At 70.1% G+C, this 229,906-nt stretch carries 203 protein-coding genes, 1 tRNA gene and 2 pseudogenes (2 of these 206 running past the window's edge); 88 read left to right on the forward strand and 118 right to left on the reverse strand.

All coding sequences use genetic code 11. The annotated features are described in order from the left end of the window. The 3 genes from OHA25_RS50645 to OHA25_RS50655 all read right to left on the reverse strand — a co-directional run. Positions 1-617 carry the 5' portion of a PQQ-dependent sugar dehydrogenase gene (locus OHA25_RS50645; protein ID WP_327584007.1) on the reverse strand. The gene continues 2,689 nt to the left of window position 1, outside the view, so the window shows 617 of its 3,306 coding nt (coding positions 1-617); it begins with the start codon at positions 615-617; its stop codon lies beyond the left edge, outside the window. A 191-nt stretch (positions 618-808) separates the two neighbouring features. Continuing rightward, positions 809-1,915 carry a sugar phosphate isomerase/epimerase family protein gene (locus OHA25_RS50650; protein WP_327584008.1) on the reverse strand — a complete coding sequence of 369 codons (1,107 nt, stop codon included), beginning with the start codon at positions 1,913-1,915 and terminating at the stop codon, positions 809-811. A 141-nt stretch (positions 1,916-2,056) separates the two neighbouring features. Continuing rightward, complete coding sequence (locus OHA25_RS50655; protein WP_327584009.1) at positions 2,057-3,232, reverse strand: ROK family transcriptional regulator; 1,176 nt, start codon at positions 3,230-3,232, stop codon at positions 2,057-2,059. Between the two features lie 374 nt (positions 3,233-3,606). On the opposite strand from OHA25_RS50655, the gene OHA25_RS50660 reads away from it, so the two are divergent. Both OHA25_RS50660 and OHA25_RS50665 read left to right on the forward strand, forming a co-directional pair. Continuing rightward, positions 3,607-5,316 carry an ABC transporter ATP-binding protein gene (locus OHA25_RS50660; protein ID WP_327584010.1) on the forward strand — a complete coding sequence of 570 codons (1,710 nt, stop codon included), beginning with the start codon at positions 3,607-3,609 and terminating at the stop codon, positions 5,314-5,316. Further along, entirely contained in the window at positions 5,313-7,061 is a 1,749-nt protein-coding gene (locus OHA25_RS50665) for an ABC transporter ATP-binding protein (RefSeq protein ID WP_327584011.1), read from the forward strand. Before OHA25_RS50660 ends, OHA25_RS50665 begins: the two co-directional genes overlap by 4 nt. 80 nt (positions 7,062-7,141) lie before the next feature. On the opposite strand, the gene OHA25_RS50670 is transcribed toward OHA25_RS50665, so the two are convergent. From OHA25_RS50670 to OHA25_RS50680, 3 genes are all read right to left on the reverse strand, one after another. Beyond that, entirely contained in the window at positions 7,142-7,327 is a 186-nt protein-coding gene (locus tag OHA25_RS50670; RefSeq protein WP_327584012.1) for a hypothetical protein, read from the reverse strand. Positions 7,328-7,473: 146 nt separating this feature from the next. Beyond that, positions 7,474-7,923 carry an ATP-binding protein gene (locus OHA25_RS50675; protein WP_327584013.1) on the reverse strand — a complete coding sequence of 150 codons (450 nt, stop codon included), beginning with the start codon at positions 7,921-7,923 and terminating at the stop codon, positions 7,474-7,476. 41 nt (positions 7,924-7,964) lie between these two features. Beyond that, complete coding sequence (locus OHA25_RS50680) at positions 7,965-8,210, reverse strand: hypothetical protein (protein WP_327584014.1); 246 nt, start codon at positions 8,208-8,210, stop codon at positions 7,965-7,967. 259 nt (positions 8,211-8,469) lie between these two features. Here OHA25_RS50680 and OHA25_RS50685 point away from each other — a divergent pair, with 259 nt between their 5' ends. Together OHA25_RS50685 and OHA25_RS50690 are read left to right on the forward strand one after the other, a co-directional pair. Then, positions 8,470-9,309, forward strand: a complete 840-nt coding sequence (locus OHA25_RS50685; RefSeq protein WP_327584015.1) for a GntR family transcriptional regulator — start codon at positions 8,470-8,472, stop codon at positions 9,307-9,309. A gap of 5 nt (positions 9,310-9,314) precedes the next feature. After that, positions 9,315-10,028 (forward strand): PP2C family protein-serine/threonine phosphatase, encoded by a 714-nt coding sequence (locus OHA25_RS50690; protein WP_327584016.1) that lies wholly within the window; start codon positions 9,315-9,317, stop codon positions 10,026-10,028. 93 nt (positions 10,029-10,121) lie between these two features. Here the strand turns inward: OHA25_RS50690 and OHA25_RS50695 are convergent, their stop codons facing one another. From OHA25_RS50695 to OHA25_RS50715, 5 genes are all read right to left on the reverse strand, one after another. Next, entirely contained in the window at positions 10,122-10,421 is a 300-nt protein-coding gene (locus tag OHA25_RS50695) for a hypothetical protein (RefSeq protein ID WP_327584017.1), read from the reverse strand. 251 nt (positions 10,422-10,672) lie between these two features. Next, positions 10,673-11,428 carry an SDR family NAD(P)-dependent oxidoreductase gene (locus OHA25_RS50700; RefSeq protein WP_327584018.1) on the reverse strand — a complete coding sequence of 252 codons (756 nt, stop codon included), beginning with the start codon at positions 11,426-11,428 and terminating at the stop codon, positions 10,673-10,675. A gap of 172 nt (positions 11,429-11,600) precedes the next feature. Continuing rightward, on the reverse strand, positions 11,601-12,965 hold the full coding sequence (locus OHA25_RS50705) for a PP2C family protein-serine/threonine phosphatase (protein ID WP_327584019.1): 1,365 nt from the start codon (positions 12,963-12,965) through the stop codon (positions 11,601-11,603). Positions 12,966-13,011: 46 nt separating this feature from the next. Further along, entirely contained in the window at positions 13,012-14,046 is a 1,035-nt protein-coding gene (locus tag OHA25_RS50710) for a LacI family DNA-binding transcriptional regulator (protein ID WP_327584020.1), read from the reverse strand. Positions 14,047-14,056: 10 nt separating this feature from the next. Next, positions 14,057-16,438: a glycoside hydrolase family 3 N-terminal domain-containing protein gene (locus OHA25_RS50715; RefSeq protein WP_327584021.1), complete on the reverse strand. Its 2,382-nt coding sequence runs from the start codon at positions 16,436-16,438 to the stop codon at positions 14,057-14,059. A 391-nt stretch (positions 16,439-16,829) separates the two neighbouring features. On the opposite strand from OHA25_RS50715, the gene OHA25_RS50720 reads away from it, so the two are divergent. From OHA25_RS50720 to OHA25_RS50730, 3 genes are all read left to right on the forward strand, one after another. Then, complete coding sequence (locus tag OHA25_RS50720; RefSeq protein ID WP_327584022.1) at positions 16,830-18,149, forward strand: extracellular solute-binding protein; 1,320 nt, start codon at positions 16,830-16,832, stop codon at positions 18,147-18,149. 83 nt (positions 18,150-18,232) lie between these two features. Next, positions 18,233-19,072: a carbohydrate ABC transporter permease gene (locus OHA25_RS50725; protein ID WP_442942242.1), complete on the forward strand. Its 840-nt coding sequence runs from the start codon at positions 18,233-18,235 to the stop codon at positions 19,070-19,072. 1 nt (position 19,073) lies between these two features. Beyond that, the gene (locus tag OHA25_RS50730; RefSeq protein WP_327584024.1) at positions 19,074-19,961 is read left to right on the forward strand and encodes a carbohydrate ABC transporter permease; all 888 of its coding nucleotides are present in this window, start codon (positions 19,074-19,076) and stop codon (positions 19,959-19,961) included. Positions 19,962-19,964: 3 nt separating this feature from the next. Here the strand turns inward: OHA25_RS50730 and OHA25_RS50735 are convergent, their stop codons facing one another. Then, positions 19,965-20,432, reverse strand: coding sequence for a hypothetical protein (locus tag OHA25_RS50735; protein WP_327584025.1), 468 nt, complete (start codon positions 20,430-20,432; stop codon positions 19,965-19,967). A 99-nt stretch (positions 20,433-20,531) separates the two neighbouring features. On the opposite strand from OHA25_RS50735, the gene OHA25_RS50740 reads away from it, so the two are divergent. After that, positions 20,532-20,819, forward strand: a complete 288-nt coding sequence (locus tag OHA25_RS50740; RefSeq protein WP_327584026.1) for a hypothetical protein — start codon at positions 20,532-20,534, stop codon at positions 20,817-20,819. A 142-nt stretch (positions 20,820-20,961) separates the two neighbouring features. Here the strand turns inward: OHA25_RS50740 and OHA25_RS50745 are convergent, their stop codons facing one another. Genes OHA25_RS50745 through OHA25_RS50755 form a run of 3 tightly spaced genes read right to left on the reverse strand, consistent with a single transcriptional unit; the run spans position 20,962 to position 24,373 of the window. Further along, on the reverse strand, positions 20,962-22,824 hold the full coding sequence (locus OHA25_RS50745) for an ABC transporter ATP-binding protein (RefSeq protein WP_327584027.1): 1,863 nt from the start codon (positions 22,822-22,824) through the stop codon (positions 20,962-20,964). A gap of 47 nt (positions 22,825-22,871) precedes the next feature. Continuing rightward, positions 22,872-23,906, reverse strand: a complete 1,035-nt coding sequence (locus OHA25_RS50750) for an alpha/beta fold hydrolase (protein WP_327584028.1) — start codon at positions 23,904-23,906, stop codon at positions 22,872-22,874. Next, complete coding sequence (locus OHA25_RS50755; RefSeq protein ID WP_327584029.1) at positions 23,903-24,373, reverse strand: GbsR/MarR family transcriptional regulator; 471 nt, start codon at positions 24,371-24,373, stop codon at positions 23,903-23,905. The genes OHA25_RS50750 and OHA25_RS50755 overlap by 4 nt, the downstream gene beginning before the upstream one ends. 238 nt (positions 24,374-24,611) lie before the next feature. Between OHA25_RS50755 and OHA25_RS50760 the strand changes: the two genes are divergently transcribed. Beyond that, positions 24,612-25,799: a hypothetical protein gene (locus OHA25_RS50760; RefSeq protein ID WP_327584030.1), complete on the forward strand. Its 1,188-nt coding sequence runs from the start codon at positions 24,612-24,614 to the stop codon at positions 25,797-25,799. A gap of 194 nt (positions 25,800-25,993) precedes the next feature. On the opposite strand, the gene OHA25_RS50765 is transcribed toward OHA25_RS50760, so the two are convergent. Beyond that, the gene (locus OHA25_RS50765) at positions 25,994-26,809 is read right to left on the reverse strand and encodes a helix-turn-helix domain-containing protein (protein WP_327591162.1); all 816 of its coding nucleotides are present in this window, start codon (positions 26,807-26,809) and stop codon (positions 25,994-25,996) included. A gap of 226 nt (positions 26,810-27,035) precedes the next feature. Here OHA25_RS50765 and OHA25_RS50770 point away from each other — a divergent pair, with 226 nt between their 5' ends. After that, on the forward strand, positions 27,036-28,295 hold the full coding sequence (locus OHA25_RS50770) for a Gfo/Idh/MocA family protein (protein WP_327584031.1): 1,260 nt from the start codon (positions 27,036-27,038) through the stop codon (positions 28,293-28,295). 174 nt (positions 28,296-28,469) lie between these two features. Here OHA25_RS50770 and OHA25_RS50775 read toward each other — a convergent pair whose 3' ends face one another. Beyond that, positions 28,470-30,917 (reverse strand): glycoside hydrolase family 3 N-terminal domain-containing protein, encoded by a 2,448-nt coding sequence (locus OHA25_RS50775; protein WP_327584032.1) that lies wholly within the window; start codon positions 30,915-30,917, stop codon positions 28,470-28,472. 254 nt (positions 30,918-31,171) lie between these two features. Here OHA25_RS50775 and OHA25_RS50780 point away from each other — a divergent pair, with 254 nt between their 5' ends. Next, a complete protein-coding gene (locus tag OHA25_RS50780) occupies positions 31,172-32,149 on the forward strand; it encodes a pectate lyase family protein (protein WP_327584033.1) in 978 nt (325 codons plus the stop codon). Between the two features lie 81 nt (positions 32,150-32,230). On the opposite strand, the gene OHA25_RS50785 is transcribed toward OHA25_RS50780, so the two are convergent. Further along, the gene (locus tag OHA25_RS50785) at positions 32,231-32,815 is read right to left on the reverse strand and encodes a TetR/AcrR family transcriptional regulator (protein ID WP_327584034.1); all 585 of its coding nucleotides are present in this window, start codon (positions 32,813-32,815) and stop codon (positions 32,231-32,233) included. 84 nt (positions 32,816-32,899) lie between these two features. Between OHA25_RS50785 and OHA25_RS50790 the strand changes: the two genes are divergently transcribed. Continuing rightward, entirely contained in the window at positions 32,900-33,928 is a 1,029-nt protein-coding gene (locus tag OHA25_RS50790) for a saccharopine dehydrogenase NADP-binding domain-containing protein (protein ID WP_327584035.1), read from the forward strand. Beyond that, entirely contained in the window at positions 33,925-34,779 is an 855-nt protein-coding gene (locus tag OHA25_RS50795; protein WP_327584036.1) for an NAD(P)H-binding protein, read from the forward strand. The genes OHA25_RS50790 and OHA25_RS50795 overlap by 4 nt, the downstream gene beginning before the upstream one ends. Here OHA25_RS50795 and OHA25_RS50800 read toward each other — a convergent pair. From OHA25_RS50800 to OHA25_RS50820, 5 genes are all read right to left on the reverse strand, one after another. Beyond that, a complete protein-coding gene (locus OHA25_RS50800) occupies positions 34,764-36,779 on the reverse strand; it encodes a M14 family metallopeptidase (RefSeq protein WP_327584037.1) in 2,016 nt (671 codons plus the stop codon). The genes OHA25_RS50795 and OHA25_RS50800 overlap by 16 nt on opposite strands. Positions 36,780-36,891: 112 nt before the next feature. After that, positions 36,892-38,604 carry an ABC transporter family substrate-binding protein gene (locus tag OHA25_RS50805; protein ID WP_327584038.1) on the reverse strand — a complete coding sequence of 571 codons (1,713 nt, stop codon included), beginning with the start codon at positions 38,602-38,604 and terminating at the stop codon, positions 36,892-36,894. Beyond that, the gene (locus tag OHA25_RS50810) at positions 38,601-40,670 is read right to left on the reverse strand and encodes an ABC transporter ATP-binding protein (RefSeq protein WP_327584039.1); all 2,070 of its coding nucleotides are present in this window, start codon (positions 40,668-40,670) and stop codon (positions 38,601-38,603) included. Before OHA25_RS50810 ends, OHA25_RS50805 begins: the two co-directional genes overlap by 4 nt. After that, positions 40,667-41,506, reverse strand: a complete 840-nt coding sequence (locus tag OHA25_RS50815; RefSeq protein ID WP_327584040.1) for an ABC transporter permease — start codon at positions 41,504-41,506, stop codon at positions 40,667-40,669. Before OHA25_RS50815 ends, OHA25_RS50810 begins: the two co-directional genes overlap by 4 nt. A 1-nt stretch (position 41,507) precedes the next feature. After that, positions 41,508-42,485 (reverse strand): ABC transporter permease, encoded by a 978-nt coding sequence (locus OHA25_RS50820; RefSeq protein WP_327584041.1) that lies wholly within the window; start codon positions 42,483-42,485, stop codon positions 41,508-41,510. A 500-nt stretch (positions 42,486-42,985) separates the two neighbouring features. Between OHA25_RS50820 and OHA25_RS50825 the strand changes: the two genes are divergently transcribed. From OHA25_RS50825 to OHA25_RS50850, 6 genes are read left to right on the forward strand one after another with little or no spacing between them, the layout of a single operon-like run. After that, complete coding sequence (locus OHA25_RS50825) at positions 42,986-43,702, forward strand: FadR/GntR family transcriptional regulator (protein WP_327584042.1); 717 nt, start codon at positions 42,986-42,988, stop codon at positions 43,700-43,702. Between the two features lie 10 nt (positions 43,703-43,712). After that, positions 43,713-44,477, forward strand: a complete 765-nt coding sequence (locus tag OHA25_RS50830; protein ID WP_327584043.1) for an enoyl-CoA hydratase/isomerase family protein — start codon at positions 43,713-43,715, stop codon at positions 44,475-44,477. Next, positions 44,477-45,655: a CaiB/BaiF CoA transferase family protein gene (locus OHA25_RS50835; protein ID WP_327584044.1), complete on the forward strand. Its 1,179-nt coding sequence runs from the start codon at positions 44,477-44,479 to the stop codon at positions 45,653-45,655. Before OHA25_RS50830 ends, OHA25_RS50835 begins: the two co-directional genes overlap by 1 nt. After that, positions 45,643-46,752 (forward strand): hypothetical protein, encoded by a 1,110-nt coding sequence (locus OHA25_RS50840; protein WP_327584045.1) that lies wholly within the window; start codon positions 45,643-45,645, stop codon positions 46,750-46,752. The genes OHA25_RS50835 and OHA25_RS50840 overlap by 13 nt, the downstream gene beginning before the upstream one ends. Next, positions 46,749-47,447 carry an SDR family NAD(P)-dependent oxidoreductase gene (locus tag OHA25_RS50845; protein WP_327584046.1) on the forward strand — a complete coding sequence of 233 codons (699 nt, stop codon included), beginning with the start codon at positions 46,749-46,751 and terminating at the stop codon, positions 47,445-47,447. Before OHA25_RS50840 ends, OHA25_RS50845 begins: the two co-directional genes overlap by 4 nt. Further along, positions 47,444-48,484, forward strand: coding sequence for an aldose 1-epimerase family protein (locus tag OHA25_RS50850; protein ID WP_327584047.1), 1,041 nt, complete (start codon positions 47,444-47,446; stop codon positions 48,482-48,484). Before OHA25_RS50845 ends, OHA25_RS50850 begins: the two co-directional genes overlap by 4 nt. Here the strand turns inward: OHA25_RS50850 and OHA25_RS50855 are convergent. Further along, the gene (locus OHA25_RS50855) at positions 48,481-49,311 is read right to left on the reverse strand and encodes an amidohydrolase family protein (protein WP_327584048.1); all 831 of its coding nucleotides are present in this window, start codon (positions 49,309-49,311) and stop codon (positions 48,481-48,483) included. The two genes, OHA25_RS50850 and OHA25_RS50855, sit on opposite strands and share 4 nt — an antisense overlap. Before the next feature lie 68 nt (positions 49,312-49,379). Here OHA25_RS50855 and OHA25_RS50860 point away from each other — a divergent pair, with 68 nt between their 5' ends. The 3 genes from OHA25_RS50860 to OHA25_RS50870 all read left to right on the forward strand — a co-directional run bounded on the left by OHA25_RS50860 (position 49,380) and on the right by OHA25_RS50870 (position 56,744). Further along, positions 49,380-51,788, forward strand: coding sequence for a glycoside hydrolase family 95 protein (locus OHA25_RS50860; RefSeq protein WP_327584049.1), 2,409 nt, complete (start codon positions 49,380-49,382; stop codon positions 51,786-51,788). Positions 51,789-51,927: 139 nt separating this feature from the next. Continuing rightward, the gene (locus tag OHA25_RS50865; RefSeq protein WP_327584050.1) at positions 51,928-53,736 is read left to right on the forward strand and encodes a right-handed parallel beta-helix repeat-containing protein; all 1,809 of its coding nucleotides are present in this window, start codon (positions 51,928-51,930) and stop codon (positions 53,734-53,736) included. 80 nt (positions 53,737-53,816) lie between these two features. Continuing rightward, positions 53,817-56,744: a glycosyl hydrolase gene (locus OHA25_RS50870; RefSeq protein WP_327584051.1), complete on the forward strand. Its 2,928-nt coding sequence runs from the start codon at positions 53,817-53,819 to the stop codon at positions 56,742-56,744. Positions 56,745-56,750: 6 nt separating this feature from the next. Here the strand turns inward: OHA25_RS50870 and OHA25_RS50875 are convergent, their stop codons facing one another. Then, positions 56,751-57,179, reverse strand: coding sequence for a hypothetical protein (locus OHA25_RS50875; protein ID WP_327584052.1), 429 nt, complete (start codon positions 57,177-57,179; stop codon positions 56,751-56,753). Positions 57,180-57,182: 3 nt separating this feature from the next. Continuing rightward, entirely contained in the window at positions 57,183-57,713 is a 531-nt protein-coding gene (locus tag OHA25_RS50880) for a hypothetical protein (protein ID WP_327584053.1), read from the reverse strand. On the opposite strand from OHA25_RS50880, the gene OHA25_RS50885 reads away from it, so the two are divergent. Beyond that, the gene (locus OHA25_RS50885) at positions 57,694-57,924 is read left to right on the forward strand and encodes a hypothetical protein (protein WP_327584054.1); all 231 of its coding nucleotides are present in this window, start codon (positions 57,694-57,696) and stop codon (positions 57,922-57,924) included. The two genes, OHA25_RS50880 and OHA25_RS50885, sit on opposite strands and share 20 nt — an antisense overlap. Before the next feature lie 24 nt (positions 57,925-57,948). Then, entirely contained in the window at positions 57,949-59,406 is a 1,458-nt protein-coding gene (locus OHA25_RS50890; RefSeq protein ID WP_327584055.1) for an ATP-binding protein, read from the forward strand. A 35-nt stretch (positions 59,407-59,441) separates the two neighbouring features. Here OHA25_RS50890 and OHA25_RS50895 read toward each other — a convergent pair whose 3' ends face one another. The 11 genes from OHA25_RS50895 to OHA25_RS50945 all read right to left on the reverse strand — a co-directional run bounded on the left by OHA25_RS50895 (position 59,442) and on the right by OHA25_RS50945 (position 73,490). Then, positions 59,442-61,547, reverse strand: coding sequence for an ATP-binding protein (locus OHA25_RS50895; protein WP_327584056.1), 2,106 nt, complete (start codon positions 61,545-61,547; stop codon positions 59,442-59,444). After that, a complete protein-coding gene (locus tag OHA25_RS50900; RefSeq protein WP_327584057.1) occupies positions 61,544-63,898 on the reverse strand; it encodes an ATP-binding protein in 2,355 nt (784 codons plus the stop codon). The genes OHA25_RS50895 and OHA25_RS50900 overlap by 4 nt, the downstream gene beginning before the upstream one ends. Positions 63,899-64,146: 248 nt before the next feature. Next, positions 64,147-65,343 carry an ergothioneine biosynthesis PLP-dependent enzyme EgtE gene (gene egtE, locus OHA25_RS50905; protein WP_327584058.1) on the reverse strand — a complete coding sequence of 399 codons (1,197 nt, stop codon included), beginning with the start codon at positions 65,341-65,343 and terminating at the stop codon, positions 64,147-64,149. Then, a complete protein-coding gene (gene egtD, locus OHA25_RS50910; RefSeq protein WP_442941987.1) occupies positions 65,340-66,320 on the reverse strand; it encodes an L-histidine N(alpha)-methyltransferase in 981 nt (326 codons plus the stop codon). The genes egtE and egtD overlap by 4 nt, the downstream gene beginning before the upstream one ends. 15 nt (positions 66,321-66,335) lie before the next feature. Further along, positions 66,336-67,046 (reverse strand): ergothioneine biosynthesis protein EgtC, encoded by a 711-nt coding sequence (egtC, locus tag OHA25_RS50915; protein WP_327584059.1) that lies wholly within the window; start codon positions 67,044-67,046, stop codon positions 66,336-66,338. After that, positions 67,046-68,341: an ergothioneine biosynthesis protein EgtB gene (egtB, locus tag OHA25_RS50920; protein WP_327584060.1), complete on the reverse strand. Its 1,296-nt coding sequence runs from the start codon at positions 68,339-68,341 to the stop codon at positions 67,046-67,048. The genes egtC and egtB overlap by 1 nt, the downstream gene beginning before the upstream one ends. After that, positions 68,338-69,492 carry an ergothioneine biosynthesis glutamate--cysteine ligase EgtA gene (egtA, locus tag OHA25_RS50925; protein ID WP_442942243.1) on the reverse strand — a complete coding sequence of 385 codons (1,155 nt, stop codon included), beginning with the start codon at positions 69,490-69,492 and terminating at the stop codon, positions 68,338-68,340. Before egtA ends, egtB begins: the two co-directional genes overlap by 4 nt. 152 nt (positions 69,493-69,644) lie before the next feature. Further along, a complete protein-coding gene (locus OHA25_RS50930; protein WP_327584062.1) occupies positions 69,645-69,884 on the reverse strand; it encodes an anti-sigma factor family protein in 240 nt (79 codons plus the stop codon). A 41-nt stretch (positions 69,885-69,925) separates the two neighbouring features. Then, positions 69,926-70,576, reverse strand: a complete 651-nt coding sequence (locus OHA25_RS50935; protein ID WP_327584063.1) for an RNA polymerase sigma factor — start codon at positions 70,574-70,576, stop codon at positions 69,926-69,928. Between the two features lie 109 nt (positions 70,577-70,685). Beyond that, positions 70,686-72,488 (reverse strand): acyltransferase, encoded by a 1,803-nt coding sequence (locus OHA25_RS50940; RefSeq protein WP_327584064.1) that lies wholly within the window; start codon positions 72,486-72,488, stop codon positions 70,686-70,688. A 162-nt stretch (positions 72,489-72,650) separates the two neighbouring features. Further along, on the reverse strand, positions 72,651-73,490 hold the full coding sequence (locus OHA25_RS50945) for an SDR family oxidoreductase (protein WP_327584065.1): 840 nt from the start codon (positions 73,488-73,490) through the stop codon (positions 72,651-72,653). A gap of 77 nt (positions 73,491-73,567) precedes the next feature. Here OHA25_RS50945 and OHA25_RS50950 point away from each other — a divergent pair, with 77 nt between their 5' ends. Both OHA25_RS50950 and OHA25_RS50955 read left to right on the forward strand, forming a co-directional pair. Beyond that, positions 73,568-73,939 (forward strand): winged helix-turn-helix transcriptional regulator, encoded by a 372-nt coding sequence (locus OHA25_RS50950; RefSeq protein WP_327584066.1) that lies wholly within the window; start codon positions 73,568-73,570, stop codon positions 73,937-73,939. 97 nt (positions 73,940-74,036) lie between these two features. After that, the gene (locus OHA25_RS50955) at positions 74,037-74,996 is read left to right on the forward strand and encodes an ABC transporter substrate-binding protein (protein ID WP_327584067.1); all 960 of its coding nucleotides are present in this window, start codon (positions 74,037-74,039) and stop codon (positions 74,994-74,996) included. 5 nt (positions 74,997-75,001) lie between these two features. Here OHA25_RS50955 and nrfD read toward each other — a convergent pair whose 3' ends face one another. From nrfD to OHA25_RS51000, 9 genes are all read right to left on the reverse strand, one after another. After that, the gene (nrfD, locus tag OHA25_RS50960; RefSeq protein WP_327584068.1) at positions 75,002-75,904 is read right to left on the reverse strand and encodes an NrfD/PsrC family molybdoenzyme membrane anchor subunit; all 903 of its coding nucleotides are present in this window, start codon (positions 75,902-75,904) and stop codon (positions 75,002-75,004) included. Further along, positions 75,897-76,724, reverse strand: a complete 828-nt coding sequence (locus OHA25_RS50965) for a 4Fe-4S dicluster domain-containing protein (protein ID WP_327584069.1) — start codon at positions 76,722-76,724, stop codon at positions 75,897-75,899. The genes nrfD and OHA25_RS50965 overlap by 8 nt, the downstream gene beginning before the upstream one ends. Positions 76,725-76,726: 2 nt before the next feature. Next, on the reverse strand, positions 76,727-77,575 hold the full coding sequence (locus tag OHA25_RS50970) for a formate dehydrogenase accessory protein FdhE domain-containing protein (protein ID WP_327584070.1): 849 nt from the start codon (positions 77,573-77,575) through the stop codon (positions 76,727-76,729). Further along, positions 77,575-79,998, reverse strand: coding sequence for a formate dehydrogenase-N subunit alpha (gene fdnG, locus OHA25_RS50975; protein WP_327584071.1), 2,424 nt, complete (start codon positions 79,996-79,998; stop codon positions 77,575-77,577). Before fdnG ends, OHA25_RS50970 begins: the two co-directional genes overlap by 1 nt. Before the next feature lie 12 nt (positions 79,999-80,010). Next, positions 80,011-80,586: a hypothetical protein gene (locus OHA25_RS50980; protein WP_305915768.1), complete on the reverse strand. Its 576-nt coding sequence runs from the start codon at positions 80,584-80,586 to the stop codon at positions 80,011-80,013. 73 nt (positions 80,587-80,659) lie between these two features. Beyond that, the gene (locus OHA25_RS50985) at positions 80,660-81,184 is read right to left on the reverse strand and encodes an LLM class flavin-dependent oxidoreductase (protein ID WP_327584072.1); all 525 of its coding nucleotides are present in this window, start codon (positions 81,182-81,184) and stop codon (positions 80,660-80,662) included. Continuing rightward, complete coding sequence (selB, locus tag OHA25_RS50990; protein ID WP_327584073.1) at positions 81,177-82,973, reverse strand: selenocysteine-specific translation elongation factor; 1,797 nt, start codon at positions 82,971-82,973, stop codon at positions 81,177-81,179. The genes OHA25_RS50985 and selB overlap by 8 nt, the downstream gene beginning before the upstream one ends. Continuing rightward, positions 82,964-84,280, reverse strand: a complete 1,317-nt coding sequence (gene selA, locus OHA25_RS50995) for an L-seryl-tRNA(Sec) selenium transferase (RefSeq protein WP_327584074.1) — start codon at positions 84,278-84,280, stop codon at positions 82,964-82,966. Before selA ends, selB begins: the two co-directional genes overlap by 10 nt. Before the next feature lie 25 nt (positions 84,281-84,305). After that, positions 84,306-84,402 (reverse strand) — tRNA-Sec (locus OHA25_RS51000). Between the two features lie 146 nt (positions 84,403-84,548). On the opposite strand from OHA25_RS51000, the gene OHA25_RS51005 reads away from it, so the two are divergent. After that, a complete protein-coding gene (locus tag OHA25_RS51005; RefSeq protein ID WP_327584075.1) occupies positions 84,549-85,094 on the forward strand; it encodes a hypothetical protein in 546 nt (181 codons plus the stop codon). Positions 85,095-85,120: 26 nt separating this feature from the next. Here OHA25_RS51005 and OHA25_RS51010 read toward each other — a convergent pair whose 3' ends face one another. The 4 genes from OHA25_RS51010 to OHA25_RS51025 all read right to left on the reverse strand — a co-directional run bounded on the left by OHA25_RS51010 (position 85,121) and on the right by OHA25_RS51025 (position 88,993). Beyond that, positions 85,121-85,912: an alpha/beta hydrolase gene (locus tag OHA25_RS51010; protein ID WP_327584076.1), complete on the reverse strand. Its 792-nt coding sequence runs from the start codon at positions 85,910-85,912 to the stop codon at positions 85,121-85,123. 77 nt (positions 85,913-85,989) lie between these two features. Continuing rightward, entirely contained in the window at positions 85,990-87,198 is a 1,209-nt protein-coding gene (locus OHA25_RS51015; protein WP_327584077.1) for a metal-dependent hydrolase family protein, read from the reverse strand. Continuing rightward, a complete protein-coding gene (locus OHA25_RS51020) occupies positions 87,195-87,623 on the reverse strand; it encodes a GAF domain-containing protein (RefSeq protein ID WP_327584078.1) in 429 nt (142 codons plus the stop codon). Before OHA25_RS51020 ends, OHA25_RS51015 begins: the two co-directional genes overlap by 4 nt. Then, the gene (locus tag OHA25_RS51025) at positions 87,620-88,993 is read right to left on the reverse strand and encodes an MFS transporter (RefSeq protein WP_327584079.1); all 1,374 of its coding nucleotides are present in this window, start codon (positions 88,991-88,993) and stop codon (positions 87,620-87,622) included. The genes OHA25_RS51020 and OHA25_RS51025 overlap by 4 nt, the downstream gene beginning before the upstream one ends. Positions 88,994-89,123: 130 nt before the next feature. Here OHA25_RS51025 and OHA25_RS51030 point away from each other — a divergent pair, with 130 nt between their 5' ends. From OHA25_RS51030 to OHA25_RS51040, 3 genes are read left to right on the forward strand one after another with little or no spacing between them, the layout of a single operon-like run. After that, a complete protein-coding gene (locus tag OHA25_RS51030; RefSeq protein ID WP_327584080.1) occupies positions 89,124-89,990 on the forward strand; it encodes a MurR/RpiR family transcriptional regulator in 867 nt (288 codons plus the stop codon). Positions 89,991-89,999: 9 nt separating this feature from the next. Next, positions 90,000-91,340, forward strand: a complete 1,341-nt coding sequence (locus tag OHA25_RS51035; RefSeq protein WP_327584081.1) for a hypothetical protein — start codon at positions 90,000-90,002, stop codon at positions 91,338-91,340. Positions 91,341-91,361: 21 nt separating this feature from the next. Continuing rightward, complete coding sequence (locus tag OHA25_RS51040; protein ID WP_327584082.1) at positions 91,362-91,961, forward strand: hypothetical protein; 600 nt, start codon at positions 91,362-91,364, stop codon at positions 91,959-91,961. On the opposite strand, the gene OHA25_RS51045 is transcribed toward OHA25_RS51040, so the two are convergent. Further along, positions 91,924-92,592, reverse strand: coding sequence for a GntR family transcriptional regulator (locus OHA25_RS51045; RefSeq protein WP_327584083.1), 669 nt, complete (start codon positions 92,590-92,592; stop codon positions 91,924-91,926). The two genes, OHA25_RS51040 and OHA25_RS51045, sit on opposite strands and share 38 nt — an antisense overlap. Further along, a complete protein-coding gene (locus OHA25_RS51050) occupies positions 92,589-93,761 on the reverse strand; it encodes a CaiB/BaiF CoA transferase family protein (protein ID WP_327584084.1) in 1,173 nt (390 codons plus the stop codon). The genes OHA25_RS51045 and OHA25_RS51050 overlap by 4 nt, the downstream gene beginning before the upstream one ends. A gap of 96 nt (positions 93,762-93,857) precedes the next feature. Between OHA25_RS51050 and OHA25_RS51055 the strand changes: the two genes are divergently transcribed. After that, a complete protein-coding gene (locus OHA25_RS51055) occupies positions 93,858-95,021 on the forward strand; it encodes an acyl-CoA dehydrogenase family protein (protein WP_327584085.1) in 1,164 nt (387 codons plus the stop codon). Between the two features lie 18 nt (positions 95,022-95,039). Here OHA25_RS51055 and OHA25_RS51060 read toward each other — a convergent pair whose 3' ends face one another. Then, the gene (locus tag OHA25_RS51060; protein ID WP_327584086.1) at positions 95,040-96,089 is read right to left on the reverse strand and encodes a C45 family peptidase; all 1,050 of its coding nucleotides are present in this window, start codon (positions 96,087-96,089) and stop codon (positions 95,040-95,042) included. A gap of 349 nt (positions 96,090-96,438) precedes the next feature. Between OHA25_RS51060 and gvpJ the strand changes: the two genes are divergently transcribed. From gvpJ to OHA25_RS51095, 7 genes are read left to right on the forward strand one after another with little or no spacing between them, the layout of a single operon-like run. Further along, entirely contained in the window at positions 96,439-96,867 is a 429-nt protein-coding gene (gene gvpJ, locus OHA25_RS51065; protein ID WP_327584087.1) for a gas vesicle protein GvpJ, read from the forward strand. Then, positions 96,864-97,613 (forward strand): GvpL/GvpF family gas vesicle protein, encoded by a 750-nt coding sequence (locus OHA25_RS51070; protein ID WP_327584088.1) that lies wholly within the window; start codon positions 96,864-96,866, stop codon positions 97,611-97,613. The genes gvpJ and OHA25_RS51070 overlap by 4 nt, the downstream gene beginning before the upstream one ends. Next, entirely contained in the window at positions 97,610-97,837 is a 228-nt protein-coding gene (locus OHA25_RS51075; protein WP_327584089.1) for a gas vesicle protein GvpG, read from the forward strand. Before OHA25_RS51070 ends, OHA25_RS51075 begins: the two co-directional genes overlap by 4 nt. Before the next feature lie 4 nt (positions 97,838-97,841). Further along, entirely contained in the window at positions 97,842-98,177 is a 336-nt protein-coding gene (locus tag OHA25_RS51080; RefSeq protein ID WP_371825754.1) for a gas vesicle protein, read from the forward strand. Further along, positions 98,170-98,982, forward strand: coding sequence for a GvpL/GvpF family gas vesicle protein (locus tag OHA25_RS51085; protein ID WP_327584090.1), 813 nt, complete (start codon positions 98,170-98,172; stop codon positions 98,980-98,982). The genes OHA25_RS51080 and OHA25_RS51085 overlap by 8 nt, the downstream gene beginning before the upstream one ends. Beyond that, on the forward strand, positions 98,979-99,149 hold the full coding sequence (locus OHA25_RS51090) for a gas vesicle protein (RefSeq protein ID WP_327584091.1): 171 nt from the start codon (positions 98,979-98,981) through the stop codon (positions 99,147-99,149). Before OHA25_RS51085 ends, OHA25_RS51090 begins: the two co-directional genes overlap by 4 nt. Further along, complete coding sequence (locus tag OHA25_RS51095; protein WP_327584092.1) at positions 99,146-99,430, forward strand: gas vesicle protein K; 285 nt, start codon at positions 99,146-99,148, stop codon at positions 99,428-99,430. The genes OHA25_RS51090 and OHA25_RS51095 overlap by 4 nt, the downstream gene beginning before the upstream one ends. A 171-nt stretch (positions 99,431-99,601) precedes the next feature. Here the strand turns inward: OHA25_RS51095 and OHA25_RS51100 are convergent, their stop codons facing one another. Next, positions 99,602-100,918, reverse strand: a complete 1,317-nt coding sequence (locus OHA25_RS51100; protein ID WP_327584093.1) for an RNA-guided endonuclease InsQ/TnpB family protein — start codon at positions 100,916-100,918, stop codon at positions 99,602-99,604. 63 nt (positions 100,919-100,981) lie between these two features. Here OHA25_RS51100 and tnpA point away from each other — a divergent pair. Further along, positions 100,982-101,374, forward strand: a pseudogene (gene tnpA / locus OHA25_RS51105) (IS200/IS605 family transposase); the annotation flags it as partial. A 715-nt stretch (positions 101,375-102,089) separates the two neighbouring features. On the opposite strand, the gene OHA25_RS51110 reads toward tnpA, so the two are convergent. Then, on the reverse strand, positions 102,090-102,212 hold the full coding sequence (locus tag OHA25_RS51110; protein WP_327584094.1) for a hypothetical protein: 123 nt from the start codon (positions 102,210-102,212) through the stop codon (positions 102,090-102,092). Between the two features lie 517 nt (positions 102,213-102,729). On the opposite strand from OHA25_RS51110, the gene OHA25_RS51115 reads away from it, so the two are divergent. The 3 genes from OHA25_RS51115 to OHA25_RS51125 all read left to right on the forward strand — a co-directional run bounded on the left by OHA25_RS51115 (position 102,730) and on the right by OHA25_RS51125 (position 109,519). Next, entirely contained in the window at positions 102,730-106,503 is a 3,774-nt protein-coding gene (locus tag OHA25_RS51115; RefSeq protein ID WP_327584095.1) for a DNRLRE domain-containing protein, read from the forward strand. A 65-nt stretch (positions 106,504-106,568) separates the two neighbouring features. Beyond that, positions 106,569-107,090, forward strand: a complete 522-nt coding sequence (locus OHA25_RS51120; RefSeq protein ID WP_327584096.1) for a hypothetical protein — start codon at positions 106,569-106,571, stop codon at positions 107,088-107,090. A 1,856-nt stretch (positions 107,091-108,946) separates the two neighbouring features. After that, entirely contained in the window at positions 108,947-109,519 is a 573-nt protein-coding gene (locus tag OHA25_RS51125; RefSeq protein ID WP_327584097.1) for a Uma2 family endonuclease, read from the forward strand. Between the two features lie 57 nt (positions 109,520-109,576). On the opposite strand, the gene OHA25_RS51130 is transcribed toward OHA25_RS51125, so the two are convergent. The 3 genes from OHA25_RS51130 to OHA25_RS51140 are packed head-to-tail and all read right to left on the reverse strand — an operon-like array spanning position 109,577 to position 112,535. Beyond that, the gene (locus OHA25_RS51130; protein ID WP_327584098.1) at positions 109,577-110,296 is read right to left on the reverse strand and encodes a DNA-binding response regulator; all 720 of its coding nucleotides are present in this window, start codon (positions 110,294-110,296) and stop codon (positions 109,577-109,579) included. Continuing rightward, a complete protein-coding gene (locus OHA25_RS51135) occupies positions 110,266-111,384 on the reverse strand; it encodes a hypothetical protein (RefSeq protein WP_327584099.1) in 1,119 nt (372 codons plus the stop codon). Before OHA25_RS51135 ends, OHA25_RS51130 begins: the two co-directional genes overlap by 31 nt. Further along, positions 111,381-112,535: a sensor histidine kinase gene (locus OHA25_RS51140; RefSeq protein WP_327584100.1), complete on the reverse strand. Its 1,155-nt coding sequence runs from the start codon at positions 112,533-112,535 to the stop codon at positions 111,381-111,383. The genes OHA25_RS51135 and OHA25_RS51140 overlap by 4 nt, the downstream gene beginning before the upstream one ends. A 337-nt stretch (positions 112,536-112,872) precedes the next feature. Here OHA25_RS51140 and OHA25_RS51145 point away from each other — a divergent pair, with 337 nt between their 5' ends. The 3 genes from OHA25_RS51145 (at position 112,873) to OHA25_RS51155 (ending at position 115,499) form a co-directional block, all read left to right on the forward strand. After that, on the forward strand, positions 112,873-113,634 hold the full coding sequence (locus OHA25_RS51145; RefSeq protein WP_327584101.1) for a PP2C family protein-serine/threonine phosphatase: 762 nt from the start codon (positions 112,873-112,875) through the stop codon (positions 113,632-113,634). Between the two features lie 18 nt (positions 113,635-113,652). After that, positions 113,653-114,444 (forward strand): SAM-dependent methyltransferase, encoded by a 792-nt coding sequence (locus OHA25_RS51150; protein WP_327584102.1) that lies wholly within the window; start codon positions 113,653-113,655, stop codon positions 114,442-114,444. 68 nt (positions 114,445-114,512) lie between these two features. After that, a complete protein-coding gene (locus OHA25_RS51155) occupies positions 114,513-115,499 on the forward strand; it encodes an endonuclease/exonuclease/phosphatase family protein (RefSeq protein ID WP_327584103.1) in 987 nt (328 codons plus the stop codon). 81 nt (positions 115,500-115,580) lie between these two features. Here OHA25_RS51155 and OHA25_RS51160 read toward each other — a convergent pair whose 3' ends face one another. Beyond that, complete coding sequence (locus OHA25_RS51160) at positions 115,581-115,769, reverse strand: hypothetical protein (protein ID WP_305925235.1); 189 nt, start codon at positions 115,767-115,769, stop codon at positions 115,581-115,583. 207 nt (positions 115,770-115,976) lie between these two features. Between OHA25_RS51160 and OHA25_RS51165 the strand changes: the two genes are divergently transcribed. After that, on the forward strand, positions 115,977-116,732 hold the full coding sequence (locus OHA25_RS51165; RefSeq protein ID WP_327584104.1) for an ArsR/SmtB family transcription factor: 756 nt from the start codon (positions 115,977-115,979) through the stop codon (positions 116,730-116,732). A 164-nt stretch (positions 116,733-116,896) separates the two neighbouring features. Beyond that, positions 116,897-117,121, forward strand: coding sequence for a hypothetical protein (locus tag OHA25_RS51170; protein WP_327584105.1), 225 nt, complete (start codon positions 116,897-116,899; stop codon positions 117,119-117,121). Here OHA25_RS51170 and OHA25_RS51175 read toward each other — a convergent pair. From OHA25_RS51175 to OHA25_RS51220, 10 genes are all read right to left on the reverse strand, one after another. Further along, positions 117,103-117,831: a methyltransferase domain-containing protein gene (locus tag OHA25_RS51175; protein ID WP_327584106.1), complete on the reverse strand. Its 729-nt coding sequence runs from the start codon at positions 117,829-117,831 to the stop codon at positions 117,103-117,105. The genes OHA25_RS51170 and OHA25_RS51175 overlap by 19 nt on opposite strands. Before the next feature lie 45 nt (positions 117,832-117,876). Beyond that, on the reverse strand, positions 117,877-118,914 hold the full coding sequence (locus tag OHA25_RS51180; RefSeq protein WP_327584107.1) for a LacI family DNA-binding transcriptional regulator: 1,038 nt from the start codon (positions 118,912-118,914) through the stop codon (positions 117,877-117,879). 5 nt (positions 118,915-118,919) lie between these two features. Continuing rightward, the gene (locus OHA25_RS51185; protein ID WP_327584108.1) at positions 118,920-122,822 is read right to left on the reverse strand and encodes a carboxypeptidase regulatory-like domain-containing protein; all 3,903 of its coding nucleotides are present in this window, start codon (positions 122,820-122,822) and stop codon (positions 118,920-118,922) included. 81 nt (positions 122,823-122,903) lie between these two features. Further along, positions 122,904-123,596, reverse strand: coding sequence for a cupin domain-containing protein (locus tag OHA25_RS51190; RefSeq protein ID WP_327584109.1), 693 nt, complete (start codon positions 123,594-123,596; stop codon positions 122,904-122,906). Beyond that, complete coding sequence (locus OHA25_RS51195; protein ID WP_327584110.1) at positions 123,593-124,498, reverse strand: PmoA family protein; 906 nt, start codon at positions 124,496-124,498, stop codon at positions 123,593-123,595. Before OHA25_RS51195 ends, OHA25_RS51190 begins: the two co-directional genes overlap by 4 nt. After that, positions 124,495-125,601 carry a Gfo/Idh/MocA family protein gene (locus OHA25_RS51200; protein WP_442941990.1) on the reverse strand — a complete coding sequence of 369 codons (1,107 nt, stop codon included), beginning with the start codon at positions 125,599-125,601 and terminating at the stop codon, positions 124,495-124,497. The genes OHA25_RS51195 and OHA25_RS51200 overlap by 4 nt, the downstream gene beginning before the upstream one ends. A gap of 21 nt (positions 125,602-125,622) precedes the next feature. Further along, complete coding sequence (locus OHA25_RS51205; RefSeq protein ID WP_327584112.1) at positions 125,623-126,906, reverse strand: ABC transporter substrate-binding protein; 1,284 nt, start codon at positions 126,904-126,906, stop codon at positions 125,623-125,625. Positions 126,907-126,921: 15 nt separating this feature from the next. Beyond that, the gene (locus tag OHA25_RS51210; RefSeq protein ID WP_305925244.1) at positions 126,922-127,749 is read right to left on the reverse strand and encodes a carbohydrate ABC transporter permease; all 828 of its coding nucleotides are present in this window, start codon (positions 127,747-127,749) and stop codon (positions 126,922-126,924) included. Next, the gene (locus tag OHA25_RS51215; RefSeq protein ID WP_327591164.1) at positions 127,742-128,662 is read right to left on the reverse strand and encodes a carbohydrate ABC transporter permease; all 921 of its coding nucleotides are present in this window, start codon (positions 128,660-128,662) and stop codon (positions 127,742-127,744) included. Before OHA25_RS51215 ends, OHA25_RS51210 begins: the two co-directional genes overlap by 8 nt. A gap of 485 nt (positions 128,663-129,147) precedes the next feature. Beyond that, a complete protein-coding gene (locus tag OHA25_RS51220) occupies positions 129,148-130,185 on the reverse strand; it encodes a LacI family DNA-binding transcriptional regulator (RefSeq protein ID WP_327584113.1) in 1,038 nt (345 codons plus the stop codon). Between the two features lie 132 nt (positions 130,186-130,317). On the opposite strand from OHA25_RS51220, the gene OHA25_RS51225 reads away from it, so the two are divergent. Further along, a complete protein-coding gene (locus OHA25_RS51225) occupies positions 130,318-131,589 on the forward strand; it encodes a serine hydrolase domain-containing protein (RefSeq protein ID WP_327584114.1) in 1,272 nt (423 codons plus the stop codon). 6 nt (positions 131,590-131,595) lie between these two features. Here the strand turns inward: OHA25_RS51225 and OHA25_RS51230 are convergent, their stop codons facing one another. Genes OHA25_RS51230 through mhpA form a run of 5 tightly spaced genes read right to left on the reverse strand, consistent with a single transcriptional unit; the run spans position 131,596 to position 137,285 of the window. Then, positions 131,596-132,426 (reverse strand): IclR family transcriptional regulator, encoded by an 831-nt coding sequence (locus tag OHA25_RS51230; RefSeq protein WP_327584115.1) that lies wholly within the window; start codon positions 132,424-132,426, stop codon positions 131,596-131,598. A gap of 43 nt (positions 132,427-132,469) precedes the next feature. After that, entirely contained in the window at positions 132,470-133,351 is an 882-nt protein-coding gene (locus OHA25_RS51235) for an intradiol ring-cleavage dioxygenase (RefSeq protein WP_327584116.1), read from the reverse strand. Then, a complete protein-coding gene (locus OHA25_RS51240) occupies positions 133,348-134,397 on the reverse strand; it encodes a maleylacetate reductase (RefSeq protein WP_327584117.1) in 1,050 nt (349 codons plus the stop codon). The genes OHA25_RS51235 and OHA25_RS51240 overlap by 4 nt, the downstream gene beginning before the upstream one ends. Beyond that, positions 134,394-135,641 carry an MFS transporter gene (locus tag OHA25_RS51245; RefSeq protein ID WP_327584118.1) on the reverse strand — a complete coding sequence of 416 codons (1,248 nt, stop codon included), beginning with the start codon at positions 135,639-135,641 and terminating at the stop codon, positions 134,394-134,396. Before OHA25_RS51245 ends, OHA25_RS51240 begins: the two co-directional genes overlap by 4 nt. 36 nt (positions 135,642-135,677) lie before the next feature. After that, positions 135,678-137,285, reverse strand: coding sequence for a bifunctional 3-(3-hydroxy-phenyl)propionate/3-hydroxycinnamic acid hydroxylase MhpA (mhpA, locus tag OHA25_RS51250; protein ID WP_327584119.1), 1,608 nt, complete (start codon positions 137,283-137,285; stop codon positions 135,678-135,680). 69 nt (positions 137,286-137,354) lie between these two features. Here mhpA and OHA25_RS51255 point away from each other — a divergent pair, with 69 nt between their 5' ends. Then, a complete protein-coding gene (locus OHA25_RS51255; RefSeq protein WP_327584120.1) occupies positions 137,355-138,314 on the forward strand; it encodes an amidohydrolase family protein in 960 nt (319 codons plus the stop codon). Between the two features lie 43 nt (positions 138,315-138,357). Here the strand turns inward: OHA25_RS51255 and OHA25_RS51260 are convergent, their stop codons facing one another. Further along, the gene (locus tag OHA25_RS51260) at positions 138,358-139,083 is read right to left on the reverse strand and encodes an alpha/beta fold hydrolase (RefSeq protein WP_327584121.1); all 726 of its coding nucleotides are present in this window, start codon (positions 139,081-139,083) and stop codon (positions 138,358-138,360) included. Between the two features lie 116 nt (positions 139,084-139,199). On the opposite strand from OHA25_RS51260, the gene OHA25_RS51265 reads away from it, so the two are divergent. The 6 genes from OHA25_RS51265 to OHA25_RS51290 all read left to right on the forward strand — a co-directional run bounded on the left by OHA25_RS51265 (position 139,200) and on the right by OHA25_RS51290 (position 148,898). Beyond that, positions 139,200-140,009 (forward strand): PaaX family transcriptional regulator, encoded by an 810-nt coding sequence (locus tag OHA25_RS51265; protein ID WP_327584122.1) that lies wholly within the window; start codon positions 139,200-139,202, stop codon positions 140,007-140,009. Between the two features lie 71 nt (positions 140,010-140,080). After that, positions 140,081-141,616, forward strand: coding sequence for an FAD-dependent monooxygenase (locus OHA25_RS51270; RefSeq protein ID WP_327584123.1), 1,536 nt, complete (start codon positions 140,081-140,083; stop codon positions 141,614-141,616). After that, on the forward strand, positions 141,613-143,643 hold the full coding sequence (locus OHA25_RS51275) for an acetate--CoA ligase family protein (RefSeq protein ID WP_327584124.1): 2,031 nt from the start codon (positions 141,613-141,615) through the stop codon (positions 143,641-143,643). The genes OHA25_RS51270 and OHA25_RS51275 overlap by 4 nt, the downstream gene beginning before the upstream one ends. Beyond that, positions 143,636-145,336, forward strand: coding sequence for a (2,3-dihydroxybenzoyl)adenylate synthase (locus OHA25_RS51280; protein WP_327584125.1), 1,701 nt, complete (start codon positions 143,636-143,638; stop codon positions 145,334-145,336). Before OHA25_RS51275 ends, OHA25_RS51280 begins: the two co-directional genes overlap by 8 nt. A gap of 53 nt (positions 145,337-145,389) precedes the next feature. Further along, positions 145,390-145,797, forward strand: coding sequence for a hypothetical protein (locus OHA25_RS51285; protein WP_327584126.1), 408 nt, complete (start codon positions 145,390-145,392; stop codon positions 145,795-145,797). A gap of 203 nt (positions 145,798-146,000) precedes the next feature. Further along, positions 146,001-148,898 carry a M36 family metallopeptidase gene (locus OHA25_RS51290; protein ID WP_327584127.1) on the forward strand — a complete coding sequence of 966 codons (2,898 nt, stop codon included), beginning with the start codon at positions 146,001-146,003 and terminating at the stop codon, positions 148,896-148,898. A gap of 96 nt (positions 148,899-148,994) precedes the next feature. Here the strand turns inward: OHA25_RS51290 and OHA25_RS51295 are convergent, their stop codons facing one another. After that, positions 148,995-150,221: an endonuclease/exonuclease/phosphatase family protein gene (locus OHA25_RS51295; protein ID WP_327584128.1), complete on the reverse strand. Its 1,227-nt coding sequence runs from the start codon at positions 150,219-150,221 to the stop codon at positions 148,995-148,997. A 110-nt stretch (positions 150,222-150,331) separates the two neighbouring features. Between OHA25_RS51295 and OHA25_RS51300 the strand changes: the two genes are divergently transcribed. Then, the gene (locus OHA25_RS51300; RefSeq protein WP_327584129.1) at positions 150,332-151,126 is read left to right on the forward strand and encodes a GntR family transcriptional regulator; all 795 of its coding nucleotides are present in this window, start codon (positions 150,332-150,334) and stop codon (positions 151,124-151,126) included. Between the two features lie 26 nt (positions 151,127-151,152). Here the strand turns inward: OHA25_RS51300 and trpA are convergent, their stop codons facing one another. From trpA to OHA25_RS51335, 7 genes are all read right to left on the reverse strand, one after another. Beyond that, a complete protein-coding gene (trpA, locus tag OHA25_RS51305; protein ID WP_327584130.1) occupies positions 151,153-151,956 on the reverse strand; it encodes a tryptophan synthase subunit alpha in 804 nt (267 codons plus the stop codon). After that, positions 151,953-153,209 (reverse strand): tryptophan synthase subunit beta, encoded by a 1,257-nt coding sequence (gene trpB / locus OHA25_RS51310; protein WP_327584131.1) that lies wholly within the window; start codon positions 153,207-153,209, stop codon positions 151,953-151,955. Before trpB ends, trpA begins: the two co-directional genes overlap by 4 nt. Positions 153,210-153,320: 111 nt before the next feature. Beyond that, positions 153,321-153,842 carry an NADPH-dependent FMN reductase gene (locus OHA25_RS51315; protein WP_327584132.1) on the reverse strand — a complete coding sequence of 174 codons (522 nt, stop codon included), beginning with the start codon at positions 153,840-153,842 and terminating at the stop codon, positions 153,321-153,323. Next, positions 153,839-155,164, reverse strand: coding sequence for an LLM class flavin-dependent oxidoreductase (locus tag OHA25_RS51320; RefSeq protein WP_327584133.1), 1,326 nt, complete (start codon positions 155,162-155,164; stop codon positions 153,839-153,841). Before OHA25_RS51320 ends, OHA25_RS51315 begins: the two co-directional genes overlap by 4 nt. Further along, complete coding sequence (locus OHA25_RS51325) at positions 155,161-156,126, reverse strand: ABC transporter permease (protein WP_327584134.1); 966 nt, start codon at positions 156,124-156,126, stop codon at positions 155,161-155,163. The genes OHA25_RS51320 and OHA25_RS51325 overlap by 4 nt, the downstream gene beginning before the upstream one ends. Beyond that, the gene (locus OHA25_RS51330) at positions 156,119-156,925 is read right to left on the reverse strand and encodes an ABC transporter ATP-binding protein (protein WP_327584135.1); all 807 of its coding nucleotides are present in this window, start codon (positions 156,923-156,925) and stop codon (positions 156,119-156,121) included. Before OHA25_RS51330 ends, OHA25_RS51325 begins: the two co-directional genes overlap by 8 nt. Continuing rightward, positions 156,922-157,932: an ABC transporter substrate-binding protein gene (locus OHA25_RS51335; RefSeq protein ID WP_327584136.1), complete on the reverse strand. Its 1,011-nt coding sequence runs from the start codon at positions 157,930-157,932 to the stop codon at positions 156,922-156,924. The genes OHA25_RS51330 and OHA25_RS51335 overlap by 4 nt, the downstream gene beginning before the upstream one ends. Before the next feature lie 226 nt (positions 157,933-158,158). On the opposite strand from OHA25_RS51335, the gene OHA25_RS51340 reads away from it, so the two are divergent. Continuing rightward, positions 158,159-158,491, forward strand: coding sequence for a putative quinol monooxygenase (locus OHA25_RS51340; protein WP_327584137.1), 333 nt, complete (start codon positions 158,159-158,161; stop codon positions 158,489-158,491). Here the strand turns inward: OHA25_RS51340 and OHA25_RS51345 are convergent. Beyond that, a complete protein-coding gene (locus OHA25_RS51345) occupies positions 158,488-161,346 on the reverse strand; it encodes a beta-galactosidase (protein WP_327584138.1) in 2,859 nt (952 codons plus the stop codon). The two genes, OHA25_RS51340 and OHA25_RS51345, sit on opposite strands and share 4 nt — an antisense overlap. Positions 161,347-161,498: 152 nt before the next feature. Here OHA25_RS51345 and OHA25_RS51350 point away from each other — a divergent pair, with 152 nt between their 5' ends. The 8 genes from OHA25_RS51350 (at position 161,499) to OHA25_RS51385 (ending at position 172,086) form a co-directional block, all read left to right on the forward strand. Continuing rightward, positions 161,499-162,980 (forward strand): serine/threonine-protein kinase, encoded by a 1,482-nt coding sequence (locus tag OHA25_RS51350; protein WP_327584139.1) that lies wholly within the window; start codon positions 161,499-161,501, stop codon positions 162,978-162,980. Further along, the gene (locus tag OHA25_RS51355) at positions 162,977-164,464 is read left to right on the forward strand and encodes a serine/threonine-protein kinase (RefSeq protein WP_327584140.1); all 1,488 of its coding nucleotides are present in this window, start codon (positions 162,977-162,979) and stop codon (positions 164,462-164,464) included. Before OHA25_RS51350 ends, OHA25_RS51355 begins: the two co-directional genes overlap by 4 nt. A 165-nt stretch (positions 164,465-164,629) precedes the next feature. Continuing rightward, on the forward strand, positions 164,630-165,844 hold the full coding sequence (locus OHA25_RS51360) for an ROK family transcriptional regulator (RefSeq protein WP_327584141.1): 1,215 nt from the start codon (positions 164,630-164,632) through the stop codon (positions 165,842-165,844). Beyond that, complete coding sequence (locus OHA25_RS51365; RefSeq protein ID WP_327584142.1) at positions 165,841-166,641, forward strand: ABC transporter permease; 801 nt, start codon at positions 165,841-165,843, stop codon at positions 166,639-166,641. Before OHA25_RS51360 ends, OHA25_RS51365 begins: the two co-directional genes overlap by 4 nt. After that, positions 166,638-167,408, forward strand: coding sequence for an ABC transporter ATP-binding protein (locus tag OHA25_RS51370; protein ID WP_327584143.1), 771 nt, complete (start codon positions 166,638-166,640; stop codon positions 167,406-167,408). The genes OHA25_RS51365 and OHA25_RS51370 overlap by 4 nt, the downstream gene beginning before the upstream one ends. A gap of 27 nt (positions 167,409-167,435) precedes the next feature. Continuing rightward, positions 167,436-168,404 carry an aliphatic sulfonate ABC transporter substrate-binding protein gene (locus OHA25_RS51375; protein WP_327584144.1) on the forward strand — a complete coding sequence of 323 codons (969 nt, stop codon included), beginning with the start codon at positions 167,436-167,438 and terminating at the stop codon, positions 168,402-168,404. Next, positions 168,401-169,864, forward strand: a complete 1,464-nt coding sequence (locus tag OHA25_RS51380) for a sulfatase-like hydrolase/transferase (RefSeq protein WP_327584145.1) — start codon at positions 168,401-168,403, stop codon at positions 169,862-169,864. The genes OHA25_RS51375 and OHA25_RS51380 overlap by 4 nt, the downstream gene beginning before the upstream one ends. Beyond that, positions 169,861-172,086 (forward strand): family 43 glycosylhydrolase, encoded by a 2,226-nt coding sequence (locus OHA25_RS51385; protein WP_327584146.1) that lies wholly within the window; start codon positions 169,861-169,863, stop codon positions 172,084-172,086. Before OHA25_RS51380 ends, OHA25_RS51385 begins: the two co-directional genes overlap by 4 nt. Positions 172,087-172,290: 204 nt before the next feature. Here the strand turns inward: OHA25_RS51385 and OHA25_RS51390 are convergent, their stop codons facing one another. The 5 genes from OHA25_RS51390 to OHA25_RS51410 form a co-directional block, all read right to left on the reverse strand. Next, positions 172,291-172,704 carry a hypothetical protein gene (locus OHA25_RS51390; RefSeq protein WP_327584147.1) on the reverse strand — a complete coding sequence of 138 codons (414 nt, stop codon included), beginning with the start codon at positions 172,702-172,704 and terminating at the stop codon, positions 172,291-172,293. A 310-nt stretch (positions 172,705-173,014) separates the two neighbouring features. Then, entirely contained in the window at positions 173,015-173,377 is a 363-nt protein-coding gene (locus OHA25_RS51395) for a hypothetical protein (RefSeq protein WP_327584148.1), read from the reverse strand. A gap of 172 nt (positions 173,378-173,549) precedes the next feature. Continuing rightward, the gene (locus OHA25_RS51400; protein WP_327584149.1) at positions 173,550-173,840 is read right to left on the reverse strand and encodes a hypothetical protein; all 291 of its coding nucleotides are present in this window, start codon (positions 173,838-173,840) and stop codon (positions 173,550-173,552) included. After that, positions 173,837-174,871, reverse strand: a complete 1,035-nt coding sequence (locus tag OHA25_RS51405) for a hypothetical protein (protein WP_327584150.1) — start codon at positions 174,869-174,871, stop codon at positions 173,837-173,839. Before OHA25_RS51405 ends, OHA25_RS51400 begins: the two co-directional genes overlap by 4 nt. Before the next feature lie 275 nt (positions 174,872-175,146). Next, complete coding sequence (locus tag OHA25_RS51410) at positions 175,147-175,605, reverse strand: MarR family winged helix-turn-helix transcriptional regulator (RefSeq protein ID WP_327584151.1); 459 nt, start codon at positions 175,603-175,605, stop codon at positions 175,147-175,149. 63 nt (positions 175,606-175,668) lie between these two features. Between OHA25_RS51410 and OHA25_RS51415 the strand changes: the two genes are divergently transcribed. The 6 genes and pseudogenes from OHA25_RS51415 to OHA25_RS51440 all read left to right on the forward strand — a co-directional run bounded on the left by OHA25_RS51415 (position 175,669) and on the right by OHA25_RS51440 (position 180,731). Further along, positions 175,669-176,037: a VOC family protein gene (locus OHA25_RS51415; RefSeq protein WP_327584152.1), complete on the forward strand. Its 369-nt coding sequence runs from the start codon at positions 175,669-175,671 to the stop codon at positions 176,035-176,037. Between the two features lie 232 nt (positions 176,038-176,269). Continuing rightward, positions 176,270-176,806 (forward strand): annotated as a pseudogene (locus tag OHA25_RS51420) (ISL3 family transposase); the annotation flags it as partial. A 221-nt stretch (positions 176,807-177,027) separates the two neighbouring features. Next, on the forward strand, positions 177,028-178,029 hold the full coding sequence (locus tag OHA25_RS51425; protein WP_327584153.1) for an AraC family transcriptional regulator: 1,002 nt from the start codon (positions 177,028-177,030) through the stop codon (positions 178,027-178,029). A gap of 331 nt (positions 178,030-178,360) precedes the next feature. Next, a complete protein-coding gene (locus OHA25_RS51430; protein WP_327584154.1) occupies positions 178,361-178,630 on the forward strand; it encodes a hypothetical protein in 270 nt (89 codons plus the stop codon). Positions 178,631-178,673: 43 nt separating this feature from the next. Beyond that, positions 178,674-179,621 (forward strand): hypothetical protein, encoded by a 948-nt coding sequence (locus OHA25_RS51435; protein ID WP_327584155.1) that lies wholly within the window; start codon positions 178,674-178,676, stop codon positions 179,619-179,621. Between the two features lie 237 nt (positions 179,622-179,858). Further along, entirely contained in the window at positions 179,859-180,731 is an 873-nt protein-coding gene (locus tag OHA25_RS51440) for a hypothetical protein (RefSeq protein ID WP_327584156.1), read from the forward strand. A 19-nt stretch (positions 180,732-180,750) separates the two neighbouring features. Here OHA25_RS51440 and OHA25_RS51445 read toward each other — a convergent pair whose 3' ends face one another. Further along, positions 180,751-181,617, reverse strand: coding sequence for a fumarylacetoacetate hydrolase family protein (locus tag OHA25_RS51445; protein WP_327584157.1), 867 nt, complete (start codon positions 181,615-181,617; stop codon positions 180,751-180,753). A 510-nt stretch (positions 181,618-182,127) separates the two neighbouring features. On the opposite strand from OHA25_RS51445, the gene OHA25_RS51450 reads away from it, so the two are divergent. Both OHA25_RS51450 and OHA25_RS51455 read left to right on the forward strand, forming a co-directional pair. Beyond that, positions 182,128-183,246 (forward strand): sensor histidine kinase, encoded by a 1,119-nt coding sequence (locus OHA25_RS51450; RefSeq protein WP_327584158.1) that lies wholly within the window; start codon positions 182,128-182,130, stop codon positions 183,244-183,246. Further along, positions 183,243-183,908 carry a response regulator transcription factor gene (locus tag OHA25_RS51455; RefSeq protein WP_327584159.1) on the forward strand — a complete coding sequence of 222 codons (666 nt, stop codon included), beginning with the start codon at positions 183,243-183,245 and terminating at the stop codon, positions 183,906-183,908. The genes OHA25_RS51450 and OHA25_RS51455 overlap by 4 nt, the downstream gene beginning before the upstream one ends. Positions 183,909-183,943: 35 nt before the next feature. Here OHA25_RS51455 and OHA25_RS51460 read toward each other — a convergent pair whose 3' ends face one another. After that, positions 183,944-185,119: a L,D-transpeptidase gene (locus OHA25_RS51460; protein ID WP_327584160.1), complete on the reverse strand. Its 1,176-nt coding sequence runs from the start codon at positions 185,117-185,119 to the stop codon at positions 183,944-183,946. 126 nt (positions 185,120-185,245) lie between these two features. Here OHA25_RS51460 and OHA25_RS51465 point away from each other — a divergent pair, with 126 nt between their 5' ends. Beyond that, positions 185,246-188,509 carry a glucodextranase DOMON-like domain-containing protein gene (locus tag OHA25_RS51465; RefSeq protein WP_327584161.1) on the forward strand — a complete coding sequence of 1,088 codons (3,264 nt, stop codon included), beginning with the start codon at positions 185,246-185,248 and terminating at the stop codon, positions 188,507-188,509. Between the two features lie 70 nt (positions 188,510-188,579). Here the strand turns inward: OHA25_RS51465 and qcrB are convergent, their stop codons facing one another. Both qcrB and OHA25_RS51475 read right to left on the reverse strand, forming a co-directional pair. Further along, entirely contained in the window at positions 188,580-190,091 is a 1,512-nt protein-coding gene (qcrB, locus tag OHA25_RS51470; RefSeq protein ID WP_327584162.1) for a cytochrome bc1 complex cytochrome b subunit, read from the reverse strand. Positions 190,092-190,159: 68 nt separating this feature from the next. Then, positions 190,160-190,819, reverse strand: a complete 660-nt coding sequence (locus tag OHA25_RS51475) for a hypothetical protein (RefSeq protein ID WP_327584163.1) — start codon at positions 190,817-190,819, stop codon at positions 190,160-190,162. Positions 190,820-191,161: 342 nt separating this feature from the next. Between OHA25_RS51475 and OHA25_RS51480 the strand changes: the two genes are divergently transcribed. After that, the gene (locus OHA25_RS51480) at positions 191,162-191,986 is read left to right on the forward strand and encodes a polysaccharide deacetylase family protein (protein ID WP_327584164.1); all 825 of its coding nucleotides are present in this window, start codon (positions 191,162-191,164) and stop codon (positions 191,984-191,986) included. A gap of 8 nt (positions 191,987-191,994) precedes the next feature. On the opposite strand, the gene OHA25_RS51485 is transcribed toward OHA25_RS51480, so the two are convergent. The 3 genes from OHA25_RS51485 to OHA25_RS51495 are packed head-to-tail and all read right to left on the reverse strand — an operon-like array spanning position 191,995 to position 195,696. Beyond that, entirely contained in the window at positions 191,995-193,023 is a 1,029-nt protein-coding gene (locus tag OHA25_RS51485) for a Vgb family protein (protein ID WP_327584165.1), read from the reverse strand. A 2-nt stretch (positions 193,024-193,025) separates the two neighbouring features. Next, positions 193,026-193,706 carry a histidine phosphatase family protein gene (locus OHA25_RS51490; protein WP_327584166.1) on the reverse strand — a complete coding sequence of 227 codons (681 nt, stop codon included), beginning with the start codon at positions 193,704-193,706 and terminating at the stop codon, positions 193,026-193,028. A 43-nt stretch (positions 193,707-193,749) separates the two neighbouring features. Then, positions 193,750-195,696 carry a serine/threonine-protein kinase gene (locus OHA25_RS51495; RefSeq protein WP_327584167.1) on the reverse strand — a complete coding sequence of 649 codons (1,947 nt, stop codon included), beginning with the start codon at positions 195,694-195,696 and terminating at the stop codon, positions 193,750-193,752. A 207-nt stretch (positions 195,697-195,903) separates the two neighbouring features. Here OHA25_RS51495 and OHA25_RS51500 point away from each other — a divergent pair, with 207 nt between their 5' ends. Beyond that, positions 195,904-196,299 carry a RidA family protein gene (locus OHA25_RS51500; RefSeq protein ID WP_327584168.1) on the forward strand — a complete coding sequence of 132 codons (396 nt, stop codon included), beginning with the start codon at positions 195,904-195,906 and terminating at the stop codon, positions 196,297-196,299. Between the two features lie 100 nt (positions 196,300-196,399). Here OHA25_RS51500 and OHA25_RS51505 read toward each other — a convergent pair whose 3' ends face one another. From OHA25_RS51505 to OHA25_RS51535, 7 genes are all read right to left on the reverse strand, one after another. Further along, positions 196,400-199,147 carry a DUF5682 family protein gene (locus tag OHA25_RS51505; protein WP_327584169.1) on the reverse strand — a complete coding sequence of 916 codons (2,748 nt, stop codon included), beginning with the start codon at positions 199,145-199,147 and terminating at the stop codon, positions 196,400-196,402. Next, positions 199,144-200,259, reverse strand: coding sequence for an ATP-binding protein (locus OHA25_RS51510; protein ID WP_327584170.1), 1,116 nt, complete (start codon positions 200,257-200,259; stop codon positions 199,144-199,146). Before OHA25_RS51510 ends, OHA25_RS51505 begins: the two co-directional genes overlap by 4 nt. Before the next feature lie 12 nt (positions 200,260-200,271). Then, positions 200,272-201,546, reverse strand: a complete 1,275-nt coding sequence (locus OHA25_RS51515; RefSeq protein ID WP_442942244.1) for a VWA domain-containing protein — start codon at positions 201,544-201,546, stop codon at positions 200,272-200,274. A gap of 68 nt (positions 201,547-201,614) precedes the next feature. Then, positions 201,615-203,003: a hypothetical protein gene (locus OHA25_RS51520; protein ID WP_327584172.1), complete on the reverse strand. Its 1,389-nt coding sequence runs from the start codon at positions 203,001-203,003 to the stop codon at positions 201,615-201,617. A gap of 40 nt (positions 203,004-203,043) precedes the next feature. Then, entirely contained in the window at positions 203,044-203,535 is a 492-nt protein-coding gene (locus OHA25_RS51525) for a hypothetical protein (RefSeq protein ID WP_327584173.1), read from the reverse strand. Positions 203,536-203,733: 198 nt separating this feature from the next. Next, positions 203,734-204,030, reverse strand: a complete 297-nt coding sequence (locus OHA25_RS51530) for a luciferase domain-containing protein (RefSeq protein ID WP_327584174.1) — start codon at positions 204,028-204,030, stop codon at positions 203,734-203,736. Between the two features lie 111 nt (positions 204,031-204,141). Further along, entirely contained in the window at positions 204,142-204,741 is a 600-nt protein-coding gene (locus OHA25_RS51535; protein ID WP_305920705.1) for a helix-turn-helix domain-containing protein, read from the reverse strand. Between the two features lie 133 nt (positions 204,742-204,874). Between OHA25_RS51535 and OHA25_RS51540 the strand changes: the two genes are divergently transcribed. From OHA25_RS51540 to OHA25_RS51550, 3 genes are all read left to right on the forward strand, one after another. Further along, complete coding sequence (locus OHA25_RS51540) at positions 204,875-206,362, forward strand: NCS1 family nucleobase:cation symporter-1 (protein ID WP_327584175.1); 1,488 nt, start codon at positions 204,875-204,877, stop codon at positions 206,360-206,362. Further along, a complete protein-coding gene (locus OHA25_RS51545; RefSeq protein WP_327584176.1) occupies positions 206,359-207,087 on the forward strand; it encodes an aspartate/glutamate racemase family protein in 729 nt (242 codons plus the stop codon). The genes OHA25_RS51540 and OHA25_RS51545 overlap by 4 nt, the downstream gene beginning before the upstream one ends. Before the next feature lie 123 nt (positions 207,088-207,210). Continuing rightward, positions 207,211-209,148, forward strand: a complete 1,938-nt coding sequence (locus OHA25_RS51550; protein ID WP_327584177.1) for a glycosyl hydrolase family 18 protein — start codon at positions 207,211-207,213, stop codon at positions 209,146-209,148. Between the two features lie 63 nt (positions 209,149-209,211). Here OHA25_RS51550 and OHA25_RS51555 read toward each other — a convergent pair whose 3' ends face one another. The 3 genes from OHA25_RS51555 to OHA25_RS51565 form a co-directional block, all read right to left on the reverse strand. Beyond that, positions 209,212-209,367 carry a hypothetical protein gene (locus OHA25_RS51555; protein ID WP_327584178.1) on the reverse strand — a complete coding sequence of 52 codons (156 nt, stop codon included), beginning with the start codon at positions 209,365-209,367 and terminating at the stop codon, positions 209,212-209,214. Positions 209,368-209,429: 62 nt separating this feature from the next. Further along, entirely contained in the window at positions 209,430-209,795 is a 366-nt protein-coding gene (locus OHA25_RS51560) for a molybdopterin cofactor-binding domain-containing protein (protein WP_327584179.1), read from the reverse strand. Positions 209,796-209,807: 12 nt separating this feature from the next. Continuing rightward, positions 209,808-210,038, reverse strand: coding sequence for a hypothetical protein (locus tag OHA25_RS51565; protein ID WP_442941991.1), 231 nt, complete (start codon positions 210,036-210,038; stop codon positions 209,808-209,810). Between the two features lie 312 nt (positions 210,039-210,350). Between OHA25_RS51565 and OHA25_RS51570 the strand changes: the two genes are divergently transcribed. The 6 genes from OHA25_RS51570 to OHA25_RS51595 are packed head-to-tail and all read left to right on the forward strand — an operon-like array spanning position 210,351 to position 216,563. Next, positions 210,351-211,331 carry a LacI family DNA-binding transcriptional regulator gene (locus OHA25_RS51570; RefSeq protein WP_327584180.1) on the forward strand — a complete coding sequence of 327 codons (981 nt, stop codon included), beginning with the start codon at positions 210,351-210,353 and terminating at the stop codon, positions 211,329-211,331. 14 nt (positions 211,332-211,345) lie between these two features. Further along, positions 211,346-212,614 (forward strand): sugar ABC transporter substrate-binding protein, encoded by a 1,269-nt coding sequence (locus tag OHA25_RS51575; protein ID WP_327584181.1) that lies wholly within the window; start codon positions 211,346-211,348, stop codon positions 212,612-212,614. After that, positions 212,611-213,483: a carbohydrate ABC transporter permease gene (locus tag OHA25_RS51580; RefSeq protein WP_305920712.1), complete on the forward strand. Its 873-nt coding sequence runs from the start codon at positions 212,611-212,613 to the stop codon at positions 213,481-213,483. Before OHA25_RS51575 ends, OHA25_RS51580 begins: the two co-directional genes overlap by 4 nt. Then, positions 213,483-214,289: a carbohydrate ABC transporter permease gene (locus tag OHA25_RS51585; protein WP_327584182.1), complete on the forward strand. Its 807-nt coding sequence runs from the start codon at positions 213,483-213,485 to the stop codon at positions 214,287-214,289. Before OHA25_RS51580 ends, OHA25_RS51585 begins: the two co-directional genes overlap by 1 nt. Before the next feature lie 15 nt (positions 214,290-214,304). Then, positions 214,305-215,663, forward strand: a complete 1,359-nt coding sequence (locus OHA25_RS51590; protein WP_327584183.1) for a sulfatase-like hydrolase/transferase — start codon at positions 214,305-214,307, stop codon at positions 215,661-215,663. Positions 215,664-215,714: 51 nt separating this feature from the next. Beyond that, complete coding sequence (locus tag OHA25_RS51595) at positions 215,715-216,563, forward strand: aldo/keto reductase (RefSeq protein ID WP_327584184.1); 849 nt, start codon at positions 215,715-215,717, stop codon at positions 216,561-216,563. A gap of 32 nt (positions 216,564-216,595) precedes the next feature. On the opposite strand, the gene OHA25_RS51600 is transcribed toward OHA25_RS51595, so the two are convergent. The 8 genes from OHA25_RS51600 to OHA25_RS51635 all read right to left on the reverse strand — a co-directional run bounded on the left by OHA25_RS51600 (position 216,596) and on the right by OHA25_RS51635 (position 223,173). Beyond that, a complete protein-coding gene (locus OHA25_RS51600; RefSeq protein WP_327584185.1) occupies positions 216,596-216,817 on the reverse strand; it encodes a hypothetical protein in 222 nt (73 codons plus the stop codon). Positions 216,818-216,894: 77 nt separating this feature from the next. Further along, positions 216,895-217,083 (reverse strand): hypothetical protein, encoded by a 189-nt coding sequence (locus tag OHA25_RS51605; protein WP_327584186.1) that lies wholly within the window; start codon positions 217,081-217,083, stop codon positions 216,895-216,897. Between the two features lie 249 nt (positions 217,084-217,332). Beyond that, the gene (locus OHA25_RS51610) at positions 217,333-217,719 is read right to left on the reverse strand and encodes a hypothetical protein (protein ID WP_327584187.1); all 387 of its coding nucleotides are present in this window, start codon (positions 217,717-217,719) and stop codon (positions 217,333-217,335) included. A gap of 358 nt (positions 217,720-218,077) precedes the next feature. Next, positions 218,078-219,238, reverse strand: a complete 1,161-nt coding sequence (locus OHA25_RS51615; protein ID WP_327584188.1) for a glycoside hydrolase family 16 protein — start codon at positions 219,236-219,238, stop codon at positions 218,078-218,080. Positions 219,239-219,329: 91 nt separating this feature from the next. After that, entirely contained in the window at positions 219,330-220,619 is a 1,290-nt protein-coding gene (locus OHA25_RS51620) for an ABC transporter substrate-binding protein (RefSeq protein ID WP_327584189.1), read from the reverse strand. 21 nt (positions 220,620-220,640) lie between these two features. Beyond that, entirely contained in the window at positions 220,641-221,534 is an 894-nt protein-coding gene (locus tag OHA25_RS51625) for a carbohydrate ABC transporter permease (protein ID WP_327584190.1), read from the reverse strand. After that, the gene (locus OHA25_RS51630; protein ID WP_327584191.1) at positions 221,531-222,385 is read right to left on the reverse strand and encodes a carbohydrate ABC transporter permease; all 855 of its coding nucleotides are present in this window, start codon (positions 222,383-222,385) and stop codon (positions 221,531-221,533) included. The genes OHA25_RS51625 and OHA25_RS51630 overlap by 4 nt, the downstream gene beginning before the upstream one ends. Next, positions 222,382-223,173, reverse strand: coding sequence for an IclR family transcriptional regulator (locus OHA25_RS51635; RefSeq protein ID WP_305920727.1), 792 nt, complete (start codon positions 223,171-223,173; stop codon positions 222,382-222,384). The genes OHA25_RS51630 and OHA25_RS51635 overlap by 4 nt, the downstream gene beginning before the upstream one ends. A 113-nt stretch (positions 223,174-223,286) precedes the next feature. Here OHA25_RS51635 and OHA25_RS51640 point away from each other — a divergent pair, with 113 nt between their 5' ends. The 3 genes from OHA25_RS51640 to OHA25_RS51650 are packed head-to-tail and all read left to right on the forward strand — an operon-like array spanning position 223,287 to position 226,072. Beyond that, positions 223,287-224,384, forward strand: a complete 1,098-nt coding sequence (locus tag OHA25_RS51640) for a mandelate racemase/muconate lactonizing enzyme family protein (protein WP_327584192.1) — start codon at positions 223,287-223,289, stop codon at positions 224,382-224,384. Then, positions 224,385-225,254: a dihydrodipicolinate synthase family protein gene (locus tag OHA25_RS51645; RefSeq protein WP_327584193.1), complete on the forward strand. Its 870-nt coding sequence runs from the start codon at positions 224,385-224,387 to the stop codon at positions 225,252-225,254. It begins immediately after the preceding gene. Positions 225,255-225,259: 5 nt separating this feature from the next. Further along, positions 225,260-226,072 carry an SDR family NAD(P)-dependent oxidoreductase gene (locus OHA25_RS51650; RefSeq protein WP_327584194.1) on the forward strand — a complete coding sequence of 271 codons (813 nt, stop codon included), beginning with the start codon at positions 225,260-225,262 and terminating at the stop codon, positions 226,070-226,072. Here OHA25_RS51650 and OHA25_RS51655 read toward each other — a convergent pair. The 4 genes from OHA25_RS51655 to OHA25_RS51670 all read right to left on the reverse strand — a co-directional run. Continuing rightward, on the reverse strand, positions 226,065-227,078 hold the full coding sequence (locus tag OHA25_RS51655) for a LacI family DNA-binding transcriptional regulator (protein ID WP_327584195.1): 1,014 nt from the start codon (positions 227,076-227,078) through the stop codon (positions 226,065-226,067). The two genes, OHA25_RS51650 and OHA25_RS51655, sit on opposite strands and share 8 nt — an antisense overlap. 43 nt (positions 227,079-227,121) lie before the next feature. Next, complete coding sequence (locus OHA25_RS51660; RefSeq protein WP_327584196.1) at positions 227,122-227,991, reverse strand: carbohydrate ABC transporter permease; 870 nt, start codon at positions 227,989-227,991, stop codon at positions 227,122-227,124. Further along, positions 227,988-228,818 (reverse strand): carbohydrate ABC transporter permease, encoded by an 831-nt coding sequence (locus OHA25_RS51665; protein ID WP_327584197.1) that lies wholly within the window; start codon positions 228,816-228,818, stop codon positions 227,988-227,990. The genes OHA25_RS51660 and OHA25_RS51665 overlap by 4 nt, the downstream gene beginning before the upstream one ends. A gap of 95 nt (positions 228,819-228,913) precedes the next feature. Further along, positions 228,914-229,906, reverse strand: the 3' portion of a protein-coding gene (locus tag OHA25_RS51670; RefSeq protein ID WP_327584198.1) for an ABC transporter substrate-binding protein. It continues 372 nt past the right edge of the window; only the last 993 of its 1,365 coding nucleotides appear in the window; its start codon lies beyond the right edge, outside the window; it ends in the stop codon at positions 228,914-228,916.

Raw genomic sequence — 229,906 nt, forward strand, 5'->3', positions numbered from 1 at the left:
GCCGGCGTGTTGTCGCCGGTGGCGAGGTAGAGGTTGCCGTCGGCGTCCCAGTCGAGGTCGCCGGCGACGTGGCAGCACTGCCCGCGCTGCGTCTCGACCTTGATGATGACCTGCTCGGTGGACAGGTCCAGCGCGTTGCCCGTCCACTTGAAGCGGGACAGCTGGTTGTAGCCCTTCCACTGGTTCCAGTACGTGTCGTCGGCGCCGGCGGGCAGCGCGTTGGGGGCCGAGCCGGTCGGGGTCGTCTCCGGGTACGGCGCGGTCATGGTCTTGGGCGCGTAGTAGACGTACACCCACTTGTTGGCGGCGAAGTCCGGGTCGATCGCGATCGTCTGGAGCCCGTCCTCGGAGTTGCCGTAGACCGGGATGGTGTTGATGATCTTCGTGACGCCCGTGGCGGGGTCGGTCAGGCGGATGTCGCCGTTGCGGGCGGTGTGCAGGACCCGCCGGTCCGGCAGGACCGCGAGGTCGATGGGCTCGCCCACGTTCTTGGTGAGGGTGATCTTCTCGTAGCTCGACCACACGGTGGCCGGGTCCTGCGCCCGCGCGGGCGCGGCGGGTAACGCGAGGGTCGCGGCGGCCACCAGGGCGGCCGTCATCGCTCGGTTAAGGTGCATGATGATGCTGCTCCTTGGACGGAGGAGTGTCGAGACCCGGACCGCTACGGTGATCCGCGTTCAGCGGAGCACCGCAGGCAGCGGTGGTTGCGCCTACGGTGCTCCGCGTTCAGCGGAGCACCGCAGGCAGCGGTGTCTGCGCCTATGCCTGCCGCGGCAACGGCAGGGATCACGTAGCGGTCCGGCTGTGTTCAGGCGCGCAACTCGGCCATGTTGGCGTAGCTCAGCTCCGCGTACCGCAGGGATTGGGCCGGGTCGGCCCCGGGTGCGTTGTCCTGCTCGTACATCGGGTTGTGGAAGCCCATGTGCCGCAGCCGGGCGAAGAAGCGGCGGTAGTCGATGTCGCCGGTGCCGAACGGCACCATGTCGTACCCGTTGGGCACGGCCGCGTTGGACGTGCCGTCCTTGGCGTGGAACAGCGGGAACCGCAGCTCCCGTGCGCGCACGGTGGCCAGCGGGTCGAAGATGCTCGTCTGCGTCGAGCCGTCGGGCGCGGTGAAGGTGCGGTGTTTGTACTGGGCGACGTGCGCCCAGAAGATGTCCATCTCGAAGTGCACGAACCTGGGGTCGCTGATCCCGAAGAAATACTCCAGCTTGCGCACGCCGGAGGACCGGGTGGGCCGTCCCTGCGCGTCGAGCGGGCCGCTGTCCAGCAGGAACGCGTACGCCGCGTCGTGGTTGTGGGTGTAGAGCTTGATCCCGGCCTCGGCCGCGATCCGGCCGAGCTCGTTCCACTTCTCCGCCGCGACGTCCCAGTCGCTCTTGTACGGGCTGTTCGTGGGGTCGGCGCCGGTCCCTACGTGCCCCAGGCCGAGGATGTTGGCGATCTCCAGGACCTGCTTGAACCGGTCGAGGTCGGCGGTGCTCAGCGGCCACGAACCGGGGATGAACCCGTGGTTGCCCTCGGCCTCGAGCCCGTTGTCGTCGAGCCAGGCACGCAGCAGCTGGGCGCCCGCGACGCTTTCCAGGTTCGCGCCGCCTTCCGAGCCGGCGTGCTGGCGGTAGCCGGCGAATTCGACCCGCTTGTAGCCGATGTCGGCGAGCGTCTCCAGCACCCGACGGAAGCCGGACGGCAGGGGCGTGGAGGCCGGGTCGCGGGAGATCGCGTCGCGGACGGTGTAGAGGATGATGCCGCGTTTGCCCGGCGGGATCAGCGGCTGCCGGGTGGCGGCCTGCGCCGGCTGGGCCAGCGGGATGGCGGCCGCGGCGGCGACGCCGGTGGTGGCCGCGAACAACTGGCGGCGGTTGAGTCCTAAGCGGCGACCGAGCGCCTCTTCGTGCTCATGGAGGTGGCTCACGCGGGGTTTCCCTTCCTTGAAGGACGCGTGCGCCGACCACGTCACTGCGGATCCGTGCCCGGCCCTCGCCGGCATGCCACCGCCGCGTGAGCCAGGAACGATCTCATTGGTACTACGCCCGCGTGACGCGGTCAATGGCGGTCATTTAGTGACGATTCGGTCGATCGTGTCGGGCGAGAGCACATGCTCGACCACCATGACGGCGGCGCCGATCACGCCCGCCCGGTCGCCCAGCTCGCTCACCCTGATGCCGAGATGCTGCGTGGCCAGGGGCAGCGACCGGCTGTAGATCGTCTCCCGCACGCCCGCGAGCACCTGCTCCCCCGCCTCCGCGAGGTCGCCGCCGATCACGATGATCGACGGGTTGAAGAAGTTCACGATCGACGCCATGACGGTGCCGACCTCGCGGCCCGCCTGCCTGACCAGCCGGGTGGCCCTGAGGTCGCCGGCCCGCATGAGCGCCACCACGTCCCTGCTGCCCCGCGCCTCGACTCCGGCGGCACGCAGCGCCGCCGCCATCGACGCGCCGCCGGCCACCGCCTCCAGGCAGCCGGTGTTGCCGCACCGGCACGGCGCGTCCGAGGCCGGCACGCGTACGTGGCCGACGTCTCCCGCCGCACCCTGCGCGCCCCGGTGCAGCCGGCGGCCGGAGATGATGCCGCAGCCGATGCCGGTGCCCATCTTGATGAAGATCAAGTGATCGGCTTCCGGCCGCGCGGCCCAGTGCTCGCCGAGAGCCATGATGTTCACGTCATTGTCGACCAGGACGGGAGCGCCCAGCCGCGCGCCGAGCCACTCCGGCACGGCGAAGCCGTCCCAGCCTGGCATGATCGGTGGGTTCGCCGGCCGTCCCGAGGCGTGCTCGACCGGCCCCGGCAGGCCGACGCCCACCCCGCACACCTGCACCGGGTCGCGGCCCGTCGCGGCGAGCAGCTCGTGGAAGGCGTCCACGACGCAGCCGAGCGTGCGCTCGGGACCCTGGTCGACGGGCAGCTCCACGGCCCGCTCCGCGAGCACGGTCATGCCGAGGTCGAGCACGGCCAGGCGGGCATGCGTGGCGCCGAGGTCAGCCGCCAGCACGACCCGCGCTCCCCCGTTGAAGGCGAACATCGTGGCGGGCCGGCCCCCTGAGGAGATCGAGCCCTCTCCGGCCACCACCCAGCGGTGGTCCATCAGCCCGTCCAGCCGCTGCGACACCGTGGACCTGGACAGTCCGGAGAGCTGGGCGAGCTCCCCGCGAGTACGGGCCTGCCCGTCCCTGAGGATGGCCAGCAGCGCGCCCGCCCCCGGAACCTGGCCCTGTGCTCCACTTGGCATGCGCCCTACCTTACTTCGGATATCGGCGGACTTCTGTTGACACGAATTAAAAGTCAGATCTATCGTCGCGAAACATGCGGGACATATGCGGGAGTCGCCCATAAAGCCCCGGCTGATCGGTCAACGATCCCGGAGCTGCATGTGCCGCAGAGCGCGAAACCGGAGGTGATGCCCGTCCCGCAGGTGGAACCTGAGGAGCCCTCTGGAGGCTTCGGGCCCGGTCACCGCCCGCCGTCGCGCCGAGACGCGGGAGTCCGGGAATGCCACCCGGGCCGAGCCCTCCAGCGGGGTGAACGGCGCTCGAAACCCACTTGCCACAGCGGCAGGAAAGCCCTTACCTTGCACGCGGTCGGAAGGAGCGCAGGGTGGGGGCATTGGCCCAATTCGTTCGGGAGCGATTACGGCTGCTCCAGCTGCTGACCGCGTCGCATGCCGTCATCCTCGGGGCGATCAGCGTGTGTCTGGCCGCGCTGCCGACGCTTCTCGCGCTGGCCAGCGGCCGGCTGATCACGCGGATGGCCGAAGGGGAGGCGAAAGGGGCCCTGGCGGTGTTGGCCGCCCTCCTCATCGCGGAAGGGCTCGCAGTCGCGGCCCAGGAGGCGTTCCGGCAGGTGGCGGCCACGCGGGTGGACGGCGAGATACGCCGCAGGCTCCGCGGCATGGCGAGCGCTCCCCACGGGATCGCCCACCTGGAAGACCCCGCCTACGCCGACGATCTGTCCCGCGCGTCGAACCTGGGCGGGTGGCAGCACCTCTCAGCGGGCTCCGCCGCGGTGGCGCAGGTCGTGCTCATGTCCAGGATGACCGGGGCGTTCCTCGCGGCCGGCGTGGTGGCCGTCCATTCGCCCGTCACGGCGTTCGCGTTGCTGGCCGCGGCGCTGACCGTCCGTTCCATCGTCCGGCGCCAGCAGCTCCGCCTCCACAAGCTGGTGTACATCCAGGCGCGGCCCTGGAGGCAGACCGACTACTGGTCGGAGGTGAGTGCGGGCGGCACGGCGGGCAAGGAGATCCGCGTCTTCGGCCTGGCGGGCTGGGCGGTGCGGCAGCGTACCGCCCAGGCCCGGCACCTGGCGTCGGTGATCTGGCAGACCCGCCGGGAGATCCTCCTGCATCAGCGGCTGGCGTTCCTGCTGTCGTTCAGCGCGGTCCTGCTGGCCTTCCTCCTGCTCGGCCTCGCCGTCCAGCAGGGCGCCCTGACCCGGGGCGAGCTGGTCACCTGCCTGGTGGCCTCTTTCGTGGTGCTCGGCATGACGGCGATGGGGATGGAGGAGTACGAGATCGAGACGGGACTCGGCGCCGTACGGGCGATGGACTCCCTCGCCGCCCGCGCACCCGCGCAGCTCGTCACGCCGAAGCCCGGGGCGGGAGTCCGGTTCGAGAACGTGTCCTTCGCTTATCCGGCCTCCGGCTCCGTCCTCGACGGCCTGAACCTGCGGATCGAGCCCGGTGAGGTCCTGGCCATCGTCGGCGACAACGGCGCCGGCAAGACCACGATGATCAAACTGATGGCCGGGCTGTACGAGCCGGACGCGGGCCACGTCGTCTCCGACCCGAGCCGGATGGCCGTGATGTTCCAGGACTTCAACCGCTATCCGCTGTCCGTGGCCGACAACGTCGCCATGGGCGCCCCCGAGCATCGCGACGACCGCGCGGGCATCGAGCAGGCCCTGCGCAGGGCGGGGTGGGACGGCGGCCACCTGCCGCACGGGATCGAGACCGTGGTCAGCCGCGAGGTGCACGACGGCGTGGATCTGTCCGGGGGCCAGTGGCAGCGCCTGGCGCTGGCCCGCATCTTCTTCGCCGCGAGCCACGGCCGCGACCTGATCGTCCTGGACGAGCCCACCGCGCACCTGGACGTCCGTGCGGAGGCCGACTTCAACCGCGACGTCGTCTCCGGGGTGGAGGGCGCCACCATCGTGCTGATCTCGCACCGGCTGTCGACGGTACGGCACGCGAGCCGGATCGTCGTCATGCGTGGAGGCACGATTCTCGAGGAGGGCGACCACGACTCCCTGATGGCGGCGGGCGGTCACTACGCCCGCATGTTCGAGCTCCAGGCCGCCCGATTCGTGGAGAGTGGATGAAGGTCCTCCGGCGTACCCTCCGGCTCACCTGGCAGGCAAGTCCGCGGATCACCTTGCTGGTCGCCGTGCTCGTGGCAGCCCAGTCGGCGGCCGTCGCCCTTCTCGCGCTGAGTCAGCGCTGGCTGGTCGACGCGGCGGGCCTGGGCACCTTCGGCGGCCTGCTGGCGGCGGGGGTTCTGGGTGCGGCGGCCTACACCGCGTCCACCGCAGGCCGTACGGTCCTGCACAGTCTCATGCTCGAGCTGGTCCTCCGCGTCGACATCCTGGTCAACGACGAGATCCTCGGCCTGGTCGCGGGCCTGCCCGGCGTGGCGCACCTGGAGCATCCCGAGCACCTGGACCGCATCTTCCTGCTCCGCCGCGGCTCCCGGGCCCTGGCGCAGCTGGCACTGGGCCTGTCGGCGGCGGTGGCCGGGGTGCTCAGCATCGCCCTGTCGGTGTGGCTGCTCGTCGCGGTCGATCCCTGGCTGGCGCTGCTCGCCCCGCTGGCCCTGGTGCCGCTGTGGATCAACTCCCGGACGCTGCGCCGTTTGCGAGAGGCGGAGAAGGAGGCCGCCCGGCACAGCCGCCTGGAGGAGATGTTGCACCGCATGTGTACCGAGGCGAGCACGGCGAAGGAGCTGCGGGTCAGCGGCGCGGCGGCGGCTATCGACGAGGAGGCCGCCCGTGCCTGGGACCGGCACGCCACCCTGATCTCCCGGGCGCGGATACGAGCGAGCGGCTGGAACGCCCTGGGCTGGCTTGTTTTCAGCGCCGGATATCTCCTCGTCCTGGCCATCACCGCGGATCTCGCCGCCCGCGGTCTGGCCACGCTCGGTGACGCGGTCCTGGTCCTGGTCCTCGGCGCCCGGCTGCGCGGGCAGATCCAGGAGGCGGTCGAGCAGATCGGCCGCATCATCCAGACCGGGCAGGTCACCGAGCACTACGCGTGGCTCCACGACTACGCCGCCGCGCACGGCCCGACAGGCGACAGGGAACCCACGAGCGGCGGCATCACCTTCGACCACGTGAGCTTCGCCTATCCCGGCTCCAAAGACCCGGTTCTCCGTGACGTCAGCTTCCACCTGCGCCGGGGCAGCGTCGTCGCCCTGGTCGGCGTGAACGGCGCGGGCAAGACGACCCTGGTCAAGCTCCTCACCGGCATGTACCAGCCGGCGTCCGGCACGGTCAGGGTGGACGGCCAGGACCTCGCCGCGACCGATCTGGCCGCCTGGCGGCAGCGTACCTCCGCCGCATTCCAGGACTTCGTCAAGTTCCAGCTCCCGGTCCGGCACGCGGTCGGCATCGGCCACCTGTCCCGGATGGACGAGGTCGGGGAGGCGCTGCACGCGGCGGGAGCCGACTTCGTGGAGCGGCTCCCGAACGGCGTGGACACCCAGCTGGGGCCCCTCTTCGACGGTGTGGAGCTGTCGCAGGGGCAGTGGCAGCGCCTGGCCCTGGCCCGCGCGCTCATGCGGGACAAGCCCGAGGTGCTGATCCTCGACGAGCCCACCGCCGCCCTCGACCCGGCCAGCGAGCACGACCTCTACGAGCGCTTCACCGCGACGACCCGGACCGCCGGCGACGGGATCACTGTCCTGGTCTCCCACCGCTTCTCCACCGTGCGCATGGCCGACCACATCATCGTGGTCGCCGACGGCACCATCGCCGAACAGGGCTCCCACGAGGAGCTCATGGCGGCGAACGGTCCATACGCCCAGCTCTTCAGCATTCAGGCGGCCGCCTACAGCAATGGGCCCAACTAGCAATGCGAGGCTCGGCTCCCGGCTACCATCGGCGGCGCGTTACCGCTTGCGCAGGCCTTATCTGACGTCCAGCGCCTGTCTCAACGGAGATGGCCCATCAGCAGGGCGTTCCATCGTGCGGCCGCTACTGCGGCGCGCCATCGCTCGGTGTCCTCGATCATCTCGGCCCCTTGTTCGTCGCGGCGGATCCGACGAATGAACTGGAGCCCGCTCGCCTGGCGCAGCTCGTAGAAGACACTCTCACAGCCGCACGTCCAGACCAGCACACGTCCTTCAGATGACCACCGGTCGGGAACGGTCCAGTTCAACGGTTGGCAGTGGGACGTCGGCGGGCTTGCATGAGGACTGAGGCAGCGAGGCGGCCTGTCGCCTCGACTGATCCATCCGGCCCCACGGGCCTGCTCGCGTGTCATCACACCGTCGCGCAGGCCGGCGCACTGGACATGTCGAGCGTCGAGTCGTCCGTCGTGAGGACTTCTGCCCAGGCTGCCCGGCCACCCAGAGCGTTGTCGCCGATGCCCCAGCGCAGCGCGGTGGCTTCGACGATGTGAAAGCCCCGTCCCGAGGAGTCCATGTCGCTGGGCTGGCGCATGCGGGGAACGGTCAGCCCGCCATCGTCCATCACGTCGATGCGGGCTATGCCGTCGCCGATGGCACGGACGTCCACGATGATCAACCCACCGGCCAGACCCGAGACGGAATGCATCAGTGCGTTCGCGACCAGCTCGCTTACCACGAGTTGCACGCCGGTCGTGTCTCGATGTCCCGCCGCTCTCAGGACGTTGCTGACGCAATGCCGAGCCGCCGGAACTGCACTGGGCACTCCCGGGAACACCAGCTCGGCGAGAAATCGTACGGTCATCGCCGCTCCCTCCTGCCTTTTCGCACTGCTGTGATCTCGATTCATGGCACGGAGGCCTCGGGAAGCTCGCACCACGCGCTCGGGCAGGAGTCGGCGTAGACGAGCGTCTTGTCGATGACAGCGGTGCGGGCGCACGCTTTCTCAGCGGGGCAGCCTGCGCAGACGGCGCGGGCCTCGCCCTTGGTGACTTTCTCGTCCCAAGGGTCGGCGTTGGGGAAGCACGGCCGGTCGTCGGGGAGCTTCTGCTTGAACCTGAGGCTCGGCCGTGGGGTTGCCCGGCGGTTCACGCCAAGCGGGCTTGGTGCGATGATGGTAGGCATCAGGTGAGATCACTTTCGCGAGGATTGCAACCTGATTCGGCCTCCGGTGCTGGAACACCGGGGGCCGTTGCTTTTTCTTCGGCTGGTGGCGCTGGAACGCCGCTGCCGCCGTCTACTGTCTTCTTGTACGGTCTAATGTCCGGGGACAATCCGTTGGAGTTGTCTGGGGACCATGGTGGGTCCGCGAGGCGACAGTGTCAAGGATTGTTCGGGGACAATCTTGGAAGTGAGGGTTCGGGTGCAGCATTCGCGCTACATGGACATCGCGGCTGAGATCAAAGCAAGGATCGAGGCTGGCGAGTGGAAGCCCGGATCTCGGCTTCCACGACTTAACGATCTTGCGGCCGAGTTCGGCGCGAATCGAGACACGATCGGCCGAGCTGTTGCAGCGCTGGAAGCCCAGGGTGTGGTGTGGGCCGTACAGGGCCGGGGCATCATCGTCCGACACGGCATGATGCGCTTGCGCAGACCACGTGGGAACTTGGTGAAGCGCAACAAGGCCACCCTCAGCGCGGGGTACTCTTTCCCATCGGCCTCTGGCCAGGAGAAATGGAAGCATCACGTCACGCCTGTGGCAGGCCATGAACCACTGACCAACCCGAGGATCGCAAAGCTGCTGGGCGTCGAGCCGGGTACCCCGGTGATGCGCCGGTTCCGAGTCACCGGCCCCGAATCCGAGCCGCCCTTTCAGATCAACATCTCGTGGATACACCCCCGAGGAGTGATCGACGCCCCGGAGGTGGCATCCGAGGACCCTGGCCCAGGGCACTGGCTCTACCTTCTGGAGAAGGCCGGCCACTGGCCGATCAGTTGGACGGAGTTCCACCGAGCACGCACGCCGACCCCTGATGAGGCCCGCCTGCTGGAGATCCCGATCAGCCTGCCCGTACTGGAGATCGTGCGGGTGGGCACCTCTGGAGGCGACGGCCAACCGATCGAGGTTACCGAGTACATCGTAGCCAGCGACCGGGTAGAAACCGTGCACGTACTGCACCGTGACGAGTCCGCGCAACCCCCCTGGCCCGACATCGGCGGGCCGCTCGACGAGATCGAGATCGACAGGTGACCGCCATGAGCCGCCTCACCGTTGAAGCGTCTGCCTGCACTCACGTCGGGCTCGTACGGCACCGCAACGAGGACGCCGTATACGCTGGTCAGAACCTGTTCGCCGTTGCTGATGGCCTCGGCGGACACGCGGCTGGCGACATAGCCAGCACCACAGCAATTGACATCCTGAAACCCTATGACCGCCTGCACGCGCCTGCGGACCTTTCTGCGCTGCTCGGGCAGGCGATCTACTCCGCCAACGAGGCGTTGCGCCACAGGATCGAAAGAGAACCGGACCTGGCGGGCATGGGCACTACCCTGGTGGCCATGCTGTGGTCCGGGACGGCAGCCGTCGTGGCCAACATCGGTGACTCGCGAGCCTATCTGCTACGAGGCGGCAACCTGACTCAGATCAGCGAGGATCACACGTACGGAAACCTCGTGGCTGACGCAGCCGACGTGCCCAACTTGCGCGAGAAGATCGCCCGATTTCTTGACGGCCGCGCCGATGGACGCTCCCCCGACCTGATCCAGCGAACGCTTTGCCCAGGCGACCGGTACTTGCTGTGCTCGGACGGTCTGAGCGGACTCGTACCGAACGAAGTGATCGAGAACATCCTGCTCGCGCACCCTACTCCCAAGGACGCAGCCGATGATCTTCTTGCGACGGCCAATGCGCACGGTGGGCTGGACAACATCACCATGATCGTCATCGATGTACTTCGCAGGAAGGAATGACCGGTAGATCCGCTTCCGGCCGCGTGGTCGTGCGCCCACGCCGGATCTTCATCATCTAGAACAGATCTGATCGAGATCGCGCGAATGGCAGGATCAGTCCTCCCGGACACCGCCCACGGCGTTGATCTGCTCGGCGGTGAGGCCGGTGAGCAGGGCGACGCGGGCGAGGTCGGAGCGGTCGAGTTTGCGCATGGACTCCATCATCCTGGAGCGGATCTCCTCGCGCCGTAGTTCCAGATAGACCCGGACTGCGTCAGCGACCAGGTCCTCCTTCGTCAAGCCGAGGAAGTGTGCACCGTCCGAGATCAACTGGTCGACCTCGGGGTCGACTTTCAGCGGGGCGGTGGTTCGGTTCGCCTCCTCGGGCGCGCCAGGTCCCGTTGCAGCGGCCATCTGAAACATCCCCTCCTGGTACCACACGGTACCCCGCTCCCATGGAGTCGCCAGGTTGAGTGCCGGTGCTTCATCATTCGGCAATAACGCACCACCGGGGGCCGGCCGCCGATGCGTTCGATGGTTTCGGTGACCTCGTAGAGCGGGTGGTGTCCTGACCCGATGAAGCGGAAGAGCGCCGATCCCGCTGTACCGGCGCCCGAACATCCAGGCCGCCGAGAAGACCCCTCACCAACCTCGGTGCCAGGGGCTCACGGCATCCATTTGCCGCCCGACACGTCGATCGTAAGCCCCGTGATCCACGAGGAGGCGTCAGAGGCGAGGAAGGCCGTCACGTTGGCCACGTCGAGCGGCGTGCCGAGCCGTCCGAGCGGATGCTCGGCCAGCAGGCGCTCCTTGAACTCCGGCGGCATCCGGCCCTCCAGCCGCTCCGTCATGATCGCCGAGGGGGAGACGCCGTTGACCCGGATCCCCACGGGCCCCAGCTCGTGCGCCAACTGCCTGGTCAGCGCGACGACACCGGCCTTGGCCACTGTGTAGGCCGCCGAGGCGCCGGTCGGGGTGCGGGCGGCCAGCGACGACATCGTGATGATGGAGCCGCTCGCGCGCTCGCGCATCCCCGGCAGAAAACTCTTCAGCACCAGGAACGTCGAGGTCAGGTTGGCATGCACGGTGGCGTGCCAGTCATCCTCGCTCATCTGATCGATGGGTCGCGGCATGCCGGTGCCGCCGCCGGCGAAGATCGCCAGCACGTCGACGCGGCCGAGCCGCCGTTCCACCTCCTCACGCATCGCTTCCACGGCCGCGAAGTCGGTGCCGTCTGCGGCCACACCGATGGCCGCGTCACCGACGTGTTTGACCGCGGAGTCGATGGCGGCGGGATCACGCCCGTTGACGGCGACCCGCATGCCCTGCTCGGCAAAGACCTTGGCGGTCTCCCGGCCGATGCCGCCTGAACCGCCGGTGACCAGCGCCACCTTGCCCTGAAGATCCGGATACATCATCATCGCACTCCGTTCTGCCTGAGGAGTCCACGCTCTCTCACCCCAAGGCTCGCGGCATCGGGCACGGGGCGCATTTCAGGGTGCGCCTGGAGGAGCGCGAGCACCGTATCCGGCGTACTCCACTGGTTGTAGGCGATTGGCGTGCGCGGGTCGCCGCTCTTGTGCGGTGCCGCGATCAGGCACTCTTCAGGAAGTCACGGACTCCATCGCCGCGCGTCGCCGTTCCGGGGCGCCACTCCACCAGGAGCACCGTGGCGTCGTCCTGGAGCCAGCCGTGCTGGTGGTCGAGGATGGTGTTGATCAACCGGCGCAGCGTCTCGGGAGCCGGCACGCCGTCGGTCTCTCGCCTGATGACGAAGTCGATGAAACGTTCCAGCCCGAACAGCTCGCCCTGCGGGTCCTGGGCCTCGATCACGCCGTCGGTGTAGAGCAGCAGCCGGTCTCCCGGCTCCAGCTGGTAGCGGCCGAGCTCGGTGGGCAGACCGAGGCTGAGCCCCATCGGCGTGCCGAACACACCGTCCAGCGTGGCGACCGGCTGGCCGCGGCGCAGCACCACCGGCGGGGGATGGCCTCGGTTGGCCCAGGTCAACCGCCCGGTACGGGTGTCCAGGTCGGCCAGGATGCCGGTGGCGAACCGGGTGGCGATGAAGTGGTCGGCGATCGCCTCGTCGATGGCCTCACCCGCGGCCAGGACGTCGGCCCCCTCACGGCGGTGTTTGCGGAAGCAGCCCATGGCGATGGTGGCGGTGAGACCGGCCGAGGTGTCGTGCCCCATCGCGTCGAAGATCGCCAGCCGTAGCACGTCGCCGTTGAGCGCGAAATCGTAGGCGTCGCCGCCCACCTCGTACGCCGGCTCCAGCGCGGCGCTGACCACGACCCGGTCGTTGGCGAACGTCGCGCCGGGCATCAGGTTCCACAAGACCTCCGCGGACAGGGCCATCGGCCTGGTGCGCACGAGCTGGGCGTACACGTCGCTGAAGGGGCGCTTGCTCTCGATCAGCAGGGCGACGAGGGCGGCCAGCCGGCTCACCCGCGCCAGGACGGCCTCGCCGGCGTGGGGGACGATCACGCCGAGCACGCCGATCCGGTCCGTGCCGTCCAGCAGCGGCATCCACAACCGCCGGGGCGCGTCGTCGAAGGGCTCGCCGGTCTCGGCCGTGGCGGTGGCGGTGCGGGCCTGGACCGGCTCCACGCCGCGGAAGGCCTTGCCGGCGACGGTGGTGTCGATGGGGATGCGCTCCAGCGGGTTGCCGGCCTCGTCGTGCTGGCCCGGCAGCGGCACGAGGAACTGCTGCTGCAAGTCGGCCACGTAGAGCATGGCGTGCGCGAGCCCGGCCCGGCCGGCGAACTCGGCGACCAGGGCGGGCAGGTCCTCCAGTGAGGCCAGGTGGTTGGCACGCAGCAACCCGCCGAGCATCTCCTCATCCACACCCGGCGTGCCGCACGGCGGCCCCCCGGCACGGTCCTCTGACGGACCGTCCGGCGGTCCCGCGTCCCGGTCTCGTAGCGGGCCGGTCTGCGCCCCCTCCTCGCCCCGCATGACGTCCCACCCCCGATCAAGGACGTCTTACCCGGCCGGAGGCCTCTCAGGCATGCTCTGAGCAGGTCACGTCCGCCGTGGAGCCGCGGACGATCAGCTCGGTGGCCAGCTCGACGTGGTGGGAGTCGACCCTCTCCCCGGCCGCCAGGCGCAGCGCGGTGCGCAGGGCGACGCGGCCCATCTCCCGCAGCGGCTGACGTACGGTGGTCAGCGGCGGCGAGGCCATCCGGGCGATTTGGGTGTCGTCGAAGCCCACGATGCTGAGGTCCTCAGGGATGCGCAGGCCGCGCGCCCTGGCGGCCTCCATGACACCGAGCGCCATCTCGTCGCAGCCGGCGAAGATCGCCGTCGGCGGCTCAGGCAGGCCGAGCACGGCCGCGCCGTGCTCCAGTCCGACCTGGTAGCGAAACTGCCCGAACCGCGTGTAGCCGGGCAGCACGGGCGCCCCTTCGGCCTCCATGGCGGCCCGGTAGCCGTGCAGCCGCGCCTGGTTGCAGGCCGCGGTGGTGGGGCCGCCGAAGTAGGCGATGCGCCGGTGCCCGAGGGAGAGCAGGTGCTGGGTCGCGGCCACCCCGCCGGCGAAGTTGGTCGAGCCGACGCTGGTCGCGCTGGTATCCGGCAGGTTGAGCGGGTCGATCATGACCAGCGGCAGCTGAACGCGGGACAGAGCGGTCAGCTGCCGCGTGGTCAGCTCGTGGCACGTAACGGAGATCAGCGCCCGGCGCCCGGCGTCGGCCAGGTGGCGGGCCCACGCGGCCGGGTGGTCGATCTTCTTCCTGACGCTGACGACGACCCCGACGCCGAGCTCGGCCCCGGCCGTGACCACGCCCTGGATGATCTCCGTGGAGTAGGCGTTGAAGTCGTCGTCGAACTGCACCTCGACGGTGTCCGTCACGGCGGTCTCGCCCCGGCGCGGCGACAGCGCGACATAGTCGTGCTCCCGCAGCAGCGACTCCACCAGGGTCCGGGTCGCCGGCGCCACGTCGCTGCGGCCGTTGAGAACCTTGGACACTGTCGCCACCGACACGCCGGCCGAGGCCGCGACGGTGGCCAGCGTGGCGCGTCTGGGACTGGCCGCCATCAATTCCCTCCTACTCATCGACCGATACGGGGGTGACGAGGCGCCGGTCGTGGCCGACGATCCGCGTCGCACCCGTCAGGCGCACGACGCCCCGGCACGGCAGGTCGGCCGCCGACCTGCCGACGAACACCTCGACGTCCCCCGGCTCCACGATGCGCCTCAAGTCGCGTCCGGTGAAGGCCGTCCGGTCGGCGTGCACGCGGAAGCTCACGCGGGATTCGGCTCCTGGCTCCAGCGGGACCCGCGCGAAACCGATCAGCTGCCGGACCGGCCGGGTCACCTGGGCGACGACGTCGTGCAGGTAAAGCTGGACGACCTCGTCGCCGGCCCGCCCGCCGGTGTTGCGCACCCGCACGCTCACCGTGAACTCGCCGTCCGTCGGCACCTCGGCGTCGCTGATCCGCAGGTCGTCGATCTCGAACGCGGTATAGGAGGCGCCGTGGCCGAAGGGGAACAGCGGCGTCGGGTCGAGGTTGCTGATGCCCTGGCTGTCGGCGCCCAGCGGCGGCTGCAGGTAGGTGCCCGGCTGGCCGCCGTGCCCGCGCGGGATCTGCACGGGCAGCTTGCCGGAGGGCTGGATCCGGCCGGACAACACGCCGGCGATGGCGGCGCCGCCCTCTTCGCCCGGCATGAACGCCTGCACCAGCCCGGCGGCGAGCTCGTGCGCCTCGCCCAGCGCGTACGGGCGGCCGGACACGACGACCACGACGACCGGCGTGCCGGTGGCGGCCAGCTCGGTCAGCAGGTCCTCCTGCACCCCGGGCAACCGCAGGTCGTCGGCGTCGCAGCCCTCCCCGGACGTCCCGTGGCCGAACATCCCGGCGAGGTCGCCCACGGCCACCACGCACAGGTCCGCCCCGCGGACCGCGGCCGCCGCGGGGGCGAACCCTGAGCGGTCCTCGCCCCGCACGTCGCAGCCCCGCTCGTGGACGATCTCCGCGTCCGGCAGCTCGGCGCGCAGCGCGTCGAGGAGGCTGGGCGCCTCGACGCCGAGCCCGAGGCCGGGGTGGCGGGTGAGCACGTGGTTGGGGTAGGAGTAGCAGCCCATGAACGTCCGCGGTTCGTCGGCGCACGGCCCGACGACCGCGACCCGCCGGAGCCCGGGACGGAGCGGCAGCGCGTCACCGGCGTCGAGCAGCACGATCGACCGCTCGGCCAGCTCACGCGCCAGCGCCCGGTTGCCCGGTGAGTCGAGGTCCACGGCGGCGGCCCCGGCCACGGACCTCTCCGGCGTCCAGTCGGGGTCGAGCAGGCCGAGCTGGACCTTCTGGGTGAGCAGGCGGCGTGCCGCCCGGTCGATCAGCGACTCGGGGATCTCCCCGGTGCGCACCCGCTCGGCCAGGTGCTGCCCGAAGCCGAGTGTGTCGGGCAGCTCGACGTCGATGCCGGCGCTCAGCGCCCGCACCCCGGCTTCTTCGGTGTCGGCCGCGATCTTGTGCATGGTCGCCAGGAACGGGACCGCCCAGTAGTCCGACACGACGGTCCCGGTGAAGCCCCACTCCTCGCGCAGCACCTCGGTCAGCAGCCAGGGGTCCGCCCCGGCCGGCACGCCGTCGACGTCGGAGTAGGAGTTCATCACCGAGCGCGCGCCGCCGAGCGCGATGGCCGTCTCGAAGGGCGGCAGGATCATGTCCATCAGCTCGCGCCGCCCCATGGGAACGGGGCCGTGGTTGCGGGCCGCCCGCGAGGCCGAGTATCCGGCGAAGTGCTTCAGCGTGGCGATGACCCCGGCGTTCTCCAGCCCGCGCACGTAGGCGGCGGCGAGCATCGAGACGAGGTACGGGTCCTCGCCCATCGTCTCCTCGACCCGCCCCCACCGGTAGTCGCGCACCACGTCCAGGACCGGCGACAGGCCCTGGTGCACGCCCACGGCCGCCATGTCCCGCCCGATCGCGGTGGCCATCCGCTCCACCAGGCCGGGGTCGAACGTCGCCGCCCACGCTATGGCCGCGGGATAGACGGTCGCCCCGTACGCCGTGAACCCGGTCAGGCACTCCTCGTGCACGATGGCCGGGATGCCGAGCCTGGACCGCTCGACGACGGCGTGCTGCAGCCGGACCACCTCGGCCGCGCCCTCCTGCGCCGTCACCGGGGCGCTGCCGTGCACCCGGGTGATGTGACCAAGCCCGTGGCGGATCGCCTCGTCGAAGGGAACCGTCCCCGAGGCCGCGAACACGTCCTGCATCGGCGCAACGTTCAACGTCTCGGCGTCGTCGTCCACCGGCTCGTGCCGCATGTCGTTGCCGATCCACCGGCTGCCGAGCTGGCCGACCTTCTCCTCCAGGGTCATCTCCTGAAGGAGGGCATCGACCCGGTCGGCCACGGAAATGGTCGGGTCCTGCCAAGGACGCAGCACACCGTCCACCGCGGGCGTCCGATCTACAGCCGTCATCTGCTGCTCCTTCAAGGCGATGTCCACCGTGATGTTTTCGAAATGTTTCGGCGTTGTGAGTGACCTGTGAGCGAGACCTCCTCGACACCAGATGACCAGTTGAACGCCGCGCCAGAGTACTTTACACAGGCCCTTTGTGGATAGGGAGAGCGCCAGGTCCGGTGGGTCTTGACAGGCACAGACCCGAAACTTAGATTGGCGGACCACGCGGCATGTCGCAAATGTTTCGACAAGCTAACTCTGAAGGAGAAGCGCAGGCGACGGCTCCCCCGGCCGGACGCCCACCCCATCCGACGATTCAGGAGCCGCGCGGCCAACCCCCCGGCGTTCAGTTACGGAGATCAGCGTGGAGCCCAGGACAACCTCTCGCCGTACCTTCCTTAGCCTCTCCATGGGCCTTCCCCTGGGGGCCGCCCTGGCGGCCTGTGGCAGCTCCGGACCCACCCAAACGGGCGCCGGTGGGGGCACCGGCAGCACCGCCACGAGTGGCGGCGCAGGAGGCAAGGCGACCTACTGGTACCTGACGGGTCAGCCCAACGAAGGCGTGCGCACGCGCGCGGTCGAGCGTTTCAACAAGGCCAACCCGAGCGGTGGGCTCACGACGACGACCTTCCAGAACGACGCCTTCAAGACCAAGATCAAGACCGCCATCGGCGCGGGTGAGGCCCCCACCATCATCTGGGGCTGGGGCGGCGGCGGCCTGCGCAGCTACGTGCAGGCCGGCCAGGTCGACGACCTCACCTCGTGGTTCGACCAGAACGCGGCCTACAAGGACCGGCTGTTCCCGTCCTCCTTCGGTGCGGCCACGGTCGACGGCAAGATCTACGCGGTGCCGGTCGAGTCCGTGACGCCGATCGTTCTGTACTACGACAAGAGGGCCTTCGAGAAGGTCGGCGCGCAGCCCCCGCAGGAGTGGGGCGACATCATGGACCTCGTCAAGAAGTTCAACGGCGCCGGCATCGCGCCGTTCTCGCTCGGCGGGCAGTCGCGCTGGACGAACATGATGTGGCTGGAGTTCCTCTTCGACCGCATCGGCGGCCCCGAGGTCTTCCAGGCCATCTACGACGGCGAGAAGGACGCCTGGAACAACCCGGCCGCCATCGACGGCCTGACCAAGATGCAGGAGCTGATCAAGGCGAACGGCTTCGTCAAGGGCTTCTCGTCGATCACCGCCGACTCCAACGCCGACCAGGCGCTGCTCTACACCGGCAGGGCCGCGATGATGCTGCACGGCGGCTGGACGTACGGGTCGATGAAGGCGGACGGCGGCGACTTCGTCAGCGGCGGCAACCTCGGCTACATGAACTTCCCGCCGGTGTCGGGCGGCAAGGGCGACGCCAGCAACACCGTGGGCAACCCGGCCCAGTACATGTCGATCTCCTCCAAGGCGACGGCCGAGGAGAAGGAGATCGCCAAGAAGTTCTTCCTCACGGAGATGAACTCCGACGCGCAGTCCAAGGACTGGGTCGGCATCACCCAGGTGCCGATCGTCAAGGGCGTCGACGCCCAGTTCGGCTCCGGTGCGGACGCGCCATGGCAGAAGTTCGTCTACGACACCGCCAGCAACGCCAAGTCCTTCCAGCAGTCCTGGGACCAGGCGCTCAGCCCGACCGCGGCCGAGGTCCTGCTGGACAACATTGCCAAGCTGTTCCAGATGTCGATCACGCCGCAGCAGTTCGCCGGCAACCTCAACGAGGTCATCGGCAAGTGACTGCTCCCCCGATCCCCGCCAGGGGGAATGCGTCCCTGACCGCCGTGCCGGGCGGCCAGGGACGCGGCCTGGCCTGGCTGGCCATGCCGGCCCTGCTGTTCTTCGTCGCCTTCGGCGTGATCCCGCTCATCGGGGTGTTCTGGCTCAGCTTCACGACCTGGGACGGGCTCGGCGAGATCCGCATGTCCGGCTTCGACAGCTGGCGCGCCGTGCTCACCGATCCCGGGCTGCCGCACGCGTTGTGGGTGACGTTCCTGGTCACCGCCCTGTCGTGGGCGGTGCAGACGCCGGCGAGCATCCTGCTCGGCACGTTCCTGGCCGGCTTCCAGCGCTATCGCGCGGTGCTCTCGGTGGTGTACTTCATCCCGCTGCTGCTCAGCTCCGCCGCCATCGCGATCACGTTCAAGGCGCTGCTCGACCCGAACTTCGGGCTCGGCGCCGGACTGGGGATCCCGATCCTCGTGCAGGACTGGCTCGGCGAGCCCGTCCTCGCCTTCAGCGTCGTGATCTTCGTGGTGTCGTGGCAGTTCATCCCGTTCCACTCGCTGATCTACCAGGGTGGCGTGCGCCAGATCCCGCGCTCGATGTACGAGGCCGCCGAGCTCGACGGCGCCGGCCGGGTCCGGATGTTCTTCAGCATCACCCTGCCCCAGCTCAAGTACACGATCATCACGTCGTCGACGCTCATGGTCGCGGGCTCTCTGGTCTTCTTCGACCTGATCTTCGTGCTCACCGCGGGCGGCCCCGGCGACACCACCCGGGTGCTGGCGCTGGACATGTACAAGAGGGGATACATGGCCAACCTGATGGGCCCGGCGAGCGCGATCGCCGTCATCCTCGTCCTGGTGGGCCTGGCGCTGGCACTGCTGCTGCGCCGGATCGGCGGCCGGGACCAGACCCACAGCCAGCTGGAAGGGGTCTGACATGACGGAGATCCTGGCGAACACCTCCGCCCGGGCCTCGGCGAAGCATGCCGCCGGCCCCAAGCGCGTGACCCGCCGCCCCAACTGGCTGGCCGGCGCGGCCTCATGGATCTGGCTGGCGATCGTGATCGTGCCGATCTACTGGATCGTCATCACCAGCTTCAAGCTTCAAAGCGACTACTACGCCGAGAACCCGCTCCTGCCGCCGTCCGCTCCCACGCTGGCCAACTATCAGCTGGTCATCGAGTCGGACTTCATCCGCTATTTCATCAACAGCGTCGTCGTCACGGTCGGCGCGGTCGCGCCCGCCGTCGCGGTGTCCTTCATGGCGGCCTACGCGATCGTCCGCAGCGGCAGAGGACGGTTCCTGCGCTACACGAACTCGATGTTCCTCATGGGACTGGCCATCCCGCACCAGGCGACGATCATCCCCGTCTACCTGATCATCATCAAGCTCGGCCTCTACGACACGCCGATGGCGATGATCCTGCCGTCGATCGCGTTCGCGATCCCGCTGTCGGTGCTCATCCTGACGAACTTCATCAGGGACGTGCCCAAGGAGCTGTTCGAGTCGATGCGGATGGACGGTGCCAGCGAGCTCGGCACGCTCTGGAACCTGGCCCTGCCCCTGACCAGGCCGGCCGTGGTGACGGTGACCATCTACAACGCGCTGACGATCTGGAACGGGTTCCTGCTGCCGCTGGTCCTCACCCAGAGCCCCGAGCAGCGCACGCTGCCGCTGGCGCTGTGGACCTTCCAGGGTGAGTACGGCATCAACGTGCCGGCTGTGCTCGCCTCCGTCCTCCTCAGCTCCCTGCCCATCCTGATCCTCTACGTGGTGGGCCGCCGCCAGCTCCTGGCCGGCCTGACCGCCGGATTCGGCAAGTGACGCCTACTCGGGAGGCTCCGGACGCGGCCAGGTGACCGCGGCGAACACCACCGAGCACACCAGGAACCCGGCGCACACGGACGCGAAGCCCGTCCAGAACGAGCCGAGCGACGAGCCGAGGTCGATCCCCAGCAGCAGGGCCGTGACCAGGCCCGCCGTCAGCCCCCACACCAGGCCGGGGACGTATCGGGGCGGTTTGTGAGCCAGGGCGCCGGTCAGCGGCAGCAGCAGCGGGACCAGCGCCACGGCCCACCCCACCCTGGGCTCGCCGAACATGGCGAGCCTGACCGCGGAGACCGCGGCGGCCACGCCGATCGCCACGAACGTCCAGATGACCAGCTTGACCGGGTGGTAGCGGACATTGTGCTCGGAGGCGTAGGCGTCCGGGCCGAACGCCCAGAAGGAGAGAAGCTCGCCGATCAGGTCGCCGATGTTCGGCTTGTCATCCTCGGGTCTCTTCTCTTCGGCCATGCGGGCTTCCTCCGTGCGGGATCACGCTTGACCGTAGCAGCAAACAACCTCCACGCTGATCGTTGTGTCCGTGATGATCGTTGATCAGAACGAAGCGTCGTGCCGGGCGAGGTGACCGAATGGCTGGCCGGACGGGCGATCCCGCTCGGCGGCCGGGAACCGGGCGCGGGGCCGGCGGACCTCGGTCCGCTGCGGGCCGTGCTCGACGGGGTCCGCCTGGTGGGCCTGGGCGAGTCCACGCACGGCGGCGCGGAGTTCTTCTCGCTCCGGTGGCAGGTGACGGAGTTCCTGGTCAAGGAGCTGGGCTTCACCGCGCTGGCGATCGAGGCCAGTGCCGCGGCGGCGCGGGCGGTCCTAGCGGAGAGCACCGGCTCCACGCCCTTGTAGCGGCCCGCGACTCAAGCGGCCTCGCGAGCGGACCATCCGCGCTCACCTGTCGGCCATCCTCGGCAAGCTCGACCTCGGCTGCGTCGCCCAGGCCCGCCTGGCCTCCTACGGCTACACGATGCACGGCGACCCGCGGCCCTGATCATCGGTACGCGCTCGCCTGGAGGGTGTAGAGGTCGGCGTAGAGCCCGTCGACCGACATCAGCGTCTCGTGGTCACCCTGCTCCACCACCTTTCCGTGGTCGAGGACGTAGATGCGGTCGGCGTAGCGGACGCTGGCCAGGCGGTGGGTGATGAGCAGGACGGTGCGGCCGTCGGCATGGCTTCGGATGCGCTCGAAGAGGGCGTGTTCGGCGCGGGCGTCGAGTGCGGCGGTGGGCTCGTCGCAGATGAGCAGGTCGGCGTCGCGGTGGAAGCCGCGGGCCACGGCGATGCGCTGCCATTGGCCGCCGGACAGCTCGTGCCCGTCCTTGAAGCGGCGGTCGAGGAGGGTGCGGTAGCCGTGCGGCAGTCCGGCGACGACCTCGTCCGCACCCGCGACCGCGGCGGCCGCGTGCAGGGCGGGCTCGCCCATGTCAGTGCCCATCGTGATGTTGTAGCGGGCGGTCAGGGGCCAGCGGGTGTGGTCCTGGGCGATCACGGCCGTGCGCCGGCGCAACTGCTCCGGGTCGACCTGTCTGAGGTCGGTGTCGTCCCAGAAGACCGTGCCGGAGTCCGGCTCGTAGAGGCCTGAGAGGATCTTGGCGAGGGTGGTCTTGCCTGAGCCGTTCTCGCCGACGAAGGCGATCACTTCGCCCTGCTTGATCTCGATGGTCACCTCGCGCAGGGCCGGCTCCTTCGCGCCGGGGTAGGTGAACGTCACGTCTCTGGCGGTGATGCGCTCGAAGCCGTCCGGGGCCGCGGCCGGGCGCGGGGCGCTCAGGCGGCGCTCCGCCTCGGCGCAGAACTCCAGGAAGTCGGTGAAGTAGAGCCCCTGCTCGTAGAGACGGTTGGTGGCGAACATCAGGCTGGCGAGCGAGGTCTGCCCCGACCTGATGGCCAGGACCGCCGTGCCGGCCACGGCCAGCGGGATCGCGGCGATCGCCAGGAGCACACCGAGCGCGACGTAGACCAGGGCGGTGCCGAGGCCGCCGAACGCCTCGCCGGCGAGCCTGGTGATCGTCTGCCGCTTGACCAGCTTGAGCATCACGTCCTGCTCTGCCGTGGCCACGGCGTCGTACATGCGCAGCAGGAAACGGCGCATGGTGAACGAGCGGACCTCGGCGGCGGGCTCGCGGTCGGCCAGGAGCTCGGCGATGATCCACTTGCGGCGGCGGGCCGGGATGAGGCCGTACATCGTGGAGTAGCGCATGCGTGCGCTGCGGACCGCGGCCCACGCGTCCGGCAGCACCGCCAGCAGGAGCAGCGGGAGCAGCACCGGGTGGAGGATGCCCAGCACGCCGGCCGCCGCGGCGATGCCGACCGCGGCCGTGACCACGTCCACCGCCGCGGACACCACCCAGTCGGCCGTGGCCAGGCCCCGGCCTCTGGCGCGTTCCAGGGCGTCGTGGAACTCCGGGTCGTCGAAGGACACGAGCTCCACCCGGCTGGTCAGGCCGTAGAGCCGCTCTTCCGAGGCCCGTTGGATCTGGGGCGTGAGGCGCGCCTCGGCCCAGCCGGCGCCTGCCTGCGTCACCGTGCGCACGACCGCTGCCGCGCCCACCAGCAGCAGGCTGGGCAGCGCCGCCATCACGCGGTCGGGCGTCGGGCCTTCATTGAAGAGCGCGGTGAGCACGCCGGTCGTGGCCAGCAGGCCGAACGCCGTGAACACCCCGCCGAGGAGGTTGAGCGAGATCGTTGCCACGGTGTCGCGCGGGCTGGCTTGCCAGGCCATGCGCATTGCCTGGGCGATGAGCGAGGGCAACCGCCTGGCGATGGCCAGGAAGCCGACCTCCGCCATCTTGTCGCTGTGGGCGTGCCAGTCGGGGAGAGAGATTTCGCCGAGTTCCAGGGGCTCGTCGGGCATACCGTGAGTGTGCCCGCGGGCACTGACAGTTTCGCTCCGTAACGGAGTCAGCTCGCCGCGGGGATGCTCTCGATCGTGTCACGGAACTCGCCGAGCGCCCGGACGTACTGTGCGGGTTTGAAGAAGTGGATCACGTGGTTGGCGTGGACGCGGAGGTAGCGGGCGTGCGGGACCAGCTCCATGATCCGGGCGGCGTCCTGGTCGTCCATGGCGCCCACCAGGCCGCGGCGGGGATCGCGGAACCAGTCGGCGTGCATGACCAGCACGGGGCAGCGGACGCGGGCGAGCGCCTCGGCGTGGTCCAGGCCCTCGTACATGCGGCCGTCGACGAACGCGCGCGCGAAGTCCGGGTCGAACATCGACAGCGACAGGAACATGACCCGCGCCACCAGCGGCATGAAGCGGAGATCCACCGGTTCCCCGGGGTGTTTGTGCTGAAATTTCGTGATCCGCCGGGAGAGGTAGTTGAGGAACCATTCGGGCATCTTGCGCTCGGACCCGTCGGGCTCCGGCTTGGTGACGCCTCTGAGGTAGTCGGCCAGATCGCGGCCGTCCAGGTCACCCAGCACGGCCGCGGCGTGCACCAAACCCTCGTAGACGTAACGGTCGTGCTCCTTGAACCGGAGCATCTCCGCCGAGAACACGGGAGCGTCCTCCAGCACCACCGCGGAGACGAGGTCGGGGGCGTTGGCCGCGCACCACAACGCGATGATTCCGCCCGAGGAGTTGCCCGCCACGATCGCCGGCCGCCCGACCACGCCCCGCAGGAAGGCGCGCATGTCCTCGCCGAGGCTCCGCCAGCAGTAGTCGCCCGGCGTCCAGGTGGACCTGCCATGTCCGCGCACGTCCACCGCGTACACCTGGAACCGGGTCGACAGCGCGGGCATGACCCGCTGATAGCTCTGCCAGACGCCGGTCTGGGCCGGCACGAGCACCAGCGGCGGCCCGCTGTCCGGGCCGACGGCGTAGTTGATCCGCACCGTGCCGGTGTCGAACTCCCGCTCCGTGAAACCCGCCCGCCGCACCTTCTTGATCTTGATGGGCGCCTGCCCGCCCTCGTACGGATTCCGTTCCCCGGTCACGACGAATCCTCCTCCCAGCGCTGGAACAGCGGCGGGATCTCGCGTTCCAGCCAGGCGAACAACCGGTGGGCGTCGCGCACCCGGCCGGCCCGCTCGGGGTCATCCCGCAGGAGCTCCAGCCCCTCCGCGGTGATCTCGCTGAACTGGCCCAGGGCCTCCAGCTTGCGCCGCGCGACCCGCTCCCACACGTCGTCCACGACGCGCAACCGCACCCCGCGCTCGGCGGGCCGGGTCACCGCACGTACGAACCCGCCGGCCTCCAGCACCCGCACCGCCGTGCTCAGGGACCCCTTGCTGGCGCCGATCGCCGCCGCGATCTGGGCGGCGGTCTGCTCGGGCGGGTCGCACACCATCAGCCAGCCCAGCACCCGCCCCGTGATCAGCGGCAGCCCGTTGTTCCTGGCGAAGAACGCCGCGACCTGCTCCACCCAGGCCAGCAGCTCCTCGTCCCCACGCTGTTCATCCATTGCCAATCAGTTTAGTCATTACTGAACTCCAAGGGAACGGCCTTTCAAGCCGGATGTAAGTTTCACCGATGGTTGACTGGCCGATTTGAACGTTGCAATACTCCGAGTCGAATCGGCCCGGCTTGCCCGCATCTGAACCCCTATATGCCGCTGTTTCCGCACGTCAGCGGCTTGTCGATGGATGAATCGATTCATCAGGATGGCCGGCCGGATGCGGGCCCCATCACAGGAGCGATGTATGGGAACCAGACAGGTAAGGCCCATCACCAGGCTCGGGACCGGCCTCGCGACGCTGGCCCTCACGGCCACCGCGCTGTCCGCCCCGGCAGAGGCGCACTCCGCCACCGCCGGCGTGGCCGCGCGACACTCCGCGCTGGCCTGCGGCGACGGCACCGCGAACGCGGAGGCCGTGCTGAGCGGCGGCACGTGGACCGCCCGCAACGGCAGCAGGACCGTCTACACCGGCACCAGCATGTTGTCGGCCATGCAGGCCGCGGTGAGCAGCCTCACCGCGGGACGCACCTCGAAGCAGCGGGTCGTCGTCCGGGGCTCGGGCACGATGAGCGCCGGCTCACGGCTGTCCCTGCCGAGCTACACGGTGCTCGACGTCTGCGGCACCGTCAACGTGACCGGCTCCGGCTCGGGTGACCAGGCGGTCGTGTACGCGCGCGGCGTGCGGGACGTCGAGGTCCAGCATCTGACCGTCACCGGCGCCCCGCTGTACGGCATCTTCGTGCGCAACGGCACCAACATCACGCTCGGCCAGATCGACATGCGCCTGTCCGGCGGCCTGGGCATCCGCATCGACAACCACGGCGACCGCACCGTACGGACCAGGAACGTCAGGATCGACAACGTCTACGTCTCCGGCACCAGCACCCACGGCGTGGAGACGTACGGCCTGGACGGCCTCACCGTGGGCACCGTCGTGGCCCGCAACACCGGCCACTCCGGGCTGCTGCTGAACGACACCATCAACGCGAGCGTGACCACGGTGGACGCGCAGGGCGCCGGCACCGGCACCGGCTACGCGGCCTTCCGCATGGCCAACAGGAACGGCCGGATCGGCAGCTCCTACCCCACCAACATCCGGGTCGGCCAGGTGATCGCACGGGGCGGCGGGCGCGGCGTCTTCTGCGTGTCGGAGAGCGGCGGCGCCGTCATCGACCGGGTGGACATCGCGCAGACCGGCAACAACGCCATCCTGATCGAGAACTGCTACAACGTGACCATCGCCGCGCAGAGCGGCAGCGTCACCGGACCCGGCGACATCCGGCTCGCCGCCCGCTCGGAGTTCCCCAACACCTCCGACATCATCATCCAGAACCTGCGCGTGACCAACTCCGCCATCCGGGAGAGCCCGTGCGGGGTCAACACCACGTTCAGGAACAACACCCTGGTCAACAGCACCCAGAGCGTCTGCTGAGCCGGCCCTGCCCACCAGCCTGGGCCGTGAGCCGAGCGTTATGACGTAACTTCCCGACTGTCGCAAATCGGACGGGCCGTTGGACGTCTTGGGGAGACCTGTCAATGGCAGCCAAGCGAGCCAGGGCGTCAGTCAGGGACATGTCGCGGAGAATGTCATCGTTATTGGTCCCCGAGTATCCGTCCGGGTTGGAGTCATGCTTGGGCCACGATCCGTGCACAGGTGGACTCTGGCGTACGGTGGCGGCCGACTCCCTGGTATTCGCGTCGGAACTTCGCCGGAGGCGTGCCACAGGCAGAGGTGAACACGCTGTAGAACCGGCTGACCGAACCGAAGCCGACCGCGGACGCGACGTCGTTGATCGGCAGATCAGTGGTGATCAGCAGTCGGCGGGCCTCCGCAAGGCGGTGCTGGGTGAGGTAGTCACCCATGGTTGTGCGGACCACCTTGCGGAACTGCGTCATCGCGTAGTTGGGGTGCAGGTGCGCGGCGCCGGCGATGTCGGCGCTCGTCAATGGGTCGCGGAAGTGTTCGGCGATGTGCCGCACCATGGCGATGACGTGCTGTAGCGCCGGTTCGCCTCCGGTGTACCGGCGCACTGGTTCGCCCAGGCTCGCCAGGGCGAGTCGGCGGACCCTGGCTTCGATCTCAAGCAGTGCGATCCGGTGACGTTCGCGGTGGCCGGTGGCGAGGTCGGCGGCCCACTGGGCGAAGCTCGCGGGATCGGTTGGCAAGGCGGCCGACGGCGCGGAGACCAGGGGCGTACCGGACAGAAGGCGCCTGACGAGCGTGTCGGGCAGTCCCCAGCCCAGGAAGGTCGTGAACGGCAGATGCAGCCAGTGGACGGACGTCGCCGAGTTCGCCACCAATTGGTGCGGTACCGCGGCCCAGAACACCGCCACGCTTCCGGGGCCGATCTCGACGGGCGTGCCACCAAACAGGTAGAGCATGGTGCCACCCTCGGTCACCAGATTGATCTCCAGGTCGTCGTGCTGATGCGCGGCGCCCATGACCACCGGTCGGCCCCTCCACCCCGTGAGGCTCGGCGGTTCAAGGCGGGACTGAGGATCCAAGAAGTTCTCACTCTCTCAGATGAAGCATTCGTGAATCGTAGGTCCCTATCGTCGTGGCAGTCCACGCGGGCCGCCTGAGGCCGGTGCTGACACCTCACCGACGACGGGTCCGCGGGGCAGGAATACATGACCATTCCTCCGACGGGATGACAAGGAACCCTTCATGACCTTCTCTTTGGGCATCGTCGGCGCCGGACAGTTCGCCGGGCAGTTCGCCAAGCTGTGGCGGCTCCACCCGGGCGTCGGCGACATCTGGGCCACCGACCTGATCGCGGACCGGGCCGCCCGGCTGGCCGCCGACTATGACCTTGCCGGCACCGTGCCGTCCTTCGAGGCCCTGCTCGACTCTGACGTCGACGCGGTCGCCATCTTCACCCAGCGCTGGACCCACGGGCCACTGACCGTCCAGGCGCTGCGGGCCGGTAAGCATGTGTATTCGGCAGTGCCCATGGCGGTGACCGAGGAGGAGATCGCAGCCATCATCACGGCCGTCCAAGAGACTGGGCTGATCTACATGATGGGCGAGACCAGCCAGTACAACCCGGCCACCGTGTACGCCCGCAATCAAATCGCCGCCGGCGGCTTCGGACGGCTGTTCTACGCAGAAGGCGACTACGTGCACGACATGGACCTCGGCTTCTACGACGCCTACCGGTACAGCGGCGGCGAGAACTGGCGGGCGACCGCCAGCTACCCGCCGCTGCTCTACCCCACCCATGCGATCGGCGGTGTGCTCGGCGCCTGGCAGACGTACGCAGTCAGCGTGTCGGCAATCGGGGTCGTCGACGATCGCGGGGATGGAGTGTTCGACAAGTCGGTCAGCCAGTTCGGCAACGACTTCTCCAACTCCACTGCGCTGTTCGAGGTCGAAGGCGGAGGATGCTTCCGGACGAACGAGTTCCGGCGAGTCGGCTACCCTTCGCACCTCCGCGAGTCGCGGTTCCGGTTCTTCGGGACGGAGGGGAGTCTGGAGCAGCTGGCCACAGTGAGCCTGTGGCAGGACAAGAGCGGTGTCACCGACATCACCGACTACCTGCGGCCCAAGCCCACCCTGTCGCCTGACGATCCCTCGCTCCAGCACGTTGCGCCCGCCCTCAGAGACGCCTTCACCTCGGGCTCAGCGCCGGTGCACGACCGCTCCCGGCTGCCTGAAGAGTTCGCCCATGTCTCCAACGGCCACGAGGGCAGTCACCACTTCCTCGCCGACGACTTCGTGCGGGCGGTCGCCACCGGCGCCCTGCCTGCAGTCAACGCCTGGGTCGCGGCGCGCTACACGTTGCCCGGCATCGTCGCGCACCAGTCCGCCCTCAAGGATGGCGAGCGGCTGGCGATACCGGACTTCGGAAACGCCCCCGTGGTGGCGTCGAATTCGAGCGCGAAGCGGACGCACGAGCCCACGAGGTGTCCCAGCAGCGACCACTAAGGAGTGGACCGATTACCTCAGCCACGTCCTCCCTCTCGGGTTCAGGTACCGTCTTCGACGGAGTCGTCGGTATCCTCTCCGCTGCTCATGGGGCGTGACCGGGCGGTGGCGCGCCCAGCCGGAAGAGCGCGCCACCGCCGGTCGATGCCCCGCAGGCCGTCTCGTCGGGGAGTGTCAGGAGCAGGTGTAGCCGGATGGGAGGCGGTCGTCGCCGGCTGGGCGGCTGCCCTGGAAGCCGAATGACGTGTCGGCCCCCGGCCCGAGCGCCCCGTTGTGCCCCGCATTATGCGCCGTGGCATTCTGCCCGCTCACGGACATCGACGCGTTCCACCCCCCGGTGATCTGGTGCCCGGATGGCATGGTGAACCTGACGGTCCACCCGTTCAGCGGGGTCGTGCCGGTGTTGGTCACGGTCACCTGGATCACGTAGCCGGTGCTCCACTGGCTCTGTACGGTCGCCGTGGCCGTGCAGCTCCCGGTCCCGCCACCCGCCTGTGTGGTCACGGTGACGGTGCCGGAGCGTGGGGAGCGGTTGCCCGCGGCGTCCTTGGCGTAGACGGCGAAGGTGTACGACGTGTTCGCGGCCAGGCCGGTGACCGTGGCCGAGGTGGTCGAGGACGTGGTGACCGCCGTCTCCCCCGACGACTGCACGCGTACGACGTCGTAGCCGGTCACCCCCACCTCGTCGGACGAGGCCGCCCACGACAGCCGCACCGACGACGAGGTGACGTCCGATGCGACGGGAGTGCCGGGCGCGGTGGGCGGGCTGGTGTCGTCCTCCGACGCCTCGTACGTCAGCCCGAAGCCCTGCGCGAACAGCGGTGTCTTGCCATCGCCCGCGTTGATGGGCTGCTGGGAGGCGCTGCTCATCCACGTCATGGGCAGCTTGCCGGTGGGCGGCACGGCGCCGAACAGCACGTCGGCGACGCCCTGGCCCTCGGTGCCCGGCAGCCAGGCGGCCACCAGCGCGTTCCAGTTCGGCACCTGGGCGGCGATGTCGAGGGGACGGCCAGAGACGAGCACGACCACGACGGGCACCCCGGCGGCGCGCAGGGTGGCGATGGTGTTCAGGTCCGTGGCGTCGAGGCCGAGCCCGCCGGGCCGGTCGCCCGCACCCTCGGCGTACGGGGTCTCGCCGACCACCGCGATCGCCACCCGGTACGAGCCGTCGATGCCGCTGCCGTCGCGGCTGTAGGTGACGGTCGTGCCCGAGCCGGCGGCGTTCCTGATGCCCTGCAGGATCGTGGTGCCCGGCGTGATGGCGCCGGACGAGCCCTGCCAGGAGACCGTCCAGCCGCCGCTCTGGTTGCCGATGTCGTCCGCGCTCTTGCCGGCCACGAAGATCTTGCCACCCTGAGCCAGCGGCAACACGTTCCCGCTGTTCTTCAGCACGACCTGGGACTTGGCGACCGCCTCGCGGGCCAGCGCCCGGTGCGCCGAGCTGCCCACGGTCGCGGTGTAGGACCGGTCCGTCAGCGGCTTCTCGAACAGGCCCAGCTCGAACTTCTTCGTCAGGATGCGCCGGACCGCGTCGTCCACCCGGGCGTTCGCCACCCGCCCGGCCTGCACCTCGGCCCGCAGCAGATCGATGAACTGCCGCCAGCCCGTCGGCGCCATCACCATGTCGATACCGGCGTTCACGGCCGTGCGCACGTCGAGCGCGGAGGTCCCGGAGGCGCCGTCGATCTGGTCGATGCCGTTCCAGTCGGAGACCACGAAGCCGGAGAAACCGAGCTCGCCCTTGAGCACGGTGGTGATCAGGTACTGGTGGCCGTGCAGTTTGGCGCCGTTCCAGCTGCTGTAGGAGATCATCACGGAGCCGACGCCGCGCTCGACCGCGGCACGGAACGGCGGCAGGTGGACCGCCCGCAGGTCGGCCTCGGACAGCTGGGCGTCGCCCTGGTCGACGCCGCCTGTGGTGCCGCCGTCGCCGAGGTAGTGCTTGGCGGTGGCGAGCACGGAGGCCGGGCCGTTCAGCGCGCTCCCCTGAAGGCCGTTGATGATCGTGGCCATGGAGGACGGCAGCTCCGGCGTCTCGCCGAAGGACTCGTAGGTGCGGCCCCACCGATCGTTGCGGGCCACGCACAGGCAGGGCGCGAAGTTCCAGTCGACGCCGGTGCCGGAGACCTCCTCGGCCACGGCCCGGCCGATCCGCTGCACGAGCGCCGGGTCCCTGGTGGCGCCCAGGCCGATGTTGTGCGGGAAGATCGTGGCACCGACGACGTTGTTGTGGCCGTGTACGGCGTCGACGCCGTACAGGATGGGGATGCCGAGCGGGGTGGCCAGGGCCGCGTTCTGGAATCTGTCGTACATGTCCGCCCAGGAAGCGGGCGTGTTCGGGGACGGCGCGGAGCCGCCGCCCGACAACACCGAGCCGAGCCGGTACGTCGTCATGTCGGCGGCGCTGACCGAGCCCCGCTCGGCCTGGGTCATCTGCCCAAGCTTCTCGTCCAGCGACATCCGCCCCATCAGGTCGGCCACCCGGTCGGACACGGGCAGGCTCGGATCCTGGTACGGCAGCGCCGCGGACGCGGACGCAGGGAGGACGGGCGGCCCGATCGCCGCGAGCAGCGCCACCGCCGCCAGCCGGGTCGCCCACTGCTTGATCGTCGCGTTCACCATGGCACGCTGCTCCAGCTCGAATCGGGGGGGTTGGGAGCGCTCCCAATACATGGGACTCTAAATCGCGGCTTCCGCATTTCCCTGTCCCACTCACTGCACCCGCCATCACCGGTCGCCGCACCAGGGCAAACAGCACCCGATTCAGTGAAACTTTCAGCGACGCTTTACCGCCTGTGAGGCAGCCTCGATAATGCGGACAGGAAAGCGCTTTCCATCACCTTTTCCTGGAGGCATCTGACACGCGGAGATCAACCATGCTCTCAGCATCGCAACGGCTCTCGCAGTGGGCGGCGGTCCTCGTCGCCGCGGCCGCACTCGTCGTCCCCTCGAACGCCACCGCGGCCGCCGACGGGCCCACCGGGTTCGCGGCCGTCAACGCGCTCGGCCAGAACGGCACCACCGGCGGAGCAGGAGGCCGCACGGTGACCGCGACCAACGCCGAGCAGTTCCTGGAGTACATCGACAGCCTTGAACCCCTGATCATCCGGGTGTCCGGGACGATCTCGATCACCAGCAAACAAGGGGTGCGACCCAACAAGACCATCGTCGGCGTCGGCACGTCGGGGCACATCACAGGTGGCGGCCTGGACTTCTACCGGTCGTACAACGTGATCGTGCGCAACCTCCGATTCACCAACGCCGAGGACGACGCCGTCAACGTCGGCCAGAACTCCCACCACATCTGGATCGACCACAACACGTTCTCAGGCGCGGTGGACGGCTCGGTGGACATCGTGCGGGGCGCGGACTACGTCACCGTCTCGTGGAATCACTTCGACCACTCCGACAAGTCCATGCTGATCGGCCACTCCGACGGCGCCGCCGGCACGGACGTCGGCCACCTCAAGGTGAGCATCCACCACAACTTCTTCGACCACAGCCGCCAGCGCCACCCGCGGATCAGGTTCGGCGAGCCGGTGCACATCTACAACAATTACTTCCTGAGCAACGAGCTCTACGGGGTGGCCTCCACGATGAACGCCGGTGCGGTCGTCGAGGGCAATTACTTCGAGAATGTGCCGCACCCGCTCTACTCCCGCAGCGGTTACGCCGACAGTGACCCCGGCCGGGCCGTGCAGCGCAACAACATCTTCGTGAACTCCGGCGCCCCCGAGGCCAACGGGACCGTCGTCGAGCCCGGCACCTACTACGGCTACACGGTCGATCCACCGCAGAACGTCCCGTCGGCGGTGCGCGCGGGTGCGGGCGTCGGCAAGATCAGCGTCGCCTAGCCTCCGGCGGGCGGGCGCCCGAGGCGAGTGGGCGCTTGGCCGGGCGGGCCGGCCGGTGTGGGATGTGGGGCCGGCCGGCGGTCAGGAGCGGAGGGCGTCGAGGAGGCGGTCGGCCTCGGCGGCCAGGCGCGGCAGGTCGGCGGCCGGGTCCGGGGAACGGGCCAGCAACATGCCGCCCTCGCACAACGCGCCGAAGACGAGCTGCGCGCGGGCGGGCACGGCCGCGGCGTCCTCCCCTTCGGCCGCCAGCGTGAACCCGGCGAGCAGGATGCGCAGCAGGCACCGGTGCTCGATCGCGCGCGCCGTCTCCCAGCCCAGCACCGACGGCGCGTCCAGCAGCACAATCTGCCGGAATCTCGGATAGAGGCAGTGCTCCAGGAACGTGCGGGCGCCCCGGTGCAAGGCCGCCCACACGTCGCTCTCCTCGGCGGCCACGCGCTCCAGCTTGGCGGAGGCCTCCGCCAGCTCACTCTCGAACGCCGCCCGGAACAACGGCGCCTTCCCCCCGAAGTGGTGATACGCGGCCCCCTTGGTCACCCCCGCCGCCGCGGCCACCGCGTCGATCGAGGTCCCCGCATAGCCCTTGCCGCCGAACAACTCCCGCGCGGCCAGCACCAACGCCGTCGTGGTCTCGTCCGAACGCTCTGCCTGGGTACGGCGGATCATCGAGCTCCCATTGACTTACATACTCGCGGTACGTAACTTCGAAGAACAGTTACATACCCACAGTATGAATCATGGAGGTGAGCCGTGTCCTCACCGCACATCGCCGTCTACGGCGCCACCGGCCACACCGGACGCCTGGTGTCGGCCGAGCTCCGCGCCCGTGGCCGGGAGATCATCCTGTCCGGCAGGGATGCCGGCGCGCTCAAGATTCTGTCCGACGAGCTCGGCGGGGCCCGCGTGCACCAGGCCACGCTCGACGACCCGGCCGCGTTACGGGAGCTGGCCGGGCAGGCGGGCGTGCTGATCCACTGCGCGGGACCGTTCACGCACACCGGCAAGCCCGTCGCCACGGCCGCGGCCGAGGCCGGCTGCCACTACGTCGATCACGCGCTCGAGCAGCACCACACCAAGTGGATGTTCGACACCCTGCCGGAGCCCGCCAGGCAGGCCGGCATCACCATGGTCACCGCGATGAGCTTCTACGGCGGGATGGGGGACCTGCTCGCCGGCGCCGTGGCCGAGGGACTGACCGGGATCGACCGGATGATCACCGCCTACGCGGTGTCGGACTGGCGGCTGACGACGGGGGCCAAGCAGACCGCCGAACTGCTGTTCGCCGACACCCGGCGGATCACGTACGAGGACGGTCAGCAGCACGTCGGCTATGTCGAGCCGCGTAATGCCGTCTTCCCGTTCCCGCCGCCGCTAGGCCCACGGACGATGATCGCCCCTGTCCCGTTCTCCGAGGTCGTCACCGTACCCAGGCACGTGCGGACCCGCCGGGTGGAGGCGCAGCTGACGGCGCAGACGTTCGAGGAGGAGCAGGCGTTCACCAGCGAGCACGTGGACGCCGCGACCAGAGCGCGCTCCCGCTTCACCGTCGCCGCGCAGGCGATCACCGCGGACGGCGGCAGCGCGGGACAGGTCAGCGGGCACGACCTGTGGCGCCTGAGCGCCCTGGCATCGGTGGAAGCCGCGGTACGGCTGGCCGACGGCCACGGCCGCCCGGGCGTCTACGGCCCAGCCGAGGCGTTCACGCCGGGCCCGTTCCTGCGCGACCTGGAACGGCTCGGCCTGTTCACACTGACTCTCCCAGGAAAGGCGGAAGCATGATCCTCGTGACCGGCGCGGCCGGCGGGCAGCAGGGAGCGACGGGGCGGCAGGTCGTGGACCTGCTGCTGGAGCGCGGCGATCAGGTCAGGGCCTTCGTGCGCGCCGACGACCACCGGGCCGAGGAGCTCCGCAAGATCGGCGCGGAGGTTGTCGTCGGCGACCTGCGCGAGATCACCACGGTGCGCCCCGCCATGCGCGGGGTCAGGCGGGCGTACTTCACCTATCCGGTGACGGCCGGGCTGCTCGACGCCACCGCGGCGTTCGCGGCGGCGGCCAAGGAGGAGGGGGTGGAGCGGGTCGTCGAGGTGTCCCAGCTGGACGCCTCCCCCGAGGCGGGCACCCCGCGCATGCGCCGCCACTGGCTGTCCGAGCAGGTCTTCGACTGGGCCGGGGTGGGCGCGGTGCACCTGCGTGCCGGGGTCTTCTTCGAGAACCTGGCCGTGGTGGCGGCCGCGTCCGGCAACCGCGAGCTGGCGCTGCCGCTCGGCGGCAGGGACACGCTCATCCCGCTCGTCGCCGCCGCCGACGTGGCGAGGGTCGGGGCCGGGCTCCTGCTCGACCCCGGACCCGCCGACCCGGTGTGCCTGGTGAACGGGCAGATGGCGACCATCGGCGAGGTCGCCGACGCGTTCGGGATCCCGTACGTGGACATGCCGCCCGAGGAGTGGGAGGCCCGCGCGATGGACATCTACCAGGACGAGGTCGCGATCGAGCACCTCACCCACCTGTGGGCGCTCTTCCGCTTCATCGGTCCGGGGCACCACCCGCTCTATGGGGTCACCGAGAGCATCGAGCGCATCGGCGGCCGGCCCCCGGTGACCCTGCGCGAGTTCGCTCAGGGCTCGCGGTAGTCGGCCGCCACCCCGATCAGTGAGATCAGGCCGGTGGCGAACTCCATCGCCTCTTCGTGGCCCTCGCTGAACGGCGGTTGGAAGCCCACGCCCTCCCACGTCCGCGTCTGCGGGTCCCACAGGTCGGCGCCGACCTCGAAATCCCAGCCGAACACGCCGTAGTCGTACCAGAGCTCGTCCGCGGAGTTGCCGGCCGCCGAGTAGAGCACGTCGGTCACCGGCCCGGTCTGCTGCGGCCAGATGACCGTGCCCCGCTCGGCGGCGATGGCCTCTTCGATGGTGCGGGCCGAGCGCAGGAAGTACGCCTCCTCCTGCGGGGTCGGGCGGGGCAGGGTGACGCGGCCGTCGAGCTTGTACGCGCCGGGCGGCCACATGAAGTACCCGCCGTAGCTGTGCACGTTCATCGCGAACCTGATGTTGCGGTACTTCTGCGCCAGCCAGATGACGTTGCGGCTCTCGGGCTCGGAGTGCTCACCGGGCCCGGCGTACGTGCCGCTCTGGCAGTTGGCCGAGGCGCCGAAGTAGCCGTCGAACAGCGACCCCACGGCGTAGTTGCGGTTGACGTCCACGCCCCAGGTGTTGCGCAGCGCCGGGTCGGCCTGCTGGGGCGGGCAGTGGTTGGTCATGTTCTTCCGCTGGGCGGCGAAGTCGTAGAAGCTGTAGTTCGCGCCGTCGGGGTTGACCGTGGGCACGATGAAGATGTCGGTGCGTTCGAGCAGCCGGCGCGTGGCCGCGTCGCGGGCCTGGTTGCGCAGCAGCCGCTCGGCGGCCTCGATCGTGACCAGCGGTGTCACCCATTCCCTGGCGTGCTCCTGGGCGTAGGCGAGCACGCCGGTGCGCGAGCCGTCGCGGTGCGCGCCGATACGCAGGGCCAGCACCGTCGCCGGTCCCCGCGCGACGTCGGCCGGGGCCTTGAGGAAGTCGCTGAGCTGGGTGAGCGGAGCCGGCGCCATGACTCCCCCGCCGGGGTCGGTGCGGTAGGTGGAGGCGCGGACGGGGACGCCGGGCGTCGCATTGATCCCGGCGGCCACCTGGGCGGCGGTGCTGGTCACGGCGCCCGAGCCGTCCGTGGCCAGGCTGACGGTGATCAGCTTGCCGTTCACCGTCACCTGCAGGGCGCGGCCGGGAGTGCCGGGGTCGACCAGCTCGACGGCCAGGTCGTTGCCGCCCTCGGAGCCGTAGGCGGTCGAGGTGATCACGACGGCGGCCGCGGGCGGGGTGCCCAGCTGGGCTTGGGCGTGCCGCCGGTAGCCGTTCGTCGGGTACGGCAGCGTGATGAGCTCCGTCAGCTTGGGGTAGCGCCGGTGCAGGGCCTTGATGCGCTCGTTGAGCTGGGCCGGCGGCATGTACTGGGTGACGAAGTCCTTCTGGTAGCCGGGTCCGGTGCGGTCGGGCCGCTCGCCGTCGGGCCATTCGCTGACCCGGGCCTCGGCCTTGCCGCCGCCTGCCGACGTGACGGTGATCCAGCGCGGCAGGCCCGTGACCGGGACCGGCGTGCTGAGCTGGTGGCCGAGGTACGCACCCGCGTCCACGTACGCCACCATCTCGGCCTGGCCGCCCTGCCAGGTGACGGTGAGCGCGGCGGCCTGGGCGAGGCTGCTGGACGCCTCGACGGACAGGAAGTACCCGTCGCGGGACTTGTACCAAACGGCCCGCTCGATCACGATCTGATCCACCGCCGTCGCGGGCGTCGACCGGGCCTGCGGCGGGGTCGCCGGCGCGAGGGCCGCGCCGAGGGCACGGAGCGCGGTCAGCTGGCTGGGGGTGACGACCGCGTCGACCTGGACGCTGCCATCGGGTTGCGGGCGTACCCGGTGGGTGAGGTCGGCGCCGGAGGCGACGAGCCGCTCCATCGCGGCCCGGTCCGGGACGGAGAGCGTGACCAGGGAGGCCGGCTCGGGATCGCCCGGCCCGGCGACCGCCGGGGCGGACGGCTCCGCGACGGTCAGGGTTGCGATGACGAGGGTCAGAACGGCTGCGGACGCACGTAGGCCACGCATCGGCTCCTCCAATGATCGCCTTTATGAGGCCCACTCATTGAAAGCCGACTGCACGCCGACGGCAAGAACCCCGGCCGGAGAACCGGCCGGGGTCCTTCGAGCTACGCGGAGATCAGCCGGTGAAGCCGACCTGCGTGAAGTCGTAGAACTGGTAGCCGCGCGAACCGAAGTTGGCGAGCGTCTTCTTGACCGCATAGATGTCAGGACGCTGGTACAGCGGGATGGTGTGCACCATGTCCCAGACCAGCTTGTCCGCGGCGTTGGCCAGCTCGATGGCCTTGGCCGGGTCCATCTCGCTCGTCGCGGCGTCGATGGCCGCGTCGACGGCCGGGTCGCTACCCTTCGGGAAGTTGCTCTCCGAGCCGGTGAAGTAGATCTGCTTCAGGCTGCCGATCGGCAGGGGGACGCCGATCCACGAGAACGGCACCAGGTCGAAGTCGCCCTTGATGATGTAGTCGTTGAAGAACTTGTCCAAGGGGACGGGGCGGATCGTCACCTTGATCCCGGCCTCCTTGAGCATGGCCTGGGTGAGCTCCCCCTCCGTCTGCGACACCGGCGTGCCGGTGGGGATGACGAAGTTCAGCGCGAACTCCTTGCCGTCCTTCTTGCGGTACTCGCCCTCCTGCTTCCAGCCGGCCGCGTCGAGCAGCTGCTTGGCCTTCTCCAGGTTGTACTTGCCGAGGTCGCCGGAGTTGTCGACGTAGCCCTTGTGGTTGTTCATGAAGACGTGGTTGCCGAGGGTCTGGATCGGCCAGTCCATGTCCTTGAGGTCGGACTGCGTGATCACGTCACGGTTGATCGCGTACGCGATCGCGTGCCGGACGTTCTTGTCCTTCAGGAACTCGCTCTGGTTGTTGACGGTGAAGTGCCGCCAGTTCGGGCTGAGCGCCTTGCGGATCTCCGCGCCGGGGACCTCCTTGGCCCGCTTGAGCTCGGCCGGAGCGCCCGACGGGATCTCCACGGCGTCGATCTCGCCGTTGGCGAAGGCGTTCACCTGCGCGGCGGGCGACTCGATCGCCCGGAAGATGATCTTGTCGAGCTTGGCCTTCCTGCCCCACCACTTGTCGTCACGCACGAGCGTGAGCGTCTTGGTGCCCTCGTCGAGCTTCTCCACCTTGAAGGGGCCCGCGGTGGCGGGGATCTTCTGCAGGTAGCCCTTGTCGAACCCCTCGGGCGTCTCGACGTATTTGGCCGGGAAGAGGTGCGAGGTCGTCCGGTTGAACATGCCCTGCCACTCGAGGTACGGCTTGGCGAAGGTGATGACGGCAACCTTGTCCGAGTCGCCCTTCTCAACCGACTCGATCTTGTCCCAGCCGTCCGTGGAGGCCGGCTTGAACTTCTTGTCCTTGCCGCTGTTGGTCTTCCACTGGGTCTCGAGGTCCTTCCACGTGATCGGCGTGCCGTCCGACCACATGGCCTTGTCGTTGATCGTGTAGGTCACGACCTGCTTGCCCGACGACATGTCGTTCTTGACGTCGGTCACGAAGTCCTTGTTCGGCGTGAAGTTGGCCTCCGAGTCGGCCACCATCAGCTGCGGCATGAACACGTCGAGCATCTCGGCCGTGTCCGCCTGGTTGCCGTCGACGTGGTAGCCGTTCCACTGGCTCGGCCACTGGCCGACCACGAGGGTCAGCGTGCCGCCGTCCTTGACCTGCTCGTAGGCGACCGGGTTGATGCTGATGGCCGGAACCTCCGCCATCTGCTGCTGCGCCTCCTGCGACTTCTGCGCAGTGGGCTGCTTGCTCTCGCCGGCGCCCCCGCCGCAGGCCGCGACGGCCATGGCCAGGACCGCGAGTCCTGCGGCTGCCCGGTATCGAACCTTCACTTTTCCTCCTGATCGTCCGAGGCCGTGATGACCTCGATCTCCTCCGCGTAGTGGCAGGCTGCGCCGTGGTCCACGGCGTTCGCGAGCCGAGCAACCGGGGGCTCTTCGTCGACACACAGCTGCTGCTCGCCCTCGGTGAGCCGGGCGAACTTGGGGCAGCGGGTGCGGAACCGGCAACCCGATGGCGGGTCGGCCGGGCTGGGCAGGTCGCCTTCGAGCAGGATCCGCTTCCGGGTGCGTTCCATGTCCGGGTCCGGCAGCGGGATCGCCGACAACAGCGCCTGCGTGTAGGGGTGCGCGGGATGGTCGTAGACGTTCTCGACCGTGCCGATCTCGGCGATTCTGCCGAGGTACATCACGGCCACCCGATCGGCCAGGTGCCTGACCACGGCCAGGTCATGGGCCACGAACAGGTACGACAATCCCAGTGTGTTCTTCAGCTCCTCCAGCAGGTTGATCACACCCGCCTGGATGGAGACGTCGAGTGCCGAGACCGGCTCGTCCAGGACGAGCAGCTTCGGCTCCAGCGCCAGCGCGCGGGCGATGCCGATGCGCTGGCGCTGCCCGCCGGAGAACTGCTGCGGGTAGCGCTCGGCGTGCTCGGGCGAGAGCCCGACCAGCTCCAGCAGTTCGGCGACCCGGGCCCGCACGTCCTTCCTGCCGTGCGCGCGCAGCGGCTCGGCGATGATGTCGCCGACCGGCATGCGCGGGTCGAGCGCGGCCATGGGGTCCTGGAAGACGATCTGCAGGTCGCGGCGGAGCGCCTTGCGGGCGCCGCTGTCGAGCTTGGCGCTGTCCTTGCCGAGCACGACGACCCGGCCGCCCTGCGGCGGCGCCAGCTGCATGATCTGCTGCAGTGTGGTGGTCTTGCCGCAGCCTGACTCGCCGACGAGGGCCAGCGTCTCGCCTTCCGCGATGTCGAAGCTGATGCCGTCGACCGCGTACACGGTGCCGACGCGGCGCTTGAAGACCGCGCCCTTCATCAGTGGGTAGTGCCTGATCATGCTGTCCAGCTGCAGCACCGTGGGGCGCTCGGCGCGCGGCACGCGGACCACGTCGCTCGGCGGGATGACCGGCACGGGGAACACGTCAGCCCCGCTCAGGCCTTTGTGCTCGATCTCGTGGGAGCGGATGCAGGCGACGTGCCGCCCGCCGGCGAACGGCGTGAGCGGCGGCTCCTCGTCGTCGCACATGTCCACCTTCATGGGGCAGCGCGGTGCGAACGGGCAGCCGGGTGGCAGCGCCGACGGCGAGGGCGGGTTGCCCTCGATCGGCACCAGCGGCCCCTCCTCGCCGTCGACCCTGGGGATCGAGGCGAGCAGGCCCATCGTGTACGGCATCCGCGGCCGGTAGTAGATGTCGTCCACCGGCCCCTGCTCGACCGGCCGGCCCGCGTACATGACGAGCACCCGGTCGGCCATGCCCGCGATGACACCCAGGTCATGGGTGATCATCACGATGCCGGCCCCCGTCTCCCGCTGCGCGGTCTTGAGCACCTCCAGCACCTGCGCCTGGATGGTCACGTCCAGCGCCGTGGTGGGCTCGTCGCAGATCAGCAGGTCGGGGTCGTTGGCGATGGCCATGGCGATCATCGCGCGCTGGCGCATGCCGCCGGAGAACTCGTGCGGGAACGCCTTGGCCCGCAGGTGCGGGTTCGGGATGCCGACCAGGTCGAGCAGCTCCACGGCGCGCTTGGCGGCCTTGTCCTTGGCCATCTTCTGGTGCACGCGCACGGCCTCGGCGACCTGGTCGCCGATGGTGTAGACGGGCGTGAACGCCGACAGCGGATCCTGGAAGATCATGCTGATCGTCTTGCCGCGCACCTTGATCAGCTCGTCCTCGTCCATGCCGATCAGCTCGCGGCCGTGCAGCTTGACCGAGCCGCTGACCACGGCGCCCTTCGGCAGCAGGCCCATGATGGCCAGCGAGGTGACCGATTTGCCGGAGCCGGACTCGCCGACGATGCCGAGGACCTCGCCGCGCTCGACCTCGTACGACACCCCGCGCACCGCCTGGATGCCGCCGGGGAAGGTGACGGTGAGGTCGTTGACCTCCAAGATGCTCACGAGTTGCTCCCCGGGTCGAGTGCGTCACGCAGGCCGTCGCCGATCAGGTTGATGCTCAGCACGAGGAGCACCAGCAGACCTGCGGGGAAGACGAACAACCACGGGTAGCCGGTGGCGTTGCGCGAGCCCTCCGCGATGAGCGTGCCGAGCGAGACGTCGGGCGGCTGGATGCCGAACCCGAAGAAGGACAGCGCCGCCTCGCCGATGATCGCGCCGCTGACGTTGAGCGTCGCGTCGATGATCAGCAAGGAGGACAGGTTGGGGACGATGTGCCGGAAGATGATCTTCCAGCGCGGGATGCCCATGTAGACGGCGGCCTGGACGTATTCACGCTCGCGGAGCGAGAGCGTCATGCTGCGGACCACCCTGGAGGTGACCATCCAGGTGAACGCGGCCAGCAGCACCACGAACCAGAGCCAGGAGCCGCCCCTCAACCTCGGCGAGATGATCGCGATAATCAGGAAGCTGGGCAGGACGAGCAGCAGCTCCACACCCCACATGAGCACCTTGTCCAACCAGCCGCCGAAATATCCGGCGAAGGCGCCCACTACCGCGGCGAGGCCGGTGGCGATCAGCGCCACGAGCAGGCCGATGATGATGGACTTCTGCATGCCGCGGAGCGTGACCGCGTACATGTCCTGCCCAATGGCGCCGGTGCCCCACCAGTGGTCGCCGTCAGGGGGCGACATGAAGGCCAGGAAGTCCTTGTCGGTCCAGTCGTAGGAGCCGATGTACGGGCCGACGTACGCCAGGAGGATCAGCAGGATCAGGGCGGCGATGCCATAGCGGGCCTGCCTGTTGCGGAGCAGGCGCCGGAGAACGACTTTGGAGCGCATGTCAGCTCACCCGCACCCGAGGATCGAGGGCCGCCACCAGCAGGTCCGACAGGAAGGCGGCGAACAGGACGCAGACGGCGGTGAAGAAGGTCACCGCGGCCACGGAATTGACGTCGTTGGCGTTGATCGCGTCGACCAGCCAGGCGCCCATGCCGTGCCAGGCGAAGATCTTCTCGGTGAAGATGGCTCCGGTGAACATCGTTCCGAACGCGAAGGCGAAGTACGTGGCAGAGGGGATCAGCGCGGTGCGCAGCGCGTGCTTGGTCAGCGCGGTCCTGCGGCGCAGGCCCTTGGCCATGGCGGTGCGGACGAAGTCCTGGCCGAGCACGTCGAGCATCATGTTGCGCTGGATACGGCTGTAGAAGGCGATCGAGCCGAGGCTGAGGGAGATGGTCGGCAGGATCAGGTGATTGAGCCGGTTGACGAACTGCTCCAAGCCCGACAGCTTCGGGTTGTACTCGCCGGTGTACTCGATCAGCGTGAACCCGAGCCCGTCGTTCAGGGTGTACGTCGCCATCGCCAGCAGCGTGGCCAGGAGGAAGACGGGAAGGGCCATGATCACGAAGGAGCTGACGCCGATTAACCGGTCGCTGAGCTTGTACTGCCGCACCGCCGAGAGGGCTCCGAAGGCCACCCCGAGGGCGAAGCCCACCACCGTGCCGATCAGCAGCAACCGCAGGCTGACGAAGATCCGCCGGCCCATCTCCGCATTGACCGAGCCGCCGTTCCAGGTCCTGCCGAAGTCTCCCGTGATGACGCCCTTGGCCCAGGTCCCGTAGCGCACGAGCACGGGGGTCTTGTCGTTCAGGTTGTAGGCGTCGAGCGTGGCGTCGATGACCGACTCGGCGATGGGAGGCTGGCGTGCCTGGTACGCGGCCCGCGGGTTCATGGTGCTGGCGGCAAGCGTGTACGCGAGACTGGCCGCGATCGCTACCAAGATCACATTCATTGCCAACCTGCGAAGCAGGTACTTGCCCATTACTCTCCGTTCGCGCTGTCCCATACCGCGTCGTGAAAACTCAATGACGCGGTGATGGCGATCAGCCGGAGAATATCTGCCACCATATAACGTCAGAAACGAGTCAACATAACATTCAGGTCACTCACAATAGATCGCAAGAGGTCGTGTGATGCACCAAAAAAGCGGCCTGCACCTGCGGAAACACCGGCAATTCAGGGGCTTCTTTGCCGCTTCGGTAAGCGGTAGTGTCACAAAACCCGGACAATAATTGACGATTGACCGGCGTGATCCACATCATTGTGTAGCGCCTTAGAATCGGGGCTTTCTTGTCCCTCGGCCGATTCGCGGGGGTCCTCGACCCGTCGCCGCGACGGCCCACAGTTCGCGCGAGACGCCGGCGCGGCCCACGCCCCGGTCTCGAGGCCACCCGGGACAACGTATCGCTTCATCTGATGAAATTTCAGCTTCATCTGATGAAGGGCTAGGAAAAATCCGGCTCCCGAGCTAACGTGCGGGACGTGGCAACTGATCCTCAGCGGGACGCCGCCCGGCACGTCCAGGTGGTCCAGGCCCTCGGCACCCGCATCGTCGGCGGTTCTCTTCCCCCTGGCACGTCCATCCCCGTCGAAGAGCATCTCGTCGGCGAGCTGGGCGTGGGCCGGTCGGCGGTGCGGGAGGGCGTCAAGGTCCTGGCCGGCAAGGGCCTGCTGGAGACCAGGAGGAGCGCGGGCACCCGGGTGCGCCCCCGCGCGTCCTGGAACCTGCTCGACGCCGACGTGCTGAGCTGGCGGTTCGAGCCGGAGCCGCGACCCGAGGACATCCGGGTGCTGGCCGACCTCCGCGTGGCGCTGGAGCCGGGCGCGGCCAGGGTGGCGGCCGAGCGGGCCGACGCGAGCGCGGTGCGGCGCGTCGACGAGGCCCTGGCCGCCCTCTACGCCACCGCCGACGACCCCGAGCCGTTCATCGAAGCCGACCTGGCCTTCCACAAGGCGGTGTTCGCCGCGGCGGACAACGACCTGCTGCTCTACATCTACGACATGATCAGCATCGCCCTGCGGTCCGTGCGCCAGGTGCACACCCGCTCGGTGGCGCACAACAAGGAGACGCTGCCCGGCCACGAGCGGGTGGCGGTGGCGATCAGGCGCCGTCACCACCGCAAGGCCGAGGAGGCCATGCGCGAAGTGGTCGAGGTCGCCCGCGCCGACGCCGAGCAGCACATCCGCCTCTGTTGCTAGGAGCCCTCATTTGGACGTCCTCCTCGACGTCGACGGCCCGGTGGCCGTCGTCACCCTCAACAGACCCGCCAAACTCAACGCCATCACCCCCGGCATGGCCGCCGCGCTGCGTGCCTGCCTGGACCGGATCGACGCCGACCCGGCCCTGCGGGTGGCCGTGCTCACGGGCGCGGGCGACCGCTCGTTCTGCGTGGGCAGCGACATCCGGGAGCTGGACGCGTACGACACGCCGTGGGAGTTCCGCAACCGCGGCGACTACGGCGACGCGGTCCGGGCCCTGCGTAAGCCGATCGTCGCGGCCGTCAACGGCTACGCCTACGGCGGCGGCCTGGAGCTGGCCCTGGCCTGCGACATCCGGCTGGCCGCCGGCACGGCGACGTTCGCCGCGCCCGAGATCAAGCTCGGCTGGATCGGCGGCAGCGGCCAGTCCGCGTTGCTGGCCCACTCGGTCGGCCCGGGCAACGCGGCCACCATGCTGCTGACCGGCGACCCCATCGACGCCGCCCGCGCCCTGGCGTGGGGGCTGGTCACCGACGTGCTCCCGCGCGAGGAGCTGCTGCCCGCCGCCGTCGAGCTCGCCGGGAGGATCGCGGCACGACCCCCGATCGCCGCGCAGACTGCCAAGGCCAACCTGAAGGCCGCCTACTCGATGCCGCTCGACCAGGCCATCCAGTACGAGCGCGACCTGCAGACCGTCTGCTTCGCCACCGCCGACGCCGCCGAGGGCCGGGCCGCGTTCGCCGCCCGCCGCGAGCCCGTCTTCGAGGGGCGTTGATGGGCGCGCTCGACGGCTACCGCGTCATCGACCTGTCCATCGCGATGGCGGGACCGCTGGCCGCCATGCGGCTGGGAGATCTGGGCGCGGACGTGGTCAAGGTGGAGCCGGTGACCGGCGAGTGGCAGCGGCACGCCCCCGCGGGCGGCGCCACGGGCAACCGGGTCAACGCCTCGTTCCTGTCGCTCAACCGCAACAAGCGCAGCCTCGCCGTCGACCTGAAGTCCGAGGAGGGCCGCGAGATCGTGCACCGGCTGGCCGCGACGGGCGACGTGTTCCTGCAGAACTACCGGCCCGGGGTGGCCGAGCGGCTCGGCATGGACTACGAGACGATCAGCGCCGTCAACCCCGCCATCATCTATGTCTCCATGTCGGGATACGGGGAGAGCGGTCCCTACGTGTCGAGGCCGGGGCAGGACATCCTGCTGCAGGCCATGAGCGGGGCCATGTTCAGCACGGGCCGCGACGGCGACCCGCCCGCGCCCGCCGGGACGTACGCGATCGACGCCGTCACCGCCTACAGCGCGTTCGAGGGCGCGCTGGCCGCGCTGCTGCACCGCGAGCGCACCGGCGAGGGCCAGCGGGTGAGCGTCAACATGCTGGACGCGGCCATCGCCGTGCAGATGCAGGAGCTGTCGATCTTCACGGTCGGCAAGGTGCCGCAGCGGCGCGGGCGCGAGCCGCACGGCCACACCTACATTCGCGCGCCGTACGGCGTGTTCGCCACCAAGGACGGTTACCTCGCGCTCGGCATGCCCAGGCTCGACGTGCTGGCGGTCGCGCTCGATCTGCCCGAGGTGGCCGGAATGGACGGCCACGCCGGGCGCGACGAGATCACCGCGGCCGTGGCTCGCCGCCTGCCGGACCGCACCACGGCCGAGTGGCTGGAGATCTGCGCCCGCCATGACCTGTGGGCGGGACCCGTGTACGGCTACGCGGACCTGGTGGCTGATCCGCAGGTGCGGCACAACGGCTCGTTCGTCACCTACGAGCACCGCACCGAGGGCACGGTCACGACGCCCGGCTTCCCGTACCGCATGAGCGCAGGCCCGCCATCGGTGCGCAGGGGCGCGCCGCTGGTCGGCGAGCACACGCGTGAGCTGCTCGACGAGCTCGGCTACCCGGCCGAGCGCACGGCCGAGCTGGTGGCGAAGGGTGTCCTGGCGTGCGCGGACTGACCTGGGACCATCCGCGCGGGTACGCGCCGCTGGACGAGCTGACCCGGCTCGACCTGGCAGGACACAACCCGTATGGCGACGTGCCCGAGCCGATCGCGTGGGACCGGCAGCCACTCGAGGGGTTCGAGTCCGAGCCGATCGCGACGTTGTGCGAGAGGTACGACGTGCTCGTGATCGACCACCCCGGACTTGGCGCGGCCGTGGACGCGCTGGTGCCGATGGAGGAGCTGTTCGAGCCGGACGAGCTGGCCAGGCTCGAGGCCGGCACGGTCGGCCGCACCTGGGACAGCTACCACCTGGAGGGACGCCAGTGGGCGCTGCCGCTCGACGCGGCCACCCAGGTCGCCGCCGCCCGGCCCGGCGTCGAGGCGCCGAGGACCTGGCCGGAGGTGGCGGAGTTCGCCCGGGGCACGCGGATGGCGCTGTGCCTGGGCGGGCCGCACGCCTTCCTCATGTACTGCGCGCTCTGCTCGGGCGACTTCCTCGACGACAAGGCCGGCACCAGGGCGCTGGAGCTCATGGCCGAGCTGCTTGCGCTCGCCGACCGGGAGGTGTCGCTGCGCAACCCGATCGGCGTGCTCGACGCCATGGCCGCGGGCGGGCCCGAGTACTGCCCGCTGGTGTACGGCTACGTCACCTACCCGCTGGCGTTCTCCGACGCGCCCTCCTGGCCGGGACGGCCGCCGGGGAGCGTGCTCGGCGGAACGGGGCTGGCGGTCTCGCGGCGGCGCGTCGAGACGACCGGCGAGTCCGCCGGCACGGTCGGCCAGTCCGCCGCGGTCGGCCAGTCCGCCGGCACGATCGGCGCGGCCGTCCGCGCGCACCTGCGCCGGCTGACGTCCGCGCCGGTGCAGGCCGCGCTCTTTCCCGCCACCGGCGGGCAGGCAGCCGCCCGGGCCGTCTGGCAGGCCCAGGGCACCGCACCGTTCTACCGCGGCACCTCCGCCACGATGGAGGCCGCCTGGGTCAGGCCGCGGTTCCCCGGCTACATCGCCCTGCAGGACAGGTCGTCCGCGCTGCTCCGCGACGGGCTGCTCGCCCGCGTGCCGGCTCGCGACCTGCTCGAGAACCTGCGTAAGGAATGGAGGCACGCATGACCACGGCGCTCGTCACCGGCGCGGCGGGAGCGCTCGGCAAGGCGATCGTCCGCCGCCTGACGGCCGACGGCCACCAGGTGGCGGCACTCGACCTCGACGCCGGCGCGCTCGAAGCCGCGCTCAACCTCAAAGTGGATCTGCGCGACCCGGCCGCCATCGAGGAGGCGTTCGCCGAGACGGCCGCGCGGCTCGGCCCGGTCGGCATCCTCGTCAACAACGCGGCCGTCTACCCCAGCAGGCCTTTCCTGGAGGTGCCGCTGGCCGAGTACGACGACGTGCACGCGGTCAACCAGCGCGCCTACTGGCTGGCCGCCCAGCACGCCGCCCGGCAGATGACCGGAGGCGGCGCGATCGTCAACATCGCCTCGATCACCATGCACGGCGGCTGGTCCGACCTGGCCGCCTACGTCGCCACGAAAGGCGCGGCGGCCGCGCTGACCAGGGCCCTGGCCCGCGAGCTCGGCCCGCGTGAGATCCGGGTCAACTGCGTGTCGCCGGGCGCGTTCCCCACGGCAGCCGAAGAGATCCATCCGGATCCGGAGGCGTACAACCGGTTCGTCCTGGAACGGCAGTCGCTGCAGCGGCGCGGCACCCCGGAGGAGCTGGCCGCCGTGGTGTCGTTCCTCACCGGCCCGGACGCCTCGTTCGTGACGGGCCAGACCATCGAAGTCAACGGAGGGTGGGTGATGGCATGACGCCGGACCGCAAGCGGCTGGCCGAGCTGACCGGAGACCTGAGCGCGGCCGGCGGGGTCCGGCTGGTGACGCTCGGCGACGGGCTCGAACGCGGCATCAGGACCCTGGAGTTCCGCACCGGCTCAGGCCTGGCGTTCGACGTGCTGGTCGACCGGTGCATGGACATCGGGCACGCCGAGCACGCCGGGCGGGCGTTCGGCTGGCGCTCCCCCACCGGCTTCCGCCATCCGGGGCTGCACGAGAACGCCGACGAGGACGGCCTGTCGTGGCTGCGCTCGTTCTCCGGGCTCATCGTCACGGCCGGGCTCGACCACACGCTGTTCGGCGGCGAGGTGCCCGCCGGCGACTACCGCTACCCGCCGCGCCAGAGCGTGCGGCACGGGCTGCACGGCCGCGTCGGCAACATCCCTGCCCGGCTGACCGGGTACGGCGAGCGGTGGGAGGACGACCGCTGCGTGCTCTGGGCCGAGGGCGAGGTGCGCCAGGCCGCGGTGTTCGCCGAGAACCTGCGCCTGGTCCGGCGCATCGAGGCGGACCTGGGCGGTGACGAGATCAGGCTGGTGGACACGGTCACCAACGCCGGGTTCGAGCCGGCGCCGCACATGTTCCTCTACCACATCAACCTCGGCTGGCCCCTGCTCGACGAGGGCGCCAGGTTCGAGGCCGACATCCGCGAGACCCTCTGGCAGACCGACAGCGTGGCCGAGCAGAAGGCCGACCACATCACCTTCCCCGGGCCCGCTCCCGGGTTCGTGGAGCAGGTGTACGAGCACGCGCTGGTCCCCGGCGCCGACGGGACGCACCGGGTGGCGGTGGTCAACGACCGGCTCGGCATGAAGGTGAGCGTGGAGTGGCCGGCGGCGGAGTTCCCGTACTTCTTCGAGTGGCTGAACCTGCGCTCCGGCAACTACGCGGTCGGCCTGGAGCCGTCCACCCACCACGTGTCCGGTGACACGGCGGCCAGACAGGACGGCAGCATGATCTGGCTCGGACCGCTGGAGTCGCGGGTCTACCACACGACCTTCCGCGTCTCCTAATGCAGGCCGTACGCGCGCCGGGCGGTGCCGGCGAACACCTCGGCGCGCTCACCTCCCGACAGCCCCGCGCACAACTCGTCCGCGGCCTGCGCGACCCGCTGGTATTCGGCCGCGAGCAGGCACACCGGCCAGTCGGAGCCGAACATCACCCGATCAGGCCCGAACGCCTCCAGCACGACCTCCGCGTACGGCCGCAGGTCGGACACCCGCCAGGTCGCCCAGTCGGCCTCGGTGACCATGCCGGACAACTTGCAGTAGACGTTGGGGTGCGCGGCGAGCTCTTTGATCCGGCTCCGCCACGGCTCCAGCTCCCCGGCCGCGATCGGCGGCTTGGACAGGTGGTCGAGCACGAACGTCAGCCCCGGCATGGCCCTGACCGTGTCGATGGCGGCGGGCAGCTGGCGCGGCAGCGTCAGCAGATCGTAGGCCAGCCCGGCGGCCTCCACCGCGGCGAGCCCGCGCCGCACGTCGGGCCGGTTGAGCCACTCCGGGTCGGGCTCGGACTGCACGCCGTGGCGCACGCCCACCAGCCCGCCGGGCAGGGCGGCCAGCGTGTCGGCGGCATCCGGCGCGGTCAGATCGATCCAGCCGACCACGCCCGCGACCAGGTCGGACACGGCCGCGAGTGCCAGGAACTCGCGAGTCTCGTCAAGATCGGACAGCACCTGCACGAGCACGGTGCGGGTCACCCCGGCCGCGGCGGCGGGCCCTGCCAGGTCGTCGAGCGTGAACGTGCGCCGGACGGGCGCCATCGGCTCCGGGTCCAGCCAGGTGTGCGGGCGGACGGCGAGGTCCCAGACGTGGTGGTGTGCGTCGATGCGATCCATGGGTCAGTCGAGCTCCAGCTCGGGCGGGAGATCGTTGGCAGACCGAAACGTAGCAGACAGGAGTACTGGTGATCAACGACGGCTACACACGACGGGGCGTGCTGGCGACCGGGTTAGGCGCCGCCGCCGGAACCCTGCTGACGAGCGGCGTCCCCGCACGGGCCGCCACCACCGACGGCAACCCTCTTGCCCTCTGGTACACGCGCCCCGCCACCGCCTGGCTGGAGGCGCTGCCGGTCGGCTGCGGGCGGCTCGGCGCGATGGTGTTCGGCGGCGTGGCCACCGAACGGTTCCAGCTCAACGAGGACAGCATCTGGGCCGGTGGGCCGCACACCTACGACAGTCCCGAGGCGCTGGCCGCGCTCCCCGAGATCAGGCGGCTGGTCTGGGAGGACAAGTGGCAGGCGGCGCAGAACCTGGCCGACCGGACATTCCTCGGCAGGCCCAGCGAACAGGCGCCGTACCAGGTGCTCGGCGACCTGACGCTGACGTTCCCCGGCTCGGCCGAGTTCACGGAGTACCGCCGCGAGCTGGACCTGACGCGGGCGGTCACCACTGTGACGTACGTCCGCGACGGCGTGCGCCACACGCGCGAAGTCTTCGCCAGCAACCCCGACCAGGTCATCGTCGTCCGGCTCACGGCCGACAAGCCCGGCTCCGTGACCTTCCAGGCGGCCTTCTCCAGCCCGCAGTCCTCCGGCGTCGCCGCTGCCGGGCGGGACACGATCGCCCTCGACGGGGTCAGCGGCGACACCCAGGGGCTCAAGGGCGAGGTGCGTTTCCGCGCCCTGGCCAAGGCCCAGGCCAAGGGCGGCACGGTCCGCGCCGACGGCGGCACGCTGGTCGTCGAGGGCGCCGACGAGGTCACGCTGCTGATCTCCATGGGCTCCAGCTACCGCAGCTACAAGGACGTCGGCGGTGACCCGGCCGAGGTCGCGGGGCGGCATCTCGAGCGGGCGGGCGGGCAGCCGTACGAGGTGCTGCGGCGTAAGCACGTCCACGACTACCAGCGGCTCTTCGGCCGGGTCGAGATCGACCTGGGCACCTCGGAGGCGGTCGCGCTGCCGACCGACGAGCGCATCGCGCGCCGGCAGCTCGACACCGACCCGCAGCTGGCCGCCCTGTACTTCCAGTACGGCCGCTATCTGCTGATCTCCTGCTCCCGCTCCCCCGGCTATGCCGCGAACCTGCAGGGCATCTGGAACGACTCGCTGACGCCCGCGTGGGAGTCGAAGTACACCATCAACATCAACTGCGAGATGAACTACTGGCCGGCCGGGCCCGCCAACCTCATCGAGTGCATGGACCCGCTGTTCGACCTGATCAAGGATCTGTCGGAGACGGGCGCCAAGACCGCGCGGACGCAGTACGGCGCGGGCGGCTGGGTGGCGCACCACAACACCGACGGCTGGCGCGGCACGGCGCCCGTGGACTTCGCCTTCTACGGCGTGTGGCCCACCGGCGGCGCGTGGTTGTGCCTGACGTTGTGGGAGCACTACCTCTACACGGGGGACGAGCGGCGGCTGCGCGAGCACTTCCCGCTGATCAAGGGATCGGTGGAGTTCTTCCTCGACACGCTGCAGACCGACCCCAGGACCGGCTACCTGGTGACCAACCCGTCGCACTCACCCGAGGTGGGGCACCACGAGGACGGCGACGAGAACGTCAGCATCTGTGCCGGGCCGACCATGGACATGCAGATCCTGCGGGACCTGTTCGAGGCCTTCGCCTCCGCGTCCGAGGTCCTGGGGCGGGAGCCGGAGATGCGGGAGAAGGCGCTGGAGGCGCGTTCCCGGCTCGTGCCGAACCAGGTCGGCCACCTCGGGCAGATCCAGGAGTGGCAGGAGGACTACCGCGGTGACGCGGCGCTGTCGCGCAGCCGGCACATCTCGCACCTGTGGGGCCTGTTTCCCGGGCACCAGATCGACCCGCGCCTGTCGCCGGAGCTGGCCGCGGCCGCCCGCCGGACCTTGCAACTGCGCGGGGAGGCGGGGGCCGGGTGGTCGCTGGCCTGGAAGATCAACTTCTGGGCGCGGCTGCTGGACGCGGCGGAGGCGTACAAGCGGCTGGGGAACCTGCTGGTGCCGGCCAGGACCGCGCCGAACATGTTCGACCTGCACCCGCCTTTTCAGATCGACGGCAACTTCGGCGGCACGTCGGGGATCACGGAGATGTTGTTGCAGAGCCACGCGGACCAGGTGCATGTGCTGCCCGCCCTGCCGGCCGCCTGGCCTTCCGGGTCGTTCCGTGGGCTGCGGGCGCGGGGCGGCTTCGAGGTGTCCCTGGAGTGGGCCGGCGGGGCACTGACGCGCGGGCGGATCCGCTCGGACCTGGGCCGCCGGCTGACCCTCCGCACCTCGAAGCCGGTCACGGTGACGCGGGACGGCCGCCCGGTCGAAGCCGGCCGCCCGGAGCCCACCGTGCTCGTCCTCGACACCCGCCGCCACGCCGTCTACGACCTCGCCCCGTCCCCCTGACCCAGCTGTCCGACCACGAGCAGTGGGAGCGCTACAGCCGCGCCCGCATCGAGGAGGGCGGCGCCCTGTCGGACTACTACCCCCTCACCCCCGAGACCCGCGCCGAGTACGAACGGTGGCGGGAAGTTAAGGAGAGCCAGTGATCCTCAGGTCCTTGGGCGCGATCGTCTTACTCCTCGGCGGGGTGACGACGCCCACCCCGGCGGCCAGGCCCTCGTGCGACTACTACGTCTCCCCCGCGGGCGGCGGCCAGGGCGACGGCAGCGCCCAGCGCCCGTGGACGTCCATCGAGCAGGCCCGCGACCAGCTGCGGTCGAAGAAGCGGCAGCAGAAGTGCGACATCGTCGTCAATCTCAAGGCCGGCGACTACGTCGTGGACAAAACGATCACCTTCACCGAGGCCGACTCCGGCGAGAACGGCCACAAGATCATCTACCGCAGCGCGGACGGCCCCGGCAAGGCCCGCCTGCTCGGCGCCAAGCCGCTGACCGGCTGGCAGAAGCACACCGACACCATCTACAAGACCAAGATCGACCGGACCTTCTACACGCTCTTCGAGGACGGCAAGCGCGCCACGACCGCCCGTCACCCGAACCGGACGAGCGACGACCTCTGGTCGCCTTACCTGTTCTCCGTGCTGGGCGAGCCGGAGAAGGAGGCGGTGCGCCAGTGGCTGTACTTCAAGCCGGAGGACGTGCCGAAGGAGTGGGACGCCGACTTCGACAAGAACTCCCAGATCGTGGTCTGGTCGGGCGGCTCGTGGAGCTGGTTCACCGACACCGTGCCTCTGGGCGGCGCCGACTTCCGCAAGAACTTCTTCACGCTCAACCACTGGGCGCGCTACTCGTTCGTCAACAGCCGCAGCGGCTCGCGCTACTTCCTGCAGAACACGCTGCGGTTCCTGGACCAGCCGGGCGAGTACTACTTCGACTTCGCGAACAGTGAGGTCTACTACTGGCCGCGCACGTCGATCGACAAGGTCATGGCCCCGACCGTGAAGACGATCATCTCGCTGGCCGGGTCCTCCCCCGACCGGCGCGTGCAGAACGTCGCCTTCGACGGGCTGGCGCTGCAGTATTCCGACTTCGTGGACTGGTATCGGGCCGGGTGGATCAGCGAGGGCGACTCCGGCTACGAGCACAAGTATCCGGTCTACGACCGGCAGATCGAGATGCCGCGCAACCGGTTCGGGATGATCACGCTGACCAACACCAGGGACATCGACCTGACCAGGCTGCGGCTGTCCGACAGCGGCTTCATGGGCGTCTACATGTTGTTCGCGAACGAGCGCGTCAAGGTGTCCGACAGCCTGCTGGAGAACATCGGCGCCGACGGCATCAAGGTCGAGGGCGGATATCCGGGCGAGGGCGACATTTCCGGACATCACGCGATCTCCAATAGCTACATCTCCCACGTCGGCGAGCTGGTCCCCGGCGACGCGGCCGGCATCGAGCTGCTGAGCACCGGCAACAACGTGGTCAGCAACATCGTCGTCAAGCACAGCGCCCGCTACGGCATCAGCCTCGAGGTCCGTCCCGAGGTCAAGGACGAGGACAACTACGCGCGCAACAACCGGTTCTCCTACATCCGCATCGAGGAGGCGGGGCTGGACAGCGGGGACATGGGCGCCTTCTACACCTACGGCGTCTCCAACTCCGACCCGCACCCGATCGACAACCACGTCTCGCAGATGGTGATCGGCGACGTCATCAACGACCCCGGCGGCGCGATGCCCGACAGCGGGACCCGCGGGGTGCACATGGACGCCGGCGGCTGCGGGTTCTCCTTCGAGAACATCGAGGTCGGCAAGGTCAGCGACGACAAGTACCAGAGCTACCAGTGCAACGAGGTCAAGAACGCCAACTGGGCAACCGGCTTCGACGCCTCCCAGATGGAGTACGACAAGATCGGCGTCACCAGCGCCTTCCCCTATCCGATCCCCAGCTAGGCGAGGCCTGGACTGCGGGGTGCCGGCCGAGCGGGCGGCGCCCCGCCGGCCGGCGCCGTCCTCACCCCCTGGAGCGCCCGTTGAACGACCTCACGCGTCGCGGCTTCCTCTTCTCGGCCGCCGCCTCCACCACGCTCGCCCTGGCCTCCCCGGCCGCCTCCGCCTCGGCGGGCTCCTCTGGAGCGTCTGACGCCGCCGGCGCAGGCTGGTTCGCCCGGCCCGCCCCCAAGGCCGTCCGCCCGATGGTGCGCTGGTGGTGGCCGGATGCCCACGTCGATCCCGCCGAGATCAGGCGGGAGGTCGACCAGCTCGCCGACGCCGGGTTCGGCGGCGCGGAGATCGCGGCGGTGCACCACAGCATCCGCGACAAGTCCGTGCTCGACCCGGCCAGGCACGGCTGGGGCACACCCGCGTGGAACGCCGGCGTCGAGGCCGCGCTCGACCAGGCGGCCAGGCGCGGCTTCACGATCGACCTCACCATCGGCCCGTCCTGGCCGGCGGCCGTCCCCACGATCACCCCCGAGAGCGAGGCGGCGGTCAAGGAGCTGGCCTACGGCTCGGTCACGGTGTCGGGCGGCGCCACGTACGCGGGCGAGGCGCCGCCTCCTGCCGTGGCCGGGCATCCGGCGCGCAAGCTTCTCCTCGTCCAGGCGGCCAGGATCGAGCCGGCGAACTCCACCCGCGACGAGACCGGCCTCGACCCCGCTTCCGTGGTCGAGGTGGCCGTAGCCGGCGGGCAGGTCACCTGGACCGCACCGGCCGACGGCGAGTGGGTGCTGATCGCGTACTGGGAGCGCGGCTCGGGCCAGCGTCCCGAGTCCGGCCCGCACACCGAGCCGGAAGCGTATGTCATCGACCACTTCAGCCGGACGGGCACCCAGGCGGTGATCGACTACTGGGAGTCCACGCTGCTGACGCCTGCTGTGCGCAGGCTGCTGAAACGTTCGGGCGGCGCGCTGTTCGAGGACTCCATCGAGATCGAGACGGATGCGCTGCCGTGGACGCCCGGGCTGCCGGCGGAGTTCAAGCGGCGGCGGGGCTACGACGTGGCGCCCTTCCTGCCCGTCATCGTCCTGAAGGAAGAGGACCAGGTCTTCGCCTACGACGCGGCGCTGACCCGGCACGCGCGTAAGGACTACTGGGACACCGTGTCCGAGCTGTTCAACGAGCACCACTTCGGGATGCTGCGCGACTGGGCGCATTCGATCGGCCTGGAGCTGCGGGCGCAGCCGTACGGGCTGCGGACCGACGCCATCGCCGCCGCGGCCGTCCTCGACGTCGCCGAGGGCGAGTCGCTCGGGTTCAAGAACCTCGACGACTACCGGTGCCTGGCCGGGGGCCGGGACCTCGCCGGGCGGGAGGTGATGTCCTGCGAGGCAGGGGCGTACCAGGGCGGGGCGTACACCACCACCTGGAAGAAGCTGCTGCGCACCATGGGCGGCGCGTACGCGGCGGGGCTCAACCAGACCGTGCTGCACGGCTTCTCCTACGCCTCCGCCCCGGGCGCCGGCTGGCCCGGCTTCGCCGCGTTCACGCCGTACAACGGGACGGCGGGCTACGCGGAGTCCTGGGGGCCGCGCCAGCCGACCTGGCGACACATGAGCGATTTATCGGGATATTTCGCCCGAGTGCATGCGGTCATGCGGGCCGGCGCGCCGCGCGCCGACGTAGCGGTCCTGCGGCAGACCGGATACACCAAGACCGGCATCGGAGCCTCCTGGTTCACCTCGAGCGGCGTGCCCGCCGGGTGGACGCATCAGTTCATCAGCGAGCCGCTGCTCGATCTTCCAGCCGCCCGGGTCGCGCGGGGGCGGCTGGCACCGGACGGGCCGGCGTACAAGGCGCTGTTCGTCGAAGGCGACAAGTTCTACGCCGCCGAATGCACGATGACCCTCCGGGTCGCGCGGCGCCTGCTGGAGTACGCCGGGGCCGGGCTGCCCATCGTGCTGCTCGGGGCCTGGCGGGCCGCCGCTGTGCCCGGCGTCGCCCGCGACGGCGAGAACGAGCAGCTCAGAGCCATGATCGCGGACCTGCTCGCCCGCCCCACCGTGCGCATGGTCACCGCCCAGGCGGAGGTCCCCGCCGCGCTCGACGCGCTCGGTGTGCGCTCCGACGTCCGGTACGCCACCGCGTCCACGCTGCTCACGGCCCGCCGCGTGGCAGGCGACGTCGACTATTACTACCTGTGCAACGGCAAACACGTCGAGAACCCCAAACCGCCTGTGGCCCCCATCGACCACGACGTCACGCTGGCCCGAAAGGCCCGGGACGGGGTGCCGTACCTGCTGGACCCGTGGACGGGGCGGGTCCAGCGGGCGGCGCTCTACACGGAGGAGGGCGACGGGATCCGGCTGCGGGTGGCGCTGCGGCCGGGCGAGTCGATGGTCGTGGCCATCGGCCGTCCCGGCCTGTTCGGGACCCCGGCGCGGACGGCGCCGCACGTGGTCGCGACGGACGCCGACCTGGTCAGGTACGACGGGAGCACTCTGGTGGTGCGCGCCTCCCGCGCGGGGAAGTACACGACCACGCTGTCCGACGGCCGGACCGTCACCTCCGTCATCGGGCCGGTGCCCGAGCCGACCGTGCTGTCGTCGTGGCGGCTGGAAGTGGAGGACTGGCGGCCGGAGGGCACGGTCGCGCACCGGCTGGATCTCGACCGGCTCGCCTCTTGGTCGACCATTCCGGAGCTGGCCGACGTCTCGGGCATCGGCCTGTACTCCACTGACGTCCACGTGGAAGGCGGGGCGTACCTGGACCTCGGCGAGGTGACCGACACGTGCCGGGTCCTCGTCGACGGCCGCCGCCTGGATCCCGTGAACCAGCTCAATCCGGTCGTTGACCTCGGGCGAGGCGCCAGGACCCTGCAGGTGGAGGTGGCGACGCCTCTCGGCAACCGGCTCCGCGTCGCCGACCCGGCCGTCTACGGTGGCCTGGCCCGCCAGCCGTACGGCCTCGTGGGTCCGGTCAGGCTGGTGCCGTACGGCGAGGTCCGTGTGGACGCCCGATGAAACGCGTCAGTCGCGCGACCCCCGCACGCGCCTGGCAGCCACGGTCAGCACGGTCAATCCGGCCAGTGCCAGCAGCGAGATGAACACCCACTCCTCTGAGCCGCCCGGCCCGTAGACGCGGGACTCGCGCCCCGTGTCCACGGCCCGGGTGGTCTCTCCGGCTGCGAGCACGGTGCGATCGCTGCCGTACAGTTCGACATCGCGCCGCATGACCCGCCCGTCACCGGAGGCGAAGTCCCCGGCCCAGACGCAGGACTCGTGCCCAGGATGCTGGACGCACCGCAGCTGCTTGGCGGTGAACACCCCGCTCACGCCGTCGGCGCGGGCGGCCCGTATGGCCGGGCCGAGCGCGGGGACGGACACGAACAGCAACAACAGCCCTACAACGGCCAGCGCTACCGTGAACCCGCTCAACCGCCGTTTCGTGACCGTCATGACCTAGTGTGCGACCGCGCAGGTGCAGGAGGCGCCCGACCGCTCCGCGGGGGTGGGGTGGCGGTGGAGGAGCATCGCCACCACCATGGGCGCGAAGACGAGGGCGTTGTAGAAGAGGTGCAGCTCCATCCTGGGCAGGATCAGCTGCAGAACGCTCGTCGGGACCGGCCGGCCCATCAGGTAGACGCCGCTGAGCTTCTGCACGAGCAGCAGCAGATGCTCCAGGTGGTGCCAGACCTGGATGCCCAGAGAGATGTTCCACCAAAGTCGTGACCTGCCGGTGAAGCCCTTGCGGAGCATGATGAGGCCCACGAGCATGAGCAGCGCGTACCCGTAGTGCATCCACTCCGAGGTCACCAGCCAGGGGAAGGGCATGCCGAGCACGCCCCGGGCTTCGCTTAACGGCCAGCCCCAGGCATAGACTTGCACGGCCTGAGTCACGTGCTCGGCCCAGTGGGCCACCACGATGACCATGAAGATCGTGAGCGCGCTCTTGTGGTGGCGCCCGTTGAGCGTGGACGCGCTGATCGTCATCGTGGCCATTTCTCACCTCGTGTTTCTTGCGATGACGCTGCCTGAAAGTGCCACAGTGACGCTGGGGGTACGCGCAGCGACGAGCAGCACAGGCAAGACGATCTCCGATGGCACTGGCAATCTGGTTGCAAGCGACTGGCAAAACGGCAGCGACGCCTTCGCCGCCCAAGATCAAGGCGGGTTACGGTGGCATGTTGAACTAGACTTATAATAATCATACTTCTATATTGTTGGAGTGGACATCACCAAGCCTTCCGAGATCTTCGATCGCGAGGTGGAGTGGGCCGAACTGGTCGACTTCATCAACGACGACTCTCCATATCCAACACTGGGCGTGGTGTCGGGGAGGCGACGCCAGGGCAAGACGCTTCTCCTCGGATCCATCTGCGACGCCGCTGGAGGGATCTATATCGAAGGCACCGAGGCACTTCCCGCCGAGCACTTCCACATGATCGGCGGGTTGCTGGCCGCCCGGCTCGGCAGCTCCGCACCGCTCCACTTCACCTCCTGGCGTGCGGTTATCGAGGCGATCCTCGACCTGGATACGTCGTCACCGCTTCCTGTGGTGATCGACGAATTCCCTTACCTGGCGAAGGTCTCGCCCGAGCTGCCGTCCGTCCTGCAGGCAGCCCTGGACCTGCGGCGGCGCAAGGGTGGATCGCCGATCCGCCTGATCCTGTGCGGCTCCGCCCTCACTTTCATGGGCGGGCTGCTGGCAGGGAACGCGCCGTTGCGTGGCAGAGCCGGTCTGGAACTGGTCGTGCCCACGCTCGATTACCGGCTGGCCGCCGAGTTCTGGCAGATCAGCGATCCGCGACTAGCCCTGCTGACGCACGCCGTGGTGGGCGGAACACCTGCTTACCGCCGCGAATACGTTCGCGACGACGTTCCGCGGTCGCTCGCCGACTTCGACGACTGGGTCAAGCGCGCGGTGCTGAATCCCGCCCGCCCGCTCTTCCGAGAGGCGCGCTATCTCCTCGCAGAGGAGCCGGACCTGCGCGATCCCGCTCTCTACCACTCCGTCCTGGCGGCGGTGGCGGAGGGGAACGCCTCGCGCGGTGGCATCGCCAACTACATAGGCCGCAAGGCCACGGAGATCAGTCACCCGCTCGCCGTGCTCGAAGACGCCGGGCTGCTCGCCAAATCCCCTGACATGTTGCGTGCGGCCCGCCCTCTCTACCGGATCACAGAACCACTGATCAGCTTCTACCACTCGGTGATGCGCCCGGCGTGGCGGGAACTCGAACGCAGGCGGGCCGAACAGGTCTGGAAGCGCAGCCGTGACCGATTCCTGAGCGGAGTGGTGGGGCCGCATTTCGAAGAGGTCTGCCGTACATGGGCCGCGGACTTCGCCGGAGCCGAGACCTTCGGCGACGTTCCCGCAGAGATCGGTCACGGGGTAGTCAACGATCCCGAACGCCGGACCAGCCACGAGATCGACGTCGTGGTCCTGGCAGAGCCGGACGGGGGGCCCCGCCGGGTGCTGTCCTTGGGAGAGGTCAAATGGGGAGACGTCATGTGCGAAGGGCATGTCGAGCGGCTCCGTCGCGTCCGCGACCTTCTCGCGGTCCGTGGGTATGACATGCGATCTACCCGCCTGGCCTGCTACAGCGCTGCCGGGTTCACGGCGGATCTACGCGCGGCGGAGAACGGCGACGTCATGCTGATCGATCCTGAGCGGCTCTACTCCTGAGGCCGAGGACCTCCTCTAACCCTGCCGGGTGCTCGTCATGGCTCTTCCAGCGCGTAGTCGACCGCCCGGGACAGCCTGAGCCTCGCACCTTTCCGGAAGGCCGCCGTGTACGCCTGGGCCCCCAGTGCGCGACGTGCCCGCTCGACGCACTCCTGGTGTGACTTCACCTGGAACCGCGGCCGCGACGGAGAGGCGGTGACCGCCCGCCACAGGTCGTGGGCGGCGCCCAGCAGCCAGGCGGCGCGCTCGTGCCGCCCGCGAGCCCCGGCGGTCCAGGCCAGCACCTCCAGGCACTGGAGGAGGCCCCATCGGTCGTCGACGGCGCTCCAGAACGCGGTCACCTCCCGCATCTTGGCCTCGGCCCGGCGCCAGTCGCCCTGTTCCCAGCGGGCGATGCCGAGCGCGTACAAGGCGTACGCGCGGAAGAGCGCTGCGTCGCGCTCTTCGCACATCGTCACCAGTTCTTCACCGTAGGCGGCGGCCCGGTCCGGGCTCAGGTGGGCGGCGAAGAGAGTGGCGAAGTAGAGCGTGACCCCCACGGCGTGGACGTCGTCTCTCGCACGGTGACGGGTGAGAGCGTCCTCCACGAGCGCGAGCCCGCCCTGGGGGTCGCCCTCGGCCAGCGCCGCGACGCCGGACATCTGGGTGGCGAACGCGAGCAGCGCCTCGTCCCTCGACTGCCGCGCGAGTGCCAAGCACTCCCGCAGGTCGGCTCCGGCCGCCGGATCGCCCTGGTAGAGGGCGAACAGCCCGCTGGCCCACAGGCCCATCGCCCGGGTGTCGTTCGGTCGGGACACGAGCGCGAGACCGCGTTTCAGCCAGTGCCGTCCTTCGCTGAGCGCGCCGGCCATGAGCCAGTGGGCCCAGAGCGCGGAGGCGATCTCCAACCCGGCGGGCGCGTCACCGGGCCTGTCGAAGCAGAGGTCCAGGGCGACCCGCACGTTGGGAAGCTCCACGTTCAGCGTCCGATGGCGGTCGATCTGGCCGGGCTCCATCCGGTCCACGCGCACGCGCCCGGTCAGCCGGCGATAGTGGTCGATGTAGCGCGCACGCAACGCCTGCGCGTCCGTGGAGGGCAGCCGCTCGCGACCGTACGCGCGGATGGGCTCCAGCATGCGGTAGCGGACTCCGCCGTCGTGCTGCTCCGCTGTGCACAGGATGGACTTGTCCACCAGGCCGGCCATGAGATCCAGCACGTCCTCGCGTGCCAGACCCTGCCCGGGGCAGACGGCTTCGGCGGTCTCCAGGTCCACGCCCCCCGGGAACATCGACAGCCGCTCCCACAGTCGCCGCTCACCGGACGAGCACAACCCGAAGCTCCAGTCCATGGTCGCCCGCAGGGTCTGGTGGCGTGCCAGGGTGCCAGGGCCGGTCTCGGCCGGTAGGTCCAGGCACTTGTCGAGCTCATTCGCCAGCTCCTCCACCGATGCCGTGCGTAGCCGTACCGCTGCCAGCTCGATGGCCAGCGGAATCCCGTCGAGGCGCCGAGCCAGCCGGGCGACCGCCCCGGCGTTGGCCGCGTCGACGACGAAACCCGGCCGGATGGTCGCCGCCCGCTCCGCGAAGAGGCGCACGGCGTCTCGCCGGGCGATGTCGCGCGTGGTGTCGCCGGGCTCGGGGACGGAGAGCGACGGCACACACAGCACCCGCTCCCCGTAGACCCCGAGTGACTGCCGGCTGGTGGCCAGGATCCGCAGCCACGGAGTGTCGCGCAGGAGCCGCTGCACCAGGCGGGCGCACGCATCCAGCAGATGCTCGCAGTTGTCCAGCACCACCAGCACCCGTTTGTCGGCCAGACGCTCCACCAGCTGATCCACGACGTCCGGTCCGGTGTCACGGACTCCCAGCGCGGCGGCCACGGCCGGGGCCAGCAGGTCCTCGTCGTCGATGGTGGCCAGCTCTACCAGCCGAACCCCGTCCCGGTACTTCTGCCGCGCGAGCTCGCTGACACGTCGCGCCAGCCGCGTCTTGCCGACACCACCCGCGCCGGTCAGGGTCAGCAGGCGGGTCTTGGGCAGGATGCGCCTGACTTCGGAGATCTCATGCCTTCGTCCGACGAAAGCAGGAGTGTCGGGCTGCGACCAGTCCGCCGCCGGCTGTTCGGCGGCCGGGACGTCCCGGATCGTGTCGTTGGTGGTCATGCTCGTGCTCCGCCGGGAGGTTCCTCTCCGGAGAGGCGGGCCTGCTCGACGACCCAGCCGGCGATCTGGGCCCTGGAGGTGAAGCCGAGTTTGCGCAGGATGTGCTGGGTGTGGCCCTCGGCGGTGCGCTGAGCGATCACCAGCGTCGCCGCGATCTCCTTGTTGCTCATCCCCTGGGCGATGAGGCGGGCGATCTCCATCTCGCGTGGGGTGAGGGCCGAGAGCCCGCCAGTCTCGCCGGCCCGGCCGCGGGACGGCGCCTCCTCCATGAGGGCGTAGGCGACCGCCTGCTCGCGGGAGAGCTTGGCGCCACGCTCGACGGCGGCTTGGAAGGCCCGCTCGCCGAGGGCGCGACGCGTACGGGCCTCGCACTCGTCGTGGTATCGGATGAGGTGGCCGATGCCCAGGAGTGGCACGCCGATCGGCTCCCAGATGTTGCGCAGGATGCCCAGCAGTTCGCCGGCCCGCGTGAAGTCCCGTTCCGAGGCGGCGATCCAGGCCAGCACTTCTACGTTGCCCCCGACTCCGACCGAGTCGTCCACTGCGTGGAAGAAGCGCAGGCTCTGCTGTTGCAGGTCCGTCGCGCGGGGCGTGTCGCCTTGGCGCCAGAGCTCGACGCCGAGCGCCATCATCGCGTACGACTTGTGCCAGCTCTCGCCATGGGCGTCGCAGACGGCGATGCCCTCCTCGGCGGCGGCGACGGCGCGTTCAGAGTCGCCGAGGACGGAATACGCGAAGGTGAGCCAGGTCAACGCCTGGACCTCGCCCTCCGGGTCCGTGACGGCGCGATGACGGTCCAGCGCTTCCTGGAAGGAGCTGACAGCCGAGGCGGTGTCTCCCTCCTCCATCGCGATCATGCCGGAGTACTGGGCGACGTAGCCGAGGACCGGTTCGAGTCCGAGTCGCTCGCCGAGCTCTCTGCTCTCGGCGAGCCGCTCGACGGCCGAAGCCAGATCACCCTGGATGATGGCGAGCCGGCCACATGCCCACAACGCCCGAGCCCTGACCTCGCACAGGCCGGCGGTGTCCGCGAGTCCCCGCTCGAGCCAGTCGCGTCCTTCGCCCAGGTGGCTGCTGGAGATCCAGTGGTAGAGGAGGTCGCTGGCCATGTCGATGCAGAGCCCGGCGTGCTCGGCGTGGCAGTATTCCAGGGCCGTGCGCAGGTTGGGATGCTCGACTCGCAGCCGGTTCAGCAGTTTGATCTGCGCGGGGCCGAAATGCTGCGCCCGCGCCTCGCGCGACAGCTCCCGGTAGTAGTCGCGATAGCGGCGTTTCAGCTCCTGGTCCTGCCCGGAGGCGATCAGCCGCTCCTTCCCGTACTGCCGGATGGTGTCCAGCAGCCGGTATCGCACTCCCCAGGGATGCTCCTCCCTGATCAGGACGGACTTCTCCGTCAGGCCGCCCACAAGGTTGACGATCTCGTCACGGGCGATGCCGTCCCCGGCACAGACCGCTTCCGCCGCCTCCAGATCCAAGCTGCCGCGGAACACCGAGATGCGTGCCCACAGCAGGCGCTCGTGCTCGGTGCACAGGTCGTAGCTCCAGTCGATCAAGGCGCGCAGCGTCCGGTGGCGCGGCGCAGTGACCGTCGATCTCGTGGTGATCAGCCGGAAGCGATCGTCCAGCCGATCGAGCAGTTGGTGGACCGAGAGCGCGCGCAGCCGCACGGCGGCGAGTTCGATGGCGAGCGGCAGGCCGTCCAGGCGGCGGCAGATCCGCTCGACGATGTCCCGGTTCTCGTTCGTGACGGTGAAACCGGGCACGACGGCCTCGGCCCGCTCGGCGAAGAGCCGGGCCGCGTCGGATAGGGGGTGCGGCCCGCCGTGCTCGGAGTCGGGGCCCGGCAGCGTCGGCACTGCGAAAACGTGCTCGCTGGCGATGCCCAGCAACTGGCGGCTGGTGGCCAGGATGCGCAGCTCGGGGGCGGAGCTCAGCAGCGTCTGAGCCAGCATGGCGGACTCGTTGAGTACGTGTTCGCAACTGTCCAGGAGGACCAGCGCCCGCTGCTCGCGCAGGCGATCCGTGAGCACCTGGATGGGCGGGCGGGCGGAGTGATCCTGGATATTCAGCGCGGCGACCACGGTCTGCGGCAGCAGCGCGGGGTAGCTGAGCTCGCCGAGTTCTACCAGCCAGACCCCGTCGGGGAAGGCCCGTCGCAGGTCGGCGGCGACGCGCAGGGCCAGCCGGGTCTTGCCGACGCCGCCGGGCCCGGTGAGGGTCACCATGCGGGCGTCGGCCATCAGGCGTTTGACCATCGCCACTTCGTGCCGGCGCCCGATGAAACTGGTCAGCTCGGCAGGTAGTCCGTCGGTGTACGTGTGCGCCAAGGCGCGCACTGTGGCATTGGTCATCGATGCCTCGCATCGGCTCTGGTGAGTAGACGACCGCACGCGAAGACGAGCCGATGTAACCAACATATGCCCCATGGCGTGTACCGGTCACGGGGACGTTATGCCTGCTCATCGCGTATGCCGGGGTCACATACCCGACCGTCGGCAACCCATGGTGAAGATCGGGCTCGCGCATGGGACAGATTTTGCGAGGACGTGCCACGCGGCCGGCCGAGCGTCCTGGCCGGCGCCGCGTGACGGCACCGTGGTCAGGTCTCCAGGAGGCGGGCGAGTGCGTGAAGCGTCTCCGCGGGAGTGCCCGGGGGCGGGGACACGCGCAGGACGGGCTCGCGCAGATCCAGGGGAGCCCGGGCGACGGGGGCGGCGCCCACGAGCAGGCGGGCCCGGGCCGCCCGCGACCTGACGTCATCGGCCGACCCGCCCTGTGGCGGTCTGAGGGTGACGAGGGCGGAGGGCTCGTCGAGCGGCTCGACCACCCGCCACCCGCCGGCGCCGTCGAGCACGCGCCGTGCCAGGCCGCCGAGGCCCGCCAGGTGGGCGTGGACGGCGGCCGGGCCGAGGGCCTGGTGTTCCTGGACCGCCACGCCGAGCGCGATCCGCGCCGCGATCCCGCCCTCCGAGCCCTCGTAGCGGATCGCGCCGGGCCGCGGCGACGGCTCGTCCGGGATCGCACGACGCGCCGGGGTGCCCGCCGTCCACACGTGGCCGCCGAGCGTCGGGACGGCGGCGTCCATCTCCGCTGTGAGGCCGGGCACGATGAGGAAGCCGGCCCCGCGTGGCCCGGCCAGCCACTTGCGGGAGGTGCCCACATAGGCGGTCGCGCCCACGCCGCCGGCGTGCACCTGGCCGAGCGACTGGCAGACGTCCAGCACCAGCGGCACCCCCGCGGCCCGGCACAGGGCGCCGATCTCCGCGGCAGGCTGCACGACGCCCCGGTGCGAGGCGACGTGCACCACGCTGACCAGGTCCAGCCCCGCGGCAAGCACGGACCGCAGCCCGTCCAGGTCGATGCGGGAGTCGTCGTCCACGGGCAGCTCGACGAGCTTCCAGCCGCGTTCCGCGGCCAGGCGGCGCAGCAGCATCAGCGTGCTGCCGTACTCCGTGCGGGCGAAGCCGACGCGGCTGCCCGGGGGCAGCCGCCAGCCGCCGAGCAGCGCCGCCATCGCCGCCGTCCCGCTCTCCGCGAACGCGACGTCGGCGGGCCCTGCCCCGACCAGGTCGGCCAGCGCCGACCGCGCCGGGGTGAGGTCCGGCTCGGCCGCGTAGCCGCCGAGCTCGCGCTCCAGCCGCAGGTGCGCGACCACGGCGTCGAACGTGCGGTCGCTGGGCACGTTGCACCCGGCCGCGTCCAGAAGCCCCGGCGGCACGACGGATCGCGCCGCCCGCCACGCCTTCGCGACCGTCTCCGCCGTCTCCCAGCCCGCTGTGGTCTCCTCCCGGGTCACGCCTCGGCCAGGAGGAGGGCGAAGTCGCCGGCCGGGTCGGTGTACCAGCGGCGCACCGCGAACCCCGCCGCCGCCAGCTCGCGGCGCAGGCCGTCCGGCCGGAACTTGGCGCTGATCTCGGTACGCGTCTCCTCCCCTTCGGCGAAGTCCACGGCCAGCCCGAGCCCGCCGACTCGCACCCGCATGGCCCTGGAGGCACGCAGCCGCATCTCGATCCAGTCGTTACGCTCGTCGTACAGGGCGACGTGCTCGAAAGCGTCCGGCTCGAAGCCGGCGTCCAGCTCCCGGTTGATCACGTGCAGCACGTTGCGGTTGAAGGCGGCCGTCACGCCGGCCGTGTCGTCGTAGGCGGCGACCAGCCGTCCCCGGTCCTTCACCAGGTCGGCCCCGAGCAGGAAGGTGTCACCGGGGCTGAGGTTGTCGTGCAGTTCCTTCAGGAAGACCTCGCGGGCGGCGGGATCCAGATTCCCGATGGTGCCACCCAGGAAGGCCACCATGCGCCGCCCCGTACGTGGCAGCAGGCGCAGATGACGTTCGAAGTCGGCGCACACGGCCTGCACGGCGAGCCCGGGGTAGCGCTCTGCCAGCCGGTGCGCCGCCGACCGCAACGTGACCGCGTCCACGTCCACCGGCGTGTAGCCGCGCAGTGTCCCGGCCTCGGTGAGGGCGTCGAGCAACAGGACGGTCTTCTCGCTGGTCCCCGACCCCAGCTCGACCAGCGTGTCCGCGCCGCTGGCCGCCGCTAGCTCGCCGGCCCGCGCACGGAGGATGGCCAGCTCGCGCCGGGTCGGGTAGTACTCCGGCAACCGGGTGATCTGAGAGAACAGGTCACTGCCCACCTCGTCGTAGAACCACTTGGGCGGCAGCCATTTGGGGGTCGCGGTCAGGCCGGTTCTGACGTCGTGTTCGAGGGCGTTGCGCAGGTAGTCGCGGTCAAGATGGTTGATCAACCGCACGGTGGACTGGCTGATAGGCACAAGATCTCCCAGTAGTCACAAGGGCTGGACGCGTACGCCGTCGGCGGCGGTGGCGAGCAGCAGGCTCCGCTCCGGCACGGCCTGCCATCCGGGCAGGTCGTCAAGCGGCTCGCTCGCCACGAGAACGCCGTCCTCTAAAGGGCGGACGAAGAGGGTGTCGCCCCAGACGGTCGCGGCGAGCGACCCGCCGTCGCAGGCGAGCAGGTTCAGGCGGGCGCCGGGGTCCCTCGCCCCGGCTTTCACGACGACCTCGGCGAGGGACTGGCCGAGGCCGAGCCCGGTACGCAGCCGCTGGAACACGGCGGCGGCGAGCCAGGCGGAGTCGCAGGCGCTCTCGGCCTCGTCGGCGAGGTCCCTGACCGCCTCCCGCGCGACGCGGCCGTTGTGGCTGAGCAGCCACGGCCCGTCGGTGAAGGGCGCGGTGGCGCTCTCCTCGACCGGCATGCCGGAGGTGGCGCAGCGGACGGCCGCCAGCAGGCAGCCGGAGCGGGCCACCTGCGCGAGCGCGGGCAGGTTGGCGTCCGCCCAGATCGGGATCGAACGGCGGTAACGGATGGGTTCGGTGCGGTCCGGGTCGTACCAGCCCATGCCGAAGCCGTCGGCGTTGACCGTGCCGTGCCGCTGCCGGCGGGGCGCGTACGACTGAGCGTGCAGGCCGTGCTCGGGCTCGTGGATCAGCGTGGCGGCGGGTCTCGGCGCGCCGAGCCAGGCCGCGTGGCGGCACACTAGCGCTGCTCCGCGGTGCGGGCGCAGCGGAACCCGGTGAAGATCTGCCGGCGGATCGGATAGTCCCAGTTCCTGAACGTGGTGCGGACCGCGGCGGGGTCGGCCGCCCACGAGCCGCCACGCAGCACGCGGTAGTCGCGGCCGAAGAAGACCTCGCTGTACTCGCGGTAGGGAAAGGCGCTGAAGCCGGGGTAGCCGCCGAACCACGTGTCGGTCCACTCCCACACGTCTCCGACCATCTGCTCGGCCCCGTACGGGCTCGCCCCGCCGGGGTAGGCGCCGAGCGGCGCGGGCCGGGCCGCCCGGTGCCCGAGGTTGGCGAGCTCCGGCGTGGGATCCTGATCGCCCCACGGGTACTTGCGGGCCCGGCCCGCCGCGGCGTCCCAGCCGCACGCCTTCTCCCATTCCGCCTCGGTGGGCAGCCGCTTGCCCGCCCAGCGGGCGTAGGCATCGGCCTCGTACCAGCACACGTGCTGGACGGGTTCGTCCATCGGCACGGGCTCGGTGCGGCCGAAACGGCTGCGCCACCACGTGCCGCCGTCCTTGACCCAGAACAGCGGGGCGAAGACGCCGCTGTTCTGCCGCCACCGCCAGCCTTCGGGCGTCCACCAGCGCGGGTCGTGGTAGCCGCCGTCCTCGATGAACGCGGCGTAGGCGGCGTTGCCGACGGGCAGCCGATCAATCCAGTAGGCGGGCAGGTCGACCCGGTGGGCAGGGCGTTCGTTGTCGTAGGCCCAGGGCAGGGTGTCGGTGCCCATCAGGAACGAGCCGGCGGGGACGTACACCTCCTCCGCGCCCGCCGCGCGTCCGGGCGGCAGGGCGCCGTCCCGCACCATGCCGGGCCGCCGCGACAGCTGCAGCGTGGCGAGCATGGTCTCGTCGTGCTGGTGCTCGTGCTGGATCACCAGGCCGAACACGAACCCGTCGCGGCGCAGCGGGCTCGGGTCCTCCAGGTCGACAGCGTCCAGGACGTCGAGCACGCGGCCGCGTACGCCGCCGATGTAGTCGCGGGCCTCGGCCGGGCGCAGGAACGGCAGCGTGGGCCGGTCCTTGCGCGGCGTCTTGAAGGCGTCGTAGATGTCGTCGATCTCGGGCCGGAGCGGCGTGATGCCCGCGGCCGCCCGCAGCACCCACAGCTCCTCGTAGTTGCCGACGTGCGCGAGGTCCCACACCAGGGGCGACATCAGCGGCGAGTGCTGGTGGACGAGCACATCGTCGTCCGCCTCCGTGTAGGTCAGCGACCGGTCGCGCACCGCGATCAGCTCGGCCGCGATGCGTTCCTTGAAGTCGTTCACACTCGTCCCCCTTCGGTCAGCCAGGCCCGGGGGCCCAGGTCTATGAGGTCGGCCGCCGGCGAGCGGCCGGGTGTCACGTGCCGGTCGGCGAAGGCGGCCACCTCGCCGACCAGAGCGGGCGTCGCGCCGAGGCGGGGCAGCGCCTCGAGCGCGGCGCGGAAGCACGCCTCCGCGGCCTTGGCCAGCCGCGGGTCTGCCAGCCCGCACCGCGCGGCCTCCGGCCACATCTCCCGGTACGGCTCCGCGGCGGCCAGCGCCGCGTCGGCGGCCCGGTCGTCGGCGATGAGCGCGCAGGTCACGGCCACGCACACCGGCCAGGTCGCCGGGTGCTGGGCGTCGAGGTAGCGGATCTCCAGCCAGCCGCGGGGGCGTACCGGAGGGAACACCGTGGTGGCGTGGTACGCCAGATCCGCCGCGGTGGGCTCGCCGGTCGCCAGCCAGTCGCGGAAGGTCGAGCCGTCGCGGACCGGCCGGCAGCGGTCCCCGTCCTCCCGCACCAGCATGAGCCGGGCGTCGAGCAGATAGTCCGCCCAGTCCGCGGCCGGGTCGCCGGACACGGGTACGGGGGCCGTCCTGGTGGGGTCGAGGTTGTCCCACACGGCCTGGCGGCCGGACATCCAGCCGCACGGGCGGCCGCCGCTGAGCGGGGAGTTGGCGAAGGCCGCGGTCAGGACGGGGCCCAGCAGGTGCGCCCGCTCCCAGCGGGTCTCCGGCCGCCATCCCAGGTCCAGGTTGACCTGGATGGAGGCCGTCGAGCACATCATCAACGGCCCGTAGGGACCGCCGAAGAACTCCGCCATGACCTCGTACCTGGGCAGGCTTAACTGCCGCCGGGGCGGGCGCACCGGATCGAGGCCCACGCCCGCCAGTGCCAGGCCCGCGGCCTCGAGGGCGCGGCGGGCGACGGCCAGGTCGGCGGTGAGCCCGTCGATCGCGCCGGACAGCGGCCCCGCGGGCCCGGAGAGCTCCAGCTGGCCGCCCGGCTCGAACGTCACCCGGCTCCCGCCGGGCAGCGGCGGCAACGCCCGCGCGACCTGCTCCAGCGGCACGTGCCTGGCGACGTCGGCCCGGTCGAAGACGAGAAACTCCAGCTCGACACCCACCCGATCGCCGCCGCCCGCACGGAAGCACCGGCGGGCGTAATCCCCCACCTCCGAGGCGTCCTCCAGCGGCGCGTCCGCGCTGTCCGCCGCTTCGGAGGCCTCCTGGGCCTCCGAGTCGTCCTGGGGTGGCGTCGGCCCGATCGTCACGTGGCGCATGGGTCTACAGACCCGCGAGCCACGCGAGCGTTACAGGAGAATTCTCAGGCGGGTCGCCGGCTCCTGAAGGCGGACATCAGCCGCTCCCGCGTGCCGTGCGACAACTTCTCGGGAGGCTGGTCGCCGAGGGCCCGGATGGTCGAGCGGAATTGGTCGACGTAGTGCCCGCAGTCCTCACAGCAGGACAGATGGACCTCGATCCCGGCACGGGACGGCTGGTCGAGGGCGTCGTCGAGGTAGGCGGTGATGACTTCCACCAGTTCGCCGCACGTGAACCGCTTCACGACGTTGCCCGCCTTACCCTCTGCGATATGAACCGCTTCACCTATTCTGCCTGCTTCACCGACTCGAAGTAGTCCTCCAGCCGCCCGCGGACCACCGCACGCGCGCGATGCAGCAGGACCCGCTGGTTGGCTGCCGAGATCTCCAGGATCTCGCAGACCTCCTCGGAGGTACACCCCTCCACGTCACGCAGCGTGATCACGATCCGCTGCCGCGGCGGCAGCCCGGCCAGAGCCTCTCCGATGAGGCCGCGCACCTCCGCGGCGAGCGCCTGGCTCTCCGGGGTCGGCCAGACCGCGGGCGACTCCTTCCAGCTTCCCGGCAGGGCGGCGTCCGTACCGTGGAACCGCGAGGGATCGACGGTCGGTCCGGCGTCCAGTTCGAGGGCGCTCCACGGCAGTGTACGACTCTCCCGCACGCTGCGCTTCTTCGCCGTGTTCACCAGGATGCGGTAAACCCACGTCTTGACCGACGAGCGGCCCTCGAAACCGTCGATGGCGCCGATCACCGCCAGCCAGGTGTCCTGCACCACCTCCTCCGCGGAGTCGTCGGTGGACACGTAGGTCCTGGCCACCCGCAGCATGCCCCGCGACCAGGTGTCGAGCAACGCCGCGAACATCGCCTCATCGCCCGCCCGCAGAGCCGAGACGACGATGTCATCCGGGGGCAGCGTGCTGCCCGCGAAAGACCCCACGATCGTTTTCCTCCCCCGTGCCGCTTGGGGACATCATCACATGGCCGCCGGAGCCGTCGTTGCTCCCCCTATCTTGCGGGCGGCACAGCGGTGAGGAAACCGCGCGGAGTCAGCGGAGTTGGATGGCCGGTTCCGGGCGGTGGATGCCGCGAGGCCGGTAGGTGAGCGCGTCCGAGACCCCGAGATGGTCCGCGAGCAGCCAGATGATGGCCAGCCACATCTCGGTGCCCTGCAGTCCCGGCGTGCGGGTCGCGCCGCTCCCCCGGGTCAGGGCGAAGCTGAAGCCCGCGCCGTCCTGCCAGCCGCCGACCGCGCGAATGAGCAGCTCCCTGGCCCAGGCCGCGCCCTCCTCGCGGCGGTGCCGCGTCTGCTTGCCCGCCAGCCAGAGCGGGTGGACGACGTCGAGCACGTTGCAGGCGTTCCCGGTGTCCGGGCCGAAGTGGCGAGGGTCGCGCGCCTGGGCGAGCACGGTGTCGACAGCCCGCTCGGGGTAGGGCAGCGGCACCCCGAACTGCGCGAACGTCCCCCGCGTGAGCCGGTAGAAGCCGTTGACCACCTGCAGCCAGCCCGCGTCGGCGTCCGGCTCGCCCCACATGCCGTGGGCCTGCGAGCACCTCGTCAGGAGCCACCCGTACAGGGTCTCGATCTCGCCGCGCAGGCCGAAGTCGGCGAGGTTGCGGTAGAGGCCGGTCCCGACGGTGTCCACCCACGAGCCGGCCGTCCACGCCTTGCGCTTCCAGTCGAGGGCGTCCAGGGCGGCGATCAGGTCCTGGGAGCCGAGGCCGGCGACGGCGTGGACCGGGTGGCGGAAGCGGGCGCCGAGCAGGTCGAGCGCATAGCCGACGCAGAGCACGTGGTAGGCGGCGGCCCCGTCGAGCGCCGGCGTTCCTGTGTCGCCGAGCTCCGGGACCAGGCCGGTGGCGGCGTCCTGCCGGTCCTGGAGGAACCCGACGATCTCGTCCCGCGCGGGGATCGGGGGCGGGCCGCCGAGCAACAGGTCGGCGATCTCGACCGCGTCGCACCAGGCCCGTACGGTCGGCTCGGCGTCCGGGCGGTCCACGTAGCGCTCGCCCGTCCAGCAGCGGCGCAGCACCGCCTCGGCCTGGTCCCTGGCCCGGTCGGCGAATTCGGCGAGCAGCCGCTCCAGGTCGCCTCCCTTCCCAGCGCCGTGCCCAGCCGCTTCCTTCGCAGCGCCGTGCCCGGCCGCACGCGTGACAGCGGCCTGGCCCGAGCTCGCGACGTCATCCGGCAGGACGGCGTCCGCGCCCGGGGTGTGGCGGTCCGCCGCGTCTGGGGTGTGGCGGTCCGCCGCGTCTGGGGTGTGGCGGTCCGCCGTGTCTGGGGCCGGGGCGGTGGGGCGTGGGGTGCGGCGGTCGCGGATCAGGCGGGCCGGGTTGCCGGCGACCATGGCCCAGGCGGGCACGTCCTTCGTGACCACCGCGCCCGCCCCGACGACGGCGTGATCGCCGATCGTCACCCCGTCCAGCACCACCACGTTCGACCCGATCCACACGTCGTCGCCGATGCGGATCCCCTTCGACGTGATCGCCTGCCGGAACACCGGCCGGTCCGGGGCGGCGCCGTGGTTGAAGCCGAGCAGGGAGGTGTGCGCCCCCACCCGCACGGCGTTCCCGAGCACCACACGCCCGCGCGCCACCGAGTACGGGTTGAGCGTGCAGTCGTCCCCCATCACCACGTCGTCCGTGACGTACACGTGGGCCGCGATGTAGCTGCGCTCCCCCAGGGTGAGCCGATCCGCGTAGACGGCCGCCAGCGGCGAGATGAACACCTTCTCCGGCGCCTCCAGCTCCATCAGGCCGCGCAACCCCGCCACGTGGTCCGCCTGGGCCTGCCGGTCCTCCTCGGTCGCATGGGCCCAGAACAACCACGGGCAGAAGTCGAACTCGCTCATGTGATCAGCATCCTCTCCGTCGTCCCCAGCATCATCGACCACCGGCCCGGCGGTCGTGCCGGCCGACCTGCCCGACCGGCACGACGCGGAGAAGACCAGCGCTCGGCCGGCCTGCCTGGAGGTGCCGGCCGAGGCCGAAGAGGAGGCTGCGCTGTCGCGTGATCAGCGGCCGAGCAGGGTCCTGACGTACTCGCCGATCGGCTGCGTGGGGCGGCCGATGAGCTCACGAAGGGTGCCGGGCGTCTGGGCGAGCCAGCCACGGGAGATCTGGACGTCCACGTCGGCCAGCACCCCCGCCATCGGAGCCGGCACGCCCGCGCCGGCCAGGACGCCCGCGTAGTCGTCCTTCGGCAGGTCCTGGTAGGTGATCTCCTTGCCGGTGACCGCGGAGATCTCGGCGGCCAGCTCGGCGAGTGTCCAGGCGATGTCGCCGGACAGCTCGTACACCTTGCCCTCATGGCCCTCACCGGCCAGCACGGCGGCCGCACCGGCGGCGTAGTCCGCGCGCGAGGCCGCGGCGATCCTGCCGTCGCCGGCGGCGCCGTACACGGCGCCCAGCTGGGGAGCGATCGTGATCGACTGCTCGTAGTTCTCGTGGTACCAGTTGTTGCGCAGCAACGTGTACGCCACCCCGGACGCCGTGATGTACGCCTCGGTCGCCTTGTGGTCGGCGGCGAGGGCCGCTTCGGTGAGGTCGGCGTTGGGCGCGCTGGTGTAGGCGAGCGTGGCCCCGGCCTCCTTGGCCGCGTCCACGACGGCCGCGTGCTGCTGCGCTCGGTTGGCGTCCAGGCCCGAGATGAGCAGGACCCTGGTGGCGTCCCCCAGCGCGCCCTTCAGCGTCTCCGGCCGGTCGTAGTCGGCTTCGCGCACCTCGACGCCGAGGTCGGCGACCTTCTCGGGGGTACGCGCCGCCGCGACGATCCGCTCGGCGGGAACCCGCTTCTTCAGCTCCTCGATCACCAGCCGGCCCAGGTGTCCGCTAGCCCCTGTCACGACGATCATGGTTACTCTCCCTCAGTACAGGTAGTTCGGTTAGCACTTTCTATCAGAAAGTGCTGCGATCGCGTAAGCTGACCTCTATGGAGGACTTCGAGAATCTGGTGGCCGACGTCTTCTCGCGCCGGTGCACCTCGCGCTCGGTGCTGGAGTCGATCACCGGCCGCTGGGCGATCCTGGCGCTGACGGCCCTGTACGAAGGGCCTTACCGGTTCAACGCGCTGCGCCGTCGCGTCGACGGCGTCAGCGAGAAGATGTTGTCCCAAACCCTCCAGACCCTCGAACGCGACGGCATGGTGCTACGGAAGGCAGAACACACGATCCCGCCCAGGGTCGAATACAGCCTCACCGAGCTCGGCCGCGAAGCCGCCGAATATCTGATCCCGCTGATCACCTGGGTGGAGGGCCGCATGCCCGACGTCATGTCCGCCCGCGAGACCTATCAGGGTCGCTAGCGCCAGCCGCGCAGAACCACATGTTTCGCCCCCGGAAGCGATCTTCATCAGGTACGCTCCCCTGCTGGCACTGCCGACTCGCGGAGGAGCTCCCACGATGCGACGCGTCACCCGCGGCTTAGCCGCCCTGGCCCTGGTCCTCGTGACAGCGGCGTGCTCCGGCGCCGCCGATGAGACGCCGCCGCCGAAGCCGGTGCTCGAGAAGGACACCATCAAGGTGGGCATCGTGCCGACCGCCGAGGTGGCGCCGCTGTTCATCGCGCTGAACAAGGGGTTTTTCACGCAGGAAGGGCTGACCGTCGAGCCGGTGGTCGTGACGGGCAGTGGAGCGGCGGCGCCGCCCTTGCAGGCCGGCGCCCTGGATCTCGCGCAGACCGACTACGTCACCACGTTCTTCACTGGGGACAAGGGCATGCCGTTCAAGGTCGTCGGGGCCATGTCCCAGGCCGGACCGGACTCCTTCGGCCTCGTCGCCAGGGACGGCGCGAAGATCGAATCGGTGAAGGACCTCAAGGGCAAGAAGATCGCAATCAACAACCTCAACGGGCTGAGCGCGCTCATCATCACCGCCATGTTGCGGGATGCCGGTATGAAGGCGCGCGACGTCATGTTCGTGGAGGTGCCCTTCCCCGAGATGCCGAGCAAACTCGCCGCGCGGCACGTGGACGCGGCGTGGGCGGCCGAGCCGTTCCTCACCTCCGGCGAGTCGCGGGCCAAGCTGCGCAGGGTCGCGGACACCATGGCGGGCCGGATCACGGACTGGCCGGTGGGCGGCTGGATGGCGAGCGAGGACTGGGTGACGCAGAACCCGCAGACGCTGGCCGCCTTCCAACGTGCCTTCACCAAGGCCCAGCGGCTCGCCACGAGCGACCGCAAAGAGGTGGAGGCGGTGCTGCCGACGTACGTGAAGATCGACGCGGCGACCGCCACGCAGACGTCCCTGGGCGCCTACCCCACCGCCGTGGACCCGCAGGGGCTGCAGCGGGTGGCCGACCTCATGCTGCGGCACGGGTTCGTCCATCGCCACCTGGACGTGAAAACCGTCCTCGCCCCCTGACGCCGTCACACCTGGACGCTGAAGATGACGGCGGCGCGCAGGGCCAGCACGCCGGCCAGCACCAGCAGGGGCACGGCCAGCGAATGACGTACGGCCGCCGCGCCGTCCGCCGACAGCCGTTCGGTGACGAGGCCGTACAGGCCCGGGGCCAGGCCTGCGAGGGCGACCAGCCACAGCACGAGCCAGGGCAGGCCGAACACGATGCCCTGGGTGCCCGCCGCGAACAACGTCACCGCGAACACCACGATCAGCGCCAGTTCCAGCAGCGCGTACAGCCGCTCGGAGACCGACAACATCCCGGCGCTCGGGCGCGCCTCCGGGCGGTAGCGGGCCAGCAGGAGCATCAGCGCGGCCGAGCCGGCCAGGCCGGAGACGAGGAAGAGCCCGCCGAGCGCCCAGGTGTCGCTCCACACCGGCTGGTTCGACACCGACAGCAGCACGCCTGTGTAGCCGGCGATGAACAGGCCGAACAGCGATCCGAAGATGGTGAAGGGGCGGTTGTCGAGCCACCGCACGAGCGGCAACCGCAGCTTGCCGTCGCGGACGAGCGAGGCGGCGAAGGAGACCGTGGTGATCGCGCCGAACACGACCAGAGCCCAGGAGCCGATCGACATCGGCGACCAATATTTGAAGTTGAGCCCCGGGTGGCCTGGGGTGGTGTTCCACATCATGTGCCAGAAGCGCCACGGCTGGCCGAGGTCGAGCGCGAGCAAGAGCGGCGCGATGAGCATCGGCGGGAACGCGATGTAGTAGCCGATCCTCGCCATCGGCTCGTCGCCGGGGGCGTTGCGGAGCCTGAGCAGGGTGGCCAGGACGTACGAGCCGCCGGACAGGCCCGCGAGGAAGAAGTAGGCCAGGATGTACCACAGCCAGTCCGGGGGGCCGGCGAAGTGCTGGACGTCATCCATCGCTCTCTCCCTCGGCCCCCGTCACTTTTTCCTTGCGGTGGCGCAGCGCGATCAGGCCGCCGAGGACGCCCAGGATCGCGGTGACCGCGGCGGTCAGGTAGCCGCCGGCGTTGTTGCGGCTGGGCGGGACCGCGTTGCGCTCGTCCGGCAGGCCGTACTTCTCCGGCCGGTCCATGAGCAGGAAGAACGCGTTCAGGCCGCCGTACACCTTCTCGTCGTGGCCGTACAGGCGGGCCTCCGTGACGCCCTGGGCGTGCAGGATCTCCAGGCGTTTGGCGGCCGTCTGGCGCAGCTCCGAGACCGGGCCGAACTTGATCGACTCGGTGGGGCAGGCCTTGGCGCAGGCGGGGGTCATGTCGTTCTGGAGGCGGTCGTAGCAGAGTGTGCATTTCTGCGCGATGCCGTTCACGTGGCTGGCGCCGATCACGTCGTACGGGCAGGCCGCGATGCAGTTGCGGCACCCGTTGCAGACGTCCGGCTGGATGAAGACGCTGTCGAACTCGGTGCGGATGATCGCGTTAGTCGGGCAGACCTCCATGCAGCTGGCCTGCTGGCAGTGTTTGCAGACGTCCGACATCATCAGCCACGCCTTGCCGTTGCCCGTGGTGAGGCTCTCGTCGGGCACGTTGTCGTGGAACTGCACGTGCCGCCAGTTCTCGGCGTCCAGCTTGCCGGTGTTGTCGAAGCCGTCCAGGAACGACGGTTCGTTGCCTTCCAGCTCGTTCCACTGTTTGCAGGCCACTTCGCAGGCCTTGCAGCCGATGCACACGCTGGTGTCGGTGAAGAACCCGTACGCCTGGCCCGGTGTGATGTGCGGCATCTTCAGAACCCCATCAGATTGGGCGTGATCTTGGTGTAGCCGTGGTCGGCCATGTGCAGGTCGATGGGCACGGCGGCCAGCTCGTCCACGTGCGGTACGGCGTGGGGGTCGCGGCCGAGGTCGACGTCGATGAGGTAGCCGCGGCAGGTCTCGCACGATTCGGCGCTGAGGTGAGGGAACAACGCGTCGCCCGCGGCGATCCCCCGGCCGACCCGCGGTTCCTCGCCGCCGGACGTCGCGGCTTCTGCGTGGACGGTGCGTTTGCCGGTCTCACCGCACTGGGGGCAGGTGGTGGCGGAGAAGCTCCACTCGTGGGCGCAGCGCGCGCATTGCAGCATGCGGCGGCCGCTGACGAGCGGGTCGTCTCCGGCCGTGCGGTAGCTGAGCTGCGGCGCCCCGCCACACGCGGGACAGCGCCCCGCTTCGTGGGCGGGCGGCGTGGCGAGTGGGACGACACGTAGCGTGGCGCGCGCGAGGTAGCGCTCGATGGGCGTCAACTCCTCGCCCGCGAGCCAGGCGTGCAGCAGGCCGCCGCCGCCCGAGCCCGTGGCCGTCCCGGGCGGTCCGTTGGGGGCGGTGGGCGGGCCGGCGCGCGAGGCCGGGGCCAGGAGGCCGTTGCCGACGGCGATGCGGACCGCGGCCGCCAGGAGCGGGGGGCCGTGAGCGGCGGTCGCCTCGATGACGCGGGGCAGCACGTGCACGTGCGCCCACTCCACGGCCCCATCGGACGGGACGCGGTCGCCCACCGACTCCCACGTCTCCACCAGCGCCAGGTACAGCCCGAACACCTCGGCCGCGTGCGGATACCGCTCGCGCAGCTCCCCCGCCCGTGCCCGGTCCCTGGCGAACATCAGAGCTTCTCGATGTTCACCAGGAACGCCTTGTACTCCGGCGTCCGCGCGCTCGCATCCCCCACGAACGGGGTGAGGGCGTTGGCCAGCCAGTGCTGCCCGGTGTTGATGCCCACGAACCCCCAGTGGATGGGGATGCCGATCTGGTAGACCCTGCGGCCGTCGATGTCGAGCGGCCCGAGCCGGCTGGTCACCACCGCCCGCACCTCGAGCTTGCCGCGCCGGGACGACACCCGCACCCGGTCACCCGTCGAGATGCCCTTCTCGCGCGCCAGCGCGGCCGGCACCTCGACGAACGCCTCCGGCTGCAGCTGGACCAGGTGCTCGACGTTCTGGGTGACGTAGTGCTCGTGCTCGGTCAGCCGGTACGAGGTCGCCACATACGGATAGTCGGCCACCGTGCCGAACCGGTTGGGCCGCCCGGCCCGCTCGTCGTACCTGAAGGCCACCGGCGTCGCCGACACCTGCGGGTGCAGCGGATTGGCGATGGGCGACTCGATGGGCTCGTAGTGCTCGGGGAACGGCCCGTCCGCCACCGCGTTGCTGAACAGGCGGCCCACGCCCTCACCCGTCATGATGAAGGGCAGCGGCGCGTCAGGGCCGGGCCCTGACGTCGGCGGGTAGTCGGGCACGTCGCCCACCCACTTGCCGTTCTCCCAGGCTATGCCGGGGCGCGACGGGTCCCACGGCCGCCCGCTCTCATCGGCGGAGGCGCGGTTGTAGAGGACGCGGCGGTTGGCGGGCCAGCTCCACGCCCAGTTCGGGTAGAAGCCCATGCCGCTGGGGTCGTTCTTGGCCGGGTCCTGCACGCCGTCGCGCCGCTTGGCCAGGTTGCCCTCCTCCGGGTAGTGGCCGGTGTAGATCCAGTCACCCGCGCTGGTGGTGCCGTCGTCCTTGAGGTCGACGAAGGTGGACAGGCGTTTGCCGGTCCGCAGGTCGCGGCCGTTGATCTCCTGCGCGATCTCGTCCAGCTCGGGTTTGCGCGGGTTGGCGTACGGCAGCGCCATCTTCAGCACGGGGTCGGGGAACTTCCCGCCCTGGGCCTCGTACAGGTCCCTGACCCGCAGGAACAGCTCGGCGAGTATCCAGTGGTCGTGCCGGGCCTCACCCTCCGGCGGCAGCACCTGGTCCTTCCACTGCACCCAGCGGCCGCTGTTGGTGAACGAGCCGTCCTTCTCGATCCAGTGGGTGGCGGGGAGCATGAACACCTCGGTCTGGATCTTCGCCGGGTCCATGCCGGGGGCCTGCCAGAACTCGGAGCTGGTGGTGGCGAACGGGTCCATCACGCACAGCCACTTGAGGTTCGTCAGGGCCTGGATCACCTGGTTGGAGTCGGGGCCGATGCTGGTCGCCGTCATCCCGGACAACATGATGCCCTGCATCTTGCCGCGCAGCGCCTGGTCGAAGATCGAGATCCAGGAGGCGTTGGCGGCGGGCTTGGGCAGGTAGTCGAAGGCGAACTCGTTGTCCTTCGTGGCGGCGTCGCCGTACCAGGCTTTGAGGAGGCTGACGAGGTAGCGGCGGTAGTTCTCGCCGAAGAAGTTCACCGCCCTGGGGTGCAGCTTGACGCTGGCGCTCTCGCCCAGGTAGGCGTTGATGTCCTCCTGACCCGGGGCAGGGATGCGGAGGTAGCCGGGCAGGATGTCCCAGGAGATGGCGTGGTCGGTGTTGCCCTGGATGTTGGCGTGGCCGCGTTCGGCGTTCATGCCGCCGCCGGGGCGGCCCATGTTGCCGAGCAGCAGTTGCAGGAGGGCACCCGAGCGGATGAGCTGCACGCCGGTGGTGTGGTGGGTGAGGCCGACGGCGTACACGATGGTCATGACCTTGTCCGGGCGGCCCATCTCGCCGACCTGCCTGGCCACCTGGAGGAACTGCTCGCGCGGGATGCCGGTGATGCGGGCGACGGTGTCGGGGTCGTAGCGCTGGTAGTGGGCGCGCAGCAGGTTGAGCACCGAGCGCGGGTGGTCGAGGTCGACCCTGGCGTGGCCCTCGTCATCGGTCTCGTACGCCCAGAGCTTGGTGTTGTAGACGCCCTGCTCCTGGTCGAAGCCGTTGAACATGCCGTCATGGAAGGCGTACCCGTCCTTGACCACGAAGCCGGCGTTGGTGGCCCACCTGACGTAGTCGTCGTGATAGAGCCGATTCGTCAGCACATAGTTGATGAGGCCGCCGAAGTAGGCCACGTCGGTGCCGGTCCGAATCCTGATATACGTGTCCGCGACCGCCGAGGTCCGCGTGAACCGCGGATCCGCATGGATGATCTTCGCGCCTCGGTCGAGCTTGGCCCGCATGAGCCAGCGGAAGCCCACCGGGTGGGCTTCGGCCGGGTTGGCGCCGTTGACGAGGATCAGATCGGCGTGCCTGATGTCACGCCAATGATTGGTCATGGCCCCTCGGCCGAACGTGGCAGCCAAACTGACCACCGTGGGACCGTGTCAAACACGGGCCTGTTGTTCGAGGTGAACCAGGCCCAACCCCCTCATCAGCTTCGTGGCGAGATAACCCTCTTCCGAGCTGAACGCCGCCCCGCCGGCGAAGGCGACGCCCTCGCAGCGGTTGACGACGTTGCCGTCGGCGTCCTGGGTGACGAACGTGGCGTCACGCGAGGCCTTGATGTTCCTGGCGAGCCGGTCGAGCGCGAACTCCCAGGAGACCTGCTTCCACTCCGCCGCTCCCGGCGCGCGGTAGAGCGGGTGCGGCACCCGCCTGCGCGAGATGGCCAGCTGCAGCGACGTCGCGCCCTTCGGGCACAGCGTGCCCTCGTTGACCGGGCTGTCCGGGTCGCCCTCGATCTGCAGCAGCTCCGTCTTGCCGTTCGCGGCCTTCTTGGTGTGGGCGATGAGCGAGCACCCGACCGCGCAGTACGGGCAGAGCGAGTGCGAGAGGGTTGCCCCTTCGATGCGCAGCCGCTGCTTGACCCTGATCGACTCGGTCAGGTCGAATCCCAGGGCGGAGCCGCCGAGCACCCCTGCCGGTCCGATGCTCAGGAACTGCCGCCGGCTGACCTCCATGGCCGGAACTCCCCTCAGCTGAAGCTTTGGGTACCAACCTTTTGTTCACCGTATGATCTGACTCCCTGTGCGTCTAGCCCTGGGCCAGTTGAAGGTCGTGGCGGCCGCCCGGATCCTCGGGGTTGCGCAAAAGGTCGAGCAGTCTCGCATCGGCCGGCACCAGCACGCCGTGATCGCCGCGTTCGGCCGCCAGGCGCAGCGTCTCCCGCCAGGCGGCCCGCCCGGGCGGCACGGCGACGGACACCCACCGCCCTGCCCCGTCCTCTTCGTACGTGCCGTCGCCGCTGTGCCGCACGCGGCTCTCCCCGTCCGCCTCGGCACCGGCGATGAGAGTGAGCCGTCCGCGGCTCAACCGCTCCACCGTCGCCAGCACCTGCGGCGCGGGAGTGGGGGGCACGGCCACGACCAGGATCGATCGGTAGGTCAGCGCGGCGAGCGCGGCGGTCAGCGTGAGCGGATCGAGTGACGGCGCCGCACCGTGCTCCACCCACAGGGCGTCGGCCCCGGCCGCCTCGAACGCCACCGCGTCGGACAGCCACTCCCCCGGATCGTCCGACGGCCTCGGCAGCACGACCCCGACCTTCACCCGCTCAGTCATCGTGCCGCTCCCTGTCCACGACGACCCTCAGCCGGTCGTCGATCCTGCGGGTGAGATGGAGCCTGTCGAGGTGCTCCAGCAGCGGGATCACGACCCGCCGGTTGGTCTGGAGCGCGGCCCGCGCGTCGCTCGCCGTGAACGGCTGCGGCAGCTTCGCCAGCAGCCGTACCGCCTCAGTGTCGGCGCCGGGCAGGAGCACCACACCGTCGGCGAGGCGCAACACCAGTCCGGCCCGCGCGGCCAGCGCGACCGCCCGCCTGCCGAGGCCGAGCTCGGGCAGCCGCGCCGCCTCCGGCGCGAGGTACGGCGCCCCGGCCAGCTCGGCACGCAACCGCTCGACGGCGCCGACGACGTCCGCCGGCACGCCCTCGCCGTCGATGCGGCCATCGGACACGTGCAGCGGCGGGCAGCTCTCGACCAGCGCCTCGACCAGGTCCCGCGCCGGGAGGCCGAGCGCGGTGCGCGCGGCGTCCACCGGGATGCCCGGCTGTTCGGCCACAACCGCCCTGAGCCGCTCCGCCAGGCTCGCCCACGACGCGGGGTCGACCATCCAGTCACCGGCGCCGGGCACGTCGAGCCCGCCCGGATCGCACCCCATCGCGGCCAGCTCGGACCGCCGCACCACCCCGCGCCAGCCCAGCACGGTGGCCGCATCGGGCACCCGGCTCGCCGGCTCACGTGCCTGGCCGCCGTGGTGCTCGGGGACGGCGAAGGGCGCGAGCTCCGCGGCGGGGACGGCGAAAGGCGCGAGCTCCGCGGCCCGTTCCGCGGCCGCGCCTCGGCGGCGCAGCTCCGGTGGCCGCACGTCGAGCACCAGCACGCTCGTGATCGGCCGTCCTGAACAGCGCAGCAGGGCCCGGTCACCGACACGCAGCGGGAGCGCCGGCGCCAGTGTCAGCCGCGCGGCCCTCGTGCGATCGGAGAAGGGGCGGATGCGTACCGGCACGGAGGCCGACCCCATGTGCAGGACGGCCTCACGCGGCGGCGGCCAGCCGTCCAGTCGCGCGTCCACCACGCCGGTCTCGATCCAGGCGTCGGGCGTGAGCAGCGTCGTGCCGCGGAGCACGCGGTCGCGTTCGACGCCGCGCAGGTTGACCGCGACGCGGGCGGTGGCCGTGACCTCGTCCACCGGCTCGCCCGTGACCTGCACCGCCTTGACCCGTACCCGTTCGCCGTCCAGGACGAGGGTGTCACCGGCCCGCAGCGTGCCGGCGGCGAGCGTGCCGGTGACCACCGTGCCCGCGCCCGTGATCGTGAAGGCCCGGTCGATCCACAGCCGCACCGGCGCCCGGGGGTCGGGCGGCGGAAGGGAGGAGACCAGCAGGTCGAGCCCGCGGCGCAGGTCGTCGAGCCCTTCGCCCGTGGCGCCACTCACCGTGACGACGGGCCAGGAGGGGATCCGCTCGCGGGCCTCCTCCACCGCCAGCGCGGGATCCATGAGGTCGCACCGGGTGACCACCAGCAGGCCCCGCTCCACGCCGAGCGCCTCGATCGCCTCCCAGTGCTCCTGGGACTGGGCCTGCCAGCCCTGGTCGGCGGCCAGGACGAACATCACGGCCGGCACCGGGCCCAGCCCGGCCAGCATGTTCGTGACGAACCGCTCGTGCCCCGGCACGTCCACGAAGGCCAGGCGGCGGCCCGACGGCAGCGTGGTCCAGGCGAAGCCGAGGTCGATGGTCATGCCGCGGCGGCGTTCCTCGGCCCACCGGTCGGGTTCGATGCCGGTGAGCGCGCGGACCAGCGTGGACTTGCCGTGGTCGACGTGCCCGGCCGTAGAGATCACGTACATGCGCGCACCGCCTCCGTCAGCTCCTCGTCCAGTTCGGGCGGCACGGAGCGCAGGTCGAGGAGGAGCCGGCCGCCTGCCACCCGGCCGACCACGGCGGGGGCGCCCAGGCGGAGCGGGAGCGCCAGCCGTTCGGGCAGGGCGAGCGCGACGCTCGGCAACTCGTGGCCGGGTGCTCCCCCGCCGCCCACGACGGCCACGCTCTCGACCACCTCACACGCCACCCGCTCCGCCCCGCCTGGCTCGCGCCCATCGTGCCGATCGCCCGTGCACAGGAGCGCGGCCAGGCGGTGGGCACGGCGGCGTAGCCGGTCGAGGTCGGCGTGCAGCGCGAGCCGTACCGGTGGGTCCGAGCGGAGCGTCGCCTCCAGGGCGGCAAGGGTCAGCTTGTCCACGCGCAAGGCGCGAGCGAGCGGATGGCGGCGCAGGCGCCGCACCAGGTCGGCGCGGCCCAGGATCAGCCCTGCCTGCGGCCCGCCGAGCAGCTTGTCGCCGCTGGCCGTCACCAGCGCGGCGCCATCGCGCAGCGCCGTGCCGACGTCGGGCTCGTCCGGGAGCAGCGGATCCGGGGCGAGCAGCCCCGAGCCGACGTCGACCACCACGGGCACCGGCAGCGTGCTCAGCTCGGCGACCGAGGCGGCGGCGGTGAAGCCCTCGACGCGGAAGTTGGACGGGTGGACCTTCAGCACGAACCCGGTTCCGTCGCCGATGGCGTCGGCGTAGTCGCGGGCATGGGTGCGGTTGGTGGTCCCGACCTCGCGCAGCCGAGCGCCCGTGGATTCGAGCAGGTCGGGGAGGCGGAATCCGTCCCCGATCTCCACCATCTCGCCGCGGCTGACGACGATCTCCCGCCCGGCCGCCAGCGCGGTCGCCGCCAGCACCAGCGCCGCCGCGTTGTTGTTGACGACGTGCACGTCCTCCGCGTCAGGAACGGCCGCCGCCAGCGCGGCCAGCGCAGCCCGCCCGCGCCGCGCCCGCTCCCCCGTCACCAGGTCGAACTCGACGTCCGTGCACCCGGCCACCGTGCTCATCGCCTCGACGGCGGCGGGCGAGAGCGGAGCCCGGCCCAGGTTGGTGTGCACGAGCACACCCGTGGCGTTGATCACCCGGCGGGGGCCGTCGGTCAAGGCGGACACGGTGGCCGCGACGACGTCCTCCGGTGCGATCCGGCCCTCCCTGGCCCGCTGCTGCGCGGCGACAACCGCGGCCTTGGCGACGGCCCGGCCTGCGCCCCTGGCCGCCTCGACCACCCGGGGGTCGGCCAGGACGGTGTCGGTACGCGGGATCCGGCGGCGCGGATCATCGCCCATGGCGGCCTCGTGTCCTTGGGGAAACTGGAACGGAGGCGCACGGGAATCGAACCCGCCGACGACGCCGCGCGCCGTCCACCGGTTTTGAAGACCGGGGTGCACACCAGAACACAAGCGCCTCCAAGGTCAATATTTCACGATATGACCCGTCCAGGTGACGGAGGACTTCAGGATCGTGCCACCTCCGTGAAGGAAGGCAGCCGTTCACCGGCCGGGCCTGCCGGGTTACGTTGGGGAGAGCCTCCCACCGAGACCTGCGAAGGACGTGGTGCCCGTGCTTTACCTCTTCGGCTTCGAGCGGATCGGCGTGGCCGTGAGCGACATCTACTTCGTCGACCCCGACCCGATCCCGGGGCAGGAGAGCGCCGAGCGAGGCGTGCGGCTGGAGATCCGCCGGCTCGAGTCCGGCGAGTTGAAGGGCTCCATCTACTCGGCCCGGCCGATCACCGTGGATCGGCCGCTCTGGCGCATCGACCTGCTGGAGTCGGTCGACAGCCCGCCGGGGAGCTTCAATCGCACCCATCATCACCCGTCCATCGACGGGTGGGAGCCGGGGCCGCGGGTGTTCGACACGGAGTTGTCCGGGGAGCCGTTGAAGTGGCTGAGTGAGCGGCTGGCCGATCTGGAGGGGGTACTGGAGGAGGTCGGATTCGACCGGAGCGAGGTGTCGCCGGCGGATGTGGCGGGGCTGCGTGACCGGGCTCCGGAGATCGTCGACACCGTCGGCCGGCTGCTGGAGCGCATCCGTGCCGGGGAACTGGGCACCCCGCCGGACGCCGGGTCCGCCACCAGCATGCGGGTCAGCTGGCTCTGACCCCGGGCCACGGCACGGAAGGCCGCCTAGATCCCCTCGGCCAGCTTCACCACGGCGCGGATCAGCTCGTCGCCGGTCAGCATGGACAGATCGTTGTGCCCCGCCCCGGTCATCTCCACGGTCGTCACCCGGCCCCCGGCCGCCTCGGCTACCGCCCTGCTCAGCCGCGCCGGCACGATCGTGTCGCGGGTGCCGTACACGACCACCGTGGGCGCCCGCACGGCCGCGATCCGCTCCGACACCGGGTATCGATCCCGCAGCAGCAGCCGCACCGGCAGGAACGGGTAGTTGGCCTGCCCCGCCGCCGCCAGGTCGGTGAAGGGCGAGCGCAGCACCAGCCCCTGGGGCGGCTGCTCCAGCGCCAGCCGGGTCACCACCCCGGCGCCCAGGCTCTCGCCGAAGTAGATCACCCGCGCGTCTCCGAGGAACGCGCGGGCGGCGCGGACGTCGAGGTGCAGCCCCTCCTCGGTCGGAGTGCCCGGGTTGCCGCCGTAGCCGCGGTAGTCCATGAGCAGCACCGGTAGCCCGTGCGCCGCCAGTGCCCTGGCCAGCGGCGCACGGTGCAGCCGGTTGCCCGCGTTCCCGCCCGCGATCAGCACGGTCACGTCGCGGTCGCCGGGCACGTACCAGGCGCCCAGGCGCAGCCCGTCGCCCGTCGTGAGCGAGACGTCCCGCGCGCCCGGGATGACCTTCCCGGCCGGCGGCACAGTGGACCGGTCAGGCAGGTAGATCAGCTGCCGCTGGAACAACCACAGCAGTCCGAGCAGCAGGAACACCACCGCGACGATCACAAGAGCGGTCCGCGTCAGCGACGTCACGCAACAAACGGTACGCCTGCCCGGGTGCCGGGGGCTCGTCCTACGACACGACCGCGCCTGCCTGCCTGGGGCTCGTCCTACGACACGACCGCGCCCGCCTGGACGACGTGGCGGATGTGCTTCGGGTCGGCCAGCACGCCGATGTCCTCCAAGGGGTCGCCGTCGAGGACCAGTAGGTCGGCGTGCGCGCCGACCGCCAGCGTGCCGATCTCGCCTGTCATCCCGGCCAGCTCGGCCGCGCCGGCCGTGGCGGCCCGCAGCACGTCGATCGGCTCCTGCACCTCCCGTCGCAGGCGGAACTCGTGGTTCTGGTGCCGCTGCATGCCGCCGAGCAGGTCCGTCCCGTACGCCAGCCGCACCCCGCCCCGCGCGGCCCGCTCCAGCGCGACCAACCCGGCCTCGAGCACCTCGTCGACCTTGCGCCAGCTCGACTCAGAAAGCCCGAACGCCCGGCCCTCCTCCTTCAACGCCCAGTACGTCACTAGCGTCGGCACCAGGAACGCGTCGTGCTCGCGGAACAACTCCACGCTGCGGTCGTCGATCAGGTTGCCGTGCTCGATGGAGCGCACCCCGGCCTCCAGGGCCCGGTTGACGGCGCGGGCGGTGTAGGCGTGCGCGGCCACATACCGGTTGGCGGCCCCGGCCTCCTCGACGGCCGCGCGCAGCTCCTCCATCGAGTATTGGGTCGAGTCGATGCGATCGGTCGGCGAGGCCACCCCGCCGGACGCCATGACCTTGATGTGGTGGGCGCCCTTGCGCAGCTCGTCGCGGGCGGCCACGCGGACCGCGTCGACCCCGTCCGCGACCCGCCCTACGCCCGCGCAACACGGGTGGTCGTCGCTCACGTGCTCGCCGCGGCCGCGGAAGTCGGCGTGGCCGCCGGTCTGGCTCAGCCCTTTGCCGCAGAACAGCAGCCGCGGCCCCCGGATCAGCCCTTCCGCCTGCGCTTCGGCCAGCCCGTGGTCGGCGCCGGACACGTCGCGGACCGTGGTGAAGCCGCGGCCGAGCATTTCGCCCATGATTCTGGCGCTGTGCGCGGCCACGTACGACGGGGACATGCGGCCGAGCGCACCGAGGTCCGCGGTCAGGGCCGTGACGTGCACGTGCGCGTCGATCAGCCCGGGCACGACGTACGCGCCCGCCACGTCGAGCACCCGCACGTCCGACGGTGCCCGCAGCCCGGGACCCGCCTCGACGACGCGGCCGTCCGCGCACCGCAGGTCCCCCTCGGCGTACTCACCCGAGTCGACGTCCAGCACCAAGGCGTTGCGCAGCAGCAGGTTCATCGCGCACCCCCGCGCAGGGCAGGCGCCGCGAGCAGCGCAAGGGACTCGGCCACGGCGACCGACTCCTCGTCGTAGGCGCCCTCGGCGTCGAGGATGTTGAGCACGCCCAGCACCTCGCCCTCGTCGACCACCGGCACGTTGATGATGGCCCCGCAGCCCAGGCCCTCGATCAGCTCATGATCGGCGAACACCTCTCGCACCGCCGCCCGGTCCGGCCCGAAGAACGGCTTGCGTCCCTCGATGCACGTGGCCAGCCAGCCCTGCGCGACCTCCACGGTCTTCTCCCCGCCGACGGGATATTCAGCGGGATGGCTCGTGTGGACGCGGCGCAGCGCCCGCCGTTCCGGCACCCAGGCCAGCACGGTGAAGAGCCGCACGCCCAGTTCCTTCCGCACTCGTGACTCCAGTTCCTCCAGCACGGTCACTGGGCACCCTCCTTGGCCGGCTCGGTCAGCTCTTCCAGCGATCGCCCGGCCGTGGACAGGCCGAACACCACCACGCAGATGACGCCCGCCACCAGGACCGCCGTGGTCAGCCCGAACACCCCCGCGAAGCCCAGGCTGGCGGCGGACAGGCCGATGATCGTCGGCGCGAGGATGCTGCCCACCCGCCCGAACGCACTCGACAGCCCGGTCCCCGTGGCGCGGATCCAGGTGGGGAACACCTCGGGCGTGTAGGAGTAGACGCCCGCGTACGTGCCGTTGAGGAAGAACGACAACACCGCGCCCGCCAGCGTGATCGTGACCGGCGAGTCCATCTGCGACAGCCAGAACGCGCTGACCGCGGACCCGGACAGGTAGAGCGCGATCGTGTTCTTGCGGTCCAGCCGCTCCGACAACCAGGCCGCCGAGAAGTAGCCGGGGACCTGCGCCAGGTAAATGATGATCGAGAACTCGAAGCTCTTCGTCACCGTGATGCCGCGCTGCACGAGCAGCGTCGGAATCCAGGAGAAGAACCCGTAGTACGAGAACGTGATCACGAACCAGATCAGCCAGATGACGGCGGTCCGCTTGGCCATGACCGGGCTCCACAGGTAGCGCAGCGCGCTGAGCAGGTTCACCTTGGGAGTGCTGGTCGCGGGCGGCGTGGCGGACTCGGGCACCGGCGGCAGCGGATGGCCCGTGGCCCGCTCGACGCGGCGTTCGAGGTCGGACACCACCGCCTCGGCCTCGTCCACCCGGCCGTGTTGCAGCAGGAACCGCGGTGACTCCGGCAATGATCGGCGCCACCACAACAACATCACGATCGGCAGCGCGGTGATCACCTGCGCCACCCGCCAGCCGTCCTCCATCGTCGGCACCACGAACCGCCCGATCAACGCGGCCATGACGAACCCGAAGGAGAAGAACCCGGCCAGCGCGCCGATGAACCACCCACGCCGGTTGGCCGGCACGAACTCCGAGAGGAACGGCGCGATGATCGCACTCTCCGCGCCCGCGCCGGCTCCGGCCAGCACCCGGCTCGCCAGGAACACCTCGTAGTTGGGCGCGAACGCGGCGACCACGGAGAAGACGGCATAGAACGCGAGCGCGTACATCATGACCTTCTTGCGGCCGATGCGGTCGCCGAGCAGCCCGGCGGTGGCCGCGCCGAAGAGGAACCCGAACGGGGTCGCGGACCCGATCAGACCCAGCTGGCCGTTGTTCAGGCCCCAGGCTTCCTGCGCGCTCGGCAGCAGGAAGGCGACCACGGCCGAGTCCATGCCGTCGAACGTGTAGCCGAGGCCGCCGATCAGAAGGAGGAGGTAGTGCGGCCGGCTCAGGGGGAGCCGGTCCAGCCGGGCCAACAAGGTCATCGAACACACCCTTTCGACCGATTTCGAAGCAACATACAGTGCAGATTCCACGATCTGCAATAATCTTTGCAATGTGTTACGAGCACGTAGCATGTTTCCGGCCTGCAGCTCTGCCCGAGAGAAGGATGCGTTGACCGACAGCTTCGAGGACTGGCTCGGCGCCCGGACGCCGGAGCGCGGCCTGCGCGGCAAGGCGGCCGCGGTGCTCCAGGTGCTGCTGTCGCAGCCGCGGCGCGCGTCGTTCGGATCGGCGGCGGAGCTGGCCCAGGTCGCGGGCGTCAACGTGGCGACCGTGACCCGCACGGCGCAGGCGCTCGGGTTCGCCGGCTGGCCGGCGCTCCAGCAGGAGTTGCGGGCCCGCTACCTGTCCTCGCTCAGCGCGGGCCAGGTCGCCGCCGAGCACCGCGGCACCGGCTCGCCCAGCTCCCGCTCGCTCCGCCGCGACCTCGACAGCCTCGCCCTGCTCAACCGGCGGGTGGACGAGGCGGTGCTGCTCACGATCGCCGAGGCGGTGGCCACCGCCCGGCGCACGGTGATCCTCGCCGAGGGCAGTTACGCCGCCGTCGGCCTGGCCCTGGCGCACAACGCCGGCCTCGCGGGCTACCCCGTCACGGCGGTGACCACGGGCGACGCCGAGCTGGCCAACACGATGGCCACCATGCGCTCCGGCGACGTGCTGATCGCCATCAGCTTCTGGCGCCTGTACGAGAACACCGTGCTGGCCGCCAACGAGGCCCGCTCGCGTGGGGTGCGGGTGTTCGCGCTGACGGACGCGGCCAGCCCCGCCCTGGCGAGCGCGGCGGAGGAGGTGGTCATGGTGCCGGCCGAGGGTGAGGCGTTCTTCCCCTCGCTGACGGCCGGGATGGCGGTCGCGCAGGCACTGGTCACGCAGCTGGCGGCCGTGGATCCGGCCCGTACGGGCGCTTCGATCGAGGCGGCGGAGGCCATGTGGGCGAAGTTCGACCTCCTCCACCGCCGCCCCACCGGCAGGCCCTAGAATTCCCGCGTGCCGGTGAACGGGTTACGGATTGCCGCAGGCGTCGTCGCCGCAGCGGGTTTACTGGTCGCGGGGTTTCTGGTGCTCCGCGACGGCGGGGACGAGCAGCGGCCGGTCCGCGATCGTTTGCCGATCCAGCCCACGGTCGTGGGCAAGAGCGTGCTGGTGGACGTCTCCGGCGCTGTCTTGGAGGAGTTCAACGGCGACTGCGTGAGCAGCCGGGTCTCCTATCTGTGCCTGCGGGTGCGCGACGAGCTGCTCGCGGCGGACGAGCACTTGCCGGCGCGCGGCGGCCTGACCATCAGGACGACGGTCGACCGGCGGCTGCAGCAGTCCGCCCAGCAGGCCATCGACCGTCGCGTGCGATCGGACGACAAGCCGCTCGCCGCGCTGGCCATGGTGGTCCCGGGCACGGGTGACATCAGGGCGATGGCCACCAACCGCCCGCTGGTCGACAAGGTGGGCGCGCTCGCCTACCAGCAGGGGTCCACGGCGATGGTCTACACGCTGGCCGCCGCGCTGGAAAGCGGGCTGCGCTTCGAGGACGGCTTCCCCTATGCGGCCGCATACCGCGCGCCCTCGTACAGCGCGTTCAAGAACTGCAAGGGGGAGAATGTCGCCGAGCCCGCTCATTCGGTCTTCAACGCGAAACGGGATCACAGCGACTTCACGACCCTGCGGTCGGGCACCTGGGCCGCCGAGAACACGTTCTTCCTCCGGCTGACGGAAGAGGTCGGCCTGTGCGAGAGCGTGACCATGGCCCGTCGGCTCGGCCTGGCCCGCGCGGACGGGCACAAAGTGATGGAGTTCGAGACCTTCTCACTGGGCGTCAACGAGGTGGACCCGGTGACGGCCGCCGGCACCTATGCCACACTCGCCGCCCGCGGCAAGCACTGCGAGCCCAGGGCGGTCGCCGAGGTCAGCGACGGTTCGAAGGTCCTGCGGTCCTTTCCTCCACGCTGCCGCGACGTGCTGGACCCGGCGGTCGCGGACGCGGTGACGAACGTGCTCGCGGACGGGCTGGCCCGCAGTCCGCTCAAGGGCCTCGGCCGGGACGCGGCGGGCATGGCGGGCGCCTCCGACAGCTACACCGCGGCCTGGTACGCCGGATACACCCCTGACCTGGCCTCCGCTGTCGCGCTCGGCGTCCCTGGCAGGGGCGCGTTCGACCAGAGGCTGGTCGACGTCACCCTCGGCGGCCGCCGCTACGAACGCGTGGAGGGCACGTCGATCCCCGCCCCCATCTGGAAGGAGTCCATGACGGCGGCGCTGAGCGGCCTCCCGGGGACGGCGTTCACGAAAGCCGACACGGCACGGTTCGGCGGCTGCCGCGACAGGTGCGCGAACTGAGCCGGAGAGTACGATGAGCGCGTGGATCGTACTCACCATCCTGGGTACACTCCCGCGACCGAGACCCGGCGACTCATAGCTCACGGACTGCCGAAGGTTCTGCCGGAGACTCTCGGCGGACGGCACCGTTTCTCGCCGCTGTCCCTCTACGTGGGCGACCGACTCGCCGCGACGGCCTTCGCCCGGCTCGACGACGTCGGACTGTTCTGGCTCGACGTCTGGATCCTGTCGCAGAGCCGCGGCGGCCGCTGGACCCTGCGTGACGGCACCAGCACCGCCGCGGGACCCGCCGACGACCTGCTGGCCCCGAGCCCGGCGGCCGCCCTGCTCAACGGGCACGGCCGGGCGGACGGCACGGTCCGTTCCGACATCAACGCGGGCCGGTGGTTTCCGTGGCCGGCCAGGTGGGTGGCGTACGGCGTCGTGCGGTTGTCGGCGGAGGTGGGCGCCGTCAGGCTCGAGGGCCGGACCATCATGGTCCCGGAGCACGGCCTGCAGGCGCTGGCGTGGGCGCCGAGCCATAAGAAGGAGACCAGCGTGGAGCTGCTCGACCAGAAGGGCGAGCCGATCTGCGCCCTGCCCCTCACGGAGCCGGGGGGAGGAGGGACTCCAGCTCGGTGACCGCGTGTTCGCGGTGGATGTTGAGCATGGCGACGGCCTCGTCGGCGGCGCGCCGGCGCAGGGCGTCAAGGGTGGCGCGATGTTCCTTGATCACTCGCTCCCGGTTGCCGGCGTCTCCGTAGTACATCGACCGGTAGGCGTCCGTCGTGTCCCACAGCGTCCTGATCAGGCGGGCCAGCCGCGGCATGCCGGCGCAGTCGAACACCGTCATGTGGAACAGGCGATTGGCGGTGGCCATGGCCAGGACGTCGCCTGCCTCGGCGGCCTGCTCGACCTCGTCCTGGGCCGCCTCGAGCCGGTCGAGGTCGGCGTCGGTGAGGCGGTCGACGGCGCGCCGCACGGCCTCCTCTTCCAACAGCTCGCGGATGCGATAGACCTCGCGCAGGTCGTCGAGCGAGAGCGTCGCGACGCAATAGCCCTTGTGAGCCTTGTAGGTGACCAGGCCCTCGCCCTCGAGCGTCTTGAGCGCCTCGCGCAGCGGGACGCGGCTGACCTGGAGCTCCTCTGCCAGGGCGTCCTGCCGGATCGGCATGCCGGGGCGCAGGCGGCCGGTCGTGATGGCGCGGCGCAGCTCGCCCAGCACGAACTGCTGGGCCGTCGGCGGCCTGCGTCGTGCTTCGTCCGGGCTCACGGCCCCAATATCTCACGAAGCCATCCCTGGTCCTCACCGAGAGCGGGGGGCGGGCGGCGGTAGGAGGGCGGGGTGGCACTGAGCCGGATGGGGTTGGCCACCTGTCCCACGCCGCCCACCTCCACGGCGGGCTCCAGGCCGAGGTCCTCGGCGAGGGCGAAGGCCGCGGCCAGGTCGTTGATCGGTCCGCAGGGCACCCCGGCGGCGGTGAGCAGCTCGAACCACTCATCGGCCGGACGTTCCCCGAGCGCGGCGTTCAGCTCGGCGACCAGCGCCTCGCGGGCGGCGACCCGGGCGGCGTTGGTGGCGTAGCGGGTGTCCCGCGCGAGGTCCTCGCGGCCCAGCGTCGCGCAGAGGGCCTGGAACAGCCGGTCGTTGCCGGCCGCGATCACCAGCGGGCGGTCGGCGGTCTCGAACACCTCGTACGGGACGATGCTCGGATGCCGGTTGCCCATGGCCCGCGGCACGACTCCGGCCGCCGCGTAGGCGGAGGAATGGTTGGTGAGCGCGGACAGGAGCGAGGACAGGAGGGAGACTTCGACGCGCTGGCCCTCGCCGCGACCCGGCGGCTGCCCGCCGCCGTCGAGGACGCGGCCGCCCTGGCCGGTCCGGTCGCGGTGGTGCAGGGCGGCCAGGATGCCGAGGGCGGCGTGCAGGCCGGTGATCACGTCCACCAGCGCCACGCCCGCCTTCGTCCCCGGCCCGCCGGGCTCGCCGGTGACGCTCATCAGCCCGCCCACCGCCTGCGCGATCAGGTCATACCCGGGCAGCCCGGCCCCCGCCCCCGACCCGAACCCGGTGATCGAGCAGTAGATGAGCCCCGGGTTCAGCTCGCGCAGCGCGTCGTACCCGAGCCCGAGCCGCTCCATCGTCCCCGGCCGGAAGTTCTCCACGAGCACGTCCGCGCGGGCCGCCAGGGCCCGCGCCACCTCCACGTCGGCCCGCAGGTCGAGCGCGATCGAGCGCTTGTTGCGGTTGACCCCGAGGAAGTACGTGGCCTCGCCCCCGGGCCCGTACGGCGGCCCCCAGGCGCGGGTGTCGTCCCCGGAGCCGGGCCGCTCCACCTTGACCACGTCGGCCCCGAGGTCGGCCAGCAGCATGGTGGCGTAGGGCCCGGCCAGCACCCGGCTGAAATCGGCCACCAGCAGCCCCGACAGCGCCGCTGTCACGCCGGCGCCCAGAGATTGAGAACGTCCATGGTCAACGCACCCTAACTGTGCCATATTGGATTTTCAATATTGGATCCAAAATAGGAGGCCGTCACGATGATCGCCCCGACCGCGCTGTTCGCCCTGGACACGCTGCTCACCGACGAGGAACGCGAGATCAGGACCACGGTCAGGAAGGTGTGCGACCGCGAGATCCGGCCGCACGTCGCCGGGTGGTTCGACAGCGGCGAGCTGCCGGCCCGCGAGCTGGCCCGCGCCCTCGGCGAGGTCGGCGTGCTCGGCATGCACCTGGAGGGGTACGGCTGCGCCGGCCTCGGCGCGGTCGCGTACGGGCTGGCCTGCCTGGAGCTGGAGGCGGCCGACTCGGGCCTGCGCAGCCTGGTGTCGGTGCAGGGCTCGCTCGCGATGTACGCGATCTGGAAGTACGGCAGCGAGGAGCAGAAGCAGGAGTGGCTGCCCGCGATGGCGGGCGGCGAGCGCATCGGCTGCTTCGGCCTGACCGAGCCGGACTTCGGCTCCGACCCGGGCGGCATGCGGACCACGGCCAAGCGCGAGGGCGGCGACTGGGTGCTCAACGGCACCAAGATGTGGATCACCAACGGCTCGGTCGCGGACGTGGCCGTGGTGTGGGCGCGCACGGACGAGGGGATCAGGGGGTTCCTGGTCCCGGCGGGCACGCCGGGCTTCACCGCCCACGACATCAAGCGCAAGGTGTCGCTGCGCGCGAGCGTGACGAGCGAACTGGTGCTGGACGGGGTGAGGCTCCCTGACGCGGCCATGCTGCCGGGCGCGCGCGGCCTGTCCGGGCCGCTGGGCTGCCTGAACGAGGCCAGGTTCGGGATCGTGTTCGGCGCGATGGGGGCGGCGCTCGACTGCCTGGAGACGGCCATCGCCTACGCGGGCGACCGCGAGGTGTTCGCCAGGCCGCTGACGTCGTACCAGCTCACCCAGGAGAAGCTCGCCGACATGGCGCTGGAGCTGGGCAAGGGCCTGCTGCTCGCGGTGCACCTCGGGCGGCTGAAGGAGGCGGGCACGCTCACGCCCGAGCAGGTGAGCGCCGGCAAGCTGAACAACGTGCGCGAGGCCCTGGAGATCGCCAGGACCTGCCGCACGTTGCTCGGCGCGAGCGGCATCACCCTCGAATACCCGGTGATCAGGCACGCCGTGAACCTCGAGTCGGTCCTGACCTACGAGGGCACCTCGGAGATCCACACGCTGGTCCTGGGCAAGGCGCTGACCGGGATCCCCGCCTTCCACTGAGCCGAGTCCAAGGCCGGCTCAGAAGGTCTGCCAGGTCTCCTCCGTGACCTGGCAGGGGCCGCCCTTGTGCACCCGCAGCCGCCCGGCGGGCACGTCGAGCGCGATCGTGGCGACGGTCTCCCACCGCTGATTGATCGGCTGCGTCAGGTCGGGGTGGGCGCAGACGGGCGCCTCGGGGCCGTGACTGAGCATGGCCAGCGCCCGCGTGGTGTGGTCGTCGCTGCTCAGGCCCTCGGTGTTGGCCTCCAGGTGCTGGAGCCTGGCGTAGGTGCTGGGCCGGTCGGTGGCGTGCCGCTCCCCCGCCGCAAGGTGGGAGTTGAGGAAGTGGTTGCAGTGTTGCAGCACGCCGCTCTCGGGCTCGATGACGCCGACCCCGGCCGGGGAGATCTCGATCGAGGCGGCGTCGTCCGAGGTCACGGCGGTGATGACGGTGGAGGCGGAAACCTGCGCGGAGTAGGCGACGGCAATGGCGTCCTCGACGGTGGCGGCGTCTTCCAGGATCCTGCGGGCGATCAGGTGCACCGGCACGCCGAGATCGTCGTTGTCGGACTCGTGGCGCAGGATGTTGAAGTGGATGCCGAGCCCGGCGGTGTTGACCCCGATCTTGGCCAGCGCCCCGGCCTCCGTGAAGGTGCGCACCACGTGCCCCGGACTGCTCTCCAGCTCCCACAACATGGGCGCGTCACGCAGATGGTCGTGCCAGTCCCAGGTCTGCACCGTACGGGGCCCCGGCAGCACGACGGACGTGGAGCACTCCCCCTCACCGACCGCGTCGATGGCGGCCAGGATCTCGGTGCGGGCGTTGACCACGGCCACCTGCCACGGCTCCAGCCCGGCGCCGGACGCGATCCCGGCGATCTCCTCCGCCAAGTGCGGCGCCCAGTCGGCGGCGCGGTCGAGTGCCTGCTCGCCCCACGTCCGGACCTGCGTGGCGGTGGCGCCCGCGACGGCGAACAAGTCGGAGTAGCCGGCGAGGTTGGCGACGATCGCCTCCCGCCGGTGTGTGCCGAGCTCTTTGCCGCGGGCGCGGGGATCGATCTGCGTCGAGGTGAAGTCGGGGAAACTCATGAACCACCCACTACCCCAGGTAACAGCGCTGCGAACCTGTCCCTCGACGCACGACGCCGCACATAGCGCCCCTCCCGCCGCACACGGCGCCGACCGCCGGACGCGCGAGGGTCGTCCGGCGGGCGGCTGGCTCCGTGTTCAGCCGGGGGTCCGGTGATCGGAGCGCTCCCGTCGAGGACGGTATCTGACTGCATAAATCCGCACAAATACCGGATCCATGTCAACGCCCATCTGTGCTGCCGCCGATCCCCCTCCAATGGGGGCGAGCAGCGGAAACGACCTCCCGGCGCCTGTGTGAGACCGGTGAAAGTTTCGACGATCGCGACCGAAAAACTGAGATTGTCATCCGATGTCGCCGGTTTCGACGAATAGGTCAAACGACATAGACGCCGACCAAGGACTGACACAGGGTGAAATTCACATCGCGGCGTCAAAGGAGGGAGAAATCATGTCAACCCCGGCTGTCGTTGAGCGCTCCGGCTCCAGCGGCCTGGGTGACGTCGTCGAGCTCATTCTCGACAAAGGGCTCGTGATCGACGCATTCGTTCAGGTTTCACTGATCGGCATAGAAGTCCTCACCATCCAGGCGCGGGTCGTAATGGCCAGCGTCGAAACGTACCTGCGGTACGCGCAGGCCATCGAACGGCTCGACATCCGCGGAGAGGAGATCTCCGTCGACGTACGCCACGGAGCTCTTCCCCTCGGCCCAACCGCGCAGAAGGAGACGCAGGTCGTCGTCAAAGGCGTGACCGTCGAGACGGATGGTGAAAAGTCATGACGAGCAAGTACATATACGGCGTCACCCACAGCACCACAACCCTCCCGGCTCCGGTGACCGGGATCGGCGGCGCGCCCGTGACGCTGGTGACGCACGACCGGTGCGGCGCCCTGGTCAGCGACCTGCCGGCGGACCGCCCGCTCGGCACCCGCGACGACCTGCTCTCCCACGAGCGGGTGCTGGAGGACCTGGCCCGCCGTCGCGTCCCCGTGCTGCCGTTCCGCTTCGGCGCGGCCATGACGGGACCGCAGGAGATCTCCGAGGAGTTGCTCGCCGCCAATCAGGACGCGTTCCTCGCGGACCTGGAGCAGATCCGGGGGCGGGTCGAGCTGGTCGTGAAGGGCCGGTACGAGAACGACTCCGCCTACCTGGAGGTGCTGCGCGAGGAGCCCGCGGTGCTCGAGCTGCGGGAGCGGATCCGCGGGGTGCCCGAAGAGTCCAGCTACGACGAGCGCCTGCGACTCGGCGAGGTCATCGCCCGGGCCATGGCCCGCAAACAGGCCGGCGACAGCGATCGGCTGACGGCCGCGCTGTCCCCGTACGCCGAGCAGGTGGCACCGCGCCCGCCCGCCAGGGAGGACGAGGTGGCGAACCTGGCGTTCCTGGTCGAGCAGGGGCAGGAGGACGGGTTCGAGCAGGCGATCGAGGAGCTCGGCCGGCAGTGGGCGGGCCGCGTGCGGCTGCGCCTCGTCGGCCCGTTGCCTCCGTACGACTTCGTGGGCTCGCTGCAAGGGCGGCAGTCGTGATCACCAAGCTGGTGACATGGCCGCTCGCGCCCGCGTTCGCGGTTATCCGGATGGCGGAGTTCCTGTGCGACCGCGCGGAGGAACAGCTCTACGACCCGGTCCGGATCAGGCGCGAGCTGGAGGACGTGGCAGCCGACCTGGCCGCCGGTGAGATCTCCGAGGAGGAGGCGGCCGCGCGGGAGGAGGAGCTGCTGGACCGGCTGCTGCGGGCGCCGAGGAGGTGAGGTCGTGGCCGACATCTCCTGGGTACGCTCAGGACCCGCCGCCGAGCCGGCCCGCAGCGACCCCGCCAACCTGGCCGACATCCTGGAACGCGTCCTCGACAAGGGGATCGTGGTCGTCGGCGACGTCCGGGTGAACCTGCTGGACATCGAGCTGCTCACCATCAAGATCCGCCTCCTGGTCGCCTCGGTGGACCGGGCGAAGGAGCTGGGCATCGACTGGTGGGAACACGACCCGTCGCTGTCCTCCCGCGCCCGCGGGGACGTCCTGGCGGAAAACCGCGAGCTGCGCGCTCGGCTCGCCGAGCTGGAGCGGACACCGGGGAGGGATCCGCATGACTGACACCGCCGTCTACCTGTACGCCGTCACCAACGCACGCGATCCGGTGGCCGGCGCGGTGGCCGGAGTGTCCGGCAGCCGGGTTCGCGTGGCCGAGCACTCCGGGCTGACGGCGGTGGTCAGCACGGTGCCGCTGGCGGAGTTCGGCGAGCGGGCGCTCCGCGAGAACCTCGAGGACCTGGCGTGGCTGGAGGCGATCGCCCGCGCGCACGACGCGGTGGTGCGGACGGTCGCCGGCCGCGGCCCCACCGCGCCGGTGCGGCTGGCCACGGTCTTCCATGACGACCGCCGGGTCAGGGAGCTGCTGGAGGAGCGGCGGGGTGGAATCGAGCGGGCCCTGTCGAGGGTGGCGGGCCGCTCGGAATGGGGCGTCAAGGTGTATGGCACCGCCCTCACCGGCTCACCCGCCAACGACCAGGCCAGCCTGTCGCCACCGGCCGCCGTGCCTGAGGGCGCGTTCTCCCCCGCGCAACGGCCCGGCCCTGGTGTGGCATACCTGCGGCGGCGCAGCGCTCAGCGCCGCCGGCGCGAGGACGCGACCCAGGCGCTGGCGGGCCGGGCCGAGCGAGTGCACGCGCGGCTGGCGCCTCACGCGATCGCCAGCCACCGGCATCGTCTCCAGGATCGCCGGCTGTCGGGGCACGACGGTGTGATGGTTCTCAACGCGGCGTACCTGATCGAGGACCCCCACGCCTTCACGGAGGCCGCGGCCGATCTGGCCGCCCGGTGGGACGACATGCGCGTCGAGGTGACCGGCCCGTGGCCCGCCTACTCCTTCACCACGATCGACGGGGAGGAGCGGGCATGACCGCGGAGCTCGTCCAGCGGGAGGTGGCGCTCGTCGATCTGCTCGACCGGCTGCTGGCCGGCGGCGTCGTGCTGAGCGGCGACCTGGTGATCTCCATCGCCGAGGTCGACCTCGTACGCGTCTCCCTGCGTGCCCTGATCACCTCCGTCCGCGCGGAGCCGACATGATCCGCCGCCTGGAAACCGACCCCGACCAGGTCGAGCACGACCTCGTCTGCCTGGTGCTGACCTTGGTCGAGCTGATCCGCCAGCTCATGGAACGTCAGGCCCTGCGCCGCGTGGACGAGGGCGACCTCACCGGGGCGCAGGCCGAGGCGCTCGGCCTCGCCCTCATGCGCCTCGACCAGGCCATGACCGACCTCAAGGACCGCTTCGGCATCACGGAGGACAAGCTCAACCTCGACCTCGGCCCGCTCGGCACCCTCCTCCCTGACGCACCTCGCCCATAGCCCTCCGCCGGGCGCGCGCACGAGGGCCGCGCCCGGCGGAGACACCACGTCAGTCAGGCTCAGGTGAAGTTGACGTCGCTGCAGAAGTAGTACGTCTGGTCCATGTGCGAGGCCTTCCAGATCGTTTGACGTGCTCCTCCCCATGAATGAATGGGAGGATTCTCATGGCCGCTACGCCGCCACCCCGTGCGGGGTGGTGCGGGTGGTCCTGCCATGAGGTGCTTGACGCTTCAGCGCCCCCAGTGGTGCAGGGCCTCCACGTCCGGTGACCGCCCGTCCGGCGGCTGAGTTGTACCGGTACAACTGGGTGCGGGCGGCGTTGACGTCGGCGTTGCCGATCCACCCGCAGGCTGGATTCCTGCACACGAACCGGGACTGACTCTGGCGGGAGCCCTCGATGATCGTGTGGCAGGCGTGGCATTCCTGGCTGGTGCCCGGCGCCGGGATGTAGACGACCTGGCCGCCCTTGCCGGTGGCCTTGTAGGTGAGGAACTCGGCGGTGCGACCCCACGCCTCAGTGGCGATGGCCCGGTTCAGGCCGCGTTTTTGGGCGACGTTCCTGCCCGGCTGTTCGGGGGTGCCGGAGGCGCTCGCCATCATGTTCGTGACCTTGAGATCTTCGAGCACAATGACGCCGAACCGGTCGGTGAGCTGGGAGGTGGTTCGGTGCTGCCAGTCGATGGCCCGGCGCTTGGCTTTGGCGCGCAGGCGGGCGATCTGGCCGTAGGTGTGCTTCAGCCGGTTACTGGCAGGCTGTCCGGGTTTCGCCGCGCGTTTCTGGCGGGCGGCTTTGCGTTCCAGACGGAGCAGCCGCTCCTGCTCCCCGCCGGTCAGCCACTGGTCACGGTGGAAGATCTTCTCCCCGGTGGCCAGCGCCAACGGCACGGCGATGCCCCGGTCGATCGCGGTGTGCGGCCCCTGGTGCGGGGCCTGGGGTGCCTGCATGGTCTGGGTGCGGAACACGATGTGCCACCCGCCTGCCTCCTTCACCAACCGCGCCCCGGTGATCTTCCCGTCCGGGCCGCCCTTCGTAACCCCCGGCAGGTCTTTGGTCCACCGGAAGCGGACCCGGCCGAGTTTGGGAATGGTGACCGCGCCCCACCGCCGGTTGATCCGGGTGATGTTCAGGTCCCGCGCCTGGGGGACGTCCACCGCCATCCGGGAGCGGTACCGGCTCTTGAACGTGGGGCGTTCGGCCGGGTGGTCGGGGTTGAAGAAGTTGGCCCACGCCTGCCGGTAGGTCTGCAGCACGGCCTGCGCCGCTTGGGCGGGCAGGTTGTTGAGCCAGTCGATCTCTTTGCGGGCGGCCCGGATGGCCTCGTCGCACTGGGCGAGGGAGGCGAAGCGGCCCTGCCGGAAGGTGAAGAACTCGTGCAGCAGGTTCCACAGCGTGCGAGCGTTGTGCGCCTGGCCGTCCAACACGGCGCTCTGCCGCTGGTCCAACTCCAGGCGGGCGACATGAGCGCGGTTGCGTTTCTCCCGCTCCACGCGGCTCATTCTATCGTTTGGTGTATGTCACCGCGATGGGAACCCAACCCGGACATCTGAACCGGGCGTCACTGCGTACACGATCTGTCCGCGCATTTGGTGTTTGTCACGAAATATCGGCGGGACGTCTTCACCGGCCCGATGCTGGAACGCTGCGAACAGATCATGAAAGAGGTGTGCGAGAAGTTCGACTGCGAGCTGGTCGAGTTCACCGGCGAGCACGACCACGTTCATCTCCTGGTCCGCTATCCGCCCAAGGTCGCGCCGTCCTCCCTGGTCAACTCCCTCAAGGGCGTCTCGGCCCGCTACCTGCGCCAGGAATACAGCGCTCACGTCCGCACACACCTATGGGACGGGCACTTCTGGTCCCGCTCCTACTCCGCGGGCTCGACCGGCGATGCCAGTCTGGCCACCATCCGCACGTACCTCCAGTCCCAGGACCGGCCCCAGAAATGAGACAAGACCAGACATGGTCACGACCGGTTCCAAAGCTCGGGATAGGGCACGCTCAGGCCCTTGGGGCCTTCCCACGCGGGCCTACACCTCCCGCCTGAAGGCGGGAGCACTGGCCCGCACCTCGGTAGACGCTGATGTAGTCCGCGCCGTGCCTGGCCTGGTCGATCAGGCCGATGTCGAACGTGATGGGCAGGTTCGCCATCGTCCAGGCGCCCGGCGTGTCCATCGAGCGGTACCGGCCGCCCTACGTCTGGCTGGCGCTGCACAGCTGCCCGTTGGGGATGACGGCCTAGTGGTTGCCGCCGACGTTGTCCCGATAGAGCCCGTTCCAGTTCCACATGGCGTTGGGTCAGTGACCACCCGTGCGCGGAGGCGGTGTCGGCGAGGGGACAGCGAAGATCATCGCCATGGACATCAGCACGGCCAGGGCGCGCAGCGCCCAGCGGTTGAGTGCGGCTTGGGGCATCGTGCGGTCTCCCTGTTCCGGTCGGGGTTCCGGTGATGAGGAGCGGTCCAGGCGGGGGACGGTATCTGACCACATCGCACCAGCCAATTGACTTTCTATTGTCAATGTCGGGCGTGGCCGCGCCATGCCTGGTCAATGCGGCGCATTAACAGCGGAAGAGGCATTCCGAGGACCAGCCGGGGTGAAAGTTTCACGGAAAGAAAGCGATCCGCTCTTCCGAAATGGACCGTCACTTTCGGCCGACCGCTTTCACTTGGCCGCGCGGACCCGCCTGACGACGCCATGAAATCGCCGGCCGCCGCTGATCGGGCACCAGGAGGAGAGCCCGGCGGAGGCGGCGGCGCCCGGCACGTCGACGACTACGCCGCCCAAGCTCGACTTCCCCGGGCGTCGTGAAACTTGACACAAACCTACAGGAGCCCACGACCAAAGATCGCTAGAAGCAAATGCCCCGCCGCCCACCCTAAGTGATCAAGCTTTGACGTGCGTTGACGCCTCCCTTGGGCCGGATCACTTCACTGAGCGGGGCAGGTTCACGCTCAGTCGTAGACAGAACAAGATATCGATAGAATTCTTTTCTAGCTCTTGTGACTCGAGGTAAGTGTGAGGTAAGACTTTCATGTTTGTCCACCCGCGCATGGAGGTGTGAGTGAACTTCTTAGTCAACTTACCCAGGGGCGGTAGGAGAACGCGCCGGACACTTGCTGCGGCGACCGCATTGTCAGCAGCGACCTCGCTCTTCCTGTTTGCCCTACCGACCGAGGCGCAAGTCGATCCGAAAGTCAACAAGTCCGCGCCATCCTTGACGACATTTCCAAAGTCGGATGACCCGGACGCCGCGCTGCGAGAGGCCGTTCAGCAGGCGAGGCGTCAAGGAGCCGCCATCGAGGTGCTCGCCGTCGCATCGCCAACCAGCAGGACATGGGCGCACGCCAACGGTCAGATAACCGTGGACACCTATGCGGCCCCGGCCAGGGCAAAGCAGGATGACGGATCCTGGAAGTGGATCGACCCCTCACTCACTGAACGGGATGGCACACTCACTCCCGTCGTCCCCAGTCCGAAGCTGAAGGTCGAGTTCTCCACAGGCGGCAAGGACAAGCCCTTCGCAGCCGTGGACGTCGCCGGAAAGGGCAAGCTCGCTCTCGACTGGCCCACGGCGTTGCCTCGCCCCGCCGTCAGCGGCAACTCCGCTGTGTACGCCAACGCCGCAGGCTCGGGCGCAGATCTCGTCGTCACCGCGTTCGCGTCCGGCTTCAGGTTCAACGTCAAGCTCCGTCAGCGGCCCAGCGGCCCTCTGGAGTTCAGGATGCCGGTCCAGTCGCACGGGCTAGCGCTGGGTACCGATTCCGACGGTGCTCTCGTCCTGAAGGACAGCAAGGGCAAGGAACTGGGCGTCGGCAACAAGCCACGCATGTGGGACCGCGATACCGCCAGGCGGACTGCGCAAGCCCGCGAGGCCGACGTCCGTACGGCGGTCGAAGGCAAGGGCGACGACGCCGCGGTCGTTCTCAAGCCCAGCATGTCGTTCCTCAACGACCCCTCAACGCGTTTTCCAGTCACGGTCGACCCGGACGTGACACTCGGCCTGCAGGACGACACCTGGATTGAGAACTCCGCCACCTACGGCCAATCCCAGCACAGTGACATCCAGCTGTGGGCGGGTGGTTATCAGGATCCCTTCGAGGACACCTACCGCATCGACAGAACGTTCTTGAAATTTGACGCCACCGGCCTCGCCGGTCGCACAGTCTACAGCGCCAGCCTTCGGCTTCGGCAGCACTTCCTGACCGGATGCGGCGACGTCCAGTCCGGCTTGAAGGCCCAGCGTGTCACGTCGAGCTGGGATCCACTGATCCTAGAGTGGAACGCCCAGCCTGCCACCACCCAAGAAGGCGAGGCGGTCACCAGAGACGCAGCGGGCTGCACCGAAGGCCAGGACATGACCTGGTCCATACCCAGTATCGCTCAGGCATGGGCGAACGGCGCGCCCAACTACGGCGTTCTGCTTCGTGGCGTGGACGAGTCCGCCACGCGGCCCGACTACAGCCGTGTCTTCGACTCCGCCGAATGGGGCGGCGCCGGAACGCCCAAGCTGTCGGTGACCTACTGGCTGGCTCCGGAGGCTCCCACCATCTCGCTCGGCAAGGTGGACGTCCTGCGTGGGAATGACGCCGTCGTACGGGACAGCACGGTCGGGCTGACGTACACCTCCAGCTCCGCGGGCGGCGAGGACCTCGAGTACTCGATGGCGGTCGACGAGTACGTCAACCCAGTCTCCCTACCCGCGCCCCACGTCGGCGGGTCGGGCCAGCAGGTCACCCGCGACGTCGCCCTGGGCAACGCGAACAGCGTCAAGCTCGCTGTCAAGGCCTGCCTGTCCGGCGTCACGCCGCCGGTGTGCAACACCACCCCGGCGTACCGAATCACCTCCGACGCGCCCGACAGCCCGGCGACGGTCGGCACCGACCTCAGCGATCCGGGCAATCCCGTGCTCATGGGACTGATCGCCAGACCCTCGGGCAAGCAGGTCACCGGCAGGTTCTTCCTCTACGACAGCACCGGCGCCCCCGCAGGGCCGAGCCCGATCGGGGAGGGCACGGTGGCCGACGCCTACCAGATCGCCCTACGCCTGCCTGACGGCGTGGTCCAGGCGGGACAAACGTACACCTGGAAACTCCAGGCATGCGCGAGTGAGACCTGCACCCCGCAGAGCGCGGGACGAAGCTTTACGGTGCCCACCCAGTCGTCGCCCCCGCCCATGGGAACCCACCGGCTCACCATCGAGAAGGACGCTCTCACGATCAGAACGGCGAAGAGCGCCGCGGACGCCTGCGCGGGCCAGGCCTGTCCGCTGGAGCCGAGCTCTACCATCGTCGTGGGAGGGGACGCCGCCGACCGGCGGATCACCTGGCTGTCCGCCGACGTGGGCGCGCTCCCCGGCGGAGCCCAGATCACCTCCGCGGTCCTGAACCTGGGCACGCCCGCCTGCGATGCCGCTCCCTGCGTCAACGACAGGAAGATCTCCGCGACCGCCACGGCCGAGGACGTGACCGACGCGACGACAGGCGCGGGCCTGGCCGAGCTCGTCGATGGACAGCCGCCGGTCCAGGCCACCGTCGGGCAGCCCGTGATCGACGTCACGGAGATCGCGAAGGTGTGGGACCAGCAGCCCGGGGCCGGCCAGGGGATAGCGCTGCAGGCCGAGCCGGGAAGCCCGGTCGCGACGTTCGGCGCGTCCGGCGTGTCCGCTCCGGTGCAGTTGGTCATCGACTACCTCCCCGCCGCCGCCCCCGCCGCCGTTGGGGCCGTCAGCACGAGGGGCGGAGACGGAGGCGTGCACCTGTCGTGGGCGGCCCCCGCAGACGAGGGTTCCTCGGCCGGGATCTCCCGGTACGACATCCAGGTGATCAACGGCAGCAGCGCCGTCGTCCACAGCCTGAGCACGAAGGAGACCCACGCGGTCGTCACCGGCCTGTCCAACGGGACGGCGTACCGAGCCCAGGTCCGGGCGGTGAACGCCACGGCGGCCGGCTCCTGGACGACCTCGGCCGCCTTCACGCCAAGCCCCGTCCCCGGCGGCGGCCAGCAGTACATCGAGGCGGTCCGCCAGTACCAGCAGGCCAGGAATGAGCTGGCGCAGGGTGACAGCACGACGGTGGACCAGGCTCTCACCGGCAAGACGCGGGCGACGCTGATCCGCGCGAGCCTCCACGCGGAGGGCGCCGACCTGATCGACTGGGCCGCGCAGTCCGCCGAACAGCGATTCGACCGGACCAGCGTGGCTCAGACACTGGACGACGTGCTCGTCTCCCACAGCGCCGACACCGGTCAGGTCACCGTTCACGCGGAGGTCAAGGAGACCGTCCGCACCACCATCGAGGCCGGCACCACGAACGAGGAGATTAGCGAGGACCCCAGCTTGCTGGCGCGGGCCTTCGTGTTCAACGCAGCGACGGACAGGATCGGGCTCGTACGGTCGCAGGCGGCCGGCGCGGACCAGCCCGACGGCCGGGCGGGAGAGCTAAACGCCCTGCCCGCGGGCACCCCGGTGCCGCCGCTGCCCGACGACGCGGCGCCCCTGCCCGTCGACCAGAACGGCTACCCGGTCGAAACGGCTCGTACCCGGCAGAGCGTCGCCACGGCGGCCGTGAACCGCCAGGCCATCGCCACGTGGGCGGTCAACAACGCACACACCGAGCCGTACGACTTCGACAACGACTGCGCGAACTTCGCCTCCAAGGCCCTCTACCGCGGAGGCGGGGTGAAGATGGCCGTGCCGCCGAGCGCGCTCGGCGCGCTGAGCCAGCGCAAGGACCCCCGCTGGTGGTACCAGTCGTGGCCCAGACGGTTCCTGAGCTCCTACTCCTGGTCCGCCGCGCACAACTTCTACCTCCACTTCATCAAGACGCGGGGCCGGGCCAGCTGGGTCCGCTCGTGGGCGGACGTCGGAGTCGGCGACCTCCTCCTGATCGACTGGCACGGCAACAACGTCTTCGGCCACGTGTCCGTTGTCAGCAAGAAGTCGTCGAAATCCTGGAAGGGCGTGTATTACGCACAACATCAACCGACGTACCAGTGGCGATCGCTCGTTGATGGAATGACCGCGGGGAAGAAGAAGTACCCGAACATGAAGGTCTACGCGATTCGCGTCAACTGGTGAGCACGTGCGCGAGGGCACCCACGCCCTCGCGCACCGCTCTCCGCCGGACGGGAAAGGACACCCACGTGAGCGGAAATCCGATCCGGCGCAGGATCGGCGTCGTCCTGGGCGCCGTGGTACTCGCGTCCGCGCTCGGGGTCGCCGTGACCGTGGTCTGCGCCTCCTGCCAGGTGTACGCATGCCAGCTGTTGGCCGGGCCGGAGCGGCGGGTCGCCCTGCCCGGCCCGGACGCCGCACCGGAGGCGGTCGTCCGCGCCTACCTGGAGGCGCTGGTCGCTCGCGATGTCGACACGATGGAGAAGCTGGCCGTCCCCGCGTTCACCGAACGCGAACGATCCGTGGTCGGGGCACCCTACTGCAATTGGCAGCGCATCGACGGCCTGGTTCTCCAACGGGCCGCTGCCGAAGGCCTGGAACGTCGTGAGTTTCGCGAGGTCGCCGCAGTGTGGGTGAAGTTCCGTCTCACGTCCCGCACGAAGAGTGGCCTGCCCCGAGACCCGGAAGGGAAGGTGGACTGGGGTTATCTGATCGGCAGGAACGCCCCAGGCGAAAGGTGGCGCGTCTTCGACTCCGGAGCCGCCCTTTGAGCCTCAAAAGCTCTCAGCCCTCATCTCCAGCTGAGGCGCGGGCCGGTGCGCCCGGCAGGCCGTCACCGGCTGCTTGGCGCTGAACAGGTAGTTGCGATGCCCGGGTGACACGTGGCGGGCCTGGCGCCAGGAGCCGCGGCGCCACTGTCCGTATCCCTCCCTCAGGCGCGGCGCACGCACCCGACCATGAAGGTGTACGCCATCCGCGTCAACTACTAGGCACACAACCGTGAGGGTGGGGAACGGACCGATTTTGCGCCCCACCCCTCCGGCATGTCGGAGGCCAGCGCATGAAGAAATACACGATCCTCGGCCTGGCCATCATGTTGGTCGTGGCCGCCGGGGTCGTGGTCGCCTGTGCCGGCTGCCAGGTCGGCCTGTGCCGACTGCTCGGCCTGCAGCAGCGAAAGGTACCGGTTCCGGGTGCGGATGCCTCGCCGGAACAGGTCGTACGCACCATCTGGAGGCGGCGGCCGCCGGTGATGTCGACACCATGCGGGCGCTCACGACCGCGCGGTACTTCGACCAGGACAGCGGCCTGATCGATGGGGACTACTGCAACTGGACCGGGGTCAGCGAGATCGACATCGCGCATGCCGTCCAGGAGAAGCCAGAGACACGCGAACTTCACTCAGCTCATCGAGGTGAACGTCCGATTCCGGCTGACGGCGCGGGTGAATCCCGACTATCCCAGGCTGGATGACGGAAGAGTGGAGTGGAGCTATCGCCTCGGCCGGAACTCCTCTCACGAACGCTGGCGCATCGCCAGCGCCGGATCCGCTTTCGCCCTCGAGGGTCCTTCCGCAGCGAAGTGGCCGATTTCCAGTGGCAAGGAGGACAAGGGCGTTCCACGAATTGTCGTCACCATTGTGCGTGATGACGACGTTCCTATCGGGCCATAGGGCAATGCCACTCAGGCCTCGAAATTTCACGATCTTGGGCGCGCTCACCTGACCCCTATTGATCTTGATGGTGCGTGCTGACTGCGGTGACAGGCGCGTGGAATCGACGCCCGGGATAGGCCTTGGCAGCCGGTACAGCGCATGCTGCAAGGCTCGAACCGGTTCACGTGGAACCCATGGTTCCACGTGAACCCAACGCGGCGGACTAGCCTGACCGGCACTCACTGGGCCCCTCCATCACAGTCGCTGCCCATCGACGAAGCAGCGGCCCTTCCCTCGCCGCCGGTTACGGTGTCCGGTCTGCTCCAGCAGTACACGGCCGCCTCCGACGCCCACCCGGCCAGCCATCCGCTTCCCGGCGTTGACCGGTTATAGCGCGCCGCGCTCCGGCAAGATCCATGCCCGCAGGTGTCACCAGGCCGGGGAGGGCCTCCCAGTGTCAACGGACACGCCGATATCTAGGTGAGCGCCCCATACGCTGGGGAAGTCCTTAACGGTTGCGCTTCCAGGCTCTTCGCCGCGTCCATGGCCTTCACCCTGGATTCGGGAGCTCGGCTCCCCCTGTCCCCGACCTCGCGGCCGGGACATCTAACGACGCCGCAGGCTTCGCTTCATGCTACGGACCGCATCGTCGCTCCCTCAATAGGGCCTTCGACACTGGGCTTCGATGCCAGGCTTTTCCCCTGAGGCCGCCAGTCTGCTACCGGGCCTCCCGGCAGCTACCCGGACCGGACTTCCACCGGTAGGCGACGGCGAGCTTACGAACAGCAAGATCAGCCGCTACGTCACGGCTTTACCTCCCGTCCTGCTGGGCGCACGAATTTCATGAGGCTAGGGTAGAGATCCTCCCACACAGACGCCGAAGTGTGATTGGTCTATGACCTCAGGTGACGAAAATCTGGGAAGTAGCATGTGGGCGAGGGCGAGGCTCCCGATACTGAGTGGGTGACCGCAATGGCAACGATCGAACCGGCCAAGATTCCTTTCGGCAAGCCGGAGTACACGGTCGACGACCTTCTCGAGTTTCCAGACGACGGGAACCGCTACGAGCTCTTCAACGGGAGCCTACTGGTGAGCCCTGCCCCCACTCCCCCGCACCAGCGCATCATCTACCGGCTGCAGCGCATACTCGATGATGCGATGCCCTCTGAGCTGGAGCCGCTGTCAACGATCAACCTGCTGGTGACCGACAAGAATTTCTACATCCCGGATCTCGTCGTCGTTCCCGAGGATTCGGTGGAGAGCGTGGGGCTCATGTTCTCGCCTCGTCACATTCTGCTCGCCGTGGAGGTGGGCAGCCCGAGCACGACGTGGCAGGACAAAAGCCTCAAAACCATTGCATATGCGAGTGCGGGCATTCCCCACTACTGGAGGATTGACCCCAATGAAGGACCGGCCCTCTACGTCTACGAGCTCAAGGGGGAGAACTACGATCCTCCGACCGTCTACAAGGCCGGTACGGTCGCGACCTTGACGACGCCTTTCCCCGTCAGTTTTGATCCTGCCGAGCTGCGCGTGCGCCGATGACCTGGACCCCGGTCCTGCCGGCCCCCTCCTGCCGGTAGGCCCGAAGCCCAGGAACTTTCATCCCTGGTCAGGGGGCGTCTTGGCGGCCAGGGACGTGTAGATGGTGACCTCGTCGGGCTGGATGAGCCCGTCCTGGATGGCGCAGATCAGGAGTTTCTCCTTGGTGGGGGCGGGTCGGCCGGCCGCGGCGTACTTGACGCGGGCCCGGTCGATGTACTGGCGCACGGTCCGCTCCTTGATCCCCATCCGCGCCGCCACCGACGCCTTCGACATCGACTGGAACCAGAACAGCAACGCCGCCCGCTCCTTGTCCGACAGCTGCGGCCGGTGCGGCCGCTCGTCCGTCGCGATCGCCTGCGCCATCGGCGGCGTCACGCTGGGCCGGTCGGCGGCCACCTCCAGGATGGTCTCGACGCAGGTTTCGCGGGTGGCCCGGCCCTTGCCGATGAAGGCCGAAGCGCCCGAGTCCAGCACGGCGCGTACGGTCTCCGGCTCCTCATGCTCGGAGAAGACGATGACCCGCTGCCCGCCCTGGCACAGCTCGGCCACCCGGTCGACGACCATGGTGCCGTTGAGGTTGAGGTCGAGTAGCAGCACGTCGGCGTCGGCGCCGAGGACAGACTCGATCGTGGGCCCCTGGGCGACCAGCTCGACCGGGCTCGGCGAGAGGTCCGTGGGCCCGGAGCTCGCGAACCAGGACCGCACTCCGTCCACCACGACCTGGTGGTCCTCCACCAGCGCGACCGTCACGGGCCTTGCCAGATGCTGTTGACCCATACCTCCCCTCCCTGCCGCTGATAGGTGACGACGACGCCGCTCGGCTCCTGGACGGGTGCGGCGCTGATGGGCAGGTCGTCGTTGTCGGCCACGACCGCCACGCTCACCATGGTGGACATCGCGGACACGGTGACCCGCGCCCGCGACCTGGCGCCGTCGAGCGCCCGGATGGGCGCCCTGAGGAGATCCTCGCGCACGCCGTCGGGGAGGCCGGGCAGGTAGTCGCCGAACGGCGGCGCGGTCACCATGACCTTGCGCCGCTCGGCCGCCTCGATGCGCTCGCGCAGCGCGGACACCAGCTCGTCGGGTACGTCCTCCCGTTCGGTGATGAGCCGGCGCAGCCGCATGGCCCCGGCCGTGCAGTCCTCGCGCACGCGCGGGTCGCCGGGGTCGGCGCCGTCGCCGAGCTGGTGGAGCAGTGACTCGGCCACGTCGCGGATGGCGGCATACCTGCGCAGCCGGTCGGCGTGGATGCGCTGGGCGGACTGGCGCAGGGCGTCGTCGGCGGCGAGCCGGCGGGCCAGCACCACGGCGTCCTCGGCGCGGGCCAGCAGCATGCGGCAGCCCCACGCGTAGCCGAGCTGCATGGTGACGCCGCCGGCGATGACCACCAGGTATTTGGAGATGGACACGCGGTCGAGTGTCCCGGTCAGGATCATGGCCGACAGCATGATGCCGGCGTTGGCGGCGAGGAAGGCGATTAGCTCGGCCCGCCAGCGGGGCCGCCCCCACACCAGCATGACGGCGATCCAGCCGACGGAGCCCCACGCCCAGTCACTGATCCCGAGCAGTTCGCCGGGGCGGAGCGACAGGATCACCGCGACGTCGATGGCCAGCGTGGCGAGGGCGAGCTCGCCGATCCTGGCGGGGCCGCGCGAAGTGCCCGTCAGCGACCGCAGGGCGATCGCGAAGATCGCGGAGTAGGCGATCCAGGCGGCCAAGGCCAGCCAGGGCCAGCGGAAGGCGGACCAGCCGGTGATCGTGACGGTGAGGTCGTACCCGAGGTGCCACACGGCCGCGATGACCGCGGCGCCGAGTGCGGTGAAGCGGGCGTATCGCTGCGCTACCTGCTCGATCTCTTCCGTCATGGCCGCCACCACAGGCTCACGCGGGTGCCCTGCGCGCTGGAGGAGATCTGAGCGCCGCCGTTCGGCAGGGAGCGCATCATGTCGAGGATCGATCCGCGCACGCCGAACCGGTCGGGTGGCAGCTGCTCCTGGTCGAATCCGCGGCCCGCGTCGGCGACCTCCACCAGGATCTCGCCGTCCCGCCTGCGGGAGCTCAGCTCGGCCTCGCGGACGCCGGCGTGCAAGGCGATGTTCGCCAGGGCCTCGGTGACGGCGCGGGCGAAACGTTCGGCGACGTTGCCCGGCACCGTCTCGGGCGTGAGATCCCGGCGCACCTCCAGGCCGGTGGCCCGCCCGGCGACCTCGTCCAGCAGCGTGTCCAGGGCGATGGGGGCCGAGTCGGCACGCGGGGTGTCCCGCAGCTTCTCCAGCGCCGCCAGATCGGTCCTGACCTGGGCTTTGAGCGTGGGCGACGGCTCGTCGTAGGTGCCCAGGCCGACCATCGTGAGCGTGTGCAGCGCGGTCTCGTGGATGCTGCCGACCTGCTTCAGTTCGTCCTCGCGGCGCAGCCGCTCCACCATGCGCGAGATGCCGGCGCGTACGCTCCGCTCCAGGAAGGCGTCGGTCGCGGCGGCCGAGCGGCGCAGCAGCGTCATCAGCATCACGATGGCGAGCAACTGCACGAGGTGGATCCCCAGGGTGCCGGCCACGTCCTGGGAGGGAGAGGCGATGCGTACGCCCGCCGCGAAGGCCCCCGCCACGACCAGCCCCACGGGGACGACCACCTTCGGCTTCCAGGTGATCCCGGCGATGACGATGGTCATCGTGACCGCCCCCGCGACCCAGCTCGACCCCGTGACGAGCGCCTCGCCGGCGACGAGATGACGTTGCGCGAAGCACAACGCGACCGTGATGACGACATCACCGGCCACCAGCCAGTGGGGCAGCGGCACATTGCGCCACCACACGCGCACGAACAACGCCGTCCACACCAGGTGGAGCGCCAGCATGGGCGCCAGCCACGATAAGGAAACCGGCGCGACGGCGCCGAACGCCGCCGAAATGACCGCCACCACGCCCACCGCGCTGCGTGCGCCGGCACCGGTGCGCGCGGTGGCCTTTTCCAATTGCCTGGTCGCCGAGTCGTACCTCGTGGAACCGGGGTGAGCCATGGGCCGTCCGCACACGCTGGGAGCACAAGACGGGTCTCACGATAACGCAGCGCAGGGTGGGTAAAAAGAAACAGGAATGGGTTTCTCCGATGAATCCGAAGGGGCGTGCCGCGGTCGTGACGAGGGATGAGGTCATGGGTCGCATGGCTCTTTTCCTGGGCCCGGCTTTCCTGCGGCGTGCACCGCACCTCACACCCTGGTGCGCCGTCCCCCGGGGCGGCACGACGGCTGATCGGCCGTCATGGAGCGCTACGACGGCCGAACGGCCGTCAGTCGGTTCGCCGCGCATGGGCGTCTACTAGGCCCGGGCCGCGACAACCGCGGTGGGAGGGGACCCATGACGCTCTTCGTGATCTCGTTTCTGATCGGCTGCCTGTCCGTGATGACCGGCCGCGGCAAGCGCGGGCAGTGGCCGCCCGGCATGCCGGTAACCCGGCCGCGGCTGGTGGCGGTGGGCGGCACGTACGAGGGCGTGCACGGCCGGGCGTCGGACGCGTACGTCGTGCAGGAGCGGCTCGTCGCGGTGGCCGACGGCGCGGCCGGCGCGGAGCCGGGCCATACGGCCGCCGCCGTGGCCCTGGGCGCCGTGGTCGCCGCCCGGCCCCAGCGCGCCGGGAGGCGGGAGGAGGACCTGGACGAGTGCGCGCAGACGGCGCACCGTGCGCTGCGTACCGCGGCCCTGCGCGAACCGGCCGGGCGCGACCTGGTCAGCACCCTGGATGTGATCGTCCTCGATCCGGGCGAGAGCCCGCGCCTGCGCTTCGCCCACGTCGGCAACGGTGCGATCTGGCACTGCGTGAAAGGCGCCGCGCCCGTGCCGCTCACCACGGCGCACTCCTTCGGCGACGGCCCGCTGCTGCGCGGTCTCGGCCTGCCGTCGGCGCTCAATCCCGAGGTGGGCGCGGTGTCCATCCACCCCGGCGACCGGGTGGTCATCGTGACGGACGGCGTCGTCCGGGCCCTCGGACCGCAGCGCATGGCGGAGCTCTTCACCGCGGGCTCGTCCCCGGCGGCGTGTCTGGACCGGATATACGACGAGCTCGCCGCCGCCGACCCGAAGGAGGACGCCACGGTCATCATCGCGGATGTGGCGTTCTGATGACCTAGGATTCTGATCGTGAGCGCACCAAACGGGATCAATCCGAACATTCCCCACTCGGCCCGCGTCTACGACTACTGGCTGGGCGGCAAGGACAACTTCGAGGCTGATCGCCGGGTGGCCGAGGCGACCATGGCGGCGGTGCCGGGGGTCCGCGAGAGCGCCAGGAACAACCGGGCCTTCCTCGGCCGGGCCGTGCGCCACCTCACGCAGCTCGGCGTCCGGCAGTTCCTCGACCTCGGCACGGGCATCCCGACCCAGGGCAATGTGCACGAGATCGCGCAGGCCGAGGCGCCGGACGCGCGCGTGGTCTACGTCGACAACGACCCCATCGTGATGGCCCACGCCCGGGCCCTGATGAGCGGCACGCCCCAGGGCAGGACCGCGTACATCGAGGCCGACGCCAGGAACCCGCGCGCCGTCCTCGACCACCCCGAGGTACGCGAGACGCTGGACTTCAGCCGGCCGATCGGGCTCGTGATGGTCGCCATCCTCATGCACATCCCGGATCAGGACGACCCGGCCGGCATCGTCAAGGCGTTCACCGATGCCGTGCCCGCCGGCAGCTATCTCGTGCTGAGCCACCTGACGCTCGATCTCGTGTCCCAGCAGACCGCCGACGACTACCTGGCGGCGACCCGGAGCCAGGCGATGCACCGCACGCCGCGCACCGGCGAGCAGATCGCCCGCTACTTCGACGGGTTCGACCTGATCGAGCCGGGCCTCGTCGGTGTCTCCCAATGGCGCGACACCCCGCTATTCCCCGACCCGGCGACCTGGATGTACGGGGGAGTGGGCCGTAAGCGCTGACCACCGCGCCGGGCACTGGATCCGTTTAAGCTTCAAGTCGTGATGCCCATCGGGGACAGGACGGCGGAGTGAGCACGACGGTCGGGACCGAGCGGGCCGCGGTGGAGGAGCCGGCGCCGAAACGCCGGCGACGCAGGCGATGGTTGTCCTGGACGATCGTCGTGCTGCTGGCGCTGTGGGCGGCGATCAGGGCCGGGGGGTTGGATCAGGGCTCGTTCGTCACGCAACTGATGACCGTGACGCCGTACGGCGCGGTGCTGGCGGCACTGACCGCGCTCCTGCTGATCAGGCGTAACCGGCCGGCCGCGCTCGTGGCTGCGCTCGCCTGCGTGGTCATGGCCGCCTGCGTGGCGCCACGGCTGACCAGCGCGGAGCAGCCCGCGGCCGACGGCGCGCCGCTGCGGGTGCTGACGGTCAACCTGTTCGGCCGCGGCGACGCCCAGACCGTGGTCGACCTGGTGCGGCGGCACGACGTCGACGTCTTCACCGCGCTGGAGCTGACCCCGGACGCGGTGGAGCGGCTGGACACGGCCGGGCTGAAGCAGCTGCTGCCGCACCGGGTGCTGCAGGAGGAGTTCGGTGCGACCGGCAGCGGCATCTACGCCAAGCACCCGGTGAGCGAGCTGACCGGGCTGTTCACCCCGATCGGGCACAACATGCCCGCCGCCACCATGGCGTTGCCCGGCGGGAGCAAGGTCGAGATCGTGGCCATTCACCCCAACCCGCCGCTGGGCCGCATGGAGGAGGAGTGGAACGCCGCGTTGCGCGGCCTGCCTGCGGCCACTCCCTCCGCGATCCGGGTGCTGGCCGGCGACTTCAACGCCAGCCTCGACCATCGCGCCTTCCGCGACCTGCTGAGCCGCGGTTATGTGGACGCGGCCGACCAGGTGGGCAAGGGCCTGGTCCCGACGTGGCCGAACGGCCGGGCGATGCCGCCCATCATCGCCATCGACCACGTCGTGGCCGACCGGCGGGTGAGCGTGCGCCGGGTCGAGGTCGCGGACGTGCCCGGCACCGATCACCGCGGCGTGTTCGCCGAGCTCCGCCTGCCCTAGCCCGGCGGGCGGGCCTGCGCATGGCGGCGCCCGCTCTCCTGCGCTGAGAGCGGGCGCCCTTTGTGCGGCTGGGAAAAGTGGTCAGGCCACGTTCTCCTCGGCGTCGCGCTCCAGCGTTCTGAGATCGAACGCGCCCGACTTGACCGCCGTGGTGAACGCCTCCCAGTCGTGGCGGGGGACCTCGAACACCACGTCGGGGTTGTCAACGTGGACGAGCTCCACGTGGTCGTTGATCCGCTTGGCCGCGACGCGGCCGGCGTCATGCGTCATGCCGGATTCCTTCCGTGAACACTGCGAAGGTCCCGCCCAGATCACAGGAGAACCAGGGCGGATGCGGGCAGCCTGCCATCCCGGCGGTGCCTCCGGCCACCGGTTCACGAACGCCGGTGGATAGAACTTCCTCCACACGGCGATGGGTTGCTTACCCTTCGGAGCAAGAAACCCACGTCTTGTAAGGGCGTTTCGACCGCCCTAGCCATGATCGCCGATGCCCTCGCGGGCCGCCGCCGTGGCCTGCCGGAGGTCTGGCGCAGGGCGCTCAGCTCGGGCGTCGGACGGCTCGGGCACGAGGCCGTGCGCCCACTGGCCGCGCCCGGCCACTCGATCGCGCCCGACAGCCTCGTGCCGCTCTCCCCCGTCAACGGGGACGTCTCCGTCCAGGAGCAGCTCAGCGCCCTGCGCGACCTCCCGCCCGATGGCCTGATCACGGACCTGGAGCGGACGTTCGGCCCTGGGCTGCCGCCCGTTCGCTGGCGGCCGGCCGCCGAGCGGCCCGCCCACTGGCTGCGCGGCTACGCCGGCGCCGTCGCCGACGTCTGGAAGAGCGCCGAGCCGTTGTGGAGGCGTGCCCGCCCGCTGCTGGACAGGGAGGTCGAGCGGGTCGGCGTGGCCACCGTGCGCGGCGGGCCTGAGCTGCTGCTGGCCTCGCTGACCAGCCGCATCGTGTACGGCGAGCGCGGCCTGCTCATCCCCGGCACGGGTCCCGTCGCACCCGCGATGGACGAGCTGTCGGCGCTGATCGGCCCGGTCCGCGCGGATCTGCTCTGCGCGCTCGACCAGCCGATGACCATATCCATGCTGGCGACCGACATGATGATCGCGCCCAGCGGGCTCACGTACCACTGCGACCGGCTACGAGCCGGACGGCTGATCACCCGGGAGCGCCGCGGCCGCGAGGTGTGGATCGCCCGCACGGGGCGGGCGGAGGAGTTGCTGGAGTTGTTCCGGCGCTAGCGCCCGGCTCTGACGGCGCACGCCGCCGGACTATTCGCGGATGTTCCGGCGCAGCGCCGGCCAGTTCTGGTCCGGCACGTGGCGTAACCAGTGGGCGTGGGAGCCGAAGGGGAACAACGTCTCCTCCATCAGGTGGGGCGACCGAGCGCGTCGGCGACTGGGTGGTGCTGGACGGCTACGGCAACAAGGAGGGCATGCTGCGGCAGCGCGTCACCAAGGAGGCAGATCGGCGACGTCGACTGCCAGAACATGAAGCCGCTGCTGTCGCTCGACTGCGGCACAAGCGGGACAACATCTTCGCCAAGGGGCTCGGGCCCGCGTTCATCATTCACAACTGCTTCCCGAACAATGGGTGGCAGGCGGAGCTGCGTTACACCTGGACGTACTGAGCGACGAAGCGGTGGGCGGTCGCGCGTAGGGGGCGGCCGTCCTCCATGTCCGTGTGCAGCGCGCGCAGCCGGGCGTCGTACTTGTCCGTGTCGAAGCCCGGGACCTGCCAGGAGACGACCCGCAGGAACAGCACAAGAGCGCCGATGTCGTGGAACGTGGTGGTGAAGCACCCCTCCTGGCTCCAGGTGACGTCCAGTCCGGACAGTCCGGCGGTCGCGGTGGCGAGGTCCCAGGCGCGGTTCCGGTGCGGCGGGGCGCCCAGCGCCTCGTTGATCTCTTCGAGGTCGCGGCCGGCGACCTGCTGGGTGACGAACGTGCCGCCGCCGGCCAGGAGGCGGCGGATCTCGCGCGGCTCGTACGCCTCGTGGCGGTTGATGATCAGGTCGAACGAGCCGTCAGGCAACGGCCCGGTGGTCTCCGTCACCTCGACGCCCAGCGGCTCCAGGCGGCGGCGGGCGACCGGGACGTTCGGCGCATGGCCTTCGGTGGCCACGGTGCGGGGTGGGAGCGGGGCGAAGGAAGCCAGGAGCTCGCCGCCTCCGGTGCCGAGGTCGAGCAGCGCCGAGGCCTTGGGGAGCCGGTCGCGGACCAGCTGCTCGTAGTCCCAGGGCAGCGTGCCGTCGTAGGTGACGCGGCCTTGGAATATGCCGAAGTCCCAGCCCTCGAAGGGGGTGGTGAGCGCCTCGTGGATCAGCTCGTCAAAGCCCATGGCTCATGATCATGCCTTGGGGCGGGGCCGCCGCGCCTGCCGTTTTCAGGCCCGAGCGCGGGGCGGGGTGCTCTCGCGGAGGACCACGTCGGCCGGGAGGCGGACGTCGCCGGTGCCGTCCGACAGCGCGAGCCGCATCGCGGCCAGGCCAGCCTTCCGGAGCGGCACCGCCACCGACGTCAGCGCGGGCACCACGTCCACCGCCGAGCCGATGTCGTCGAACCCCGCCACCCCGATGTCCGCCCCGGGCACCACCCCGGCGTCGCGGAAGGCCGTCATGGCGCCGATGGCCATGACGTCGTTGACCGCGAAGACCGCCTCCACGTCCGCCAACCCCCGCTCCACCAGTCGGCGAGCGGCGTCGTAGCCGCCCGCCCTGGTGAAGCCGGTCTCGATCGCGACCGGGTCGGGGGCCCCGGCCTCCCGCAGGGCGGCCAGGAAACCGGCGTGGCGGTCGCTGGACGTGCGGATCTCGGCAGGCGCGTGGAAGACGGCGAAGCGCCGGTAGCCGGCGCCGAGCAGGGCCCGCGCGAGCCGTCCCGCACCGCCGTGGTTGTCGATGGTGACGGTGCTGAACGGCAGATCCCGCTGGCTGATCATGACGACCCGCCCGCCGGCCGTCTGGTATTCCTCCAGCTCCTCCACGAGTGCGTCCCGCGTGCCCGTACCCTCGATGCGGCTGCCCGCGACGATGATGACGCGGGGCCGCTGCCCGCGCAGCGTCTTGACGATCTCCAGCTCTCGCTCGGGCGACCCGTCCGCCACCGCCATGGTGACGATGAGCTGGGCGGACTCCGCCGCCTGGGTGACCCCGGCGGCGATGGAGGAGAAGTAGGGGTCGGCCACGTCCCGGACCACCAGCGCGACGGTCCTGGTCGAGCCCTTGGCGATGGCCTGTGCCGACAGGTGCGGCTCGTAACCGAGCTTGGCCGCCGCCGCGCGGACCCGGGTGGCGTTCTCCGATCTGACGTTGCGCACGCTGCCGTTGAGCGCGCGTGACGCCGTGGCGATGGAGACGCCGGCCTCCCTGGCGACGTCGTGCAGGGTCGGCGGGGAGGAAAGGGTCTTCCACCCGTCATCCATACCGGTCATCTTGTCACCAGCGTCAATGGTTCGCTCCTGGTGACGCCTGCCGCGTTCTCCAGCTCGGCCACGTACGTGTGCGTGCCGGCCAGCCGATCTTCGACCACGGTGGCGGCGCTCTGCGCGGCCGGTGTCGCGGCGTCGAGCCGCTGGGTGTCGACGAGCACGCCGTCCTCGTAGAGGCGGTAGGTGGTGGCGTTCGTGCCCCACCACATGTTCATGCGGATCGTGTAGTCGCCGTCGCCGTCCCAGTTGTCGGAGCTCAGCACGGGCTCACCGGGGTTGGCGTCGCTCACCTCGACCTTCACGGACGTGGTGGCGGTGCGGCCCGCCTGGTTGAGCAGCTCGCCGGTGTACTGGTACGTGCCGTTCTTCCTGCCGCTGATCGGGATCGTGGACTTCTGCGCCGACGGGGTCTTCGGGGTCAGGTCGCGCCTGGCGATCTCCTTGCCGTTCTCGTACAGGATGAAGACGCTGCCGTTGACGCCGTACCAGAGGTTCATGGTCACGTCGTACGTGCCGTCGTGGAGGCCGTGCTGCCGGCCGCTCGTGGTGGAGAGCGCGGCGCGGGCGGGCGGCGCGGTGGCGCCGTCCTGGGGCAGCCCAGGGCCGGTGACCTTGACCTTGTATGTCGTGTCCGCCGTCCCGTCCTCCGAGACCACCTTGATGGCGATCTCGGCGGGGACGATGATCGTGGGCGACTTCGTCCCGCTGGTGGCCGCATGGTCCTGGACCGTGATGGCCGACCTCGGGTTGAGCGCGGTCGGGGTGAAGGCGACGCGGTCCCCGGGGATGGCGAGCTCGTACGCATGGACGTCCGGGTCGAAGGCCGGGTCGAGGGTGCCCGCGTCGGGGACAAGGGCGGACAGCGTGGTGTCCTGGGCCAGTGACCGCCGCTTGATCCGCAGGGTGTGGGCGCCCTCCGTGCCGTCCTCGGCGGTGGCCACGATGCGGACGTCCGCGCCGGTGTCGCCGAGCGTGATCCGCCGCGTGGCCTGGGCGCCCGCGGTGCGCTCACCGTCGATGGCGACCGACGCGGCGAACGGGCTGCGGGCCACGGCGGTCACCTCGACCTCGCCGACCCGCGCGGGCACGTCGAGCACCAGGTCGCCGTCGGGCGCGCCCTGGCTCGTGTCGACGCTGAGCAGGGCGGTGTCGTCGCGGGCCAGCCCCACGCCTTGGGAGACCCGGATGTCGTCGAGGTCGATGCTGCCGTAGTTGGTGCTGTTGGCGTAGTAGTCGATCTGCGCGACGGTGTCCATCGGGTTCCTGAACGCGGCGCCCTCCAGGACGCGGCGGCCGTCGAGCAGCAGGTCGAAGCGCTGGTTGACGGTGTCGATCACCGCGGCGACGTGATACCAGCGGCCGGGCTCGTACGTGCCGACCGTCCGGGTCGTGGCCCCCGCGTAGGCGACGATCGTGTTCTTGGTGAAGGCCACGCTGACGGCGTTCTGGCCGCTGGTGTTCCTGATGTAGGGGACGGCCCACCAGTGGTTGCCGGAGGTGTAGGCCTGCCGGCTCATGACGTTCGCCTCCACGGTCACGATGCCCTTCAGCGCGAACGTGCGGGACACGCTGGTGCTGCCGCTGTTCGCCGTACGCGTGAGCAGCACGCCCTTGCCGTCCGTGACCTCGGCGCTCCCGCCGGCGGCGCTCACGGTGAGGCCGTTGCCGCTGGTCAGAGGCCCGGTGGGCAGGTCGTTGAAGTCGTGGACGGCCACGTAGGACGGGATCGGGCGGACCAGGAGGAGGGAGCCGGCCTCGCTCGCCGTGGCGGCCTCCACGCGCAGTCCGGACCGGGTCGCCGCGACGTACCCGCCGGCCTCGGCGCGGAGCGTGTAGCCCTCCCCCACCGGCACGTTCTCCACGGTGAAGCCGCCGTCGGCGCCGCTGGTGGCGGTGCCGAGGGTCTGGTCGCCGTCCTTGACGGTGACGCTCGCGCCGGGCAGCGGCTGGGCGGCCTGGTCCAGCACCCGGCCGGTGATCGTGCCGACCACGCTGGTGGAGGCCATGGTGAGGTGGACGGTGGTGGTGTTGCCGAAGCGCACGTTCACCGTCTCGGAGGCGCTCTGGTAGCCGTTCCTGGTGACGGTGACCTCGACGCCGTCGGCGAACGGGATGTTCGCCAGCGTGAATCTTCCGTCGGATCCGGTGGTGGCCGTCACGCCGGCCGCGGTGACGCTCGCGCCGCTGATCGGGGCGCCGGACGGGGTGCGTACGGTGCCGATGACGGCCTCGGCCGTCGCGCCCTCGGCGGTGGCGTATTCGAAGGCGCCGAGGTCCGGGCCGCCGTTGTAGAGGGTGGCGCCGGCGTAGTCACGGCCGCCGTTCCCGGCGATCTCGGCGCCCGTGTCGATCGCCGGCGATCCCGAGGTGACGCGCAGGCCGTGCGCGGTCTCCAGCCGGGGCCCGGTCTCCGGCGTGCCGGAGGGGCCGTCGAGCGGGGCGGCGGCGAACTTCGGATCCGCGACCACCGCGTCCTTGTCGCCGGCCGGGACCGCGAGGTCCGCGCCGCCGTAGAGGTTGTGGCTGTAGGCGATGGTCGGGCTGGTCGTCAGGGTCGCCGCGGCTCGCGTCGAGTACAGGACGTTGTTGGTGATGGTGTAGCGGGCATCGAGGTAGCTGCCGTACCCGTAGATCAGATATGCGGATCTGTCGTTGTAGATCGTGTTGTTGTAGATCTGCGCGGTGGCGGCCCGGTCAGAGTGCAGGTAGATCTGGTAGCGGGAGTTGCCGGCGATCACGTTGTTCCTGACGATCGCGTCCCCGAAGGCGAACTGGCACAGCAGCACGCCGTCGCCGTTGCCGTGCAGGTAGTTGTACTGGACGACCTGCCGCGTGGTGCCCTTGTCCGGGTCGATGCCGTTGGAGTCGGCGCCGCCTGCCTTCTGCTGCGTCTCGTACACCTCGTTGAACTGGAACGTCACGTCGTCGGCGTAGTACGTCTCGATGCCGGAGGTGCCGGTGCGGTAGACGACGTTGCGCTCGATCAGCGCGCCGCGCACGTTGGTGACGTACATGCCGTTGCAGCCGTACGCCGTGTCGGCCTGGGTGACGTAGTTGTTCCTGATGACGATGTTCGTGTGCGGCGTGAATTTCGGATCGTCGGGGCTCTGCCGGGTGCCCCAGCCCGTGGGCGTGGCGATCGTCTGGCCGGCGTCGTTCTTGCCGTCCCCGGTGTACTGCTTGACGACGATGCCGGCGAACGATGTGTTGCGCACCGTGGAGTTCTGGATCACCACGTCGTTGAGCACGGTGGCCCGGTCAGGGGGGTTGTGGATGTCGGGCACGGTGGTGTCGAACACGATGCCGCCGGTCTTCTTCGAGCCGTCCCAGCCGGTCTGGAACCGCACGCCGGGCGCGTTGTTCTCGATGCTGCCGCCGATCCAGTTGACCTGGCCCGTCACGTCGTGCACGTCGACGCCGTCGATGACGAAGCCGTCGAGGGTCTGGCTGTTGTCGCCGGAGACGTGCACGCCGCGCAGGTCGCGCAGGTTGTCGCCCGGGGTGCCGGTGGCCGGGACCTCGTTGGTGACCTCCAGGTTGCGGATCGTCCAGTGCTCCTGGTTGAACAGCCTGACGGCGTCGCCGACCTGGCCGGCGCCGTCGACGCGCGGCTTGCCGCCCTCGCCGTACCGGTCGACGGTGATGGGCGCGCCGCTCTCGCCCGAGCCCTTGGGCCACAGCTGGCCGGTCCACCGCTGTCCCGCGCGCAGCAGGATGCGGTCGCCGGGGGCGAACGTGGTGGCGTTCACCTTGTCCAGGCTCTTCCAGGCGTGCGCCTCGTCCTGGCCGGAGGCCGCGTCGTCGCCGCCGGCCGCGTCGACGTAGTACGTCGTGCCCGCCTGTGCCGCGGCGGGCTGGGCGGGAAGGGCGAGCGCGGCGACCATGGCGGCGGCCGTCATCATGCGCAAGAGGGTACGGACTAAGGCAGCGTCACGTGGCATCGCCGCGCTCCTAGCGGGGGGTGTTGTCCGGGATGGGGATGTTCAGTGCACGATCGGGTTGGCGACGTCGTGGGCGCGCAGGTGGCCGCACATACCCCACCGCTGCTGCGGCGGGCTCTCCATCAGCGCGGAGCGCAGCAGGTGCGACCCGTCGCCGCCGGCGAGGGCGTCGAGGATCTCGCCGGTGCGGCGGGTCTCCTGGGCCACCGTGCGCTCCCAGATGTCCCGCCACCCCGCCACCTTGGGCCGGACGAGGGCGACGGCGCTGTCGTAGAAGCGCCGCAGCTCCTCCGGGCCGCCGTCGGCGAGCCGCAGGAACCCCTCGACGGCCAGCTCGCGCCGCAGGGCGACGGCCTCCTCGACGTTGTCGGCAGGCAGGGTGGCGGCCTCGCGGTAGCGGTCCGGGTCGGCAACGATCTCGGGCGGGAACGTCATGACCGCGTCGCCGGCCTCGGGCAGGCCGGCGTTCGACATGACCACCAGCACTTCGAGGCCGCCCCGGTTGATCGCGCGATGGATGGTCCCCGGCGTGAACCACACGGTCGAGCCGGCGCTGAGCTCGGTCTCCTTGAGGCCGTTCGCGTCGAGCGTCTGCAGCGCGCCGTGCCCGCCGACGACGACGTACGCCTCGGTGGAGGCGATGTGCACGTGGGGCGTGCCGCCCTCCAGGCCGTCGGCGCACGCGCCCGTGTAGACCGTCAGCCGGCTGATCGAGGTGCCGCCGGGGAACGTCATGCCAGGGCCGCCCGTCCCTGCTTGGCCAGCAGCGCCGTGCCGTCCTCGCCGCGGTCGCCGTCGGCGATCACGACCGCGTACCTGAAGCGCAGCGCCTGGCCGTCGGGAAGCGGCACCTCCTCGCCGAAGAACGGCGCCGGGCACAGGCACGCGAAGTCCTCGCTGCGGGCGAACCACTGCGGCGGGTGCTGCGGGTTGGCGGTGTCGTCGACCATGACGATCGTCGAGTGCTCACCGGTCTCGTCGTGCCGGCCGCGGAAGCCGAACCACTCGGCCCGCGTGCCGCGCAGCTCGTCGCCGCCCGCGCCGGCCGGCGACTGGATGGTCCCGCCGGTGAACGAGCGGGGGCCGCGCCAGAACAGGCCGCCGTACCCGGCGTTCTCACGGCCCTTCGTGGTCGGCGAGCCGAAGTCGAGCGTGCCGCCCGACACGTTCGTCATCGTCGTGTCGAACACCAGCGCCCACGTCGCCTCGTCCAGCACGGTCGCGGCCAGGGACCGCCGCTCCTCGATGACCGGGGCGCCGGCCTGGGAGGTCCAGCCGAGCGTGTGCCCGATCTCGACCCGGTTGTCCTCGGCGGTCAGCGTGGTCATCTCGCGGTGCGTGGCGCTGCCGTTGTTCTCCAGCTGCACGTAGGACCTGCCGTGCACGTACGTCGGCCCGCCCCAGAAGTTGTGCTCGCCCACGTGCGGCAGCGACCAGGCGATGCCCTTGTGCCAGACGTGGTCGTGCGGCCGGAAGAGCGACACCAGCGCGCCGCCGACGGTGCGGATCGGGTGCAGATACGGCTTCGGCGATTCCAGCACCGGCGTGTCGGGACGGTAGACGTAGCTGAACAGCTCGACGTCGCCGGCCGTGACGGTGACCGACCGGCCGAGTGCGTGGTTGGCCTGCAGAGTCACTTGTTCCTCACCTTTTCCCACGGGGCGCCCGTGCCCTCCATCGTCGTGGCGAACGGGCTGTCAGCAGTGATCTGTCCGCTTCGCACGCGCTCGCCGGTGAAGGCGGAGGCGTACAGTGCGGCGATGAACTCCATCGTGCGCCGGGCGTCCGCGGCGGTCACCGGCGGCGCCTGGCCCTGGTCGAGGGCGTCGAACACGGCGGCCAGCCAGTCGTCGTGGCTGCTCGGCGACGTGCCGGCCCCCTGCGCCCACAGCGCGGAGACGTTGACGTGCCCGGGCGCGGGAGTGATCGTCCAGTCGTCGTCGGTGTAGCCGTAGAGGTGGTCGACCTCGACCGTGGCGTGCTCGTAGTCGAACCTGAGCTGGGAGGCCTGCCGCGGCGAGACCACCGAGTTGACGATGGTGGCCATCGCGCCGCTCTCGAACGTCACCAGCGCCATCGACACGTCCTCGGTGTCCACGTCGCGGGCCTGGCGGCCGGCCATCGCCGTGACCTCCCGCCACGGGCCGAGGATCGAGAACAGCAGGTCGAACTGGTGGATGCCGTGCCCCATCGTCGGGCCGCCGCCCTCGGACTCCCAGGTGCCGCGCCACGGGACCGCGTAGTAGGCCTCGTCCCGGTACCACTGCGTGGCGCAGGTCGCCAGCAGCGGGCGGCCCAGCTCGCCGGCCTCCTGCAGGCGGCGCAGCCGGATGGCGCCCGTGCCGAAGCGGTGCTGCAGGACGGTCGCCACGTGCCCGGCCGAGCGCCGCTCGGCCTCGATCAGCGTGTCGAACTCGGCCAGCGACAGCGTCGGCGGCTTCTCGATCAGCGCTGTCGCCCCGGCCTCCAGGATCTCCAGGGCCTGCGGCGCGTGCAGCTGCGGCGGGGTGCACAGGTGGACGAGGTCCACCTGTTCCTCCCGCAGCAGGTCGGTCAGGCTCGCGTGGGCGCCGGGGACGTTCCACTCCTCCGCGAACGTCTTGGCCCGGCCGAGGTCCACGTCGGCCACGGCGACGAGCGTCGCCCTGCCGCCGGAGGCGGCGATGGCGCGGGCGTGGGCGGTGGCGATCGCACCGGTGCCGACGATCGCGGCCCGGTACTTCCGTTGAGACAAGGTCATAACTCCTGGTGGGAAAGGGGGTCAGGCGCCGTCGATCTCGGCCTGGAGCTCCTTGATGAACGACTTGGCGGCCTGTTCCGGCGTCTGCCGGTCGAACAACACCTCTTCAGTGTGCCGCTTGATGATCGCCTCGAGGTTACTGGCCCCGTTCGGAGTGACTCTGGGGGCGGTGCCGACCTTGATCGTGTCCAGGAACTCGACCGCCGCCTTGTCCGTCTCCCCGAGCTTCGGGGTGATGGCGGTGCGGATCTTGGTGTTCGCGGGCACGCCGCGGTCGGTCAGCATGATGTCCGCCGCCTCCTGGCTGTTGGCCAGGAAGTCCACGAACAGCGCGGCCTCGGCGGGGTGCTTGCTGCGCGAGGAGATCGACCAGAACATCGAGGGCTTGTAGTACGCGGCCGGGGAGGACGCCTGCGCCTCGCCGGGCAGCTTGAGCAGCTTCAGCTTGGACCCGCTGGCCGCCGACAGCGACGTCAGCTGCGTGTTCCACCAGGTCGCCAGGGCGGAGGCGTTGGTGGCCGTGCCGGACTGGTCGAGCGGGCCGCCGGCCCGTTCGATGGTCACCGACGGCGCCGGGGAGACGCCGGACGTGGCGAGGTCCTTGATGAAGGTCCAGTAGCTCGCCAGCACGTTCTCCGGCACGGCGACCTTGCCGGCCTCGTCGAACAGGGCGGCGCCGTTCTGCCGGGCCCAGATGTTGAGGCTGCCGGCGTCGAAGCCGAAGGACTGCACGCCGGTGACCTTGCCGCCGCCCGCCTTCGACACCGCGTCGCCGGTCTTCTTGAAGTCCTCCCAGGTCCAGGTGGCGTCGTCGGGGACCTTGACCTTGAACTGGTCGAGGAGGTCGGTGTTGGCGACGATCGCGTACGTGGCCAGGCCGACCGGCAGGGCGTACTGCTTGCCCTTGACGATGCCGGTGTCCAGGGCGGACTTGTCGAAGTCGGCGGTCTTGACGTGTTTGGACGCGGTGCCGAGGTCGAGCAGCGCGCCGCGCTCGGCATAGGAGGCGAGGTAGAGCTCGTCCATCTGGATGATGTCGGGCGCGTCGTTCGCGGCCACGGTGGTGGCCAGGCTCTCCCAGTAACCGTTCCAGTCCTTGAACTCGCCCTTGACGGTGATGTTCGGATACTTCTTCTGGAAGATGTCGATGACCTGCTGGGTGCGCTTGTGCCGCTCGTCCGCGCCCCACCAGGTGAAGCGGAGGGTGACCGGGTCCTTCGAGAGCTCCTGGGATGCGCTGCCGCCGCCGGAGCCGCAGGCGGTGAGCATGAGTGCCGCCGCGGCGGCAAGAGCGATTCGTCTCATGATGATTCCCTGGGGTTACTTGCCGCCGGTCGTCGCGATGCCCCGGATGAGGTATCGCTGGCCGACGAGGAAGGCGAGGAAGACCGGAGCCAGGGACACCACGCTCATGGCGAACATGGATCCCCACGAGGTCTGCACGGTGGCGTCCACGAACGAGCGCAGCGCCACCGGCACGGTGTACATCTCCGGGTCGGTCAGGTAGATGAGCTGGCCGAAGAAGTCGTTCCACGTCCAGATGAAGGTGAAGATCACGGTCGTGGCGAGGGCCGGCATCATCAGGGGAAGGATGATGCGCAGGAAGATCCGGGCGTGGCCGCAGCCGTCGATCCTGGCCGCCTCGTCCAGCTCGCGCGGCAGCCCCCGGATGAACTGGACCATGAGGAAGACGAAGAACGCGTCCGTGGCCAGGAACTTCGGCACCACCAGTGGCAGGAACGTGTTCACCCAGTCGAGCTGGGAGAACATGATGTACTGCGGGACGATGATCACGTGGATCGGCAACATGATCGTGCCGAGCATGATGGCGAACCACAGGCGCTTGCCGGTGAAGTCCAGCCTGGCGAACGCGTAGGCGGCCATCGAGCAGGACACCAGGTTGCCGATGATGCAGGCCAGCACCAGGATCGCCGAGTTGGCCAGGTAGTGGCCGAACGGGGAGGCCAGGGCGGTCCAGCCCTCGCCGTAGTTCTGGGTCTGCAGGCTGTCGAGGATCAGGCCGGGGCGGCGGAAGATCTCGTTGTTGGGCCGCAGGCTGCTGACCACCATCCACAGCACCGGATAAAGCATGACCAGTGCCAGCGCGAGCAGCCCGGCGTGCTTGAGCACCTTACGGAGTTCAGTCATCGTAAACGACCCAGAATTTCGCGGCCCAGAAATTGATGGCGGTGAATGCGGCGATGATGACGAGGAGCAGCCAGGCGAGCGCGGAGGCGTATCCCATGTCGAAATTGCCGAATCCCCGCTGATAGAGATAAAGCGTGTAGAAGAGGGTGGAGTCCGATGGCCCGCCGCTGCCGCCCGAGACCACAAAAGCCTGCGTGAACGACTGGAACGCGTGGATCACCTGCAGGACCAGGTTGAAGAAGACGATCGGTGAGAGCAGCGGGATGGTGATTTTCCGGAACTGGGTCCATTTGCCGGCCCCGTCCGTGGCCGCGGCCTCGTAGTACATGGCGGGGATCTGGCGCAGGCCGGCCAGGAAGATCACCATGGGGGCGCCGAACGTCCACACGTTCAGGACGATCAGCGTCGACAGCGCGCTGTCCGGGTCGGAGATCCAGCCCTTGCCCTCGATGCCGGCCATGGCCAGCACCTGGTTGAACAGGCCGTCGGCGCCGAAGATCTGCCGCCAGAGCACCGCGATGGCCACGCTGGAGCCCAGCAGGGAGGGCAGGTAGAACGCCGAGCGGTAGAACGCCAGGCCGCGCAGCCCGCGGTCCAGCAGCAGTGCCAGGGCCAGGGCGCAGGCCAGCTGCAGCGGGACGGAGACCAGGACGTAGACCAGCGTCACGCCGAGCGCCTTGTGCAGACGCGCGTCGCCGAGCATCCGGATCCAGTTGTCCAGGCCGTTGAACACCGGCGGCTGGATCAGGTTGTAGTCGGTGAAGCCCAGGATGAAGGAGGCGGCGATCGGGCCTGCCGTGATGAGCAGCAGGCCCGCGAACCAGGGCAGCAGGAACGCGAACGCGGCCTTGTTGTCGCGTCTGGCCAGGCCTTCACGGCCGCCGCCGAGGGTGCCGCCGCTGCCCTTGCGCATGCGCTGCAGCTCGCCGAGTGCGCTCACGCGGGCCTCCTCGACGGGATCATTCGTAACCTCCTGTCACCGCCGTGCCGTGGCGGGAAAACGTATTCCGCAGTTTGCACGCCGGTAACGCGACCGTCAAGAGCGGGTTTCCTGGAGCTATGGCAGGGCTGATCACGGCGGTCGTCACAGGCTGTGAGTGAGCACACAGCCAGCCGTTATGCGGCCGTGACCTGCTGCGATACGTCGCCAGCCAGCTGCCGGCGGGGTCCGGGCCGAACCATCGGGCCAGTCCGCGGGGCACTCCGCCCCGCCCGGCGCGGCCGCCCCCACCTCCGGGTGGCAGTCGTGCCCCGGCCGGACGCGAGACCGGCATTCGTCACGAACGGTGACATTCCAGCCGTGCGACCAGCGGCGAAATCCAGCGTCGGAGGAACGTCGTCATCGGCGCGGCGGACGGCGCCGGGCCAGACGCGAGACGCGAGGCGCCCACGCCGCTCCTACGCCTGACGCGGGCGGGTGCTGTCGCGGACGATCAGGCGGCCCTCGACGATCAGCCGCCGCGGCTCGCCCCCCGCTTCGGCGAGCGCGAACCGGATGGCCTCCGCTCCGGCGTGCGCCAGCGGAAGCGCGACCGTGGTCAATCGCGGTGTCACGTCACCGGCGAGCGGAATATCGTCGATCCCGGTCACGGAAACGTCCTCGGGAACGTTTACCCCGGCCGCCCGGAAACCCGACATGGCGCCGATGGCGACAATGTCGTTGACCGCGAGAACCGCCTGCCGGCCGTCCATTCCCTCCGCTGCCAGCCGCCGCGCCGCGTCGAATCCGCCCGACCTGCTGACTTCGCAGGTAACGATCCGGATATCCCGCTCGTCAACGCCTCCGGCCCGCAGTCCGTCGACGAATCCGGCCGTCCGGTCGGACACCGTGCGCAGTTCCCTGACGCCCGCGAATATCGCCACCCGCCGGTGTCCCGATTCCGCGAGAAAAGCGCCCGCCGACCGCCCGGCGCCGTAGTCGTCGAAAGCGATCGCGTCGAAGGCCATGTCCGTCTCGCCGACGATCACGACCCGGCCGCCCTCTTTCTCGTACGCGGCCAGCTCTTTGAACAGCCGCCCGCCGAGCGCGTTCGCCACGAACCGGCTGGAGGTCAGCACGAGCGCGCGGGGCCGCAGCGAGCGCAGCAGGCGGATGGTCTCCAGTTGCCGTTCGTGCGCTCCCATGGTGGCGGACACGGTGACGAAGGCGCCGCCGGCGCGGGCCTCGCGCTCCATCGCGGCCACGACCATGCCCATGGACGGCGTCGTGAGGTCGTCGGCGACGAGTGCGATCGAGTCGCTCGCCCGCCGCATCGCCCTGGCCGAGGCGTCCACCGTGTAGCGCAGGGCCGCCGCCGCGGCCAGCACGCGGGCCTCGTATTCAGGCGCCACCTTCCTGGTGCTGCCGCCCAGGACCCGGGACGCGGTGGCGACCGAGACACCGGCCGCCGCGGCCACGTCGTGCAGCGTGACCGTGGGTCGCGCCGCGTGGGGCATGGGCGGTGTCCTTTCCGAGGCGTACGGGTCGGTTATGAAGAGTACCTCGGGGGTGCGGCATGACCCTTGTCATACCGCGTCGATGACATCGCGGACTAACCCCGCATCCGTCCTTGGATCATGATGAAGCCCATGATTTCTCGCCGATTCCCACAGTGCGGCAGGCGGATGGCCGTCGCGACCGCGATGGGCGCGCTGCTCGCGGCAGGAACCGTCACGGCTCCCGCCGCCGCGACTCCCGAAGGGCTCGACCGGCAGGCGCTGCAGACGTCCCTGGACGCCGTGCACAAGGCCGGCATGTACGGCATGTACTCGAACGTCCGCGACGGGGGCCGGACGTGGCGGGGCGCGGCCGGCGTGGCCGACGTCGACACACGCCGTCCGGTGCGGCCGGACATGGTGCACCGGGTCGGCAGCATCACCAAGACCTTCACGGCGGTGGCCATCCTCCAGCAGGTGGAGCGCGGCGCCATCGAGCTGGACGCCCCGGTGGGCCGCTACCTGCCGGACTTAGTGCCCGGCGAGCGCGGCCAGAAGGTCACCGTGCGCATGCTGCTCAACCACACCAGCCACATCGCCGACTACATCGCCCCGGCGTTCCCCTCGCTGCTGGAGGGCTCGACCAAGAGCCTGGACGACCACCGCTTCCGCACCATCGCCCCGGAAGAGCTGGCCAAGCTGGGGCTGAACGGCGTCCCCACGGGCGAGCCCGGCGTGGCGCCCGGTTCGTACTCCAACACCAACTACATCCTCGCGGGCCTGCTGCTGGAGAAGGTGACGGGCACGGACGCCGAGGACCACATCACCCGTAACGTGATCCGCAAGGCGGGTCTGCGGCACACGTCGTTCCCGCGCACGCCGCACATCCCGGGACCGCACTCCAAGGCGTACGAGTCGATGTACGGGTTCATCGACCCGCCGCGCGACTACAGCGTGTACAACATGTCGTGGGCCGGCACGGCGGGGGCCGTCACGTCCACGATGGACGACCTCAACCGCTTCTACCGGGCGCTGCTGCGGGGCGAGCTGATGGGCGCGGCGCAGCTCGCCGAGATGCAGAAGACGGTGGTCGTGCTGGCGGGCGGGGGCTCGATCGACTACGGGCTCGGCCTCTACTCGCTCGACCTGCCGTGCGGCCGGTTCTGGGGGCACGACGGCGGCGTCTTCGGCATGGCCACGCAGTCGTTGTCCAGCCCGGACGGGAGCCGCCAGCTGTCGTTCGGAGTCAACCGCACGAAATACCAGACCATCGACGAGAGCGGCGAAATCGTGCTGCACCCGATCGACTACGCGACCGTCGATCATCTCCTGCTGGCGCTGTGCGGGCCGGGCACGGCGACCGCGAAGGCCGCCACGGCGCCGTTCGTGCCGTTCCCGGCGGACCGGCTGTCCGTCAAGCGCTGAGCGGGCTCAGCGGCGGTTCCGCGCGGTCTTGTTGGTGGAGGCGGGGGCGCTCTGGTGCCCGAGCTGGGCGGACATCTCGCTGGTGGTCGTGAGCAGCTCCGCCGTCACGGCTCGCAGGACGTCGTCCGTCGCGAGCCGCGCGGGCAGGACGATCGCGACCGCCAGCGGCAACGCCTCACCGGTGGTGAACACGGGGGCGGCCACGGAGGTGACTCCGGGAATCACGCCCCCGGAGGTGACGGCATAACCGGTGTGGCGTACGTCGGCCTTGATGCGCTCGATCTCCTCGTCGGTGAACCGCTCATCGGCGGTGGCCTCCTGGGCCGCGATGACCGGGTCGGTCAACGTCCGGGGCAGGTGGGTCAGGTAGAGGCGGCCGATCGAGGAGGTCAGCATCGGCAGCGTCGCGCCCACGCGCACGGTGATGGGCAGCACGTGGGAGCCGTAGTCCCAGCGGACGATCACTGGGCCGTGGTCGCCCCAGACGGCCAGGTTGATCGCGTGCTTGGTGCGGTCACGCAGGCCCGGCAGGTATTCGGAGGCCAGGGCGACCTCGTCCATCCTGCGCAGTGCCTCCGCGCCGAGCCGCCGCATCGCCGGGCCCAGGTCGTACAGGCCTGAGCTCGGCGACTGGGAGACCAGCCCGGCCCGGCCCAGGCTCACCAGGTAGCGGTGCGCCTTGCTGGGTTGCATGCCGCTGAGGGCCGCGATCTGCGTCAGGCTCGCCGGTCCGGCGCTCTGCTCCAGGGCCAGCAGCACGGTCATCGCGATCTCGACCGACTGGATGCCCTGGCGGGATGCGGACCGCTCCTCACCGGCATGCTCTAGATCACTCACGTTCCCTGGCCCCCGCACACACCTGGTTGACGTAACGCCGAAACTATACGGAGTCGGCGACGTCCAGGACGAAGTCGAAGTCCATCGTGAAGAAGGCGCTGTCGAGCATCCGGCCGTCGGGGGCGAGACCGGGGTCGTGCCGGACGAAGTCGCGCACCAGCGAGTCCTTCTCCCCGAACACGGCGTCGGAGCCGAGATAGGGGTCCCCTGCCGCGAACACATGGGTGGTGAGCGTGGCGAATCCCGGAGCGCTGATCTGGAAGTGCACGTGGGCCGGCCGCATGGAGTCCCGCTTGGCGGCGGCCAGCAGGTCCCCGACCGGCCCGTCGTGCGGGATCGGGTACGGCACCGGCAGCACGGAGGAGAACCAGTAACGGCCGTCGGCGTCGGAGCGCAGGCGGCCCCGGCCCTGGGCGCCGTCGAGCTGGGCGTACTGCACGTCGTAGTTGCCCTCGTCGTCGGAGTGCCAGACCTCGATCCGCGCCCCGGGGATCGGCGCGCCCGCCGCCGAGAGCACCCGCCCGGAGTAGAAGCACGGCTCTCCCCCGGCGCCGCCGGAGATGTCGTCGCCGTTGGCGAACTCGGGTGCGTCCTCGACGAAGAAGGGGCCGACCACGGTGGAGGCGGTCGCGGTCTCGGTCGCCGGATGGTTGATGCCGATCACCAGCATCGACAGCCCCAGCACGTCGGAGAGCAGGATCAGCTCCTGCCGCCGGTCGTCGCTGATCTGGCCCGCCCGGGTGAGGAAGGAGACCGCGGCGGCCCACTCCTCCTCGGTGAGCCGCACGTCGGAGGCGAAGGCGTGCAGGTGCGTGACCAGGCTGCGCATGACCTCGCGGACCCGGGCGGACGGGGCCGCGTCGAAGCTGGCCAGCACGCGATCGGTGAGCGCCCGGTCGGCCGTGGGCATCGGCTGGGTGGTCATAGTGATTCTCCTCGCAGGGCGGCGGTCAGGATCCCGCGTACCTCGGGCTCGCCCACGGGCCGCGGGTTGTCGCCGAAGTCCTTCTCCAGCACGAGCCGCACTGCTGTGTCCATATCGTCCTCCGCGAGCCCGATCTGGGCCAGCGACACCGGGGCGCCGATCCGGGCCGCGAGCCCGGTCAGGCCATGGGCGACGTCCTCGGCGCCGAGGGCCGGAGCGACCCGCGTCCGCAGGGCGGGCACCGCCGGCGCGTTGAAGGTCGCCACGTACGGCAGCAGCACCGTGTGGGTCTCGGCGTGCGGCAGGCCGAACGCGCCGCCCAGGACGTGGCAGATCTTGTGGTGCAGCCCGGACCCCGCGACGCCGAAGGCGGACCCGGCCAGGTAGGCCCCGTACAGCAGCCCGGCGCGCCCGGCCGCGTCGGCGGGGCGGGACATGGCGGCCGGCAGCGCGTCGGCGATCACCCGGACGCCTTCGGCGGCGACGAGATCGGTGACCGGGTTCGCGCCGGGCGCGTAGAACGCCTCGACGCAGTGGGCCATCGCGTTCATCGCGCTGGCGGCCGTCATCGCCGCCGGCAGGGTCGTGGTCAGGTCCGGGTCGTACAGCACGACCTTGGGCATGACCAGCGGTGATCGGCCGGTGGTCTTGCGCGCGCCTTCGGTCGTGCCCCAGACGGGGGTCACCTCGGAGCCGGCGTACGTGGTCGGCACGGCCACGATGGGCAGCGACGTGCGCAGCGCGATCGCCTTGGCCGTGCCCGTCGTGGAACCGCCGCCGACGCTCAGCACCGCGTCCGCGCCGGTCCGCGTGGCCAGCTCGACGGCCTGGTCGACCGTCTCCACCGGCACGTGCGGTCGTACGCCGTCGAAGACGCCCGCGACCGACAGCGACCCGGCCAGCGTAGCGGCGAGCGGGGCGGTGCGCGGCGTGGTCACGATCAGGGGATGGCGCGCGCCGAGGCGCTCGACCTCCGCGGCCAGCGCGCCCTTGGCGCGTCCGAAGACCACGCGGGCCGCGAGCGTCTCGTACGTGAACGGCCTCATCCGGCACCTTCCGGCACCGCGTGCCGGGCGCGGACCACCGGAACGAGGGCGGCGGCCGTCGCGCCGATCAGGCCGGGGATGGCGAAGAGGTAGAAGTTCCACTCCACGCCGAGCTGGGAGGACAGGATCCAGCCGCCCATGGCCGGCCCGAGGATGGCGCCGAGCCGTCCGACCGACAACGCCCAGCCGATCCCGGCTCCGCGGAGGTCCTCGGGATAGCGGTTGACGATGAAGGCGTTGGTCATCACCTGCGAGCCGATGAATCCCAGCCCGCTGACGAACATCAGCAGGAACAGCAGCACGATCGCGGGACGCGTGCTCATCGCGATGAGGCTGACCGAGCCGACGAGGAAGGCCGTCGACACGACCGGCTTGATCCCGATCCCGTCGGCGATGCGCCCGCCGGCGATCATGCCGAGTCCCGCGCCCACCCACATGGCGGCGGTCTGCAGCAGCGCCGACCCGAGCGAGTAGCCGCTGGTCCTCATGATGGTGGGCAGCCAGGTGCTGATGCCGAAGACCAGCAGCAGGCCGCAGAACGACGCGATCCAGAACAGCACGGTCACCGTACGCGTGCCGGGGGCGAGCAGGGGCTTCAGCCCGAACAGGTCGCTTCGGGCGGCGGGCCGGGCGGAGCGGTCGGTGTGGACGGGGCTCTCCGGGAGGATCCGCGCAGCGATCGGCAGCAGCACCAGCGCGGGCGCGGCGCCGATGACGTAGATCCAGTGCCACGACGCGTGCGGCAGGAGCCCCGCGCCGAGCAGCGGGGCGAGCAGGGCGCCGAGGGCGTACCCGGACATCATCAGCCCGACGTTGCGGCTGCGCCGCCCCGGCTCGGACAGGTCGGCCACGTACGCGGTCAGGGTCGGCAGCACCACGCCGAGCCCGACGCCCACGAGCAGGCGGGCCGCGCCGAACACGGCGAAGCCGGGTGCCACGGCGCAGGCGAGCATGCCGGCGGAGAACGCTCCGGCCCCGGTCAGCAGCAGCCGGCGCGGGCCGAGGCGGCTGATCGCCGCGCCGGCGAGGGCGGCGCCGATCATCATGCCGACGGCCACGAGGGATCCGACCGTGCCCGCCGTCGCCGCGTCGCCGCCCATGTTGCGGTCGGCGAGCATCGAGGGCACGGTGACGCCGTAGCAGGCGAGGTCGTAACCCTCCAGGGCCGCGAAGATCGCGACCACGATGAGCATGGTCTTCTCGGAAAGCGTTCGTCGGGCGGTGGTGGGGGTGGTGGTGTGCATGGCTGCTCCAGCCGTGTTGCAGGGGGTGTTCGGAGTTCAGAGGCTGTGGGACGCGCCGGCGGGTATGGTCGCGCCGGTGCCGAGGCCGGCGAGGAGCTCGCCGGCGAGAATGCGGGTCGCCGCGGCGTCGCAGGCGGTGCCGAAGACATAGAAATCGGGGCGGACGGCGACGGCGGAGCAGCCGTGCCCGGTGAACCACTCATGGTAGGTGCCGTCCACGTCGAACAGGACATCGCCGCTGGTGGGAGCCTCCCAGGCCAGGGTGGCGACACGGACGCCGGCGGCCTCCAGCGCGGTGACGAGGCCGTCGCGGTCGAGCTCCCGGCGCACCGGTTCGGTCACCAGCAGGTGGAAGCCGTGGCCGATGATCTGGTCGAGGCGGGCGCGGCGGGCGCCGTCGTCCACCACGCCCTGGACCGACAGCTCTCCCCGCCCGGGCGCCGACTCCTTCGCCAGGAAGCCCGTCGCCAGACCGGGGAAGCGGATCTTCTCCTGTTTCCGCCCCTTCGCCCGCCGGGCGAGCAGCTCCCTGTTGCGGGCAGCGGCGGCTTCGGGGTCGCGGATGGTCTGCAGCCGGCCGAGCTCGATGCCCTTCTCGACGACCGCGCGTACGTGCGGCTCCCGCTCGGGCTGGTAACTGTCGAGGAGGTCCTCCTCCGCCCGCCCGGTCAGGATCAGGTCCAGCTTGAAGGCGAGGTTCTGCGCGTCGCGGACGCCCGAGCACATGCCCTGCCCGAGGAAGGGCGGCATCTGGTGCGCGGCGTCCCCGGCGAGCATGATCCGCCCGATCCGCCAGTGGTGCGCGATCAGCGAGCGGAAGGTGTACGTGGCGACCCTGATGAGGTCGGCGTCCTGCGGCCCGAGGTAGGCCGCGACCCTGGCCCAGACCAGCTCGGGAGCACGCTGGACGGCGAAGTCCTCCTCCGAGTCGAGCATGAAGCTGAACCGGTGGTGCGACGGCCCGAGCGAGATGATCGACGTCGGCCGGCGGGGATCGCCGACCTGGCGCGCCGGCGGCACGTCGACCGGCCGGCGCAGGCGGAAGTCGCAGACCATCCACGGCTCGGAGAATCCGTAGTCGTCCTGGTCGACGCCGAGCGACCGGCGGACGAAGCTGTTGCCGCCGTCGCACGCCACGACGTAACGCGCGGTCACGGCGCCGGGACCGTCGGGGCCTTCGACGGTGACCACGACGCCCGACGCGGTCTGCTCCAGCGCGGTCACCCGGTCCCCGTGCCTGATCGTCACCTGCGGGAAACTCCGGCAGACCCGATCGAGGGCCTCTTCGAGGTCCGGCTGGTACATCATGTACCACTCGGCCCAGCCGCTGCGGCCCACCTCGGCGTAGTCGACGTCGATGAGCACCTCGCCGTCGGCGTCGCACCACTCGTAGGTGCGCTGCACGTGCACCTTCGGCAGCAGCTCCTGGGCCACGCCGAGCTTGTCCAGCGTCCGCATCGTCTCGTCGTCGAAGATCGCGGCGCGGGGCAGGTTGTAGAGACCGGCGTACCGCTCCAGGACGATCACGCGATGCCCGGCCTGGGCCAGCAGGGCGGCCGTCGCCATCCCGACCGGCCCATACCCCACTACGGCGACATCGCACTCTCCCATCACCGTGTGGTGACCGTGTTGTGAGCTTGACATGCGGTCACCGTACTTTCCACTATTAATGAAGTCAATGCATATTGGTGAAACAGACAGAGGGGTACGGACATGCGCAAGATCGGCTTGGAGGAGCACTTCGTCACGGAGGAGCTCGTCGGCTACGGCGCCGGGACGGCCACGGTCGCCCGCCCCGACGCGTGGCGCGAGGCCTCGCGCCGGCTGCTCGACCTCGTGGAGGAGCGCCTGCCCGCGATGGACGCGGCCGGCGTCGACGTCCAGGTGCTCTCGCTCAACTCCCCCGGCATCCAGGCCGAGAGCGACCCGGCGGTCGCCGTGGCGCGGGCGACGGCGGTGAACGACTTCCTCGCCGGCGTCATCGCCGAGCACCCGACTCGCTTCGCCGGCTTCGCCGCGCTGCCCCTGCAGGACCCGCAGGCGGCCGCCAAGGAGCTGGAGCGCGCCGTCACCCAGCTCGGTCTGCGGGGCGCGCTGGTCAACGCGCACACTCAGGGCCGCTATCTGGATCACCCCTCGCTGCGTGTGGTGTGGGAGTACGCGGAAGGGCTCGACGTGCCGCTCTACCTGCACCCGGCCAACGGCTACGACGCTCCGCACGTGTTGTCGGACCACCCCGAGCTCATCGGGCCCATGTGGAGCTGGGGCACCGACACCGCCGCGCACGCGCTGCGCCTGGTCTTCGGCGGTGTCTTCGACGACTTCCCCAACGCGAAGCTGCTGCTGGGACACATGGGCGAAGGGCTGCCGTACGCGTTGTGGCGCCTCGACTCCCGCTGGGGCTTCCACAACCACCACGGCATCGAGCTGAAGCTGGGCAACCCGTCGGCATATCTGCGCCGCAACCTCTACATCACCACGAGCGGCGTCTGCTCGGCCCCGCCGCTCCTGTGCGCCCTGCTGGCACTCGGCGCCGACCACATCCTGTTCGGCTCCGACTATCCCTTCGAGGACATCGGCGAGGCCGCCGCCTTCCTCGACAACGCCCCCATCAGCGAGTCCGACCGGGCGAAGATCAGCCACCAGAACGCCGAGGCGCTGCTCAAGCTCTGAAAACGGCCCCGCCGGCCCCGCGAAGGGGCCGGCAGTGCCGCCATCAAGCCTTGAGCAGGGCGGCGGCGAGCTCGGCCGGACGGGTGAACTGGGCTTCATGGCTGCCCGGGTGCTCGATGACAGGCGTGTCGGGCCCGAGGCGCTGCGGGAAGCGGGGCGTCCAGCCGTGCTCGCCGGGCGGCAGGGCGAAGTCGTCGGTTCCGACCACGTAACTGGCCGGCACGCCGAGCGCCGCCGGGTCCACCGGGGTGACGGTCTCGGTGAAGTACCGCATCGGCTGCGGCACCAGCAGGCTGTGGATCAGGCGCTGCGTGCTCTCGTCGGCGTCCTGCATGAACGCGCCGCAGAACACCTCGTAGGGGAAGACGATGCTGTTGTTGCCGGAGGCCGCCGCGAGCTGGGTGAACATCTCGGCGTAGTGCGGTGGTACCTCCCCCATCAGGGGTGTGTCCTGCGCCGGGACGAACGCGCCCCAGTAGACGAGCTTGCGCAGCCGGGGCGCGAGCCGGTGGGCGGCGCCGGTCATCGGGTAGCCGCCCCAGCTGTGCCCGACCATGGTGACGTCCGCCAGGTCATGACGCTCGACGAGGTCGACGATGAAGTCGCCGACCTCCGCCAGGCTGTAGCGCTCGGGGTCGTCGCCGTCGGCCAGGCCTGGCAGGGTAGGGGCCAGGACGCGGTGCCCGGCGGCACGCAGGTGCTGGGCGACCAGCCGCCAGGTCCAGCCCTCGTGACAGGCACCGGTGATGAGGACGAAAGTCTCTGCCATGGCGTCTCCTCGTGACGTGGCGGCCCCGCCACCGAGCGTGGTGGTGAGTTCTTTGAAATATGGGCTAATAATGAGACGATCGTCAAGCAGTTGAAACATGTCATCGGGAGGCGTGAGTGAAGCCACGGTCGCTGGTCTTCGATGTGTTCGGCGACTACCTGCGCTATCGCGGAGGAGAGGTCCGGCTGCGCGGCCTGGTGGCGCTCATGGGGTGCTTCGACGTGCCCGAGGCGACGGTGCGCGTGATGGTCGCGCGGATGCGCAAGGAGGGCTGGCTGGAGGGCCGCCGCGAGGGCAGGGAGACCAGCTATGTCCTCACCGACGCCGCCTGGCGGCTGCTCGACGACGGCAGGGCGCGGATCTTCGCCCGCGAGCCCGGGCCGTGGGACGGCCAGTGGCACATGGTCATCTACTCGGTGCCGGAGTCGGAGCGGACCCTGCGCGAGCAGCTGCGCAAGCGGCTGGCCTGGCTCGGGTTCGGCATGTTGTCCGCCTCGGTGTGGATCAGTCCCCACGACCGGATCGCGCAGGTCAGGGCCGACTTCGCCGACCATCCCGCGATCCGGCTCGATGTGCTGCGCGCCCGCTCGGAAGGGGCCGCGGCCGACCGGGAGATGGCGGCCAGGTCCTGGGACCTGGCCGGGCTGGACAAGGACTACCGCGGGCTGCTCGACCACTACCGCCCCCGGCTGGCCCGCTATCGGGCCGGCGAGCTGCGCGGCAGGCAGGCGCTGGTCGAGCGGATGCAGCTGATCCACGACTACCGCATGTTCCCGTTCCGGGATCCCGACCTGCCGCCCGAGCTGCTGCCCGAGGGCTGGTGCGGCCGGGCCGCCCATGAGATGTTCCTCGAGGCCCACGGCCTGCTGCGGAGCGAGGCCGAGGCGTACGTCGACCGCCTGGTCGCCGATCCCACGGCCACCTGATTTGTGTCATTTCCTAGACGACGGTGAAACAAATGTCATATGTTGGCGGTCGTGAGAGTGAAGGAAGCACGATGAGGGTCGCGTGCGTGGGCGGCGGCCCGGGCGGACTGTTCCTCGCCACGCTGATCAAGCGGGACCGGCCGGAGTCGGAGGTCGTGGTCTTCGAGCGCAACCGCCCCGACGACACGTTCGGGTTCGGGGTGGTCTTCTCCGACGCCACCCTGGGCGCGATCGACGCCGCCGACCCGGTGCTCAGCGAGGCGCTGGAGAAGCACGGCCGGCACTGGGACGAGATCGAGGTGCGGGTGCACGGCGCGCGGGAGCGCGTCGGCGGCATGGGCATGGCCGCGGTGGTCCGCAAGACCCTGCTCACCCTGCTCCAGGAACGGGCCCGAGCCGAGGGCGTGACCATGCGGTTCGAGCACGAGATCAACGATCCGGCCGAGCTGGACGGCTTCGACCTGGTGGTCGCCTGCGACGGCGCCAACAGTCGGTTCCGGCGGATGTTCGCCGCTGACTTCGCCCCCACGGCGGAGGTCGCGGCCGCCAAGTTCATCTGGTTCGGCACGACGTACATGTTCGACGGGCTGACATTCGTCCATGAGGACGGCCCGCACGGGGTGTTCGCCGCGCACGCCTATCCCATCAGCGACTCGCTCAGCACCTTCATCGTGGAGACCGACGCCGACTCGTGGGCCGCGGCCGGGCTGGACGCGTTCGACCCGGCGACACCGCCCGGGGTGAGCGACGAGAGGAGCAAGGCCTACCTGGAGTGGCTCTTCCACGACCAGATCGACGGTCACTCCCTCGTCGGCAACAACTCCCGGTGGGCGAACTTCGCCACCCGCAAGGCGCGCTCGTGGCGGCGCGGCAACTGGGTGCTGCTCGGCGACGCCGCTCACACGGCGCACTTCTCGGTGGGTTCGGGCACCAAGATGGCGATGGAGGACGCCGTCGCCCTCGCCCAGGCCCTGGCCGAGACGCCGCACGACATCCCCGCCGCCCTGGAGCTCTACGAGCTGCGGCGCCGCCCGCAGGTCGAGAAGATCCAGAACTCCGCACGGCCCAGCCTGTCCTGGTGGGAGCACTTCGGCCGGTACGTGCGCGCCTTCGATGATCCGCTGCAGTTCGCCTTCCACTTCCTGAGCCGCTCCATCCCAAGGGCCAAGCTCGCCGTGCGCGACCGGCAGTTCGCCGAGCGGGTCGACCGATGGTGGCACGAGCGGCACGGAGCTCCCCCGCTGGACACTCCCTTCCTCAGCCTGCCCGGCCGCAGGGTGACCGCGACCGACGCCGCTCTCGTGGGGGACGACGGCACCGAGATCCCGATGGCCCCCTTCACCGGCCGTCCGTCCACCTCGGGCGTGTGGATCGACGCTCCCGGCAGCGAAGCCGATCTGCCGCAGGCCCTCGCTCACGTCCGCGCCAGCGTGGGCGCTCCGCTCATCGGCGTGCGCGGCGGGACTCCCCTGACCCGGGTGCTGGTCGCCGAGGAAGCGCGGCTCGCTCACGGCCTGCCTGCCGCGATCGTCGGGCACTACGACGACGACGCCGCGGCCACACTGCTCCTGTCCGGCCGCGCCGACCTCGTGGGAGTCGCCGAGTGAACCTCGATCCGCTGTTCACACCCCGATCCATCGCGATCCTCGGCGCCTCGGACGTCCCCGGCAAGCTCGGCACGGCCATGACCGCTTCCCTGGACCGCTTTCCCGGCCCGGTCATGAAGATCAACCCGGGCCGGTTCTTCCCGACCGTGGCCGCGGCGGTCGCGGCCGAAGGCGTCGCCCCTGACCTGGTGATCTCCTGCATTCCCGCCGCCCTGACCGCCGACGCGCTGCGTGAGGCGGCTGCCGCGGGGGCACGGGCGGCGCTGGTGTGCGCCGGCGGCTTCGCCGAGTCCGGCGCCGAAGGCACGGCCCACCAGGAGGCGCTGAGCGCGGTGGCGCGGGACACCGGCATCCGTCTCCTCGGTCCCAACACCTCCGGCTTCATCGCCCCGCACGCCTCGCTGACCGCCAGCTTCGTCCCGGACGCCAGGCACCTCGAGGCAGGCCCCGTGGCCGTGGTCGCCGCGAGCGGCGGTGTCAACCACGCTCTCGCCTTCGCCCTCGCCGACGCCGGGGTGGGCCTCCGCCTCGGCGTCGGCCTGGGCAACAGCGTGGACGTCACGCAGGCGGACGTCCTCGACCACCTGTCCGGCGACGACGGGCTCGGCGCGGTCGCCCTGCACGTCGAGACCGCGGCGGACGGCCGCCGCCTGACCGCCGCCGTGCGGCGTCTGGTGGACCGGGTCCCCGTCGTGGCCCTGGTCGTCGGCCGCAGCGACGTCGGCGACTTCGCCCGCTCCCACACCGGCGCGCTGGCCACCTCCTGGCGGGTCACCCGCGCGGCCCTGCGCCAGGCGGGCGCGGTCCTCGTCGATGACGAGCGGGAGCTCGTCGACGCCGTCTCCGCGCTCGCCCGCGTGCGCCTGCCCGCCCGGCCCGGCTCCGGCGTCGGGCTGGTCACCGCGCAGGCCGGCCCCGGACTGTTGCTCACCGACGCGCTGCGCACGGCCGGCGTCCGGGTCCCGCAGCTGGCGGAGCATACGGTCAAGGAGATCGGCGAGCTGCTGCCCGACCTGACCTACCAGCGCAACCCCGTCGACACCGGCCGCCCCTCCCGCACGTTCGCCCAGGTGATCGAGCACGTGTCGGCGGACCCGGACATCGACGTCACGGCCGTGTACGCGTTGCTGGAACCCGCCGCCCTCGACCTGCCCGCCGCGCTGACGGCCGCTCGCCCGGCCACGCCGCTGGTCGCCGTGGTCGGCGGCCCGCCGGAGCAGGCACGCCGAACCCGCGCGGTGCTCGGTGCGGCGGGAATCCCGTGCGCCACCACGCCGGCCGCCGGCGCGACCATGGTGCGGGCCCTGGCGCAGGACGCGGCCAACCGCAGCCGCCTCGGCGACGACGCCATTCCCACGACCTGGCCCGCGTTGGCGCTGCCCGATCCGGTCGACGAGCACACCGCCAAGCACGTCCTGGAAGGCTTCGGCGTCCGGACCCCCGAACGCCGCGTGTGCGCCGGCCCGCAAGCCGCGCATGCCGCGCTCGACGAGCTCGGCGGCCCGGTCGTGGTGAAGATCCTCGACCCGGATGTGCTGCACAAGACCGAGGTGGGCGGCGTCCAGGTCGGCGTCCGGACGCACGAGGACCTCGACGCCGCGCTCGACCGCCTGCCCGCCAGCCCGGCACTGCTGGTCGAGCGGATGGCTCCCGCGGGCCCGGAACTGATCGCCGGCGTACGCCGTGACCCGGTCTTCGGGCCGGTCGTCGCCCTGGGCGCGGGCGGGACGGCCGCCGAGGCGCTCGGCGACGTCTCCCTGCGCCTGGCGCCTCTGACGGCGAACGAGGCCGGCACCATGCTCGACGACCTCGCCACCCGCGCCCTGTTCCAGGGCGCCCGGGGCGCGGCGCCGGTGGATCCGGCCAGGCTCGCCCACGTCCTGCTCGCCCTCTCCTCCCTGGGCGCCGACCCGGCCGTGGCGGAGTGCGAGATCAATCCCCTGCGGGTCCTGCCCGACGGCGATATCGTCGCGCTCGACGCCGTACTGCTGCTCCGTGACGATCAAGGAGGGTCCGACGATGCGTGAGGGATTCGTCCCCTGGCCCGAGGAGACGGCCGACCGCTACCGCGCGGCCGGGTACTGGCGTGGCCGGCCGCTCGGAAGTTATCTGCACGAATGGGCCGACACGTACGGGGACGCGGTCGCCGTCGTCGACGGCGACATCCGGCTGACCTACCGCGAGCTGGCCGCACGCGCGGACGGGCTGGCCGTCCGGCTCCTGGCGGCGGGGCTGGAGCCGGGCGACACGATGCTCGTCCAGCTGCCGAACGGCTGGGAGTTCGTCACGCTCACCCTGGCCTGCCTGCGCGCGGGCATCGCGCCCGTCATGGCGCTGCCCGCCCACCGCGGCCACGAGCTGCGTTATCTGGCCGCGCACGCCGAGGTGACCGCCGTCGCCGTCCCCGACCGCATCGGCGATTTCGACCACCAGGCGCTCGCCCAGGAGATCGCCGCAAGCACCCCGAGCGTACGGACGCTCCTGGTCGCGGGCGCCGACGTGGACGAGAAGGCTGCCGACCTGCGCGCCCTGGCCCGGCCCGCGGACGATCCGGCCGCCGCCCGCGCCGCGCTCGACGAGCTCGCGCCCGGCAGCGGCGAGGTGGCCGTCTTCCTCCTGTCCGGCGGCACGACCGGACTGCCCAAGCTCATCACCCGCACCCACGACGACTACGAGTACAACGCCCGCCGCAGCGCCGAGGTCAGCGGCTTCGGCCGGGACACCGTCTATCTGGTGGCGTTGCCCGCCGGGCACAACTTCCCGCTCGCCTGCCCCGGCATCCTCGGCACCTTCATGAACGGCGGGCGGGTCGTCCTCGTGCGCACCCCGGAACCCGGCAAGGCGCTGCCCCTGATGGCGGCCGAGGGCGTGACGGCCGCGGCCGCCGTGCCGGCCGTCGCGCAACGCTGGATCGACGCCGTCGACTCGGGCCGGCACCCGGCGCCGGAGTCCCTGCGGCTGCTGCAGGTCGGCGGCGCCCGCCTCGCCCCGGAGGTGGCCCGCCGCGTGGAGCCGCTGCTCGGTTGCACGCTCCAGCAGGTGTTCGGCATGGCGGAAGGGCTGCTCAACTACACGCGCCTCGACGACTCCGACGACGTCAAGATCTACACGCAGGGCCGTCCGATGTGCCCCGACGACGAGATCCTCATCGTCGACACGGCGGACGAGCCCGTGGCCCCGGGCGAGATGGGCGCCCTGCTGACCCGGGGCCCGTACACCCCGCGCGGCTACTACCGGGCCGACGACCACAATGCCCGCTCCTTCACGCCCGACGGCTGGTACCGCACCGGCGACGTCGTACGGATGCACCCCTCGGGCAATCTCGTCGTCGAGGGCCGGAGCAAGGACCTCATCAACCGCGGCGGCGAGAAGATCTCCGCGGAGGAGGTCGAGAACCTCCTCTACCGCGTCCCGGGGGTCTCCCGGGTGGCCGCCGTCGCCAAACCCGACCCGGACCTCGGCGAGCGGGTGTGCGCGGTCGTGGTCCCCGAAGCCGGGCACCAGCTCACGCTGGAAGAGATCCGGCAGGCTCTGACCGGCATGGAGGTCGCCCGCTACAAACTCCCCGAACACCTCGTCCTCGTGGAGGAGCTCCCCCTGACCAAGATCGGAAAGATCGACAAGAAGGCGCTGCGCGACATCGTCCAGCAAAGGGGCTGTGTCGCGCATCACCCTTGGCGTGTGGATTTCTCCACAGATGATCCATTCCGCTCTCCGTAATGTCCGTGCTGCCGGACGAAAACCGGCAGCACCGATCAGGGGGAGGAACCCACATGCGTAAGACCCTTGCGATAGCGACCCTCGCCGGCTCGATGGCCGTCACCGGCCTCGCGCTCGCCCCGGCCGCCCAGGCCGCCACCCAGACGGCGACCCAGTCGGCCACCACCGTCGTCAAGTGGGGCAAGTTCTTCTCGAGCGATGGCAAGGCCTACACCTACGGCCACACCTTCAAGAAGGGCCACACGGTCTACACGAAGTGGTACGGGGTCGACAAGAAGGGCGGCAAGAAGGGCTGGGTCTGGTTCGAGTACTACCAGAACGGCGGCTGGCACAAGTTCAACCGCGCCTGGGACGGCAAGGTCGTCGGCAGCTGGCACGGTAAGGGGATCAAGAAGATCTACACCTTCACCTGCTGGGCCGGCAAGTTCGACAACTGCGGCAAGAAGTACCGCATCTACTAAACCTCCACACTTGAGGCCCGGCGCACCCACACCCCGCCGGGCCTCAGGCATGCTGCCCCGGCTTTTCCGAGGTGCGTGCGCCAACTCCCATCATCGGCGGCACGGCGACCCGAACATAGATCTTGTCACGTGGTCAATGCGGTGCTACCTCTTGCGAGTGCGCGTGATCCGCGCACACCCGGACACGCAGGAGGGAACCGACCGTGTCGTCGAAGTCCTGGTTACGCAGCAGCACCCTCATCGTCGTCGCGTTAGCCGCATCGGCTCTGGCCCCCACCGGGGCCGCCCAAGGCGAACGCGCCAAACCGAACATCGTCCACGACTTCCAGGCCGAGGAGCACGGCAAGCCGGACGTGGACAACCGGCAGGGCCGGGTGGCGCCGCCCGCCAACGCCCGCAGGGCGGGCCCCGCCGCCGAGATCCGCTGGAACGCTCTCGGTACCCCGGCCGCCGTCGTCAGCTCCGAACCCCTGGCCGAGGGCCTCGGTTCCGACCCCGAGCAGGCCGCACGCGCCTACCTCAAGAACAACGAGAGCATCTTCGGCCTGCCGGCCGAGGCCGTCGACGCGCTGGAGCGGGTCGCGGTCAACCCCATCGGCGCAGGCCACGCCGTGCTGCTGCGGCAGCGGTTCGGGGACCTGCCCGCCGGGGTGGACGGGCTCGTCGCGATCGGCGTCGTCGACGGCACGGTCAGGCACGTCACCTCCACGCTGTCGCGTGCCACCCAGGCGCCCCCGGCCGCCGCGATCAGCGCGCAGCAGGCCATGGAGATCGCGGCCAGGGACGGCGGCATCGACCTGGCCACGGCGGCCACCAAGCAGGCGACCCCGGTGGCGGTGCCCGCGCCCGACGGGGTGCACAACGCCTACCAGGTCGTGCTGATCGGCGGCGGGGACGGCGAGGCGGCGGCGTACACGACGCATGTGGACGCGGTCAGCGGCGCCATCCTGGTACGGGAGAACCTGGTCGATCACCACCAAGACCCGGACAACCCGCACTGGGAGGTGTTCCCGGCGAACCCCCGCGACGACTACTCCTCCACGGACACCCGCCAGACCTGGTGCTACCAGCCGGGCACCGGCTGTGACTACGTGAGCGGCGGCGACCCGGCGACCGGCAAGGCCTGGGACGTCGACCACGTCACCGGCGAGCCGACGAACACCAGCCTCGGCAACGCGGCCAGGACGTTCGAGAACCGGGCCAGCGGCGACCCGTTCACCGTCGGCACCCGCCCGAACGTGATCACGCCGAGCAGGAACTACGCCTTCCCGTGGCGCAACACCTGGTACGAGGCCAAGTGCAACCCCGCGGTGCTGGACCAGGAAGGCGAGAACGACCTCGAGGCCGCGATCGCCAACCTGAACGGCATGCACAACCGCATGCACGACTGGTCGTACCGGCTCGGCTTCACCGAGACCGCCTGGAACATGCAGGCCGACAACGGCGACAGGGGCGCGCTCGGCAACGACCCCGAGCAGGGCAACGCCCAGGCAGGCGCGCGGGTGCTGTCGGTACGCGACAACGCCAATCAGATCACCGGCCCTGACGGCGTCGCGCCGATCACCAACATGTACCTGTGGCAGCCGATCGCCGGCGCCTTCTACGCGCCGTGCGTGGACGGCGACTACGACATGTCGGTCATCGCCCACGAATACACCCACGCGATCTCCGGCCGCATGATCGGCGGCCCGGCCGCCGGGTGGAGCGGTGCGCAGGCCGGCGCCATGAACGAGAGCACCTCTGACCTGTTCGCGATGGAGTACCTCTTCGAGTACGGCTTCCGGCCCTCAGGCGCGACGCCGTACGTCACCGGCGGCTATGTGACAGGCGACAAGGTCCGCGGCATCAGGAACTATGACATGTCGAAGTCGCCGCTCAACTACAGCGACGTCGCCTACGACATCGTCGGCCAGCAGGTCCACGCCGACGGCGAGATCTGGTCGGCCACGCAGTTCGACGTGCGCGCGGCCTTCGTCAAGCGCTACGGCGACGGCACGTCGAAGCAGCAGCGCTCGTGCGCGGACGGCAAGACGCCGGTCGACAAGTGCCCGGGCAACCGTCGCTGGGCGCAGCTGTCGTTCGACGCCCTGCTGCTGATGGCCTCGGGCGCGGTCAGCTACGTCGACCACCGCGATGCGCTGCTCGCGGCCGACGCGATGCGCTTCGGCGGCAGGAACCACGACATCATGTGGCGCGCGTTCGCCGAGCACGGTCTCGGCAAGGGCGCGACGAGTGCGGGAGCGAACGACGCCGACCCGACGCCGAGCTTCGTCAACCCGGTGGGCAAGAACGGCTCGCTGCAGCTCAAGCCCCTGGGCGAGGCCAAGGACGCGGCGCTGCGGCTGTACGTCGGCGACTACGAGGGCCGTGTGGTCCCGGTCGCCGACACCGACCCGGCCACCCCGCTCGCCGACACGGTCGAGATGACGCCCGGCGTCTACGACTTCGTGGTCGCGGGCAACGGCTTCGGCCACCGCCGGCTGAAGTTCGCGGTGCTCCCCGGAGTGAAGCTGCCGCTGCCACTGGCGCTGCCCCGCAACCATGCCTCGGCGGCGAGCGGCGCCGCGGCCTCGGGCGACGGCGTCAACCAGCCCAAGCTGATCGACGAGACGGAGGCCACGAACTGGGCCTCGCTCACCGGGGCGCCGGCTGGCAAGTCGGTGGTCGTGGACCTGGCGGGCGAGGCACCCGTCCCGATCCGCCGGGTCCAGGTGAGCGCGATGCTCCGCCCCAACATCGGTGACGCCGCCGACCCCGGCGGCCAGAACCGTTTCTCCTCCCTGCGGGCCTTCGAGGTGCTGGCCTGCAGCTCGGGCTGCGCCGATCCGGCGAACTACACGAAGATCTACACCAGCCCGGCGGACGCCTTCCGCACGACGCTGCCGCGGCCCAGGGGCGCGGACATGATCTTCAAGTCGTTCGACGTCCGGCCGGCGGCCGCCACGCATCTGATGCTGCGCGTGGTCAGCACGCAGTGCACGGGCAACCCGCTGTACGCGGGCGAGCAGGACGACGATCCGAACTCCGCGACGGACTGCGCCACGGCCAGTGCGCAGCGGGACCAGGTCAGGGCGGCGGAGTTCCAGGCGTTCTCGCACTGATCCGTTCGTGAGAAGGGTACGGGCACAGGCCCGTACCCTTCTTCACCGCCACCCGCGATGCGGCCATGACCGAGCTCGGACGGACGTAGCGCCCTGCTACTGCTTGACGTCCAGCCACACCAGGCGGTGGTCGGAGCTGGGGAAGGGGAAAACGCCGGTCAGGCGCGACAACGGGTCACTGGACACCGGCCAGAAGACGCCGCCGCCCGCCACCCGCAGCCGCTTGGACGGCAGCACGTAGTCGGCCCGAAGATTGCCGGGCGCGGTGTCGGCGAAGTCGGCGGTGTCGTACTTGGGGTCGCCCTTGTGGGTGGCGTTCGCGCCGCCCTGCAGCGCGGCGGCCTCCGTCGCGCCGTCGCTCGACGGCGCGAAGCTGCTGTCGATCTTCGGGTGGTCGAGGAGCTGGTGGATGGCGCCCTGGTAGCTGTCGCCGTCGCTGGGGTCGGCGTTCTGGTCGCCGGCGATCACGAACGGCTCGCCGGCCGGCAGTCCGCCGCGCCGGCCGCGGTCGTCGTAGATGTAGCCGCCGCGGCCCGGGTTCGTGTAGTCGGCCCAGAGCCTGATCTCATCGTGGTTGCGGCGGCCGTTGCGGTCCTCCGCACCGTCGAACGTGGGCGGCGTCGGGTGGCTGACCAGGAAGTGCACCGTACGATGCCCGACGCGGACCGGCACGTCCCAGTGGCTCTTGGAGGACAGGCGGAACACCTTGATCTCTTCCGGCGAGTACCAGTCGGCGGGCTCCGGCGTGGCCGGATCGTCGGGCAGGGCGGCGCCGGGCATGTCCTTCCACAGGAACTTCTGGAAGGTGCGGATCCCGCGCACGTCGATCGGATACTTCGAGTAGACCGCCATGCCGTACTGACCAGGGAAGACCCCGAAACCGAACGCGTCGTCGCCGTAGCCGGGCGCGCCGGGCGTGGTGACGACGGACCCGTTGTTGTTCAGGTCGAACCCGGAGGCGATGCCGGTGTTGCTGGGGGCCGTGTAGCGGTACCGATAGGTGATCGGTTGCGCGCCGCCCTGGCCCACCGACAGGTAGTTGTCGTGGAAGAGGCGCAGGGCCGTGCCGTTGGCGTCGTAGTCGAACTCGTTGATGAGCAGGACGTCGGGGCGGGCCCGCTGGATGATCTCGGCGATGACCTTCGCCTGCGTGTTGTCCGGCGTGGACAGGTCGCTGACGAGCTGGCCTTCGACGTTGCGATTGAGCGAGGCGTTGAAGGTGGCGAACCGGGTGGCGCGGCTCGCGGCCTCGGCCGCGCCCGGCGCCAAGGGCAGGAGCGCTGCCGCGGCGGCGACGACGGACAGGACTCGACGGAATATCACGATCTTTCACCTCGCTGGAGGGCTTGCCCGGGTGGTCCGGATCATGGCAGCTCCCAGGGTGGTGCGCCAGTAGGCGAAGATAAGCTTTGACAGTCAGCCAGGAGTAAGACATGCCGACGTTCCCTCAGGGAAAACCGCGGCCGCGCCTCACGGGGTCACAGGGGGGTGAGCCGAAATATCAGGCCATCTACCGTGATCTGCTCGCCCAGATCGACGATGGCGCGTTCGCGCCCGGCGAGCCGCTGCCCGCGCAGCGGGAGCTGAGCGACTACTACGGCGTCAGTTTGATGACCGTGCGGCAGGCGTTGCAGCGGCTCAGCGCGGAGGGGCGCATCGAGCAGCGCCAGGGGCTCGGCACGTTCGTGGCCGGGCACGTGATCCCCTACCAGATGAACAACCTGGGCAGCCTCGCCGAAGACCTCGCCGGGCAGGGGATCGAGCTGCGGACGGTGCTGCTCGGCCTGCGCCGCGAGAGGCCGTCGGCGGCCGTGCGGGCCGAGCTGGGGCTGGGCCCGGACGCCGAGGTCACCGTCATCGAGCGGCTGCGTGTCGTGGACGCCTCCCCCGTGATCCACCAGGTGTCCTACACGCCGCTCGACCTGGGCGGGGAGCCCGCAGGCGCCGAGCTGGAGCGCACGCCGCTCTATCGGCTGATCGAGGAGCGGTGCGGGGTGTCGCCGGCGTGGGCCACCGAGGCGATCAGGCCGGTGGTGTTGTCGGAGGATCAGGCTGCCCTGTTGCGGCGGCCGGTGGGGGACGCGGCGCTCATGAGCACGCGGGTCACATATGACGCGCAGGACCGGGCGGTGCTGGCGGACCGGGCGGTCATGTGCGCCGCCCACATCGTGTTCACCACCCGGCGCCAGGTCCCGGAACCGGCCGTCTCGCTCCGCCTGGACGCCTGAGGCGGCCGTCCCGACGGGCGCTGATCTCACATCGCCCCGACGCCGGCTGCCCTTCGCACACCGGCGGCGAGTTCCCGAGCAACGCCCTCGACCGCGGCCAGCCCTGAGGCCGGGTCCGGGGCGTCCATGAGCGCGCGGACGAAGGCCGAGCCGACGATCACGCCGTCGGCGAAGCCGGCGACCTCGGCGGCCTGCGCGCCGGTGCCCACGCCGAGCCCGACGCACACGGGCAGGTCGGTGACTTCCTTGACCCGCGCGACCAGGTCCTTCGCCGTCGTGCTCACCAGGTCCCGCTCGCCGGTCACCCCCATGAGCGACGCCGCGTACAGGAAGCCGCGCGAGGACCGGGCGGCCACGGCCAGCCGCTCCGGCGTGGAGGTCGGGGCCACCAGGTGCACGCGATCGAGCCCGTACAGGTCGGCCGCCGCGTGCCAGCCGGCGGCCTCGTCGGGGATCAGGTCCGGTGTGATCATCCCGGCGCCGCCCGCGGCGGCCAGGTCCGCCGCGAACCGCGCGACTCCGTAGCGATCGACGAGCGTCCAGTACGTCATGACCAGCGCCGGCGCGTCGACCTCCCGGACGGCGGTGAACGCGTCCGCCGGGGTGACGCCGGTGGCGAGCGCCGCCTCGGTGGCCCGCTGGATGAGCGGGCCGTCCATGAGCGGGTCCGAGTACGGCAGGCCCACCTCCAGGACGTCCACGCCGCCGGCCACCATGGCCCGCATCGCCGCCACCGACGTGGCCACGTCGGGAAAGCCGACCGGCAGATATCCGATGAGCGCGGCCCGCCCCTCCAGCCGGGCCCTTTCGATGGTCGTGCGCGCGCTCATTCGCCGCTCCCCTCCCCCTCGCGCGACTCCGCGCCGTTCTCCACCAGCAGGCCGAAGTATTGGGCTGCCGTGTCCACATCCTTGTCGCCGCGGCCGGACAGGTTGACGAGCACGATCCCGTCCGGCCCCAGCCGCCTGCCCTCCCGGATGGCGCCGGCCAGCGCGTGCGCGCTCTCGATGGCCGGGATGATCCCCTCGGTACGGCACAGCAGCGCGAACGCCTCCATCGCCTCCGCGTCCGGCACCGACGCGTAGCGGACCCGGCCGATGTCGTGCAGCCACGCGTGCTGCGGTCCCACCCCCGGATAGTCGAGCCCCGCGGAGATCGAGTGGCTCTCCATGGTCTGCCCGTGCGCGTCCTGCAGCACGAACGTCCGGGTGCCGTGCAGGATGCCGAGCGCGCCGCCGGAGACGGACGCCGCGTGCCTGCCGGTCTCGACCCCTTCGCCCCCGGCCTCGAGCCCCACCAGCTCCACCTCCGGGTCGTCAAGGAACGCGTGGTAGATCCCGATGGCATTCGACCCGCCGCCGACGCAGGCGCATACGACGTCGGGCAGCCGCCCGGCCAGCGCCAGCGCCTGTCGCCGCGCTTCCACCCCGATGACCTGCTGGAACTCGCGTACCATGGTCGGGAACGGATGCGGCCCGGCGGCGGAGCCGATCAGGTAGTGGGTGTTCTCGACGTTGGTCACCCAGTCGCGCATGGCCTCGTTCATGGCGTCCTTGAGCGTGCGCGAGCCCGAGGTCACGGGGATCACCTCGGCGCCGAGCAGCCGCATCCTGACCACGTTGAGCGCCTGGCGGCGCATGTCGACCTCGCCCATGTAGACCACGGCGTCCAGGCCGAGCAGCGCGGCCGCGGTGGCGGTGGCCACGCCATGCTGGCCCGCGCCCGTCTCGGCGATGACACGGGTCTTGCCCATGCGCAGCGTGAGCAGCGCCTGGCCCACCGCGTTGTTGATCTTATGGGAGCCGGTGTGGTTGAGGTCCTCGCGCTTGAGCAGGATGCGCGCCCCGCCGGCGTGCCGCGCGAACCTCGGCGCCTCGGTGATCAGGCTCGGCCGGCCCACGTAGGTGCGGTGCAGCTCGTCGATCCGCCTCATGAACTCCGGATCCGCCAGCGCGTCCCGGTAAGCGACATCCAGCTCGTCCAGGGCGGCCACCAGCGCCTCCGGGATGAACCGGCCGCCGAACCTGCCGAAATACGGCCCGGCCTGCCCGGTGAGCGGTGTCCGCACGGTTTGTCCGCCCATGCTCAACCCTCCGTTCAGTTCTAGTCTTCTAGAACAGTTACTTGAGGCTAGCGGCGCGCGCACGGACGCGTCAACAGCGGTGGCCGCCGACCCGACGGCCACCGCTGACTGCTACGACAACACCCTCTCCCCCAGCACAGCGGCCACCTGCGGGGCGACCTGGTCGGCCCAGACCGTCAGGATCTCCGCCAGGCCCGGGAGCTGTGTCTCGAGCACCGCCAGCCCCGGTGTGGGCACGGCGGCTCCGAGCTCCACCAGCAGTGGCCGCAGGTGCACCTCGACCGCGAGCGCATGCTTGGGATCTCCCATGACCAGCAGGGGCAGCGCCGCCTTGCCGGCCAGGCCGTCCTGCGGCAGGCGGTCGAGGAAGGACTTGAGCAGCCCGGTGTAGGTGCCCTTGTACGTGGGGCTGGCCACCACGAGCACGCTCGACTCGGCCACCAGCTCCAGCGCCGCCTCGACCCCGGGGGACGCGCCGGGTGAGAGCAGATGCGGGCCGAGCGCGGACAGGTCCACGACCTCGTGGGGCCCGGCCGCTCCGATCCTGGCCGCGATCGCCTCGGCGGCCGCGATGGCGGCGGTCCGCGTCCTGGAGCCCTCCCGGGGATTCCCGATCAGCGTGACGATGCTCATCCGGCCACCGCCAGCTGCGCGGCGTACTGGGAACGGGGTCTGGCCAGGCCGTAGGTGTCGCGGAGCGTGCGGCCCTCGTACTCGTGCCTGAAGAGCCCCCTGGCCTGCAGCTCCGGCACCACATAGTCCACGAAGTCGGACAGGCCGCCGGGCAGGATCGGCGGCATGACGTTGAATCCGTCGGCCGCGCCGTTGAAGAACCACTCCTGGATCTGGTCGGCGATCTGCTCGGGCGTGCCGGCGACGACCCGGTGGCCGCGCCCGCCGGCCAGGCGGCCGAGGAGCTGCCTGACCGTGAGGCGTTCCCGCCTGGCCAGGTCCACCACGAGCTTGCGGCGGCTCTGCGCACCCTCCGTCTCGACGGGCACGTCCGGCAGCGGCCCGTCCAGCGCGTCCTCGGTCAGGTCGATCCCGATCAGATGGGAGAGCTGGGCCAGCCCGTACGCGGGGATGATGAGGTCCTCCAGCTCCTTCTCCAGCCGCAGCGCCTCCCGCTCGGTCGAGCCGATGATCGGCGAGATCCCCGGCAGGACCAGCAGCTCATCGGGCCGGCGACCGCATGCGGCCAGGCGGCCCTTCAGGTCGGCGTAGAACGCCTGCCCCTCGGCGAGCGTCTGCTGCGCGGTGAAGACCGCTTCGGCGTGGCGGGCGGCGAACTCCTTGCCGTCCTCCGACGACCCGGCCTGGACCAGGAGCGGGTGGCCCTGGGGCGGGCGGGCGGTGTTGAGCGGGCCGCGCACCGCGAAGTGCTCGCCCACGTGCTCGATCGCGTGGATCTTGCCGGTGTCGGCATAGTGGCCGCCGAGGCGGTCCCCCAGGATCGCGCCGTCCTCCCAGCTGTCCCACAACTTGCGTACGACCTCGAGGAACTCGCTCGCCCTGGCGTAGCGGGCGGCGTGCGCGGGCCGCTCGACGCCGAAGTTGCGGGCTTCGGCCTCGCCGGCCGAGGTGACGATGTTCCAGCCGGCCCGGCCGCCGCTGATGTGGTCGAGCGAGGCGAACTTGCGTGCCACGTGGAAGGGCTCGTTGTACGTCGTCGAGACGGTGGCGATGAGGCCGATGTGGTCGGTGACCGCGGCCAGCGCCGACAACAACGTCAGCGGCTCCAGGCCGCCGAGCGCGTTGTGGGCGACGTCGCCGTGCAGGGCCACGCCGTCGGCGAGGAAGACCGAGTCGAGCTTGCCCCGCTCGGCGATCCTGGCCAGCTCCTGATAATGGCGCACGTCGGTGAGGCGGGCCGGCTCGGTGCGCGGGTGCCGCCAGGCCGCCTCGTGGTGGCCCACGCCCATGAGGAAGGCGTTGAGGTGAAGCTTTCTCGTCACGTGGTCCTCCAGGTGGAGAAGCGGCGCTCGACGGCGACCAGCAGCAGGTTGAACAGCAGGCCCAGCACGGAGATCGTGATGATGCCGGCGTACATGTCGGGGATGCGGAAGCTGGACTGGGTGTCCAGGATGAGGTAGCCGAGCCCGGCTTTGGCGCCGACCATCTCGGCGAACAGCAGTACGAGGATCGAGTACGCGCCCGCCAGCCGCACGCCGGTGAAGATCGTGGGCACGGCGGCGGGCAGGATCACCTTCTGGAACAGCCGGACCGGGCCGAGGCCCATGGATCTGGCCGACTTGATGAGCAGGGGTTCGACGGTACGCACGCCGCTGATGGTGTTGAGCAGGATCGGCCACGAGCACGCGTACAGGACGAAGACGATCTTCGTGGTCTCGCCGATGCCGAGGATCAGCGTGAACACCGGCAGCAGTGCCACCGCCGAGGTGTTGCGGAACAGTTCGAGCAGCGGGACCAGGAAGTCGGAGACCGGGCGGTACCAGCCGATCAGCAGGCCGAGCGGGATGGCCAGCACGATGGCCAGGCCGAAGCCGGCCAGCGAGCGGGCCAGGGAGGCCTGCAGGTGCTCGGGGAGTTGCCCGCTGATCAGGAGGTCGTACCAGGCGACGAGGTCCTCGGAGAGCGGGGGGACGAAGACGCGGTCCAGGACGCCGAGCCTGGGCAGGATCTCCCAGGCGGCCAGGAGGAGCAGGATGGCCGCCGAGTTCACGGTGCCGCGCCTGACGGCCCGCCGGAGCGTTCCCCTGACCCGCTCCGGGCGGGCCTTCGACACGCCCGACGGGGCCGGCGGCGGCGCGGTGTCCGGCCCGGGACCGGCGTCCGCACGTGCATCGTCCTCGTGGACGTCGTCAGGTGCTTCGTCGTGCTCTTCGAGCGCTTCGTCGTCTGGGAGGTCGTACCAATGGAGCTCGCCGGGCGGTATGTCCTGCCGGGTGTCAGCCATGGGAGATCGCCACCTCGCGCTCCTGAACCTGCGCCGCCGCCACCTCGTCACGCAGCAGCTTCCACACGTGGTGCCGGTACTCGCCGAAGACCGGATCGGCCCGCAGGTCGCCCTCGCGCGAGTCGAACGCGATGTCGACGATCTCCTTGATCCGGCCGGGCCTGGAGGTCATCACGGCCACCCGCTCCCCCAGGTAGACGGCCTCGTCGATGCCGTGGGTGATGAAGATGACCGTCTTGCCGGTGTGCTGCCAGACGCGCACCAGCTCCTCCTGCAGGGACTCGCGGGTCTGCGCGTCCAGCGCCGCGAACGGCTCGTCCATCAGCAGCACGTCCGGGTCGAAGGCGAGGCTGCGGGCGATGGCCACCCGCTGCCGCATGCCGCCGGACAACTCGTGCGGGTAGCGGTCCTCGAAGCCGGCCAGGCCGACGAGCGCGAGGTGCTCACGTGCCCGCCGGGCCCGCTCCTTCCGCGGCACGGCCTTGGCCTCCAGCCCGAACTCGACGTTGGCCTGGGCGGTGCGCCAGGGGAACAGGGCGTACTGCTGGAAGACGATCCCGCGGTCGAGCCCAGGGCCGGTGACGGGGGCGCCGTCGATGACGATCTCTCCAGACGTCGGGAGCGTCAGCCCGGCGACCAGGTCGAGGAGTGTGGACTTGCCGCAGCCGCTGGGGCCCACGAGCGTGAGAAACTCGCCCGCGCGCACGTCGAGGTCCACGCCGGACAACGCGGTGAACGGCTCGCCGGCGTCCCTGACGGGGAAGGTCTTGCTGACGTTCCTGATGCCGATTTTGCTCATGATCCGCTCCCGCCGGCGTAGGGGTTGAACGCGTTGGTATAGAGGTCGGCCGCCTTGACCTGGCCGGGCTTGATCTCGCCTTCGCGCTGCAGCCAGTCGATCCAGGTCTGGAACTCCTTCTCGGCGATGACGCCGCCCTTGCCTGCGATGCCGGTGCTCTTCCAGAACCGCACGGTGTCGGCGCTCTCGTTGCGGCCGCGCTTGGCGATGATCTGCTCGAACGTGGCGATGACCTCCTCGCGGGAGTGGGTCTGCGCCCATTCGACGGCCTTGGCGAAGCCGGTCACGAAGGTTTTGGTGGTGGTCGGGTTGTCAGCGATGAAGTCCTCGCGCAGGACGACGGCTCCGGCGGTGAACGGGCCGAGCAGGTCCACGTCGGTGAACAGCGGCCGCAGCCCGCCGCGTTCGAGCGCCTTGTCCTTGAGCACGCCGCCCAGCGTGCCGACGTCGAGCTGACCCTGCCGGATGGCCTGCTCGGTGTTGACCGGCGGGATCACCACGAGCTGGACCTGCTTGATCTGGTCGGGCGTCAGCCCTTCGCGCCTGAGGTACTCCTTGATGACGGCCTCGTGGTGCGCGCCGAGCGTGTTGACGCCGATCCTTTTGCCGATGAGGTCGCGGGCGGTCTTGATGGGGCTGTTCTCGTTGACGTAGTAGCCGTTGAAGGTGTCCTTGTCGGAGCCGTAGTAGCCGATCACCGCCTTGATGGGGGCCTTGGCCGCCTTGAGCTTGATGATCGCGCCGTCGAAGGCGCCGCCGAAGTCGGTCTGCCCGGTGGCCGCGGACTGGATGTCCTGCGGTCCCGAGGTGGTGTTGCCCACCCACTTCAGCTTGAGGTCGCCGAGATAGCCGAGCTCCGCGGCCAGTTCGGGGAAGGTGACGGCGCCGGCGCTGCCCTGGTAACGCAGCACCTTCACCTCCGAGTCGGATGTCGCCTCGGCGCCGCCGCAACCGGCCAGGACGGCGGGCAGCAGCGCGGCGATGAGGGCAGGTTTGAGCTTGATCACGATGGGTTCCTCTGGGGGGAGGGAAAAGAGGTCTGCCTGGGTGCGTGATCAGCGACACTGCGCGCTGGCGACGTGGCCGAAGTCCACGTGCGGGCGGGTTGTCAGGTAAAGGCCCCTCATGCTTACGAAGCTACGGATCTCCAGGCCGAAAGTCAACATTTCCTACATGACATACATGAAACTCCCCCGTCGCTAAGCTCGGGCCGTACCGATCTATGGAGGGCCGATGATCTTCATTACCGCCAAGTTCCGCATCCTGCCCGAGCACGCCGACCGCTGGCCGGAGATCTCCGCCGCGTTCACCGAGGCGACCCGCTCCGAGCCCGGCTGCCTGTGGTTCGACTGGTCGCGCAGCCTTGACGATCCGAACGAGTACGTCCTGGTCGAGGCGTTCCGCGACGACGCGGCCGGGGCCGCGCACGTGCAGTCGGACCACTTCAAGCAGGCTCAGCGCACGCTGCCGGACTACCTGGCCGAGACGCCGCGGATCGTCAACGCCGCGGTCCCGCAGGACGACTGGTCGGAGCTCGGCGAGCTCGCCGTGCCCCCGAGGGGTTAGTCCACGCGGACGTTGCCGTAGGCGAACAGGCTGATCGGGCCGGGGCCGGCGGGCACCGGCTCTTCGGCGGTGACGGCCAGGGCGAGGGTGTTGGTCCCGCGCTCGGCCAACAGCCCTGCCGGGAGCGAAAACTCCTTCTGCGGGCCGATGTCGCCGCCGTACTGGCCGACGTTCCAGCCGTTGAGGAAGATCAGCACGCGGTACGCCGGTGAGGGGTCGCCACCGAAGCGGAGGCCGATCGGGACGTCCTGGCCCTGGGGCAGGTCAAGCTTGAAGGACGTCCGGTACCAGGTGACGCCGGGGGTCAAGGGGGCTGCCGGGGTGGCGTTCTTCCAGGATTTGTCGGGATAGGTCGGCAGGTGCCAGCCGGTGCGTTCGCCGTACAGGCCGCCGTTGTTGAGCCCGCCGCGCACCGGATCGGCCCCGGCGGCGCCCTGGATGCGCCAGGAGATCGGGGTGCCACCGATGGCGGCGCCGACCAGGCCGCGTGGCTGTTTGAAGCGCAGGTCGTCGGCGATCCAGTCGTCGTTGTGGCCCATGTTGGCGACGAGGACGGCGATCACGTTGTCCGCGCCCGGCTTCAGCAGTCCCGCCGGGATGGCGAAGTGGCCGGGGCCCGGGTCGGGGTTGGGCGGGGTCCACTGGTCGCCGGAGTCCGCCTGCACGCCGCCGGCCGCCGAGCCGAGGTAGCGGCCGTTCAGCCACACCAGGTAGTTGCCGCGTTTGCCGGTGATCGCGTTCAGGTCGATGGTGGTCTCGGCTCCGGTGGCGGTGAAGTGGCCGCGGTACCAGACGTTGCCGTAGTGGCAGCCGTAGTCGTCGGCGTACAGGACGGGCAGAGTCTTGGGCGGGTGCGGGCTGGTGGTCGTGGTGCGGTCGGCGCGGGTCCACCGGGAGTCGTCGAACCTGGGCTGGGCCTCAGGGGCCTCGGGGCGAGTGCGCCAGGAGGTCAGCTCGGGCATCGGGGCCGGTTCGGGGGCGCGGGCCGAGCCGAGCAGCGAGCCGCTCGGCGTGCGGGTCACGCGGACGTCGCGGGTGCCGATCCGCAGCCGGTGGGCAGCGGGCGGCGCGAACACCTCCACCGCTGGGCTCGCGGCATTCCCGGCCGCCACGGGGGTGGTGTCCCCTGCCACGTCGGCCACGAGGCGTACGGTGTCGCCGTTCACGGACGCCGAGCGCACGAGATCCGTTCCGCGCACCAGTACCGGGTCCGTAGCCGTGTCCGCCCGCCAGAACCTCGCCGCCTCCTCATCCGTGCCGATCAGCAGCAGCAGCGGTCGCCGCCCGCCTCCCGTGACCAGCACACGGGCCAGCCCTTCGTGGCTGTAGTCCAGCCGCAGCTCGCCCCCGGAGTAGGAACTGCTCACGCGACCTTCGAGCACCGTGACGCGCGGCTCGGACCCGTATCGCAGGATGGTGGCGCCGGGTGAGCCCGCGGTGCCGTAGAGGACGGCGACGTCGCGGCCTCCGATGGCGGCGTGCGTCATGATCTCGGACGTGGACAGGACCAGGCGCTGGCCGCCGAGGTCGTACTCGCCGACGAGCACGTGGGCGTCACGTCCCTTGACCTGCACGGGCACGCGGTGTCCCGCCCAGTCGAGCGTGGCGGTGTCCGTGCTCGTCGCGGCCCGGTCGGTGTGCTTGACGAGGACGAACTCGGTGCCGGTGTCCGGGTTGGCGCGCGCCACGGTGGTCAGGGCCGGATTGCCGGATGCGGGCGGCGTGGCGACCGGGTCGGTCTTGGCCAGCGGCGCGACCGCCTGCAGGAAGTAGCCCTGGCGTTTGAACTCGTCGTACTTGGGGGTCAGCTGCCGGGCCTCGGTGATCGGGGCGCCGTAGTCGTAGGAGGTGTAGACGTCGTTGGGCTGGGCGAGCCAGCCCCAGTTCGTGCCGCCGTACCCCATGTAGTACGAGAACATCGTCGCCCCGGTCGTGACCAGGTTGTTCTTGTAGAAATACTTCATGAAGGCAGGTCCGGTGAGCTCGCGGCACTTGTCGTAGCCCGCGTCGCCCACGTCGATCGCGCCGGCTTGATACTCGGCGGCGAACACGGGGATGTCGTCACGCAGCCGCTCGGTCAGCCCTTCACCCCACGGCCCCCACAGGCCGGGGTTGGCGCATTCAAAGGACTGCGGGTAGTCGTCGATGCCCGGGATCTGCACGGCGCCTGGCCCGGTCGCCCAGGTCGAGCTCCAGCTGCCGCCGTCGCAGCAGTCGTTGGTCGTGATGGGCACGTCGATGCCGTCGGCCCGGGCCTGGTCCTGGATGTCCTGCATGTAGGCGGCGTCGGTGTTGACCTGGTATTCGTTCTCGGCGTTGTAGAGGATCACCGGCCCGCCCTCGGTGACCTGATGCCTGGCGATGATCGGGTTGATCCGGTGCAGCCACTCTCGGTAGGCGGCCTGGTAGCCGCTCTCGCTGCTGCGGGCCCGCCCCGGCACGGTCTTCACCCAGGCGGGCAGGCCGCCGCCGCTGCTTTCTGCGTTGATGTACGGCCCCGGCCGCGCGATGACGTACAGCCCCGCTTCGGACGCCATCCGCAGCAGCCGGTCCACGTCACGCACGCCGGCGAAGTCGTACACGCCGGGCTTCGGTGAGTGGTAGGCCCACGAGAAGTAGAGGGAGACCGCGTTGAACCCGGCCGCCTTGAACTTCTCCAGCACGTCCTGCCACAACCGCGGGCTGGGCAGCCGGAAGTAGTGGAACTCGGCCGCCTGCAGCACGACCCGGCGGCCGTCCACCATCAGCGAATACCGGTCGTAGGTAACCTCGCGCGCGGCCGCGGCGCGGGCGGGCGCGACGAGAGTGGCGCAGGTCAGCAGCATGGCCAGGAGCAGCGAGAGGGTCCGCCTCATGCCGTTTAATTTGGCGACCCGCCAAACAAAAGTCAACGGCCCACGCCGGCGCCCTGGGCTGCGCGAGGGTCTCGTTTACGCGACTGCCTCACTCGGCCTGACATTTCCCGCTATGGTGCCCAAGATCCCGTAAGCCTTGTCACAGGAGTCCCATGTCGCCCGTCGAACCCCTCCGGGAAGGCGACCCCGCTGCCGTAGGGCCCTACCGGCTGATGGGGCGTCTGGGCGCGGGTGGCCAAGGGGTGGTCTACCTGAGCCAGGGGCCCGACGGCAGGCCGGTCGCGGTCAAAGTGCTCCGCGAGGGACTCGCCGACGAGCGCTTCGCCAAGGAGATCGACGCGGCGCGCCGGGTGGAGCCTTTCTGCATCGCTCAGGTGCTCGACGCCTCACTGAGCGACCGGCCGTACATCGTCACCGAGTACGTCGAAGGGCCTTCACTCCAGCAAGCCGGCCGCCACACTGGGGCCGACCTGCAGCGGCTCGCGGTGGCGACCGCGACCGCACTGACGGCCATTCATCAGGCCGGCATCGTCCACCGCGACTTCAAGCCCGCCAACGTGCTGCTCGGACGGGGCGGGCCCCGGGTGATCGACTTCGGGATCGCCCGGTCTGTCGAAGCGGGGATGACGGCGACCAGCAGCATCGTGGGGACTCCTGCTTACATGGCGCCGGAGCAGCTCGCCGGCGAGCGGATCACACCGGCCGTCGACGTGTTCGCGTGGGCATCGGTGATCGTGTTCGCCGCCACCGGGACGCCCCCGTTCGGTGAGGACTCACTGCCCGCGGTGATCAACAGGATCCTGCACAACGAGCCACAGCTCGGCGACCTGCCGCAACCGTTGCGCGGGATCGTGCTGGGGTGCCTGGCCAAGGATCCGGCGCGCCGGCCGACCATGCGGGACGTTTTGCTGCAGCTCCTGGGTGGACAGGCCCCGGCTCCTGCGCCTGCGCACGGTGCCGATGGCCGTGGTCCGTCCACTGTTCCCGGGCGGCGCGGAAGCAGGACGGCGCTCGTCGCGGGCGTCTCCAGCGTGGGGGCGCTGGCGGTCGCGGCCACCCTCGCCTGGGGGGCCACGAGCGTCTGGGGCGTCCCTGGCTCGCCACCGACCAAGCAGCCGCTGGCGTTCACCTCTGCCGCGACGCCGTCCCCCACGAAAACGCGCCAGAGCGCGAAAAGGACCAAACGTCCTTCCACCCCGAAACCGTCGACCACCACGAAGCCGACCGTGACACGGACCACGAAGCCGACGCAGACCGTGAAGCCGACGCAGCCCGCTCCCAGCGCGACGACCTCATCGGCGAAACCCCGATCGGGCAGCGGCTCCTTCCGGATCGTCTGGGTGCGGATCATCGGCCCCAGACATGCCGACACTCCTGACTGCGTGTTCGGCCAGGGCAACCTCTCCGGTCTGGTGGAGGGGACCAAGCTGTCCACCACGTTCCGCTACGAATGGGTCCTGGACGGGAAAGTGGTGCAGCGCTCCGAGTCCGTCATCGCCGACACCTACACCCGGCAGGTCACCGGCCCGCTCGTGGAGTCGGACGGTCCCCATCGGGTCGTCCTCCGCCTCACCTCGCCCCAGGCTGCGTCGAAGACGTTCTCGTTCACCATCTGCCCCACGGGGAGCGAATGATGGACCCGCTCCTGCCGGAAGATCCGGCGGCCGTGGGCCCGTACCGGCTGCTGGGGCGTCTGGGCGCGGGTGGCCAAGGGGTGGTCTACCTGGGCCGGGCTCCCGACGGGCGGCCGGTCGCGGTCAAGGTGCTGGCTGACGGCCCGGCGCCTGATCATCGCTTCGCCAAGGAGATCGACGCGGCGCGCCGGGTGGAGCCTTTCTGCATCGCTCAGGTGCTCGACGCGTCGCTGAGCGGCCGGCCGTACATCGTGACCGAGTACGTCGAAGGGCCCTCGCTCCAGCAGGCGGGCCGCCACACCGGCGCCGACCTGCAGCGGCTCGCGGTGGCGACCGCGACCGCGCTGGCGGCGATCCACCGGGCCGGGGTGGTGCATCGCGATTTCAAGCCCGCCAACGTGCTGCTCGGGAGGGATGGGCCGCGGGTCATCGACTTCGGCATCGCCCGCGCGTCCGGCCATTCGCTGACCGTGACGAGCAGCATCGTCGGCACGCCCGCCTACATGGCGCCGGAGCAGCTCGCGGGCGCCCCGCTCGGTCCCGCCGTGGACGTCTTCGCGTGGGCGTCGGTGATCGTGTTCGCCGCGACAGGGAGTCCGCCGTTCGGCAACGACTCACTGCCCGCGGTGATCCGCCGCATCCTCCACGACGAGCCGTACCTGGGCGACCTGCCGGGTCCGCTGCGTCCGATCGTGCTGTCCTGCCTGGCCAAGGACCCCGCCGCCCGGCCTGCCATGCAGGACGTCCTGCTCCGGCTCATCGGCGCCCCGCCCGCCGGCACGCCGGACGCCGCGACACGCCACCGAGGGAGTACGGCCGGCCACCGAGGCGGTACGGCGGGTCGTCCCGCGAGGCGCCCGCGCTGGAAGGCACTGCTGGCGGGCGTCGGCGCGTTGGGGGTGTCCGCCGCCCTGGTCGCCGGAGCGATCACGTGGATGCCCGCCCCGGCGACGACGGCCGCGCCCACCCCCTCGTCCCCCACGGACCAGGCCACCACGACCAGCCCACCGGCCAAGAACCTGGACGCTGACAAGACCCCCAGCGCGCCGGCCAAGAAGACCCGCCCCACCAGGACCGCCCGCTCCACCCCCACCCCCACCCCCTCCCGCCGCCCGTCGACGTCCGAACCGACGACGTCCCCGTCGAAACCCGCGACCACGACTGCGGCCGCGGCGACCGTACGCCTGGTGTCGTTGACGCTGGAGGGGCAGCAGGTCGGCGCGGACGGCTGCTGGTCGCCCAGCCTCTTCCCGGTCGCCGCGATCAAGGGTCCGTCGGGCAAGCAGACGGAGTACACCTACCGCTGGGTGGTGGACGGCCAGGACGAGGGACGGAACACGGGCTGGGTGACCGGCACGACCAAGGACCGGCGCAACCCCTTCGGCGCCTTCGAGCCGGGGTCGCACACGATCGTCTACCACCTGCTGACACCCTCGAGGGCCACCCGGAGAGTGTCGTTCCGGGTGTGCGAGCGATTGTCCTAGCGCACGCCGATGGCCCGCGTGGGCGCCGGCACGTTACGGGAAAGTTACAACTCTCGCCAACCCCTACACAGCCGCGTTTTCCCACTTCAGAGCACTATGCGGCACTCAGCAGGTTTTTTTCCGGGTTATTGACGAAAAACAGCGACGGTGGGCAGACTCGGCGGTATGTCACAACCCCGTGGCCCCTTGTCACAGTTGCGGCGCGGGCACGAAGAGCTCGTGCTCGGCCTGCTGCGCAAGCACGGTCCGCTCAGCCGCGGCGAGCTGGGCAAGCTCTGCAGGCTGTCCCGCACCACCCTGTACGACATCCTCGCCGAGCTCATATCCACCGGCGCCGTCGTCACCGCCACCCAGCAGGACGACCTGCCGCGCGGCCGCGGCCGGCCGGCTGAGACGCTGACGCTCAATCCGGATGCAGGCCAGGCCATCGGCATCGACTTCGCCCGCCGCGCGCTGCACGTCGCGGCCATCAACCTGGCCCACGAGATCGTCGGCGCGGCCAGCGAGCCGCACGACGCCGATCTGCCGTGGGAGCAGCGGGTGGACCTGGCCGAGCGGCTCGTCGGCTCCCTCAGCGAGGGCGGCCTGCGGCTGGGCGCGCTCAGCGCGATCGGCGTCGGCGTGGTCGGCCCGGTCGGTGGTCCGGACTCCCCCGAGGACGACGACGCCCCGCATCCCGCACAGGTGCTGCTGCGGGAGCGGTTCGGCGTGCCGGTGTTGCTGGACAACAACGCCCGGCTGGCCGCGCTGGGCGAGGCGATCTGGGGCGCGGCCGCGGGCGGCCAGGACGTGCTGTACCTGCGGCTGTCCCACGGCGTCGGCGGCGGGCTGGTGATCGCCGGGTCGCTGCATCGCGGCGCGTACGGCCTGTCCGGCGAGTTCGGCCACATCATGGTCGACCCGCAGGGCTCGCCCTGCTCCTGCGGCGGCTCCGGCTGCCTGGAGACCGTGGCCTCGATAAGAGCCGTGCTTGACGCCTACCGTGCCGCCGGCGGCCGGGCCGACGACGTCCCCGAGTTGGTCAAGGCCGTCAAGGCAGGCGACGCCACGGCGCTCGGCCTGCTGGAGGGCGTCGGCGCCAACATCGGCGGCGTGCTCGCGGCCCTGTGCAACGCCATAGGCCCCAGCGTGATCGTGATCGGCGGCGAGCTCGCGGAGATCGGCGCCGCGCTGCTGGAGCCGATCCAGCGGACGATGAGCGCGCGCGTCATGCCGATCTCCCGGCACCGGATCACGTTGCGCCGTGCGACGCTCGGCGAGGCCGCGGGCGCCCTCGGCGGCATCGCCCTCGTGCTGCACGAATCCCCCCTGCTCTCCCGCTATCCGGCCGGGCCCGATCTCGCGCAAGAGGAACCCATGAACCATTCGAGGCAGTCATGACCCAGCTCACCGCGCTGGGCAAGTCGCCGGTCGCGCGGCGCGAGCCCAGGCGCTCCAGCCGCGCCCTCACGCTCAACCTGCTCGCCGTCGTCATCGGCCTCGTCGTGTGGACGCTGCTGGCCACGGTCGGCGTGCAGGGCCTGCCGACGCCGCTGGAGGTGGCGGCCAAGGCAGGCGAGCTGATCGCGGACGGCACGCTCCTGGACGACGCGCTCGCCAGCCTGCGCAGAGTGCTGCTGGGTTTCCTGCTCGGCACCCTGCTGGCCATCCCGATCGGCTTCCTGATGGGCTGGTACGCCACCGCGCGCGGCCTGCTGGAGCCGTACGTCCAGTTCTTCCGCACCATCCCGCCCCTGGCGATCATCCCCCTCGCCATCGTGCTGATGGGCATCGGCGAGGTGCCGAAGGTCTTCGTGATCTTCTTGGCGTCGTTCCTGTCCAGCGTCGTGGCGACGTTCCAGGGCGTGGTCGACGTGGACAAGACGCTGATCAACGCCGCTCGCGTGCTCGGCGCGTCCGACCGGACGATCTTCCTCAAGGTCGTGGTGCCGGCGTCCACGCCGTTCATCCTGGTCGGGATGCGGGTCGGGCTCGGCTCGGCCTGGGGCACGCTGGTCGCCGCCGAACTGATCGCCGCCCAGGAGGGCCTGGGCTATCGCATGCAGAACGCCCAGCTCTACTACGACCTGCCCACGATCTTCGTGGGCCTGATCGCCATCGGCGTGCTCGGCCTGCTGATGGACCGGCTGCTGCTGCTGGCCGAGCGCCACCTCACCGACTGGCAGGAGCGACGTTGACCACCAAGATCTCGTTCAGGGACGTCGTCAAGACCTACCCGATGAAGGACGGCACGTTCACCGCGCTGAGCCAGGTGTCGCTGGACATCGCCGACCGGGAGTTCGTCACGGTCGTGGGCCCGTCCGGGTGCGGCAAGAGCACGCTCATGAGCATGGCCGCCGGGCTGGTCGAGCCCACCTCGGGCGAGGTGCTGGTGGACGGCGTGCCGGTCACCGGTCCCGGGCCCGAACGCGGGGTGATCTTCCAGCAGTACGCGTTGTTCCCCTGGCTGACCGTGCGCAAGAACGTCGAGTTCGGGCTGAAGCTGGCTGAGCTCCCGGCCGAGGAGCGCAGGCGGCGGGCGGAGCGGGCGATCGCGCTCGTCGGGCTGTCCGACTTCGCCGACGCGCTGCCCAAGACGTTGTCCGGCGGGATGAAGCAGCGGTGCGCGATCGCCCGCGCGTACGCGGTCAACCCGCAGGTCCTGCTCATGGACGAGCCGTTCGGCGCGCTGGACGCGCTGACCCGGGTGCAGCTGCAGGACCAGCTCCTCGACACCTGGAGCCAGGAGCAGCGCACGGTCATGTTCATCACCCATGACGTGGACGAGGCCGTCTACCTGGCCAGGCGCGTGATCGTCATGGCGGCCAGGCCCGGCCGCATCCAGCAGGTCGTCGACGTCGACCTGCCGTACCCGAGGACCGAGGAAATGCGCTTGTCGCCCGAGTTCGGACGCATCCGCAACGAGGTCTGGCACAGCGTTTACCACCAAGTCCCAGCCGCCTAAACCACCCCCTGAAAGGACTGATCCGCCATGCGTTCTCTTCGCCGCGCCCTGACGGCCGCCACGGCGGTGAGCCTGCTGACACTGTCCGTGACCGCCTGCTCCGACGACGGCACCACGGTCCGGTTCGGCTACATCAGCGACTACAACGGCGCGAGCCTGCTGGCCATCGCCGACAAGCAAGGCCTCTGGGAGAAGCAGGGGCTCACCCCTGACATCAAGGTCTTCACCAACGGGCCGCTGCAGATCCAGGCGCTCGGCGCCGGCGACCTCGACTTCGGCTACATCGGGCCGGGCGCCATGTGGCTGCCCGCCTCGGGCAAGGCCAAGGTCATCGCGATCAACACGCTCGCGTACGCCGACCGCGTCATCGGCCGCCCCGGCGTCACCTCCATGCAGGCGCTCAAGGGCAAGAAGGTCGGCGTGCCCGAGGGCACCTCCGGCGACATGGTGCTCAACCTGGCACTGAAGAAGGCCGGAATGACGGCCCAGGACATCCAGAAGGTGCCGATGGACCCGGCCACCGTCGTGTCGGCGTTCTCGTCGGGGCAGATCGACGGGGCCGGCATCTGGTATCCGCTGATCGACACGATCAAGCAGAAGGTGCCAGGCACGGTCGAGCTCGCCAGCACCAAGGAGTTCCCGGACAACTCGTTCCCGACCGCGTTCGTGTCGGGGCCCAAGACGGACCAGGAGCTCACCAACAAGGTGATCAAGGTGCTGCAGGAGGCCAACGACTGGCGGGCCGCGCACCCCGAGGAGTCGATCATCGAGGCGGCCTCGCTGCTCAAGCTCGACCCGGCCAAGGTCAAGGCCGACGCCGCCAACGTCCAGACGATGCCGACGGCCGACCTGGTGGCCAAGACCAAGGACGGCACGGTCGCCAAGTGGCTCAACAGCCTGGGCGACTTCTTCGTCGGCACCGGCCAGCTCAAGTCACGGCCCGACCCGGCCACGTACTACACAGGCGACCTCTACGAAAAGGCTTTCAGCAAGTGAACCTGCTGTTCCTGATGACCGACCAGCACCGTGTCGACACCCTGGGCTGTTACGGCAACCCGCACGTGGCCACGCCCAACCTGGACAGGCTGGCCGCCACCGGCACGCGGTTCGATCGGTTCTACACGCCCACGGCCATCTGCACGCCGGCGCGGGCCAGCCTGCTCACCGGGCAGGCACCGTTCCGGCATCGGCTGCTGGCGAACTACGAGCGCAACGTCGGCTACCTGGAGGACCTGCGAGAGGACGCGTTCACCTTCCCCGGCGCGCTGCAGGAGCGCGGCTACAACCTGGGGCTGATCGGCAAGTGGCACGGCGGCACCAGCCGCAACGCCGCCTCGTACGGCTTCGACGGACCCGACCTGCCCGGCTGGCACAACCCGGTCGACCATCCCGACTACCTGGCGTACCTGGAGGAGCGGGGGCTGCCGCCGTACCGGATCTCGGACCTGATCCGGGGCACCACCCCCAACGGCAACCAGGGCAACCTGCTCGCGGCGCGGCTGCACCAGCCGGTGGAGGCCACGTTCGAGCACTATCTGGCGACCCGGGCCATCGAGCACCTCGACCGCTACGCCGCCGACGGCCGCCCGTTCTTCCTGGCCACGCACTTCTTCGGGCCGCACCTGCCGTACCTGCTGCCGGACGAGTACTTCGACATGTACGACCCGAGCCTGGTGGAGCTGCCGCCGTCGATCGCGGAGACGTTCGAGGGCAAACCGCCGGTGCAGCGGAACTACAGCGAGCACTGGACGTTCGACACGATCCCGATCGAGGTCACGCGCAAGCTGATCGCCGTTTACTGGGGCTACGTGACGCTGATCGACCAGCAGCTCGGCCGCATCCTCGACCGGTTGGACGAGCTGGGACTGACCGACCAGACGTCGGTCTTCTTCACCGCCGACCACGGCGAGTTCACCGGCGCCCACCGCCTGCACGACAAGGGCCCGGCCATGTACGAGGACATCTACCGCATCCCCGGCATCGTCCGCATCCCCGGCTCGCAACCGCAGGTCAGGAACGAGTTCGTGACGCTCACCGACTGCACCGCGACCATCCTGGACCTGGCCGGCAGCGACACCAAGCCGGCCGTGGACAGCCGCAGCCTGGTCCCGCTGGTGCGCGGCGAGCACCCGGAGTGGCCCGCCGAGCTGCTGGCCGAGTTCCACGGCCACCACTTCCCCTACCCGCAGCGGATGATCCGCGACGACCGCTACAAGCTGGTCGTCAACCCGGAGTCCGTCAACGAGCTGTACGACCTGTACGCCGACCCGCACGAGCTCAGCAACCGGTACACCCACCCCGAGCTGGCCCCGGTCCGCCGCCGCCTCATGCGCCGCCTGTACGACCTGCTGCGCGAGCGCGGCGACAACTTCTACCACTGGATGACCCCGATGTACGACATCGGCGCCCTCGACTACGACCCCACGCTGAGCTCCTTCGAGAAAGAGAGCCCATGAAGATCGTCTTAGCCGTCACCGCCCTGCTGTCCGGCCTGTTCACCAACCCCGTTTCGGCAGGCGCGGTCGACAGTCTCCCCGACCCGACGGTGATCCACGCCCGCGACGGGCTCTGGTACGCGTACGGCACCCAGAACCCGGTCTTCAACAGCAAGGGCGAGGCCGGCGAGCGCATGTTGCCGATCCTGCGCTCGAAGGACCTGGTGACCTGGGAGCACGCCGGGGACGTCTTCACCCCGCAGACCAAGCCCGCCTGGCACAACGGCGCCCGCCTCTGGGCGCCCGACATCCGCTACATAGGCGGCACGTACTACCTCTACTACTCGCTGGCCTCCGGTGACATCGGCCTGACCACCGCGCCCACCCCGACGGGGCCATGGACCGACCATGGTGACGTGATCCCGGCCGAGCCCCAGGCCGCGTGCCCGACTTTCACCATCGACCAGGCCCAGTTCACCGACGTCGATGGCGCCCACTACCTCTACTGGGGGAGCTACGACACCCTCTGCGTGGCGAAGATGAACGCCGACGCCACCCGCGTCGAAGGCCCGGTGACACTGGTGGCGAGGGGCCGCCGCATGGAGGGCGGGTACGTCGTCCGCCGCGGCGGCTTCTACTACCTGTTCTACTCCGACGCCGGCTGCTGCGACGGCGCCTACAGCGGCTACCAGGTCAAGGTCGGCCGCGCCACCAGCCCGCTGGGCCCGTTCACGGACGACGAGGGCGTGGACCTGATGGCGCTGACCACCAAGGGCGCCATCGTCGTCGGCGCGAACGGCAACCGCTGGGCCGGCCCAGGCCACAGCGGCTTCCTGACCGACCTGTCCGGCCAGGACTGGCTGATCTACCACGCCATCTCAACCGCCGACCCCGACTTCCCGCCGATCGTCAACGGACCGTCGGGCCTGACCAAGCGCCCGCTGCTGATCGACCGGCTCGACTGGATCGACGGCTGGCCGGTGGTCCGCGCCGGCGCCGGCCCATCCGAGGGCCCCCAGCCCGCGCCAGCGGCCTCGTACGACACGGGCGGCACGTTCGGCGAGGGCTCGTTCGCCGGCTGGCAGCCCGGACCCGGCTGGTCGACCAAGACCGACCAGGACGCCCACGGCTACGCCTCCCACTCGGGCGGCCTGTCCTACGTGACATCGGGCAAGAAGACCCCGGGCGCCAACATCCGAGCCCAAGCGGACCTGCGGGTCGCATCCGGCGCGGCCGGGCTCACGCTCGCCCACGTCAACCGCCTCAACCACGTGACGGCCTGGCTCGACCGCGACCGCGGCACCCTGGTCACCGACGTGATGATCGGCGGCATCAGCCGCGGCCAGCGGGTGACGCCGCTGCCCGCCGGACTCGACCTCGGCACCTGGCACACGGTGGTCGCCGAGCTCCGAGGAACTCAGCTGACGGTCCAGGTGAGCGGCGACAAGCTGGGGGACCCGGTGGCCCTGCAGACGCGCCAGGTGCCGCAGGCCGCCGCCCGCCCCGGCGCGGTCGGCGCCGTCGCCCGCGGGGCCGCCGACGCCGACAACGTGGGCGCCGCGAAGCTCTACACCCCGGTCGCCACACGGGTGCCTGAGCCCGCCCCCGGCGAACTGCTGCCGGAGCACAGCGACGAGTTCAACGGCACGGCCATCGACGCGAGCTGGCAGTGGGTCCGCGGCCCGGCGACGGGCGCGACCGTCGCCGACGGGGCCCTGTCCTGGCCGACCCAGAACGCCGACCTGCACCGAACCACGAACACGGCGTCAGTGCTGCTGCGGGACGCGCCGGAAGGCGACTACACGGTGGAGACGAAGCTGGACTTCGCGCCGACCCAGGGCAACCAGCAGGCCGGCCTGGTGTTGTACGAGAACGACGACCGCTACTTCAAGATGGCCCACTCGGTCCTGCCGCTGGCCCGCGGCAACGGGGCCGTGCTGCAGGTGAGCGAGTTCCTGAAGGAGGGCGAACGGCCGACGACCACCCCACCGACCGCCGTCTTCAACGGGCCGATGTTCGGCGGGCCGGCGGCTTCGACGATGTGGTTGCGGATGTCGTACCACTATGACGCGGCCAACAACGAGGTCGAGGTGCGCGCGGCGACCAGCCGGGACGGATCGCGCTGGGTGCGGAACGGCGTGTGGACGCTTCCGTTCAAGGGCAAGCTCAAGATCGGGTTGATCTCGATGAACAGAGCGGGCGCCGTCGCCAAGATCGACTACGTCCGGACTTATCGCGACTGATTAGGACGCCGGGGGTGGACGCGTGCCGCCCCACGGCGATTTCCGTTACTTGTACCGTAGGGATCTTGGCGAGCTGAGTGCCGGAACCGTTCTTCAGCATGTGACCGATGACGCGGTTCATGTTGTCGTAGTCGATGGTTGTCCGAATTGTTTCTCTGAGCTCACTTCAATGACCGTAAGCGGCGCCTTTCCGCGCGCCGAGCGTCAGCAGTAGTGCTTTGCTATCTCCGTGAAATCAGTAGTCGATAGAAACACGTCCGTGCCGAATCTCAAATCATCATTACCGTGGTGCTGTATCATAATCTGGCCCGACGGAATCTTCTCCTTAGACTCCAAGGTGAAGTTGGTTCCGCCCTGCGACACGCGCGCTTTCGAAGAGTAGGCCGTCACTTTGTATACTTGGTCCTTCCGGAAGTCCAGATCGCCCTCCACCAGGGACCACTCGTCCGGTAGATTTTCGAGGCTTACGGTGACCGGCGCAACAGCCAGGGCGGCTGGTGCCCTGATGACTGCCTGGTCGATAAGTTTATCGCCGTGGCGATAGACCGCCACGCCATCCGGCGGATCCCCGCACCAGGCCGTGATAATGGCCAGCTCGCCCTTGTCGTTCAGCGTCACGCCGGTGAGCCCTCCGCGACTAGGGGCACAAGCCGTCAACCCGATCACGAGCGCAACGCCGACGACGCTCCTCAGCAGAATTCTTGCCGAGAATAAGCCCATGCCCCACCGAGCCATTGGAACAGCCCCTCTCCAGATCTCCTAGTAGCCCAGACCGGCTCAAGGCTGCCATCGTAACCAGTCGGCACCGCTAATGGGTGTCCCGTTGTTCCCGCCCCCGGGGTTCCTAGTGGGGGCCCGCACCAGCGGCGCTCCCGCCGGATTTGCAATTGCTTGGGACGGCGGCATCGATCTTTAGTGGAGTCACGCTTTACATTTCGGGCAAGATAGGCCGACCATCCTCGCCAATCCTCGGAAGTAGCGCTGGAACGTCTTCCGAATGTACAATATCGCGAATCACATCGACCATCGACATAACTCCTTTTTCTCTCACGACAATCAAATCTGGCGCGCAAAAATAGCGACCGCCCAGAGATTCGCCGGAATGTTCATGGCGATTCATGATTCGCGATAGCTCTTCCGTCGTGAGCAATAGGGCGCTGTATCGTTCTCCGGTCGACAGGGTGATAATTGAATCACCGGCCTCCATATCCCCTGCGTCGACATTCCCATCGAGCAAGATATCCACCGAAAAATAGTCATCTGCCCAGCTGAAATAAGCCTGATCATCCATAAAGCTCCATCAACCTCTTGATTACTGCCTTCTCATTACTCTTACCACCAGGATGCCGAAAACACGTGCGGCGACCTGCCCGGCCGGTCAGTACTCATTCTTCCATGGCGAGAACTCGCTGTTGCTGGAGGCCGATCGGTCTCATCCAGTGGCTGTCTAGCGGCGTGCGCGCTCACTGACTCGTCATGTGGGCGGCATCCTGGCGGAGTTGCTTGGCCCGGCGGCGAAGGTTGTCGGCGGTGGCGAGGCACGAATCCTCCAGCTCGCCCATTTCGCGGCGGAGCCGGACGGCATGCGCAAGATACCGCTCCACCGACGGCCCCTTCCAGAAGGGGGCGAACTCCCCTTGCCGCGAAGGGATGCCGTCGAAGGCGTCGGCCAGGCCTCTGGCGTATCTGGTGAAAGCGGAGGCGAGCGCCTCCTTCGCGGCGGCTTCCCTGAGCAATTGCTGTTTGGTCGTCACGGCCTGGCACTCCCTGTCTTCAGCGCCTCAATCCCGGGCAGCTCGGTGTTGCTGCGGATGACGGTGAACCAGGCCCGCTCGCGCAACCCGTCCGCCCCTGCGCCCGGCTTCAGCGCGTTGTGCAGCGCGTCCGCCAGGGTCGGCTCGAACGCGGGGTTGTGGGTGTCGGCGGCCAGCAGGACGCCGGACTCCTTCGGGTGTTCGGCCAGCAGTTGCTGGAACGCGTCCGGGTTGGCCGCGTACGCCTTGGCGAGGTTGTGGAGGTTCCAGTCCGGGGCCGTGGGTTCGGCGTCCGGTGGGCGGTTCAGGAGGTCGATGGCCACTCGGTTGAGGAACGTGCCGGATTGGCCGGCCAGCGCGACCAGTGTCGTCAGGACGTCCGCCGGGGCGGTCGCCACCATGTCGTACCATTCGCCGCCGAGCCGCCCGGTGCGCTCGGCGCTGGCGAAGGCGGCGGCCAGCGGCCCAGGGGTGGAGGCGGCCGCTCGTTCGAGCGCTTCGGGCTGGAGCCCTCGGTGTTGCCCGGCGGCCTGGGTGTCGATCCACTCGCGGAAGAGTTTGACGAACGCCTCGGGGCCGCCGAGCCCGGCCAGCAGCGCGGCCGCGTAGGCCGGGTCGACGACCTTGCCCTTGAGTGGCCCGGCGGCCTTCCTGAGCCAGTTGTCGCCGGGCAGGTATCGGTCGTGGTTCTGGAACGTCTCGGCGACCTCGTTCGCGTCGTTCACGGCGGCCGACACGGCCTCGGCTTCGCTGCCGAAAGGGAAGGTCCCGGTGAGCATGCCCTTCTCCCGTACCGATACCAGCTGCTCGATGGTGTCGATGCGCCATTTCAGGTCCTGCTGCGACTCGTCGTAGAAGGCCCAGGTGCGGTGCATGGCCGCCGTGCCCTGGCGGCCGGCCCAGTCCTCGCCTGCCTCGACGATGGCGGCGTCGAGCCCTGGCCGGGTCCCGGTCAGGGCCTGTTTTCCCGCCTCCATGCGGCGGATCAGCTCATATGCGCCTCGGGGGTCGATCCCCACGAACTCCCCCATGAACCCTCCCAGAGGGTGTGGTTACCGGGCGGAAGTCAAGCACACCGGGCGGTTGGGGTTGACGCGTTTGGCATTCCCATAAGCAACCGGAATCACGCGGGAGGCGAGAGCCCCGTATCCCCGGTGTCCCGTCTCATTGATCATGAGGCAGATTGATGGCTCATCGCAGAAGAGGGTGTAGTCGGGGTCCGTCGGTTTTCGAGGTCGCCCGCACGGATTTTCGCGCTCGGCTGCACCCCTATCCGAGCGCGACGAGACGTGCGCCGGGGAACGAGCTATGCACCGTCGTTGCCATCGCGCAGGGAATGGATCATGCTCCGCAGGAGCCGGAACGCGTCTGACTGCTCGGTCTCGGTCATGCCGGCCAGCATTCTGACCTCGACGGACCGGACCGCTACGGTCGCCTTCTCGAGGCTCCGTCGGCCGCGAGGCGTGAGCCGCGTGGGAAGAACCTTCCCGACGGGTGCCTCCGCAGGCCTGGTCACGTAGCCGTCTCGTTCAAGGGCCTGGAGCAGCACGTTCATCGTCTGCCGGGTCACGAACGCACCCCGCGCGAGCTCGGAGTTCGACAAGCCCGGTCGTTGAGCCAGCAGCTCGAGGCAGGAGTAGTGCGTCACGCTCATCCCGAGCGGCCGCAGCACCTCCTCCATGGCTGCACGGAGGGCGCTCGACGCCTCTTTCAGCAGGTAGCCCAGTGACGTCTCCAGGTCGACGCCGACACCGTTTTGACTCATGTCAGTATTCTGACATAGATTCGCCTGTGTCAGAAAGCTGACACGAAGAGAAGGAGCATCATCATGCCCGCCACCGGCCCCGACTTCATCTCGCTCCAAGCGCGCGACCTCGACGCTTCGCAGGCGTTCTACGAGCAGTACCTCGGCCTCATCCGCTCGCAGGCCGGACCTCCGCACGCCGTCGTCTTCGAGACGAAGCCGATCGCGTTCGCACTCCGCGACATCGTTCCCGGCACCGATCTCGCATCCGCTGCTCAGCCCGGCATCGGTGCCGCGATCTGGCTCCACGCCACAGACGTCCAAGCCATTCACGATGCTCTGGTCGCCGACGGCCACACCATCGTCTCCGCACCGATCGACGGCCCCTTCGGTCGGACATTCACCTTCGCCGACCCCGACGGCTACCAGATCACTCTCCACGACCGCGCCTGACAGGCCAAACGCCACCGGACGATCACCGGCCCCCAAAGACCGAGGTTGCGCCCGAGGCTCGAGAATCCAGGCGACGTTTGTTCACCCAGGGTGATCACCTTTCCGGCTCTTCACCCGTGGGGTGGACGGAGTGTGACGTCGAGGCCCGGGCGGTCATGGTTCAGCGCGTCGAGGGCCCGATAGAGGTCCCAAGGATAGAGGTTCCTACGCCGCCCATCCGGAAGACCTCGACGTGCCCGACGCTACCGTCGGCGCGGGCTTCGCCTGCGCTGATCTGACCACCTTCTGCCGACTCGACGAACTCGGACTCGAGGTCACCGGCCAACGACTCCCCCGACCGTGCGGTCCTCGCCTGCCGTGTCGTTGAACCTGACCAGTGGTGCCGGCGCTGCGAGTCGGAGGGATCGCCGCGGGACACCGTGACCAGGCGCCTTGCTCACGAGCCGTTCGGGTGGCGTCCCACGACGCTGCTGGTCACGATCCGCCGTTACCGGTGCGGCGGCTGCGGGCATGTGTGGCGCCAGGAGACCATCCGTGCCGCCGAGCCACGAGCGAATCGCGCCGCGGGCTGCGGTGGGCACTGGAGGCAATCGTGGTCCAGCACCTGACCGTGGCCCGAATCGCCGAAGGCCTCGCGGTTTCGTGGAACACCGCCAACGACGCGGTCCTGGCCGAGGGCCAGCAGGTCCTGATCAACGACGAGCATCGCTTCGACGGCGTCCACGCGATCGGGGTCGACGAGCACGTGTGGCGACACACCCGCCCCGGCACCAGCAACGGACCCACCGATGCGACCAACGGACGACTCCACAGCCGTCACCACAATCGGGCCCTTGATCGACGGCGAGGCACGCGCTCGACTGCCGCCCGCCGTTCATCGAGGGCACGAGCGGCACCTGAGCCGCCGGCCACAGGGAGAGCTTGACGGTGACCGCCGACCATATGCTAGCGTTTCGGAATTGAATAGTGGCCGAGTGTCATGGCGGCAGTATGGCGAATTCAGCTGCCACGGCAGTTCCATCACTGCCTTGGAGATTCAGCACCCGCACACTTGACCCTGACGAGGCCAGCGAGCAGGGCGCCCAAACGTACTATCCGCTTCGCATGAGTGTCCTTCGCGGCGCCGAACAATTCATGATGTCGATCGACGCCATGCAGCTCGGGCCGATCCTGGTGGGAGACTGCCAGTTCAACGCCGACATCAAGATGGACTTCGCCGAGCTTCGCAAGTTTTATCACTTCAACATTCCGCTGTCGGGCTACCTGAGCTCCAAGAATTTGAGGAATGAGGTCACGGCAACCCCGCAGCGCGCTGTGTTGTATGGGCCGACCGGGGATGTGCAGCTGAGTCGATGGAGCGCCGGTAGCCGCATTCTGTGCGTCAAGATCAGGCGCGAGGCGCTGGAGGCGGAACTGGAGCGCCTCCTGCAGAGGCCCGTTCGCTCACCGATCAACCTCGCCCCTTCGATGGACCTGACCCATGGCTACGGGCGAATTCTGCGGGAGCTGGTGTGCATGCTCGCCGGGCAGATCGGGATCGAGGACCCTCTGACGAGGCAGGAGATCATCGGCGCGCCCCTATGGCACGGCATGCTCTCCCACCTGCTGGCAGCAGCAGATCACAACTACCGGGAGGAACTCCTCAGCCCCGGGCCGCCATCCCGACCTCCGACGGTCAAGCGAGTCATCGAAGCGATGCGGGCATCACCGGCGACTCCGTTCACTGCGGCAGCCCTCGCCGACATCGCGGGTGTCAGCATCCGCACCCTCCAAGCAGCATTCCAAGCTCACGTTGACATGTCGCCGATGGCATACCTGCGGAGCGTGCGCCTGGAGCGGGTACACGCGGAACTTGTCGCTTCCGAGCCGTCCTATACCAGCGTCACCGACGTAGCACACCGGTGGGGATTCATCCATTTGGGGCGATTCGCCACCGCCTACCGCCATAAATACGGAGCCCACCCTTCCGAAACTCTGCGATCGGTCAGGTAGGAGAGAGCGCGCTGGGACGTCACCGCGCTGCCGTACGGCCACGCGGAGGCTCACGTCGGGCGCCTGTTTCCCGTAAGCCGCATCGTTCCGTTCTACTGCCTGCGCAAACCGGCCATTCTCCGCGCAAATCGGATCGCGGGCCGCAGGGTGCCGACCTTATCTTCGTAACGAACGATCCGGATCCGGCCGTACGGATGGAAATGATCGCGTAAGGACATGGATGCATCCAAGATGATGCTGATCCGATCATTTATCCCCGCCAAGATTGCGTGACGGGCCAACTAGCAGGCGCTTTGCGCCCCGAAGGGCAGCGTGATCAATGAGACACGTTGTGGCGGCCGCAAGCGCGGTCGCGGTGATCTTCTTTGCCACGGCCGGCTGCGACTCTTCCGACGATCCAGATTCGGGATCCGGCGACACCTCGCACTATCAGCCAAACAACCCTGATATGCCGGATCCCTCAGGCGAACAGGGCGAAGACGCCAGCGAAATAAGGGCCAGGCACCTCAACGGTGAAAACGACCAGCACGACACCTGTGACATCAATGATCCGGCGTCGCCGTGCGGAGGGGCCGGCGACCCGCCGGCAGAGACCGAGTGAGATCTGCTGATCGTTGGTCAATCGGGAAGGTGGGCATCCTCGCGTGGGAAGGGGACCGCACGGTGAAGGTATCGAGGACCGCTCAGTAGACGAGAACACCCATTCCTTTCCGAGCGCAGCGGGCATTGTCGCGGCCAACGGGCTTGTCTTCACGGCGGTGACCATCTATATGGGCTGGTCCTACTCGGAGGCATTCTTCGCCTACTTCAGCCTCTCGCCGCTCGATCTCGGCCTGACACCCATGGAATACGGCCTCCGGGGAGTCGGGGTGGCCGGCCAGGATCTGCTAGTGATCCTGGTCCTGACCCTGCTCGTAGCGGTGTGGATCCAGCGCGCCAGGCCACATGTACGCGATTCGGAGACCTCCCTCTCGGCGAGCTCCCGGATCGCGAGGGCCAAGGAGGCCGTGGTTCACGCTTCCGGCGCGGCCAGTGGCGCTGTTCACCGTATGCGCGAAGGTATTGCCCGGCATCGCACCGGCACAGGGCTCGGCGCGCTGGTACTCGGCTACGGCGTTGGGGCTCCCGGCGACCCGACCCCGGTCCGTACCTATGCGACGCTCGGCCTCGTCATGGTCGGCGTGCTGCTGGTCACCGCTCCGGACGGCAGGGGGCGCGTGGCGTGGATACGGCCCTTGGCCGTGGCCATCGCGTTCCTGTCTGCGATCTGGACGATCGGCCTGTACGCGGAGAATGAGGGACACGCCCGAGCTCGGAAACTTGCCGCAAATCTCGAGAAGAGAACAGGCGCCACGGTCTACAGCCAGAAGCGGCTCGGCCAGCTCGACGACTGCGGGATCCGCGCCAAGGAAACCGGCAAGTGGTATGGGTACCCGAACCTGCACGAGATCGTCGATCGCGCCGGGACGCACTATCTGGTGCGGTCGGGCTGGATTCGCGGCGACTGCGTCATCGCGATCACCATTCCCGATGACGGCTCCATCATGGTGAGCCGCAAGTGGATTCCCCCTGTCCCGTCTCATAGAAGTTGAGACGGCCGCAACGCGCTGACCTGGCTGCCTCATGATCAATGAGCCTGTCTCAGGCCAAGGAGAAAGGACACCCGGCAGGCCGGCACTACGGCCGCGTACGAGATCATGTCCTAGCCGGTCGGCCGGGGAGCGGGGGCGGTGCTCCCAGAGCCGGGCAAACGACCTGCAAGCACCAGGCAAGCGCTCTGCCGTTTCCTGATCACCGTACGAACAGGACCGGTGAGAAGGAACACGCTGATGACGCGTAAAGGAATGCTGCTCCCGATTGGAGTGGCCGTGGAAGTGATCGGCGGCCTCGTGCTGGCGGCCGGGGTCACCGGGATGCTGATGTGGCCGATACCCGGGTGGGCGAGCATCGCCTTCCCGGTCGGCATGACGCTGTCGATAGCCGCGAGCTTCATGATCGTGCTCGGCCTGACCCGTCGCGCGATGCGCTCGGCCATGTCGGCCGTCGGTGGAGACGTGCAGCCGAGCAGATCCGGCGGGCTGTTCGGGATGATCAAAGACATGGCCGGCGGCAACCATGACCTCCGGGGCAACGGCATGCCGGCCGGCGCCGTCATTCTCTCCATGCGCGACACGGGCGTGACGATCAACGACCAGCCCATGGTCGCGTTCGACCTCGAGGTACGCCCCGAGAGCGGGGACGCCTACCGCGTCGCCCATCGCCAGCAGATTCCGCGCCTCCTCGTGGGCGCCGTCCTCCCCGGCGCCCACCTCGCCGTCTACGTCGACCCGCAGGACCGCGGCCGCCTCCTCATCGACTGGGAGCGCGCCCCGAGGTGGAACTCCTCGGGGCCTGGGGAGCGAGTGTCGGCTGCCGACATTCTCGCTCGGGGCGTGCCCGCCATGGTCACGGTTCTCGGCACGTTCTCGACGAACGGCATGACGGCCGACAACGGCGACCCCATCCTGGGCCTCGTCCTCCGCGTGAGCGGCCCGAACGGCTCGTACGAGGCACGCCTCGCCCACCGGGTCCCGCCGCAGTACCTGGCCCTCATCTTCCCCGACACCCGGCTCCCCGCGAAGATCGCCCCGGAGGACCCCCAGAAGGTGGCCATCGACTGGGATCAGGTCCACGCCACCCCCGAGTCCCAGCGAAGCCTCTGAAAGCTTGCGGGACGCCGGGTCAGCGCATCGCTTCCAGGCCCCTGACCACGGTGGTGGTCAGGATGCCGATCTCGGAGATGCCGATGGTCACGGTGTCACCGTCCTGCAGCGTGAACGGCAGGTCGGGGACCAGGCACGTACCGGTGGCCAGCACCGCGCCATCCGGGAAGGCGTCGGCCCTGAACAGGTAGCCGGCCAGGTCGTCCAGGCGGCGGTTCAGCTGCGACGTGGAAGCCTTGCCGTCCCACACCGTCTCCCCCGCCCTGCCGATGGTGAGCGTGATGTCCAGCGCGTACGGATCCTCGACCTCCCACGCGGGCCGGATCGCCGGGCCCACCGCGCACGCGCCCAGGTAGATCTTGGCCTGCGGCAGGTAGAGCGGGTTGACCCCTTCGATGGTGCGCGAGCTGACGTCGTCGACCACCGTGTAGCCGACGATCTCCCCGGCCGCGTTGAGCACCAGGCCCAGCTCCGGCTCCGGCACGTCGATCTCCGAGTCGGCGCGCACCGCGATGCGCTCGCCGTCCCCGCTCACCTTCCAGGCCACCGACTTGAAGAACAGCTCAGGCCGCTCAGCGTCGTAGACCAGCTCGTAGACGTCGGCGGCCCGCTCGCTCTCCAGCACCCGGGCCTCGCGCGAACGCCGGTAGGTCACACCCGCCGCCCAGACCTCCATCTGCCCGTCCACCGGCGCCAGCCTGCTGACCGAGCCCGTCGGGTGCCGGGTCCCGTCCCCCCCGGCGCACCGCTCGCGCAGTTCCCCGGACGACAGCCTCAGCAACTCGCCGACGGTCGCGATCCCGGGCAGCTCGACCACGTCCTCCCCGTCATCGACGCCGACCGCGTCCACGCCGGTCAGGGGGCTGACGAACCGCACGATATGCATGCCTGCTCCTCACTCTCATCAGATGAGTCCAATGAGAGTCTTTCGTACCCGGGCGGAGCGGCGTCCCGCCGGGTCCTCATGCTTTCGATCGCGATTGCCTGACGACACGCGATGCGACTTGTTGTAATTGATGACGCACGCAGTGCGACATTGACCTCAAGGTGGTGACCAGTGAGCCAGGACGATGCGTTCCTCTCTCCTCCCCGACCGGACGGCGTCAGGGCGTGGGAGGCGTACGTCGCCTGCCTTGGTGCACTTCGCCTCTTGGCCGGAGCGCGGGCGACGTCGAGGCGGCGGAGGCAGTGCCGGACCTCCCGGACGAGAGGCTCGGCAGCATAGCGATCAAGGCAAGAAAGGGCAGCAAGAGACGGCAAGGGCGGCTTGCGCGCCGCGTCGCCCGGCGGAGTGCACCCCGGCGTACTCCCGCAGTGGTACATGCCTGCTCCGCCCCCGCGAACGTACACCAGGGGGATGACGTCGCGGGTGGGTGGTCTGGCCTAGCTTGTGGGCATGGACAGCCGGAGGATCGACACGCTCATGGCGGCGGGCGTGCTGGTGGCGATCATGGCAGGCACGTACGGCAACCTGTCGTGGACCGGCCCCTACGAGCGGCCGCTCGACGGGGTGGGCATCACGCTCATCGTCGTCGCGTCCGTGTCGTTGGCCTGGCGGCGGGTGGCCCCGCTGGCCGCTGGGCTGGTCGCGGTGGCCGCCGCGATCGTCTACTACTCCGCCCACTACCCCGGCGTGTTCGCCGCCGAGCCCGCGCTCGCCTCGATCTACACCCTCGCCTCGCTCGGCCGCCGCAAGGCGGCGATCTGGCTGGCGGTGGCGCTGGCTGTTCCGGTCTACGGGCTCATGGCGCTGGCCGAGGAGGATCCGGCGGCCGCCAGCGGGATGAACCTGCTGAGCGGCTGGCTGGTGGCGATGGTGGTGGTCGGCGAGATGGTCAGGAGCCGGCGGGCGTACCTGCGGGCCGTGGAGGAGCGGGCGGAGGAGGCCGAGCGCACCCGTGAGGAGGCGGCGCTGCGGCGGGCGGGTGAGGAGCGGCTGTGGATCGCCCAGGAGCTGCACGACTCGCTGACGCACAGCATCTCCGTGGTGAACGTGCAGGCCGCGGTGGCCATGGAGCTGCTGGAACGCGACCCGGCGCGGGCCCGTGAGGCGCTGGGGGCGATCAAGGAGTCGGGGCACGAGGCCATGAACGAGCTGCGTGCCACGCTGGGCGTGCTGCGGCAAGCCGTTCCCGACGGCGGGCTGGCCACGCTGCCGCGGCTGGTGTCCAGGGCCGAGGGGGCGGGGCTGCGGGTGTCGTACAGCATCACCGGCGACCCGTACGTGGTGCCGTCCGAGGTGGACGGGGCCGCGTACCGGATCGTGCAGGAGGCGCTGACCAACGTGCTGCGGCACGCGGGCGCGGCGGCGGTCGCGGTGCGGGTCGGCTACGATCCGGCGGGGATCACCCTGCGGGTGGACAACGACGGCGAGGCCGGCACGGCCGGGCCGGGAATGGGGTTGATCGGGATGCGCGAGCGCGCGGTCGCCGTCGGCGGGTCGCTCACCGCCGGCCCGGGCGAGGACGGCGGGTTCAGCGTGCGCGCGCGGCTGCCCGTTCCGGTGCGGTCGTGATCAGGGTCCTGCTGGCCGACGATCAGCCGCTCATCCGGGCCGGCTTCAAGGCGCTGCTCGAGCTGACCGACGACATCACGGTGGTCGGTGAGGCGGGCGACGGGGCGCAGGCCGTGGAGCTGGCCAGGCGGCTACTGCCGGACGTGGCGCTGCTGGACGTGCGGATGCCGCTGCTCGACGGCATCCAGGCCACCCGCAGGATCGGCGCCGACCCGGAGCTGAACGGGGTGCGCGTGGTGATCCTCACCAACTACGCGCTCGACGAGTACGTCTTCGCCGCGCTCCGGGCGGGGGCCAGCGGGTTCCTGCTCAAGGACATCGAGCCGAGCGACCTGCTGCAGTCGGTGCGGGTGGCCGCCCGGGGCGAGGCGCTGCTGTCGCCGTCGGTGACGCGCCGCCTGATCGAGGAGTACGTGAGCACGCCGCCACGTCCGGCGCCCGTGCCGGGGTCGGAGCGGCTGACGGGGCGGGAGCGGGAGATCGTGTCCCTGGTGGGGCGGGGCATGTCGAACGAGGAGATCGCCGCGCATCTGGTGATCAGCGAGGCCACCGCCAAGACGCATGTGAGCAGGTCGATGACCAAGCTGCGCGTGCGTGACCGGGCGCAGCTGGTCGTGTTCGCGTACGAGTCCGGGCTGGTGGTCCCGGGCGGGCGGGGTTAGAAGGCCACCAGGAACCCGCCGCCGCGCAGGCAGGGTCAGCCGTTGACGGGCTTGCCCAAGGCGCTGCCCGCGAGCCAGTCTTCCCAGGACTTCGCCCACGGCGTCGGCCCGTTGCCGAACTGCAGTTTCCTGGACGTTCCCGTCACCTCGATGATGTCGCCCCGCTGGGTGAACTCGTAGAACCAGCGGGCGTTCGCCGGGCCGGCGTTCACGCAGCCGTGGCTGACGTTGCGGCTGCCCTGCGCCCCGACCGACCAGGGGGCGGCGTGGAAGAAGGTGCCGCTGTAGGTCATCCGGACGTTCCATTGGGTACGGATGCGGTATTCGCCCGGCTTGCCGATGGTGGCGGAGTCCATGACGAGGTCCCCGGCCTTCTCCTGGGCGATCATGACGCCGGAGTAGCTGTCGTCGCCCGGCTTTCCGAGGCTGACCGGAATGGTCTTGACGACCTTCCCGTTCTCCCGGACCACCGCCTGGTGGGTCTCGGCGCTGACCTTGGTGATGTGCGAGGGCCCGACCGTGAAGGTCAGGCTGCGGTCCTTGGTCCCCCACAGGCCGGCGCCCGCGCGCAGTCCGGTCAGATGCGCCACCACCGTGACCTTCTCACCGACCGGCCAGTACTCGCGCGGCCTGAACTGCACCTCCCGGTCGCTCACCCAGCTCCATGCCCCTTCGACCGGCTTGGACATGCGCACGACGAGCGCGCGCTCGATTCTGGCCCGGTCCTGCTTGGCGGTGATCGGCTGGGACAGCAGGAGCTGCACGGGCATCCCGACGCCCACCTTCTCACCGTCCAGGGGCGACATGCCGCTCTCCAGCACCCGTTTCGGCTTCAGCGTGGTGAACCTGGCCTGCGCCGCGACCGGCTTGCCGTCCGTGCCCGTCGCCTCCGCGCTGACGGTGTACGCCGTGGACGGCCGTAATGCCCATCGGGGACGCCAGGTCCCGTCGGCGGCCACCGAGCCGCGTACCTCCCGGCCCTTGGCGTCGGCGACGGTCAGCTTGGTGACCTTGCCGTCGGTGACCTTGACGCTGATCCCGGTGTCCGGAGGCACCTTCTTCGTGCCGTCGGCAGGGGTGATCGCCAGCTTGGCCACCGGCCCCTGCTCCACAGGTCTGCCCGGCGCCGGGGTGCCGCCGCCGGAGGTGCATCCCGCGATCAGGAGCACCGCCGCGGCGAGGATACTCGCGATGGTCCGGCCGTTCCGCATCGTGGATGCCTCCCGTGCCCGACAAAAAGGTCACCGCTGGACTTTCTTCCCGCGTTGGCAGGGTTGACACAAGGCCGGCGCCGGTCTTCCCTCGACGGTACGGGGATGATCGGAAGGGGAGCTGCCATGCTCGCGCTGCGTCGGTCCGTCCTTGCCCTGGTCTGCTCCGCCGCGCTGGTCGCCGTCCCCGTCGATACGGTGCTGGCCGCGGCCCCCGCCCCGGGCGGGCCCGGGGCCCTGTCGCACTTCGGGCTGGCGCGCAAGGACTGCGTGGGCACGGCCGCGAACAAGACGCCCAAGGTCTGGTACACGGTCGCGGGAGGCGTCCTGTCCGACGTGTACGAGCCCACGATCGACAACACGAACGTCGAGACGATGCAGTTCGTGGTGACCGACGGCAGCACGTTCACCGAGCTCCAGTCGCGCGACACGACGTACGAGGTGGCCACCGACCGCTCCGGCATGACGTGCACGATCACCTCGGCCGGCAAGAACGGCCGTTACCGGCTGACCACGACCTACCTCACCGACCCGGACAGGAACGCCGTCGTCGTGCGGACCCGGCTGCAGCCGCCCGGGCTGCGGTTGTACGTGCGCCTGGACGCGAGCGTGAACGGCAACGGCGGCGGCGGTCCGGCGAACGGCGGCGCGGACAGCGGCGTCGTCGATGGGGCGACCGGCGCGCCGGTGATCGCGGACGAGAACACCGAGACCTCGGCCCCGGCCCGCGACTACGCGGTGCCCACCCACCTGGCGCTGCGGGCCGAGCGGCGGCTGCCGCAGGCGAGCGTCGGGTACGCGGGCACCTCCAGCGACGGCGCCGCCCAACTGGACGCGGCCCGCACGCTCACCCCCTACGCCGAGGCGCCGGACGGCAACGTGGTCGCCACCGCGCGGCTGCCGCTCGACGCGGGCGGCGAGGTGACGTTCGCGCTGGGGTTCGGCCGCAGCAGGGCCGCCGCGCTGCGGGTCGCGGGCGAGGCCGCCGCCCGGCCGTTCCCGGCGACCCGCGCCCGGTACGAGGGCGGCTGGGCGGCCTACGACGCCGGGCTGCGCCGGCCGCCGGCCGCTCAGGCGGATTTCTACCGGCTGTCGGCCAACGTGCTGAAGGCCAGCGAGGACAAGACGTTCCCCGGCGCGGTCGTGGCGTCGCTCGCCAGCCCGTGGGGGCAGGCGGTGCCGGCGGGCGACCTGGTCGGCGGCAAGGCGGTCTACTTCGGCTCCTACCGCGAGGTGTTCTCGCGCGACCTGTACGAGGCGTTCACCGGTTTCCTGGCCGCCGGCGACGTGGCGACGGCCAGGGACACGGCCCGGTTCCTGCTGGAGCGCCAGCAGCTGCCGGACGGGCGGCTGCCGCGGAACTCACTGCTGAACGGCGCGCTGGCGCCCGACTCGGGCGGCGACCAGCTGGACGAGACCGCGTACCCGATCCTGATGGCCTACCAGTCCGGGCTGACCGGCGTGTGGGACGACGTGCGGGCGGCGGCCGACTTCCTGGTGTCGCACGGTCCGGCGTTCGGGGTGGAGCGGTGGGAGGAGCAGGCGGGCTACTCCCCGTCCACGATCGCGGCCGAGATCGCCGGGCTGGTCGCGGCCGGTGAGCTCGCGGCCAGGCACGGCGACCAGGCACGGGCCAGGCTGTACCGGGCCACGGCCGATCATTTCGCGCGGTCGGTCAAGGGGTGGACCGTCACGACGACCGGGCCGTACGCCTCGCGCTACTTCCTGCGCCTGTCGCGCAACGGCGATCCGGACGCGGCGGTGTCGTACAACCTGGGTAACGGCGGGCCGACCGAGGATCAGCGGCGGGTCGTGGACGCCGGGTTCCTGGAGTTGACCAGGCTCGGCATCCTGCCGCCTGACGACCCGGACGTGCTGGCCGGCCTGCCGGTCGTGGACCGGGTGATCAAGCGGACGACGGCGAGCGGCCCCGGCTGGTACCGCTACGGCTCCGACACCGAGGGCACCGAGGACGGCTACGGCGACTGCTACGAGCCCGACCCGACGTCCTGCGCACCGTCCGGCAAGCCGTGGCCGACCGGCAACACCGGCTCGGGACACGTGTGGCCGGTCCTGGCCGGGGAGCGGGCCGAGCAGGCGCTCCAGACCGGCCACCAGGGGACCGCGGCGGAAATGCTCAAGGCCATGCGGGACATGTCGTCGGGCACCGGGCTGGTCCCCGAGCAGGCGTGGGAGAACCCCGACCTGGCGGCCTCGCCGTACGGCACGGACCCGGCCACCGCCTCGATCGGGATGCGCGACGGCGGGCCCGCCGGGTCGGCGTCGCCGCTCACCTGGGCGCAGGCCCAGGCGTTGCGGCTGATCCTGTCGCTCGGCTCCACCCGCCCGGTCGAGCAGCCCGATGTCGTCCGCCGGCGCTACGTCGACCGCGGCATGCCGCAGGCCGCCCCGCTGACCGTGGCCGCCCCGGCCGATGGGAGCGCGGTGGCCGGCACGTCGGTCACGGTCGCTGGCAGCACGGCGCCCGGCGCGCGGGTGGACGTCGCCGCGACGCCCATCGACACCGGCGCCCCCACCCGGATCGTCTCGGTGCGGGCGGCCTCGGACGGCGCGTTCACGGCCCAGGCGCCGGTGTCGTTCGGCGAGGTCGTGCTCACGGTGACCGCCACGACCTCGGACGGCCGCACCACGCACGCCCGGCGCACGGTGATCGGCGACATCGTCGGCGCCACGACCGTGCTCGACGTGACCGACCCTGACGGGGACGACGACGGGCCGGGCACCTACGCGTACCCGACGGCCGCCGACTTCCACGACGGTGCCTTCGACCTGCGCAGATTCCAGGTGATCACGGATGCGACGACCGTCTACCTGCGGGCGGAGCTCCGCGACCTGTCCCCCACGTTCGGCAATCAGATGGGCGCGCAGCTGCTCGACGTGTACGTCCAGGACCCGGCCGTGGCGGCGCGGTCGACCGAGGCGGCGTTCCCGCAGCGTAACTACCGCATCGCCGAGCAGGACGCGTGGACGCAGCGGGTGGAGGTGCAAGGGTTCGCCGCACCGGTGTGGGTGACGGCCGGCGGCGCGGCCCAGGCGGGTGCGGCGGTCCGGGCCTCCGGGACGACGCGGACGATCACCGTCGCGCTGCCCAAGAGCACGTTCGGCACGCCGGGGCCCGGGTGGCGGTTCGCGGTCGTGCTGACCGGGCAGGACGGTTTCAGCGCCGACCAGGCCAGGGGCTTCGCCGCGACGCCGCAGCCATACCAGTTCGGCGTGTGCGCCGCGGGCGGGACCGATCCGCTGTGCGCGGCGGATCCGGGCACCGTGCCCAAGGCGATGGACGTGATCGTGCCGGCCGGGCAGTCCCAGGCGGACGTGCTCAACCCGCTGCCCGGTCCGGTCACCGTGCCCGCCGTCCCGGTCCCCTGATCACCGCATCCACGTGCCGGACCCACCGCCGGAGCTCACCGCATCCACGTGCCGGAACCGGCGCCCGAGCTCACCGCGTCCACGACCGTTGCGCGGCGTCGCGGATGCGCCGCCCGACCGGGGCGGGGACGCCGCCGTCCGGCGCGGGCGGCAGGGCCGGCGGCGCCGGCGGCACGAGCACCGCGGTCTCCTCCTCGGTGACCGGCCGCTCGACCTCGGTGAAACCGCCCTCCGGACCGCGTACGATCACCCCGGTCTCCACGCCGTGGGCGGCGGTGTGCCGGTCGCGGGCCTGCAGCCCCAGGGCGATGCGCCGGGCGGCGATGAAGCCCAGCACCGGCCCGACTACGACCGCGACACGGAAGATCCACGTCGTCGCGTTGAGCGAGATGTGGAAGGTCGAGGCGATCAGGTCGTTGCCGCCGGCCATCCACAACACGCCGTAGTAGACGACCCCGGCGATGCCGATGCCGACCCGGTTCGGCACGTCACGCGGCCGGTCCAGCAGGTGGTGGATGGCGTGGTCGCGGGTGATCCACCGCTCGGCGAACGGGTACACGGCCAGCGCGGTGAACAGCAGCCCCGGCGCGCCCAGCGCGGGGATCAGCACGCTCATGGTCACCGTGGAGCCGAAGACGGTGAACTCCCACGGCGGCATGATCCGCAGCGCGCCCTCCAGGAAGCCCATGTACCAGTCCGGCTGCGAGCCCGCGCTGACCGTGCTCGGCACGTACGGGCCGTACAACCAGACCGGGTTGACCTGGAACACGGTGGCCAGCAGCGCGACCACCCCGAGCACCCACAGGAAGTACACCGTCGTCTTGGCCAGGAACGCCGGGAAGAACGGCGCGCCCCGAACCACCCGGTCGCTCAGCCCCTTGGCGCGGAACTGGGTGTGCGTCTGCCGCCAGGTCAGCACCACCGCGTGCAGCGGGATGAGCAGGAGCAGCAGCCCGGGGATCAGCAGCACGTGGATGCTGTAGAGCCGGGCGATGATGTCGTCGCCGGGGAACTCGCCGCCGAACAGGAACGCCGCCAGATACGTCCCCACCAGCGGCACCGACAGCGTGACGCCGTGCAGGATACGCAGCCCCGCGCCGGACAGCAGGTCGTCGGGCAGCGAATACCCGAACAGCCCGTTGAACATCACCAGCACGAACAGCAGCACGCCGATCAGCCAGTTGAGGTCCCGGGGCTTGCGGAACGCGCCGGTGAAGAAGTTGCGCAGCAGGTGGGCGACGATGGCGGCGAGGAAGACGAGCGTGGCCCAGTGGTGCATCTGCCGCATCAGCAGGCCGCCGCGCACCTCGAAGCTGATCTCCAGCGTGGAGGCGTACGCCTCGCTCATCCGCACCCCGCGCAGCGGCACGTAGGCGCCGTTGTAGACCACCTCATGCATCGCCGGTTTGAAGAAGAACGTGAGGTACACGCCGGTGAGCAGGACGACCACGAAGGAGTACAGCGCGATCTCCCCGAGTAAGTACGTCCAGTGATCGGGGAAGACCTTGCGCATCGCCTTCTTCATGAAGGAGGCCCCGCCGATCCGGTCGTCGAGCGCTTTGGCCAGTGAGCTGCCCTTCATCGCCACCCCACGTCAGGTCGGTTTATCCGTTCACCTCCATGACGCTCCCGGGCGGCGAAATGTGACACTCAGGCGAAACGTTCGACCGTGACCGGGATCAGCCCCTGCTCGCGGATGGCCTCCCGGTGGTGGTGCAGGAGCGCGCCGAGCATGGCGAGCGGCCCGGTGCCGAGCCGTACGGTCACGTCCACACACCAGGCGATGCCGGCCCCGATGCGGCGCAGTTCCCAAGTGAAGCCGTGGCCCCCAGCACTGCCCGACGCCTTGCCGACCACGCGCGGGTCGCCGGTCGGCTCCAGCCGCAGCGCCGCCTGCGCCTTCGCCAGCCCGTCGGCGCCGAGCTCGCCGGCGAACAGGATGCGGTAGCGGCGCGCCTTGGCCGGCGCGGTGCCCAGATGGAGCGGCGCGGAGGCGGGAAGAGGCTGGCGGCGCCGGAAGAAGTCGCGCAACCGATCCTCCTGGGGCAGCTCGCCCCCGCCGAGGTACGCGTAGGCGTCGCGGGCGTCCCGCCGGTCCACCGGCATCACCCTCCTGCGCAGGGCGCCATCGGACCGGATGGCCCGGCTCACCTCCGGGGCCGCCAACCAAGCGCCAGTCTCCGATCCCCATTCGGCGCTGTCGATGCCGGCCGCGGTGAAGTCCTCGCCGAGCACGAATTCCTCCACCAGGACTCCTGCCGGTGACCGGTCATTCACGGAGGTGGAGATGAGGTAGTAGTCCAGTCCCATTCTTCGCATGATCCTCGGCCGGGGAACGGGGGATCAAGCAACGCGCCGGTCCGGCGGACCGCCAACTCGTTTCATCCGGAAAGCGGTCTCCCGCGAACCAAGGACGAACGACAGCTGTCGAACTCATATGGGGCGGTCCCGGCGAGAGCCGGGACCGCATGCATGCGCGGGGCGACGAGCCTGGGGCGGAGAGCGACAGCTTACGTGACCGGCGGAGTGCCCGTGCGAGCGCGACCATCAGACACAACCGCACCGGGGGCGGTACGCGAGGGGGATCACATGAACATCGATGCTGGATCGCGCCGGGCGGCACGGCCTGGGGCGAGACGGGGGGTGGCGAGGATGCTCACCACAGCCGTACTGGCCACGGCGGCCTGCGTCACCGGCCAGCTGACGGCCGGCGCTGGAACGGTCCAAGCAGCGGTGCAGCCAGGCGTCAAGGACGGCGGCGTCACCGCGTTACCTACGGGCACGGATCTGGCCGGGACCTGGTCGAAGGCGTCGCAGGCGCTGATGCGCCCGCTGCTCGCCGCGGCGCGGGACGTGCGGGGCCGCCCGGTCAACTGCCGCCGCGTCAAGTGCGTGGCACTCACCTTCGACGACGGACCCGGTCCGTACACCGACGCGCTGCTGCGCCGGCTGAAGGCCCACCGCGCGCGGGCCACGTTCTTCGTCGTGGGGCAGAACGTCACCGCCTACCCCGCCATCCTGCGCCGCACCGTCGCGGCGGGTCACGAGATCGGCGGCCACACCTGGTCGCACCCCAACCTGACCCGGCTGCCTGCTGCCGCGGTCCGCGCCGAGTTCGCCCGTACCGACCAGGCGATCAAGGCGGTGACGGGGCTCGTGCCGCGCCTCATCCGTCCGCCGTACGGGGCGCTCAACGCCTCCGTGCGCATGCAGAGCACACGACCGATGGTGATGTGGAGCGTGGACACCCTGGACTGGCTGCACCGTGACAGCGCCAAGGTCACCAAGAAGGCCCTCAAGGCGGTGCGCCCCGGCAGCATCGTGCTCTTCCACGACATCCACCCCACGACGGTGCGGGCCATGCCGGGGATTCTGAAGACTCTGTCCGCGCGCGGCTACACGTTCGTCACCGTCAGCCAGTTATTCGGCGGCAACCCACCGCCCGTGGCCTACAGCGGCGCCTCCAGCCTGCTCTGAGCTCCCGCTCATCCGGAGGCCGTCCGGACGAGGAGCAGCGCGTCCTGGCCGGACGCCGCGCCCCACACCTCACCGGGGCGGCCGTGGATCTGGCGCACCGCCGCGGCATCGCCGTTCGCGGGGGTGAAGCGCTCGGTGGCGGGGTCGAAGCTGATCAGCCGGTCGCTGCCGAAGTCGCTGATCCAGACGATGTCGGCGGAGTCGACGTAGACGGCGTACGGCTGCGGGGCGTCCCCGGGAAGCCGCCATTCCTTCCACGCGTCTGAGGCGGGGTCGTAGCGGCCGAGGCGGCCGCCGTTCCACTCGCTGACCCACACGCGGCCGGTGCTGTCGGCCCAGACGCGGCGGGCGCCCTGGCCGGCGGTCGGAGGTTCGAGCACGGTGGCGCGGCCGGTGTCCGGCGCGATCCTGGCGATGTGGCTGCCGGCCAGCGAGGCGTAGTAGACGGCGCCATCGGGCGTGGCAGTGATCCCGTACGGTCCGGGGCCGCGCGGGGCGTCGTACACGTCGATCTTTCCCGTGTCCGGTGCCAGCCGGCCGTAGACGCCGCTCTGGCCGGTGAACCAGAGCACGCCCGCGGCGTCGAACGCCGCCGTGTTGAGGTCGGCGCCCGCGCGGTCTCCGGGCAGCGGGTAGGTGCGTACCTGGCGGTTGTCCGCGTCCACCCGGACGATCGCGTTGAGCCCGCTGTCGGTCACCCAGGCGTGCCCGCCCGGCCCGGTGATCACGCCGTGCGGTCTGGAGCCGTCGCCCAGCGGCACCTGCGTCACCTTGCCCGTCTTGGGGTCGAGGTGGCCGAGGTAGCCCGCGCTCTGGGCGGTGAACCACACACCGCCGTCGGCGGCGGGGGCCACGTCGTGCGGCCCGGCTCCGCTCGGCACCTCGAACCGCTGCACGGCCGGCCCGGCGGCCGCACCGGTCTGCGCGGGGGCGGCCGTCTGAGCAGGAGGGACGGTGGGTGCGGCGGTGCAGGCGGCGAGCACGAGCAACACCGCGAGCGGTGCGCTTCGCGTCAGTACGCTTGCCAAGCGGGTCACGGCTACTCCTTCAGTGATCGCCAATCGTCGACGCCGATCCTGGCCACCGGCTCGGTCCCGCCGCCGGGGGCGAAGACGAACGTCTCACCCTCAGCCGAGGAGAGGCCCGTGGCGTGGGACAAATTGAAGCCGTGCGAGACCAGCACGGTGTTGACGCCCTGGGCGGGGCGGCCGGACAGCAGCCGGCGAAGGGCCGCGGCCAGCGCGTCGTCGTCGGTGCCCGGATAGATCTCGTTGATGAGGTCACGGCTGTCCCGCGCCTTGCCGAACGCGAGCTCGGCGGTCTCACGGGTGCGCCGGTAGGGGCTGGCGAGCACCTCGCCGATGGGGATGCGCAGCCGCCTGACGGCCTGGCCGATCTCCCGTGCCTGCGCTCTGCCCTCCGCGGAGAGGTTGCGCTGCGTGGAGGGGTCGGAAAGGTCTGGGTTGGGGTCGTCCTGGGTGGCTTCGGTCGCCGTGTGGCGGATGTAGAGGACATAGCCACCGCGCCGCAACCGCCCGACCAGCCCGGCGTCCGCCGTGGCCGGCCCACTGTCCGCCGTCGCGCCGGCCTCGGGCGACGTCGCGGGGACGGATGACGACGCGGCGGGTGCCGGTGATGGTGCGGCGGGCAGGGGGACCGGCCCGCCGCAACCGGCCAGGAGGCAGGCGCAGGCGGCAAGCAGCGCCAGGCTGGACCTCACGCCCACGACGCTACGCCTGCCGACCGCAAAGCCGCGTAAAGTGTCAGCCTCCCGCGGGGTACGGCGGGCCGAGGCTCCAGGCCCGGGCCGTCTGGTCCCTACTGCCGCTGACGACGATCGGCCGGCCGTCGAGCAGGCCGACCGCCACCGACCAGACGCTGTCGGCATGCCCGGTGAACGGCGTGCCGAGCGGCTTTCTGGTGCCGAGGTCCCATACCCGCACGGTCGCGTCCTCGCCGCCGGTCACGGCCACGGGCGTGCCCTCCAGGTTGCTGATCGCGACCGACCAGACCCAGCCGGTGTGCCCGGTCATCGGCGCGCCGAGCTCCTTCCTGGCGCCCAGATCCCACACCCGCACCGTCATGTCCTCGCCGCCGGTGACCGCGACCGGCGTGCCGGCCAGGTTGCCGATCGCCACCGACCGCACCCATCCGGAATGCCCGGTCATCGGCGCGCCGAGCTGCTTCCTGGAGTTCAGGTCCCACACCCGCACGGTCGCGTCGTCGCCGGCGGTCACCGCGATGGGCGCGCCGCCGACCTGGCCGACGGCCACCGCCCACACCGCGCCCTTGTGCCCAGCGAGCGGCGCGCCGAGTTGCTTGCCCGTGCGCAGGTCCCAGACGCGGGCGGTGCCGTCGGCGGAGGCGGTGACGGCGACGTGCGTGCCGCCGATCCGGCCGGTCGCCACCGACTTGACGTCGCCTTCGTGCCCGGCCAGCGTGCGGGACGTGCCCGTGGTGAGGTCCCAGACGCGGGCGGTGTCGTCGTCGCTCGCGGTGACGGCGACCGGCACGGCGTCGAGCTGGTCGAGCGTGGCTCCTCTGACCCATTCCGTGTGCCCGGCGAGCGGCCGGCCGGCCTCCTGCGAGGTACGCAGGTTCCAGACGCGGGCGGTCTCGTCGTCGGAGCCCGTCAGCACGACGGGGACGCCGCCGAGCGTGCCGACGGCCACCGCCCGCACATCGTTGGTGTGGCCGGCCAGCGGCTTGCCGAGCTCCTTGCCGAACGGGGTGCCCTGCGCGGTCGTGCGTACGGGTCCGGGATCGCGGGTGACCCGCGGCTCCGGCCACATCACCACCGCCACCACCACGGCCGCGATCGCCGCGGCGACGGCCGCGAGCGCGCTCCTGGGCACCCGCCGCGCCCGCGACGTCGCAGGCGGGGCCGCCGGCTCGGTGATCTCGGCGGTCGGGAGGGTGTCGCCGCCGGTCAGGGCGCGGACCAGGTCGTCGGCTGTGAGCCGGCGTCCGGGGTTCTTGTTCAGGCAGGCGGTCACCAGCGGCAGCAACGATTCCGGCACGCCGGTCAGGTCCGGCTCCTCGTACAGCAGCGCGTGCAGCACGGCCGGGACCGACGCGCCCGCGAACGGCCTGCGGCCCGTGGCCGCGTACACCATCGTGGCGGCCCAGCTGAAGACGTCGGCGGCTGGCCCGATCTGGTCGGAGCTGACCTGCTCGGGCGCCATGTATCCGGGTGTGCCGAACGCCCCGGACTGGGTGACGGCGTGCTCAAGGGCCCGGGAGATGCCGAAGTCGATCACTACGGGGCCTTCGGGGCCGAGGATGACGTTGGCGGGCTTGAAGTCGCGGTGCACGACCCCGGCGCGGTGGATCGCGGCCAGCGCGGTCGCGGTCGCGACCGCCAGCCGATCCAGCCCGCCGCCGGTGCGCGGGCCCTCCTGCCTGACCACGCGGTCGAGGGACTCGCCGCGCACGTATTCACTCACGATGTACGGCCGGTCGTCATGCATGCCCATGTCGAGGACCCTGGCGGTGCAGAACGGCGCCACCCGGCGCGCGAGCTCCACCTGCCGGAAGAATCGGCGGCGCTCCTCGGCGTCCTCCGACATCCGGGCGTGCAGCACCTTGATCGCGACCTCGTCGCCGTCCGAGCTCAGGCCGCGATACACCGTGCCCTGGCCGCCGTCACCGAGGGACCCGGTGAGCCGGTAGCCGGAGATCTGCCCAAGGTCGGGCTGTGGACGCGACAATGCCCACCTTCTTCGTGTCAGCAGGGACCTCAGCACCGGATACTACGATCGAAAAGGGTTAGCTGGACGACCCGAAGAGGGGACATAATCGGGCACCGGCCTCGCTTTCAGCCGGGCATCACCGGAAAGACATTTCCCGTTAGCCGACTATTCAGATATCCATCCAGCTTTGTGTACTGAGAGGTTTTCGTGACGCCTGGTGTTCGATTGATCCGCAGCCCCGACCTCGCGCAGACCGTTGAATACGCGTACGCGGCCGTCGCCGACGTGCCGGTGCGAGCCATCTGGGCGGCCGGCGCCTGCCCGCTGGACGCCGACGGCACGACCGTCGCCGTGGGGGACGTCGCCGGGCAGACCCACCAGGTGATGCGCAACCTCGTCACGGCGCTCGGCAGCGCCGGCGCCGCGTTGACCGACGTCGTCAAGACCACCGTGTACGTGGCCTCGTCCCGGCGTGAAGACCTGGCCGAGGCGTGGAAGGTCTACCGCGACCACATGGGCGCCCACGACGTGCCCAGCACACTGCTCGGCGTCACCGTCCTCGGGTACCCGGACCAGCTGGTCGAGGTCGAGGCGGTCGCGCTGATCACCTCGCCGGAGTAGTCCTGGCACTCACGTTGCGCATCGCCCGGCTGCCGGCGACCGGCGCGAAGGCCGGCCGTCACGGGCATCCGGCGAGGTGCCCGCGACGGCCGGTTCGGTGTCAAGCCAGCAGGGCCGCCACCGCCAGCGCGGACTCCGGGTGCTCGGCCAGCAGCGCGCGGGCCTCCCGGTGCTCGGCTCCGGCGGCCGCGGGCGCCCGCCATTCGCCCTCGCAGCCCAGCAGCGCCGCCACGGCGTCGCAGGCCGCCGGATGCCCCAGGAGCAGCTCGGCCACCGGCCCCGACGCCGGCGGCGCGGAGGCCGCCTTGGGCGGTGCGGGCCGCGCCGACCACGGCGGCGTCCAGGCGTCCACGGCGGCCAGGCTGCCGGGGAAGGTCCGCCCGGCCTCGCGGACGAGCGCCGGCATCAGCTCACCCGCCTGATCCCGCAAGGTGGTGATCAGCCTGGGCAACCACGGCAGCAACACGTTGTCCGGCAGCCGCCCGAACGCCTTGGAGATCACCTCGACCACGAACCCCGACAGCGCCGGGACCGGCTCGATGGCCTGCACGAACCCCATGATGTACTGCGGGAACGACGGCACCACCAGCGGGTTGGCGAGCAGCTCGTCGCACCGCCTGCGCAGCTCTGCCTGGGTCAGCAGCCCGAGCTGGGTCCGCGCGGCCCACAACACCGCCACCTTGGCCGGCGCCTCGGGATGCGACTGTTGCACGGCCAGCTCCAGCTGCGCCCGGTCGCAGCCGAGCGCCAGCGCCAGGCTCTCCATCGAGAACAGGAACCCCAGCATGGCGGCCACCTGCCGCACCCCGGTGTCGTCGTCCACGACGGCCGTGGGCAGCAGGGTGCAGTAATGCGCGTAGCCGGCGGTGGCGAACTCCTCGCACCAGGCCGGCAGCTCCGGCTCGTTGGTCCGGTAGTAAGCCATCAACCGCCGGATCCTGCGCAGCACCTCGGGCGCGTCGTCCACGCTCCGCTCGGTCGCCAGCAGCTCCACGGCCCGCGCCCCGAGCTCGTCGGCGAAGCGCTTGCTGCCCAGGTAGAGCATGGCGTCCTCGACCGCGGCGAGCGCGTCGGCCGCGGTCGCCTTGGGATCCCGGACCTTGCGCCGCAGCCGCTGCTCCATCACCTGCTCGATGGTGACGCCCTCGTAGCCGAGCTCGATGATGGAGCGCTGGTGCTTGCCGAAGGACAGGTCCCAGCTCTCCTGGATCGACCGCTCCCCCAGCCTCCGCTCCCCCATGATGGGCCGCACCGCGTCGTGCGGCAGCAGGTAACGCAGCATCCACAGCAGGTCGGAGCAGGGCACCAGCTCGGGGTCGGCGTTGAGGTCGAGCAGGGCCCGCTGGATCGTCCGTTTCGTCAGATCCAGGCCGAGCGGCTCGAGCCGGTCGTAGACGTTCCTGGCCAGCGGTGGCAACGCGTCGTAGCCGACCTCGCCGACGCGGTCGCCGCCGAGCAGGATCTCGCAGAGCCGGCGCACGTCCCTGCGGCCCGGCACGACGTCCTTCTCGATGCAGGTGACGGCCGCGTCCTGGAAGTCGTACGGGGTGGGCCTGGCCCGGTTACGGATGCCGGCGAGCAGGATCGACGTCTCGAACACCGCGATCGCGTCGGCGGTGCTGGCCAGGTAGCCGTTGCGGCGGGCCAGCCGGACGATGTCGACGCACCAGCCGAGCAGCTCGGACTGGTCCAGCTCGTCGAGCGCGGGCGGCCGTGACAGGAACCCGGTCAGCTTGTCGGCCGCCGCGATCGCCGGCTTGGGCGGGGGCAGCTTGGCGGAACGCTTGCGCGTGCCCTTCTGCCCGGCCAGCTGGAACGGGATCAGGCCGCTGCGGGTCACCGCCTTGGCCCACGTCGCCGCCGCGATCGACACCGAGCCCGAGGCCAGGCCGAACTGGGCCTCGATGGCCGAGTGGCTGGACGGGATGAGGCCGTAGAGCCACTTGGTGTTCGTGCGCGGAGTGATCTCGAAGGGTTCGGTGGAGCGCAGGCCGAACTGCTCGACGTGGCTGGCGGCGTGGAAGGCGCCGCACACGTACAGGCAGTCGGCCGGGTCGGCGCCGGATGTGGCCAGGTGCTCGCGCATCCTGGTCCACATGTAGCGCTCGCGGTCCTCATCCACGCTCAGCCGGTGCCCGTCGGGGTTGAGGCGGCGGAACAGGCTGCCGATCAGCACCATCACCTGGCGGTAGGTGTCGTAGTCCGCGCCGGACAGCGGCTGCTCGACGTACTGGTCCCACCATTCCGACCAGTGCCGCACCTTGCCGTGGTGCAGCAGGTGCTCCTCCAGCTCGGCGAAGCGGGGGCGCAGGTCGCCGATCTCGACGCCGACGGCGTCGCCGTGCAGGCCGGCTTCCTCCTCCTTGGGGGATTTCTGCGCCTCTTCCTTGGGCGCCCACTGGAAGACGTGGTCGGTCGAGCGGTCCACCAGGACCAGCTCCACGCCCGGCGTTTCGAGCGCGTACGAGATGGCCTGGTATTCGGCGGACGCCTCCGTGATGGGCGCCACCACGCTGAGCGGCGCCCACGCCTTCGGGAAGCCGTCGAGGTCGGTCGCGAACGCCTGCACCGCCACCGGCAGCCGGCAGTTGCGCAGCTCGGTCAGCAGCGGCCGCAGGTCCTCGCACAACTCCAGGTAGATGACCTTCGGCTGCTTCTCACGCAGCCGCCGCACCATCGCCAGGGCCGAGGCCGGCGAGTGGTGGCAGACCGGGAAGATCTCCAGCTCCTCGCGCAACGCCCGGTCGACGTCGTTCACCATCCCCGACAGGATGCCGGACACGGTATCGCCGCCGAACTCCCGCGCCGCCTGAGCGAGCTGCTCCCGCAGCGGGTCGAACGTGCTCATGACAGAGTGGCGATCGCCTCGCGGCCGCCCTCGAGGAACTCCTGCCACGGCCCGCCGCCGTTCTTGCTGCGGGGCTCGACGACGCCGTGCCAGTACTTGTTCAGGATCGCCAGGTCCTCGGGGCTGCGCCGGGCCAGCGACCCGACCAGCGAGCCGGCGAGGGTCTGCGCGCGCAACACGCGGTCGCCGAAGAAGTGGCTGTGCAGGATCGCGTCCTCGAGCACGCCGATCTGCTCGGCCGTGGACAGCGCCGACTCCAGCTTCTCGTCGTCGCTGGTGGCCGAGGCGGCCGCGGAGCGCAGGTCGGCGAAGCTCTGCAGCAGGATGTCCAGCAGCGTCGGCGGCAGGTCCAGCTCGATCTGGTGCCGGCGCAGCAGCTCTTCGGTACGGAAGCGGACGATCTCCGCCTCGCTCTTCTTGTTCGTCACCACCGGGATGCGGACGAAGTTGAAGCGGCGCTTGAGCGCCGACGACAGGTCGTTGACGCCCCGGTCGCGGCTGTTGGCGGTGGCGATGATGGAGAAGCCCGGCTGGGCGAAGACGATGTTGTCGTCGTCGAGCTCGGGGATGGAGACGTATTTCTCGGACAGGATCGAGATCAGCGCGTCCTGCACGTCGCTGGTAGAGCGGGTCAGCTCCTCGAAGCGGCCGATCACGCCGCCCTCCATCGCCGTCATGATCGGCGAGGGGATCATCGACTCGCGGGACTGGCCCTTGGCGATGACCATGGAGACGTTCCACGAGTATTTGATGTGGTCCTCGGTGGTGCCGGCGGTGCCCTGCACCACGAGCGTGGAGTTGCGGCAGATGGCCGCGGACAGCAGCTCGGCCAGCCAGCTCTTGCCGGTGCCCGGGTCGCCGATCAGCAGCAGGCCCCTGTCGGAGGCCAGGGTCACGATGGCGCGCTCGACGAAGCTGCGGTCGCCGAACCACTTCTGCGGGATCTGTCTGTCGAGCCCGTCGGAGCGCTCGGAGCCGAGGATGAACAGCCGGATCATGCGGGGGCTCAGCCGCCACGTGAACGGCTTGGGGCCGTCGTCGATCGACTCCAGCCAGTCGAGCTCCTCCGCGTACTTCACCTCTGCGGGGGCGCGCAGCATATCGTCACTCATGCGAGGTTTCTCCTAGGTGAGGAAGTTTTTGAGCTCGAAGACGAGCTTGCGGATGTGGCCCGAGATCACCGGGGTGCCCAGGTCCTTGAGTTTCTGGCGGTACCACGAGTCGACGCTCTGGTAGCCGGAGCTGTTGACCGAGCCGACGGGGATGAACTTGACGCCCGAGCGGTGCACGGCCTCGAAGTCGTTGATCAACGACCGGTTGTCGTAGAAGTCGGAGATCCACACCATCACGGTGTTACGGGGATCGGAGATCTTCGGCCTGGCCAGCGCCATCGCCGCCGTGCCGTCGGTGCCGCCGCCGAGCGTGGTGCGCAGCAGCACCTCGAACGGGTCGTGCACCCACGGGGTCAGGTCGAGCGCCCGGGTGTCGTACGCGATCAGGTGCACGTCCACCTTGGGCAGGCCCGCGAAGATCGACGCCAGGATGGTGCAGTTGACCATCGCGTCCACCATCGACCCCGACTGGTCGACGACGACGATGAGCCGGGCGGGGGTGGTGCGGCGGGCGGTCTGCTTGTAGTAGAGCCGGTCCACGTAGAGCCGCTGGTCCTCAGGGCTCCAGTTGGTGAGGTTTTTCCAGATGGTGCGCTCGATGTCGAGGTTGCGGAAGACCCGCTTCGGCGGCACCGACCGGTCGATGACGCCCACGCTGGTCTTCTCCACCTGGGTACGCAGGACCTCGGCGACCTCGTCCACGAACTTGCGGATCAGGGCCTTGGCGTTGGCCAGCGCGACGCCCGACAGGTTGTGCTTGTCGTGCAGGAGCTGCTCGATGAGCGACATGCTGGGCGTCAGCTGCCTGGCCAGCGCCGGGTCGGCGAGCACTTCACGCAGGTGCATGCGTTTGACCAGGTCGCCTTCGATGTTGGCGAGGACCGCGGCCACCTCTTCGTCGCCCGGGCTGCGCCGCAGCCCGCCCGGCTCGCAGCCCATGCCCTTCTCGAACCAGGCCGCGTCCTGCTTCCAGCGCTCCAGCTGGGCCGCGGTGACGTTGCCGCCGCCCGTCGAGAAGACGTTGAGCAGCAGCTTGGAGACCAGGGCGGCGCGGCGCACCTCGTCGCCCGCCTCGTGCTCCTTCTCCACCATCAGGTCCTGCAGCTCGACGCCCAGCTCGGGGAAGCGCTGCACGAGGGTGTCGACCGAGACGCCCGGGTCGAGCAAGGCGGGCGGCAGTCCGAGATCATCGACGATGGCGACGCTGGCCGTCTCCAGTGCGGCCTGCTCGTCGGGGACGAACAGCCGCGACAGCAGCCGCCAGTAGAGCACCTGCCGCCGCGTCATGCCGGCGCTCTGCCCGGCGTCGCCTTGGTTGGAGGCTTCGTGGGCGGCTTCGTTGTCTGTGAGGTCGCTCATTTGCGCAGCAGCCGCCCTGCCCGCTCGCGCAGCACGGCGACCGCGTCGCCGGACTTCGCCTCAGCCTTGACCACCTTGGGGTCGGTGGGGCCCATCGCCCAGTCACCGGTGTGCACGGCGACGGGCTTCTTCTTGACCGTGGCCTGCACCGCGAGCGGCTGCAGCAGCCACCGCCCGCCGTCCCAGCGCAGCAGCCCGATGCACGCGGAGGACGCCGCCACCAGCTCGGGTGTGAGCGGCGTGGACGACGGTAACCGGTCCAGGTCGAGCGTGATCGTGTTGCCTCCGCCGAGCTCCAGCGTCTCGCCCTCGACCGTGTAGCCCTCGATCAGCACGGGCTCGGCGATGCGCACGGGATGGCGGTCGAGCGGCGGGACCGGCGCGGCGACGGCCGCGCCGAGCTGGACGCGGGCGGTCGCGAACGGGTCGGCCTCCTCGCCCGCGCGGGCCCGGTCGTCGTGCCACACCAGGTCGCCGCCGGCCAGCAGGGGCAGGTCCGTGATCTCCAGACTGCGGTGCTCGGCCAGCGCGCCCAGCAGCACCGGGTGGCCGCCCATCAGCCGCCACACGGCCGGGCCGACGATCGTGTCGACCTTCGCCGCCGCCACGCTCGTGCGTACGAGCCTGGCCGGCGCGCCTCCGGCCGGCTCGAGGATGGCGTGGACCTGGACGCGTACGACCGTGGCGTGCTCGTGCACGTCGGCGCCCAGGATGAGCAGCCGCCCCGACACCTGCTCGGCGCCGCCGTTCCAGGAGCCGGACTGCGACAGCAGCAGGGCACGCATCCACAGGTCGGCCCATCTGCGCGCGGGCACCCGCTCCATCGTGCTCACCGGGCACGAGGCCCGCAGCTCTGCCGCCAAGCCGTCGAGCAGCACCGCCAGCCCGCGTAGCTCCGGCACGGCGAGCAGCGCCTCGATCGCCTGGTCCGAAGAGGAGACGACGTCGTGGTCGACACCACGCCAGCCGACGATGGCCAGCTCGCGCAGCCACACCCGGCATCCGGCGAGCAGATTGTCCGGGTGGCCGCCGGTCGCGGGAGCCGCCTCCCAGGAGGCCCGCGTACGTCCGAGCGCCGCATCGAGGCGGCCGAGCAGAGCATCGTGCACCGCCCCCGTCAACGCGGCCCGCCCACCGGCCAGCGCCGCCAGATGCTCGTCGCCGATCGACCCCGCGACCACCTTCTCCACGGACTCGCCGATCCGGTCGCCGAGCGGGCTGGCCGCCAGCGCGCCCGCCAACGCGCCGAGCGCCGCGGCCGGCTCCTCCCCGATCCGCGCGAACCCGTGCACGAGCGCGTCGTCGAACCCCGCCACCAACTCGAGCGCCTCATCGGCTCCGGCCGGCGCGCCACTGAGCAGCTCGCCAAGCTGTACGTCGAGCATCAGCACTCCACCTCCGCGCCCGTGAAACGTGTGCCGGCCATCAGCGCACCGCCCCCATCGCCGGGAACCAATGCAGCTCGGCCAGCGGCTCGGTGCTGTCGGGCACCTCCAGGTAGGCCAGGTGGCGCAGGAACCGGCTGAACACCACGGCCGCCGGCGTGCGCTCGACCAGCCGATTGAGGCTGTCTATCAGGTCGCCGTCCTCGGCAACCTCGACCCGCAGGTAGCGGGCCACCCGGTCCATTCCGTACTGCAGGACCGCCTCGTCGGCCAGCATGCGTATGTGCTTGCACGCGTAGCCGTGCAGCGCACCGCACGGCCGGTTGTTGTTCGTGCTACAGCTCAGCGCATGGGTGCCGGCGGTGATCGACGAGACGTAGACCCGTTCGATGTCGGATCCGCTCGACACGACGCCCTGGAGACGGCCGTCGGCCAGCTCGACGAACGGCACCTTCGCCAGTTTGCGCGGCTCGACGGGCGCCACCACCCGTACCACGCTGCGTTGCTCCCACGCGGCTCTGTCCGCGTCCACGACCTCAGAACCTCCTGCCCCAGCCACTCGCAGGGCAGGCGGGAGTGCCCGCGCCTTCGCGAACGGCTGATCAATTGATCCGGGAACCTACCCGACCCCACCGACAGAACGGGGAGAAATGATCAAACCCGCCGGCAGCCCGACGGGACCTGACACAACGGCCTTCCACACGCACGGCACCCCGCCCATGGACGAGGACTAGGCCACGTGCTCCTTGATGGCGACGCTGGCCAGCGCGAGCAGGAGTTCCAGATCGGTGGCGGCGTCCACGTGGACGGCAACCCAGGCCCGGTCCCGGCAGGCCTGCACCTGGTCGCAGTCCAGTAGGTAGGGCTCCAGGCGGTCGATCGCCGGGGCGGTCAGACGGACCTGGACCTCGTCGGCGCCGGCCAGCCGCAGGATCTCCGTGCCGCGCACGGCGAACGTCACACCCCGCCGGGTGTCACTGAGCACCAGCGCCGGCCACGAGCGTAACTCGGCCACGGCGCGGGCCACATAGGGTCCCCGCCGTTCAGCTGCCCGTCGCCTGACGGTAATTCCCACATCTCCATGCTGAGGGACGGCGGACCTTCGCGTCACCGACCGTTCCGCAACCGTTATCAACGCTCAGCGGTGCACGATCAGCCAGGTCGCGACGGCGGTCACGGTGTCGGAGCGGTTGCCGATGATGTGCGGCCGGTTGCACGGGAAGGTGATCGAATCGCCCTTGGCCAGGGTGACGATCTCGGTCTCGAACTCGATCGTCAGCTCCCCGGCCGTGACCGTGCCCACCTCGTACCCCTCGTGTTTGAGGAACTGCCCGTGGGCGGTGGAGATCGCGTTCGGCGGGTAGGTCGACTCGAAGAACTCCACGTCCGGCGCCGGCACCGGCGATAACCTGCGGAACGTCACTCCCCCGCTGAGCTCGATCGGCGCGACCTCCCACGCCCGCCGGATGGCCAGACCGGGCACGGCGGGGTCGGGCTTCGGATCCTCCGGCACGTCGAACACCGCCGCCAGCGGCACCCCGATGGCCGAGACGTAGGCGATGAGCCGGCTCACCGAGGGCCGCATCGTGCCGCGTTCGATCTGCGACACGGCGCTGGGCGAGATGCCCAGCTCCCGCGCCACGGCGCGGAGCGATTTGCCGGACTCGGTGCGCAGGTCGCGGAGCCGCTGACCGAGTCGCTCGTTGCTGACCGCTTCCAGCCCGGTACGGCTCTCCATGGCCTCCACACCATTTGTCACAGGGGATTTACATACACGCAATTGACAGCAGCGCGTGCAGTCATAGGTTAACGGCAAGTGTTCAGTGATCACTTAACACTACGCCGGAGACCTACCCCCCAAGGATGCCCCAATGTCCGAACCCGCCGCATCGATCACCCAAGCGCCACCCCCCGCCTACGACCCCCGGCTCACCAACGAGGACCTGGCGCCGCTGCGGAAGCAGACCTGGTCGTCGTACAACATCTTCGCCTTCTGGATGTCCGACGTGCACAGCGTCGGCGGCTACGTGACCGCGGGGAGCTTGTTCGCGCTGGGCCTGGCCAGCTGGCAGGTGCTGTTCGCGCTGCTGGCCGGCATCGTCATCGTGCAGATCTTCTGCAACCTGGTGGCCAAGCCGAGCCAGGTCACCGGCGTGCCGTACCCGGTGATCAACCGGGCCGTCTTCGGCGTGCTGGGCGCGAACATCCCCGCCATCGTGCGCGGCTCGATCGCGATCGCCTGGTACGGCGTGCAGACATACCTGGCCTCGCAGGCGCTCATCATCATCTTCCTCAAGTTCTGGCCGGCCACGGCCGCGCTGACCGAGCCGGCCTTCCTCGGCCTGTCCGTGCTCGGCTACATCTGCTACGCGATCCTGTGGGTCGCCCAGGCGGCGGTGTTCTGGCGCGGCATGGACGCGATCAAGCGATTCGTGGACTGGGCGGGACCCGCCGTCTACGTGGTCATGGTGGTGCTGGCCATCTACCTGGTGAGCCAGGCGGGCTGGGAGAACATCAGCCTGGACCTGTCGGGCGAAAGCCTCGGCTTCGCCGAGTCGATCCCGGTCATGCTCAGCGCGACCGCCCTGGTGGTGTCGTACTTCTCCGGGCCAATGCTGAATTTCGGTGATTTTTCGCGGTATGCGCGGTCATTCCAGGCCGTCAAGCAGGGCAACCTCCTCGGCCTGCCGGTCAACTTCCTCTTCTTCTCCATCCTGACCGTGATCACGGCGTCGGCCACCGTGCCCGTGTTCGGCGAGCTCATCACCGACCCCATCCACACGGTGCAGCGCATCGACACGCCGTTCGCGATTCTGCTCGGCGGCCTCACCTTCGTGATCGCGACCGTGGGCATCAACATCGTGGCCAACTTCATCTCGCCGGCCTTCGACTTCTCGAACGTCAGCCCGCAGCGCATCAGCTGGCGTACCGGCGGGATGATCGCGGCGGTCGGCTCCGTGCTGCTGACGCCGTGGAACTGGTACAGCAACCCCGACGCCATCCACTACACGCTCGGCCTGCTCGGCGCGCTCATCGGGCCGCTGTTCGGCATCCTGATCGCCGGCTACTACGTGTGCGCGCGGCAGCGGGTGTCGGTGGACGAGCTGTTCACGATGGACCAGGCCGGGCGCTACTGGTTCAGCAAGGGCTACAACCCCAACGCGATCTGGGCCACCGTCGCCGCCGGAGTGCCCGCCATCGCCTCCGTGCTCGTCCCGAAGATGCTGCTCGACCTGGGCGTCACGGCGACGGACGCGACGTGGATCGCCGACTACAGCTGGTTCATCGGCTGCGGCCTCGGCTTCGTGGCCCTGGTCGCCCTGGAACGGCTCCGGCCCCGGATCACCGCCGCCGCATGACGCACCTCAAAGTGATCAACCCGAACACCGCCCTGGCCATGACCGCGTCCATCGGTCGCTGCGCCAGGGCGGTGGCGTGCCCGTCGACGGTCGTCACGGCCGTCAGCCCGAGCATGGGGCCGGAGTCCATCGAGAGCCACTACGACGAGGCGCTGGCCGTGCCGGGGGTGCTGGCCGAGATCGCGGCGGGCGAGCGCGAGGGGGTGGACGGGTACGTCATCGCGTGTTTCGGCGACCCCGGCCTGGACGCGGCCCGCGAGCTGGCCGCCGGCCCCGTCGTCGGCATCGCGGAGGCCGCCATGCACGCCGCCACGCTGCTCGGGCGGGGCTTCAGCGTGGTGACGACGCTGTCCAGGACCGTCGGCCGGGCATGGGACCTCACCCACCGCTACGGCTTCGCCGCCGCCTGCCGCGGCGTGCACGCCTGCGACATCCCGGTCCTGGACCTCGAGGACCCGGCCGCGCGCAAGACCGTGACCGAGCTGTGCGTCGCGGCCGTCGAGCGTGACGGGAGCGACGCGGTCGTGCTGGGCTGCGCGGGCATGGCGGATTTCGCGGCCGAGGTGTCGGAGGAGACGGGCGTCCCAGTGATCGACGGGGTGACGGCGGCGACCAAGCTCGTCGAGTCGCTCGTCACGCTCGGCCTGCGGACGGGCAAACGCGGCGAGTACGCCCTGCCCCGGCCGAAGCGTTACTCCGGTTTACTGCGCGACTTCACGATCTGAACGAAATGTATTGACGCCTGCGCAGGTTAAGGCTACCGTCGTCTCATAACTAAAAGGAAACTTTCCTAATAGTTTCCTGGCATCCCACTCCCCATTCACCCCCCAACGGATGTCGGAGCATCGATGAGACACAAGATCCTCGCCTGCCTGGCGGCCTTAGCGCTGCCCCTCACCGCCGCGGTCGTCGCCCCGCCTGCCGCCATGGGCTCGGCCACGGTCATGTTCGCCGACTGGGCGCCGTGGACGGCGTATTCGGCGGGCACGCGCGTCACGTACAACGGCGTCGAGTACGAATGCATCCAGTCGCACACGTCCCAGCCCGGCTGGGAGCCGCCGAACGTGCCGGCCCTGTGGAAGCCGACGACCGGCGGCGGAGGCGACACCACGGCGCCGTCGGTGCCCGGCAACCTCCGCTCGACGGGCGTCACCAGCACCAGCGTCACGCTCGCCTGGAACGCCTCCACCGACAACGTCGCCGTCACCGGCTACGAGATCTACCGCGGCGGCACCCTCATCACCACGGTGACGGGAACGACGTACACCAACACGGGCCTGAGCGCCGCCACGGCCTACACCTACACCGTCCGCGCCCGCGACGCCGCCGGCAACCGCTCCGCCAACAGCAACAGCGTCACGGTCACCACCACCGGTGGCGGAGGCGACACGACCGCGCCGACCGTACCGGGCAACCTCCGCTCGACCGGCGTCACCGCCAGCAGCGTCGCCCTGGCCTGGAACGCCTCCACCGACAACGTCGCCGTCACCGGCTACGAGATCTACCGCGGCGGCACCCTCATCACCACGGTGACGGGAACGACGTACACCAACACCGGCCTGAGCGCCGGCACGCCGTACACCTACACCGTCCGCGCCCGCGACGCCGCCGGCAACCGCTCCGCCGAGAGCAACTCCGTCACCGCGACCACGACGGGCGGCGGAGGCGGCGGTAACAAGGTGCTCGGCTACTTCGTGCAGTGGGGCGTCTACCAGCGCGGCTACCACGTCAAGAACATCGACACCAGCGGCTCGGCCGCCAAGCTGACGCACATCAACTACGCCTTCGGCAACGTGCAGAACGGACAGTGCACGATCGGCGACTCCTACGCCGACTACGACCGCTTCTACCAGGCGGGCGAGAGCGTGGACGGCGTCGCCGACACCTGGGACGCCGGCGCGCTGCGCGGCAGCTTCAACCAGCTGCGCAAGCTGAAGAAGAAGTACCCGAACCTGAAGGTGCTGTTCTCCTTCGGCGGCTGGACCTGGTCGGGCGGCTTCACGCAGGCCGCGCAGAACCCGGCCGCGTTCGCCGAGTCCTGCTACCGCCTCGTCGAGGACCCGCGCTGGGCCGACGTCTTCGACGGCATCGACATCGACTGGGAGTACCCGAACGCCTGCGGCCTCACCTGCGACAGCAGCGGCCCGGCCGCGTTCAGAAACCTCATGTCGGCGCTGCGCTCCCGCTTCGGCTCCGGCAATCTGGTCACCGCCGCCATCACCGCCGACGGCACCAACGGCGGCAAGATCGACGCGGCCGACTACGGCGGCGCGGCGCAGTACGTCGACTGGTACAACGTCATGACGTACGACTACTTCGGCGCCTGGGCGGCGCAGGGCCCGACGGCCCCGCACTCGCCGCTCACCTCCTACTCCGGCATCCCGATCGCCGGGTTCTACTCCGACAACGCGATCCAGAAGCTCAAGAGCAAGGGCGTGCCGGCGAGCAAGCTGCTGCTCGGCATCGGCTTCTACGGCCGCGGCTGGACCGGGGTCACCCAGGCAGCGCCCGGCGGCACGGCCTCGGGAGCGGCGCCGGGCACGTACGAGCAGGGCATCGAGGACTACAAGGTCCTCAAGACCCGCTGCCCGGCCACCGGCACCGTCGCGGGCACCGCGTACGGGTACTGCGGTGGTCAGTGGTGGAGTTACGACACCCCGGCCACCATCGGCGGCAAGATGAGCTACTCGAAGAACCAGGGCCTCGGTGGCGCGTTCTTCTGGGAGCTCAGCGGTGACACCACCAACGCCGAACTGCTCACGGCCATGAGGAATGGCCTGGGCTGACATTTCGTGAAAGGGCCGGCTCTATGAAGAGTCGGCCCTTTTCTGGTTATTGACGGATGGGCGTCACAGCACGTCGGCGAGGCGGTCCACCTGGGCCGGGTCGAGGCCGAAGCAATAGAGCATGACCTCGTCGGCACCGAGACCGGCGAAGGCGGCGATCGCGTCGCGAATCTCGGTGGGCGTGGCGAGCACGGCCGGCTGAAAGCCGCCGAAGAGCACCGCCGGGCCGGTGGGACGGGCGGACGCAGGGCGAGCGTCACCGGCAAACCGACTACCGGTCATCATCCTCGCTCGATCGCGGCGAGGATGGCTTCCCGGGTGAGGGGCAGGTCGCGGACGCGTACGCCGAGCACGTGCGCGACCGCGTTCGCGATGGCCGCCGCTACCGGGCCCTGGGCCGCCTCGCCCGCGCCCACCGACGGCGTGCCAGGGTGCTCGACGAGTTCGACGGACACCTCTGGAGCCTCGCTGAAGCGCAAGATGGGGTAGCTCTCCCAGTCGCCGCTGGTGACCCGGCGCCGGTCGAAGCGCACCCGCTCCTTCAGCGTCCAGCTCGCCGCCTGAGTGGCGCCGCCTTCGACCTGATTGCGCACCCCGTCGGGATTGACGACGTGGCCGACATCTACGGCGATCGTCAGGCGGCGCACCCGTACGGCCTGCTAGGCCTCGACCTCCGCCACGACCGCGCAGTAGGCGCCGGTGCCCTTGTACTTGCCGAACCCGAACCCGAGCCCGTGGCCGGGCCCGCGCCACCCGGCCGCATCCGCCGCCCGGCGCAGCACCTCCCGCCCTCGCTCGTCACTCAGGTGGGTCAGCCGGTACGCCAGCGGGTCCATGCCCCCGGCCTCGGCCAGCTCGTCCATGAACGACTCGATCGCGAAAACGTTCATGAACGCTCCCAGCGAGCGCAGGGCCGACGAACGGATCGGCGTGCGCAGGACCCGGTGGCCGGTGATCCGCTGCTTCCTCGACCTGCTCGCCAACCCTGTGCGGATCCTCAAATGACGGGTTGATCCGTAGTGAGGAGAAGGAGTACGGTCGTGGTACTTCGGCGATGTTAATCGTTTAACAGCACAGCGATGCCGATCGGCCGACCCCGAGCCGCCCCGATCACTCCAGCGAGATGAGGAGAAGAGAATTACCTTGTATTCCTGTCGGAAATGCTATGTTATTCGACTAGCATGAGACCTACAGCACGACAAGTGGCCGAGCTCGCGAACGTGTCCGTCGCGACCGTCTCCTACGTACTCAGCGGCCGGGACCGCCCCGTAGCCGCCGAGACGAGGCAGCGGGTGCTGGACGCCGCCAGGCAACTCGGCTACACCCCCAACCAGGCCGCGAGGAGCCTGCGCAAGCGCCGCACCCAGCGGGTCTGCCTGGTGCTGAGCTCCATCGGCGGCGTGCCCTCCGACGAGCGGCTGGCCAGGGACCTGCACGAGATGGCCGACGCCCGTGGCTACTCCGTGATCACCCTGGCCGTCTACTCCGAGGCCCGCGCGAACGCGGCGATCGACGTGCTGCGCGGCGGGATCGCCGACGGCGCGCTGATCAACGTGGTCGCCGACCACCTCACGCACGACCTGCTCAGCGGGCTCGCCGCCACCGGCCTGCCGATGGTGGTCCTGAGCAACGAGAGCGGCCTCGAGGGCTGCGACGTCGTCCGCACGCCGGAGACCGAGGCCTGTGTGGAGGCCGTCGAGCATCTGCTGGCGCAGGGCAGGCGGCGCATAGCGTACCTGGCGCACCGCCACGAGCTCTACCGGGACCGGCCGGTCGGCAGGCTGCTCGGCTACACCACGGCGCTCGACCGGCACGGCGTGACGGAGCGCATCATCACCTCGGGCGCGGACGACCGCGTGGCGGCGTACCAGACCGCTACCGAGCTCCTGCGCTCTCCCGACCGCCCCGACGCGATCTTCGCGGCCTCCGACCGCGCCGCGATCAGCGCGATCTCGGCCGCACGGGACGCCGGGCTGAGCGTGCCCGGCGACGTCGCGATCGTCGGCGCCGGCAACATCGACGAGGGTCTCATCACCAACCCCCAGCTCAGCACCGTCGGCCCGCTCAGGCACGACTACACCGACGTCGTGCGACTGCTGTTCGACCGCCTCCAGGCCGAGGAGGCTCCGCCCGCCCGCGAGATCGTCCGCTCCTGGACCTTCCTGCGGCGGGGCTCTTCCTAGAAGGGAAACACGAGATGTCCCCCACTCTCTCCCGCCGTGACATGCTCCGCCTGGCCGGGGCGGCCGCCGCCGTTCCCGTCCTGTCGTCCTGCGCGGGCGCCCCGACCGCGCAGAACACCGCCGCGCCCGGCACGTTCACCGTCTACTGGAACGCCGGCCACGACTACCAGGCCTATCGCAAGGTGATCGCCGAGTTCGAGCAGGCCAACAAGGTCAAGGTCAACCTGCAGAAGTACCAGTGGCCGGACCTGCGCACCAGACTGCTGGCCGACTTCGCCTCGGGGACGGTGCCGGACCTGGTGGAGGAGCCCGGCGGGTGGGTGCAGGAGTTCGCCATCTCCGGCAACGCCCGCTCGCTGCAGGACTTCGTGGACCGCGACGGCCAGGCGATGGGCTTCCCGTCCGACTGGCAGCCGGTGACGGTCGAGCGCAACTCGTACCAGGGGAAGGTGTACGGGGTGCAGCTGCACTTCACCTGCAACACGCTCCTGTACAACAAGGCCATGCTGCGGGACGCCGGGGTGGAGGTGCCCACCACCTGGGAGGAGTTCCTGGCTGCCGCGCAGAAGCTCACCAAGGACGGCGTGTACGGCGTCGCGCTCAACCAGGACTACACCTACGTGTGGCCATGGCTGAACCAGGCCGGCGTCACCCCCTACGACCCGGAGACCGGCAAGGTCATGACGCCGATGGAGGACGCGGTAGCCGCCCTGCAGTTCCAGGCCGACCTCGTCCACAAGCACAAGGTGGCGCCCGTCCCGGTGTCGAGCACGGACTACTCGGGGCCGCAGAAGCTCTTCTCGGCCAAGCGCGCCGCGATGATCCTCACCGGCCCATGGGACCTGGACCCCATCAGGAAGACCAGTCCCGACATCGAGTTGGGCGTCGCTCCGCCGCTGAAGAACAAGGTCCAGGCCACCCAGGCGGCCGGCGTCAGCATGTTCGTGCCGGCCAAGGCCACCCGGCCCGAGCTGTCGTGGGACTTCATCAAGCGCATCACCGCCATCGAGGTCGAGCAGGCCGCCACCAAGGAGACCGGCATGCTCATGCCGCGCGTCTCCTGGACGGAACTGCCCGAAGTGCAGTCGAACGAGGTCATCAAGGTCTTCGCCGACGCACTGCCCACCGCCAAGGACAACGGCCAGAAGGTGCGGCTCACCGGGCAGCTGGGCAAGTGGGAGGAGCAGCTCAAGGTCATGTACCAGCAGGTGCTCATCCAGAACAAGCCGGCCGCCGAGGTCCTGGCCACGTTCGCCCAGAGCGCGGAGGGCTTCCTCAAGTGAGGCCCCGCACCCTGGCGGGCCGGTACGCCAGGACCGCCTACCTGTTCCTCCTCCCGGCGATCCTGTTCTTCGCGGCCTTCTTCTACCTGCCGATCGGGAACGTGGTGGCCACCAGCTTCCGCACCGGTCCGCAGGCCGACCAGTGGACCGGGCTCGGCAACTACACCCAGGCGCTGGCCGACCCGGCGGTGCGGCACTCGTTCCTGATCACGGTGGCGTTCTCGGTGCTGGTGGTGATCGGGTCGATCGTGCTCGGGCTGGCCCTGGCCCTCGCTCTGGACCAGCCGCTCAAGGGGCGGGTGGTCTTCCGGGTGCTGCTGCTGGTGCCGTACCTGACGTCGGTGGCGATCGTCGGGCTGCTGTGGCGCAACATCCTGGACCCCGAGCTGGGCGTGCTCAACCGGATGCTGGGCGCGGCCGGGCTGCCCGAGCAGCAGTGGCTCAACACCGCGCCGCTGCTCACGATCGCCGCCGTCACGTTGTGGCAGAACGTGGGCTACACCATGGTGCTGTTCCTGGCCGGGCTGCAGGGCATCCCCGAGACCTACCACGAGGCCGCCAAGATCGACGGGGCGGACGCCTGGCATCGCTTCTGGCGGATCACGCTGCCGCTGCTGGCGCCGACGACGTTGTTCGTGTCGGTGATGGCGGTGATCTCGGGGCTGCAGGCGTTCGGGCAGGCGTACATCATCACCAACGGCGGACCCGGCGACGCCACCGACCTGTCCGTCTTCCACATCTTCAACGTCGCCTTCCGCGCCAGGGACTTCGGCTACTCCTCGGCGCAGTCGGTGCTGCTGCTGATCGTGATCGTCGCGTTCACACTGGTGCAGCTGCGTGCCGGGCGGCGCGGGGAGGTCACCTACTGATGCGCAAAGCCCTGCTCTACACCCTGCTCGTGCTGGCCTCCGTCGTCACGATCGTGCCGCTGCTCTATATGCTCTCGCTGTCGCTGCAGACCGAGGCCGAGACGCTGTCGGCGGACGCGGTGCTGGTGCCGGACTCGCCCCAGTGGGGCAACTACGCGGAGTTGTTCACCCGCGCGCCGTTCGGCAACTTCGTCGTCAACAGCCTCGTCGTGGCGGGCGCCATCACCCTCGCCCACCTGGTGTTCGACCCGCTCGTCGGGTACGTGTTCGCCAAGTTCCGCTTCCCGCTGCGCAACACCCTGTTCGTGGCGTTGCTGGCCACGCTGATGGTGCCGTTCTTCGTGCGGATGATCCCGCTGTACGTGCTGATGGCCAACATGGGATGGCTGAACACGTACCAGGGGCTGATCACGCCGTTCCTCATGGACGCGTTCGGGATCTTCCTCATGCGGCAGTTCATCCAGCCCATCCCCGACGACCTGATCAGCGCGGCCCGCATCGACGGCGCCTCGGAGCTGCGCATCTACCGGAGCGTCATCCTGCCGCAGACGAGGCCCGCCCTGGCGGTGCTCGGGCTGTTCACCTTCGTCTTCCAGTGGAACGAGTTCCTCTGGCCGCTGGTCGCCACCACGACGCCCGAGATGCGCACCATCCCGGTCGGGCTCACCCTGTTCAACCAGGAGTACTTCACGCTGTGGCACCTGACGGCGGCCGGCTCGGTGATCCTCTTCGTCCCCACGGCCGTCCTGTTCATCTTCACCCAGCGATACTTCGTGCGTGGCATCGCACTGACCGGCCTTCGTTAGTTAGGAGTCGTCTTCTTGCGTCCGAACGTGATCGTCGTCTTCACCGACCAGCAGCGGTGGGACACCGTCGGCCCGCTCACCCCCAACCTCGACAGGATGGCCAGGCACGGCACACAAGCCACGGTCGCGCTCACCCCTCAGCCGGTGTGCGCGCCCGCCCGCGCCGCCCTGCAGACGGGCCGCTACCCGACCACGACCGGCGTCCACCGCAACGGCCGCGTCCTGCCTCCTGAGGAGCGCACGCTGGCGCACCACTTCGGCGGGGCCGGCTACGCCACCGGCTACATCGGCAAGTGGCACCTCGCCGGCAGCGACCCCGTGCCGGCGGAGCAGCGGGGCGGCTACCAGTCGTGGCTGGCGGCGAACGCGCTCGAGCACACCTCCGACGCCTACCGCACGGTCGTGTTCGACGAGGCGAATGACCCCGTCATGCTGCCCGGCTACCGCTCCGACGCGCTTGTGGACGCGGCTATCAGGTTCGTCGCCGACCACCACGACGAGCCGTTCTACCTGTTCGTGTCGTTCCTGGAGCCGCACCACCAGAACGAAGTGGACAACTACCCGGCGCCCGACGGCTACGAGGAGCGCTATCAGGGCACCTGGATGCCGCCGGACCTGGCCGCCCTCGGCGGCACCGCACACCAGCACATGGGCGGTTACCTCGGGCAGGTCAAACGCCTGGACGAGGGGCTCGGGCGGCTGCTGGACGCGCTGCGCAGCATGGACCTGCTGGACGACACGATCGTGGCGTACACATCCGACCACGGCAACCACTTCAAGACCCGCAACGGCGAGTACAAACGCTCCTGCCACGACGCCTCGCTTCGGGTGCCGCTGGCGCTGCGTGGCCCGGGCTTCGACGGGGGCGGCGCGATCTCGCGGCCGGTCAGCACGCTCGACCTGCCGCCGACGCTGCTGGAGGCCGCCGGACTGCCCGTGCCTTCTGAGATGCAGGGACGGTCGTTCCTGCCGCTGGTGCGCGACCCTGGGGCTTCCTGGCCAGACGAGGTCTTCTTCCAGGTCAGCGAGTCGGAGGTGGGGCGTGGCATCCGTACGTCCCGCTGGAAGTACTACGCGGTCGCCGAACACGCCCACCCGTGGGACGACCCGTCCGCCGATCGCTACCGCGAGCAGGCCCTGTACGACCTGGAGAACGACCCGCACGAGCTCGTCAACCTGGCGGGGCTCCCGTCACACACCGGGGTGGCGGCCGAGCTTCGGGAGCGGCTCGTCCGCAGGATCGCGGAGGCCGAAGGGACCGAGCCGGTGATCGAGCCGGCCGCCGAGCTCTCCGCCCGGCCCCAGGCGATGACCGATCCGGAGGTCCGGCTCCGCGGTCCGAAGCCGGTCAGGTTCGGCCACCAGCGCGGGTGACACGATGTCGGTGACAAAGTAGCCATCAACGTTCAGATGGAGTGTCCCCGTATGTCCATAGAGCTCCAGTCCATTGGCACGTTCACCATTGGCGGCAAGACCGTGCACCGGCTCGGCTTCGGCGCCATGAGTCTCACCGGGCCCGGTGTCTGGGGGCCGCCTCGTGACCACAGCGAGGCCATCCGGGTGCTGCGCCGGGTTGTCGAGCTGGGTGTGGACTTCATCGACACTGCCGACTCCTACGGGCCTTACGTCAATGAGGAGCTCATTCGGGAGGCGTTGCATCCGTACGCGGAGGAACTGCTCATCGCGACCAAGGCCGGATTCGTCCGGACAGGGCCGGGCGAGTGGCATGCCGTGGGCCGGCCCGCGTACCTGCGGCAGGAGGTGGAGATGAGCCTGCGCCGGCTCGGGGTGGATCGGATCGACCTGCTCCAGCTGCACCGCATCGACCCGCAGGTGCCGCTGGAGGACCAGGTCGGCGAACTCAAGGCGCTCCAGGACGAAGGCAAGATCGACAATGTCGGTCTGTCGGAGGTGAGCGTCGAGGAGCTGGAACAGGCGAGGCGCATTGTTGAGATCGTCACCGTCCAGAACCGCTACAACCTCACCAACCGGTTCTCCGAAGACGTGCTGCGGCACTGTGAGGAGCAGGAGATCGGATTCATCGCCTACAGCCCCATCGCCAAGGGCGCCCTGGCGGCGCCGGGCGGTCCCGTGGACCACGTCGCCAAGGTCGTCGGGGCCACGCCCGCCCAGGTCAGCCTGGCCTGGTTGCTGGCACACTCCCCGGTGATGCTCACGATCCCCGGCACCTCGTCGGTCGCCCACCTAGAGGAGAACCTCGCCGCCTCGACGGTGTCGCTGACGGCCGAGCAGATGAGCGAGCTGGCGCGTTGACGGCGGGACCCGTCGAGGCGGCGCGATGCCGTTCATGTCTCTGGAGCCACCACGATGTAGTGGAACGTGACGTTCGGCGGCCGGTCGATGGTCTCGGCCACCAGCCTCCGCATCACCTCATCTCCAGTACGCACCCGTGGAGCCAATCGGGTCGATTTCGGCTTGGTGTTGGAGCCAACCGAGGTTTTGATCGGCAAACGGGTATGCGGCAGTTCCCGGAAGATCACGCGCTGACGGCGATCGCCGGTCAGCACCCGGGTCTTACCGCTACGTTTCGTCTATTGGAGTCCCCATCACACTGCCGAAGCACAGCGCGGAGTGCTTGGGCTGCTCAGGCGGCGTTGGTGCGGTGTCCGGTGAAGCTCACCTGGGTGTCGTCGTTGTCGAGGGCGATGTTGAGGGTGGCATCCAAGGCCATGGACAGCCGGATCTCGCGACGGGCCTCGGTCACGTCCTCCGGCTCGGTGAACCCATCGGCGAGCTTGCGTTCGCGCAGGCTCTTCCAGCGGCTGTGGCTCATTGTTCCACCTCTCCTTCCTCAATGGTGCGGATGAACTCCTCGTGTGCTGGACCGTGTTCGGCCTCGCAGACCTTTTGAGCGAGTTGGTTCCATGGGTATCGAAACAGCCAGCCCCTGCAAGGACGGTCGGGCCGTCCTCGGAGGGGACGGGTCCCGTCTCCGCAGCGACATCAGGGGCAGCGGCTCCTGTCGTCATCGGAGCGCCCTCCGATGGCGACGTACACCGCTGCCCGGGAAGGCATGAAATCGTCAGCCGGCATGCTTGAGCTGATGGACGCGCTGCTTTGACAGCCCCATCATCAGGGCACCGTCCCGCTCGCTGATTCCAGCTGCCGCCAGCGCCTTGGCCGCTCGCTTTGCCACAGCGTCCCGCGCCCTGGCCAGAGCTTTCGCCTGCTCATCAACTTCCCTGTATTGACTGAGCTCGGCCGCAGCCTGTTCATCACCGAAGTCGTAGACGTACTCGACATCGATGACAGCTTCGGCTGGGACATCGAGAACGAAGTGCTTGACCGCGTCGACCTCCTCATGGAGTTCGGCCAACGTGTCTCCCGCTACGCCGCCGGAGGGGTAGCCCTCGAACAGGGCGATCCAGTAGCCGTCCTTGCGGATCGCCCTGGCAATGAGTCGGGTCATTCCAACCACTCCTTCCCGAAGACGTGTTCAAGGGCGAGTTGGAGGTCAGAGAGCCGGTCGTCATCGAGGTGGCGGACCGGTACCAGGGCCCGTCCTACGACAATCTGTTGGGCATCGTACAACAGGAGCAGTCGGGCGGATTTGCCATGCTCAACCCAATCTGGCCGTAGCTCATGACCTCGAGCCAGTGCATAGATGCGATCCCGGATCTCCTGGTAGCTCCGTAGCACGAACGGAAGCCTAACGTAGTAGGCAAGCTAGCGCCACCTCGAGTAGGCAAGGGTGGATCGCCGTGTGGACGGTCCGCGGACAGGCCGCCGGTCCTGCCAGGAGGAGCGCGGCACTAGCTCTCGCTCCCTCAAGACACTCGCACGAACTTCACGGCGTCCGCTCGGGCGTTGCCGTTGCTCCGGGTGAGCTTGACCGAGCCGTTCTCCCCCGCCCCGAACGACCAGGTGCCGAGCTTGACCCAGCCTGTGCTTCCGGCCGTGTAGTCCAGGGACTGGGTCGAGGTGCCGCCGCTGTGGGTGACGTCGATCCTGGAGCCGGTGTCGCTGCCGGGATACACGATCTTGTAGATGTAGACGTCGTAGGTGCCGGCGGCAGGCAGCCACGCGCCCCAGGTGGCGGACGCGCCCGGCTCGTCGCTGTAGCGCGAGGTGTTCTCCAGCGTGTGGCCGCGGATGCTGCTGGTCGTCCAGGTGCCGGTCTCGGCGTAGCGGTAGGCCGTGGGGCCCTCGTTGTCGGTGTAGCCGTCGCGCTGGTAGTAGCGGACGTAGTCGAACTGCACCTGGCCTGGCAGCGCCGACGTGTCGACACCTGGGCTGTTCTGCAGGTTGATCGCGATGGTGGTCAGCCAGACGTTGATGAAGTCATGCTGGGTGCAGCAGGTCGGTGAGTAGTTCCCGGTGTACTTCAGCACCCCGTCGACGTAGAACTTCACCTGGGTCTCGGCCCACTCGAAGCCGTAGGTGTGGAACGCCGCCGAGGTGTCGAACCCGGTGGTGTAGTGCCCGCTGCTGACGGTCGTCTTGGTGCCGTCCGGCTTCCAGCCGTGGACGTTGTGGGTCAGGCGTCCCGGCAGGTGGGAGTCCATCTCGAACCCGTCGATCTCGGTACGCCGGCCGGAGTGGTAGGTGTTGCTCCCGTCACCGGCCATGGCCCAGAACGACGTGTGCCAGCCGGAACCGACATTGGTCTTGGCCCTGGTCTCGTAGTAGCCGTAGCGGAAGGCCTTCTTGCTGATGAGGCCGCCGCCTGAGTACGCCATCCCGTTATAGGGCTCTTCCTTGAGGTGGATGGTCATGAGTCCGTTGCCGACGGTGACGTTTTCGGGCCGCTGGGCGCTCCAGCCCTTCACGTCGGTGCGGTAGTTCCACTTGCTGGTGTCGACGGACGTGCCGTTGAACTCGTCCGACCACACCAGCGTGTAGCCGGCCGGCGCGGCTGCCTGTGCGGCCGCCGGGATCTGTACGGCGAGCAGCGTTAATCCGAGAACGAGCAGTATGCGTGCGAACATAAGAACACACCTCTCACATGGTGTACGGGAGTCCGCCCGGTGGAGACGCGGGAATGGCGGTTCCGCGCGTGTCCGCTGCCGGGCGGCTCTCTTACTTCTGCAGGCCCTTGGCGGTCTCGGCCGCCTTGGCCAGCGCGTCCTTGGCCGACGCCTGGCCCACGAGCACGGCCTGCACCTGCTCGGCGATGGCCGTTTCGATCTGGCCGTATCCGGCGTAGCGCCAGAACGGGTTCGGCGTGGCGGTCTTGGTGATCTTCTCGGTCCACTCGGCGGTGAAGGCGTCGCCGGCCACCTTGGGGTCGGCCAGGCCGGCGGTGGTGGTCGGCGGCAGCTTCACCTTCTCGAAGAAGCCGGCGACGGTGGCGGTGTCGGACGTGGCGAACTTCGCGAAGTCGGCCGCGGCCTCGGCGCCCTCACCCTCCACGACCACGATCACGTGGCCCCACAGCAGCGCCTGCGGTGTGCCACCGGCATCGAGCACCGGGCGTGGGAGCGGCTTCATCTTCTCAGTCAGCGACTTGTCCGGCGACTGGCCGGCCACCACGCCCCTGGCGATGATCGCATCGTCGTAGAAGGCGGCCTTGCCCTGGGCGAACAGCGCGCGGGCGTCGAAGCGGTCCACGTCGGGTGCGATGAGCTTCGCATCGTACAGCTGCTTGTACCACTCGACGGCCGCCACCGACGCGTCGTCGCCGACCGTGATCTGGTCGCCGTCCAGCAGGGGGCTGCCGAAGGTCTTCATCCACGGCAGGATGTCCTTCAGCTGCGCCGCCTTGGTGGCCGCCGCATAGGGCACGATGCCGTCGCCGAGCTTGGCCACCTTGGTCAGCGCCGCCTCGAACTCCTCGGTCGTGGCAGGCAGCTCGGACACGCCGGCCTTCTGCAGGATCTCGGTGTTGGCGATCAGGCCGATGGAGCCGGTGGTCCACGGCAGGCCCAGTTGCTTGCCGCCGTACTGCCCGCTGGACAGGGCCACCTCGGTGTAGCCGCCCTGCGTCGCCTGCGGCGAGAGGTCGCGCAGCTTGCCCAGCGAGGCCATCGCCGCCAGCCAGGCGACGTCGAGCTGTACGGCGCCGCTGAGCTGGCCGCCCCTGATCTTCAGGGTGACCTGGTTCAGATACTCGTTGTACGGGAAAGAGGCCGTGTTGATCGTGACTTTGCCGGCTGAGGCGTAGGCGTCCACGATCGCCTGCACGGCCGCCTTCTGCGCTTCCTCGTTCAGCGACCAGGAGGTGAAGCCGAAGGTCTTGGCGGCGGCGTCACCCGAAGACCGCGCCGCGCCGCCTCCGGTGGCGTCGGGGGCGCAGGCGGACAGGGCCGTGACGCCCAGCGTGGACAGGCCGAGGAGGCGCAGGGCGTCCCTGCGGTTCATGGGGGGCATCGGTTTCTCCTCTGAAGAGGGTCAGCCCTTGACGGCGCCGGCCGTCAGCCCGCCGACCAGGTATCGCTGCAGGAACATGAACGCGGCGATGACCGGGAGCGAGACGACGAAAGACGCGGCCATCAGGTCTGGCCAGGCGGTTTGGAACTCCCCGAGATAGGTGTGCACCAGCCCGGGCGGCAAGGTCTGGCGCTCGGGGTCGGCGAGGGTGAGGGCGAAGATGAAGTCGTTCCAGGCCCTGACGAAGGCGAACAGGCCGGCGGCGACGAGACCGGGGGCGGCCAAGGGGAGTGCGACCTGGTGCAGGGTTCTCCAGCGTGAGGCGCCGTCGATGGCGGCCGCCTCCATGAGGGAGCTGGGGACGGTGTCGAAGATGCCCTTGAGCATCCACACGCACAGCGGGAGCGTGAACGTGGTGAAGCTGAGGACCAGCGCGGCGTAGGAGCCCAGCAGGCCGGTGGCGCTGAACACCGCGTAGAGCGTGATCAGCAGCAACGCCTGCGGGAACATCTGTGAGGCCAGCACCAGATGCATCAGCGAGGTGCGTCCCCGGTATAGGAACTTGGAGAACGCGTTGGCCATGTAGGCGGAGACGATCACGCTCAGGACCGCGGTGATCACCGAGACGATGACGCTGTTGATCAGATAGCCGAACAGCTGCTCGTTCTTCGTCAGGTTCACGAAATGCTCGAGCGTGACCTCGGTCGGGATCAAGGACGGCGGGAAACTGAACGCCGTCTCGTCGGGCGTGAGGGCCGTGACGACCAGCCAGTAGATCGGCGCCAGCCCGAAGAGCCCGATGAGCCCCACGGCGACCCAGGCCGCCGCCCTTGATCTGACCACGTCAGGCCGCCGACGGGCCCGGACGGGCCGGGCGAGGGTGGTCGTACGGGACCGGGTGGCGGTGACGGTCATCGGGCGTCCTCCTTCTCACGGCGCAGGTAGATGGCCACGAGGATGAGGAGCAGGAGCATCCAGAGCCCGCCCAGGGCGCTGGCGTGGCCGAGGTCGAAGCCCTTGAAGGCGGTGTCGTAGACGGCCACCGCGAAGGTCTTGGTGGCGCCCGCCGGGCCGCCGCCGGTCAGCACATAGATGGTGTCGAAGTGCTGGAAGTTCCAGATGAACTCCAGCAGGAACACGATTCCGGCGATGCCCTTCATATGGGGCACGGTCACCGACCAGAAGCGGCGGATCGTGCCGGCGCCGTCCACAGAGGCCGCCTCGTGCAGTTCCTTCGGCATGGTCTGCAGCCCGGCCAGCAGCATGATCATCATCCAGGGGAAGCTCGCCCAGGTCTTGGTGACGATGACGGCCAGCATGGCCGTGTCCGGATCCCCGAGCCAGCTGAAGCGCGTGCCGAGGATGCCGTTCAGCACCCCATAGTTCGCATTGAAGATCCAGAGCCAGAGGAACGACACCACCACACCGGGGATGACCCAGGGGAAGAGGAAGAGCCCGCGCAGGAAACCGCTCCCGCGAATGCCCGCGTTCAACGCCAGGGCCAGCGCGTAACCCAGCACGAAGGGAGCCACGGTGGCCCCCAACGTGAAGATCATGGTGTTCCTGAACACCGGCCAGAAGTCCCCGCCCAGCACGTCGGCGAAGTTGGCCAGGCCCACGAACAGCCGGCCCGGCCGCACCAGGCTCTGCTCGAAGAGGCCCGTCACCAGCGCCGACACTAGCGGATACGTGATGATCGCGCCGAACAGCGCCAGCCCGGGCAGCATGAGCAGCCAGGCGAACTGGGCATCGGATAACCGTCTCATCGCGTGCCCGCCAGGTGCATCGGCCCCACGTATCCCAGCGCGATGCTGACCGAGTCGGCCGTCTCGATCACCGTCCGGGCGAGTTCCGCCTCCCGAGCCGGCAGGTCGATGGCGGACAGCGGGCCCGAGATGGAGATGGCCGCGGCGATCTCCCCCGTCTGATCCCTGATCGGCGCCGCCACGCAGGCCCGCCCGAAGGCGAGCTCCTCCACCTCGGTCGCGTAGCCCCGCGCCGCGCACGCGGCCAGCTCCTCGTCCAGCCTCTGATGCGTGGTGATCGTGTGGGAGGTGAACCCGTACATCGACGGCAGCAGCGTCCTGCGCTCCTCAGGCGTCAACGCCAGCAGCAGGCACTTGCCGATGCCGGTGGCGTACAAGGGCTTGCGCTGCCCGGTCAGCACGAACGACCGCGGCGCCAGCCGCCCCTCGAAGTTCAGCAGATAGAACATCGAGTCGCCGCGACGGATCGCCACGTTCACCCCCAGGCCGAGCGTGGCGGCCAGGTCCTGCGCCACCTGGCGCGCTTCACGGTGGACCGGGTGCTGGTTCAGCGCGACGCCGCCGAGGGTGATGGGCGCGGTGCCGAGCCGGTAGAGCCCGCTGAGCTCGTCGCGCTCGACGAACTCCAGCGACTCGAGCGTGGCCAGCAGCCGAGAGGCGGTGGAGGTGCCGAGCCCGGTCGCCTTGGCGACGTCCGACACCCGCAGCTCGGGCCGGCCGGACAGGAACGCTCGCAGGACCGCTGCGGCCCGCTCAACGCTCTGATTGCTGCTCTGTTCGGAAGCCAACCTAGCTCCATTGCAATTGATTTGCGATATGTGGGATGGTTACGCACATGTTGCAAGGGAGTCAACCCCCGTCCATCACGGAAGTGCGTTGCTTTCCGATAAAGATCCGCCATGTGGACGCGTACCTGGGCACCCCCGCCGTCGAAGACCGCTACTTCGTGCGGCCGCCATGGAAGTCGCTCTATTCGGCCCGCTTCGAGACCCTGCTGGTGGCTGTGACCTGCGCCGACGGCACGACGGGGTGGGGCGAGGCGCTGGCCCCGGTGGGCCCCGAGATCCCCGCCGCCGTCGTGGAGCGGCTGCTGGCGCCGGTCCTGATCGGCGAGGATCCCACCCGGGTGCGGCCGCTGTGGCAGCGGCTGACCGGGCTGATGCGCGAGCGCGGGCACCTCACGGGGCATCAGGCCGACGCCCTGGCCGCGGTCGACATCGCCCTGTGGGATCTGTGCGGCCGGCTGACCGGCCTGTCCGTGGCGCAGTTGCTGGGCGGGGCGTTCCGTGAGGTGGTTCCCGTCTACGTCAGCGGCCTGCCGCGGCCGAGCGACGCCGAGCGCGTCCGGCTCGCCCGGGAGTGGGCGGCGAAAGGCGCGACGAGGGTGAAACTGCACCTCGGCTACGGCGTCGACCAGGACCTGGCCACTGTGGAGGCCGTGCTGTCCACGGGCCTCGACGTCGCCGTCGATGCGCACTGGGCCTATTCGCTGCCCGAGGCCGTGCGACTGGCGCGTGGCCTGGCCGAGCGGCGCGCCTTGTTCCTGGAGGCCCCGCTGGCGCCGGAAGACGTCGAAGGGCATCGTGACCTGTGCGCGCGTGCCGAGCTACCCGTCGCGGTGGGCGAGAGCCTGCGCAACCGATACGAGTTCGCCGGCTGGCTGGGGCGCCGGGCGCTGCAGCTGGCACAGCCGGATGTCGGCAGGACCGGCATCACCGAGCTCATGGCGATCGGCGAGCTGGCCGCCGCGCACCACGTGCCGGTCGCGCCGCACCACTCCACCGGGCTGGGAGTGGCGCTGGCCGCGGGCCTGCAGGTCAGCGCGGCACTGCCGAATCTGGGGTTCTTCGAATACCAGCCGACCACCTGTGAGGTGGCGTCCCAGATTCTGCGAAACCCACTTGCAGGTGATGCAACGGGATTCCCGGTACCGGCTGGACCGGGTCTCGGCGTGGAGGTCGATCGTGACGTCGTTACCGCTCTCGCGAAGGAGTCATAAGTGACCTTGTCTGGACTTATCCCGATCTTGGCCACGCCGTTCACCCAGGAGGGTGAGCTGGATGTGCCGAGCCTGCGGCGGCTGGCCGAATGGCAGCTCTCGGCGGGCGCCGACGGCGTCGCCGTGTTCGGCATGGCCAGCGAGGGCTTCGCCCTGACCGCTGCGGAACGGGCGCGCATCCTCCGCGAGGTGCGCGCGGCGGTGCGGGACGCTCCAGTGGTGGCCGGCGTGGGCTCCACCAGCACGGCCACGGCGCTGGAGCAGGCCATGGCCGCGGTGGACGGCGGGGCCGACGCCCTGATGGTGCTGCCGCCCTACCTGGTCAAGCCGTCCGGCGGGCAGCTCATCGACTTCTACGGGGAGATCGCCGCCCGGTGCCAGGTGGACATCATGGTCCAGGACGCTCCCGGCTCCACCGGCGTGAGCATGCCGGAGTCGCTGATCGTAGAGCTGAGCAAGCTGGACGGGGTCACCTCGGTCAAGGTGGAAGCCCCGCCGACGGCCCCGAAGGTGGGCGCGGTGGCGGCCAAGGTCGCCTCCGCCTTCGCGGTGTTCGGCGGCCAGAACGCGCTGTTCTGCTTGGAGGAGTACGCGCGCGGCGCGATCGGCACCATGCCGGCCTGCGAGTTCACCGATCTTCTCGCCCCCATCCTCCAGGACTGGCGCTCCCACGACGCCGCGGTGTCCTTCACCCGGCTGCTCCCGCTGATCCGCTTCGGCATGCAGCCGGGCATCGCCTGGGCGGTGCACAAGGAGGTGCTGGTCCGCCGCGGCCTCATCGACGCCGCCACCGTCCGCCTGCCCGCCAAGCCGCTGGATGCGGACAGCCGCGACGCGCTCGACCGCATCCTGGGCGTACTGGGATGGTGAGCGGCATGCCCCATACCGGCGATCAGCCGGGTTCGGGTGCTCCCCTGACGCCGGAACCCGCACGGCCCGGGCGAGGCCGCGGGGTGCTGCTCGCCGGGGGCAACTCGCCCATCGGCCTGGCCATCGCGCGTGCCTTCGCGGGCGAGGGCGATCAGGTCTTCGGCGTCGGGCTCCAGCCCTGTGACGACGCCGCCTTCACCGGCTTCGGGACGGCCGACTGCTCGGATCCCGGTCAGGTCGACACGCTGGTCACGGCCGCCATCGAGGTGCTGGGCAGGCTGGATGTGCTGGTGGCGGCGACGGCGGCGATGCCGGTGGCCTCCGTGGCGGCGACGTCCGACGAGCAGTGGCGCAAGGCGATCGGTTCGACGCTGGACGCGGCGTTTCACCTGTGCCGTGCGGCTGTGCCGTACATGACGAACGGCGGCGCGATCGTCGCGGTGGGGTCGGTGAACTCCTTCCTGCACGCACCCGGGCTTCCGGCTTACTCCGCGGCGAAGGGCGGGCTCGACGCGCTGATCAGGCAGGTCGCCGTGGAGTACGGTCCGGGCGGGATCAGGGCCAACATCGTCTCACCGGGGCTCATCGGCGGTGAGGACCTGGACAGGGCGGCCGAGGGATATCCGCTGTGCCGTACAGGAACGCCGGAGGAGGTGGCCGCCGCGGTGGCGTTCCTGGCTTCACCTGCGGCCTCCTTCATCACCGGAGCGACCCTCCCGGTGGACGGCGGCCTGTCCATCGCCTCCCCCGCCGCCTTCCTCCGGCCCGATCTGCGAGCGAGGTTCCTTGGACATCCACTGGGCGGGGATGTCAGGTGAGCGGACCGGTGCTTCCCCGTGCGGTGAGCCTGGCCGGTTCCGTCTCGACGTCGGGCACGGGATCACCGTGGAGGAGGGACAGCAGGTGGCGGGCGGCGGCCGACCCCAGCGCGGGGACGTCGCGCCGCACCGCGGTGAGCGCCGGGCGCACGACCTGCGCCAGCTGCGAGTCGTCCCACGCGACGAGGGACAGGTCGCCGGGCACGCGCAGGCCCATCTCCTGAGCGACGGACAGCCCGGCGACGGCCATGATGTCGTTGTCGAAGACGATCGCGGTCGGCCGGTCGGGAGAGCTGAGCAGGCGGCGGGTGGCGCGCCCGCCCTCCTCACCGGTGTAGTCGGTGTACTGGGTGACGCATTCGGGCAGGCCGAGGCGGGCGCAGGCGGCGGTGAACGCCTCGTCCCGCACGGTGGTGTGCACCAGATGCGGCAGCCCCGCGACGCGGCCGACCCTGCGGTGGCCCAGCGCGGCGAGGTATTCGACGGTCTCGTGGACGGGCCCGCTCTCGTCGGAGTGCACCGATGGCAGCGAGCCGACGCCGGGTTGCCCGCCGATCACCACAGCCGGCATGCCGAGCTGCTCGAGCACGGGCAGGCGCCGATCGGAGACGTGCACCTCCACCAGGATCGCGCCGTCGATCCGGCCCTCCGCCCACCAGCGGCGGTAGACCTCGATCTCGGCGTCCTGATCGTCGGCCATCTGCAGCATCAGCGCGCACGCGTGCGGCTTCAGCGCCGTCTCGATCCCGCTGAACAGCTCCATGAAGAACGGCTCGGCGCCGAGAATGCTCGGCGGCCTGGCCAGGACGAGGCCGACCACGCCCGCGCGGGCGCCGGTCAGCGCTCGGGCGGCGACGCTGGGACGCCAGCCCATCTCGTTGGCGACCTTCAGCACCCGCGCCCGCGTGCTCTCCGACACGCCGGGGCGCCCGTTGAGCGCGTAGGACACGGCGCCCTGGGAGACCCCCGCCCGCTGGGCGATGTCCGCGATGGTGGGCCGCTTCACGGGCAAACCCTACCCGTCCGCGGCACGGGACAGCCCACGCCGCTCACCCCTTGATCCCGGTGAAGCCGATGCCGCGGACGATGTGGCGCTGGAAGGTCAGGAACAGCAGGAGCGGCGGGACGATCGCGACGAGCATGCCGGCGATCACCTGGTTCTGCTCGGCGGTCTCGGCCAGGCGGGGCAGCGCGACCGCCAGCGGCTGGCTCTCGGCGTCGGAGATGGCGACCATCGGCCATAGGAAGTCCTTCCATGCGTCCATCACGGCGAGCAGCGACACCACGGCCAGGATGGGCCGTGACATCGGCATGACGATCTGCCAGAACAGCCGGATCGGGCCCGCCCCGTCGACCTGGGCGGCCTGATACAGCTCGCTGGGCAGCGCGTCGAAGAACTGTTTCATGATCAGCACGTTGAAGGCGTGCGCTCCCGCGGGCAGCCACACCGCCCATGGGGTGTCCACCAGCGACAGGTCGAGAACGGTCAGGTAGAGGGCGACCAGGGACACCGTCCCGGGAACGAACAGCGTGGCCAGCACCGCGCCGTAGACCAGACGGCCGAAGCGGGGCTTGAGCACCGAGAGCGCGAACGCGCCGGTGGCGGCCACCAGCACCTGCACCAGCCACGATCCGCCGACCAGCACGACGGTGTTGAACAGGTAGTGGCCGACCCGTAGCTCCGTCCACGCCGCCGTGAGGTTCTCCGGCTGCACCGAGGAGGGCCACAGCCGCAGGGGCTCGCGCAGCAGGTCCTGGGTCGGGGACAGGGCGCCCTTGGCCGTCCACAGGATCGGGCCCAGGCCGACCGCCAGCGTGGCCAGCAGCAGGAATCCCTGGGTCAGCCGCAGCCACCAGCGCACGCCCGTCCGTCGTCGGTCGACGTTCGAGACGATGCCTCTGGCGCGGGCGTCGCTCATACGCTGCTCCATTTCCTCGTCAGGCGCAGGTAGACGGCGGAGATGACGCCGAGGGCGACCGCCAGCAGCACGCCGAGCGCGGCCGCGGTGCCGTAGTCGCCGTAGATGAACGCGTACCGGTAGATCAGCAGCAGGATCGTCACGGTGGAGTCCTCCGGGCCGCCGTCAGTCAGCACGAACGGCTCGGTGAAGATCCGGAACGTGCCGATGATCTGCAGCAGCAACATGATCAGCAACACGCCGCGCAAGTGCGGCAGCGTGACGTGCCAGACCCGCCGCCAGATGGAGGCGCCGTCGATCTCCGCCGCCTCGTACAGCTCGCCCGGCACGGAGGACAGCGCCGCCAGATAGATCAGCACCGTGGAGCCCGCGGCCGCCCACGTGGCTTCGAGCACCAGGCTCGGCATGGCGGTCGCGGTGTCCTGCAGCCAGGGGTACGGCCCCAGCCCGAGCACGCCGAGTGCCTGGTTGAACAGGCCGTGATCAGGATCGTAGAACCACTTCCACATCAGCACCGCCACCACGGGCGGGACCGCGACCGGCAGGTACACCAGCACCCGGAACAGACCGCCGAGCTTGCGCAGTTCGGACATCACTACGGCAAGGACGATCGGCACCGGGAAGCCGAAGAGCAACGCCAGCAGCACGAACCAGACCGTGTTACGCACCGTGATCCACAGCAGCGGGTCGGCCAGCAGCGCCGCGAAGTTGTCCAGGCCTGCCCATTCCGGCGGATCGACCAGGTTGGTGTGCTGGAAGCCGAGCAGCACGCTGCGCAGGATCGGCCACCAGCCGAAGAGGAAGAACACGGCGACCATGGGCAGCATGAACAACCAGCCCGCCGGCCGGAAGGGACGACGGCGCGCGGGACCGGTCGCCCTCGGGGCGGTCCGGTCCCGCGTCCTCGCTGTTTGCAGCGTCGTCACCGCTGGGCCCTGTCGAGCGCGGCGGCGGCCTTCTCCTCCGCCTTGCCCAGCTCACCGGCCGGGTCGGCGTCCTGCCGCGTCAGGATCGCCTGCACGGCGGTGTCCAGCGCGGCGTAGGTGTCCTGGCCCGCGACGGCCGGCTCGGTGACGAACTCCTGCGCGGCCACGCCGGTCTCGTAGGGCTCGAAGTTGGCGACCGGCACGTTGGCGTGCTTGCGCTCGGCCTCGATGACCGGCTCCGCCACGGTCGCGCCGTAGAGGGAGACGTAGGGGAAGCCGATGGGCACCTTGTCGGCGCTCTTGGCGGCGGCCACGCTCCCCGCGAACTGCGGGTCGTACTTCGGCTTGAGGTGGAAGAAGTCGATCCACTTCACCGCCGCGGCACGCTCGGTGGCCGTGGCCTTGGGGCTGACGACGGCCACCTTCCCGCCGAGCAGGGTGGCGGGTGTGCCTCCGGAGGGCAGGGCGGCCATGCCGAACACCTCGGGCGTGCCGCCGAACTGGGTGGCGAACTCGGTGTACGAGCTCGGCGTGGCGATCATCATGGCGACCTTGCCGGCGGCGAAGTCCTTGGCGAGGTCGGCGGCGTTGCGCAGGTGCTGGGTGCCCATGGAGTCGTCCTCCCAGCGCATCGCCTTGAGCAGGCCGAGCACGCCGCGAGCCGGCTCGGTGTCGAAGGTGGCCACCGCCTTGCCGCCGGTCTCCTGCTGGAGGCGTCCGCCGAAGGTGTAGGTCATCGCGGTGAAGATCCAGCCTCCGGTGTTGTTGGTGGCCGGTACGGCGAAGCCGGGCACCCCGGTCTTCTTCGTGATCGCTTTGGCCGCGGCGCGCACCTCGTCCCACGTCGCCGGCGGCTTGCCGACGTCCAGCCCCGCCTTGCCGAACAGCTCCCTGTTGTAGACCAGGCCGAGGGCGAACTCGCTGGTGGGCAGGCCGTAGATGCGCCCGGCCTGGTCGGTGGCCGGCGCAAGCGCCCGCTTGTCGAACTC

Origin of the sequence: Nonomuraea sp. NBC_00507 (assembly GCF_036013525.1) — a bacterium.
Classification (GTDB): domain Bacteria; phylum Actinomycetota; class Actinomycetes; order Streptosporangiales; family Streptosporangiaceae; genus Nonomuraea.

Bases quoted from the DNA above. Each gene is read 5' to 3' on its own strand.
- OHA25_RS50655 (WP_327584009.1), bottom strand. From the start codon at position 3,232: ATGCCAAGTGGAGCACAGGGCCAGGTTCCGGGGGCGGGCGCGCTGCTG.
- OHA25_RS50665 (WP_327584011.1), top strand. From the start codon at position 5,313: ATGAAGGTCCTCCGGCGTACCCTCCGGCTCACCTGGCAGGCAAGTCCG.
- OHA25_RS50675 (WP_327584013.1), bottom strand. From the start codon at position 7,923: ATGACCGTACGATTTCTCGCCGAGCTGGTGTTCCCGGGAGTGCCCAGT.
- OHA25_RS50690 (WP_327584016.1), top strand. From the start codon at position 9,315: ATGAGCCGCCTCACCGTTGAAGCGTCTGCCTGCACTCACGTCGGGCTC.
- OHA25_RS50695 (WP_327584017.1), bottom strand. From the start codon at position 10,421: ATGGCCGCTGCAACGGGACCTGGCGCGCCCGAGGAGGCGAACCGAACC.
- OHA25_RS50700 (WP_327584018.1), bottom strand. From the start codon at position 11,428: ATGATGATGTATCCGGATCTTCAGGGCAAGGTGGCGCTGGTCACCGGC.
- OHA25_RS50705 (WP_327584019.1), bottom strand. From the start codon at position 12,965: ATGCGGGGCGAGGAGGGGGCGCAGACCGGCCCGCTACGAGACCGGGAC.
- OHA25_RS50710 (WP_327584020.1), bottom strand. From the start codon at position 14,046: ATGGCGGCCAGTCCCAGACGCGCCACGCTGGCCACCGTCGCGGCCTCG.
- OHA25_RS50715 (WP_327584021.1), bottom strand. From the start codon at position 16,438: ATGACGGCTGTAGATCGGACGCCCGCGGTGGACGGTGTGCTGCGTCCT.
- OHA25_RS50720 (WP_327584022.1), top strand. From the start codon at position 16,830: ATGGGCCTTCCCCTGGGGGCCGCCCTGGCGGCCTGTGGCAGCTCCGGA.
- OHA25_RS50725 (WP_442942242.1), top strand. From the start codon at position 18,233: ATGCCGGCCCTGCTGTTCTTCGTCGCCTTCGGCGTGATCCCGCTCATC.
- OHA25_RS50730 (WP_327584024.1), top strand. From the start codon at position 19,074: ATGACGGAGATCCTGGCGAACACCTCCGCCCGGGCCTCGGCGAAGCAT.
- OHA25_RS50735 (WP_327584025.1), bottom strand. From the start codon at position 20,432: ATGGCCGAAGAGAAGAGACCCGAGGATGACAAGCCGAACATCGGCGAC.
- OHA25_RS50745 (WP_327584027.1), bottom strand. From the start codon at position 22,824: ATGCCCGACGAGCCCCTGGAACTCGGCGAAATCTCTCTCCCCGACTGG.
- OHA25_RS50755 (WP_327584029.1), bottom strand. From the start codon at position 24,373: ATGGATGAACAGCGTGGGGACGAGGAGCTGCTGGCCTGGGTGGAGCAG.
- OHA25_RS50760 (WP_327584030.1), top strand. From the start codon at position 24,612: ATGGGAACCAGACAGGTAAGGCCCATCACCAGGCTCGGGACCGGCCTC.
- OHA25_RS50765 (WP_327591162.1), bottom strand. From the start codon at position 26,809: ATGGGCGCCGCGCATCAGCACGACGACCTGGAGATCAATCTGGTGACC.
- OHA25_RS50770 (WP_327584031.1), top strand. From the start codon at position 27,036: ATGACCTTCTCTTTGGGCATCGTCGGCGCCGGACAGTTCGCCGGGCAG.
- OHA25_RS50775 (WP_327584032.1), bottom strand. From the start codon at position 30,917: ATGGTGAACGCGACGATCAAGCAGTGGGCGACCCGGCTGGCGGCGGTG.
- OHA25_RS50780 (WP_327584033.1), top strand. From the start codon at position 31,172: ATGCTCTCAGCATCGCAACGGCTCTCGCAGTGGGCGGCGGTCCTCGTC.
- OHA25_RS50785 (WP_327584034.1), bottom strand. From the start codon at position 32,815: ATGATCCGCCGTACCCAGGCAGAGCGTTCGGACGAGACCACGACGGCG.
- OHA25_RS50795 (WP_327584036.1), top strand. From the start codon at position 33,925: ATGATCCTCGTGACCGGCGCGGCCGGCGGGCAGCAGGGAGCGACGGGG.
- OHA25_RS50800 (WP_327584037.1), bottom strand. From the start codon at position 36,779: ATGCGTGGCCTACGTGCGTCCGCAGCCGTTCTGACCCTCGTCATCGCA.
- OHA25_RS50815 (WP_327584040.1), bottom strand. From the start codon at position 41,506: ATGCGCTCCAAAGTCGTTCTCCGGCGCCTGCTCCGCAACAGGCAGGCC.
- OHA25_RS50820 (WP_327584041.1), bottom strand. From the start codon at position 42,485: ATGGGCAAGTACCTGCTTCGCAGGTTGGCAATGAATGTGATCTTGGTA.
- OHA25_RS50835 (WP_327584044.1), top strand. From the start codon at position 44,477: ATGGGCGCGCTCGACGGCTACCGCGTCATCGACCTGTCCATCGCGATG.
- OHA25_RS50845 (WP_327584046.1), top strand. From the start codon at position 46,749: ATGACCACGGCGCTCGTCACCGGCGCGGCGGGAGCGCTCGGCAAGGCG.
- OHA25_RS50850 (WP_327584047.1), top strand. From the start codon at position 47,444: ATGACGCCGGACCGCAAGCGGCTGGCCGAGCTGACCGGAGACCTGAGC.
- OHA25_RS50855 (WP_327584048.1), bottom strand. From the start codon at position 49,311: ATGGATCGCATCGACGCACACCACCACGTCTGGGACCTCGCCGTCCGC.
- OHA25_RS50875 (WP_327584052.1), bottom strand. From the start codon at position 57,179: ATGACGGTCACGAAACGGCGGTTGAGCGGGTTCACGGTAGCGCTGGCC.
- OHA25_RS50880 (WP_327584053.1), bottom strand. From the start codon at position 57,713: ATGACGATCAGCGCGTCCACGCTCAACGGGCGCCACCACAAGAGCGCG.
- OHA25_RS50895 (WP_327584056.1), bottom strand. From the start codon at position 61,547: ATGACCACCAACGACACGATCCGGGACGTCCCGGCCGCCGAACAGCCG.
- OHA25_RS50900 (WP_327584057.1), bottom strand. From the start codon at position 63,898: ATGACCAATGCCACAGTGCGCGCCTTGGCGCACACGTACACCGACGGA.
- OHA25_RS50940 (WP_327584064.1), bottom strand. From the start codon at position 72,488: ATGAGCGAGTTCGACTTCTGCCCGTGGTTGTTCTGGGCCCATGCGACC.
- OHA25_RS50945 (WP_327584065.1), bottom strand. From the start codon at position 73,490: ATGATCGTCGTGACAGGGGCTAGCGGACACCTGGGCCGGCTGGTGATC.
- OHA25_RS50950 (WP_327584066.1), top strand. From the start codon at position 73,568: ATGGAGGACTTCGAGAATCTGGTGGCCGACGTCTTCTCGCGCCGGTGC.
- OHA25_RS50955 (WP_327584067.1), top strand. From the start codon at position 74,037: ATGCGACGCGTCACCCGCGGCTTAGCCGCCCTGGCCCTGGTCCTCGTG.
- nrfD (WP_327584068.1), bottom strand. From the start codon at position 75,904: ATGGATGACGTCCAGCACTTCGCCGGCCCCCCGGACTGGCTGTGGTAC.
- OHA25_RS50965 (WP_327584069.1), bottom strand. From the start codon at position 76,724: ATGCCGCACATCACACCGGGCCAGGCGTACGGGTTCTTCACCGACACC.
- OHA25_RS50970 (WP_327584070.1), bottom strand. From the start codon at position 77,575: ATGTTCGCCAGGGACCGGGCACGGGCGGGGGAGCTGCGCGAGCGGTAT.
- OHA25_RS50980 (WP_305915768.1), bottom strand. From the start codon at position 80,586: ATGGAGGTCAGCCGGCGGCAGTTCCTGAGCATCGGACCGGCAGGGGTG.
- OHA25_RS50985 (WP_327584072.1), bottom strand. From the start codon at position 81,184: ATGACTGAGCGGGTGAAGGTCGGGGTCGTGCTGCCGAGGCCGTCGGAC.
- selB (WP_327584073.1), bottom strand. From the start codon at position 82,973: ATGTACGTGATCTCTACGGCCGGGCACGTCGACCACGGCAAGTCCACG.
- selA (WP_327584074.1), bottom strand. From the start codon at position 84,280: ATGGGCGATGATCCGCGCCGCCGGATCCCGCGTACCGACACCGTCCTG.
- OHA25_RS51015 (WP_327584077.1), bottom strand. From the start codon at position 87,198: ATGAACCTGCTGCTGCGCAACGCCTTGGTGCTGGACGTCGACTCGGGT.
- OHA25_RS51025 (WP_327584079.1), bottom strand. From the start codon at position 88,993: ATGACCTTGTTGGCCCGGCTGGACCGGCTCCCCCTGAGCCGGCCGCAC.
- OHA25_RS51055 (WP_327584085.1), top strand. From the start codon at position 93,858: ATGATCGCCCCGACCGCGCTGTTCGCCCTGGACACGCTGCTCACCGAC.
- OHA25_RS51060 (WP_327584086.1), bottom strand. From the start codon at position 96,089: ATGAGTTTCCCCGACTTCACCTCGACGCAGATCGATCCCCGCGCCCGC.
- gvpJ (WP_327584087.1), top strand. From the start codon at position 96,439: ATGTCGCCGGTTTCGACGAATAGGTCAAACGACATAGACGCCGACCAA.
- OHA25_RS51070 (WP_327584088.1), top strand. From the start codon at position 96,864: ATGACGAGCAAGTACATATACGGCGTCACCCACAGCACCACAACCCTC.
- OHA25_RS51085 (WP_327584090.1), top strand. From the start codon at position 98,170: ATGACTGACACCGCCGTCTACCTGTACGCCGTCACCAACGCACGCGAT.
- OHA25_RS51090 (WP_327584091.1), top strand. From the start codon at position 98,979: ATGACCGCGGAGCTCGTCCAGCGGGAGGTGGCGCTCGTCGATCTGCTC.
- OHA25_RS51095 (WP_327584092.1), top strand. From the start codon at position 99,146: ATGATCCGCCGCCTGGAAACCGACCCCGACCAGGTCGAGCACGACCTC.
- OHA25_RS51125 (WP_327584097.1), top strand. From the start codon at position 108,947: ATGGCAACGATCGAACCGGCCAAGATTCCTTTCGGCAAGCCGGAGTAC.
- OHA25_RS51130 (WP_327584098.1), bottom strand. From the start codon at position 110,296: ATGGGTCAACAGCATCTGGCAAGGCCCGTGACGGTCGCGCTGGTGGAG.
- OHA25_RS51135 (WP_327584099.1), bottom strand. From the start codon at position 111,384: ATGACGGAAGAGATCGAGCAGGTAGCGCAGCGATACGCCCGCTTCACC.
- OHA25_RS51140 (WP_327584100.1), bottom strand. From the start codon at position 112,535: ATGGCTCACCCCGGTTCCACGAGGTACGACTCGGCGACCAGGCAATTG.
- OHA25_RS51145 (WP_327584101.1), top strand. From the start codon at position 112,873: ATGACGCTCTTCGTGATCTCGTTTCTGATCGGCTGCCTGTCCGTGATG.
- OHA25_RS51160 (WP_305925235.1), bottom strand. From the start codon at position 115,769: ATGACGCATGACGCCGGCCGCGTCGCGGCCAAGCGGATCAACGACCAC.
- OHA25_RS51165 (WP_327584104.1), top strand. From the start codon at position 115,977: ATGATCGCCGATGCCCTCGCGGGCCGCCGCCGTGGCCTGCCGGAGGTC.
- OHA25_RS51175 (WP_327584106.1), bottom strand. From the start codon at position 117,831: ATGGGCTTTGACGAGCTGATCCACGAGGCGCTCACCACCCCCTTCGAG.
- OHA25_RS51180 (WP_327584107.1), bottom strand. From the start codon at position 118,914: ATGGATGACGGGTGGAAGACCCTTTCCTCCCCGCCGACCCTGCACGAC.
- OHA25_RS51185 (WP_327584108.1), bottom strand. From the start codon at position 122,822: ATGATGACGGCCGCCGCCATGGTCGCCGCGCTCGCCCTTCCCGCCCAG.
- OHA25_RS51190 (WP_327584109.1), bottom strand. From the start codon at position 123,596: ATGACGTTCCCCGGCGGCACCTCGATCAGCCGGCTGACGGTCTACACG.
- OHA25_RS51200 (WP_442941990.1), bottom strand. From the start codon at position 125,601: ATGACCTTGTCTCAACGGAAGTACCGGGCCGCGATCGTCGGCACCGGT.
- OHA25_RS51205 (WP_327584112.1), bottom strand. From the start codon at position 126,906: ATGAGACGAATCGCTCTTGCCGCCGCGGCGGCACTCATGCTCACCGCC.
- OHA25_RS51210 (WP_305925244.1), bottom strand. From the start codon at position 127,749: ATGACTGAACTCCGTAAGGTGCTCAAGCACGCCGGGCTGCTCGCGCTG.
- OHA25_RS51215 (WP_327591164.1), bottom strand. From the start codon at position 128,662: ATGCGCAAGGGCAGCGGCGGCACCCTCGGCGGCGGCCGTGAAGGCCTG.
- OHA25_RS51220 (WP_327584113.1), bottom strand. From the start codon at position 130,185: ATGCCCCACGCGGCGCGACCCACGGTCACGCTGCACGACGTGGCCGCG.
- OHA25_RS51225 (WP_327584114.1), top strand. From the start codon at position 130,318: ATGATTTCTCGCCGATTCCCACAGTGCGGCAGGCGGATGGCCGTCGCG.
- OHA25_RS51235 (WP_327584116.1), bottom strand. From the start codon at position 133,351: ATGACCACCCAGCCGATGCCCACGGCCGACCGGGCGCTCACCGATCGC.
- OHA25_RS51240 (WP_327584117.1), bottom strand. From the start codon at position 134,397: ATGAGGCCGTTCACGTACGAGACGCTCGCGGCCCGCGTGGTCTTCGGA.
- OHA25_RS51245 (WP_327584118.1), bottom strand. From the start codon at position 135,641: ATGCACACCACCACCCCCACCACCGCCCGACGAACGCTTTCCGAGAAG.
- mhpA (WP_327584119.1), bottom strand. From the start codon at position 137,285: ATGTCAAGCTCACAACACGGTCACCACACGGTGATGGGAGAGTGCGAT.
- OHA25_RS51255 (WP_327584120.1), top strand. From the start codon at position 137,355: ATGCGCAAGATCGGCTTGGAGGAGCACTTCGTCACGGAGGAGCTCGTC.
- OHA25_RS51260 (WP_327584121.1), bottom strand. From the start codon at position 139,083: ATGGCAGAGACTTTCGTCCTCATCACCGGTGCCTGTCACGAGGGCTGG.
- OHA25_RS51270 (WP_327584123.1), top strand. From the start codon at position 140,081: ATGAGGGTCGCGTGCGTGGGCGGCGGCCCGGGCGGACTGTTCCTCGCC.
- OHA25_RS51280 (WP_327584125.1), top strand. From the start codon at position 143,636: ATGCGTGAGGGATTCGTCCCCTGGCCCGAGGAGACGGCCGACCGCTAC.
- OHA25_RS51285 (WP_327584126.1), top strand. From the start codon at position 145,390: ATGCGTAAGACCCTTGCGATAGCGACCCTCGCCGGCTCGATGGCCGTC.
- OHA25_RS51300 (WP_327584129.1), top strand. From the start codon at position 150,332: ATGCCGACGTTCCCTCAGGGAAAACCGCGGCCGCGCCTCACGGGGTCA.
- trpA (WP_327584130.1), bottom strand. From the start codon at position 151,956: ATGAGCGCGCGCACGACCATCGAAAGGGCCCGGCTGGAGGGGCGGGCC.
- trpB (WP_327584131.1), bottom strand. From the start codon at position 153,209: ATGGGCGGACAAACCGTGCGGACACCGCTCACCGGGCAGGCCGGGCCG.
- OHA25_RS51315 (WP_327584132.1), bottom strand. From the start codon at position 153,842: ATGAGCATCGTCACGCTGATCGGGAATCCCCGGGAGGGCTCCAGGACG.
- OHA25_RS51325 (WP_327584134.1), bottom strand. From the start codon at position 156,126: ATGGCTGACACCCGGCAGGACATACCGCCCGGCGAGCTCCATTGGTAC.
- OHA25_RS51330 (WP_327584135.1), bottom strand. From the start codon at position 156,925: ATGAGCAAAATCGGCATCAGGAACGTCAGCAAGACCTTCCCCGTCAGG.
- OHA25_RS51340 (WP_327584137.1), top strand. From the start codon at position 158,159: ATGATCTTCATTACCGCCAAGTTCCGCATCCTGCCCGAGCACGCCGAC.
- OHA25_RS51345 (WP_327584138.1), bottom strand. From the start codon at position 161,346: ATGAGGCGGACCCTCTCGCTGCTCCTGGCCATGCTGCTGACCTGCGCC.
- OHA25_RS51350 (WP_327584139.1), top strand. From the start codon at position 161,499: ATGTCGCCCGTCGAACCCCTCCGGGAAGGCGACCCCGCTGCCGTAGGG.
- OHA25_RS51355 (WP_327584140.1), top strand. From the start codon at position 162,977: ATGATGGACCCGCTCCTGCCGGAAGATCCGGCGGCCGTGGGCCCGTAC.
- OHA25_RS51360 (WP_327584141.1), top strand. From the start codon at position 164,630: ATGTCACAACCCCGTGGCCCCTTGTCACAGTTGCGGCGCGGGCACGAA.
- OHA25_RS51365 (WP_327584142.1), top strand. From the start codon at position 165,841: ATGACCCAGCTCACCGCGCTGGGCAAGTCGCCGGTCGCGCGGCGCGAG.
- OHA25_RS51375 (WP_327584144.1), top strand. From the start codon at position 167,436: ATGCGTTCTCTTCGCCGCGCCCTGACGGCCGCCACGGCGGTGAGCCTG.
- OHA25_RS51385 (WP_327584146.1), top strand. From the start codon at position 169,861: ATGAAGATCGTCTTAGCCGTCACCGCCCTGCTGTCCGGCCTGTTCACC.
- OHA25_RS51395 (WP_327584148.1), bottom strand. From the start codon at position 173,377: ATGGATGATCAGGCTTATTTCAGCTGGGCAGATGACTATTTTTCGGTG.
- OHA25_RS51405 (WP_327584150.1), bottom strand. From the start codon at position 174,871: ATGGGGGAGTTCGTGGGGATCGACCCCCGAGGCGCATATGAGCTGATC.
- OHA25_RS51410 (WP_327584151.1), bottom strand. From the start codon at position 175,605: ATGAGTCAAAACGGTGTCGGCGTCGACCTGGAGACGTCACTGGGCTAC.
- OHA25_RS51415 (WP_327584152.1), top strand. From the start codon at position 175,669: ATGCCCGCCACCGGCCCCGACTTCATCTCGCTCCAAGCGCGCGACCTC.
- OHA25_RS51425 (WP_327584153.1), top strand. From the start codon at position 177,028: ATGGCGAATTCAGCTGCCACGGCAGTTCCATCACTGCCTTGGAGATTC.
- OHA25_RS51440 (WP_327584156.1), top strand. From the start codon at position 179,859: ATGACGCGTAAAGGAATGCTGCTCCCGATTGGAGTGGCCGTGGAAGTG.
- OHA25_RS51445 (WP_327584157.1), bottom strand. From the start codon at position 181,617: ATGCATATCGTGCGGTTCGTCAGCCCCCTGACCGGCGTGGACGCGGTC.
- OHA25_RS51450 (WP_327584158.1), top strand. From the start codon at position 182,128: ATGGACAGCCGGAGGATCGACACGCTCATGGCGGCGGGCGTGCTGGTG.
- OHA25_RS51460 (WP_327584160.1), bottom strand. From the start codon at position 185,119: ATGCGGAACGGCCGGACCATCGCGAGTATCCTCGCCGCGGCGGTGCTC.
- OHA25_RS51465 (WP_327584161.1), top strand. From the start codon at position 185,246: ATGCTCGCGCTGCGTCGGTCCGTCCTTGCCCTGGTCTGCTCCGCCGCG.
- qcrB (WP_327584162.1), bottom strand. From the start codon at position 190,091: ATGAAGGGCAGCTCACTGGCCAAAGCGCTCGACGACCGGATCGGCGGG.
- OHA25_RS51475 (WP_327584163.1), bottom strand. From the start codon at position 190,819: ATGGGACTGGACTACTACCTCATCTCCACCTCCGTGAATGACCGGTCA.
- OHA25_RS51480 (WP_327584164.1), top strand. From the start codon at position 191,162: ATGCTCACCACAGCCGTACTGGCCACGGCGGCCTGCGTCACCGGCCAG.
- OHA25_RS51505 (WP_327584169.1), bottom strand. From the start codon at position 199,147: ATGAGCACGTTCGACCCGCTGCGGGAGCAGCTCGCTCAGGCGGCGCGG.
- OHA25_RS51510 (WP_327584170.1), bottom strand. From the start codon at position 200,259: ATGAGTGACGATATGCTGCGCGCCCCCGCAGAGGTGAAGTACGCGGAG.
- OHA25_RS51515 (WP_442942244.1), bottom strand. From the start codon at position 201,546: ATGACGCGGCGGCAGGTGCTCTACTGGCGGCTGCTGTCGCGGCTGTTC.
- OHA25_RS51520 (WP_327584172.1), bottom strand. From the start codon at position 203,003: ATGCTCGACGTACAGCTTGGCGAGCTGCTCAGTGGCGCGCCGGCCGGA.
- OHA25_RS51535 (WP_305920705.1), bottom strand. From the start codon at position 204,741: ATGGAGAGCCGTACCGGGCTGGAAGCGGTCAGCAACGAGCGACTCGGT.
- OHA25_RS51540 (WP_327584175.1), top strand. From the start codon at position 204,875: ATGTCCGAACCCGCCGCATCGATCACCCAAGCGCCACCCCCCGCCTAC.
- OHA25_RS51545 (WP_327584176.1), top strand. From the start codon at position 206,359: ATGACGCACCTCAAAGTGATCAACCCGAACACCGCCCTGGCCATGACC.
- OHA25_RS51550 (WP_327584177.1), top strand. From the start codon at position 207,211: ATGAGACACAAGATCCTCGCCTGCCTGGCGGCCTTAGCGCTGCCCCTC.
- OHA25_RS51565 (WP_442941991.1), bottom strand. From the start codon at position 210,038: ATGAACGTTTTCGCGATCGAGTCGTTCATGGACGAGCTGGCCGAGGCC.
- OHA25_RS51575 (WP_327584181.1), top strand. From the start codon at position 211,346: ATGTCCCCCACTCTCTCCCGCCGTGACATGCTCCGCCTGGCCGGGGCG.
- OHA25_RS51585 (WP_327584182.1), top strand. From the start codon at position 213,483: ATGCGCAAAGCCCTGCTCTACACCCTGCTCGTGCTGGCCTCCGTCGTC.
- OHA25_RS51595 (WP_327584184.1), top strand. From the start codon at position 215,715: ATGTCCATAGAGCTCCAGTCCATTGGCACGTTCACCATTGGCGGCAAG.
- OHA25_RS51605 (WP_327584186.1), bottom strand. From the start codon at position 217,083: ATGAGCCACAGCCGCTGGAAGAGCCTGCGCGAACGCAAGCTCGCCGAT.
- OHA25_RS51610 (WP_327584187.1), bottom strand. From the start codon at position 217,719: ATGACCCGACTCATTGCCAGGGCGATCCGCAAGGACGGCTACTGGATC.
- OHA25_RS51615 (WP_327584188.1), bottom strand. From the start codon at position 219,238: ATGTTCGCACGCATACTGCTCGTTCTCGGATTAACGCTGCTCGCCGTA.
- OHA25_RS51620 (WP_327584189.1), bottom strand. From the start codon at position 220,619: ATGCCCCCCATGAACCGCAGGGACGCCCTGCGCCTCCTCGGCCTGTCC.
- OHA25_RS51625 (WP_327584190.1), bottom strand. From the start codon at position 221,534: ATGACCGTCACCGCCACCCGGTCCCGTACGACCACCCTCGCCCGGCCC.
- OHA25_RS51630 (WP_327584191.1), bottom strand. From the start codon at position 222,385: ATGAGACGGTTATCCGATGCCCAGTTCGCCTGGCTGCTCATGCTGCCC.
- OHA25_RS51650 (WP_327584194.1), top strand. From the start codon at position 225,260: ATGCCCCATACCGGCGATCAGCCGGGTTCGGGTGCTCCCCTGACGCCG.
- OHA25_RS51660 (WP_327584196.1), bottom strand. From the start codon at position 227,991: ATGAGCGACGCCCGCGCCAGAGGCATCGTCTCGAACGTCGACCGACGA.
- OHA25_RS51665 (WP_327584197.1), bottom strand. From the start codon at position 228,818: ATGCTGCCCATGGTCGCCGTGTTCTTCCTCTTCGGCTGGTGGCCGATC.